This is a genomic window from Providencia sp. PROV114 (assembly GCF_032704305.1).
In the GTDB taxonomy this organism is placed as follows: domain Bacteria; phylum Pseudomonadota; class Gammaproteobacteria; order Enterobacterales; family Enterobacteriaceae; genus Providencia; species Providencia rettgeri.
Genome location: NZ_CP120528.1, coordinates 1,672,469 through 1,903,154, shown reverse-complemented (window position 1 = coordinate 1,903,154; position 230,686 = coordinate 1,672,469). Strand labels below are relative to the sequence as shown.

Below are 230,686 nucleotides of genomic sequence, written 5' to 3'. Positions count from 1 at the left end.
TTGTCTTTCTTGTTCGTGATTTCAGGAGGTAGCTTGTTTTCTTTTTTTTACTAACAAGCACCTCTCTATACTCACCAACACCATCTCTCACCAAAACTATCACCATCGTCTCATTCCTCTCGAATATAACATTGTAGCTTTTGGTTGTTTACTGTGTATTTATACAGTAAATTGTTTTATACTTTATATTCTCAAGTAAAATTTGCAAGAATTATTCCATATAAATTCTGATAGCCTTTCGTATTATTATAAAAATAAAAAAAATAATCCTTTTAATTTCAATGTAATACAATCCATCTTAAAATAAACAAAATATACTTATTGCTATATTTAATAGCCATTGCTATATTTATTCCATCAAGACAATGACTAGGTGGATATCATGCAAACCAATTCAAATGAACCAATCGTTACTTTTAGCGTTGCTATGTCGCAAGAAGATGCTGCAGCATGGATTATGGAAAAAGCCGCTGAACTTCAAAAGCTGGCGGCACTTAAAGCTAAGCAAGCCGACTTACAGCGCCAACTAGAAAAGCTCGATGAAGATATTTTCGACCAGTCTGAACGCTGCCAAGTCATTATTAATGCTTAACTAAATTCAACTGTGTGGAGTTCTAGCTATGTCGAATAAAGCAGATAAAACAACAGGAAATATTATTGAGTTGAAAATCAATGGCGCCACGGTTTGTTATTTGAGAACGGATGGCGCGGTAGCTGCGGATTATTTGTCATTTATCGCAAAAACCACTGAAGTCTTAATGCTGGATAGAAATTCGCTAGAACTAGAGGCTAATGCGTTCGGGAAAACTATCCAACATGGCTACAGTGCTTTTTCGACTATTAAAGATCCCAAAGGTCTTTAATAAAGGAATCAACATGAATAGTTGAGCTACCTTTTGATGCTTCTAGAAAGTGATTTACAACATTGTCTGGTAGTTGAGTGTTCCATTTTTCAAATGAATGCTTTGGAAAATAATCAACAAAAATACTTTGTACCGCATGCTCACCCCCTTTTACATCAGTGATCATGTTGCATTGGTAAAGGCATTTAGCAATTAGCGTAGATTTAAGCATTAAAAAATTCTCTTGGTTGTGTAGGGCTTCCAAGAATACCACAGCCGCCTGATGTGGATAAGTTAGTTCAGGCAATCTTATTAACTATGTGGAGTGCTTAGTATGGGAATACTTATTCTTACTCGAAAACCAACCGAAGTTGTGGTTATTGGTGATGATATTAAAGTTACAATTTTAGGAGTAAAGGGTAACCAAGTGCGGATTGGTATTGATGCCCCAAAAGATATTAGTGTCCATCGTGAAGAAATTTATAAACTAATTTTTGCTGATAATAATAAGTCCGAGTGATAGTTATTTATTGTATTTAAATTAAAACCAAATCAATAAATAAAAAAATACCGCCAATAAATTCAGCGGTAAATAATTAACACACAGGGATCAGCTCATTCTATAGGAATATAAGTAACTGTAGAATTACTTAAGCTTAGTCCAAAGATATAAATAAACAAGAAATTAGCAAAAAAAAACCGACATATAATATGCCGGCAAATAATAGCAAGTATCGCGTGTTACTTAATAAGTATAGTCAAAAATTAAAAGTCTGTATGCGGCAGAATGTGGAGGTAATTATGCAAATGCTAACTTTGGAGGAATGGGCGAGCGAACGTTATAGAAGCCGCCCTCCTCGCCTGGGGACATTACAACGCTATGCTAGGAATGGCTTGTTCTATCCACCAGCACAAAAAGAAGGTGGTATTTGGCGCGTGAGAGAAGATGCCGACTTAGTCGGTAATTTGGCATCACCAGTTATCAATAAGAATGATAACCCAAAATTACAAAGGATTTTAAATGATGGCTGCCCGACCACGTAAAAATAACGTCAACATTCCCAATCTCTACCCACTATTTAGCAGAAAAGCTAACAAAGTTTATTGGCGTTATCGTCATCCTATAACTGGAAAATATCATGCCCTCGGTGACAATGAGGCTGAAGCTCGTGAAATTGCGATTGAAGCTAATAACCGGTTAGCTGAACAACGTAGCCGTCAAGTTATGGCGATCAGCGATAGAGTAGCAAGAATTAAAGGAAAAGAGATCACCGTAAATACTTGGCTGGATCGCTACTGGGTAATACAAGAAGAGCGCCTTGCTGACGGTGATATAAAACAAAATACATACAAACAAAAAAGAAAACCTGTAGACCTAATGCGCCACTCTCTCGCAATGAAGCCTTTACCCGCTGTTGATGCGAGAGATATCGCATCAATACTCGATGAATATAAATCTAATGGCCAACATCGCATGGCTCAGGTTATTCGATCTGTATTAATCGATGTGTTCAAAGAGGCGCAGCATGCTGGTGAAGTCCCACCAGGATATAACCCTGCACTCGCAACTAAACAACCAAAAAGACGAATTACCCGCCAGCGCCTTAATTTAGAGGAGTGGCAAAAAATATTTGATATCGCGGATAAACAACATAAGTACTTAGGCAATGCAATGTTATTGGCAGTCATTACAGGGCAACGACTCGGCGATATTTCAGCAATGAAATTTAGTGATATTTGGGATGACCATTTGCATGTAACACAAGAAAAGACAGGAAGTAAACTGGCCATTCCACTAGCATTAAGATCTGATGCATTAAACATGTCTTTACGTGATGTTGTTACTAGATGTCGTGACCGTGTTCTCAGTCCTTATCTGATCCACTATTTTAGAACAACCTCTCAAGCAAATAGAGGCGAACAAGTTACAGCAAATACAATAACAACAAATTTCAAGAAGGCACGAAATAAAACTGATATTGATTGGGGTGAAGGAACACCAGCTTCATTTCATGAACAACGATCTTTATCAGAAAGACTCTATCGAGAACAAGGAATTAACACTAAAGATTTACTGGGTCATAAATCGCAAAAAATGACCGATAAATATAATGATGATCGGGGTAAGGATTGGGTGAGAGTTGTTATTTAATAGTCGGAATATAGATAGATTTTGATAATTCGTTTTGATAACTTTTTGATAACCGTTTCAGAAGTGATAATAAAAAACGGGAACTATTAAGCTCCCGTTACTAATCACACCACGTAATAAATTACATGTGCTTAATGATTGCGTCACCGAACTCGCTACATTTCAGTAATTTAGCGCCTTCTAATTGACGTTCGAAGTCATAGGTTACAGTCTTAGCTTCGATTGCGCCTTCCATACCTTTAACGATTAGGTCAGCAGCTTCAGTCCAGCCCATATGGCGCAGCATCATCTCAGCAGAAAGGATAATAGAGCCTGGGTTAACTTTATCTTGGCCTGCATATTTTGGTGCAGTACCGTGAGTTGCTTCGAATAATGCGCACTCAGAACCAATATTTGCACCAGGAGCGATACCAATACCACCGACCTGCGCTGCTAATGCATCAGAAATGTAGTCACCATTTAGGTTCATACAAGCGATAACATCGTATTCTGCTGGGCGTAGCAGGATTTGTTGTAAGAAAGCATCTGCGATAACATCTTTAACGATAATATCTTTACCAGTTTTAGGGTTTTTAATTTTAACCCATGGGCCGCCATCTAATAATTCGCCGCCAAATTCCTCTTGTGCTAATTGGTATCCCCAATCTTTAAATGCACCTTCAGTGAATTTCATAATGTTACCTTTATGAACTAAAGTCACTGAATCACGGCCGTTATCAATAGCATATTCAATAGCAGCACGAACTAAACGTTTTGTGCCCTCTTCTGAACAAGGCTTAATACCAATACCACAGTCTTGTGGGAAACGGATTTTAGTCACACCCATTTCATCTTTCAGGAATTTAATAACTTTATCTGCTTCTGCACTACCCGCTTTCCACTCGATACCCGCATAGATATCTTCAGAGTTTTCACGGAAAATAACCATATCAGTCAGTTCAGGTTGTTTAACTGGGCTTGGAGTGCCTTTGTAGTAGCGAACAGGACGTAAACAGATATACAGGTCAAGTTGTTGACGCAATGCAACGTTCAGAGAACGAATACCACCACCAACAGGAGTTGTTAAAGGGCCTTTAATTGAAACACGGTAATCACGGATTAAATCGAGAGTTTCTTCTGGTAACCAAACATCTTTACCATAAATTTGTGTAGATTTTTCACCGGTGTAAACTTCCATCCAAGAAATTTTGCGCTCACCGTTGTAGGCTTTTTTCACTGCCGCATCAACCACTTTCAACATTGCTGGTGTGACATCGATACCAATGCCGTCACCTTCGATAAAAGGGATAATTGGGTTGTTCGGAACGTTTAGTTTGCCTTTTGCATCAATGGTAATTTTAGCGCCTTCTGCCGGAACTACTACTTTGCTTTCCATTAACCTCTCCTTTCACTTGCGTATTTTGCTTGTTAATTTTTTGTAAGAGACGTGTCAATACTACTTCAATCTGCGTCGAACGCCAATGATTACTCATCTAAGCTTCAATGCCGATCGCATTTAACGTACTGTTTTACCTTGTAAGTTAATCGAATATCTATTTATAAATACTGTTAAATCAATAAATTAATTTAAGCATTCCATTATTAGAAATAAATCAAACCGCGATGAAAAGTTGTCAATAACCCATTTGAGGGAACGACACAACTTTTGTTAAAATACTTCCCTCACAAAAAATAATATTAGCAAGTTAACTCAAATTAAAAATACGTTTTGCTCACACTATCACCATCCAAACAAATCCATATGTACTTATTTTTAAATGGAAAATTGTTTTTATTGATTTAAATGTTTTTAAAGTTGTTAATTAAATATTACATCGCCATGAAAAATACGTTCTAGGATCAAACCGTTAAATCTCCTACACTAGATGAAATAAGTCGCCGCAAATTAAAACCAATAAATTCTCATTGAATGACCATGAACAGACCGAACAAAAAATCAGTTCCGAAGAAAAATCGTTACTCGCCACCCTCGACTGCTTTAAAGCATAACGCTAAGCGTGTTTCGGTAAGACAGCAAATATCAACTAAAATCATTTTATTTAACAAACCCTTTGATGTTCTTCCTCAATTTACTGATGAACAAGGTCGCGACACACTAAAAAAATATATTCCAATCAACGATGTATACGCCGCAGGACGTCTTGATAGGGACAGTGAAGGGCTATTAATTTTAACCAATGATGGAAAACTACAGGCACGTTTAACTCAACCACAGAAAAAAACAGGGAAAATATACTATGCTCAGGTAGAAGGTATTCCCGATGAAGATGCACTACTAAAATTTCGGCAAGGGGTAATATTAAATGATGGTCCAACACTCCCTGCGGGAATCGAGTTAGTTGGCGAACCTGAATGGCTATGGCAAAGAACTCCGCCAATACGGGAACGCAAAAATATCCCGACTAGCTGGTTAAAAATTACATTATATGAAGGACGTAATCGGCAAGTCCGTCGTATGACGGCAAATATAGGTTTTCCAACGCTTAGGCTAATTCGTTATCAAATTGGTGAATTTAATTTGGGAAATCTTTCAGTTGGCGAATGGAAGGAGGTAACTGTTGTTTAAACCTAATGTGACTGTAGCAACTGTTGTGCATGCTCAAGGCAAATTTTTAGTCGTGGAAGAGTGGATAAATGATAAACCCACTTGGAATCAACCAGCTGGGCATTTAGAAGCTAATGAAACTATTTTGCAAGCCGCCGAACGTGAATTACTAGAAGAAACTGGAATCAAAGCCACACCAACACAATTAATTAAAATTCATCAATGGATTGCCCCAGATAAAACTCAGTTTATCCGTTTTTTATTTGCCGTAGAACTTGAATCCATTTGTGAGACACAGCCACAAGACAGTGATATTAGCAAATGCCATTGGCTGACTGCCCAAGAAATTCTAAATAGCAACTGCCTGCGTTCACCACTAGTGGCGGAAAGTTTGCGCTGTTTTCTCACAGGAAAGCATTATCCTCTCGATATTTTAACCGCTTACGGCGACCATTATCTTTAAGTACTTAACTTCTGCTTGGTGAAGATTTCACCAAGCAATAATATTCCCTGCTAACTCTGGTGTAATGCGGGAACAACATGCTAAAGTATGGGGCTTGATTTTTCCGCAGTGAGATATTTCCATGTCAAATAATAGTACCATGTCAGATAACAGCCAAAAAAAAGTCATCGTCGGGATGTCCGGTGGTGTTGACTCCTCTGTATCCGCTTACTTGCTACAGCAACAAGGGTATCAGGTTGCTGGTCTGTTTATGAAGAACTGGGAAGAAGATGACGACACAGAATATTGTTCAGCTGCTACTGACCTTGCCGATGCACAAGCTGTGTGTGACAAACTGGGTATTGAACTTCATACCATTAATTTCGCTGCTGAATATTGGGACAATGTTTTCGAACATTTCTTAACTGAATACAAAGCAGGCCGCACACCGAACCCAGATATTCTCTGCAACAAAGAAATCAAGTTTAAAGCTTTCTTAGAATTTGCGGCTGAAGATTTAGGCGCAGATTACATTGCTACTGGTCACTATGTGCGCCGCCGTGATATCAATGGTAAAAGCCAATTATTACGTGGTTTAGATAACAACAAAGACCAAAGCTATTTTTTATATACTCTGAGCCACGAACAAGTAGCTAAAAGCCTTTTCCCCGTTGGTGAACTCGAAAAACCTGAAGTACGCCGTATTGCGGAAGAAATTGGCTTAGTTACTGCAAAGAAAAAAGACTCCACGGGGATCTGTTTCATTGGTGAGCGTAAGTTCCGCGACTTTTTAGGCCGCTACTTACCCGCTCAACCGGGCCCTATCGTCACTGTTGATGGCGAAACAATTGGTCAGCATGAAGGCTTGATGTACCACACCTTAGGTCAACGAAAAGGTCTCGGTATCGGTGGTACAAAAGAAGGCTCCGAAGAACCTTGGTATGTTGTCGATAAAGACGTCGAAAACAACATTCTTATCGTAGCTCAAGGCCATGAACACCCTCGTTTGATGTCTGTTGGGTTAATTGCTCAGCAATTACATTGGGTTGACCGGAAAACCATGACTGAGCCGCTACGTTGCGTAGTAAAAACACGTTATCGTCAAGCGGATATCCCTTGTACGATCACCCCATTAAGTGATGATCGCATTGAAGTGGCTTTTGACTACCCTGTCGCGGCTGTCACTCCAGGTCAATCCGCTGTATTTTATATCGATGAAGTTTGTCTCGGTGGCGGTATTATTGAAACCCGTATTCAGGAGTAAATGTGGCAAAAAACTATTATGACATTACGCTTGCTTTAGCGGGTATCTGCCAAGCAAGCGCGATGGTTCAAAAACTCGCACATGAAGGTGTTTGTCTTGAGAAAGACACTGAAACCATGGTCAATAGCCTCACCAATATGAATCCAAAATCCACTTTGGATGTATTTGGTAATGATGCCGAAAATTTAAAGACGGGCCTCAGTGCCATGTTAGGAATGCTGACTGGCGGTAACAGTGGTTTATCGGCTGAAATGACGCGATATATGTTAAGCATTATGACGCTTGAACGTCGCCTCAATAAAAACCAAGAAGCGATGAACCAGCTGGGCCAACGTATTGAGCAATTTGAACGCCAAGCGGGTTATTTTGAACCACTTTCTGAAGGCGTGTTTAACGCACTTGCGGGTATTTATGTAGATGTAGTCAGCCCAGCTGGACCGCGAATTCAGGTCACTGGTTCCCCTGACATCCTAAAAAACACACTCGTTCAAGCAAAAGTTAGAGCCACCTTGCTCGCTGGCATTCGCTGCGCAGTGCTTTGGCAACAAGTTGGTGGAAGTCGCATTCAACTCATGTTCTCTCGCAATCGTCTGGCTAATCAGGCGAAAGATATTTTGTCTCACCTTTAAATCTGGAGTTGCTACCAATGGAATTATCCTCACTGACCGCTGTATCCCCGATTGACGGCCGTTACGGTGATAAAGTCAGCACGTTACGCACTATTTTTAGTGAGTTTGGTTTACTGAAATTTCGCGTACAAGTTGAAGTTCGCTGGCTACAAAAACTGGCTGCAACCGCTCAAATCAAAGAAGTTCCTGCATTTGCCGCTGACGCAATCGCTTACTTGGATGAAGTTGTCGCGAACTTCTGTGAAAAAGACGCAATGCGTATCAAAGAAATTGAACGCACAACTAACCATGATGTGAAAGCTGTAGAATACTTTCTAAAAGAAAAGGTAGCGGACATCCCTGCTCTTCATGCAGTTTCTGAATTTATTCACTTTGCTTGTACTTCAGAAGATATCAATAACCTCTCTCACGCATTAATGCTGAAAACCGCTCGTGAAGAAGTCTTGCTGCCACAATGGCGTCAAATCATTGATAAAATCAAAACAATGGCTCATGAGTACCGCAATTTACCGTTACTTTCACGTACTCATGGTCAACCTGCAACCCCGTCCACCATTGGTAAAGAGTTTGCGAACGTTGCTTATCGTTTAGAGCGCCAATTCCGCCAGCTACAACAAGTTGAAATTCTAGGTAAAATCAATGGCGCAGTCGGTAACTATAATGCACATATGGTCGCTTATCCTGAAGTTAACTGGCACGAATTCAGCGAAACCTTTGTTACCTCTTTAGGCATTCAATGGAACCCATTCACTACGCAAATTGAACCTCATGACTATATTGCTGAGTTATTTGATTGCGTCGCTCGCTTTAACACTATCGTGTTAGACTTCGACCGTGATATTTGGGGCTACATCGCATTAAATCACTTCAAACAAAAAACAATCGCAGGTGAAATTGGTTCCTCTACCATGCCACACAAAGTCAACCCGATTGATTTCGAAAACTCTGAAGGTAATTTAGGCTTAGCCAATGCCGTCTTAGGTCATTTAGCTAGCAAACTCCCTGTTTCTCGCTGGCAGCGCGACTTAACTGATTCGACAGTATTACGTAATCTCGGTGTCGGATTAGGTTATGCATTGATTGCATATCAATCAACCATGAAAGGTTTGAATAAATTAGAAGTGAATGAACAACATTTACTGGATGAATTAGACCAAAACTGGGAAGTATTGGCTGAGCCAATTCAAACTGTAATGCGCCGTTATGGTATTGAAAAACCGTATGAAAAGCTCAAAGAATTGACCCGCGGTAAACGTGTTACCGCTGAAGGTATGAAACAATTTATTGATAGTTTAGACCTGCCAGAGCACGAAAAAGCACGTTTGAAAGAAATGACGCCTGCAAACTACATCGGTTACGCTGTCACTTTCATCGACGAGCTAAAATAGCTTCCATGGTTTCAAAAAAGGCGGCTTATAAGTCGCCTTTTTTAATTATCATTTTGAATTCCCTGCTCTATCTATCATACTAAGCTATTCAAAGCTAAATATAGATAAATTATATTTCCGCTTCGTTTGATTTATATTTACTTAATCCCTTGTCGTTGTTCAGAACTCTTTTTACCATAGCGTATCTAGTGCTACTATCTGATAAGTTGTAGCTATCTCTTTTCAATATGAGGGTTTCCGATGCGTATTCTTATTGTCGAAGACAATGCGTTACTTCGTCACCATTTAACCGTCCAGCTTAAAGAGCTTGGCCATCAGGTTGATTCAGCTGAAGACGCAAAAGAAGCTGATTACTTTTTACACGAAAGCTGTCCAGATATCGCAGTTGTCGATTTGGGCTTACCTGATGAAGACGGGCTTTCTATGATCAAACGCTGGCGTAGCGAGCACGTCAATATTCCACTATTAGTATTAACTGCTCGGGAAAGTTGGCAAGAAAAAGTACAAGCGCTAAACAGTGGTGCTGATGACTACGTGACTAAACCTTTCCAGTTAGAAGAACTGGTCGCCCGTATGCAAGCTTTGATGCGCAGAAATAGTGGTCTTGCTTCACAAGTACTCGAATTAGGCAATTTCGTGATTGACCTATCACGCAAAGAATTTACCGTTAATGGCGAAACCGTCAAATTAACCGCTTTTGAATACACTATCATTGAAACGCTACTACGCAACAATGGGAAAGTGGTTAGCAAAGACTCGTTAATGCGCCAGCTTTACCCAGATGCTGAGCTCAGAGAAAGTCATACCATTGATGTTTTAATGGGCCGTTTACGAAAAAAAATCCAACAATTTCATAGTGATGATGTAATTGTCACAGTGCGTGGTCAAGGCTACCGTTTTGATGTGAATGGCTAACATGAAGCTACGTAAATTTAAGTTCAAACCCCTTTCGCTACGAGCACGTTTTCTCTGTGCAACATCCGCGGTGATCTTGGCACTCACCTTATCCTACGGCATCGTCGCGATTTTGGGGTATTTGATTAGTTTCGATAAAACCACTTACACCCTATTACGTAGCCAAAGTAATTTAATTTATAGCCTAGCCCAATGGCAAAACCATAAAATTGACATTCGCGTCCCCCCAAATTTCACGTTAAACAACCCGACTTTGGTCATTATTTATGATGAACAAGGGCTCGTGTTATGGCGCCAACGTGATGTACCTAGCGTTGAACGGCTGATCCGTAATGACTGGCTTAAAAAAGAAGGCTTATATGAAATTGATACAGACATTCGCGAAACTCGCCAACTTCTAGATGACAACCCCGAATTCAACACAAAATTAGATGACATGGATAACGACGATGAACCGCTTACTCACTCCGTGTCCGTCAATCAATATGCAGCTAGTGAAAACCTGCCTCCGCTCACCATTGTCGTTGTTGATACACTACCACAAGACTTACAAAATACGGGTTTAGTTTGGGAGTGGTTCGGTTATGTGTTACTAGCTAACTTAATCTTAGTTATCCCACTATTATGGTTAGCGGCCTATTGGAGCCTACGGCCAATTAAATCATTAGTATCACAACTAAGTAGCTTAGAAAAAGGTGAACGAGATACACTGGATGAGAACCCTCCGTATGAGCTTCGTGGGCTAGTACGTAATCTTAATATTTTATTAACGAATGAACGTAAGCGTTACAGCAAATACCGCACGACACTTTCTGATTTAACACACAGTTTAAAGACGCCTTTAGCCGTTTTACAGTCAACACTGCGGCTTCTTCGTTCAGGTAAGCAAATGAATATTGAGCAGGCTGAACCCATCATGCTCGAACAAATTGGCCGTATATCTCAACAGGTGGGTTATTATTTGCACCGCGCATCAACGCAAGGTGATGAAAATATGATGCTGCGCGAAATTTCATCTGTTCCATCAATATTAGACAGCCTTGCGAGTGCCCTCCATAAAGTTTACCAACACAAAGGTGTTTCTATTACGGTTAATGTTTCTCCTGAAACAACTTGGCTGGGTCAACCAAATGACTTTATGGAAGTGATGGGTAATATCATGGAAAACGCGTGTAAATATTGCCTTGAATTCGTCGAAGTTAGTGCTATTGCCGGAACTGATAGCTTAACATTGGTTGTTGATGATGATGGCCCAGGCGTGCCCGAAAGCAAACGTAGTTTGATTTTCCTTCGTGGGCAACGTGCAGACACCCTTCGTCCAGGTCAAGGTTTAGGTTTGTCCATTGCAGTGGATATTATCGACCAATACGAGGGAGATATCACAATTAGTGACAGCCCGCTTGGTGGTGCTCGTTTATCCGTCACATTTAGGCAGCAATCTATGATTGAAGATAGTTAATCTGTGATATGCGTCCACTTGTCCCCTATTTTACAAACCATTTCCGGTATACTATTTATGAAGTGTTTTATAAATAGTAATTTAGGGTAATGTACTTGGTTCACTCTCAAGATAAACCTTTAATACCCGTTTCTCAGAAAGTTTATTTAACAGCATACCATTACACACATATAGGTCATTTTGCAGTATTGGAACCGGGTATATTGTAATAAACTGATTAGCAATACTTAGCAGCTCCAAGGGACAATAAGATGGATTACAAACTAAATCTCGACTGGCAGAGTTTCCTCGACAGTCACTGGCAGAAGCGCCCACTGCTTATCAAAAAAGGGTTTGCAAATTTTATTGATCCTATCTCGCCTGATGAACTTGCAGGTTTGGCGATGGAAGATGAGGTTGATAGCCGTTTGGTTAGCCATAAAGAAGGGATTTGGCAGGTTGGTCACGGACCATTTGAAAGCTATGACCACCTTGGCGAAGAGAATTGGTCTATTTTAGTTCAAGCAGTTGACCACTGGCATCATCCAAGCTCTGCATTAATGAAACCATTTCGCGTCCTTTCGGACTGGCGGATGGACGACTTAATGATTTCCTACTCAGTCCCCGGCGGTGGTGTAGGTCCTCACCTAGACCAATACGATGTGTTTATTATTCAAGGTGAAGGCCGTCGTCATTGGCGAGTGGGTGAAAAAATCCCAATGAAACAACATTGCCCGCACCCTGACTTACTACAAGTTCAACCTTTTGACGCCATCATCGACGAAGAAATGGAACCCGGCGATATTTTATATATTCCACCTGGGTTTCCACATGAAGGTTACGCCATTGAGCCTTCATTAAATTACTCAGTTGGTTTCCGTGCCCCAAATACTCGTGAGCTGCTCAGTAGTTTTGCCGATCACCTAATTTCTAATGACTTAGGCAGTTATCGTTATAGCGATCCTGATTTATCATTCCGTGATAACCCTGCTGAGATCTTGCAAGGTGAACAAATTAAACTGCGCGAAATGATGGAATCACTGATTAATGACCCTGAGCTATTTCGTAAATGGCTAGGTGAGTTTATCTCACAATCACGTCATGAATTAGACATTGCTCCACCTGAACCACCTTATGAGCAAGAAGAAATTTATGATTTACTGAAAACTCAGCAAGAAACCTTATACAAATTAAATGGTCTCAGAGCATTGCGCGTTGGCGACCAATTTTTTGTTAATGGAGAATGCTTAGAAACCGAGTGTTATGAGGCTGCTGATAGCTTATGTCGTTATGATGCCGTTAATAGCCAAATTTTAGCTGATGCCATTGATGACGTTAATTTTATCGCACTGCTTACCGCACTCGTCAATAATGGTTATTGGTATTTTGATGATTAATCAATACCTTTAATATTAAATTTGTATTTTGTGTAAGGGCTCATTAATTATGGGCCTTTTATTAAAAATAATATTCTCAGTATAATATGACAAGGCTCTCCTCCCTATTGATGAAAACCGCAAATTGCCAATTACCCCCCCTTATTAATAACTAACTTATTTATTTTTTTATATATTTTATTTCCCAATTACATACTCATATTATGATCCTTACGTGCCCGTAAGCACGCAAAGATAAAGCACATTCTTTAATTCAACCCTAAACTATTTTTACTTCACTATTATCATTCTCACGCAGCATTAATTATCCATTTTAAAGATGATAACAATATGAACTTAGAAACACTTTTAGCTTTATCATTGTTTTCCTTTGTAACATCCATAACGCCAGGTCCAAATAATATTATGTTACTTGCTTCAGGCATTAATTTTGGATTTAGCAAGACATTACCGCATTCATTTGGGGTATCAATTGGTTTTCTTATTATGCTGTTTGCTGTCGGGCTAGGAGTCGGGGCATTGATCCAATCATCCCCTATAACTTATTCAGTATTAAAATATTTTGGAATTATTTATTTGTTCTGGCTTGCATGGAAAACGACTATTAGCCATTCAGTTGCACAATCAAATAACCAGGAAATTAAGCCGCTAACTTTCTTAGAAGCAGCATTATTTCAATGGATAAACCCTAAAGCATGGATGATGGCTATTTCAGGAATGGCGATGTATACCAATATAAACGCCCCCTATTTATCAATGGTACAGGTTGCCGTTATATTTGCGGCCATCAACTGGCCATGTGTTGCTATTTGGGCGATGTTTGGCAGTAAATTAAGAGAAAAGCTAAAACAACCTAAGACATTAAAACGCTTTAATTTAGTCATGGGTGTTTTACTGGCGCTTAGTGGCGTTTCTGTATTATTTCAATAGCAAATTTACGCGTGCTTATTGTTATAAGCACGCTTGTTTATCATGAAATATCATGATTGCCTTGCGTGAATAGCCGTTAATTCCGCAATACGCATGATCACACTAACTGCCTGCTCCATACCCTCTTGTGTTATAAATTCATGTTTACTATGGAAGTTATAGCCACCTGTGAAAATATTTGGGCACGGTAAACCACGATGTGAAAGCTGCGCACCGTCAGTACCACCCCGGACGGGTTGGATAATTGGCTCAATACCACAATCAAGCATTGCTTGCTTTGCTAATTCAATAACATGTGGGTACTTCATGACCTCTTTATGCATATTATAATAGGTATCATCAAGTGTCAGTTCGATATAGCAGCTTGGATGTAACCCTTCACCAACTTTTTCAGCAATTCGAATGATATTTTTCTTCCTAGCTTCAAAGCCCGCTAAGTCAAAATCACGAATAATATAATTCAATTCTGCCTTTTCTACTGTCCCTTTTAACGATGTTAAATGATAAAAGCCTTCATAACCTTCGGTGTTTTCAGGTGTTTCATCAGGTGGTAACATCGAATGAATACGGTTCGCTAGCCCTAATGCATTCACCATTACGCCTTTAGCTGTACCGGGATGCGTGTTATTGCCAACAATTTTAATAGAAACGTTAGCTGCATTAAAATTTTCATACTCTAACTCACCAACACCACCACCATCGACGGTATAGGCCCACAATGCATCAAATTGTTTAAAATCGATATGACGAGCCCCACGCCCTATCTCTTCATCAGGGGTAAATGCAAGACAGATTTTACCATGAGGAATGTTCTTACCCTTTAAACGTACTAGAGCTGTAATTATTTCTGCGATACCCGCTTTATCATCGGCACCGAGTAAGGTTTTGCCATCGGTCATGATGAGGGTTTTGCCAATCATTTCATGCAGCACTGGAAACATCACTGGGGATAACACTTCATCACCTATACCTAACGCGATATCTCCCCCTCGATAATTTTCGAGTACTTGTGGACTCACATTTTTACCTGAAAAATCAGGTGCTGTGTCTAAATGTGAAATAAACCCAATAGTAGGAACATCCCAATCAACGTTTGACGGTAAATAAGCCATCACACAACCTTGATCGCTAAGCGTTATTTTTTCAAAACCTAATTCATTCAGCTCGTTAACTAATGCACGAGCAAACTTTAGCTGTCCTGCGCTGCTAGGCACTGTTTTGGCATTTAGTTTTGATTGTGTATCGAAAGCGGTATATTCAAAAAACCGCTCTAAGAGTTTGTCCATACCCTTCCCCCTAAAATATCAATGTCCATATTATGGGAAAGATCACAGATTCAATTATTGTTTCAAATCAGCTTTCCTGTTAATGCTCTCTATTTTTTGCAGGAAATCGTTAGTGAAATTTATTTTTTAGCGTAATTTTTGTAAGCTACCTATTACACTGGCAATCAATACCTATAATAAATAAGGGTAATAATCAAATTGTATTAATTAGTAGGTTATTATTTATTTGTTACCTAATTGCCTCTTATTTGGTTAAATATCACTCACCCACTACACGAATCATCAATCATTAAATTGAAATAGTATGCTATATATGAAGTCTTATTATTTTATTTATTAGCTAATTAATAAACAAAACGAAATTTTACTCGTTAACAGGAAAATTCATGTCAAAAACATGTTTAATTTATGGTGTTAGTAAAGGCTTAGGTAAAGCATTGGTCGAAGGATTTCCTGAAAAAGCAGACCATATTTATGGAGTGTCTCGCTCAAAGCCTCCTTTTGAACACATTAACTTTACGTGGATCCCTGCTGATTTAAATGATATTCATAGCGCGAATGCCATTAAGCAGATTATTCAGGATCAACCTATTCATACCTTAATTTATAATGTGGGTATTTGGGAGAAACTGGCTTTTAGTGAAGAATACCAATTTGAATCGACTGATGACATTGAGCTGCTCAATATGATTCAAACCAATATCAGTGCTTGTTTATTAAATTTAAAAGCACTATTACCCAATTTACGTTTAGCGAAAAATAGCAAGATTATATTGATCGGTTCCACATGGGGCCTAGATAACCATAATGGCAAAGAAGTCGCCTTTTCCGCCACGAAATATGCCCTCAGAGGCATAGCACAGTCATTAAGAGAAACACTGCGTGAAGATAAAATAGCAATATCAGTCATAAACTTAGGTTATCTAGCAACTGAATACCCATTAACGGTTCCTGCCGACGAAGTCATTGAAAAAAGTAATGGACAGCTAATCCCATTACAAGATGTTGTCAATGCCGTACGCTTTATCACCAGTACGAGCAATGCAACCTGCGTCAAAGAGATTACGATGCCGGCCATGATGGATACAAATGTCTAACCTATAAGAGAAAACAATACGTTTCCCCTTATATTATTATGTATTGAAAGCTTATTGCGCTGTATTTTTAACCTGTAACTCTGTAATAAGCTTATTGATATATTCAACAACGACTTTGCTGGCTAAACCATAGTGTTTCTCATCAAACTCACTTTCCACTTGGCTAGGCTCTAAATTAAGTTCGACCGTATGTGCCCCATGTAATTTAGCCTCATGAACAAAACCTGCCGCAGGGTATACATGACCAGATGTCCCAATTGAAATAAAAATAGTCGCAGATTCAAGGGATTGATAAATATAATCCATTCCAATTGGCATTTCACCAAACCAAACAATGTGGGGTCTGAGCGGCTGAGGAAACTGGCAACAATGACAGCGGTCATCGGCAGATAAATCCCCTTTCCATTCCAATACTTGATTTGACCAGTTGCAGCGAACTTTTAATAGTTCACCATGCATATGGATAACTCGCTGACTTCCCGCTCTTTCATGCAAGTTGTCTATATTTTGCGTAATTAACAAAAAGCGGTCACCAAAAAGCTCTTCAAGCTGAGCAAGTGCATAGTGAGCGGCGTTAGGCTTAATATTTTCTTGCTGTAACTGCCGACGCCGTTCATTATAAAAACGTTGTACTAATTCAGGGTTACGTTCGAAACCTTCAGGTGTTGCCACATCTTCAACGCGATGCTCTTCCCATAATCCATCCGCAGAACGGAATGTTTGGATCCCAGATTCAGCTGAAATACCCGCTCCTGTTAAAACGACAATATTGACCTTTTTCATGTTATCCAATCTATTATCTATATAAAAAGACCGATTGCGAAGTCGCTGGCGGCGTATACATTTATTCTTGCGAGCTTTTTTTAACCTATAACGAAATCGCAACATCAAAGCTTCCTTTCATCCATATAACCAATAAATTTATATCATATTAAATATTAACTGCTTTTTACCATGTCATTATGACATGAATTTAGAAATGCTGATTGTGTGAAATTATTAAAATAATCAAGCTCCAAGTACTTATTTTATTGGCAGACTAACTATTTCCTTACCATAACTGATGACATTATCTAAATGTTAACATACTAAAACGCATCATCTTGCTGAATGCAAATAAAAATATCGAAGGTATCGATTTTGTCACTTTTTATTCATAAAAATGACATCTTTATTTCATAAATACGCCATAAAACTTCCACAATGATAAAACAATAAAAAAACCTTTCTTCTTCACTCGCGCTACCGCTAAAATATGCCTCGCAGATTTTACTGTGTTATTAACTCACCACTACAAGGGATTTCATGGAAAAGTTTTTTGAAAGAGCAATGTATGCTTCACGTTGGATTTTAGCGCCTATCTATTTTGGGCTTTCACTGACACTATTGGCTTTAACCATTAAGTTCTTTCAAGAGCTATACCATATTTTGCCAAATATCCTTTCAATTCCTGAAGCAGACTTAATTTTGACGCTATTATCATTGATTGATATGGCATTAGTCGGTGGTTTATTGGTGATGGTAATGTTTTCAGGTTATGAGAACTTTGTCTCCCAAATGGATATCCCTGACAGCAGTGAAAAACTAGGCTGGCTAGGTAAAATGGACGCATCATCATTAAAAAATAAAGTCGCGGCCTCCATTGTGGCAATTTCCTCTATTCACCTATTAAAAATCTTCATGGACTTAAAAAGCGTCTCAAATGACAAACTGATGTGGTATGTCATCATCCATTTAACCTTTGTATTATCTGCATTTGTGATGGGCTATCTAGATAAAATGACCAAGAAATAAACGGTAAAATTTACACTCAAAGTGCCTAATTTAAACATCTAGGCACTTATCTATTCACTAATTTCATCTTTATCTCCCTCGTCGATTTCTGCTTTGTGTTACCATCAATAGTCTAAAAGACTAGTACCAAGGAACTCTACATGAGCCAACATTTTGTCGGTAAATATGAAGCTGAAATTAAATTTCAATTATCGGATCCCGACACCTTCTTACACAAAATAAGAGCCGATTTAGCTGAGCCATTTACGGAAAATAATACAGAGACAGATTATTTCTATGAAAACCTACATTCACCGCTGGCTGACAAGGACGTCAGTATGTGCGTACGTGAAATGGTGCCATCAGGCATAAAGTTGTGGATAGTCAAAGGCCCTGGAGCTTCTGAATGCAAAGCCATTAATATTGATGACTGCAACCATGTGCAAAACATGTTAACGACATTGGGATATCATTGCTACTTAACCACAACTAAAATAAGAAGCATTTATTTTCTGAATGATATCCACATCACAATTGATCTCTTGAGTGGGATCGGCTGGTTTGCTGAGTTTGCCATTATGACTGATGAGCAGGACTTACTGGATAGTTTATATCAAACGTTGATGGCGACCGCCAAACAGTATGGTTTTACAGAAGCGATGGTAGAAACTCGTAGTTATAAACAAATGTTTTTAACAGCACAGTGATTATATAAAGAGCCAATAAATTTTTGGATTTATACCCTAAAAATCATTGGCTCTCTAACCCTAATAACTATTGCCCACTGAGAATACGTGCAGGGTCTAACTTACTCGCTCGGCGAGCAGGATACCAACTGGCTAGTAAGCTTAATACAATGGTTGTAATTAAAACATAAACCACATCCATGACATGCAATTCAGAAGGTAAAAAGTCAATAAAATAGACATCACCCGATAAAATTGGATGACCAACAATAGCCTCTATAACCTTAATCATTGGTGTTAAATTTAAAGATATGACGACCCCAAGTACAGCACCAATCAGAGAACCAACCAGCCCACCCAACAAACCATACCATAAGAAAATAGCACGAATCTGCCTATCTTTTGCCCCTAAGGTGCGCAATACCGCGATATCACTACTTTTATCTTTAACCGCCATAACAAGAGTAGAAACAATATTAAAACACGCAACGCCAATCACCAATATCATAGCTAAGTACATGATACTTCTAACCATTTGGATATCATTGTACATATAACCATAATCACCTATCCAACTTTTTACAATAACATGATGCATAGTTTTCAAGCCTGCATCATAAACGACTTGATCGGCAATAAATGGGTCTGTGGCTTTGATTTCAAATCCCGTCACACCATCACCATAGTCGAGATATTCTTGTGCATCAGCGAGAGGAACGAGTGCTAGCTGGTGATCAAGCAAGCCACTAAGCTTAAAAATACCCGTCACTTGTACACGAATACGCTTAGGCTGCTGAATCTTTAAGCTGGCATCGGTATTTGGGATCATGATTGTCACCCAATCCCCAACTTTCACATTTAATGCATCAGCCACACCTTGGCCTAAAATAATCGATTGTTTGCCCGCTTCAAAATGCTGCCAAGCATCATTAAGAATGAATTGTGGTAATGCACTGACTTGTGGCTGAGTTTCTCGTGAAACCCCCATCACTTGGATTGCTTTTAAATTTGCACCACGCTCAAGTAACCCTGTAAAGTTAATGTAAGGGCTAACGCCTTCAACCCCTGGCGTTTTCCGGATAACTTGTTCAGCAAACTCCAAATCCTTATAGGGTGGTTTAACAGCATAAATTTGCCCATGGGGAACAACAGATAACACACGGTTATTTAATTCGCGTTCAAAGCCATTCATCGCGCTCAAACCAATAATTAATACCGCAACCCCAAGAACAATACCCAACGTTGAAACTATCGAAACTAACGAAACCATCCCTGTTCGGCGGCGACCACGGCTGAAACGCAGCGCTGTGAGTAGTGAAAGAGGCAACTTATACATTACCGCGCCCCCAAGGTAATATCCTGCTGCAAATGCCCATCACGCATTTCCAATTGGCGAGATAACCGGCGAGCCAGTGTCATATCATGGGTGACCACTAAAAATGCAGTCCGCTGTGTTCGGTTTAATTCCCCCAACAATTCAAAAATGGCATCTGCATTACGTAAATCAAGGTTACCTGTAGGCTCATCCGCTAAAACCAGTGCAGGCTCATTCACTAACGCCCTTGCAATAGCAACACGCTGGCGCTCCCCTCCTGATAATTCAGAAGGACGATGCCCCGCCCGATGCGCTAGTCCAACTGCTTCTAGCATTTCAGTGGCTTTCGAAAATGCAGTTTCTTTCGCAATACCACCAATTAATAAAGGCATCGCCACATTTTCAAGGGCGGTAAAATCCGGTAAAAGGTGATGAAATTGATAAATAAAACCTAAATCTTTATTACGAATAGCAGCTCGCTCATCTGAAGATAATTGATTAATATGCTGGCCACGAAAGATAACATTCCCTTCTGAAGGAGTATCTAACCCACCCAGTAAATGTAATAAGGTACTTTTACCCGAACCAGAACTTCCCACGATGGCCATCATTTCCCCCAGCCCCATGGAAAAACTGACATTTTTCAACACTTGCGTCGACAATGTCCCTTCCTGATATGTTTTACTTAAATTTTCACAGACCAGAAGTGGTTGTTTATTCATAACGTAACGCCTCAGCAGGTTGAACCGCTGCTGCACGCCAAGAAGGATAAAGCGTTGCCAGCAGAGAAATCAGCATTGCACTAAGTGCAATAATTAAAATACCAGAGTAATCAAGCACAATCGGTAAAGAGACACCTTTTGGTAATAAACCAATCAGCGGCATAATGACATTCAGTTGGCTAGAAAGTATCGTACCTAATATTGTGCCAATGAGTGAACCAATCACCCCCGCTCCAGCGCCTTGGATCATAAAAATCATTAAAATTCGCCAACGTTTGAGGCCAAGGGTTTTTAAAATAGCGACTTCACCTTGTTTTTCCATCACTAACAATGATAGTGAAGTAATAATGTTGAATGCCGCCACCGCAATAATTAAACTGAGCAATAAGCCCATCATATTTTTTTCCATGCGAACGGCTTGGAAAAACTCCCCTTTACGCTCTCGCCAATCTTTCCATACTAAGCCATTCGGCAACGCTTGCTGACTTAGAACATCAACCTTTAGGGGCTCATCCAAATATAAACGCCACCCAGTAATATGCCCTGTAGGATAACGTAACATGCGTGCGGCATCTTGTTGTGCTACGACAAGTTCACTTGTATCCGCTTCCCCATTTGTTTGGAAAATACCCGCCACAGTAAATAGGCGCTGGCTAGGAATGCGCCCCATTGGTGTTAGTTGACTCACCCCAGGTATAATTAAGCGAACTTCATCACCACGTTTTACCCCGAGCGTTTCTGCAAGTTTATTCCCCAGAAAAACATTATAACTGCCTTCTTTAAGGTCACTGCGTTGCCCAACAACCAGTTTATCCAATAACAGAGAAGGTTCTTCAGGTTCAATCCCCCCCATGACGCCAACGCCAACATTGGTTCGGCTTTGTAATACCACGTCAGATTGCACAATAGGTGCGATATGGCTGACACCGTTTAAATGTTGTAGACCAGTTATTGGATACTTTGCTGGGTCTATATTTCCAGAGGCAGATGTTAAAATTGCCTGCGGCATATAAGCAAGTATGCTATCTTGTAAAGATCGCTCGAACCCATTCATCACTGAAGTGACGGTTATCAATGCCGCAACCCCCAGTGTGATACCAATAGCAGATAAACTGGAAACGAAACGCCCAAATTTATCCGCAGCACGCCCACGTAAATAACGTAGGCCTATAAATAATGAGACAGATTGGTGCATGAAATCTATGATGCCCCTGTTGCCAAAGCGAAGTGTTCAGCGATAATAAAGGGTACGATTGATGAATGGAACCACTCGATGGTTTTTTTTCTGTTTTGAATGCCTTTTTGTCTGACTTTCAGACGAATTACGAGTTAAAACTGATTGTTTTGTTACGAATTTTGTAGTTTAACTATCCATTAATTAACTTAACTATTTTTCGTACAAAAATTGGCTATATTTGTGCTAACTCTTGTTTAACTGCTTACTAACCGCTGTGAGATACCGAAGATTTCTATGTTGTCAAAATTTCGTTATGAACTCCCTAGTCGTAGTGGCGATGTTCGCCATTTAGGTTGCCTTATCGGGGCGGCTGGTGCACTTGAATGTGGAGAAATAATACAACGTCATCAAGGGCCTGTTATCATCGTGACACGTGATATGCAAAATGCATTACGTTTAAGAGATGAAATTCAACAGTTTACAAAACACCCTATAGAGACACTTTCTGACTGGGAAACATTGCCATATGACAATTTCTCTCCCCATCAGGAAATTATTTCTCATCGTTTATCGACACTGTACCGCTTATCCAGTTTACAAAAAGGCGCGTTAATTCTTCCCGTCAATACACTGATGCAAAAAGTCTGTCCTGCTGACTTTTTAACCAGCCATGCCTTAGTGATGGCAAAAGGTGACAAACTTTCCCGAGATAACTTACGTAATGAACTCGATAACGCTGGTTATCGCCATGTAGAACAAGTTTTAGAACATGGTGAATATGCCACACGTGGCGCTTTACTCGATTTATTTCCTATGGGAAGTTCATTGCCATTTCGTATTGATTTCTTCGATGATGAAATTGATAGCTTGCGAACTTTTGACGTTGACTCGCAAAGAACACTCGAAGAAGTAGAACAAATTAATTTACTGCCAGCTCATGAATTTCCGACCGATAAAGACGCTATTGAACGTTTTCGCAGCCAATGGCGCGAGCGCTTTGAAGTTCGCCGTGATCCAGAACATATTTACCAGCAGGTCAGTAAGAATACCTTACCAACAGGTATAGAGTATTGGCAGCCTTTATTCTTCGCGCAGCCACTGCCATCGTTATTTGAGTATTTACCACCATCAAGTTTAATTGTTTCGCAGAGCTTACAAGAAGCGGCTGAACGCTTTCAGGTTGATACTCAGCAGCGGTATGAAAGCCGTGGTGTCGACCCAATGCGCCCATTGCTCCCACCTTCAGAGCTATGGCTAACTGTTGAACAACTGAATCAATCGTTAAAAAAATGGCCTCGTATTCAATTATCACCCGAGTCTCTGCCCAAAAAAGCGGCAAATACCAATTTAGATTACCTGCCATTACCGGATATCAGCACACAGGGGCAAAGTAAAACACCGCTCGAAAAATTGCGGCAGTTTACTGAACAGTTTGATGGAACTATCGTCTTTTCTGTGGAAAGTGAAGGCCGGCGTGAAACTGTTACCGAGCTCTTAGCACGTTTAAAAATTCGGCCTGATATTATTCAAAGCTATACTCACCCTACTGACAGCCGATTTGCCATCACGATTGGGGCCGCTGAGCATGGCTTTATTCAATCCGATATCCATAGGGCATTAATTTGCGAAAGTGATTTACTTGGGGAGCGAATTGTTCGCCGCCGAACAGATAATCGCCGCACCATTAATACAGATACCCTCATTCGCAATTTAGCTGAATTGCGCCCTGGGCAACCCGTTGTTCATATTGAACACGGTGTAGGTCGTTACCAAGGTTTGATTACCTTAGAAGCGGGTGGTATTAAAGCTGAATATTTAATTTTAACCTATGCAGGCAATGATAAACTGTATGTTCCAGTTTCTTCACTCCATTTAATTAGCCGTTATGCGGGTGGCGCTGATGAAAACGCCCCATTGCATAAATTAGGTAGTGATAGCTGGGGGCGAGCCCGTCAAAAAGCCGCAGAAAAAGTGCGCGATGTTGCGGCTGAACTTCTTGATATCTATGCACAACGTGCAGCTAAAGCGGGCTTTGCTTTCAAGCATGATAAACAACAATACCAAGAATTTTGCCAAGGCTTTCCTTTCGAAACGACACCTGACCAAGAAGTCGCTATCAATGCCGTTCTCAGCGATATGTGCCAACCCTTAGCTATGGACCGATTGGTTTGTGGCGATGTAGGCTTTGGTAAAACCGAAGTGGCAATGCGAGCCGCATTCTTGGCTATTAATAATAACAAGCAAGTTGCCGTTTTAGTGCCCACGACACTACTTGCCCAACAGCATTACGATAATTTTAAAGATAGGTTTGCTAACTGGCCTGTCCGCATCGAAATGTTATCACGCTTTAAAACAGCGAAAGAGCAACAACAAATTATTGCACAAACTGCTGAAGGTAAAGTTGATATTCTAATTGGTACCCATAAGTTACTGCAAAGTGACTTAGTATGGAAAGATCTAGGCTTACTCGTCGTCGATGAAGAGCACCGCTTTGGTGTCCGCCATAAAGAACGTATCAAAGCTATGCGTGCAGACGTTGATATCCTAACACTGACAGCCACACCGATCCCTCGTACTCTTAACATGGCCATGAGTGGCATGCGTGATTTATCGATTATCGCCACACCACCAGCTCGCCGTTTGGCTGTGAAAACCTTTGTTCGCCAATATGATGACTTAGTTGTCCGTGAAGCAATTTTACGAGAAACTTTACGTGGCGGCCAAGTTTATTACCTTTACAATGATGTTGAAAACATTGAAAAGGCAAAGGCACGCCTTGAAGAGTTAGTTCCTGAGGCACGCTTTGTTGTTGGCCATGGTCAAATGCGTGAACGTGAATTAGAGCGCGTTATGACGGATTTCCACCATCAACGTTTTAATGTATTGATATGCACTACAATTATTGAAACGGGTATTGATATACCAACAGCGAATACTATTATTATTGAGCGTGCTGACCATTTCGGGTTAGCTCAACTCCATCAACTGCGTGGCCGAGTAGGACGTTCTCACCACCAAGCTTATGCATACTTGCTCACACCACATCCAAAAGCGATGACCACTGATGCTCATAAACGCCTTGAAGCCCTTTCTTCACTGGAGGATTTAGGTGCGGGGTTTGCTCTAGCAACTCACGATTTAGAAATTCGCGGTGCAGGTGAATTACTTGGTGAAGATCAAAGTGGCCAAATGACCACGATTGGTTTTACCCTCTATATGGAACTGCTAGAAAGTGCTGTTGATGCGCTAAAAGAGGGGCGCGAGCCTTCATTGGAAGATTTAACTAGCCAACAAACCGAAGTTGAATTACGCATGCCTGTTCTGCTGCCAGACGACTATATTCACGATGTGAACATTCGCTTATCTTTCTATAAACGAATAGCCAGTGCTAAAAATAGTCAGGAGCTCGATGAATTGCGTACAGAGCTAATCGACCGCTTTGGCAGCTTACCTGACGCAGGTAAATTCCTGTTAGCTAACGCAGCTATTCGATTACAAGCGCAATCCCTTGGTATTAAACGTATTGAAGCCCATGAAAAAGGTGGTTTTATTGAATTTGGTGATAAAAATAAAGTCGATCCAAGTTTCTTAATCAGCTTATTACAAAACCAGCCACAAACTTATCGGTTAGATGGCCCTGTTCGACTAAAATTTTTCCACGATTTAACAGAACGAGCCTCTCGACTAGAATTTATTAAGCAGTTACTTATCGGATTTGAAGAACACCAAATTATCTAGGTTTAAAGCTATAAAATGATAAAAGGCTACTTTCGTGTAGCCTTTTATCTCTATAATTTTTATATAATTATTATTCCATAAAGCCAAATGTATTTTTGTTCGGTTGCAGTTCTAAGATTGTTGATGAGTTTCTGGTGATTGGCAATTCATTTTGTTGCAAACAATAAAATGGTAATAATTCTTTTATATCACTGCGCATGGTTTCACACACTGAATTAGATGATGTTAGCACTAAGCGCCCTTTGTCATCCAAAGGAATAAACATTGATGGTTCATAGGATGTTCTAACTTTCCCAATGCTTTTATCAATTTGGTAAACGACGTCATATCCAACAATAACTAATTCCATTTTTTGTGTGTTAACACAGGTTTGATTTTGCATATCAAACAGAGATGGAAAGCCTTTCCCTTGTAATGCTTCAATCATGAAAATCATTTTGCATTCGCTTTGTGCAGGATGAAACCGAGAAAGGGATTGTTGGTTAAACGTGCCTAAGACTCCTGTTACTGTACAATTTTGGTACTCAACAAGGCGATTAGCTTTGATCGGCTCGACAGATAACACTGTCGCCAATTTCGTTTCAGGTTCTTGGTTGAATAAAGTCACGAGCAATACAATAACGAATGCCACTACAGTTGCTAATAACAACTTAAATTTTAGCTTCATTGTATTAACCCTTATTAAAATATGCCGCATCTATTGTAACCACAATCTAAAATAATTCGATAATTACGTACTATTTGTATTGTTTTTTGGAATTATCTTAATTTATCATCAAAACAAGTATTTATTATAACTGTATTAGAAACCATAAGTTTCACCATTAGTGCAACTTCACATATCACCTCAATTGAATGCGTTATTTTATAATTAATAATCAATAAGATAGATGGAGTGATTTCCATGATAACTTTTCGTTATATAAATACATTTATACTTAAATTATTTTAAACTTAAGGTAAGCTAAATTATATTGACTCAATATATATTAATTTGTAGTTTTTAATTTCATTTAAATAGAATATATAAGTAATAGTGGCAATATAATCGATATTCAATCTCTTAAATTTGATCTAAATAGTTTTTCCAAGTAATATTTAACATAAATAAACCTTGACAGATTCAGTTAATATACTTTATTAGCATACCTATTTATCATTATAAAATACAAAAAAACATGCACCTGTTATATAAATACACAGGTGCATGGCGATCATCAAACCAAATTAAACCAGTAACTACTCGTAGATTAATGCAGTTTTAACTTTGGTCGAATAATTCTGTTAATACTGCCAACAAGCATCATTAGCCCTGTCTTAATGTAACCATGTAATGCAATTTGGTGCATACGATATAAAGAAATGTATACAAAACGCGCAATTCGCCCTTCTACCATCATATCCCCACGCATTAAATTCCCCATTAAGCTACCAACTGTACTAAATCGAGATAGTGAAACTAATGAGCCATGGTCTTTATATACATACTCTTTTAAAGGTTTGCCTTTCATTAAAGCAACAATATTGTCATAACAAAGGCTGGCCATTTGGTGGGCTGACTGTGCTCTTGGTGGAACAAAGCCCCCTTCTGGCTTAGCACAAGATGCGCAATCGCCAATAGCAAAAATCATATCATCACGAGACGTTTGCAATGTCGGCTTTACTACCAATTGGTTAATACGGTTTGTTTCTAATCCAGCGATATCTTTCATGAAATCAGGTGCTTTAATCCCTGCTGCCCAAACCATTAGGTCTGCATGAATTTTACCATCTTCTTTCGTATTCAAACCATCTGCATCAGCACTGGTTACCATAGTTTTCGTCAATACATTTACACCTAGCTTATTAAGTTCTTGGTGTGCGGCACTTGAAATTCGCGGAGGTAAAGCGGGTAGGATACGCTCGCCTGCTTCAACTAATGTGACATTCAGTGCATCTGTGTCTAACCCTTTAAAACCATAGCTGGTTAATTGCTCAACCGCATTATAGAGTTCAGCAGATAACTCAACCCCCGTAGCTCCCCCCCCAACAATGGCAATATTAACGCTCTCTTCTGCGTTATCGCGTACTGAATAACGTAAAAATAGATTTAACATTTCATCGTGAAAACGGTGCGCTTGGTGTGGGTTATCTAGGAAAATACAATGTTCTTTAACACCCGGTGTACCAAAATCATTCGAAGTACTGCCTAATGCCATGACTAAAATATCGTACTCAAGCTCACGCAAAGGAACTAATAATTCACCATGCTTATCATAAAGTTCACCGAGAACGACTGTTTTATTTTCACGGTCAATATTCGTTAGTGAACCCAGTTGGAAATTGAACGCATTATGGCGAGCATGAGCCAGATAGCTTATCGCATCGACGCCATCATCTAAAGAACCTGTCGCAACTTCATGCAATAGCGGTTTCCATAAATGACTCGGGTTGCGGTCAACCAACGTAATTTGTGCACGTTTCTTACGGCCCAACTTACGGCCTAAACGTGTTGCCAGTTCTAATCCACCAGCACCGCCGCCTACAACGATGATTTTGGGTTGAGATAAGGTCATAAATCCCTCGAAACAAAATATATTAATGTTATTTAAGGCTTCTCATCTAGAAAAGCCTTATATAACAATAATTAGCCACAGCTCCTTCCATACCAACTAGAATATCATGAGTGGTCTATTGGTAATACCAAATATTGATTCACATCAATTTAGTTGATTATTATGACTACGATCACATTCGTCAAATCATTTTTTCCACCAAATGAATCGAGTCAGCTTTTTGGTATTTATATCAATCAATTGTTTAATTCCACAGATAGAATGGTGATAATGAGAATCATTATTCTATCATTTTTTATTTGTTGCGCATAATCAATTACCCTCTTCTCATTTTCAACATACCTCTAAATAAAGCACAAAAAAAACTCCAAGGATGATAAACACCCTCAGAGTTTTTCATGAAATATTAAATTTTATTATTTAATTTTCTTGATACGCACATCAGTTGGAACTGAAACTGGCGAGTTATCTTTAAAGTATTGCATTAATGCTTCGTTGTCTGGAAGGCTATAAACACGGTCTTTACCTTGATTAAAGGCAGAGAAACGGCTACCACCAGTTGCTAAGAATTCATTTGCAGCAACACGATAGCTTTTATTCATGTCTAACGGCTTACCGTTTAATTTCATTGATTTTTGAATAACTTTGTCACCCACTGGGCGGCTGTCATCCCACTCGTAGTAAAAACCTTTAGAAACAGGCATAACTTGCGGACGAGCACGATCCCATTGTTGCTCAAGTGCTTGCTTGATTTGAGCACCTGTCAGTGACTGTGTGACAACCACATTAGAGAACGGTTGCACCGTGAAAATGTCACCATAAGTCAATTCCCCTGCTTTCATGTCAGCGCGAATACCGCCACTGTTCATAAATGCAATTTGTGCACCGCCCGCTTCTTTACTGGAGGCTGCATATAATTGACCATCTGCAATAATCTTACCTAAGGTAGAATCCCCTGCTGGCAATAATTTTTTATCCACATTAGCCGTCAAAGACCCCATCACTTGCTGTGAAATAGGTAAGGCAATTTTTTCGTATTTTTGTACGAAGGTGGTTAACTCAGGGTTTTTCTCATAACGGCTGGTTTCAACGGGGATATTTTTTGCATTGATGCTAACAATATCTTTCGTATTTCTATCAATCTCAATATTTAATTGAGACAATAAAGTCCCATTAGATTGAGCAGAAATTACTGTCATTCCATTGATTTCACAATTATATGCTTGGTGCGTATGGCCACTAACAACAAAGTCTACATTAGTATCTAACTGTTTAACGATATCAACAATTGGGCCTTTGATATTATCACAACGGTTAATATCTTTAACTTTAGTGTCAACTTGTTGTGTTGCGCCTTCATGGATCAAAACACCGATACTATTAATACCCTGTGCTTTTAATAACTTAACTTGGTTATTGATAGTTTCAACTTCATTTTTGAATTCTAACCCTGCCGTTCCACTTGGCGTTACGATAGCAGGTGTACCTTCTAACGTTAAACCAATAAATGCCATTGGAATGCCATCAAACTCTTTAATAAAGTAAGATGGGAACAGAGTTTCACCTGTTTCTTTAACAATAACGTTAGCTGCTAAGTAGTTAAAATCAGCACCCGCAAAGGAATCTTTACCCACGCAACCTGCGGTTGGGTGACAGCCACCGTTTTGTTTTCTCAGCAGCTCTTCTTTACCTTTATCAAACTCATGGTTACCAACTGCGCTGGTTTCCATACCAATCGCGCTTAGCGCTTCAATTGTGGGTTCGTCATAGAACATTGATGACAGTAATGGGCTAGCCCCTACTAAGTCACCAGCGCCAACCACGATAGTTTTATCGTTTTGTGCTCTTAATTGATTAACCAGTGTTGCAATTGACTCAATTCCGCCTAATTTACCATCACCCGGAGCTTGTAAAGCACCATGGAAATCATTAATACCTATGACTTGTACTTTTACAGTATCTGTATTTTTGGGAGCACAACCCGCCAAGAGTGCACCAGAGATAAGCAGTGTGAGTAATCCAATTTTATGTTTCATTTATCCTACCTTTTTTTAATCTTTTTCAATTATCGACTACATTTTAAAACGGTAAGTCGTTGTCATTGATCCAGATAACGAATGTGCACGACGTGAGTGCCCATCATATAATTTTGGCGTTGTGTAGTCGTTTTCTTGCTGGTGGTGCCAACCCAAACCACCACTTAATGACACGGATAGATTCTCAGTTGGTTTCCAATAGCTAAACAGACCAAATTGGCCTTGCTTTAATCTTTCACCTTCATATTTAAATTCTGAATAGTTGGTACGGGCACCAACAGACAGTTCTTTGCTGATACGATATTCAGCCGCCATTGCAATCATGGTTTCGCCATCACGTACGTAGTCGATATCTGCATAAGCTGGAGAGTTAAAACGGCCACGCGTGTTACCAATTGGGTTACGCGCAAATTGTCCGACACCGTTCGCTTTTTTCGCTTGGGTGTAAGTTAAGCCTGTGCTTAGCGTCCAAGGCGATTCAGGGATACGCCATTCTGCCGTTCCTGCATAGTGCCAAGCACGCTTGTCAAAATTACGCTTACCTTTTTGTTTATCGGTCTCAGTACGCTTACCGTCACTACCATATTCATGGTTATAGATCTGCGTACCTAAAGTGACATCTGAAGTTAGTTTATATTTCGCTTCTAAACCTTGCTGACGGAATAAATCATCGGCTTGACCATAGAAATAGTAAACTTTCAATGGTTTAGTATTGTAGTTAATTCCACCCGTGATGACATGATTAACATTGTGTCGAACGCCGTTAGCATCAGTAAAATACATGGCATCAATATTTGGGCTATCACGACGCATAACTTTTTTATCGAGATATAATAAATCCAAACTCCAATCACTGATCGCAGTATTCGTGTAGTAACCGCTATAGCTGTTCAATGATAAACGCTGTGAATTCGTGAAAATACCCGTATTTTTCAGTGTAAACCAACCTGCTTTGGCATTAAATTTCACTGGCTCAAGGTCTAGTTTTACTTTTGCATAACGTTGACCAATTTTGTTGTACCCTTTCGCATGGCCATCATCATTATATAAAATTGCACGGGAGGCGAAGTCTTTACTTGCGCCTAACTTGATACCACCATAGTAGGAAGCGTCAAAACCAATGATGTCAGCGAAATAACCTGATTTGAAATCCGCTTGAAAGTTTTGACCCCAAGCATTCGCTACTTGTTTTCTATAACGGTTTTCGTCTTTATCAAAACGGTTTTCTGTTTTTAAGTATTTCCACATGTTACGGGTTGACAGCTCTAGCTCCGAATCCGCAATGAATGAATTTTCCTTGATAGAATCTTCCCAGTTACTGGCATTTGCCATTGCTACAGCTAAATAGCAAGGAGAAAGCATTAATAACGCAATATTTTTAACTTTCATTGGAATTAACCTAGTTAATGATTATTTGAATTAATTTTATGCTGTACCATGTTTCCATGAACAACAAAACACCATTTTTATTTTTAGCTTAATAAAATAATTTCACTTAAAGACAAACAGATACATCCATTTCAAACACATAAGTCATTTTTAAAAAAATTTAATACAGTATTCGTCTGCATTTGTGTTTACTTATTTCTATGAATAGAGGTATCCCTTATAGGGATTACATAAATATATTATTTAATCGATAATGACACACTACTCACATTACGCGTTTATTTAACTTAAAATTCAAGCAATGACGCTACACTTACCCATTAAAAAATAATTACCACTCTATTCCTTATCTATTTTTTATGACAAAAGATGCCCCTGAGAAATAATCACCTCAAATCAATTTAAATATTTAACTTAAAATACAACTTCTAAATTGCTGTTTTTTTTAATTGATTACTTATCACTCTAAATTGTCATAAATCTTTCATAATACGAATGCTATCGTAATTTTATGTCAATTAAAACGATCGCTGTCACAACACGTTACATCGGTTGCATTAAACTACCCATTAATAGTGATATTGGTCACGTTTTATCTTAAGGGGTTCTTAATGTATAAATCTTTCATTTGGATAGGATTTAATAAATAATTCATTTATATCTGGTTAAAACACAGATTTAAATGGATATTTGTAATCAGCTTGATACATATAAAGACTTATGAATAAAATATAACCTAATAAAATTTCACATATAAATGCATATTGCTGATAGGTGTATAACCAATCTATGAATGTTTTATTTAATTCCTCATAGAAGAAAGCATTATTCCCTAGCGTTCAATTTCAATTAAGTAACATTTGAGTAAATGATAAGCATGACTTAGTGATTCCCTCCCCCTTTTAACTCATCTTATGTTTCATTTATTTAAAATTATCTTAACTTTTGAAGATAATCGATTTCATGATTAAAAGTATCATAATCATATTTAATAATTCCAACTAAATGAAAAAACAGACCATAATCCAAATTTCCAGTTATTTATTTTAAGTAAACTCAAAATACAATTAACAATAAATATAATTATTAATATTTTCATTTTTTTATTTCAATAAAAAATCATCTAATTATTTTTAATAGTGAAATAAGTATTGATTCATTTTATCTAAAGCAATTTCAAATAACATTGAGATTAACTGTGCAATTATTAATGAAGTTACGGGTAACTTTTACTGTGGGCAATAATTTTATTATTTTATTTATGCATAATCATGGGCTTTATGATGTGTATTGATACAAAAAAGGGCCAGTAAATAAAATACTGGCCCTTTAGATATCATTGAAATTATTAGCGATGTTCTTGCCAACGTGAATGCAAGTCAACCAGTTGACGATGACTTTCTTTCCAACGCCCAACGGCTTGTAATTCTGTTAAGCTATATTGTCGACCACTATGATATAGCTTAGAAGCTTGGCTATCATGTTGTTTTGGTAAATTATCTAAAACACTGACAGCACCTTCACGATTATTACAGACTAAAATCATGTCACACCCAGCATTCAATGAAGCCTGTGCTCTCTCGGGATAACTTCCCATAACCGCCGCACCTTCCATCGATAAATCATCAGAGAAGATAACCCCCTGAAACCCAAGTTGTTCTCTCAATACTGATTTTAACCAAAATGGCGATCCACTCGCCGGACGGTCATCAGCTTGAGTATAAATAACATGGGCAGGCATAACCGCATCGAGTAGCTCTCGTTGAATAAAATCTTTAAATATCAACATATCTTTACCACGGATCTTCTCTAAAGTGCGGTCATCGCGTGGTGTTTCTTTGTGTGAGTCAGCTTTCACAGCGCCATGACCAGGAAAGTGTTTTCCTGTTGTTTTCATTCCCGCACTGCGCATGCCTTTAATAAAACGCTCCGCCATAACCATGGCAATTTCAGGATCTTCGTGGAATGAGCGTTCGCCTATCGCAATACTTTGATGGCCAAGGTCCAGAACAGGTGCGAAACTAATATCAATATCCATGGCTATCATCTCTGATGCCATTAACCAGCCCGCCTCTTCAGCAAGCTTGGCGCCATCCATTTCACTATTGAGCGCGGCAAATGCCTGAGCAGAAGGCAATGCGGTGAAACCATCACGAAAACGCTGTACTCGACCACCTTCTTGGTCAACGGCTATCAATAACCGGTGTCTTGATGCGTCACGAATTTGGCGAACAAGCTCTCGTAATTGCGCTGCATCATGAAAGTTACGGGTAAATAATATTAAGCCGCCCACGGATGGGTGTGCTAATATTTCGCGCTCTTCATTGTCCAATTCATAACCCTGAACATCTAGCATTATAGGACCCATAACATGCCTCACTTATTAAACAAATTATCTCAATTCGATACTGTTTTCTGATAGCTTTCAGCCATCAACCTAATAAACCAAAATATTGTCTTAATGACTGTGAGTGTAACAAAAAGTCAGATGACTGGCTTTCATTCCACTGCACTTCATACCACATTAATGTCATATATTTTACCCAAGGTGCCCATGATTGACAGCTTTTCGCCAATTGCTGTTTGTCACGATAAGCACCGTGAATATCACAATATTGCGTTAAGAAAAAATCTCGCTGAATGTCAGTCAGACCATTAAATTGAAAATAGGTTTCTAAAGAAAAAGCGATATCTGTATTGGCTGCATATTCCCAATCCAATAGCATTAACTGCCCTGTTGATGTACGAACAATATTTTTTGCATGAATATCCATATGGGCAGGAGCCAGTTTCAGCGTTTTGGGAAATGCATCAGAGGTAAAATGACGATGTAATTTTTTCCAGCGAGGCGAAAACCTTTTTTTATCAATTAAATAGCCATAATGTGATATTTCATCGCGTAGTTGTAAATGATACCCCAGCAGTGGAGCGCGATGTAATTGTGTGACTATATTTGCAAGCTCGCACTGAAAACTAGGTAACAGAAAAGTATTATTATCAGGGTGTTGTCCTTCACACCACCCTAATAATAACCATTGCGCATTTCGGCCAATCACTTTAGGTGTAAATGAATAAGCGCGTAATTGCTGCAATATCCGCGCTTCTTTCTTTCGGTCAACATACAAAGCAGTTTGTACATTTCCATCAGCGCGCGCGATAAGCTTTATTTCACTACCAGATAAGGAACATTGCAACAAAAAGCTTCCACCTGATAGCCCTGTTAGCGAAGATATTTTCCAATCATGGACAGAGATTGTTGGAAAACACAACGCTAACAGCCGAAAAAGCGACTGCGGGTTACTCAATATTGTGCTTTCCAGTCCAAATAATTTCACCTGTTTGCACTTCCATCAATTGCATTTCAAGGCTTCTTTCTTTGTTGGAGCCTGACATCACGCTGTAGATCACATACTCTGCTTGAACATAGCGGCCTAACCCTATCGCTTTGCTACGGGTTACTAAGCTGTCTTCTTGTGATAAACCGAGTGTTTTACGTGCAGAACTCACCACACTGGCAGGAACAACTTTAAAGCGATTCGTATTTTCAACCGCGGTTGTCATAACTGATGTCACAGCCTGCACAGGCAGTGAGCCATTCGTATTATTTTTCACTGAGTCAACTAACAATACTTTGCCACTTTCTACCCCATCCGCACTCACCATTTGATTAACTAAAGGCGTAATGGAAGCTGACCAATCTATAGTTTGTTGTTTTGGTGGAGTTGGCACAACATCAACGGGTGGCGGAGTCACTTCCGGTTGTTTTTCAGGCTCGACGGGCACTATCGGGGGTTGTGTACCTGGTTGTTGAGGTGGATATGAAGGGCAGCCAGCCAAAATTAATGTCGCGGCAGCAACCATTAAAATGCGTTTCATTATTATTCTCCGGCCTTTGGCGATAAAAATACATGAACACGTACATTTGTTGCACGTGGAGAGGAAGTCACGGCACGAACTTTCGCAACAGAATTCGCCGCAATTTGCTGATGCATAATATTTGAAGTGTCTACTTTTAACCCTTGCTTATCATACCAATATAAACGATAAGCAATATTGACCACTTCAGATTGCGAATTACTCATATTGATCGTGGCGATAGTTTGGTGATTTTCATTACCTATCACTGGGTTTTCGACAATGACCCCTTGTGCAAGTACTGCTGGCTCCATAATGATGCGCTGTTGCTCATTAAAAACCAGTCCTTGTGTCTTTTTAAATACGCAACCACTTAGCAACACGGTTACCAAAGCAAGTAATGCAATACGGTTCATCGTCGACCCCTATACCTTATTATTTCGCCAATAGAGGGCCTAATGGGCGACCACCCACTAGATGCATGTGGATATGAAACACTTCTTGGCCTGAATGTTCATTACAGTTCATGATTAAACGGTAACCATTCTCTGCAATACCTTCTTCTTTGGCAATTTTAGCCGCTACAGTAAACAAACGGCCTAACGCTAGTTCGTCATCCGCAGTAACATCATTTACAGTCGGAATTAATTTATTAGGGATGATAAGAATATGTGATGGTGCTTGTGGTGAAATGTCACGAAATGCCGTGACAAGTTCGTCTTGGTAAACCACATCTGCCGGGATCTCGCGACGGATAATTTTACTGAAAATCGTTTCTTCTGCCATTTCAATTTCCTTAGTCATTTAATCGTTCTTGTGAACTAATTTATACGTTATTTGTACCAACATTTAAATGAAACAAACGATTGAAGTTTTGCGTCGTAATTTCAGCAAGCTGCTCAACACTAACGCCCTTCAGCACGGCCATGTACTCAATAACATCCCGAACGTACGCAGGTTGGTTTTCCCTACCACGATGAGGAACTGGTGCCAAGTATGGCGAGTCGGTTTCGACTAAAATGCGATCTAAAGGAACAACTCGGGCGGCTTCTCTAATTTGTTCCGCATTGCGAAATGTGACGATCCCTGAAAATGAGATATACATGCCCAAATCGAGTAGTTCCACTGCCGTATCTTTATCTTCAGTAAAGCAGTGTAATACCCCGCCACAATCCATCACGTTTTCTTCGCGTAAAATAGATAACGTATCTTCTCGTGCCGCACGAGTATGTACAATAACCGGTTTATTCACTTCACGACCGATACGAATGTGCTGACGAAAAGACTCTTGTTGTAGTGCAGCATTTTCTTGCTGGTAATAGTAATCCAGCCCAGTTTCTCCTAGCGCAACGACTTCGTTTCCTGCCGCTAATTGTGCTAGTCGTGCAAAATCATATCCCTCGTCTAAATTAAGGGGATGAATACCACATGAAAAAGCGATATTGTCACGCAGGCCAATCATTTTCTTCATGCTTTCAAAACCGTGCAACGTCGTTGCAACCGCTAACATGAAGCGAACATCACGAGCCGAGGCCTTTGCGATAACATCATCGACATTCGTGTGTAACTTTTCATAATCTAAACAGTCGAGATGACAGTGTGAATCAACAACAAACATATTTAACTCTTTTTAAAATGTAGGGACAGCCAATGAAGCTTCCCATTGTAATAATTGATTTGTCAGAATCAGTTCCTGATTCAATGCAGGAACTGTCAGTAATTGATGACGGCAATATAACCACTTATCATACATATTTATTAACTGAGTACGATTCATAGCACCGGCTAATTGTAGGACTTGAGACTGCTGATCTTGGTTGATGCAAAAAGCCCCCGCACCTTGTTGAATTTTAATGGCATCCGCAAATAAGCTGAGTAGCCAATTTAAGGCATCAGGCACCTCATCGATATTCAAACTAGGCAGCAAACTCAACATATCACCCGTTTGCAATGCATGGCTTAAACTATGACATAGTGCATTACGTTTTTGCCAACGTTGTTCGTCCAATAAAGCTAGCGCAGAAACCGGTGCACCTTGGCATATTTTTAATGCCGTTATCGCATTTTCAGTAGCAATACCTGGTTTTTGCTTTTGCAGCCAATAGAGTGCTATTTGTAAATCGGGTGCAGGTAAGAAATGACTTAGACAACGGCTGCGAATAGTTGCAAGCAAATCCTCTTGTTTATCACTTCCTAATAAAAAATAAGTGTCTTTTGCTGGCTCTTCCAATGTTTTCAATAACGCATTAGCTGCCGCATCCGTCAATGCCTCAACTTGTGGAATATACACCACTTTATTACCACTTTGTTGGGCATGGCGACTCAAGGTTTCAATTAATTTCCTAACCGCATCGACACTAACAGTCGACTTTCCTTTATCTACCTCAAGAATATGATAATCAGGATGATTGCCTGCAAGCATCAAACGGCAACTGTGGCATTGTCCACAGCTTTTTAGCCCGTCTCTTTCTTGGCAAATAAGCCAACGACTAATTCCATAGCATAGCGCTTGCGCACCATTTCCCGGCATTGAATGAAGCAGTAACGCGTGGTGGCCTCGACCGCTTTGGTACGCAGTAATGATTTGTCGGTAAGGTTCATTTAACCAAGGATACCAATTCATGGGATTAATACCTTATGTGGTTTATCAAGCACGCGCTAACCATTCGGTCAGCGTTTGGCGAATATCATGCTGTACTTGCTCAATGTTTTGGCTTGCATCAATAGTGAGTATCGTTTCATCAGCCGCGGCCAACTCAAGATAACGGCGGCGTGTTCTTTCGAAAAATGCTAACGACTCTTTTTCAATTCTATCTAATTCACCTCTAGACCTTGCTCGCTGCAAACCTAATTCAGGTGGTAAATCAAGGTATAACGTTAATGAAGGTTTGAAATCCCCCAACACTAAGTCACGTAATGATTGCATCAAATGACGGTCAATTTCACGTCCACCACCCTGATACGCTTGGGAAGATAAATCATGACGGTCACCGACCACCCATTTGCCCGCCGCTAATGCAGGACGAATCACTGTTTCAACCAGTTGTACACGGGCAGCATAAAGCATGAGCAACTCAGCCTTATCAGTGACCTTATCACCCGCAATGCCTTGCTTTACTAGCTCGCGTAATTTTTCTGCCAGTGGGGTGCCCCCAGGCTCACGAGTGAATACAATATCTGTGATCCCGGCTTGGTTCAACGTATCGACAACCGTGTTGATTGCTGTCGTTTTACCAGCGCCTTCAAGACCTTCAATAACAATAAATTGGTTTTTCATTTTTATCAGTTTTGCTGTTCAAATTGGCGGTAAACTTTAACGGCACGATTGTGGTCGTTTAAATTACGACTAAAAGTATGCCCACCTTTACCATCTGCGACAAAGAATATGTAATCCGTTTTAGCTGGATGTGCTGCAGCTTTTAACGATGCAAGGCTTGGCATCGCAATCGGTGTGGGTGGCAAACCATCAATCTTATAAGTATTGTACGGAGTATAATTATCTAAATCACTACGATAAATTTTACCGCGATACTTGTCGCCTAACCCATAGATGACGGTTGGGTCGGTTTGCAAACGCATATTTTTCTTTAGGCGGTTAACAAACACGGAAGCAACTTGGGCCCTTTCACTATCAACACCGGTTTCTTTTTCAATAATCGAAGCCATAATAAGCATTTCATAGGCATTTTTATAGGGTAAATCCCTATCTCGCCCTTTCCACTCTTCATCAAGGCTGTTTTGCATACGTTTATAAGCACGTTTCAGGATTTCAGCATCTGTTGTTCCCGCTGTGTATAAATAGGTATCAGGATACAACCATCCTTCTAAAGTACCTTCCTCGTTAAACCCAATAAGCGCATGCAGTTCTGTCGGGGTTAAGTTGGTGGTTTTATGCTCTAAATAAGGCGCATCTCGTAAAATATTACCCCAATCACTCAAGCGATTACCTTCAATAAAACGGATTGAAAACTGTGCTTCTTTACCACTCACAATTAATTGTAGGAGCTGTTCAACGTTCATTCCCGGTTGCAGGCGGTAAGTTCCCGCTTTTAGCTGAGCCAGTTCAGGACGTAGCTTGAGCAACCATTGGAATTCATTCCCTTTTTCAAGAATTTTATCTTCAATAAGTAACCCTTCAAATGCAACACGCCCAGTTCCTGCAGGAACTGTGAAGATTTTTTCTTGTGTGATACTGATAGGCGTTTTGGCATAGTTCAATACCTGACGGTATTGCCAATAGACAGCGACTGCAACAATAGCAGCCAAGGTAACGGCGATGAGAATGATTTTTTTGGCTAATTTCATTTATTGACCATTTCAATGCGTGTGTTGGTAATAATTAATTCATTTATAAAAACTAAATTTTGCAACGCAAAAATAAATACTCAAACAACTCACGAGACGCAAATTGCAATGGCGGACACTGTTGACTCATTTGAATGCTTTGTACTGGTAAAACTGGCATCAACGTATTACAAATAATCACTTCATCACAATGAGTTAACACGTTAGCAAAGCGTTCGACCTGCTGAAGATGGTACTGGCTATCCTCTAGTAGTGATATGATCTTTTGTCTCATTAATCCATTTACCCCACTATGAGATAAAACTGGGGTGTATACTACTTGCCCAACTCGCCAGAAAACATTCGCACTACAACATTCAACAATAATACCGTCGGTGTCTAGCACAATCGCTTCATCTGCATCAAGTTCATCAACCTCTTGTTTGATAAGAACTTGCTCCAGACGGTTGAGGTGTTTCATTCCTGCTAGTAATGGGTTACGAGCTAACGGAATTTGGCTGAGAACGAGGCGTGCCCCTTTACACTGTAGCTGAACATAATTATTTGGGAAGGGAGAAACACTGACTATCACCGTCGGCGAGGTAAAACCTTTCGCGCTATATCCTCTACCGCCTGCACCACGACTTAGGATAACTTTAATCACAAACTCATCTTGAGTTTGCTCTGCACAAATCTGCTTTAGATGGTCTACTAAGCTTTTCCAATCTGGCTGTGCAATTTTTAATCTTTGGCTATCATGCTGTAACCGGGCAATATGCTCATTTAACATTTTAGCTTGCTGATTAACGCCATGTATGGTCGTAAAACAGCCGTCCCCAAAAGAGACTGCGCGATCAGTAACACTTATTTGCTGGCAAAGTTGCCCATTAACCCAATATGACATTGATAATACTTATAATAAAAGCTGATAAATCAGACAGTAATCAAGTGGGATTATCATAAACTAAAGCGAAGAACTGTGCAAAGAACTGGACAAAATAAAGCCCCAGCCACATTAAGTGACTAGGGCTAATTAATAACGGTAATAGATTAATTATTCGCCGTGATAACGACGGAAAATTAATGAACCGTTGGTGCCACCAAAACCAAATGAATTACACAGAGCGAACTCCATGTTCTCAACTTTACGTGCTTCACCTGGAACAAAGTCCAGTTTGCACGCTTCATCTGGGTTATCCAGATTAATGGTTGGCGGTACAATTTGATCGCACAATGACAAAATAGTAAAAATTGACTCAATAGCACCCGCAGCACCCAGTAAGTGACCTGTCATTGATTTGGTTGAGCTAACTAATACCTCTGTGCCTTCACCAAATACATTAACAACCGCTTGTGCTTCTGCCAAATCACCGGCAGGAGTTGAAGTACCGTGAGCATTGATATACCCCACGTCACTGGCTTTAATGCCTGCATCTTTCAGTGCATTTTCCATCGCAAGTGCAGCGCCCGCACCATTTTCAGGTGGTGATGTCATATGATAAGCATCACTGCTCATCCCAAACCCTGCAATTTCAGCATAAATTTTTGCACCGCGCGCTTTCGCATGTTCATATTCTTCAAGAATAATAATACCTGCGCCATCTCCCAGAACAAAACCATCACGGTCTTTATCCCATGGGCGACTTGCCGCTTGCGGGTCATCGTTGCGAGTCGATAATGCACGCGCTGCACCAAAACCGGCCACACCGAGTGGTGTAGTCGCTTTTTCAGCACCGCCTGCAACCATTACATCGGCGTCACCGTAAGCAATCATACGTGCTGCATGGCCAATATTATGCACACCTGATGTACAGGCTGTTGCAATTGAAATACTTGGGCCACGGAAACCGTACATAATGCTTAAATGACCAGCCACCATATTAATGATGGTCGATGGTACGAAGAATGGGCTTACCTTGCGAGGTCCACCGTGCAGTAATGACTCACAGTTGTCCTGAATTAAGCCTAACCCACCAATACCAGAACCAATCGCTGCACCAATTCGAGTAGCATTGGCTTCTGTTACTTCCAATCCAGCATCTTTAAAGGCTTGAAAGCCCGCGGCGATACCATATTGGATAAATGGGTCCATTTTCTTAGCATCTTTGCGGGAGATGCCAAATTCTTCGTAATTGAAATCTTTTACTAAGCCAGCAAATTTAGTTGCGTGGTTAGTAGTATCAAAATGATCGATTAGGCTGATACCACTCTGTCCGTCACAAACAGCTTTCCATGATGACTCAACTGTGTTGCCGACAGGAGATAACATGCCCAGTCCGGTTACGACTACACGACGCTTAGACACGTATTTCCTCCAAGGAGGGAAAAGTTACAAAAGGAACATAGGCGATCGAGTGATCGCCTAGATAAGTTTTTCGTACAATTATTTAGATGCGTTCTCGACGTAGTCAATCGCAGCCTGTACTGTTGTGATCTTTTCAGCTTCTTCGTCAGGGATTTCGCAATCGAACTCTTCTTCCAGAGCCATAACCAGCTCAACTGTGTCAAGAGAATCAGCGCCCAAGTCATCAACAAATGAAGCTGTATTTACAACTTCTTCCTCTTTAACACCCAGTTGTTCAACGATGATTTTCTTAACGCGTTCTTCGATAGTGCTCATACTATTAAAATTCCTATCAAAACTCGCTTTCGCGATGGTTTTCGTAGTTTATGAAATACAGGAAAAGATACAACCCAATCCCGGCTGTTGGAACTATTATTTTGCATTATTTAGCGTTAGATAACACTAATAATGCAAATAGTTCCATCATTTCTTTAGATCATGTACATGCCACCATTGACATGCAATGTTTCACCTGTGATGTAAGCAGCTTCATCAGAAGCTAAAAACGCTACAGCACTGGCAATTTCTTGTGCATCACCCAGTCTATCCGCAGGAACCTGAGATAAAATGCCTGCACGCTGTTCATCTGTCAATGCTTTAGTCATATCAGTTTCGATAAAACCAGGTGCAACGACGTTGACAGTGATACCACGAGAAGCGACTTCACGAGCCAATGATTTACTAAAACCAATTAACCCTGCTTTCGCTGCTGCATAGTTAGTTTGCCCCGCATTTCCCATCACACCGACAACGGATGCAATTGAAATAATACGTCCACAACGTTTTTTCATCATGGCACGCAAAACGGATTTAGACAAACGGTAAACGGATGAAAGATTGGTGTCAATAATATCTTGCCATTCATCTTCTTTCATACGCATCAATAGGTTATCACGAGTGATACCTGCATTATTAATCAAAATATCAATTTCACCAAATTCTTCACGGATTTTGGTCAAAGTTTCTTCGATTGATGCTGCATCAGTCACGTTTAACGCTAAACCTTTACCTTTACCATCAAGATAAGCGGTAATGGCTTCTGCGCCTTTTTCGCTGGTTGCTGTTCCGATAACGGTAGCACCACGAGCAATTAATGTTAAAGCAATAGCTTTACCAATTCCACGACTCGCGCCTGTTACCAGCGCAATTTTTCCTTCAAAGCCCATGTCGTCCTCAGCTATTTTCTAAAGCAGTGCTTAATGATACAGGATCATTGACTGCGACGGCAGTTAAATTAGAGACAATTCGCTTGGTAAGACCAGTCAATACTTTTCCTGGGCCTACTTCAATAAGATGTTCAACACCTTGATCTGCCATTAATTCTACTGTTTCCGTCCAGCGTACTGGATTATACAGTTGACGGACTAAAGCATCACGAATATTTTGTGCCGATTTCTCAATTTTAACATCAACATTGTTAATAACTGGATAGTCTGGCTCACAAAAATCAATTTTTTCTAACGCTTCGGCTAATTTATCAGCAGCTGGCTTCATTAATGCACAATGAGACGGGACGCTAACAGATAATGGCAACGCACGTTTAGCCCCCGCTTCTTTACATGCGATACCCGCACGTTCAACTGCGGCTTTTTCACCCGCAATCACGACTTGGCCCGGTGAGTTAAAATTAACCGGTGAAACAACTTGGCCTTGAGAAGCTTCTTGGCAAGCTTTTTCAATTGATTCGTTATCCAAACCAATAATGGCATACATCGCACCAGTGCCTTCAGGAACGGCTTCTTGCATGAGTTTTCCGCGCAATTCAACCAGTTTAATCGCTTGTTTAAAGTCGATAACACCCGCGCAAACTAAAGCAGAATATTCACCAAGGCTGTGACCCGCCATGATCGTAGGCATCGTGCCATTTTTGTCTTTCCAAACACGGAAAATAGCCACAGAAGCTGCCAATAAAGCAGGCTGTGTTTGCCATGTTTTGTTTAATTCTTCTTCTGGCCCATTTTGTACTAACGCCCAGAGATCGTAACCCAATGCTTCCGATGCTTCAGCGAATGTTTGCTCAACAAGCTGATTTTCTTCAGCCAATGCTGCTAACATCCCTAAAGACTGAGAACCCTGTCCGGGAAATACCATAGCAAATTGTGTCATGTCTATTTTCTCAGTTAATTAAAAACGAACCAATGCAGAGCCCCAAGTGAAACCGCCACCGAAGGCTTCTAAAAGCACAAGTTGACCACGCTGAATACGACCATCACGCACCGCTTCATCCAACGCTGTAGGAACTGATGCTGCTGAAGTATTACCGTGACGGTCTAATGTGACAACGACTTTATCCATTGTCATATCTAATTTTTTCGCCGTCGCAGAGATAATTCTTAAATTTGCTTGATGTGGGACCAACCAATCAAGTTCTTCTTTGGCAATACCGCTTTGTGCCAGTGTCTCATCAACAATATGTGCTAATTCGCGCACTGCAACTTTAAAGACTTCATTACCTGTCATGGTCAAATAGGCAGGGTCTTCAGAGCAACGGCTACGATTAGGTAATGTGAGTAAATCCCCATAACGGCCATCGGCATGTAAATGCGTCGAAATAATACCCGGCTCTTCAGATTCGCCGATAACAACAGCCCCTGCCGCATCACCAAATAAAATAATCGTGCCACGATCTGCTGGGTCTAATGTTTTAGATAAAGCATCAGCACCAATAACTAATGCTTTTTTGGTCATACCTGTTTTGACGAATTGATCAGCAATACTAATCGCATAGGTAAAACCTGCACATGCTGCTGCGACATCAAATGCCGCACAATCTTGAATACCTAGCATCTGTTGAATTTGGCAAGCAGCGCTAGGAAAAGCGTGAGTTGCTGATGTGGTTGCAACGATAATCAAACCAATGTCAGTTGCATCGACTTGCGCCATGTCTAACGCATTTTTGGCAGCTTGAAAACCCATCACTGAGACACTTTCATCTTCGTTGGCAATTCTTCTTTCATGTATGCCAGTGCGTGTCACAATCCACTCATCAGAAGTATCAACCATTTTTTCCAGATCAGCATTGGTACGTACTTGTGCTGGTAAGTAGCTGCCTGTTCCTAAGATTTTACTGTACATAGCCATAGGTTATTGATCACTCCTGGGTAAAACAATATTTAGTCGCGCTGTTATTCTTTCTGGGACTTGTTTTTCAACAGCTTGTACTGCGCGGTCAATAGCCGCTTTGAAAGCGCCTTCATTCGCTGCACCATGACTCTTGATGACAATACCTTTTAATCCTAACAGAGTCGCACCGTTATACTGGTCGGGGTTCATGTCCCCAAAACGTTTCATTAAACGTTTTTTTAACCATTTTTTCGCCAGTTGCATAAACCAACTGCTTTTTTTATGTTGATCACCGGTCGATTTTATCAATGAAAGGATGACGCGTATTACGCCTTCCATCGTCTTCAATGAGACATTACCTGCGAAGCCGTCACACACTAACACATCGGTTTTACCTGTCAGTAATTCGTTACCTTCTACATAACCAATGTAATTAATTGATGATGTTTCTTTTAATACTGAGGCGGCTTCGCGGATATTATCCAGACCTTTACTCTCTTCTTCGCCAATATTCAGTAACGCGACTCTCGGTTTAGAAATGTTAACCACTTCTTCTGCCATCACGGAACCCATTACGGCAAATTGGACTAGCATATCACTACTACAGTTAACATTAGCGCCTAAATCTAGCACAACTGTTTGGCTTTTTTGCTGATTAGGTAAGATGGTCATTAGCGCTGGGCGCTCAATCCCCTCTATAGACTTTAGCATTAATTTTGCTAGCCCCATCAGCGCACCCGTATTCCCCGCACTCACGCACGCTTGTGCCTGCCCTGTCTTCACTAACTCTAAGGCCACTCGCATCGAGGTTCCTTTGCTTTGTCTTATCGCATTTGATGGTTTTGCATCGTTTGCGATAATACCGTCCGCAGGAATAATTTCGACACGCGAAATTTGCTCAGCACTTTGGTGTGCAAGCAAAGGTTGAATGGCTTCGGGTTGACCGACAAGCAGTAATTTGAGTGCTGGATTAGATGCCAGTGCCTGCAATGCAGCAGGCACCGTGACGCGGGGACCAACATCCCCGCCCATAGCATCTAACGCAATGGTTAGATTAGCCAAGGTAACAACAAATTACTTGTTGATAACCTTACGGCCACGGTAGTAACCATCTGCAGTCACATGGTGACGCAGGTGAGTTTCACCGGAAGTTTTATCTACAGAAACTAGGGTAGCAGTCAGTGCATCATGTGAACGACGCATACCGCGTTTTGAACGAGTTGGTTTATTCTGTTGTACGGCCATTGACCTTACTCCTTAAGTACTTTTCTTTAAACTGGCTAATACGGCAAATGGGTTTGGTTTTTCTGCCTCGGGAGGCAGTTCACCATACACCATGTCCGCTTCGGACACTTCACAGTGTTCAGAATCATGAACCGGAACAACTGGTAAGGATAGAATTATTTCATCTTCTATCATTCCCAGCAAATCTATTTCACCAAATTCATCAATTTGAATCGGTTCGTAGAGCTCCGGTAATGCTTCGGCCTTTTCGTCATTGACGACAGGACTAAAACAATACGATACGTAGGCATGATGCTTGAAATTTTTTCCGCAACGTTGGCATTGGAGGGTGAGATCCACATCGGATTTCCCTTCGATAACCGTGAGACGTTGTTTATCAATATTAAATGATAATTCGGTTTCTACATCACTGTCTACACTGACTACTGATTCTGCAAGACGTGCAACTTGCTCAGGTGTATAACTCCCGACATAGTCGAGGTTTTTCTGAGCTGCACGCTGCGCATCGATAGTCAGGGGTAATTTTACCTTTTGCATAAGGCGCGCATATTAACTTTGTAATGAGCTATAGTCAAAGAAAAAGGCGGGGTAAACTCGCCTTTTCACCAAAAAACCGTAGGTTTTACGTTTTATAGTTTAAAATGAGTTAACCCTTTTGGCTACGAGTTTCGAGAAAAATCATGAAATCGATTATTTTGGCGTCAACTTCAACCTACCGACAAGCCCTACTAAAAAAACTGGGATTACCTTTTTTAGCAGTGGCCCCCAATATTGATGAGTCCCCCATTTTGAATGAGTCGGCTCAGGCTTTAGTTATGCGTTTATCTCATGCAAAGGCTAACGCACTCTCAGCTCAATACTCTCAGCACTTGATTATTGGCTCTGATCAAGTTTGTGTTATTGATAATAAAATTATGGGGAAACCGCATAATTTTGATAACGCTTTTCAGCAGCTTAAATCCGCGTCAGGTAATAAGGTCACTTTTTATACTGGACTATGCCTGCTTGATACTGAAACAGATAAATTTAATGTGCAGTGTGAATTGTTTCACGTTCATTTCAGGCAACTATCTGATGCAGAAATAACGAATTACCTACTTAAAGATGAACCTTATCAATGCGCAGGGAGCTTTAAATCAGAAGGACTAGGAATTAGTTTATTTGAGCGTTTAGAAGGGCGTGACCCCAATACGTTAGTTGGGCTTCCGCTTATTTTATTACTCGAAATGTTACGTCCACACCAAGTTAGCCCATTATTTGATAATTAATCCTTTATACTGGCAGGGAAAACCTGCCAGTTAATCAAATGACTTACTTTTCTGCTTTACGGCTACGTAATATTTTTAGGCAGTGATTCAATTGGTTATCTAAAGGGGCTTGCAAACGCATCTCTTCACCCGTTTTAGGGTGCGTAAATTTCAATGCACTCGCATGCAAAAATAAGCGATTTAAACCTGTCCCTGCCAGTTGGCTATCAAATTGCTTGTCACCGTACCGGTCATCAAATGCAATAGGATGCCCTGCATAAAGTGTATGAACACGTATTTGATGTGTCCGCCCCGTGACAGGGCTCGCTTTTACCAAAGTTGCATTATCAAACCGTTCTTCCACTTTAAAACGCGTCTCTGACGGTTTTCCTTCACTGCTCACTTTAACGACTCGCTCGCCACTTTGTAGAATGTTTTTAAGTAAAGGGGCTTGAATAACTTTCATGTGCGACTGCCAGTTGCCTCTTACGAGTGCTAAATAATCCTTTTGCATTTGTTTCAAACGCAATTGTTCGTGTAACGCTCGAAGTGCTGAGCGCTTTTTAGCCACCAATAAAATACCTGAGGTGTCTCTATCAAGACGATGAACTAACTCAAGGAAACGCGCTTCTGGACGTAACGCTCTTAAACCTTCAATAACACCAAAGCTTAAACCACTCCCACCATGAACAGCAGTTCCCGATGGTTTATTCAGTACTAAGAGAACGTCATCTTCAAATAAAATGCAATTCGCTAATGCAGCGACTTTATCCAATTTCGCCGAAACCGGTGCGGTTTCACGCTCAGCAACCCTAACGGGAGGAACGCGTACTTGGTCCCCTTCGACTAATTTATATTCAGGCTTTATCCGCCCCTTGTTAACACGCACTTCCCCTTTGCGGATAATGCGATAAATCATACTCTTTGGCACACCTTTAAGTTTAGTGAGCAAAAAGTTATCGATACGTTGCCCAGCTTCGTCATCGCTGATGTCAATAAATTGAACTTGATTTTGTGTATTCATTCGGGAATGCGTTAACTCTAATTGATTAAAATATGCGCTTATTTGCTTTCCCTATCATACCGACTCCACAAAATTTTTTATGTTTTTTTTTAATTTGGTTATTTTCTGCATGATTTATCCTATTTCTAAATAAAATTTCCATATAACTTCCGTATCGACTTGCTATAATAGCTATGGCAATGGAATAATATGAAGTTGCTGAGATGTTTAAAAAACGAAAGTTAACGTTTTATAGGATTTCTTATTTGATGGCGTAACAATGCAGCAATGGCGTAAGACATTTAGCAACATCAAATAAATTAGCGAGCAACGAATTTTGGCTTATTGGGTTAGGAACTTCCGTTTTCTTTAATAACTTACGGCATCCTGATTAAGAACGCTGAATTTTTAATCTAAAAATCAGGTTCACCGAATACTGCGCGTCTCTATACGAACGACTGCCGCGAGGCAGACGGTTTTGTAAAAATCACGAGGCCATCGGTTTACAGTAGCTCTTTCTTTCGCTGCTCTTTATTTAAAAGAAAATAATGAGTAAGTAATAACATGAAAAGAATGCTAATAAACGCAACTCAACAGGAAGAGTTGCGTGTTGCCCTTGTTGACGGGCAACGTCTCTATGATTTGGATATTGAAAGTCCCGGTCATGAGCAAAAAAAGGCCAACATCTATAAAGGTAAAATCACTCGTATCGAACCTAGTCTTGAAGCTGCTTTTGTTGACTACGGCGCTGAAAGACACGGTTTCCTTCCTATCAAAGAAATCGCTCGTGAATATTTCCCAAGCAACTATCACTCTCAAGGCCGTCCTAACATCAAAGATGTGTTAAAAGAAGGCCAAGAAGTTATCGTTCAAGTGGATAAAGAAGAGCGTGGCAATAAAGGTGCGGCGCTAACCACCTTCATTAGCTTGGCAGGAAGTTACCTCGTTTTAATGCCAAATAACCCACGTGCGGGGGGCATTTCACGTCGTATCGAAGGCGAAGATCGAACTGAACTAAAAGAAGCACTGTCTTCTTTACAAATTCCAGACGGCATGGGCTTAATCGTTCGTACCGCAGGTGTGGGTAAATCTGCAGAATCGCTGCAACAAGATTTACTCTACCGTTTACGTCACTGGGAAGCGATCCAAAAAGCCGCTGAAAATCGCCCTGCACCGTTCTTGATTCACCAAGAAAGTAACGTTATTGTCCGCGCATTCCGCGATTATCTGCGCCCAGATATCGGCGAAATTTTGATTGACAACCCAAAAGTTGTCGAAATGGCACGCAACCATATCGAAGCTATCGGCCGTGGTGATTTTGCAAGCAAAATCAAACACTACAGTGGTGATGTTCCACTCTTTAGCCACTACCAAATTGAATCACAAATCGAATCTGCGTTCCAACGTGAAGTTCGCTTGCCATCAGGCGGTGCATTAGTAATTGATACCACTGAAGCATTGACCGCTATCGATATCAACTCTTCACGTTCAACACGTGGTGGCGATATCGAAGAAACTGCGTTCAACACTAACTTAGAAGCGGCTGATGAAATTGCACGCCAATTGCGTCTTCGCGACTTGGGTGGTTTGATTGTTATCGACTTTATCGATATGACACCCGTTAGGCATCAACGTGAAGTTGAAAACCGCCTACGTGAAGCGGTACGTCAAGACCGTGCACGCATTCAAATTGCACGCATCTCACGCTTTGGGTTATTGGAGATGTCTCGTCAACGTTTGAGCCCTTCTTTAGGTGAGTCAAGCCACCATGTGTGTCCTCGCTGTTCAGGAACCGGAACCATTCGTGACAACGAATCACTTTCTCTGTCCGTTCTTCGTCTTATTGAAGAAGAAGCACTGAAAGAAAATACCCATGAAGTGCATGCCATTGTCCCCGTACAAATCGCCTCTTACCTGCTGAACGAAAAACGCAAAGCGGTCAGTGATATCGAACAACGTCAAAGCCATGTCCGTGTTGTTGTTGTTCCTAATGACCAAATGCAAACGCCTCACTTCCATGTGATCCGCATTCGTAAAGGTGAAGAAGTCAATACGTTAAGCTATAACTTAGCGCAATATCACGAAACAGAGACGTTAAATCAGATTGATGAAACGACATCTGAACGTAAAACACCTGAGCAACCTGCAATTTCTGCTTTTGCACTGCAAGAGCCTGTAGACATGTCTACAGTGAAACCAAAAGAAACTGTAACAAAAGCACCTGTTAAATCAGCGGCGGCTGAACCTGCATCCCCTAGTTTGTTCAGCAAAATTGCGGCATTCTTTAAAGGCCTGTTTGGCGAAGAAGAAAAAGTGGTTGAGAAACCAGCGCCGAAAAACCGCAATAATAATGAGCGCCGTCGGAATAATGATCGTCGCAACAATAACCGTCGTAATAATAATCGTCGTGACCGCGATGATACTGATAATCGTGACAATCGTGATAACCGTGATAATCGCGACAACCGTAATGATCGCAATAATCGTAATGCATCAGCGGATGAAACGAATAATCGCAATAAAGGTCGCAACAATAAGAATACGAACACGCAAGACGAGCAAACAACTGACAATGCGAATCGTGATAATCAGCAACAACGTCGTGAACAACGCGCTGAACGTCGCCGTCGTCAAGATGAAAAACGTCAACAGCAAGTTGCTAAATCACAACAAGATGTTCAGCAAGACAATGTAGAGAATGCGGCTGAAAAGGAAGAAGAACAACGTCCTGTTACGCCACGTCGCCAACGTCGTCAATTGACACAAAAAATCCGTGTAACAGACAACGAACAAGTTGCTGAAGTGACTGAAGTCGCGGAGGCAATGCCTGTTGCTGCATTACCAGCACTCGTTGCCCCTACTACCCCAGTTGAAAGTGACGCACAAACTGACGACCTGCAAGAGTTAAACACTCAAGCAGAAGGCGAAGAAAAGCAAGACACCATCATTCCACGACGCTCACGTCGTTCACCACGTCACTTACGTGTCAGTGGGCAACGTCGCCGTCGTTATCGTGATGAACGCCATCTAACTAAATCACCAATGCCATTAATCGCTGCCGTTGCCTCACCTGAGCTGGCGTCTGGCAAAGTATTTATTCATTACCCAATTGCCCAGCCTCAACAAGAAAGCATGGCAATCATCACTAATGAAGAAATGCTTGAACAACAAAGTATTAATAATGCTCCTGTAGCAGAAACGACAAATGTTACCCCGTCACAAAGTAGCGTGGCCGTCACTCCTGTCGTGGCTGAGGAAGTTAAGCAAGAGTCGCATGACACTCCAGTGGAAACCGTTAATACTGAAGAAACATCTTTAGTTAACGAAGCAACCACTGTCGATCACATGGTTGAATCAGCACCAATTGCCATCGATGAAACTAACGGTACACAGGAAGTTGAAACCGTCGAAGTAATAAAAGAGACTGTAGAAATAGCGGCTGAGATTATTGAGCCGCAAGTTGAAACAGCTCAAACAGAAACGGTTGAAAGCGTTACTATCGTAGACGAACAAACGGCGCCTGTTATTGTCAATGAAGAGGTTAATGACGTCGTTGAAGAAACGCAGCTTCCTCAAGTTACTATCACGACTTCAACTGAAGTAGTCAGTGTCGAGGAAGTTATCGAACCTGTTGCCGTAGCTGAACCAGCAACGGTAGCAAGCAGCCCAGCGGTCAGCTTACATAAACGTCATGCTTATTCTCCAATGACAAAAGCACCAGCCCCTGCAGTTGCTGCTGCACCATTTGAGATAACAGAATTCCAGCGTGAAGCCTCTACCTTTGAAGGTAAAGGTGGCGCAGGTGGCCACGTTGCTTCAAACGTCGCAACCTCTGAAATGGCAAAACCTGCTGATTTCTAACAACTCGCTAGCTGTAAACATAAAAGCCTTGATAGGAAACTATCAGGGCTTTTTTATTACAATACATTTCATGAATAATAAATTTTTTAATTAAAAAAAACTCATCATCTCGCCAGTTTTTTACATTGAGCTCTCAACGAATTTGTGTTTGTATTGCTGTGTTTATACACAGTTATTTTATAAAGAAAAGGGAAATATATGTTAAAAGTCATTGCGGAAGATTTTATTCAAAGCGAAGCGATTGAGATTGTTATGCCGCTATACCGTGAATTGGTCGCTGCAACTAAACAAGAACCATTGTGTATCAGTTATGACCTTTACGTTGACCAAAAAGATCCTGGGCACTTTATTTTTATCGAGGAGTGGCCGAATCAAGAAGCGCTCGATATTCACTGTGCCAGCGAACATTTCAAACGCCTAGTTCCTCTAATCAACAGCTATAAGCGTTCGGACCCTATTATCAAACTGATGAATGGTGCTTTTGAATAAGCACATTAACTAAACGTGCCCCCAAGCATATAACTAGAACCCATACACAACACTACAGGCCGAATTCTGATATCGACAAAACCTACATAATCCGCTAAATAGTTCGGCCTGTCGCTAGGCGGCAAGCTAAACAAGACCCTAGGAGCATACACGAGTATGTGACTAGGGCGAGTGTGCGACGCCCGCAACACGACAGACTGAAATATGATGAATACATAATCCTCTAAATAGTTCGGCCTGTCGCTAGGCGGCGAGCTAAACAAGACCCTAGGAGCATACACGAGTATGTGACTAGGGCGAGTGTGCGACGCCAACAACGCGACAGGCCGAAATATGACGAGGATTTTTAGAACCAAGGAGCTTGGATCATAACCGCCCCATAAAACAATGCACGACCGGCCAACTCTCCGCTAAACATCGCCAACATTATCAATACAAGTAAGACGGCGGATGGTCGTTCCTTGTATACTTTTACCGCCATAATGCAAGGCAATATCATACTCATCACTACTTGCCACCATAGCAAGTAGCTCCCGCCTTGGCTTGCAGGTAATTGTAAGCGAATAATCTGTGCAATTAATACCAATGCAACGCCTATCAGCACGCCAACTTTAATGGTCGAGGGTAAGAACTTGCCTTGCCCAATAACAAATAAGGCTACTAGACTAAAACCAAGGACAATTGCACTGCCTATAAACGCGATTTGGGTTGCCGGTGTATGCCATAATGGGTGAGCAACCATTTGATAATAGACTTGTGCTGTGACAAGTATAGCGGCTAATCCACCAATCCCACTGATCCAGCCTAATATCGTATTGCGCGTGTTTACTGTGGGTTGCAACCAGCAAGATAGAGCCCACAAAGTGATAACACCATTTAATAATACAAATGTCACAGCCTCGCGACTTAGCCATGAATGACTTAGCCCCAGAACGGAACGGTATGCTTCGAGAGGCACACCTAAATGCCCCATTGACATAGATGAACCAATAACTTCAATCAGCCATATCAATAGCACTGCGCGACGTAATACAGAGCCTGATAATAAGGAGCCCTGACAGGCTTTCATTTGGTAAATGGTTAATGCGAGAACAGCACCAATCCCCCATTGGCTCATCACTGTAAAAAATACTAGTGGGAGTTCCATATGTTTAATATCCATAATTAATCCTCCATCCCAATGATCACAATATTTGGATGACTGATTGTGTGATCGGGCATGTTGTAACGCTGTTCTAGTACCGCCCAGTTCGTCGTGTGCTTTTTACGTAGTTCAGTGATATCACCAAACTCAATGGCACCCGTAGGGCAAGACTCCACACACCTTGGCAGTAGGCCTTCATCTAACCGTTCCGCACACATATTACACTTGCTGGTTTTCCCTTCTGCTGGGTCAAAGACAGGAGCATGATATGGACAAGCCATAATACACATCTGGCAACCAATACATTTCTCATGATCTTGAACGACAATACCGTCCGCCCGTTTGGTATAGGTGTCTGCTGGGCAAACTTTTAAACACTGTGGGTCATCACAATGGTTACAAGACATCGTAATAAATGCTTGAGTATTCGGTGAATCATCATTGAATTCACGAACTCGACGCCACAAGACGCCCGGCGGGGTCACATTCTCAGATTTACAAGCCATTGAACAAGTGCGGCAACCATAGCAATCTTTTGTATTTATTAAGAAACCATATTGCTTGACCATGATTAAGCCTCCCTTCTTACATCAACTAACGTACTATTACAGCAGTGTCCCGTTCCCAAATGTTCAACTTGGTCATTCGTGACATGACTGCTGCTCCCCCCCTGTTGTTCCCACCAGCCGTTATCCAGTGAAATTACGCCTTTTTTAATATGCGTTGTCACGACAGCAATGGCTCGGTGTTCTCCTCGGTCATTAAAGGTGATTGCCCATTCCCCATTCTTAATACCTCTGGATTTAGCATCTTCAGGGTGAATCAAGACATTCGGCTGGTTTCGTTGTACTTCAAGGATCCATTCATTCATTCCATGACTTGAATGCACACTACGCGCTAACTTGCGCTGAACCGCCATCAAAGGATACTTTTTGGCTAATTCAGGTGAACCTTTAACAGACTCGGTCACTTGGTAGTAAGCGACGACAGGTGAAAAATTTTTCTTTTGCCAATCTTCAACAAATAAGTGTGCTTTTTTGGTTGATGTCCTAAACACACCATCTTTGAACGGTATCCAATCCCCTTCGACTGGGCGTACTGGCCCTTTTTCTAACATTTGGCGAGTGATACCAGAGCCGACTAAACAGGCATCAATATAGTGCTCTATTGGCTTATTAAATACGTCGCCAAACCCGAAACGTTCTGCTAATCGGGCGAAAATCCAATAGTCGGGTTTTGCTTCACCTGCTGGCTCAACCGCCTTTTCCATTAATTGGACATATTGGCTACGAACGCCCGCCATCAAACTGGTATCTTCAAAAATAGTGGTCACCGGTAAAACTAAATCAGCATATAAGGCTGTTGAGCTCATGAGGTTATCGGCTACCACAACAAATGGAACTTTCTTTAGTGCTTCGCGAACCTTGTTGGTATTCGGCAATTGGGTCATAACCCCCATCGTCATAATCCACCAGAAATTAATCGGATGTGGCTTTTCATTGACGATAAAATCGCCAACTTTCGCTACAGGAATGGGAGGAATGTTTTTCACATTCGGCGCCGGTGGCACTATTGGACTAAAATTAGCCATTTGCCGAGCTCCGCCAGCATCACAAACACCCGCCCCTCGTTTACCTATATTTCCAGTCAATAAGGCGAGATAGAACTGGCTTCCTGCGACATAAGCGCCATGTTCGGTTCGTTGTGCTCCTGACATGTTTTGCACAATCATTGAAGGAGTTATTGATGAGTAATCCCGAGCAAGACGTACAATAGTTTCCGTTGGTACATCCGTTTCTTCACTGACCCGGGCAATATCCCAACCTTTTGCTTGCTGGTAAATTTGTTCAAAAACAGTGGTGTAATTCAAATCCTCTGGAAGTTCATGTTGAAAAAGTGCCGGTTTAATGCCCGATGAATCATGACGAACTAATTGTCTGCTTAATGTGTCGAAAACTAAATAGCTGTCCTTATCATCTTTGTTTTGCCTGACTTGTTTTTGATTCGCATCGACCAAATAAACCGCGCCAGTATGAGCCCTCAAGAAATTTTCATCTATCCGGTTTTCTTCAATAATAATTTTAATCATACCTAAAGCAAGCGCGGTATCTGTCCCTGGAATAATAGGTATCCACTCGTCCGCTTTTGCAGCTGTTTCACTAAAACGCGGATCAATCACCACTAATCGAGCGCCATTTCTTCTCGCTTGGTTATAATTTTTAAAATAGGCTTGCATCGTAACAGCTGGGTTATTGCCCCAACACAGGATATAACGGCTATCCGCTATCGTATCGCGGGTATCTGCATACCTCAGGCCGAGCATCGGGATCATCGCAGCTGTTACAGCAGAGCAACAAAGTGAACCCGCTTGTTTCGTTGACCCGCCTAAATAATCAAAGAAAGCCTTCCCCATATCATTTTTAATCGAGTCCATATTTCCGGCATGAGTGGAAATAAACAACCCTTCATTACCATATTTATCAATGGTCTCTCTAATATTTTTTTCAATAAGATCCAGCGCCTCATCCCAACTTATCGGTTTGAATTCAGCTTTACCTTTTTCGCCTACTCGTAGTAATGGTGTTTTGATGCGTTGGTCATGATAGACCCATTTAGTTCGGCTCATACCTCGCAAGCAACATTTGACATTAAACCCTTCCGTCGCCTGAATTTTCATCAGCTTACCTTGGTAGGTATATGCGGTTAGGTTGCAATGCAAACACTCCATTGCACAAGTTGACCGAAATGTTTTGTAGTCCGACAGTTTGAGTCGCACCTTCGGTAAGGGTTGATTGCTGTTTCCTTGTGCATAAGAACAGGGGGCGATACTCGCCAACCCTACAACGCCAAGCCCTTTGAGTAGAGTTCGGCGTTTCAAACGTAGTGAATTTATCGTTTTCATTATAGTAAACCTCGACATTGCCTTTATAAGTACACTATATATATACGCTATTCACTAAAGATGAACTTGAGTAGCATCAATAATTCTATCTATTTATAGGTAATGAGGTGCTACCGCTTTCGGATTATTCTTCTGCGTTATTGGTTCGTTAGCAGCGCAAGGCAACTCATGGTAAAATTTCAGGACTTGTTAAACTGAGGTTTATGTATGTCTACTCTGCAAGGTGTTAATTCTGTTGATATAGCCGTAAGCATTTTAAATTATATTGCTCAAAATGGGGGCATTGCTCGTGCAGCGGATATTTCAAAAGGTTGTGAGATATCAAAAAGCCGTCTACATAAATATTTGGTTTCACTGTGCCGTACACAAATGCTGTACCAAGATACTCAAACTAGCCGTTATGGTTTAGGCCGCAATTTAACCTTCTTAGCTAATTTTGTTAAACCTGAAGACTCATACATCGACGCCATTAACAATAATTTGATTCAATTTCGCGATGAACAAAACGTTTCAACAGGCATAGCCACGCGTCTAGGAAAGGCACTGTCTTTAGTGAAATATAATCGTAGCTTCAAAAATATTGAAATTGACTTTTTACCTAACACGCCATTGCCTGTCGTAAAAAGTGCAGCTGGGCTGATTTATTCTGCATTTGATAACCAATTTGGTTCGCATTCCTATTCGCAGGACGAAATTAATAAAGTTATCCAACAAGGCTATGCCATCCGTTACCAACCAACTGAAGGAATTCCCGGAGCGCAATCTATTGCTTGTCCTGTATTTAATGGCGAAGGCCAGCTTGTCGCAGCAGCAGTGACGATGGGATTTATTGCAGAAAATGAAATGGAAAGGTTAGCAACCGCATTAATCAAACAAGTTAATAGGTTAAATTTATAATCACTACGTGCGGTCAATGCTATCTATCAACTCAAGTCAAAAACAATAAAGCCGAGATGACCTCGGCTTTACGTGGTAATTATTTCACATCAATACGCGGTAATTCACCCATCTCTTTGAGCTTTTTCGATATTTCACGACGTTCTTTGGAGAGTTCAGCGTTCTTGATAATATAATCATCAACACGATCATCATAATCACTACGCATATTCGCAATAATTGCCTGAATATCTTCAATCGACATACCTGGTTTTATATATTCACTCAAGTTATCCAGCAGCAAAACACGCTTCTGGTTATCACGAATTTTTTTCTCATTGTCGGTGATTTCACGACGAATTTTATTTTTGCGACGAAACATACGCACAAATTCCAGAACATTTTGGAAAGACGGCTTGTTAGCGTTGTCCATGTTTAAAACCCTCTAGTCAATATTCAAAACGCATTATCTATTAACACAATACAATCTAATCCTATTGAGTTACAAGCCCGTTTCGCATATTTATCAAATTATTCCGCTGAAAATTGATTTCACTTTATACTTTAACGACCAAATTTTCGGAGTGATCTTGATTACATTTATTTGTTTGATCTTTTTCTCTGATTTCTTGATGACCTGCCCCATCACCTCTGAGACAAAATGCAGATAATATCGTCGTAATAATAACAAATATCCCCATGACCAGATAGGTATCAGCAAAACCAATTTTATCATACCCCCAACCCGCTAATGGCGATAAAATACTTGCAACGACAGAGCTCATGCAACTAAAGCCAACCAAATAAAGTGTCGATGACAAACGTTTATCGAAATGAAGACTGTTATATTTAAAAATCGCGACTAACAGAATCGGGAGCTCAACGGCATGCAGTAATTTCATTATCGATATCATAATCGCGCCATCAACTAGGCCTGAACCAATAATGCGTAGCGCCATGACAGAACTCGCAAACAGCAATCCATTTTTAGCACCAATTCGGTTGACGATAAATGGCGCTAAAAACATTCCTCCTGCCTCCAAGAAAACCTGCAATGAATTTAGATAACCGTACATCTCATTACCTAATTGCTCACTTTGAAACTGATGGGCAAAATACACCATAAATTGCTGGTCATACACACTGTATATACAGGTACCTAATACAAACAATATCAAAGCCCAAAAATGGGGCTGTACAAACAATTGCAAAGCATCTTTCACAGTGATGGCTGAAGGTTTACCATGTTCAGGGCTATTATAGGCATCTGCGTTTGCCGTTTTTAAATTCAATAAAATAACTAAAAATAATAAGCCTGAAACGGTTGCCATAATAAAATTGTAATCAGGGTTCAGGTTAATATTACGCCCAGCAAAAAACGTTGCAGTCGCCCAACCCAATGAGCCCCACATCCTCGCTTTTCCATATTCAAAATTACGTAATCGGCTAACTCGCTCTGTATAAGATTCAAGTACACCAATGCCCGCATGAAAAGTCATGCCAATAAACAAACCACCAATAACACTACCCAAAAACACATTCCATCTTAGCAACGTACCGAAAACCATAAAAAATGGCCCAGATGAAATCAGTAGAACTGCAATAAATAACAGTAAATTTTTTCGTAATCCTAATTTATCTTGCATAAACCCATAGAGTGGCTGTGCGCAAAGTGCCACAATCGAAATACAAGAGAAAATAAATCCTGTATCCGCCCCATCCAAGCCAACATATTTACGCAGCCAGATTGCGACGACAGAAAACGTTGATGACCACGTGAAAAAGAAAAAAAACAATAATGCACTCAAAGAGGCATAATACTTTCTTGAGCCACGATTCATATTTCATCACCTATCAAAAATTATCTTGATGAAATGTTAAGGTTAACATTAATTTCAAACCACAAAATAGCCTGTTAATTGTGATGTTAATCACTAATGTTAACGTTAACAATTGATATATGTGATATCAATCACGATATACTCTCGCAAATTAATGACGAATGTCTGCTGGGTAAAGGATTTCATCAAATCATCCAAGTTATGCGGCTCTCAATCTCACCCACTCAATATCAGATAGCCTTAGTTTAGCTTTTACGGTAGATAAGGTATCATTAATCAACAAGGTATAGTGAATAGCAATAAATTAACCACTATCAATCTACTATATAATCATCAAAATGGTGAAAACGTTGCAAGATAATAAAAAACAACCGACCTTTTTTATTCATGACTATGAAACCTTTGGTAAGCGCCCTGCTCTCGATAGGCCTGCGCAGTTTGCAGGCGTTCGCACTGACCTTGATTTTAATATCATTGAAGAACCCGAAGTTTTTTATTGTGCTCCGGCTGATGACTATTTACCGCAACCTGAAGCCGTCATGATCACTGGGATCACCCCGCAAGTCGCATTATCTCAAGGCATAAATGAAGCCGAGTTTGCTAAACGAATTCATGCGGCTTTTAGTGTCCCTAATACCTGTATTATGGGCTACAACAATATTCGTTTCGATGATGAAGTTACGCGTAATATTTTTTACCGAAATTTTTACGACCCATATGCATATAGTTGGCAACAAGGAAATTCGCGTTGGGATTTACTCGACACTTTGCGTGCCTGTTTTGCGCTTCGCCCTGAAGGTATTCAATGGCCAGAAAATGAAGATGGTTTACCGAGTATGCGTTTAGAACATTTGACCAAAGCAAATGGGGTTGCTCATGAAAATGCACATGATGCAATGTCTGACGTTTTAGCGACTATAAATATGGCAAAACTGTTGAAAGCCGCTCAACCGCGAATGTTCGATTACTTTTATCAGTTAAGAAATAAAAATAAAATAAGTCAACTTATTGATATTGTAGAAATAACACCATTAGTTCATGTCTCTGGTATGTTTGGCGCATTGCGCTCTTATGTCAGTTTAGTCGCTCCACTTGCTTGGCATCCCGATAACAAAAATGCCGTTATTATGTGCGATTTATCTGCCGATATCTCACCATTAATTGAGTTAGACGTTCAACAATTACGTACCCGATTATATACGCCTAAAGCTGAATTGGCGGGCGCTTCTCCCGTTCCTGTAAAATTAGTTCATATTAATAAATGCCCAATTTTAGCGCCAGAAAAGACACTGCGCCCAGAAGATGCACAGCGAACAGGTGTTGACCGTGACTTATGTATGCGCAATCTGGAAACCTTACGCAAGCACCCTGAAATTCGTAATAAACTAATTGAGTTATTTAGCGAGCCTCAAATATTTGCAGAGTCAGATGATGTCGATACACAAATTTATAATGGTTTTTTCAGTCCTTCTGACCGCTCAACGATGGATATTATTCGTGAAACTTCCCCACAGAACTTACCTGCATTGGAATTAAGTTTTGAAGATAAGCGCATGAAAGAACTTTTCTTTCGCTATAAAGCACGTAATTACCCTGCAACCTTATCTTATGATGAGCAGCAGCGCTGGTTACAGCACCGTAGAGACTACTTTAATGAAGAGCGTTTAACTGAATATATGCAACAAATACAGCTATTACTTGTAGAGCATCAACATGATGAAAAGCGTTGCCAGCAATTAAAAGCATTGATTAATTATGCGAGAGACCTCGCCAGCTAATTTAGTCATAAAAAAGCAGATATTGAAATGCTTACCAATACCTGCTTTTTTTCATTTATATGACACGTGCCTTAATGGTCATGAGAATGACCGCAACCACAATCCCCTTCCCAATTTTTTCGTTTAGTTGTTTTACCTAAACCGGGGTTCATTGTATTTGTTGGGTCAGATTGCTTATAGAACGATTTCAACTGTTCAGGGGCTTTATATAAATGACCTACGTTATGCTCTGCAGGATATTGAGCGCCTCGTTCATCTAACAAAGCTAACATTTTTTCTTTTAGCTCTTTCGGGTCTACGCCTTTTTTCAATACATAATCCTGATGCATAACATGGCACATAAAGTGGCCACAGTATAATTTATGCACCAATAACTTTTCAATTTCTGGTGGTAACGTTTCAAACCAATTTCTATCATTGCGGCGTAATGCGATATCAAGAGGTAAAACATCTTCCACATCTTTGTTGTGGACAGCATGATAACGAACCGCAGAACCCGCAGCAGCAAAACGATGTAAAAATGCTTTTGTTCCCTCCTCGGGTGTACATTCAAAATAGCCGCCATCTGCGCTTGAAAAATAAGATTTTAGCCAAACTTTAGCTTCATCAATGCCGTCTCCAGCCATTTTTAACATTAAGTGGTGTTCGTAACGATCACGGAACTCTTTCATACGAGGCGGCAAATGGGAGGGCCATAATTTACTGAGAACCTGCATAGTACGGTCAATCAGATTTGATGGCAGGAATGGGACTTTATTTAATACCGCATCAATTCGCCCTTTAATGGTGAAAAACATTGGCATTTTGTCAGTGCCGAATTTATCAATCATTAAAAAGGTATCTTTGCCATAAACTTCTGCAATATCGAAGCAACCGCGATGCATATATTCACCTGCTACTGGCAGGTTTTTAAATTCACTCAAAATATAACGACGGATATCTTCCAAAACATCTGGATTATTAGAACCGATATAAAATACCTGTGTTTTTTTATCTGCAGGGAAAGTATCTAAGCGAACAGCAAATACGGCTAATTTTCCAGCGCACCCTGATGCTTCAAATAGACGGCGTTCATCAGCATTAAAGCGTGATGGTGTATCGGCATCGACATCACGAACGCGTTCTGCATATTCGTGATCAGAGGCTAATTTATCGCTAACTTGTACGTCTTCACTGCTATAACCGCGATTTTGCAGATTTGTCAGAATTTCTTCTGGGGTGTCCCCTAAATCGATACCAAGATGATTTACCAATTCTACTTTGCCATCATCATTGACTCGACCATAGAGAGCCAGCTCCGTATAAGCAGGACCTCGGCGTACTAGCGACCCACCAGAACTATTACAAATCCCCCCAACTACAGAAGCACCAATACACGAAGACCCAATCAAAGAGTGCGGTTCGCGCCCTAATGGTTTTAAGATTTTTTCCAGATCGTACAAAGTGCTTCCCGGCATCGCAACCACTTGGTTAAATTCTGGTAAAACTTGAATTTGGTTTAATTTCAATGTACTAATGATGACGATATCGCGATCATAATCATAACCGCTCGGTGTTGACCCTTCGGTTAACCCTGTATTCGCTGCTTGCATCAGGACAATTTTGTCCGCTTCAACACACGCCTTGAAAACATACCATTGTTCGAGCAATGTTGTTGGAAATACAACCGCGATTGCATCCCCCATACCAGAGCGAAAGCCTTTGCGATAACGTTCTGTTTTATGCGGCTCTGTTAAAATATTTTTTTTGCCAACAATATTCCTAAGCGTCAGTAATAACCGTTGATTCTCAGGTTTCTTTGCATCATTCATTTGTGTGCCTTATTAATCGAATTCGTAATTATCATAGTTATGCATTATGTGTTGTAACAACAATATCACATAATATTATGATGTTAATAGGCTACACGCTTTATCTTAAATAATTCTTAACGGGTAAAAAAATAGCGCCTCAAGGACGCTATTTGAACAATTCTAATTCTGAGTATATTCAAAATAGTTCGTGTTGTAGCAAGGCGCCGAGCAAAACGAGCATGGGGAGCATACATAAGTATGTGACCCATGTCGTTTTGAGAACGCAACGCAGCTACAGCGCGAAATATGAAGAATATATTAGATGTCGCTCATTTGCGGCATAGGACGCTTAAACATACGCGTTAAAACAGCCATATAAACTAAACCAACCGCAGTCCAGACTAAACCATATACCATTGAATCTTCTTCAATATTTAGCCATAACACACAGACTGTTAATGTCCCTATGACAGGCAAAATCAAATAGTTAATGATATTTTTAGCCCCAGTCATACGGCGTTCACGAATAAAGAATTGGCTGATAACCGAGATATTCACGAAGGTAAACGCGATTAGTGCACCAAAGTTAATTAATGCAGTCGCAAAATCCATTTCAAACCAGATAGCGCCTAGTGCTAAGAAACCAACCATTAATACGTTATATGCAGGAGTGCGCCACGTTGGGCTAACATAACCAAATACTTTTTCTGGGAATACCCCATCACGCCCCATTACATACATCAAACGCGCACTACCCGCATGAGCCGCCATACCTGACGCTAATACCGTAACACATGAGAACACCAGAATGATTGACTGGAAGAATGTTCCAGCAACAAAACGCATAATATCTGGTTGTGTTTCATTAATATTCTTAAAGCGTGATACATCAGGGAAGTATTGCTGTAAGAAGAAAGAAACGGTAATAAAGATAACCCCACCAATTAACGCAGTTAAGAAAATAGCACGCGGGATAACTTTACCTGCATTTGGCGTTTCTTCTGACAGTGAGCTTAATCCGTCGAAACCTAAGAATGAAAAACAAAGAATTGTCGCCCCAGCTATCAGCGGAATCACTTCGGTTTTTTCATTAGCAAATGGGTTAAAGGTCCAAATTTCTCCTGTACCTTCACCGTTAGTGACACCGTGGATAACAAGCCCAGTAAACACAGCCATGACACCAACTTGGATAATCGCAATCACGGTACTTAAGTTCGCTATTACGTTGATACCGCGTAAGTTTGCTGCCGTCATTAATATGACTAGACCCACAACAAAAATCGCTGGTTCAACATTAGGGAAAATATCTTGTAAATAAATTTTAGCCAATAAGATGTTGATCATTGGCATAAAAATATAGGACAGCAAGGATGTCCAACCCACCAAAAAGCCAATATGAGGGCTCATTGATTTTTGGGCATAAGTGTACGCTGAACCGGCTGATGGGAAACGCTTCACCAATTTACCGTAGCTCAGAGCAGTAAACAGTATCGCAGCAAGTGCAATAATGTATGAAGTTGGAACATGTCCACCGGTTTTATCTGACACCATTCCGAAGGTATCAAATATCGTCATTGGCTGGATATACGCAATACCGATCATCACTACTTGCACCAATGTTAAGGTTTTTGCAAGTTGTACGCGGTTATTCGCACCCGTTTGATTGTGACCGATGTCTAATGGAATTGGAGTATTATTTTGCACGTCTAAGCCCTCCCATAACTTTCGATTGCATACTACTTCGGCTTAATCGACAGTTACTGGGAAGACTTTGCATCTGCCTATAGGCAGAGAAAAACGAAGAAAGGGAGAAAGGCGTGTGAGCGAAGCCACCGAGAGCCCCGTAGTCATCGATACGGCAGCCGCCAGCGCCTGGCCCTGCTGCGAATGCGAAAAAGTAAGCCATAAAAGCATTCCTCAAATCGGTAGCGAAAAATGTTTGCTACACGTAAATATTAAAATTATCTCTCCGGCTCTATGTCCGGCCCCGCTAGAATGAACGTTCCTAAAAACAAAAAAACCGATGCTTCATTTGATTAAGCATCAGTTATTTTTTAGTTCGCGCATTTTGCACGCCATAACTCGAAATAGCAAGTTAAATTGTTAACAAATCACCCTATTTTCCATGAGAAATTTTGATTATTTCTGACTTTTTGCCATATCTGCTTATAACCTCTTTTTCTTATGATTTTTATCAGGTTTTAATCAACAAAAAACCCTTTGGTAGAAGCCAAAGGGTTTGGATTAATCGAAATTATTTTTTCGATTAGAAGTTGTAGTTGATACCGATATTGTAGCGACGGCCTTCTAATTCAGCACCGTAAGTCGCATTATCGATTCGGCGATCTAATACGTTATATACGCCACCAACAATGTTCGCATTCTTGTTAAGCTGATAACTTGCACCTAAATCAAACAAAGCATAAGATGCTGTACCACTTGACATTTTTTGTCCGCGACCTTGGTATTCAGAGGTTTTTCCACGGAAATTCATACGTGTCCATGTTTCTAAATCTTCAGTTGTTTGCCATGTCAGTGTGGAGTTAGCCATATGTTTAGGCTGCTTATTTAATGGCTTACCTTTATTTACACCACTTTTCTGTTCAGTATCAGTATAGGTGTAGTTAGCTGCAAAACTTAAGTCATCCACAATACGCCAGTTGAAAGTTAGTTCAACACCGCGCATTCTTGCTTTATCAACGTTCGCTTTATCGCTAATGAAACGATACGGTTGGTTAGGTTTGTCACCTTCACCATCTTGAGCTACTGTACATGCTCTTACTGTGCTACTATTTTCTTCACAACGCCTAACTTCAGTAATTTTATCTTTAAAGTCAGTGTTATAGATAGTTATCCCCGCAGTAATATTATCTTGATTGTTCCAGATAACACCAATTTCTTCGGTCACACTTTTCTCTGGTTTTAAGTCAGGATTACCATAAATAACGGCATTACCTGCATTACCACCTGTTGCTTGTCCCCAGTTTGCAGACGATTCACGCAAGCTTGGTGCTTTGTAACCTGTAGTTACCCCACCTTTAATTGTCCATTGTTCATCAGCATGCCATACACCATACAAACGTGGAGTCCAGTGTGAACCGTAGTTTTCGTCTTTATCCATACGAATACCACCCGTTAACGCAAAGTCATTGGTCATTAACCATTCATCTTCTGCGAATAACGCCCAGCTATATCGTTCAAGCTGATTATACTGTTTAAATTTATTACCTTCGTCTTTCAATTTCTCTTTACGATATTGACCGCCAATACTTAAACTATGGTCACCCAGTAAAAAGACACTTTGATTACGGAAAACAAGGTCTTCTGCCGTCATTTTACGGCCTGGGTTTTTTGTCTCATCATATTGAACATAGGTATCTGTTGATGCAATATCATAAATACCCGTATGGGTTAATGCCATATGAGTCAACTCATATTTGCTAAAACCGCTACCGTCGCCTCTTTTGCTTGTATAACCTTCACGGTCATCACGGTGTTGGTTATCACGTTTAAATTCTGCGTCGAAGGTATTTTTGTCATCTGGGGTCAACGATACTGTTGCTCCACCACTCGCCATGATTTGGCGGTTAAAACCATTAATGATTTTATCTTCACCACGATGAGAATATTGCCCTTGTAGTTTTACACCCAATAACCCATCAATTAATGGCCCAGATGTATAGAAACTGCCTTGGCCTGTATTACCTGAATTTTTACGTTCTGTTAATGTTGTATCAGCACGTAAACTGGTCGTCCACTCTTGTTGTACGCGACGAGTGATAATATTAATTACCCCTCCCATCGCATCTGAACCATACAGCGATGACATTGGGCCACGTACCACTTCAATACGTTCAATAGCTGGTAATGGTGGTAACCAACCTTGTTCAATACCAGAGCCATCACTATTTGGGCGAGTTGTACGTGTGTCAACACGTTTACCATCGATTAAAATCATGGTGTATTTAGCATCCATACCACGGATGCTGATGTCTGAGCTACTGCCGCCACCGGTCACTAAAACACCCGGTACATCTTTTAATGCGTCAGTCACATCACGGTAAGCTTTAGTTTCGAGTTGTTCGCGCGTCACAACAGAAATAGACGCAGGTGCATCTTCAATTTTCTGTTGGTAGCCTGATGCCGTTGTCACATAGATTTTATCATTACTATCATCAGCAAATGCAGGCGCCGCAGCAATAGCCGCAATAATGCTAATTGCCACTTTTCTTTTATTAAAAACAACCATTCCCAACTCTCCAAGAGATATTTTGTTTTATATATGAATTGATTTGCTCACATTGATTTCATTGAATCAAAAAATATTTTTTATTATTGGGGTATTTAAATACCCATAGGAAATTCATGGTAAAAACCATTATATAATTCAATTAAATTTCCTGTGGGTAATTACTATTAATTAAGATTTGATTTTTTAATATTGCGCCCTCTATATTTTATTTAATGTGCTTGCCAAGTGCTGCAAGCACACTATTCTATTACTATATTAACTTGCTAATTTATCAACCAGCCCATCTATTAGGACTTGTGGCACACCTTGCGAACAACGTTCAATACGACCCCGCACGCCATAAACCTCAGCAAGGCTTTCGGGGGTAATAACCTCAGCGGGTTCGCCTTGAGCAATTAAATTACCTTGTTTCAACATTAATACATGCTCCGCATGTTTGAGCGCAATATTAATATCATGAACCACCACAACCGTGATTATATTTCGACGTTTCGTCTCTTTTGCGACTAAATCCATCACATGATATTGGTAATTTAAATCTAACGCACTTAAAGGCTCATCTAATAACAATAAGTTGGGTTGACGAATTAAAGATTGTGCCAAACCCACTAATTGTTTTTGACCACCTGAGAGTTGGTCTAAATAACTTAACGCCAAATGCTCAATACCCAATTGACGTAATAACCCCATCACTTCGTCTTTACTATTCTCATTCCTCAAACCGCCTGAAGCACGTTGAGCAACAATCACTGATTCTAAAACATACAGGTGCACACCAGCAGGTAACGTTTGCGGTAAATACACCACATTTTGTGCTCGCTGGGCAAAACTCTGTTGGGTTAAGTCTTGACCATCCAGTAATAACTGCCCTGTTGCCTTATTTAACCCCGCCAACGAACGCAATAATGTGGATTTGCCACTACCATTTGGCCCAAGTAATACCGTGATCTTGCCGCGAGGCAAGATATCCGTCGATAGGTTCTCAATTACGGGACGTTTAGGGTAACCTGCATTAAATTGGTTAATAATCAGGCCACTCATGATACGTTCCCTCTATGACGCAAAATAATACTTAGGAAGAACGGTACACCAACCAACGAGGTCACGATCCCAACAGGGATAATCACACCCGGAATAATATTCTTCGACGCTATTGAGGCCATGGATAAAATTAACGCCCCAATTAATGCACTTGCAGGCAGATAAAAACGGTGATCTTCACCAAAAATCAACCTTGCTATATGTGGCGCAACTAAACCAATAAAGGCAATAGGACCGACAAATGCCACTGCTAGCGCCGATAAAATACTAATGCGTAATAACGTTGTTAACCTTAAACGGCGCACATCAATACCGAAACTGATCGCCCTATCCTCACCCAATCTTAAAGCCGTTAGCTTCCATGAACTCATCATGGCAATTGGGAAAATAAGTGCGAAAACTAATGCCATCACCCCAAGTTTCACCCAAGTCGCTTTTGATAAACTGCCCATCGTCCAAAAGACTAAACCCTGCAAGGTATCTTCTGTTGCGATGAATTGCATCATGGAAACCAATGCATTAAAGGTGAACACAAGCGCAATACCAAACAGTACGACACCTGAAGTTGCTACACGCGTCCAACGAGTGACTGCGTCTAACATCAGTGCGGCTAACAGGGCAAAAATAAAGGCATTGGCTGATATCACCCATTGGTCAGGCACGCCTGGAATTGCAATACCAGAAACAATCGCTAATGCGGCACCGAATGCTGCTGCATTAGATACCCCTAATGTAAATGGGCTCGCTAACGGGTTATTGAGGATTGTCTGCATCTCAGCACCCGCAAGCCCTAATGACATGCCAATCACCACGGCCATCAATGCGTAAGGCAAGCGAATGTCCCAGACAATGACACGCGTTCCTGCATCAACCGACTCTGGGGTCATCAACGTTTGCCATAAGCGCTCAAGAGATAACCCTGAAGGCCCCAAGGTAAAATCTATAACCAGTGATAATAAAATTGCCGCGATGATAACAACTATCCATGTCAATCGACGGCGTAACATAGTTTGATAATGCTGTTTTACATTATCGTCAACCTGAATAGCCGCTTTTTCAGCCGTAATCATTGGCTCGCTCGTAATACTCATCAACTCTTACCCGTTTTCATTACTTTTCGCTGACCCAATATACACCGGTTGGTTCGATGGCGAGAAACTCTCGATGCAATTCTTCTAGTGTTTTTTGCGGTTCTAGATCGGCAAATTGTTCTGGGTAGAACCATTTGGCGAAAACTTGCGTCGCAATCACATTGTATGGAGAGTTATAGTAATTGTGCCAGATAGCATAATCTTGCTTATCTTTTACGGCTGATAACGAGCTAATCCCTTTACGTTCAGTAATTTTTTTCAGGCTTTTTTGTGCATCTGTTAATGTGCTTTGTGCGCCTAATTGAACGCCGGCATCTTTACTACCCGGTGCTTTTGCACCAGATGCAATGTAAATATTTGGGTCTGCTGCAATAATTTTCTCTAAGTTCATCGTACCAAGCGCGCCCGGCAAAACACCTTTAGCAATATTTTTACCACCAGCTAAATCAATAAAATTCCCCATATTTCCATCGCCAGCGGTACCACAGCAATCTTCAAAAGCACCAGCGCGTAATTCAATAAAAACACTTGGTTTTTTATCTTCTGGTATTTTCGAAGTAATATCAGTGACTAATTTTTGGTTTCTTTCATAAAAATCGACATATTTATTTGCCGCCTGTTCGCGGTTCAATGCTTTACCAAGTAAACGCATGCTTGGTAAAGTGTTTTCCAGTGGTTTATCACGGAAATCCACAAATACGACAGGTACACCAGCTTTTTCGAGCTGGCTAACTAATTCACTATTTTTACCCGGCCCATGGCCTGACAAACCAAAAATCGCAATATCTGGATTTAGAGTTAATACTTTTTCTGAACTGACGCTATCTGCACTGGTATTACCAATTAATGGAATGTTATCAATTTCAGGAAATTTCGCTTTATAAACAGCATAGGTTTGCGGGTCTAGTTTTCGAAGGTCACCTTGCCAACCTACAATTCGCTCAATGGGTTTATCACCTTCTAGCAGAGCTATTGCACTAAATAGGCGCCCTTCGCCTAATAAAATGCGATTAACATTATCAGGAACCTCAACGGTACGACCTGCAATGTCAGTCACTGTTACAGCCCAAGCGCTCATACTGGCACTTGCTAATAACGCTAAACTTATTCCTTTTACTACCGACCTAGCTACAGACTTCTTGGCTACCGACGACATAGTATTAAGCTCCACTCTTAACCTCATTGACTTACTTTTTTTTATGCGGTAACAATAAAGCAAATAAGAATACTTATCAATACGATTATTAGTTTAATCATGGCTTTCATCAATAGAATTCTGTGACCATCATCGTAAACCTAACATTCAGCCTATTTTACCGCCAAAATGCAGGTTTATTGCGCTATATATAAAAAAACAGCACCCTATTAAGAGTGCTGTTATTGATGATAGATATTTAAAAAAACTATTTATCTAAATTTTCGCGGTAACTTGGAAAGCTCATGTCTTTATAACGGATAAACGTCGTTTTCTTCGCTATCTTATAACCAAACCAAATTGCTAAAAATAACGGAATTCCAATATAAGTTGCGGTAACCCCTACCCAATCAATTTTATCTTCTAAAAAAGCTTGGTAGTTTTGACCCAACGTGATTGTTAAGCACAAAATAAAGGCAAAAATAGGACCGATTGGGAAAAAGCCTGAACGATAAGGTAAGTCATTAAGATCTCTCCCTTGTGCAATATAGCCCCTACGGAAACGATAATGGCTAATGGCAATACCTAACCAAGCAATAAACCCTGTCATCCCCGATGTATTTAACAACCACAAGTACACCGTTTGGTTGCCAAACATGGAACTTAGGAAACATAACCCTGCAACAACCGTCGTTGCTAACAATGCATAACGAGGTACGCCACCTTTAGATAAACGGGCGAAAATACGTGGAGCCTTACCTTCTCGGGCTAAGGTATACAACATACGCGTTGATGCGTACATACCGGAGTTACCTGCCGATAATACCGCTGTTAAAATAACCGCATTCATTACTGCTGCCGCAGATAATAAGCCTGCATTTTCAAATACTAAAGTGAATGGGCTTACACTAATATCTTTGACATCATTACGCAGTAAGTTTGGATCAGTGTAAGGAATGATCAAACTAATAATTAAGATTGCAAAGATATAGAATAACAAGATACGCCAAAATACTTTGCGCACGGCTTTTGGAATATTTTTAGCGGGGTCTTTCGATTCACCCGCAGCAATACCGATTAATTCAGTTCCTTGGAATGAGAACCCAACTATCATTGCCACACCAATCATGGCTGAAAAACCACCAGCAAAAGGCGCATCACCAATTTCCCAATTATGCCACCCGGCATTTTCCGCACCGCTCATGATGCCAAAAATCATTAATACGCCGACAACAATAAAAATGATGACCGTGGTGACTTTTATTAATGAGAACCAGTATTCAGCCTCACCAAACCCTTTAACCGAGATGAAATTCAGTAAGAAAATAATGGCAAGGAAAATGGCGCTCCAAATCCAACCGGGGGTATCTGGGAACCAGTAAGTCATCACTAATTGAGCGGCAACTAAGTCAACCGCAATGGTCACAGCCCAGTTGTACCAATAGTTCCACCCAAGCGCAAAGCCAAAGCCTTCATCGACATATTTTGCACCATAGGTTGCAAATGAACCTGAAACGGGCATATATGCGGCTAACTCACCTAGACTGGTCATCAAAAAATAGACCATTAAGCCAATGATAGCATAAGAAAGGAGTGCTCCGCCGGGGCCTGCTTGTGCAACCGTTGCCCCAGAGGCAACAAATAAACCTGTACCGATGGACCCACCGATAGCAATCATCGCAAGATGGCGTGCCTTTAGCTCACGGCGTAGTCTTTGTGGGCCGCCCTGCGAGATAGTATTGGTATGTTGTTCTGACATTTGTTCCCTGCATTTTATTATTCAGCTAATATCGCAGGGATTCTAGCAAAATAGACTGTGAGAACTAAGCAACTCTTCACTGTTATAAGATACCTTCATAATTCACACAAAATTATAAGTAAAATGCGTTATCTCAAAAAATTCAGTATACCCTCTTAATAAGAGGACGACGTCTTATTTTCTTTATCGTGTCAGTAGCGGCAAATGTGACTGTTCAAGGCACATAAAAAGTGCAGCCAACAACGCGATAGCCTATCACAAGTGCAACACATTCACTGCAATCCTCTATAGCTTTTAGCGTGTCGCTAGGCGGCAATTGAGACTATCCAAGGAGCATACATTAGTATGTGACTTGGGTCGTCGATTGCAGCCAACAACGCGACAGGTTAAAAGATGACGAGGATTTTTAATTACAGTAAGACAGAAGGTTAGTAATCGCATTCGAAAGATGCTTTTGGCGGTGATAAATCAAATATAGCGTTCTTTCTAAATGAAGTTCATCTATTTTTAGTTCAACTAGAGAGCCATTTTCTAATTGCTCTTCGATCACTCGACGAGATAAACAACTTATACCTATTCCATAACGAACTGCATGTTTGATCGCTTCTGAATTCCCTAGCTCCATTAAAATATGAAAGCCAGGAAGATGTGCAAATAATAATTGGTCGAGCACGTCCCGCGTACCTGAACCTCTTTCACGCAAAATCCAAGGCGCATCACGCAAATCTTTTAAAGAAACTTTTTTATTCGCCAATGGGTTTTGGGGTGAAACAAAAATAACGAGTTCATCTTTTAGCCATGCTTTTGAAATTAACTCAGGGCTATGACAAACGCCTTCGATTAACCCAACATCGGCTCTAAATTCCATGACTGCTTTAATAATTTCTTCTGTGTTACTGATAAAAAGCTCTAAAGGAATATCCGGATGGTCATGACGGTAACCCGCTAAGACTTCTGGTAAAATATAATTACCAATCGTTGTACTTGCTGCAAGACGCACGGCGCCCATCTCTTTTTTAAATAGTTGCTCGACTTCTAACCCTTGCTCTAATAATGCTAAAGCTTTGGGATATAGCAGCCTTCCGTGCTCATTCGTAACAAGTCGTTTACCCACACGGTCAAATAATTGAACGCCTAATTGACCTTCTAAATCCGTTAGCGACGCGCTGACAGCCGATTGTGAAAGTGCTAATAACTGAGATGCCTGCGTCGTGGAGCCACTTTTTAATACTTCCGTAAAAACCTCAAGTTGCCTAAGTGTAATTCGCATAAAGGTAAGCCCCAACGTGATTTTTAGTATTTGTAATAATAATGTTAATATTAACGATTTATTCGCAATATTCCAGAAGAAACTTATAATCTATTTTGGTGGTAGATTATATAAAGATAATCAATTTAAATTATTATTACTTTTGTTATATCCTTATTACTAAATCTTATAAGCGGTAATAAAGAGTATTATCATGAATAAAAGTGACACCAACACCCTTGAGCAGAATAGCCTAAACCCTATATTTAAACTCATACCAGGTATTATTCTAGCGGGTATTCTAACTGCTATTGCAATTTACCTCGGTGACCAACCCTGGTTTATGGATATTGGTTTAGGTGCATTAACTCTCGCAATATTATTAGGAATTATTGTCGGGAATACTTTTTACCCCGTAGCCAGTCAATCTTGTGATGCTGGCATTAAATTTGCCAAACACTATTTTTTACGTGCCGGGATTATTTTGTATGGCTTTCGCCTTACTTTTCAACAGATCACTGACGTAGGCGCTACTGGTGTAATTATTGATGCTTTAACATTAACATCGACATTTTTATTAGCGTATTGGCTAGGCAAAAAAGTGTTCGGTCTTGATGAAGAAACAACATTATTAATTGGTGCTGGCAGTAGTATCTGTGGCGCAGCCGCGGTCATGGCAACTGAGCCTGTCGTTAAAGCATCCGCAAGTAAAGTCGCTGTTGCCGTTTCAACCGTTGTTATCTTTGGTACGATTTGTATCTTTGTTTACCCTTGGATTTACCAATTAAACGCGCACTTTGGTTGGTTTCCGGCAACAGAAGAAACCTTTGGAATTTACATTGGTTCAACGGTACATGAAGTTGCGCAGGTTGTTGCAGCAGGCCATACGATTGGTACAGACGCAGAAAATGCCTCTGTCATTGCCAAAATGATCCGTGTCATGATGCTTGCGCCATTTTTAATTATTTTATCTGCGTTTTTAAGCCGTAAAACGGCCGCTAACCAAACAACAAAGACCCAAAAAAGTAAAATTACTATTCCTTGGTTTGCTGTATTTTTTATTGTTGTCGCAGGTTTTAATTCACTCAATTTGCTGCCACAAGCATTAGTACAGCAAGTTATTGCTTTGGATACTATTTTACTTGCTATGGCAATGGTTGCTTTAGGGTTGACTACCCATGTTAGCGCTATTCGCCAAGCGGGGATTAAACCATTGCTAATGGCGTTGATACTGTTTGTTTGGTTGATAGTTGGCGGGTTCTTAATTAACTTACTGATTCAAAACATTTTTTAATCTACATTCTCCTCGTTTTTAGCCACCTTAACCGGTGGCTTTTTTGTTGATTTCATTTATTCGCTTATTAATGGCATACTCCAATAAAAAGGAGTCAAAAATGAAATATATTGGAGCACATGTCAGCGCCTCTGGTGGTGTTGACCAAGCCGTTATTCGTGCACATGAAATCAACGCAACCGCTTTTGCATTGTTCACAAAAAATCAGCGTCAGTGGAAAGCTGCGCCACTGAGCGAAGAAGTGATTAAAAAATTTAAAGATAACTGCAAAAAATATGGATACGGTAAACACCAGATCCTGCCCCATGACAGCTATTTAATCAATTTAGGTCATCCTGAATTTGAAGCTCTAGAAAAATCTCGGGTCGCTTTTATCGATGAAATGCAGCGCTGTGAGCAATTAGGTATTGATTTACTTAATTTCCACCCAGGTAGTCATTTAAACAAAATTGAAATTGACGACTGTTTAGCGCGGATTGCTGAATCTATTAATATCGCGCTTGCTGAAACCGAGGGAGTGATTGCTGTCATTGAAAATACGGCAGGGCAAGGTACTAACTTAGGTTTTGACTTTACACATCTCGCAAAAATTATTGATGGGGTAAAAGATAAAAGCCGTGTAGGTGTGTGTATCGATACTTGTCATGCTTTTGCCGCAGGTTATGACCTACGCACTGCCGAAGATTGTGACAAAACATTTGGCCAATTTGCTGAGATTGTCGGGTTTGAATTTCTAAAAGGAATGCACCTTAATGATGCGAAAAGTGAATTTGCCAGCCGTGTCGACCGCCACCATAGTTTAGGTGAAGGGAATATTGGTTTTGCACCATTTACTTACATTATGCAAGATAACCGCTTCGATGGTATCCCTTTGATTTTAGAAACCGTAAACCCCGATATTTGGCCACAAGAAATTGCGTGGTTAAAAGCACAACAAAATAATTAGCGATTTAGCCTACTTTCTAATAACAAAAACCCCCGCATTTATCATATGGGGGTTTTATTTGAACTGAATGACCTATAACGATTTCATTTCAATTTTTGCCATCATATCCGCTAATTTATTTCTATTTTTTAAGCCGACATCTGGCTGGGAAACTGAGAGTGCAGAAATTGCAGTCGCCATACGTAAGGTATGCTCACTAGACTCACCATTAAGTAACCCATAAGCTAGCCCTGCCACCATCGAGTCACCAGCCCCAACCGTGCTTATCACTTCACAATGTGGTGGTTTAGCTAGCCAAGAACCTGACGCATTAACCCACAGAGCTCCTTCTTCCCCTAGCGATATGACAACATGGGAAATGCCTTTGTCTCTTAATTCATGCGCTGCAGCTACGACATCTTGTAAGTCTGGCAGTTTTCGACCAACCCAGCTTTCTAGCTCATGACGATTAGGTTTTACTAGCCATGGTGACGCTTTTAAACCTGCCTTTAAGGCTTCTCGACTGCTATCAAAAATAATACATGGGCATAATTGGCGAAGGCGAGTCATCCAACGAGTAAATTCTTCTGGATCAATACCACTTGGCAAACTTCCGCTGACCACAACCATATCAAAATGGCCAAGCCAATTGAGTGATTCTGTCGAGAAACGGTTCCAGTCTTCTTTGCTGACCTCAAAACCTGAAAAGTTGAAATCAGTCGATTCTCCATTGTTTTCAGTGAGTTTTACGTTAATTCGTGTTCGTCCTGGCACCATACTAAAGCGGTTAGCCATGCCATTTTCACTGAAAAAATGTTGGAATTCTTCTTGGTTATCCTTTCCCATAAAACCACTAACAGTGATATCAATACCTAAGTCACGGAGTACTTTTGCGACATTGACCCCTTTACCACCCGCATTGAGGCTAGCGGTTTTGACTAAATTGACTTCCCCCACTTCGATAGTAGAGCATAAGCCCACAAGGTCGTAAGCAGGATTTAATGTAATTGTAGCAACCCGGCGAGTCATAACCACTAATCTCCCTTATCATGATTATCGTGTCTTTAAATTTAAGTATAGTTATAACATTAAAGCATATTGTTTTCAGTGATATTTGTACTTTTTCCTGCTTGTTTTTCTACAAGATTATGTCAGGATCAGCGCGCTGAAAAATAAAATAATAAGGAGAATATATGTCTGAGCCTGCTTACGTCGTCGTTGGTGTCGGTGTGCTAATCACTAACAAGTATGGGCAAATTTTGATAGGTAAACGCAGTAGTAAACATGCGCCCTATTGGTCCATTTTCGGCGGACATGTCGACCCCGGTGAATCTTTTGAAACCTGTGCAATTCGCGAAATAAAAGAAGAGATAGGTATTGATATCCAAGCCCCCACTGTTTTTGGCATCAGCAATAATTTACAAACTCACCAACAAGAAGGTAAACACACCGTTTCTGTTTGCATGCATGTTGAATATGACGGTGATGTTGAGCCTCAAATTATGGAACCAGATAAATGTGAAAGCTTAATGTGGGTTTCACCAGACAAACTCCCAGAACCGCATTTTGAGGCTAGTCGCAACGCGGTTGACCTCTGGCTAACACAACGTTTCTATCGCCAAAACGCCTAATTAATCGTAAGCGTACAAACATTCTCGCGTTGTACGTTTATTATCCATCCCTTTCTAATTACTCATTTTTCCCTGTTTTATTCTATTTACTATATTTACAATACTTCATGCTTGCCGTATCATTTAGCTAGTACAGTGAAACAATATATTTAGGAGCCACCATGGCTATTGATGGAACAACACAACAAAAAAATCCTTCTATATTAGGAGGTGCTATGATCATTGCCGGTACCGCAGTGGGTGCTGGTATGTTTTCTATTCCTATGGTGACTTCTGGCGTATGGTTCACAGGCTCCGTCATACTGTTGATTTATACCTTTATTTGCATGTTACTTTCTGGGTTAATGATTTTAGAAGCCAATATGAATTACCCTGCGGGCGCTAGTTTCCATACGATGGTTAAAGATTTGTTGGGTTCGACATGGAATTCAATTAATAGTTTATCCGTCACCTTTGTGCTTTACATACTTACTTATGCCTATATTTCTGCGGGTAGCTCTATCATCGCAGCGAATTTGTCAGAAAAAATACAGATACCTCAAGCAGGTGCTGGCTTTATTTTTGCCTTCATAGTGGCTTTTTTTGTGTGGCTTTCTACGCGTGCTGTCGATAGGTTAAGCACTATTTTAATTGGTGGAATGGTAATCACCTTTATTATGTCAATCGGTGGAATGGTTTCAACTGCATCTCCAGCTATCTTATTTAACCAAACTGAACAAGGTGAAAGCCAGTATCTTCCATATGCCTTAGCCGCATTACCTTATTTATTAACTTCATTTGGTTATCACGGTAATGTGCCAGGATTAGTAAAATATTATAATAAAGATAGCCGCAGTGTTGTTAAGAGCCTCGTCTATGGCGCAACCATTACCGTGGTTATCTATATTTTGTGGCAGTATGCGATTCAAGGAAATATTCCAAGAACTTCATTTATTGAAATCAGAGAAAATGGTAATAATATTGATGCATTACTGACCCAAATGAATATTTCCACCCAAAGCAGTTTTATTTCTCAGTTTTTGAACCTGTTCTCCTATATGGCTTTAGCGAGTTCTTTCTTAGGTGTATCTTTAGGGCTATTTGATTTTATCGCTGATTTTTTCAAATTTGAAGATAACAAATTTGGCCGCCTTAAATCCATATTAGTCACCTTTTTACCACCAACAGTACTCGCTTTAATTTTTCCTAATGGGTTTATTTATGCGATTGGTTTTGCAGGGTTAGCAGCGACTATTTGGGCTGTTATTGTCCCTGCCCTGATGGCGAAAGCAAGTCGTAAACGCTACCCTAACAACAGTTATAAAGCACCAGGAGGGAGCTTTATCATTGGCTTCGTGATCCTCTTTGGATTAATTAATGCGGTCGCTCATTTATTATCGCTATCTGGTTTACTTCCTATCTATTAACCATTCGAGTATGAATATAACCTACGGGTTATATTCATACTGATATTTATCTAAAAATTTTTCACTGAAAATTGACTTCAGCATCTTGCCTAATTCCTTATCTGCGAGTAATTTTGTCGCACTCTTTTTGACAACCCTAAAGAAGGTTATTTATGGCCAAGGCCAACGAAATTAAACGTGGTTTAGCAATTAACTACAATGGTAAACTATTACTTGTAAAAGACATTGATATTCAAGCACCTAGCGCTCGTGGTGCAAGTACGCTATATAAAATGCGCTTTACTGATATCAAAACTGGCCAGAAAGTTGAAGAGCGTTTCAAAGGCGATGATATTTTAGAAACCATTTCGCTAACACGCCGTGGAGTGAGTTTTTCTTATATTGATGGTGATGAATATGTCTTCATGGACAATGAAGATTACACTCCTTACATTTTCAAAAAAGCGGATATTGAAGAAGAATTACTTTTTATTCCTGAAGAAGGGTTACCAGGAATGCAAGTATTAACAATGGATGGACAAGTTCTTGCATTAGAGCTACCACAAACGGTTGATATGGTGATTGTTGAAACAACACCTGCAATTAAAGGCGCATCAGCAAGCGCACGGACTAAACCCGCAACCATGGCTACAGGACTAACAGTCCAAGTCCCTGAATATTTAACCAGCGGAGAAAAAATTCGTATTCATATCGCCGAGCGTCGTTATATGGGCCGTTGTGACTAATTTTTGTTTTTAATTTGATAGAAACAATTTTTTATATGCCTATGAAGTTACTGTTCATAGGCATATGTCATTAAAATTAAACATTGCATACCCTTCTCATATTAGTTTGCTACATTCAATTCTTATTCAACTCAAGATTAATCGTATTTTATTGTATAAATACCTAAGGTTTTATCTTTATTAATCCAATTAAATTGTTGAGTACCTTTTTGATTCGGAAGCAACATTTCTTTATTTTTTAATTTACGAATATCTGCAGATGCAGTTTCCAATTTACCATTATCATTCCAGCATTTAGTTTCAACTTTATTAGCATTCGCTTCGACAACACAAGGTGATGCAACTATGGCACCAGTAAATCGAATAACGCCTGTACTACTGCGTTTCGTCTCACTATTTTCTGACGCAACGATTGAAAAACTTGTGCTTAATGCTGTTACTGCCAGAAAAGTCATGACCATTTTTTTTACTGAGCTATTCATAATGAAATCCCCTTTTAAAATTATGTTATCGTCACTTTCTGTAATTTATTTACAGTTAAAGTATTTAATTTGGCTGAATTGCCTGAGGACGACATACTAATTCCAAAGGGATATTAATAATTTCATTTATGGTCGTAGTTTTTTATTTTTTGTTTTAATTATTTATCAAAACAAAATAAAGGACTTACATCACACTTAATTAACCACACAAAATGCAACACTTTATAAATAATATCTATTAGCATTAGCCCTATAATTTATGAAAATCGTCGCAACGCCACTTAAGGCTCATGTGTACATCAAAAACTTTAGAATCGTTAAAGATAGTGTTAATCATCATGCATAAGAATTTAAATAAAAAAATCGCATTACCCTCTATCAATTTGATCGCATCAGGCCGACAGCGTGCTTGTTATCAGCATCCTGAATATGATGACCTATGTGTAAAAGTTCATTTAAGTGGAAGAGATGATAAAGAAACATTAAGAGAGGTTCGCTATTATAAGCGTCTATATAAAAAAAACTTCACAATAAAAACAATTTCTCATTACTATGGAACCCAGCAAACTGATCGCGGATTAGGATATGTATTCCAATTAATCAAAGATAAAACTGGAAATGTTTCACATACTTTAGATTACTACCTAAAAAACAAACAACTTTTTTTAAAACATAAAAAAAATATGAAAATTGCTTATGAGCAATTTAAAAAGAATATTTATAAAGAGGCTATCGCCACGATGGCACTTAAGACTTACAACATTGTTTACCAATTAGGTTATAAACCTCACGGCCAATTTCTGATTATTGATAACCTTGGGTCATCTAACTTCATTCCCATGGATTATTTTTCAGCTAGAATTGCTCGTGCTACCCTCAATCGCCGGTTTAATGATTTCGAGCAACGGCTTTATCGTGACTACAATATCAAGATATAGCACATACACTGATGGTTCACCTACATTATTACCGTTTGGTGGTCGACATAAATTACCTCTCACTCGCCAGTATCTATTTCATAAAGAAAATCCGAACAACAAAACCCCCTGATAAACATACAGTGAATTGACTTTCTTCATTATTCTTTGTTTGTCTTTTATTCTAACCATCCTTTTTAAAGTCTACTAAGCTATTCGTTTTACTCACAAATAAGCCGTCATTAGATATAAATTTAAACTTCTTTACATTTCAAACTTAAAAAGCACATATTTATGTAATTACACTGAGATAATAACCAAGAAAATGTGATTTAGATCATATTTCATTGACTGCAATTACCTGTGTTATAAGTAAAGATCCTTCATTGTAGACAGTTATCACATAAACCAATGGCAAATAGGCACTTTTATCTAATGTTTTGTAAATTTCACCTCTATTAACTCGCCATTTTGCTTTTGTTTATGTATGCTCTTAAAGGTTTGATTTGGGATTATTGCGATACCAAATCTTTTATGTAAAAAATGTAAAGAATGTCTTAGTAAATTTAGTCGATATTGATATATATCCTATACTCAATAAGTCATTAAATATGACTAGTACATTCGAAATTTAGTAGTGCTGCGATAAACACTTTCTGCGAAAAACACAGTTTTGGCATCTATAATGCGTTTTTCACAGGGATAAGTTTAGTTTTTTGTGTCTTTTTACACAATAAAGTACTAAAAAAATGGTAAGGGATATATATAAGAATGCTAACTCCTGAAAAACTTAAGCGCTATGCTTGGCGCATTGTTCCGGCAATTGCAATCGCCGTAACTCTCACAGCATGTACCAACCCAAAGTCTGCTAAAAACACACAATATACTGCCAAATCAGATGCACGTATGCTAAATGGTTCTGCTGGCGACTCCTTGACGATGGCATCTCAAGATGAATTCGAAGAATTAGTACAAAGTGTTGATACTAAATCTAAAATAATGGATCAATACGCAAGCTGGAAAGGCGTGGCTTATCGTCTTGGCGGTACAACAAAGAAAGGTGTTGATTGTTCAAGTTTCGTACAACGCACATTCTTTGAACAATTTGGTGTTGAACTCCCTCGTACCACTTCTGAACAAGAATCCTCAGGCAAAAGCGTAAAACGTAATAACCTAAAAGTCGGTGATATTGTTTTATTTAAAACAGGCCGAACTATGAAGCATGTTGGTATCTATATTGGCGACCAAAAATTTGTTCATGCGTCAACCAGTAGTGGTGTTATCGTTTCTGAAATGACTAACTCCTACTGGAGCAAAAGATATTATGCCGGTAGACGTATTATTAATGGCTCATAAGTTTTTTTAACATTCTATATCCCCCTTCCAATAAAAAAGCTTCCATACAATGGAAGCTTTTTTATTGGAAATCTTTATTAACTAAATTTAGTATAGCTATTTGATTCTTTTTGATAAAAATAGCTTAAATACCAAACCCACCTCACGATAACGCTCATTCAAAAACAAGTTATAAAACATAGCTGAACTAAACTTGTAACTAAAATAATAATGAATCATCGAGCCAATATAACCAAGCAAATATACTCAAAACTAAGCACTATAAAAGCCAGAAGACAGTTCTGCAATCGCGACGCCAGAAGCTTTTAAGCGACACATAGCAGCTAGCTCATCATTAGCATGAATGAATAGGCAAATTTCTTTTTGCCACTCTAAGATTGCGTTAGCGATCTGCATATCTGACAATGATTCAGACAATTGCTGCATTGCAATACAATCTGTCGCACAGTCATGGCTAAGTAGCTTCAGCCCCACAAGCTTATCGCTATCGGCATCATTCATAGGCACGACTTCAACATCCGTACCTATTTTGCCTGATAACCAGCGGTAGCTTTGCGGTAGCCTGTGCACCACCGAAAGACCTAATTTTTCCACAAAGATATCCTATTGAAACATTTTAGTATTTTGCCAAGTACTGATACTTACATTCTTACTTGACCTAACACGGGCTTAAGCCAATCATTCATCGTTCAAACCGAACTTTTAGTCATCCAAAAAGTAACATGAATGTTAAATGTCGAACTTTAAATATAACATTAAAAAAACAAAATGTCGTTAAATTTTTGTGACACAAATCATTGCACATTCATTTTAGTAGTAAATATATTAAAATTTAAACTAATTTTGATCTCTAAGCTCAACATCTCACTCAAAACACTTAACTTTTTTTTACATTTATGAAATGAAAATAGTAAAAAACAGTTTGTTTTTGAAGTTAAACCAAATTTTTATTAATGAATAATGTTGCAATAAGCATTAATTCATAAAACATAAATTTAACAAATTTAGCTCGAATGATAATTGATTTAGATCATTTTTCATTAAGGATTTTAATACCCCTACATTACTACTCGCTTTTATCGAGCAATGTTACTTTATCTCTAATAGATAAAATGAATGATCTAGGGAAGTAACTAGAAAATATTCTATTTTAAAGAAAGGGGAATTGTGTGTTCTCAGTTTCATCCATGAAACTTGAAAACATATGGTTTACTTTGCTTTTTTCGCTAATAGAACAAATAACATTGATAATGCTACACAAGCAACCATAGAACCAACCATTGGCCATGCGCTCTGAGCGGGTATGAGTGATAATAAAGTCCCAACGAGTGCGCCAATTGAAAACCTTATTGTTCCTGCCAATGAAGAGACGGTTCCGGCAATATGTGGATAATTATCCAAGATCACTGCCATTGCATTAGAAGTAATCATCGCTATGCCACTAACATAGATTGCAACACCGATAACCAATGTCCAAAAATCTAATGCAAATGCCGTTGTAACAAGCAACCACACGCCCATCACAAATTGGATAATGATGCCAAAGTAAAGCATTTTTTCTGCGCCAAAATGCCTTACATAGCGGCTATTTATTGTCGTCATAATAAACAGGAAGATAATGTTGATACCAAAATAGTAGCCAAAATTCTGTGGAGACACCCCATTCAAATCGATATAGACAAAAGCACCTGCATTTAAGAACGAAAACATCCCGGCAAAAGAGAATGAACTCGCTAATATGTAGAACAGAACCTGTCTTGCTCTAAATAAAGTCGCAAATTGCCTTAATGTTGTACCAATATGAAACTTTTGCCTTTTAGCAACGGGCAATGTTTCCCGCACAAAACAGCTCACTAAAATAACGGCAACAACCGCTGCAATGGCGATACTCCAGAAAATGGCATGCCATGAAAACCAACGCATTAGTTCTCCCCCTAAAATAGGGGCTAATAACGGTGCCACCGTCATCACTAATACAACAAAAGACATACTTCTTGAGAATTCATCACGAGTAAACATATCTCGCATAAGTGCGTTAATCACAACACTTGCAGCTGCAGCGGCAAAACCATGTAAAAAACGTAACCAAATCAGTGAATCAATCGATTCAGTGATAGCGCAAGCCGCTGAAGCGATGGCAAAAACGACAACTCCACCCAAAATAACAGGTTTACGCCCAATGCTATCAGCCATAGGACCATAAAATAATTGCCCTATAGCAAAACCAAAAATGTAGCTATTGAGCGTCATTTGAATGCGCCCTTCATCTACATTAAAATAATGCATCATCGTCGGAAAGCTTGGTAGGTACATGTCGATAGCCAATGGCATTAGCATCGATAATAAACCGAGAATTAATATCAGCCCCAAATAGGATGAACGCTGCTGTTGCACTCTTTAAACTCCTGCTGTTTTTTTACGTGGTACATTAATGCTGTTGATCTCTTCTTCCGTCAGTGGGCGGTATTCTCCTGGCTCAAGAGCATCATCGAGCCAAATTTCCCCAACACGTTCACGGTGTAACCCACAAACGTGGTTTCCTACCGCTGCAAACATACGTTTTACTTGATGATAACGCCCTTCGCTAATCGTCAGCCTGACATCTCTAGGGCTAATAATTTCCAGTTTCGCTGGTTTAGTTGGATGTTTTTCCCCATTGAGCATAACGCCCTGAGCAAACTTCTCAGCAACATCTTGAGCAATATCATCACTCAATTGAACTCGGTACGTTTTTTCACAATGATGCTTGGGTGAAGTAATGCGATGTGACCATTGGCCATCGTCCGTCAATAATACAAGGCCGGTTGTATCGATATCTAAACGCCCTGCTGAATGCAGTTTTTGTGCAAGAGGCTCATCAATAAAAAAAAGAATTGTTGGATGTGTTGGGTCATCTGTTGAGCAAATATAGCCTTGTGGTTTATGTAACATAAAATAACGCGGCCCAGTAACTTGTACGAGGACATTGCCATCATAAGCGACTTCATGGTCAATCGTAACTTGAAAAGCCCCTGATTTAACGATTTCATCATCAACCGTTACAAGCCCTGCGCGCAGTTCTCGCGCTACCAAACTTCGGCTTATCCCTAATTGCTGGGACAAAAATTTATCCAGTCGCATAGATTCTCTTAACTTGATGGAATGCCAGTGAAGCGTACAATAACGCTCAACTGTCAGAATATAGAGTGAAAGGTTGTTGTGATTGTTATCACATAATTCATTATAACAATAACCCTTGTGAAGTGATAGTTTCACCGAAACAACTCACATCTTTAGACAGAGTCATCGTTTTAAATTAAATTTAACGTCATTCACCTGATTTAATTACATAATGCTGAATAATATGCCTTTTGTTTTACGCCCATACCAACAAGAAGCTGTCGATGCGACGGTTGATTATTTCCGTAAACAGACTCACCCTGCCGTAATTGTCTTGCCAACTGGAGCAGGTAAAAGCTTAGTGATCGCTGAATTGGCGCGGCTTGCTCGTGGCCGAGTGCTGGTATTAGCACATGTAAAAGAATTAGTTGAGCAGAATCATGCTAAGTACCTCACATATGGCCTACAAGCCGATATATTTGCCGCAGGTCTAAATCGAAAAGAATCTCAAAGCAAAGTCGTGTTTGGTAGCGTGCAATCTGTTGCTCGAAACCTTAAAGCCTTTGATGCACATTTTTCGTTAGTGATTATTGATGAGTGTCACCGTATAAGTTTGAATGATAAAAGCCAATACCAACAAATCATCCAGGCTTTACAGTCCAATAACCCTTCATTACGTATTTTAGGATTAACCGCCACGCCCTACCGTCTCAACAGTGGTTGGATTTACCAATACCATTACCATGGTATGGTACGTGGCGATGAAAATTGTTTTTTCCGTGAGTGTATTTATGAACTACCTCTACATTATATGATTAAAAACAAATTCTTAGTACCACCTGAACGCTTAGATATGCCTGTTCTCCAATATGATTTTAGCCAAGTTTCACTGACATCATCAGGTATTTTTAATGAACAAGAGCTTAATCTGTCATTAAAAAAGCAGCAACGCATTACCCCTAAAATTATTGAGCAAGTTATTGAATATGCAGCACCATTACAAGGCTGTATGATTTTTGCAGCAACGGTTGAGCACGCAAAAGAAATTTTGGGCAATTTACCCCAAAACAGTGCGGCATTAGTGACAGCTGAAACCCCTGCTGCTGATAGGCAAGCAATTATTAACCAATTTAAAAACAAAGAATTACACTATCTCGTTAACGTTTCAGTATTAACAACTGGGTTTGATGCGCCTCATGTTGATGTGATTGCGATTTTACGACCCACAGAGTCAGTCAGCTTATACCAACAAATTGTTGGCCGAGGATTACGCCTATCCGAAGGAAAAACCCGCTGTTTAATCTTAGATTATGCCGGTAATCCACATGATTTGTTTCGGCCTGAAGTGGGTTCTAGTAGACCCAACTCAACCAGTGTTCCCGTGCAAGTTTTTTGTCCATTGTGCCAATTTGCGAATATTTTTTGGGGTAAATGTACCTCTGATGGGCAAATTATTGAACATTACGGCCGGCGCTGCCAAGGCTGGGAAGAGGATGAAAATAGGCAGAAAAAACAATGTGAATTTCGTTTTCGCTTCAAGCAATGTCCACATTGCGGTGCAGAAAATGATATTGCTGCTCGTCGCTGCCAAAAATGCCAAGAGGTGCTTACCGACCCTGACGATATGCTAAAAGCCGCATTAAAACTTAAAGATGCATTAATCATTCGTTGCGGTGGTATGCAATTCATTACTGGAAGTGATTCCAAAGGTGAATGGATTAAAATAAATTATTTTGATGAAGACGGAACTAGCGTTTCTGAACGTTTTCGCTTAGCGACGCCCGCACAAAAACGCGTATTCGAATATCGTTTTTTACGAGAGCATCAGCGTGCTCCGGGTGTTCCATTTAAATGGAATAGTGCAAATGATATATTATTGCAGCAATCTTTATTACGTTATCCTCAATTTATTGTTGCACGCAAAAAAGAGCGTTTTTGGGAAATTAGAGAGAAAATCTTCGATTATCAAGGGCGTTTTCGCGTTGCAGATTCTCTATCATAAAGCGAAAACGATCATAATGATTGCTGGATGATGGATTTTTCGTTAAAATGCCGCCCGCCTTCCGATATCTTGTTCGCTGAATGAAGTATCCATAGGCCAAATCTCGAACCTGCTGCTGGGTCGCCTGTAGCAGGAATTTATATTTTCTTTTTATAGAGAAATAGTAATGTTAACTATCAATGCAATTGAACGTAAAGAGCAGGGTAAGGGTGCGAGCCGCCGCCTGCGCAGAGATAACCAGCTTCCAGCTATCGTTTACGGTGGCAACCAAGAAGCTATCTCTGTAACTCTTAACCACGATGAAATCATCAACCAAGAAAGCAAAGCAGAATTTTACGAAGTTCTGAACCTGGTTATCGATGGTAAAGAAACAAAAGTAAAAGTTCAGGCTGTTCAACGTCACCCATTTAAGCCAAAAGTGACGCACATTGACTTCCTGCGCGCTTAATTAAAGCCCACAGCCGAGCTTTAGAATTTTCGGGACGCCGAGTAAATAACGCCGCAATTGCGGCGTTATTTATTTCTACCGATTCAACGCCACAGCCTATTTAGCCCCCCGGCGTTGTAACTGGTCACGCAAATTAGGTGGTGTACCGCGAATGGTCAACGTATCAGTGACAGGGTCCCAAAAGATACGCTCTCCCATAAGCATCGCATCAAAGCTAATCGTGATCCCTCCGCCACTCCCTGAGAACTTCGTTAATTGCTTCAACGTTCCTCTATCGGCAGGGAAACTTTCTTCGAGTTGATAATCATTTTGGCGAGCGAAATCATCGAAGCTTTGTTCTTCAACCATTGGCAGCTCTTTTGCCAGCGCCTGTAACTCAATTTCCTCTCCAGACTGTAATTGTTCTGTACAATAACTATGCACTTGCTGGCGATAAGCTTGACGTGTGTTTTTGTCCATTTGTGCATTATCACAAAAATCGTCAAGTGCCTGTACCAAGCCTTTATTCTGAACTTTTGCATTTAATCCCTCTGATGCAGCCAAAAAGTCCATAAAGAAATCAGATACTTTTCGCCCTACTCTACCTTTTAAGAAAGTTAAATAGCGTTTTGATTCAGGATTGGTCTCCCATTCCGTTAAATCAATACGAGCGACAATATCTGCATGAGGAATATCTAAATAATGTGTGGTGCCTAAATCCAATGATTCCGTGACAAACATGCTGTCACAACTATTGAGCACCGCAATTAATAAATATTCGACCGCGAGGTAACGGTATTGACAAAAGAGAACCACGCCCCCTTCAGCAAAAGGATATTTGGCTAATTCATCTTTCAAGCGAACGGTCATCGCACGGCTGAACCCTAAAAACTCTTCCTCGCCTTTACGCAATAACTTTAACGCATCGGCAAGTTCACTTTCTTCGTTAAATTCGCCAAATGCTTTACTTTTTGCACTATAGACGCGGTGTAACTCTGCCATCATGTCTTGTACGACACCATCTGCTGTCAATAAAGAATCCCGCAACATCACCTCTAGGGTTTGCTCATCTCTTTTAATTAACTGGTGTAAAGCTATCTGGTTAATTTCCAGACTCATTGTTGGCTCCTTCGTTATAGCGAAAATAATGTTGCGCGTATTCAAACATTGATATTATTCCTCTGCAACAGAAACCATCATTTGTTCTATTTTCAGCCTAATTACGCTGAACTAATACGCACTTTACGAATCTGAATTAGCATTATTATCACTTAAACAAAAATTTGTTGCGAAGAAAGAAGAAAAACCAGCTGTGATACGCTATGATATGTAGCTTTCATTAATTTAGGATGTCTCAATTTATGCCACAATCATCTCGCTATAGTGATGAAAAAGTTGAAGGTTTACTTTCTGACCTCGTGAGCGTGTTAGAAAAAAACCACACCCCTGTTGACCTTTCCCTCATGGTGTTAGGTAATATGGTAACGAATCTGCTGAATACGTCGGTTGCGCCTGCGCAACGTAAAATGATTGCAGAATCATTCGCAAATGCATTACTTTCTTCTGTTAAAGAAGATCAATCACACTAATTGATTAATGAAATAAACAGTATGGTCACCCACCTGCGCTACCGTGACAAAGTCTCTAACATGATTGGTTGGGGGCACTGGTTTGCACTATTCAATATACTGCTTAGCCTCGTGTTAAGTAGTAGCTATCTGTTTATTTTTGATTGGCCAGATACCCTAACTGGCCGAATTTATGCTTTCGTCAGTTGGATTGGTCACTTTAGTTTTGTGGTCTTTGCGACTTACTTACTAATTGTTTTTCCACTGACCTTTATTGTTATGTCTCAGCGGCTGCTGAGGGTACTTTGTGTTGCCCTTGCAACGGCTGGTACAACGCTATTAATTTTTGATATCCGTGTTTTTAGCCAATTTGGTTTGCATTTAACACCACAAGTTTGGGACTTGGTCATCAACCCAACTAAGGGTGAGATGGCTCGTGAATGGCAACTGATGTTTATCAGCATTCCGATTATCTTTCTTGTTGAAATGTTATTTGCGACTTGGAGTTGGCAAAAATTACGTAGTTTAAATCGCCAAACATTTGGCAAACCGCTTGCGGGTATTTTTATTGTGACCTTTATTATGTCACACCTGATGTATGCATGGGCCGATGCTAATTTTTATCGCCCTATCACCATGCAACGCTACAATTATCCATTGTCACAACCCATGACAGCCCGCAAGCTCCTTGATAGATATGGCCTGTTAGACTTAACTGAACATCAAAACCGTGTATTCCAGCAAGGTAGCCCAACAGCACTTAAATTAAACTACCCATTGAAACCTTTAAGTTATTATGACCAAGGCGCCGATTACAACTTATTATTGTTGGTCATTGATGATCTTGGAGACAAATCTCAACAAGATTCTATGGGTGCGTTAAACGAATTTAAAGAAATCAGTACACAGTTTACGAATCACTACACTGCCGGTCTACGTAACGATACCGCGCTATTTGGCTTATTCTATGGTATTTCATCAACTTATTTCGATAATATTCTCAATGGTCGCCATCCATCAGCGCTAATCGAAGCCTTACAGCATCAAGGATATCAGTTTGGTTTATTCTCAACAGATGGCTTTAATTCTCCATTATTCAGGCAAGCTATTTTAGCGGATTACTCATTACCTGCAAAAACTGCAGATAATGACAACTTAACAGTGACACAATGGAGTAACTGGCTAGATAGCCTTAAGAATGACTCTCCTTGGTTCTCTTTCCTCAATATTAAAGGAACACCTGGAAGCGCGAAAACCAATGAACAAATCAATCGCGTGATGTCTGTATTACAGCGTGATAATCGCTTGCAAAACACCATTGTTGTTGTGACCGCAAATTACAATAACCAAGGAAAAGCAGAAAACGAGTGGTTAGATGGCAAACGCTTCAATCGTAATAATATGCAAGTGCCACTATTCATTTATTGGCCAAACACACCAGCGCAGCAAATAGATAAGCTAACTAGTCATCAAGATGTCATGACAACATTGATGCAGCGTTTACTACATGTCAGTAATCCACCCGATGATTACAGCCAAGGTGAGGATTTATTTAGTGTTAAACGTACTTACCCATGGGTGATCACCGGTGATAACGACGATGTTGTCATTACCACAGATAATGCCACCCTCTACATGGATCAAAATGGTCAGTTTAATATCTATGATAAACAAGGTGCTATAGAACGAAATGAAAAACCTGACTTGGCTGAGTTGTTGAAGATCTTTACTGAGTTAAAACGCTTTAATGAAAATTAGTGTTTAAATATCAACCAGTCGCATCTTCAGTCTATTGCTTTTAGAAGTAAAATGAGTAGTATTAATCAAAGTTCGGCATGTAGCGCAGCTTGGTAGCGCACCGTCATGGGGTGTCGGGGGTCGTAGGTTCAAATCCTATCATGCCGACCAAAATTCCCTAAGAAAACCAACCTATTACGGTTGGTTTTTTTGTGTGTGTGATTTTAAAAAGGTAAAATGGTGGTAAAACTGGTGTAAAACCCCGACATGGTTATACTAACTTTAACCAACTGCTTATACAGTCCAAAATACTCTCAATTCAATTGATAGATAGGTATACATGCCTATTTAAGCGCTACTTATTCATATTAATCTTTTACCTAAACCAATCCTATGCTGTAATATTTTCAAATTAAGACATTTAGCATTGATAAACAACTGATTGATAATGAAAACTAACTTTAGAGCCGCAACACTAATTGATATAAATGCTATATTTTCCATAGATACCATTGCGACGACAGAACGCTATGAAGACATTACCCAATGGCTCGAACAAGAAATATGTTATGTACTGGAAGCCAACAACGAAATATTGGCGTATGGTGTTCTACATTATTATTTCTATTCCCATGCTTTTATAGAGTTATTAATGGTAAATAAAAACCATCGTCGGCAAGGCCTTGGACTCACCTTAATTAATAAACTAAAAATGCAGAGTAAAACCCCAAAAATTTTTACATCTACAAACCAATCGAATACAGCCACTCAACAACTCTTAATAAAAGCTGGCTTTATTCCTAGTGGATACATTGAAAATTTAGATGATAATGATCCCGAACTTATCTATTGCTATATATCTGATTAAAACCATCTAAATGGTGAACTATAATAGCGCTTTATTCATCACAACCGTTTGCAAGGTGTGATTAAATTGCTGATACACCTCTTGAGCTATCACTTCTGGATAGCTTAATACCCTAAGCTCATGCGGCTTATTTTCTGGGTAATAACTTGGATGTGCGTGAGCGTATTCAGTTTGTTGAAAACCGCAATGTTGATAAAAAGACCAACGTTTTTGGCTAACTTCATCAATAATGGGGTCTATTTCTAGAATCACTTTACCAACATCATGACAAAACAGTTTTAATACCTTTTGCCCATAACCTTGCCCTCTTAATATGGGGGAAATAGCAAGATGCTCAATGTAATAATAATCTTCGATTTTCCAACAACCAATGAAACCAATAAAAGTGTCATTCTCTTTGAAATTGAGCAAATAATAATCGCTATGATTTAATATTGCCTCTCTTCCTTGGTAGCTTCTTTGTTCATATAATGGAAAAGCTGTGTCATACAACTGGTTAATCATTGCTATCGCTTCGCTATCTTCACTTGAAACTCTTAAAGCATGTAACATTTAATCAAAACTCACCTTATAAAAAATATTTTCTAGCATACCTATTTTAAATTTTCTGACAATTATTTATCGTGCACTCATAATATTAACCTGTTGTTTTATCTTGCTATTATTTTTTCACTCCATTCGCTGATAAAAATATTTGTAGCTCTATATTGACTTTTTTACCTAATAGTTCTAAAAATACTGTATATTAATACAGTCTTTGCTAGAGGCTATCATGTTACGTATCGAAGTATTATTTGATAAGAACGCTCCACAAAAACCGAGTTCAATTGTTTTGCAAGCACTTGAAACTGAGATTTTACGCAAACTTCAAAACCAATATCCAGATATGATAACGCGGGTTGGGTTTAGCTCACAACAACGCGTTAACATCTCTGGAACTAAAATAACGGAAGATAAAATTCGTATTGAAGAGATACTGGAAGAAATATGGATGGATGATGGTTGGATCCCAGAAGAAACAACGGTGGATTAACCTAATACTTAAAGGAATGTTTACCCATTGTGTAACATTCCTTTTTCTTTTACTAAAAGTCGTAATTAAACCCAGCCTCATCAACAAAAACACTTCTACTTGCAGGAGAATAAAAGCAAGACAATACGTTGATTATTAAAGAAACTACTTATTTAATAATTTCTCATATCTAAATTTTACTCGTTGTTAATTAATAGATTTTATGCCTAAGAAAAGCTTTAATTTCTTTCACTGGATTTAATTTTTTATTTCCTTCACGAGTTATTCTAACTTGTGAAATACAGCTATCAACATTCACGCAAGTAGAAACTTCATTTAGCGTTAGAGTTGATAAGTTTACTGAGGGTGAATTATTGAAATCTTTCCCCATAAAGATTAAAGCAAATACGATTGCTACTATAAATAATGGCACCTCATAAAATACTTGTTTCATTATCAATGCTCTTATTGTTTGAGTGATGAAATGATAATAAACAATCTATTTCTTTGTACCTTAAAAATGAGTTAAACCAACCTTAAGATATGCTTAAATCTGATTCAAACTTGAACTATGCATATTGTCTGACACTCACTGCCTGCTTATACTTGTTCATAGAGGTGATAATATGAATATCCTATTAGTCGAAGATGATCTTCAGTTGGGAAAGGCACTATGTCGAGGGCTGGAATTGGCAGGCTTTAGTCCTTGTTGGGTAAGGCTACTTGCAGACGCAAAATTACAACTTGCATCCCGTAATTTTGACTTAATGCTCTTAGATTTAGGCTTGCCTGATGGCGATGGCCATGAAGAACTCATTACTTGGCGTAATATGGGGGAAACTATCCCAATAATTATTCTTACAGCAAGAAACCAAATGGATAACCTAGTCTCTAGTTTAGACTCAGGTGCAGATGATTTTTTAACGAAGCCATTCGCTATGCCTGAGCTTATTTCTCGAGTAAAAGCGGTTAGCCGCCGTATGGCTGGTTTTTCATCTGAAATATGGCAACTAGGTAACCTGCAATTAAATCCTCTTAATCACCAAGTGACCCTTAATGAACAATTGCTATTGCTCTCCGGGAAAGAATATTTATTACTCTATGAATTAATAAGAAATGCGGATAATGTTGTCAGAAAAACAGATTTAGAACAGCGTCTATTCGGGTTAGACGATGTGGAAAGTAACTCTTTAGAGGTTCATATTCATAATTTACGCCGAAAAATAGGTAAAGAGCGTATAATTACTATCCGTGGTATTGGTTATTTATTAAAAAAAGAAGCACCACTAAGTGAAAGTTAAATCATTTTTTATTTATACATTCGGACTACAAATTAGTTCAGTTATTTTTCTTTGGCTGTTATTAGTTGGTTGGCTACAATTTTTTTATTGGCCTTCAATTCATGATGAATTAAATGAACAACAGAACGTCATCACTCAAGGGTTTGCTAAAACACTTGATGTGGTTGCTGATAAGCCAGAATATTTCAATAAAATTGCTGATAATCTACAAGAACTTTATTCTACGGCGATGGAAAGTGGCGACGATATTAGTTATCGACCGTTTATGATTGTTAGAGATAAAGAAGGAAATGTCTATTATCGAAACAGTGACAAGCTACACGTTCCATCGCTGAAATCCGTTTCTGAGCTCGCTGTATTACATAAAGACTGGCACTTTACGTCTGCATGGAATGACAAAAATACCTTTGAAGTTGTGATTGCCGAATCTTATAGTGACCGTAAATCTTTATTAGGTAGCCCAGCCGAAGGCACCGCCATCCCCCTCGCTTTTATTTTGGCTATTATGCTGTTAGCGATTTTAATTACTGCTTACTTTAGCCTACGGCCTTTAAGGCAATCTGCAAAACTAATTTCTAGCCGCCAGCCGGGTAAATTAACGCCAATAGAAACGAAAGAACAATATAAAGAAATTAGACCTATCATTGCGGCAATCAATAACCTTATGTCTCGTGTTGATGCTGCAAATCAACGCGAAAAGCGTTTCATGGCAGATGCCGCACATGAATTACGAACACCGATTGCAGCTGTCATAGCTCAATTACATTTATTAATGCAAATTGATAATCCCAAAGAAAAAGAAGAAATTATTAATGATATGCAAGAGACTTTAAATCGAGCAGCTTCTCTATCACATCAATTAATTGACTTAGCACGCTTAGAAACTGAAGATTTTTTATTAAATAAAGAGCAAATTGATCTTCCTGTATTAATCAGTCACTTAATATCCTCACATATACCTTACGCCATTAACAAAGACATTGATGTCGAACTACAAAGCCCAAAATCTTTTTATATCCTCACTGATAAACTTGCACTGAGTAATATTTTTACCAATTTGATAGAAAACGCGATTAAATACTGCCCAGAAAAAGGGAAAATAAAAGTTATTTTAAAAGACCTGACTCCATTTGGTGGAACTATTTCCGTTCAAGATAATGGCCGAGGAATTCCAGAAGAAAGCCGTCAACTTATATTTTCTCGTTTTTATCGAGTACCTGGAACAATGGAAACCGGAAGCGGTTTAGGTTTATCTATCGCCCAAAATTTAGCCCATAAAATCGGTGCTGTAATTAGAGTTACTGATGGATTAGACAATCGAGGCATTGGTTTTATTATTGACTTACCCTAAATCTAATTATGTTATTGAGTTAACAGCATTCACTATTTTTTCTAGCTAGAATACACCTTTTATAAGTTATTATACGTACACTTAAAAGAGGCAATAATGTCCAAGGCATTAGTTATTATTGATCTCATTGAAGAGATAATTGGTAAAAATGGCTTATCTAATTCAAGCTATCAACAGACTTGCTCTCGCAAAATTGTTGAAAAAGCCAATCAAGCAGCACAATATGCAAGAAGTCATCATATCCCAGTTATTTGGGTTAAAGTTGGGTTTTCAGACAATTACCACGATGTTCCTGCTGGCTCCCCAATGTTTCAGCAAGCCAAAAGCCTTGGTGCCTTAAAATTAAGTGGTAATGGGTGTAATTGGGCTCATGACCTTGAAGTGGCATTTCGTGACCCTGTTATGATTAAAAAAGGGGTTTCTGCATTTGCAGGAAACCATTTCCATAAATGGCTTACCGAAAATGGCATTACAGAATTGTTTATTGGCGGAGTTAGTACCGTAAAAGCCATTGAAAGTACGGCTCGGCAGGCTCATGACTTAGGGTATTATGTCACTGTACTTGAAGATTTATGTGCCGCTCCAACGCCAGAACTCCACCAGCAAAGTATTCAGGCATTGGATGGAATGGTAACGGTTTCTTCCGTTAAAGAATTTATGCAATTAAAATAACACTTAGGTATCTCATGAGATTATTTTAATTTTTGCAAGTATATCTCCCGTAGCCGGGTAGCAAGTTTCCCCGGCTTACCTTCCCCAATTAATTGGTTATTCACCATAATAACTGACCAAACTAATGTCGTTGCAGAAGTAATAAAAACTTCTTTTACTTCTAACATTTCATCAATGCTAAATGACTTTTCAACAATGTCTATTTCTTGCTCCCGAGCAAGCTGTAAAATTGCTTGGCGAGTAATACCTGGCAATATCTTATTACTTAGCCCTCGTGTTTGTATTTGGTTCTGAGGGTTAATAATAAAACAATTACTGGAACTTCCTTCCGTAACATAGCCATTTTTAACAAAAATAGCGTCATCTGCACCTTGTTGCTTAGCGTATTCTTTCGCCATAGAAGCCGCTAATAAGGCGACTGTTTTAATATCACAACGTTGCCAACGAATATCATCGACAGTGATGACTTTTATTCCATATTTAGACTTTTCATTTTCAACAATCTTCGTCTTTTGTGTAAATAAGACCAATGTTGGCTTCGTTTTATTATCAGGATATAAAAAATTGCGTTGTTTTGCATTACCACGAGTCAATTGTAAATATACAAGCCCTTCCTCTATATTATTTTGTAGAACTAATTGAAGATGAATTTGCTTTAATTCTGCTAAATCGTAAGGTAATGATAGCTGTAATTCAGCACAAGAACGCTGCAAACGAGCCATATGATGTTCAAAGTCAACTAGCTTACCGTTAATTACTGCTGTCACTTCATATACTGCATCAGCAAATAAAAAACCACGGTCAAAAACAGATACTGATGCTTCTTCTACAGGTAAAAACTGGCCATTCACATAAGCAATCATGCGCTGTATTCCTTTATCAATCAAATCATTACCTAACCTCTAATTAACCATACACCATATTATAAAAATTACCTTTCAATTCTTCACATTTTTGTAGTCATTTATAGATTTTCATCCGTCTTATCGGAGTATCTTTCAACCAAAAAGAATTCCAGCAAAGAGATTAAAATATAGTTTAATATTTAAAATTATTTTTAATATTAACTTGACATTAACATGCTAATGGCTAAAATGCTCTCACGTGATCTGGATCACATTTTAATTTGGGGTTACCGATGAACAGCATCAAAGAATTTATCAGCAGTGTGCAAGAAGTTATTGAATTACTCTCTAAACGTTTTATGTAAGCAAGTTAATCATTTTTCAGTCAATCAAACCTTTTAGTTACCTAATCATTAGCGTTAATTGCATTTATTTTGCACAACGACCTTGCAATCAAGGTCGTTTTTTTTATTCAAAAACATTTTCAATAATTTCAGCTACAACCATTGTCCCTATCGCAACTAAAATAAGATCCTGACCACTTACTTTCCATTCATAGCCGACATAAACAGGTAATTGTGCCAAAAATGGTGAAGGTAACGTTTTTTTTGCAATACCTGGAGGAAGCGGTTTTCCCCTACTCACTTGCTTTGCAATACCTGGCGGCAAGCCTCGATATCCCGTCAAACCATATTCAATAGCCAAAGGCCTTACATGACCAAAACTCACATTAAAACTCACATTCGAACCCCGTTGTTTATCGTAATACTTGTTCGATTTGGCATGTTTTAGCTGTTGATTGCCATTCTCTTTATTTGGTTTATCTTTGTTCTGATTTCCTTTATTTCCATGAATTTTTTGATTCCCCTTACCATTTTCTTGACCTTGATTGCCATTAGAAGATGAATTTGCAAATAATGGCGTACAAGCAATAACAGGCAATAAGATATACTGCAAAAGAACTGAACAAATCGGTTTTTTAAATATGTTCATAATAAATTCCTGCAAAGTTAATATAATATTAGGAGTATTTTTAAGAACATTATGCTTAGTTATAGAGACTCACAATCAGAAAATACTTATCACACGTAATGTTATGTAAATGTTACTTAACCCATCAAATTAACGAATGTCCTCCTTTATAATAACCTTTATTATCATTAGTATTGCTTTCATATACTATGCAATACTTAGAACTAACAATAAGAATTAGGACGGAGTTTAATATTGTTCGCCATGAATTTTCATTACTAATATGATAAGGTCGTTTGACTATCTAATATTTTTATAAGTAATCGTTCCTAACCCCTAAAGAAGGAGAAACCATGCAGCAGCAACTGCTAGACTGGGTACGTCAGTTCAACCAAGATTACGCTAGCCTTGCCTCTTTACTGATAGTGCTCGGTTTAATTCTGATCGTCGCCTGCGTATTACATTTAATTCTACATAAAATATTACTTCCACAACTCGAAAAGCGCGGGCAAAAAAGTGCAGGAACTTGGGTTCATTTAATCACTCAACATAATCTTTTTAATCGCTTTGCTTTTGTTATTCAAGGTGTTGTTGTCAATATCCAAGCAACGCTATGGTTGCATTCAGGTTCGACAGCACAAGCCGTTCTAAAGGTCGGTTCACAAGCATGGTGCCTATTATTTGGCTTACTCACCCTCTATTCTGTTCTTGATATTATACTCGGTGTGCTCCAGCGTGCCGCCAAAACTGCGCATTTACCGCTTAGAGGAATATTCCAAAGCCTTAAGCTGATTGCCACAATTTTAATTGGCATCATGATAATTGCGCTATTAATTGGTAAATCCCCACTAATTATTCTCAGCGGTCTTGGCGCAATGACCGCCGTCATGATGTTAGTTTTTAAAGACCCCATTATGGGCTTAGTTGCAGGAATTCAACTTTCAGCCAATAACATGGTTAATATTGGTGATTGGTTAGAAATGCCTAAATACGGCGCTGATGGCGCTGTTGTAGATATTGGTTTGACCACAGTAAAAGTGCGTAACTGGGATAACACAGTTACAACCATTCCTACTTATGCCCTTATTTCTGATTCCTTCAAAAATTGGAAAGGAATGACTGAATCAGGTGGCCGCAGAATTAAGCGTAGTGTCCGCTTAGATGCCAGCAGTGTACATTTTTTAACACCTGAAGAAATAGAGCAATGCATTAAAGCAAATTTACTTGAACCCTATATCGAACAAAAAATATCGGAGATTCAAGTCTTTAATTCTAGTCTACCTGATGATAAAGCGGTTCCTTTAAATCAACGCCGTTTGACGAATATAGGGACTTTCCGAGCTTATATTGAAGCTTATTTAAAATCACACCCTAATATTCACAAAAATATGACGATCATGGTCAGGCAGCTAGAATCTGACACAAATGGTATCCCAATCGAAATATATGCATTTACCAATACAACTGTATGGGTGGAATATGAAAGAATACAGTCAGACATTTTTGACCATATTTTTTCTATCCTTCCGCAATTTAATCTGATGGTACATCAATCACCTACCGGAAATGATGTTAGAATGATAGGCAATTCCCCAGAAAAATAATTAATACTAAGTGATTAGTTAAATTTTCTTATTCATCTACATCTAAAGTGGTATTTAAAAGAGGGATATATCCCTCTTTTTACTTAGTTCTTGCCCCATCGCTATATAAAAATTAATATTTCGATAGTTAATAAAAATAAAACTAATTTATGTTCTGATGAATAAAAAACCCTTATAAATTAAATAAATACATTCACCTTATCAGGGATAACATTGATGTAAGTCATGTAACTCAACAGAAACTTTTTTTAACATATAAAACAAGAAAGTAATGTTGTTATTTACATATAGGCAATGTCAATGCATAAAAATAAAATAAATACTCAATTTGGAGAACTGAGCAGGAGGGAGTTTATACAAACCTCTGCAACCGTTGCGGGTGTCGCTGCTGTTGCTGGCTCAATCACTCTTCCTTTTGCTGTTCAAGCAAAAACACCAGCAATCATGCCTGACGAAGTCAGTGAAAAAATTAGCTATAGCGCATGCTTAGTAAACTGTGGTAGCCGTTGTCCGTTAAAAGTTCATGTGAAAGATGGTGTTATCAGCCGTATTTCCAATGAAACGATGTATGACGACTCAACATTAGGTGAACACCAAATCCGTCCATGCTTACGTGGTCGTTCAGTGCGTTGGAAAACCTACAACCCAGATCGTTTAAAATACCCAATGGTTCGCGTTGGTAAACGTGGTGAAGGTAAATTTAAAAAGATTTCATGGGATGAGGCGACAACCATTATCGCCGAAAAACTGAAATATACTATTGATAAATATGGAAGTGATGCCATTTATTACCAATATGGCTCGGGTTCAACAGGCGCAAACTTACACGGCCGTGCCGCTTGTAAACGTTTATTAAGCTTAACCGGTGGTTTCTTGGGTGATTATGGCACATATTCATATGCTCAATTAATGGAAATCACGCCTTACGTATATGGTAGCGTAGAAGAATCCTATTTATCTGAAATCCAAAATTCTGACTTAGTTGTCATGTTTGGCCACAACCTTGCTGAAACACGTATGTCTGGTGGCGGTCAATTTTACGAAACTCTCAATGCGTTAGATAAAAGCAAAGCAAAAGTTATTATCATTGACCCGCGCCGCACCGATAGCGTCACAACCCTTGGTGCAGAATGGATCCCAATTTATCCAGGAACTGATGCAGCATTAGTTGCGGCTCTCGGCTATGTCATGATCGAAGAACAGCTGACTGATGAAGAATTTCTGAAAAATTATTGTGTCGGCTGGGATGAATCGACCTTACCTGCTTCTGCACCGCGCAATGCATCATATAAAGATTATATTTTAGGAAATGGCCCTGATGGTATCGCTAAAACACCGGAGTGGGCAAGCAAATTAACGGGTATCTCAGTCGCACGTATTAAGCAACTTGCACGTGAAATCGGCAATGCAAATAGAGCATGGATCTCACAAGGCTGGGGCTTACAACGCACAGAAAATGGCGAGCAAGCTTGTCGCTCCATTATGATGTTACCTCTGATGTCCGGCAACATTGGTCGTGCTGGAACAAATACTGGGCTGTGGGGGAATAGCTATGCTTACCCTGTTGCAGGTTTTGCTTTACCTAACCCAGTAAAAGCCTTGATTCCGACTTATATGTGGTCAGAAGCGATTGTTCGCGGGAAAGAATTAACTGCAGAAAATGGTGGCATTAAAGGTGTTGATAAACTAAACAACGACATCAAGTTTATGTGGTGTTACTCCAGTAATGTCATTGGTAACCAACATGGCGATTTAAATAAAACGCATGAAATACTGGCGGATGAATCAAAATGTGAATTTATTTTAGTATGGGATAACCATGATACCCCATCCGCAAAATATGCAGATTTATTATTACCGGATGTCACAACGGTTGAAACCAACGATTTAATCAATAACTCCTATGCAAGTGGTGCGTATCACTATTTAGTTCGCCTACAAAATGCGATTGAGCCACTGTGGGAAAACCGCCCTAACTATGATGTTTTAGCCGAAATTGCTGAAAAAATGGGTGTAAAAGAGCAATTTACCGAAGGCCGTACCTACGCTGAATGGATTGAGTTCTGTTATAACAAAACACGTGAAAAAATGCCTCATTTACCTGAGTTCAGCGAAACCGACGGAGCGGGTATTATCGATCGTAAGTTCCTGAACAGCTCAGAAAATATTGCATTGAAGAAATTCCGTGATGACCCAATCAATAACCCATTAAAGACGCCGTCAGGTAAAGTGGAAATCTATTCAGAACAACTGGCTGAGCGTGTCAAAAATTGGGAGTTACCCGAAGGCCAGCGTATTCCTGCAATTCCTGAGTATTGCGTCAATAAAGAAGGCGTTGAAGCCCAAGCAAGCCAGCAAAAGCATCCGCTATTAATGACGGGCTTTCATGATAAAGGCCATGTGCATTCATCATATTATAATGTTGCGATGCTCCGTGAAGCCATTCCACATCAGTTTTGGCTCAACCCAATCGATGCTCAGCAACGCGGCTTGAACAATGGTGATATGGCGGAAATATTTAATGACCGTGGGCGTATTCAAATTAAAGTGAAAGTAACAGAGCGTGTATTACCTGGTGTTATCGCCGTTCCACAAGGTGCATGGCGTACTCTCAATGATGATGGGCTAGATGTCGGTGGTTGTATCAATACACTAACCTCACATGTCCCTTCGCCATTGGCTAAAGGTACCCCACAACATACTAACCTTGTTGAAGTTAAACGCGCTTAAGGAGTTGAATGATGAAACAATATGGCTTTTACTTTGACTCCACAAAATGCACTGGCTGTAAAACGTGTCAAGTCAGTTGTAAGGATGAAAAAGATTTAGATTTAGGTCCAAAATTCCGTCGCGTCTACGAATTTGGCGGCGGTAGTTGGCAAAAGCAAGATGGTATCTGGCAACAAAGCGTCTTTAATTACTATCTTTCTATTTCATGTAACCATTGCTCAAACCCGACTTGTGTCGCGGGTTGCCCAACTGGTGCAATGCATAAACGTGAAGAAGATGGGTTAGTCGTGGTTGACCAATCCATTTGTGTTGGTTGTCGTTATTGTGAGTTGCGCTGCCCGTATGGCGCACCACAATTTGATGAGAAGAAAAAACTGATGAGTAAATGCGACGGCTGTTATGAGCGTGTCGCAAAAGGGATGAAACCTGTTTGCGTTGAATCTTGCCCGCAGCGTGCTTTAGATTTTGATGATATTAATGTTCTTCGTGAATTACACGGCACGGAGTGTGGTATTGCGCCAATGCCAGACCCAAGGCTGACGAACCCGAATATTGTTATCAAACCACATAAAGATGCGAAGCCATTTGGCGATAAAAGTGGCGAATTAAAGAACCCTGCGGAGGTATAATATGCATGAATTACCACTCGTTTTTTTCACCGTCTTAGGACAGTCAGCTGCTGGGCTTTTCTTACTCGCTTATATCAGCCGTAGAATGGGTTCTATTGACGATAAACAGTTAAAAACTGCCAATATCGTGGCCTTTATTATTATGATAATAGGCTTAGGTATCGGTGGATTACACGTTGGCCAACCACTACGCTTCTTTAATATGCTGCTGGGTGTAGGCCGTTCACCAATGAGTAATGAAGCGTTCTTGAGTGGCGTATTTGTTGGATGCGCTGCTGCAACGTTGTTTTTTACTTTGTTTTTCAAACATACGTTATTACGTGAACTGGCTAATATTGCCGCGGTAGTGTCAGGACTTGCATTTGTTTGGTCAATACCTCAGGTATACAACATCGCCACTATTGCTAACTGGAATACCGGTTACACCACACTACAAATGTGGATGACGATGTTAGTCGGAGGCGGTGCACTCGCCATTGCAATCGGTGCTCGTGGCCTAGGTATTGCTTCATTCTTAATAGGTACTTTCGCTATTTTTGCTAGCCGTGCTGGTTACCAAGCTTTCTTAACCGAAACTGGTCCAGCTCTTAGCAACGAACAAACTGGCTTCTGGGGCTTCCAAGTCGTTGTCTTAGCCATTGCTTTAGCCGCATTCGTTGGTATGGCGTTAAAGCACCGCGCACCAAAAGCGACATTAGCGACTTGTGCTGCTGCAGTATTATTAGCTGAACTTGCTGGCCGCATCGCATTCTATAACTTGTGGCAAATAACCATGTAATACGTTGTTATTACTATGTTATAGTGTTTCATAAAAGAACCCCACTTGGGGTTCTTTGTTTAGAAATCCAACACCATCCTGCATCAATATAACTGCAGGAAATCAGATAATGATGTCAGCCTTTAGCACGAAATAAGACGGATAAAATAATATGATTGACACGACAATGATCCGCATCCTTGGTGCGTTTTTCTACTACCCTCCGCAATCGGACACTTTACGCAATGTCTACCCTGTCTTGGGTGAAATACCACAATTACATTCTTGGGAAAACCCGGAGCAAATTCAGGCTATTTGTACTTTGTTGTCACAAATACAACCTGATGATATTGCGTATGATTATTCAATTTTATTCGAAGGACAAGGTAGTATGCCCGCTCCGCCTTGGGGCTCAGTGTATTTAGAACATGATAATACGGTTATGGGAGAGTCAACAACGGCTTATCGCGACTTCTTGCAAACGAAAGGTCTAGTCACTGATACAGGGCTACGAGAACCAGAAGACCAATTTGGCTTAATGATGATGGCCGTTTCTGCTTTAGCGGAACAAGAGGACGACAGCGCCATTATTACTTTATTTGAGCAATATTTATTGCCTTGGGCATATCGCTATTTAAAGTTAGTGCAGCAAAGCAAAACAGAGACTGCTTTTTACCCTACCCTTGCACAACTCACTGAAATTTATCTTAAATCACTACAATTGGAATTAGCGTTATCTCCAGTCAATACTGAATTATTCCGCTAAATAAAATACTAAACCAAATGAGCTTATTAAACAAAACATGGGCTCATTTGGTTGCAACCTAAAAAGAAGAGTTTGGCTCTTGTAAAAATGCAATTTCTTCTTGTGTTGATGCACGGCCTAAAATTTCATTACGGTGCGGATAACGGCCAAATTTATCAATAATCGCTTTATGTCGCATTTCGAAATCTAATGTGCCATCGTCACCCAGCATGCGAAATAGCTCAACTGCCTGTAAATGAATAAAACTCGATTCAGAGTGCATAAATGGCATTAGAACAAACTTGCGCTGTGATAATGTCAGGAGATTATAATCATGTTGCTTAATCGCCTCTTGCGCTAATGCTAAAGCCATTGCGTCTTGAGCAAAAGACCTTGGCGTATCACGCCATAAATTACGAGAAAACTGGTCTAGAACAATAATTTCCGCTAAGCGCCCACGAATAGATGCCCGCCAATAAGCTAATTCTCCCTTAGCTGCACGTTCGCAAATATGCGCAAACCGTTGTGCTATCGTCAAATCAAATTTAGCGCTTTTTTCAAACCATTGTTTTGGTGTCGATTCCTCAAACCAAAATGAAAGCACTTCTTCCATGGCATTCATGATTTATTCCTATCTATTTTCTTATTAGTGGTTGTCATAATCCTAGTTAAAAAGAGCCTTAATTGACAGGCTTGAGCTCTAATATCGGTTAATTGCAGATAATTATTTTGTTTTTTGCGATCTAACACAAAAAAACACTCATTATCAACAAGGTAATTTTAACAATATTCCGCGTTATTTATTATTAAATCATTTATTTTCTATTTATAATAATTCGCAACTTTTTAATTTATAAAGATTTGCTTTTTAGTGTGCATGAGAGAATTCATCATGCCTAAATACATACATTTGGTTAACTCAATGTTAGAATTTAACCTATAATGCGTATGTGAATTAGATAGTTACTTACAGTCATTACTTTCAGCGGTTCATATTGGTTCTTATTAAGGAAGGCAATGTAAATGGCAGGACATATGGTACTCATTGGTTGGGCGTTATGGGTTAGCCCTTGTGGCACAGATTCATGTGATGCGTTACCGGTGACTGAAACTATTTTTACACAAGAACAATGTATTAGCCGAAAAAATTACCTAGAATCTAAGCGACCGAACCTCTATTTTCTCTGTGGTGAGGTCTATCGTGATAGCAATGAAATGACCGCTGAAGAGAAACATACCATACCCGCACCGCATCTCCCTCTCAGAACATTGCCAGAACGGCTTTCCCGTTAGTTTGAGCTAACTCCTTTAGCTCAAACTAAACAGGCACCAAATTAAATAATTTCAGCTATTGGGCTCTCTGCTTCAACAAAATCCCCTTTAATAGCCCCGTGTTTCAATGTTCCGGCTCGGTGTGCAACAATTTGCACTTCCATTTTCATTGCTTCCATTACACCGATTACATCCCCTTTTGAAACATTATTTCCCTGAGGGATCAGCCAATTAAACAATATCCCAGAGATGGGGGCATTGACCGCATCAGGATTGTGGACCTTCTGAGGCGCAGAATGCGCTGCTACGGAGTTATTACCTGAAAAACGAGAAAACAATTGAGTGGGTAAACCTAACTCGCAACGCTTTCCATCGATTTCAATGAAAGTACGTGTTATCTCAGGGTCCGATAATGGAATTTGCCGTTTTGCCGGTGGAATTTCCACATTAAATTCGGTCTCTATCCAACGCGTATGTACACTAAAATTATCACAAAAATCAGTTTGTTCCATTACTGCACGGTGGAATGGTAAAACTGATGCAACACCTTCAATAGTAAATTCAGCCAATGCACGGCGTGCACGCGAAATAGCTTGCTCTCGAGTACGACCCACTACAATTAATTTCGCCATTAACGAATCAAAGGTGCCCGGTATTGTTGTTCCAGCCATTACGCCACTGTCAACACGCACTCCAGGCCCCGATGGTGCATCAAAAACGGTAATGGTGCCAGGGGTCGGTAAAAACCCGTTTCCAGCATCTTCAGCATTAATACGAAATTCAAAAGCATGCCCTCGTGGGATCGGCATCTCCTTAATACTTAAAGGTAAGCCTTCTGCAATTCGTAACTGCTCAATCACCAAGTCAATACCTGCGGTTTCCTCTGTGACTGGGTGCTCAACTTGTAAGCGCGTATTCACTTCTAGAAATGACAGCGTTCCATCTTGGCTTAACAAAAATTCAACGGTTCCTGCTCCAACATAACCTGCTTTACGGCAAATATCGGTAGAGGCTTGAATAATTTGTTGTTGTTGACTTTCGGATAAAAAAGGTGCTGGCGACTCTTCAACCAGTTTCTGATTACGACGCTGCAGTGAACAGTCACGGGTTCCCACCACCAGCACGTTGCCATGCGTATCCGCAATAACTTGTGCTTCAATGTGCCGAGGGTTATGCAAAAACTGTTCAATAAAGCATTCACCACGACCAAATGCCGCGGTCGCTTCACGTACAGCCGAATGATAAAGCTCTTCAACTTCATGGAGTTGCCAAGCGACTTTGAGCCCTCTACCTCCACCACCAAACGCAGCCTTAATGGCAATAGGCAAACCATGTTGATGGGCAAATTCGAGGACTTCTTGTGCGCTATTCACCGGGTCTTTTGTGCCAACCACTAGCGGTGCGCCGACCTGCATTGCAATATGACGAGCCTGAACCTTATCGCCTAATATATCAATACTGTTTGCGCTAGGCCCAATCCAGATTAACCCTGCGGCTTCAACTGCACGCGCAAACTCAGCCCGTTCAGATAAAAAACCATATCCTGGATGCACCATCGTCGCACCTGATTGCTGAGCGAGACTAATCAGCTTTTCAATATTCAAATAACTCTCTGTGGGGGAATTTCCTCCAAGCCCGTAGGCTTCATCCGCCATTTTGACGTGGAGTGCATCAATATCGCTATCCGCATAAACGGCAACAGACTGAAAACCATAATCACGACATGCACGGATAATACGAACTGCGATTTCGCCTCGATTAGCAATCAATACTTTATGGTTTTTGTTATTATTCATGTTCATAAGCACAATGGCTCCCTTACAATGCTTTAAATTCACCGAGTGGATTAAAACGTATTTTGGCATTCACCGGGATTTGTCCTGCTAAATCCAAATGGTATTCACATACCGCGCCAATAACGGGATAACCGCCAGTTAAAGGGTGGTCGTTGAGAAACAAAACGGGCTGGCCATTTGCTGGCACTTGAATAGCCCCAATGCAAGTCCCTTCACTCGGTAGCTCCTGTAATTGTTCGCGTTCTAACGGTTTTTCACTCAATAAGCGCAGGCCTATACGGTTTGATGACGCAGTGACTTGCCATAATTGATTCGTTAGTTGCTCAACGGCTTGTTTTGTAAACCAATCCGTTCGAGGTCCCAATACCACATCCAAAACCACTATGTCGCTTTCAGCGGGATAATCAAAAACAGGTGTTTCATACAATGAAACGGCTAATGAAGACGAATTGGTGTTAACCGTTAATGTTTGGCCTGCTGTAATTGGGGCTGGACCAACTTGCGCTAACGTATCAAACGAACAACTCGATAAAATAGGTTCTATGTTAAAACCACCCCGCACAGCAAAATAGCTACGTACACCTTTGTTCGGCCGGCTTAGTTTAATGGTGTCGCCTTTTGCTAAATGAATTGGTTGATAAGTATTAACTTGATATTGTTCGTGTTCTGCCGTGATAACGTCAATAATACAAGGCGCTCCAGTCACTGCAACAATAAGGTCTTTGTGTACCTGAGCCTTAAACCCACCTTGTGTTATCTCTAAAGCGGGTGAGTCTGATTCATTCCCCACAATACGGTTTGCACTACGCAATGCCGATTTATCCATACTGCCTGATTCTGAAATACCTAATGCCGATTGGCCAATACGACCTAAATCTTGAAATAAAACCTGTAACCCCGTCGTTAAAACGGTTAAATCAGCAGTGGTACTCTCAGGTTTAGTTTTACTTTCTACTTTAGTTGGCAAGCTATAGCTAATCTGACTTTTCGTTGCATCAACAAAGTTGACCCGCGTTCCTGCCTGAACTAACGCAGGTTCAGGTCGATTGATATCCCACATTAATAGCTCAGTCACACCAATCAACTGCCATCCGCCAGGGCTAGCTTGTGGATAGACACTGCTAAACTCTCCCGCTAATGCAACAGAACCCGCAGGAATGCGCACCCTTGGTGATTGACGCCTTGGAACATTCAAATTAGCGCCTTTCGAAACCATGTAACCAAAACCTGGGGCAAAACCGCTAAATGCAACCTGAAATTCATTTTCTGTATGACGACGTATAACTTCAGCGGTGGATATACCTAAATGCAATGCAACATCGGATAAATCCTCCCCATTATAATGAACAGGGATAGTGACCAATTTGCTGGCCTTGCCGACGACACTTGACACATCCCTAAGCGAAATCTTTTCAACCAAATCATTTACATCAATCTTGATCGGGTTATAGCGAATTAAAATCGTCCTTGCTGCTGGCGTAATTTCGTCAATCCCATAAATTGGCATTTCTGTTAATGAATCAGTCAATGCCATTGTTTGTTCAAGACTTTCTAACTCCACCATAAAGGCACTTAAATTGACGGGTAAAAATCTCAATTGGCACCTCTATATATGATATGCGGCATCGGGTACATCCGTAATAAACATGTAACCAGGTGCATGGCTTAATGCGAAAGGAACCCCTGATTTCATCACTGCCGCTTGAGGCGTTACGCCGCAAGCCCAAAAAACGGGGATTTCCCCCTCTTCGATACGAATCGCATCACCGAAGTCAGGTTGCATAATGTCAACAATACCTAATTGTTCTGGTGCACCAATATGAACAGGCGTGCCATGCACTGCAGGAAACCTGCCAGTAATACTCACAGCATCCGCTACTCGATTTGCAGGTATTGGTCGCATTGAAACCACTAGCTCCCCTTGTAAACGCCCAGCTGGGCGACAAAGGCGATTAGTTTTATACATCGGAACATTGGATTTATCGGTGATATGCCGTACATCAATACCGGCTTCAATCATTGGTGTTTCGAAAGTAAAACTGCAACCAATTAAAAAAGTCACTAAATCAGGATATTGTTGGTAAATCGATGTCGCATCCGTAATTTCAGCGGTTAACTGACCATTTTCCCACACACGGTAACGTGGAATATCAGTGCGTAAATCAGCACCTTCAGCTAAAACAGTTTGCCAACTCCCTGCTTCGCATACGTCCAAAACAGGGCAGCTCTTTGGATTACGCTGAGCATATAATAAAAAATCAAATGCCCAATCGCGTGGCAATGCAATCATGTTGGCTTGAGTCATGCCCGGAGCAAGGCCAGCTGTTGGTTTGTCATATCCTTCGCGGATAGCAAGGCGTGCAAGACGAGCGGCTTCAATGGCCTGCTGTGATGCCTTCATTAGCGGTGTCATTCGCGGTCTCCTTTATGAGCAAAACCATAAATTTCAATACCTTGTTTCTCTAGAATAGCGCGTACCTGTTTTGCCATTTCAAGAGCGCCAGGACTATCGCCATGAACACAAATTGACCCCGCGTCAACCGGTGTAAATTTTCCATCAATTGACATCACACCGTCCTCCATGACCAATTGCAACATGCGGTCTGCGACTATCTGTGGGTCATGTAATACAGAGCCGGCTAATTTTCGAGATACTAATGTACCATCGCTGTTATAAGCTCTATCAGCAAAAGCTTCTGCGACGACATTTAAGCCACATTCTCTCGCCCACTCAATTAATGGCGATCCTGCTAATGCGACTAATATCAGCTGCTTATCAATGGCTAATATCGCATCAATCACCGCCATAGCTTGACGTTTATCATGAGCAATCGTGTTATACAATGCTCCATGGGGTTTAACATATAAAACTTGTGTTCCTGCTGCGGTTGCTAACCCTTGTAATGCACCAATTTGATAAATCACGTCCGCAGTTAATTCATTTGATGCAATATCCATATTACGTCGACCAAATCCCACTAAGTCGGGATAACCAACATGAGCACCAACAGCAACACCATTTTCCTTCGCTGCTTTAAGGGTTTTTAATATCCCTTCTGGCGAACCCGCATGAAAACCGCAGGCAATATTGGCACTACTAACAACAGGAAGAATGGCGGTATCGTTCCCCATTTCCCATTGCCCAAAACTCTCCCCAAGGTCGCTATTTAAATCAATTTGCTTTCTCATGGCTTCTCCTTGAGTTATTTCAGATAATTAAAGATTGCACCGACAGACATTGCGCCCATATACCAAGTGAGTGCACACGTCACAACACCAGACCATAATAGCCAACGTGGATAATGGTAACCTGACATTAAATCTGAGCGTTTCCAGCCGATATAAACAAATAAAGTTAAACCAATAGGTAAAATTAGCCCATTGAAACCACCGGCAAAAACCAATAATGCCGCAGGGGCTGTTCCCATAAATAAATAGACAATCAGAGAGACTGCAATAAATATGATAGTTGCGACATTACGTTGCCTTTCTGTGATAGAAGACTTAAATGCCGTTAAGAAGCTCATTGAGGTATACGCTGCACCAATCACACTGGTAAGTGCTGCAGCCCATAGAATTAAACCGAAGATACGTAAACCAAAATTACCCGCAGCTGCCTGAAATGCTTGCGATGCTGGGTTAGCCGCATGTCCAGAAATATCAATAGTCACACCACTTGCAACTACACCTAAGATAGCCAAAAATAAAATGTAACGCATCAACCCAACAACTAAGATACCTTTTGTCGCAGCGCTAGAAACAACTTTAATGTTTTCAATACCTACTGCGCCTTTATCCAATAAGCGATGAGCGCCTGCATAACAGATATACCCCCCAACAGTGCCCCCAACAATGGTGGTTATCATGGCAAAATCAACCGTGTCCGGTAGTACGCTTTGGCGTAATGCCTCACCAACAGGCGGATTTGATGCAATAGCGACAAATAACGTTAAGCCAATCATCACTACACCTAATCCAATAATTAACCTATCAATAAATGTGCTGGCCTTACGGGAGGAAAAAATATAAATGGCTAATAGTGCGCTAATCAAACCACCCCATTTCGGGTCTAAGCCAACTAAGGCATTAAGCCCTAACCCTGCACCTGCAATATTGCCAATATTAAAAATTAGCCCGCCAAAAATAACTAATATAGCAAGTAAATAACCACTCCCAGGAATTGTGGCATTCGCAATTTCGGATGAGTGCATTTTAGTCAGGGTAACAACTCGCCATATGTTCTGCTGAACAATGAAGTCAATCACAATAGACGCTAATATCCCGAAGGCAAAAGCGGCTCCTAATGTCACGGTAAAAGTAGCCGTTTGTGTGATAAACCCAGGCCCAATGGCAGACGTTGCCATTAAAAAAATTGCGCTTATCAGTGATGAACGGCGGCTTTTCACATATTCAGCCGTAGTTGGTGCACTTTCTTGAGCGGCCATGTGCATACTCCTCTAATAGTTATTGTTTTAATTATTGATGTAGTTGTTGATGTCACAATCACTAAGGCAATTATCGTGCCATTGTTCTACTTGTTACCTATATTGTTAATTCATTTTTAATGGATTGTTGAACAATTAGTATTAAATGATGAATAAACAATCAATAAAAATCGTAATTGCTCGTTTAAAAATCAAGACGAGATCACTTTTTTAACAATTTTCACTGCACATGCATATTGCTTATCGACTAGTTCGCACCAAGTTGGTGCGATAAATTTATAATTTCACTATTTTTGTGCAAATACATGAAATGGGATGATGAGTAAAAAAGAAAGGAAACTTGCTGCTATAACTTGAATATGTGAATATAACGAATTATTACCCCTGAGACTAAAATTAGCCTTTATTATGAAAAAACAATCTGTTGCACAAACTTTATCTGTCACTATTGCAGAAGTTATACGTTATAAGATAACAGTTGGGGAGATCACGCCGGGTCAGCGCTTATCTGAAGCAACATTAAGTGAAGAACTCGATATCTCTCGCAACACATTGCGAGAAGTATTTCGCGTACTTACGCAGGAAGGTTTGTTAACTTATGCTCCAAATAAGGGTGTATTTGTCTCAGTCCCTGATATGGCCGCCATTATCGATATCTACCAAGTTCGCCGGCTTATTGAGTGTGATGCGTTAACTCATGCATATGCCTTGCATCCATCAGTTCATAAAATGAAAGAGGCTGTTCAAGAAGCTCGTGAACATGAAAAGACCGAGAACTGGGTCGGTGTAGGTACTGCAAATATGAAATTTCATACTGCCATTGTCGAGTTATCCGACAGCGAACGTTTAATTAAATTATACCGTAATGTGTCAGCTGAATTACGACTGGCCTTTGGTCACCTCAATGACCCTAAAATTTTGTATGCTCCCTATATTGATAAAAACCACTCTATTCTTAACTTATTAGATTCTGGCCAAAATTTAGATGCGGCTAATATGTTACGTAATTACTTAGACCTTTCTGAACGCACATTACTCGCTGCACTTAAACGGAAACAATCTGCTCTTTGAATTATTTAAAGTTTAATTTGTCTATTATTAAATTTCTTTATTCTTCACTAATTTCATTACATAAATTTTAGTGATAAATCATTTATCGCAATAACTTTTATATTTTAATAATGCTTCATTATCTAGCCATAATTTTATTAGATTAAATTCTATTTTTTGTTAACTAATTAAATAGAATGATTTAAACATAAAATCACATTCAGAAACCTTTCCAATAAAAATAAAACTTTTAGTGGCTATTTTTCACTCTATTTAGTTTTATCGGCGAAAAACAAGCACTACAACAAACCATTTCATTAACAAACTTAAAACATTTACTCCATTTACTTTAAATATTAATTTACCTTCAAAACTCACCTAAAACTCACATTCATATACAATATTTAACATAAAACGTTATTATTATAATATAATTTAACAAAACAAACAAATTGATATAAATTACACATTGGAATTACTCAAATTTATCGAGTTAATAGTTGTAGTTTTCTCGAATATTCGATATAAAATTTATGATAATAAAAAGACATACATAAGAATTATTAATATAAAATGAGATTTCATTATGACATTAAACCAAGTGACTAAAAAAAAACCGTTTAAATTTGGCCTAGGATGGCAAATATTGGTTGCTCTTATTTTGGGCGTTATTGCTGGTGCGCTTTTACATGATAATACAGAGTACAAAGATTGGTTGATTTTAAATATTCTATCTCCGGCTGGTAAAATATTTATTCAGTTAATCAAGATGATTGTTGTTCCTATTGTAATATCAACCCTAATTGTTGGAATAGCAGGCGTTGGTAATACCAAGCAACTAGGCTCTCTCGGTTTTAAAACTATTCTTTATTTTGAAATTATTACTACAATTGCCATTATCGTCGGTATCTCTTTTGCCAATATATTCCAACCAGGTGTTGGTATTGACATGTCGCAATTAACTCAAGTCGATATTTCACAATATGAAAAAACTACCCAAGAAGTTGAAAGCCACCCTTCCGGGATCATTAATACGATCCTCACTTTAGTTCCAAGTAATATTTTTGCAGCGATGGCGAGTGGTGATATGCTCCCCGTCATCTTTTTTGCTGTATTATTTGGCTTAGGGCTTTCTTCTTTACCATTAGAGAAAAAACAACCATTACTCAATGTATTACAGACTTTCTCTGAAACAATGTTCCGCGTAACAAATATGATTATGATGTATGCTCCAATCGGGGTTTTCGCATTAATATCCGTTACCGTTGCTAACTTTGGTTTCTCATCATTAGTTCCTTTATTGAAACTGGTTATACTCGTCCACTGTGCAATTATATTTTTTGCGGTTGTTGTATTAGGATTAGTTGCCCGTTATTGTCGAATTAATATTTTCACTTTGATGAAAATATTAAAAGATGAATTGTTACTCGCTTATTCGACGGCCAGCTCTGAAACCGTACTTCCTCGTATTATGGATAAAATGGAAAAATACGGAGCGCCTAAGTCTGTAACAAGCTTTGTTATTCCAATTGGTTATTCATTTAACTTAGATGGCTCGACACTATACCAAAGTATTGCCGCTATTTTTATAGCCCAACTTTATGGTATAGAACTCTCCATTGGGCAAGAACTTATCTTAGTATTTACTCTTATGATCACTTCTAAAGGTATTGCTGGTGTCCCAGGTGTTTCATTTGTTGTTCTTCTTGCCACGCTAGGAAGTGTAGGGATTCCATTAGAAGGGTTAGCATTCATCGCAGGTGTTGACAGAATTCTAGATATGGCACGTACGGCACTTAATGTGGTAGGTAATGCCCTAGCCGCTCTGGTTATTGCCAAATGGGAACATAATTATGACGATAAAAAAGCTCGAGAATATGAAAATAGTTTTTAGTTTATTCTAAAGTAACTCTATAATAGAATTGCCTTCGATTAATATCGTTATTGAAGGTAGTTCTATTTTTACGCAATAAATGATCAGTTATTTGTTAAATATTTTTAAATTAGATATTTTTACTTATTAAGCGCAATATATTTCACATTTTTGTAATATTTTATATACAAACTGGTATTTTATAATTAGCGTTACTACACAGAATAAAACTTTTTAATTAACTACTCTTTTTGTTAGCCAAAGCAGGAAACAATGAATCAAATAAGAAGATTTCTTTTGTTTTTAAAGGTACTCCAACACCTAATGGTAATTTTTATATTTTCATTATCATACTTTATGCTACACAGCTGGTTCTAACAAAAAAATCCGTACTAAACAAGACTATAACTTATGATTAAAACGAGATAAAAGGTTTATTTATCTCGTTTTATATTATGAGTCTAAAAAAACTATAATACAAAAAGGGTTATCAGTAAAAAGCCAACTAATTCCTTTTAATCACGATTGCCTTTACTGCTATAGATAAATATAAAGCTAACTATAAAGTGACACTTCCCCTTCCGGCCTAGTTTTAAACCGTCGATGAGCCCAAAGATATTGTTCTGGCGCTTTCATAATTTCCATCTCTAAAACCGAGTTAATTGCTGTTGCATCCTGTAATGCATTACAACTTGGGTACTTAGGTATTTCTTTTCCCAGTATCAAATCATAATTAGCACCACTCTTATTTCTCAATAATGTTACTGTGAGTGTTGGTGATTTAGATAATTGAGCAAGTATTGATGTTCCCTTTGAGGTGGAACTATTTTTAACAGAAAAAAATGGCGCAAATATCGTCCCTTTTCGTCCAAAATCTTGGTCGGGTGCAAACCATATGGACTTACCATTTTTTAACTCTTGAACCATAAATTTCAAATTTTTACGGTCAATCATTCCTTTACCTGAACGGCACCGTCCCTTTGTTTGAATATATTCCATCGCTTTATTATTATGCGGCCGATACATTGCATTAACAGGGAAACAAAGGCCCATAATCCGACCACCTAACTCAAGTGACATAAAATGAACCCCAACAATTATTACACCTTTGTTTTTCGCAATCGCATCTAAATAATTAGACATTCCTTTTACTTGAAAGAGTTTTTTAACTCTTTTATCGCTCCAAAACCAGGCAATTCCAGTTTCAAATAATGCGATCCCCAAAGATTTTAGGTTATCATTTACCAGAATATCTATTTCATTTTTATTTTTGTCCGGAAAACACAACTCTAAGTTTCGTTTAATTATTGATACTCTTCTTTTAATAAAATACCGCGAATTGATACCTAAAAAAGCACCTAACGATATCTGCCATTTATAAGGTAATTGAACCAATAAAAATAAGATAAAAACCCCCATCCATGTTACTAAGTACTTCGGATGGACCAATTTCAGTGAAAATGGGTTTTTGGCGTACATTATATCTCCCAATACTTCGCCTTTGCAGAATGCACGCTATTTTAGACAATATTTAGTCTTTTAAATTCAACATGATTACTACAACAAAATGGGTTTTCACCCACAACTAGCTGAATATCCTTAAAATTCATCTTCTACTTAAGTAGATAACGGTCGGATAACCTTTTCAAAACTATTAAGCAATATTTGATTTTTAGTATGCCAATTAATCAGCAGCTCTGCCGGATTCCTTTTTCCTCTTCAGAACGATACGCCGATTAAACTAAAAACGTAATCACTTAAACAGTAGTGAACTGACAAAATTATCACATATATGGGTTAATTAATCTCATTATTAATATGCATTTTTGTCATTTTACGGATTATTTTGCTTATATTTGTCAATTTAGTCGCTATTTTTAGCAACTTGATGCCATCAACCATAGACTACTATGAGAAAAAATAAGATCAGTAAATTCACCTAAGATTGTAGCCACTTATAGAGTGGATAGCTCCTCCTATTATAGGAATACCCTAACCACCCTTCACTATTCTCATCACCAGTTCTGTCGTTAACCCGAATATCCATCTGAGATTTTAATTTCATCTCAGCCATATCTACTCTCTCATTGTTTTAAAATCATTTGAGTGGTGATGTTCTTGATGTACTTATCAGCAACTAGAAGGGGTAAAATGACATGAATTACAAACAAGAAAAAACCCGTTATCTGGTTGAGAGATAACGGGTTCTTATTTGGTGCCGGCTACCGGAGTCGAACTGGTGACCTACTGATTACAAGTCAGTTGCTCTACCAACTGAGCTAAGCCGGCGAATATGGCGGAGAGATAGAGATTCGAACTCTAGGATGGTTTCCCATCGGCGGTTTTCAAGACCGCTGCCTTCGACCGCTCGGCCATCTCTCCATGGGGCGCGATTATGGAGGAATCCCTGCAACTTGTCTACCCCTGAAAGTAAAAAAATTGATTTTTTTACTTCGTTTGGCTAATCTTCACTCAATCACTCTCTCTTTCCCAAGAAAAATGGTAGTATCTGTGCAAAATCGGTGTCTATCCTTTCTCTAGGCGTATGATTTTTAATCTAATAATATTTTAGCCGACGGGACGACTTGCTACAGTATGTACAAACAATCATTATTAAAGCCAAACACTCTTTTTCGTATTTTCGCAGCATTTATTCTGTTGCTAATAGTAATGCTTTTTTTATCGCTATTTAACTACTATCAAGCATTAGTTCAAAGCCGTCAGACTAGTTTGAACAGTATGGCGAGTCGGTTAGCCTATCAAATCGAAGATTATCGTTATCAAGCGAGCCATATCTACAAAATTGCCAATGAAAAGACATCAGTACCTCCCGCCGATAATCTCACTGTGACAGGAATGCGCCATGATATTTTTTGGTTAAGTAGCGCCAACCAATCAATCGATGCCATTGTATTTGGTAATAATAAGCAAAGTAGTAATGTTTTAGCCTCTAAGCTTGCAAATTATATGGAGATTGTCTGGGGTGCCCGTAATGAATATAACTCGATGTATTATCTCAATGGTTTAGACAATACACTAGTCTTAGTAACCACCCATTCAATTCTTAAACCTGAGCTACGATTTAAAGAAAGTTATCTCACCTTAACGGCAGAAGAAAAGCGCGCTGATATGTTGACACAATCAACATTGTTAGATCGACGGGAAATAATTTCAAATATTCAAAAATACTCCCCTGATGACCTTTATTACTATACTTATCGGCTGATGTTTAATTCTCCAGGGCAGTTAACGAGTGTCATATCTTTTGATATTTCGATCAATTCACTGATCCCCCCAAATTTAAATGGGGATTTTTTTACGATAAATACACGCCCTGCAAGCACAGGAAGCAATGAGTCTCATACAACTTGGGTTGGAACTAACCTCATCTTCTCCCACCCTATTGACGGTACCAGTTATCAACTTTATTACCATATTTCATTAAAAAGCATTATTTTTAATGTCATTAGCTATAACTTATGGCTAATGACTGGCATGCTTATCATGATCTTTTTTGCTTTGCTGATTATGCTCTTTATCCGTAAACGCCTGATTTCTCCCAATACAAATATGCTGCAAGAACTGAATTTTAATGAAGCACTGACTAGCGATATTATCAGTCATATTTCGTACGGCATTTTAGTTTACGACTTTAACACTAACAAAAAAATTCTGAGCAATGATATTGCTAATCAACTATTACCTTCCATGGATCTGGTTCACATTAAAGAAATGGCCATGGAAAATCATGATGTTATTCAAGTTTCTATCGAAAATATTGTCTATGAAGTTGTTCTTGTCGATAACATATCAAAATCCAATACAGTTCTCTTCATTATTACGGATAAAGATAAAGAAGCATTAACCCAAAAACGCCAAGAATTAGCGAATCGCGAATACAAAAAAAATATTCATATGCGTAAAGCTGTATTTGAGAATATGTGTAGTGAAATATTGCCTTCACTAATTAAAGTTGATAATCAATTAACCAAACTATCCGAAATTGCCAATATAAATAATCGTGCATTTATTTTAGAAATTGAAAATCAGCTTTTTCATATTAATCGCTGGTTTAAAAATATTAACTTATTAAATCAACTTGAGTCTCAAACTGACCCCGTAAAAACAGAGAACGTTTCTATCAGTAACCTTGTGAGTCAATTTTTAAAACAAAACTTATCGCAGTGTAATAACAAAGGGTTAGCGCTTTATTTTCATAATAATCTCAATCCAGATTCGCTTATCGTGGCTAATCTGGATTATTTAAAGCAATTAATACAGCTAATTTGGGATTATTCTATTGCAACAACCTCTTTTGGAAAAATTTCATTCACGTTATCTTATAATGCTAGTAAAAATATCATCTTACTGAATATTAGAGACAGTGGGACTGGCGTAAGTAATCAAGAACTGAGTAATTTGCAAAGTCCTTTTACTGGACAGATTTTAAATTCCTCTAACTTTACACGTTCAGGTATAACATTTTATTTATGCAAACTACTGGTAAAAAAAATGAATGGTGCTTTTTCTATTCGTTCTAGTGATGCAATCGGCACTCATTATGAAATTACGCTACCTGCAGCTAAAGAGTTACTAGTTAAAGACTACCCGGCTTTATTGGAAGATGTTTGTATACGCTTAAACATACATAATGCAGATATTTCACGGATTGTTAGGAATATATTAACTAATTATGGAGCAGAATATTTGGACTTAAGTGAGAGTTCCCCTCATACCAACTGGGATCTCTTGATAACTGATAATAATGAGGAATATTTTGAAAATATTGTTAAAGTAAATGGTACTCTTTCAGGAATAAACCAATTACAACCTCATTACATCGAAGCTAACTATAATTTTGCTGATGAATTAATTGATGCCATCTCATTACTGATCGAAAACACGGATCATGAACATGAGCATTCTAATAATCTGATTTTTCACAATGTTGATGACCAAACGGTTTCACGAACCTCGAATGAATCAATAGAAGATGCAATTGCAAGTTATCAATTAATACTAGCAAATAGTGGATATCGAGATTTGTTTATCACAACAGTACCGATAGATATTAATAAACTGTATAATAGTGAAAGTGTTGAGGATTTGACCGAATTGAAAAACACTGCACATCGTTTAAAAGGAGTTTTTGCTATGCTCGAATTTACTTTTCTTCATAAGCTTTGTGAAGATTTGGAGCGTTACATAGCAGATGAAAACGGATTGGAAATAAAAAATTGCATTAGCATGCTGGATAATTCAGTCAAAAAACTAATGCCAGAAGGTAACCAATAATATGAATAACCTAAATGTCATTGTTGCCGATGATCACCCTATCGTTCTTTTCGGCATCAGAAAATCACTTGAACAAATTGAATGGGTGAATATCGTAGGGGAATTTGAGGACTCAACCTCTTTGATTAATAACTTAGCACGCTTAAATGCAGACGTGCTAGTTACTGATTTATCAATGCCAGGTGATAAATATGGCGATGGTATTACTTTAATCAAATACATCAAACGGCATTATCCTGATCTATCAATCATTGTTCTCACAATGAACAATAACCCAGCCATTCTTAGCGCAATATTAGAGCTAGATATTGAAGGGATTGTGTTAAAACAAGGCGCACCAGCTGATTTACCTAAAGCTTTAGCCGCTTTACAGAAAGGCAAAAAATTCACGCCAGAAAGTGTGAGTAAGCTACTGGAAAAAGTCAATGCAAGTGGCTACGGCGATAAACGCTTATCACCAAAAGAAAGTGAAGTACTACGTTTATTTGCTGAAGGCTTTTTAGTCACTGAAATTGCGAAAAAACTTAACCGTAGCATAAAAACGATCAGTAGCCAGAAAAAATCAGCCATGCTGAAATTAGGCGTTGAAAATGATATTGCGCTGCTAAATTACCTTTCTTCTGTAAGTATTGATAACTCGCCTTCAGAGTGAGTTTCATTTCAATGATAAGACTACACCAATAAAAACCCAGTTATGGGTTTTTATTTTTGCATTCATCTTTAAGTATATTTAACAGTAGCGCGTCAGGGTCTCTCGTAAAATTGCAATTGTTGTTGGTTTTGACAAACAATCATTCATTCCTGCATTAATACAGCGTTGCTTTTCTTCTGCCATTGCATTAGCAGTTAATGCGATAACGGGTAAGCTAAACTCTAAGCGCCGCAGTTCTTTTGCCAGCTGATAACCATCCATATTTGGCATATTTACATCCGTTAAAACAATATCAACGTGATGATTATTTAGATATTTTAGTGCATCTAATCCATCTATTGCAGTGCCTGTAGTAAAACCGATAGACGCTAATTGTTCACTCAATAATGCTCGGTTAATTGGGTGGTCATCGACAATTAACACATGGTATTCACCAAACGAATTATCAGCAACCAATGGTTGATTTGCTATATTATTTTTCTGCGATTGCTCAATCGTTTTCATGATGACTTTATCAATTAAAACAGGCAACTTATCTAATTGATATGTATTATAAATCCATTGGTGTGATTTTATTTCGTGAAGTTCACCGGCATAAAAACTTGATAACTGGATATGATCTTCACAGGTTATACCTCCGGTATACTCATAATCGGTTATTAGCAGGTCATAATTTTGTGTTTTATCAATCGAGTGATGACCCACAACCGTAAATTGCTCATGACTTAACAAGCGTAAAAGAAAATTCATTAAAAATTCATTTCGGCACGAGATAGCAATACGATAATGTGCACGATATTCTGGAATGTTTTTCTTAATATATTCTTGACCATATAAAGGAATACGAATAGTAAATGAGCTACCAAGCCCAATTTGGGAATTGACCTCAATATCACCATCCATGAGGTTAATCAGTTTTTCACAAATCGCTAATCCTAACCCTGTTCCTTTATGACCGATATTATTTTGGTCATGAACTTGAAAAAATGGGTCAAACAACTGCATGACCACTGCATGGGTCATTCCAATTCCTGAATCACGTATTTCAATCTTTAAATAATTCTCATCTTTCCAAACATACAGCAATACAAAGCCTGATTCTGTAAATTTAATACTGTTATTAACAATATTAGAAACCACTTGTTGTAAACGCACAGAATCGTTCAAAATGAGATCAGGAATGTTAGGTTCAATATAAGAATATAATGATATTTTTTTCTTAGACACTAATGGCAAGTAGTTCGCTAATACGAACTCAAAAACTTCACGACAATTAAACAGTTTGCTTTCTATTTTCAACTGCTTAGATTCAATTTTTGAAAAGTCCAAAATATCACTAATAATCTGTAATAAAAGCGACGATGAGTTATCCATAGTGGAAACCAAACGTGTCGCTTTCTCAGATAACTCATAACGTTGTAGCAATTCTATGTTACCAATAATGCCATATAACGGTGTTCTTAATTCATGGCTTACTGTCGCTAAGAACATCGACTTAGCATGGTTCGCTTGTTCCGCTGCATCGGCTACATCTTGCAACGATTTTTCCATTTGAACACGAATACTGATGTCCACTAATACACAAATAGCGACATCTTCATTCTGATAACGAGAGTTTACAAAGCTAATTTGTAAATGTGTGCCATTGGTTGTCACCACATCAATATAATTGCTCGTTTTTTGGCGAATGATTGTTAATATTCGCTGTTTATCATCTTCATTTAATAGCCGGAAATAGTCATGAGCTAATTCATTACTAAGGATATTACCTCCATCGGTTAATCTTAAAATGATGATACCGACAGGTGCTGATGCCACTATTTTGTGATTGAATTGTTCATGCTCTTCAAGCCGTATCGCGGTGTTCTCTGCAGGTTCTAGCATTTTCCTTTCAAGTAACCAAATTAAAAAGAAAATTAGCCCACCCGTAAAAATATTAAGGACAATACCGTAAAAAATAGTATTTTCTAAACTAGTTAATATTTCAGACGTCGCAATGGAGAAAATGACCGTAATTTGAGAGGGCAGTAAGCGTTTTTTGAAGATTAATTTTGAATAATCTGAGTTAAAACCAAAGAATGAAGGCTCTGAAATATTGAGTAACGCTGAGCTCTTAGGGTTGATATCGATAGGAGAATATAAAACAGGCTGGTTATAGTCGTTAATTATTAGTATTTCGATAGCTTTATTTCGGCGTATATTGAATTGATTCAAGTTAATTGAACGTTCTAACCCAATAAACGCAGGCAGCATGTTATCGTGCTTGATTGCCTGAATTAAGTAAACTTGCCCATAATCTGGCTGTGCACCATGCATAATTGTAAATAAATTGCGCTCTTTTCCTTGTAACCTCAAGCCTTGGTAAGTCCGCACACTTTCATAGCTGACTTTTTTGAGTATTTCGATATCAGATATTGTTGAGCGGATCGGATAATCCACCATACAATAACTTCTTGAACCAACTAAAAAGACATGGTTTAAAGCTTGAGGTGCAGCAATACTCTCTTTCCAAAAGTAATTCAGTTGTTCAAAAGCCTGCAAGTAATTCTCTGCTCTATCCCTAAAATAATCACAATCCGTATTCGGCGTTAATTTATAGAAAGAGTAATTAGATGCGTTCGGTAATTCGAGAAATTTACTTGGAAGATTCTTTACTTCTGTCGATTCTTGTAGCTTTACTCGATATAGCTCAGTCATTGACTGGATAGAATTAAGTGTCGCTCCGGTTTGTTGAATATAGGCTTGCAGGTTTTCATAACCCGAATAGAACTGTTGACGAATGTCCGATTTGTATTCATTAAATTGCGAATAAAGGAAGAATAAAGTAATAAAAACGCCCATACCCCACAACATCAAGCCGAGGATACGAAATAAATCCCGAGAAAGTCTAAGTGATGTTTTAAACGAGGGTAAATATCTCAAGCGCTTTCCTGTATATTCGATACTATGACCGCTAATTATACTCGATTACATGATAAAAAAGCGACTAACATGAAAAGTATTAAAATTAAGACATTAAGGTTAGAAACTAAAACGGGCAGCTAATTACGCTACCCGTTCATTAAATTAAACGCGATGATTACTCTTGATCGTCGATATTTGCATCATCAACACCATTTTCTTCAGTGTTTTCATTTGCAATCTCATCATCATTGTTTTCATCGTCATCTGTTTCAGCAACGCGCTGCAAACCAACAACTTTTTCATCTTCAGCGGTTCTAATCAAGGTAACACCTTGAGTATTACGGCCAACGACGCTCACTTCAGACACCCGTGTACGAACTAATGTGCCGGCATCCGTGATCATCATGATTTGGTCTGTTTCATCAACCTGAATCGCGCCAACTACATTCCCGTTTCGCTCACTCACTTTAATGGAGATAACACCTTGAGTTGCACGAGATTTAGTTGGGTATTCAGCTTCTTCAGTACGTTTACCGTAACCATTTTCTGTCACAGTTAAGATATGCCCTTCTCCACGTGGAATAATCAAAGAAACGACTTTGTCGTTATCCATTAATTTAATACCACGTACACCTGTTGCGGTACGTCCCATAGGACGAACGGCATCTTCAGCGAAGCGCACAACTTTACCCTGAGCTGAAAACAGCATGACTTCGTTTGAACCATCTGTTAAATCAACACCAATCAGTTCATCACCGTCATTCAAGTTCACCGCAATAATACCGGCACTTCTTGGGCGACTAAACTCTTGTAAAGGCGTTTTCTTCACAGTACCACTCGCCGTTGCCATGAAGACGTTGTAACCCTCTTCATATTCACGTACAGGTAAGATGGCCGTAATACGCTCATCTTGTTCTAGTGGTAATAAGTTAACAATTGGGCGACCACGAGCGCCACGGCTCGCTTCTGGTAATTGGTAAACTTTCATCCAATATAACCGACCACGGCTTGAGAAACACAAGATGGTGTCATGTGTATTGGCGACCAATAATCGTTCAATGAAGTCTTCGTCTTTAGTTCTTGCCGCAGACTTACCTTTACCACCACGGCGCTGTGCTTCGTAATCAGACAGAGGCTGATATTTCACATAACCTTGATGAGATAATGTCACCACTACATCTTCTTGGTTGATCAAATCTTCAATATTGATGTCTGCGGTATTTTCTGTAATTTCTGTACGACGAGGGTCGTTGTAAGTATCACGAATAATTTCTAACTCTTCGCGAATCACTTCCATCAAACGTTCAGGGCTGCGTAAAATAAACAGTAAAGCTTCAATTTGCACTAGAAGTTCACGGTACTCTTCCAGTAATTTTTCGTGCTCAAGGCCCGTTAATTTTTGGAGGCGTAAGTCCAAAATAGCTTGGGCTTGTTGTTCAGTCAGGAAATATTGCCCTTCATGCACACCAAACTGAGGCTCTAACCACTCAGGACGAGCGGCGTCATCACCCGCGCGTTCTAGCATCGCAGCAACATTACCCAGATCCCAAGAGCGTGCAATTAGCCCTGCTTTTGCTTCGGCAGGCGTTGGTGCTTTACGGATCAGTTCAATAATTGGGTCAATATTAGCCAAGGCGATTGCTAATGCTTCAAGGATATGAGCACGGTCACGCGCTTTGCGTAATTCAAAAATCGTACGACGAGTGACAACTTCACGACGGTGACGCACAAAAGCAGCAATGATATCTTTTAAATTCAGTATTTTGGGTTGCCCTTGATGTAGAGCTACCATATTGATACCAAAAGAAACTTGCAATTGGGTCAATGAATATAAGTTGTTTAGTACAACTTCACCCACCGCATCGCGTTTAACTTCAATAACAATGCGCATACCGTCTTTATCCGACTCGTCACGCAGTGCACTGATACCTTCAACGCGTTTGTCTTTAACTAATTCTGCAATTTTTTCAATCAAGCGAGCTTTATTCACTTGATAAGGGATTTCGCTGACAATAATGGTTTCACGACCATTTTTCTCATCGACTTCCACTTCAGCGCTTGCACGGATATAGACCTTGCCACGCCCTGTACGATATGCATCAATAATCCCACGACGGCCGTTGATAATCGCCGCTGTAGGAAAGTCAGGCCCTGGAATGTGTTCCATTAAGCCTTCAATACTGATGTCTTCATCTTCTATATAGGCAAGACAACCGTTAATCACTTCCCCTAAATTGTGAGGTGGAATATTGGTTGCCATCCCAACAGCAATACCTGACGACCCATTAACCAAAAGGTTGGGGATTTTCGTCGGCATAACTTCAGGAATTTGCTCTGTTCCATCATAGTTTGGAACGAAATCAACGGTTTCTTTTTCAAGGTCAGCCAGTAGCTCATGGGCAATTTTCGCCATACGGATTTCCGTATAACGCATTGCCGCTGCGGAGTCTCCGTCAACTGAACCGAAGTTTCCCTGACCATCAACCAGCATGTAACGCATTGAGAAAGGCTGTGCTAGACGAACGATTGTCTCGTAAACAGCGCTATCACCATGTGGATGGTATTTACCGATGACGTCCCCAACAATACGGGCAGATTTTTTATAGGGTTTATTCCAATCATTTCCCAATACATTCATCGCAAACAGTACTCTGCGGTGTACTGGCTTCAGTCCATCTCGAACATCTGGAAGTGCACGGCCGACAATAACGGACATTGCATAATCCAAATACGAACTTTTAAGCTCTTCTTCGATATTAACTGGTGTGATTTCTCTGGCAATCTCGCTCATGGAACCACTGTCCCTCATAACTTCGGATTCAAAGAGTAGAACTATACCACAATTCGCCAATTTAATAAAAATAAGAGACGGGTATTTGTCTTCCAAGCTATGTATAATAGCGGAAAATTAAGTTTATGTGTCCGAAACTTGAGGGTTTATCAATTAATAACTGCAATAATTGCATTGTTGTTTATATTTTAGCCATCAATTCTTATCGGACCGCTATCTCCCCCTACTGAACATAGTTTAAATATAATTATCGTTAATAGGCTTTAGGGAATAGGTTAAAAATAGGAGCTTCTTTGTATGAATGACACCCAAACCCCAACGTACCTTAACGTCGATAAGCAAGAGATCGAGAAATTTGAGTCCATCGCTTCGCGTTGGTGGGACTTAGAAGGTGAATTTGCCCCACTACACCGCATCAACCCTTTACGTTTAGGTTATATTATGCAGCGTGTAGACGGTGTTTTCGGTAAAAAAATTCTTGATGTTGGTTGTGGCGGTGGCATTTTATCCGAAAGTATGGCGCGTGAAGGTGCAGAAGTCACCGGCCTTGATATGGGGGCTGAACCCTTAATGGTCGCACGCTTACATTCTCTTGAGTCAGGTATTCCGGTTGAATATGTCCAAGAAACCGTCGAACAGCACGCAGACAAGCACCCTCAAGCCTATGATGTTGTCACATGTATGGAGATGCTTGAACATGTTCCGGACCCTCAGTCTGTCGTTAGAGCTTGCGCTAAATTAGTGAAACCGGGTGGACACGTGATTTTTTCAACCATTAACCGTAACAAAAAAGCATGGTTAATGGCTGTTGTCGCCGCTGAATATATTATGAAAATCGTGCCTAAAGGGACTCATGATGCCAACAAATTTATTCGCCCTTCTGAGTTAATTGGCTGGATTGACGGAACACCACTGAAAGATAAACATATCATAGGGTTACACTTCAACCCATTAACGGATAAATTCTGGCTAGGGCCAAATGTTGATGTAAATTATATGCTGCATACTGTGAGCGAATAGTCATTTAGTCGTGAAAAGAATAAATCACAAGCAGTACGTTTAAGAAAGCAGCAAACGATCGCAGTTTACAAAATTTATTTTAGTCCTCATGTCGGAAGCATTTTTTTTATTAATGCCTTTTACCATGCAGCTTACCGACATGATCTGTTTTCTTATCCAACCAGTTATCCACAAGATCCCTCTAATTTGTTCACTTGATAAAATCACACATTAACATTATCTTGTTATGGTATTCTAAACAAACTACTACATATAGTGGTACAAGCAAACATAACACTACTAGCCTCATGGCATTACACCATGAGCTTTTTTATGTTTTTTTAACCCATTTGTAGTTCAACCAAGGTGTACTTGCTCATGAACCAGAGTCTGTTAGTCACAAAGCGTGATGGACATAAAGAACGCATTGATCTCGACAAAATCCACAAGGTAATAACCTGGGCCGCGGAAGGCCTAAGTAACGTATCCGTTTCTCAAGTGGAGTTACGTTCACAGATTCAGTTTTATGATGGGATCAGAACTTCTGACATTCACGAAACGATGATCAAAGCAGCAGCAGATTTAATTACGGGTGATACACCTGATTACCAATACTTAGCTGCACGTCTTGCTATTTTTAACTTACGCAAGAAAGCCTATGGCCAGTTTGAACCGCCTGCATTATATAAGCATGTTAAACACCTCGTCGAAATGGGGAAATATGACAAGCATTTGCTGGAAGACTACTCTGAAGCAGAGTTCGAGCAAATGGATAGCTTTATAGACCATTGGCGTGATATGAATTTTTCCTATGCTGCGGTAAAACAGCTTGAAGGAAAATATTTAGTTCAAAACCGTGTTACCGGTGAAATTTATGAAAGCGCACAGTTTTTATACATTTTAGTTGCTGCTTGCCTGTTTTCACATTACCCAAAAGAGACGCGTCTCGATTATATTCGCCGTTTCTATGACGCCGTTTCAACATTCAAAATTTCATTACCTACGCCAATTATGGCGGGGGTACGTACTCCTACACGTCAATTCAGCTCTTGTGTACTGATTGAGTGTGGTGACAGCTTAGATTCCATCAATGCCACTTCAAGCGCAATTGTGAAATATGTCTCACAGCGTGCAGGTATTGGGGTAAATGCAGGCCGCATTCGTGCATTAGGTAGCCCAATTCGTGGTGGTGAAGCGTTCCACACTGGTTGTATTCCGTTCTATAAACACTTCCAAACTGCGGTGAAATCTTGTTCGCAAGGTGGCGTTCGTGGTGGTGCTGCAACCTTGTTCTACCCTATTTGGCACCTTGAAGTTGAAAGTTTATTGGTACTGAAAAATAATCGTGGGGTTGAAGGTAACCGTGTTCGCCATATGGATTACGGTGTGCAACTCAACAAGTTAATGTATGAGCGTTTGATTAAAAACCAAGATATTACATTATTCAGTCCATCAGACGTTCCAGGTCTTTATGATGCATTTTTCGCTGATCAAGACGAATTTGAACGTTTATATGTGAAATACGAACAAGATGAAAATATTCGCAAATCCAGTGTTAAAGCGGTTGAGCTATTTTCATTAATGATGCAAGAACGTGCGTCTACTGGCCGAATCTATATTCAAAACGTTGACCACTGTAATACACATAGCCCATTTGACCCACAGGTTGCCCCTGTTCGTCAGTCAAACTTATGTTTAGAAATTGCACTGCCAACTAAGCCATTAAATAACATTAATGACGAGAACGGTGAAATTGCGCTGTGTACATTATCGGCATTTAACTTAGGGGCGATTGATAGCCTAGATGAATTAGAAGAGCTGGCAATATTAGCTGTTCGTGCTCTTGATGCACTGCTTGACTACCAAGATTACCCAATCATTGCGGCGAAGCAAGGCTCAATGGGGCGTCGTACACTCGGTATTGGGGTGATTAACTACGCTTATTATCTCGCGAAGCACGGTGTTCGTTATTCTGACGGTAGTGCGAACAATTTAACGCACAAAACATTCGAAGCCATTCAGTATTATCTATTAAAAGCCTCGAATGAGTTAGCAAAAGAGCAAGGTGCTTGCCCATGGTTCAATGAAACAACTTATGCACAAGGCGTTTTACCTATCGATACCTATAAAAAAGAGCTCGATAAGTTAACTAATGAACCTTTGCATTACGATTGGGAAGCTTTACGCCAAGATATTAAACAACATGGTCTGCGTAACTCGACACTGTCTGCATTGATGCCTTCAGAGACATCATCACAGATTTCTAACGCAACCAATGGTATTGAGCCACCACGTGGTTATATCAGTATTAAAGCCTCTAAAGATGGTATTTTGCGTCAAGTAGTGCCAGATTACGAAAATCTGAAAGGCGCATACGAGCTACTATGGCAAATGCCTTCAAACAGTGGCTATTTACAACTCGTTGGTATCATGCAGAAATTTATCGACCAGTCGATTTCTGCTAACACAAACTATGACCCGACTCGTTTTGAGAGCGGCAAAGTACCAATGAACCAATTGCTAAAAGATTTATTGCTCGCCTATAAGTTTGGTGTGAAAACACTTTACTACCACAACACCCGCGATGGGGCGGAAGATGTTCAGGGCGATCTGGAAGAAGTTGTTGAGTCAGCGGATTCCGATTGCGAAGGCGGCGCGTGTAAAATTTAATAGGAATTGTTATGTCACATACATATACAACATTTTCACAGAAAAAAAATGACCAAATGCTGGAGCCGATGTTTTTCGGCCAACCAGTTAACGTGGCACGCTATGATCAGCAAAAGTACCCTATTTTTGAAAAGCTGATTGAAAAACAATTGTCGTTTTTCTGGCGCCCTGAAGAAGTTGACGTATCTCGCGACCGTATTGACTATAACGCGTTGCCAGACCACGAAAAACATATTTTTATCAGTAATCTGAAATACCAAACGCTGCTGGACTCTATTCAGGGCCGCAGCCCTAATGTGGCATTATTGCCGCTGATTTCGATTCCTGAACTGGAAACTTGGGTTGAAACGTGGGCGTTTTCTGAAACTATCCACTCACGTTCATATACACACATTATTCGTAATATTGTAAATGACCCAGCCATTATTTTTGACGATATCGTTGAAAATGAAGAAATTTTAAAACGTGCTAAAGATATTTCTGGTTTTTACGATGACCTGATCGAAATGACCAATTACTATCATATGTTTGGTGAAGGCACGCATACTTGTAACGGCAAACAAGTCACTGTTTCTCTACGTCAATTGAAGAAACAGCTGTATCTGTGCCTAATGAGCGTCAATGCGCTCGAAGCCATCCGTTTCTATGTTAGCTTTGCCTGTTCATTTGCGTTTGCTGAACGCGAACTGATGGAAGGAAATGCTAAAATCATCAAGCTAATCGCACGTGATGAAGCGCTGCACTTAACGGGAACACAACACATGTTGAACCTGTTGCGCTCAGGGCAAGATGACCCAGAAATGGCCGAAATCGCGGCAGAGTGCGAACAAGAGTGTTATGACCTGTTCGTTCAAGCAGCAGAGCAAGAAAAAGAGTGGGCTGACTATTTATTCAGCGAAGGCTCTATGATTGGTTTAAATAAAGATATTTTATGCCAATATGTTGAATATATTACTAACATTCGCATGCAAGCTGTTGGCCTGAAATTGCCATTTGAAGCACGTTCAAACCCAATTCCATGGATCAACGCATGGTTGGTGTCTGATAACGTACAAGTTGCGCCTCAAGAGGTTGAAGTGAGTTCTTATTTAGTCGGCCAAATTGACTCTCAAGTCGATACCGACGATTTGAGCGACTTCGAACTGTAAGTATGGCAAGCCATAAAATCACCCTGCGGTTAACGCAGGGTGTTCAAGTCCCCTACCATACCGAAGTTCACTCCTGTTTGCTGGAAGCCTTAGAAGACAGCCGTATTCCTGTAGAATATCAATGTCGTGAAGGTTACTGCGGTTCGTGCCGAGTGACATTATTGCATGGTAAAGTGGGTTATAAACAAAAACCCATCGCATTTGTACAAGATGGCGAGATCCTTCCCTGCTGCTGCCATCCGCTATCGGATATTGAAATCGGTTAATCTAAAATAGGTGATTGCACAGCGGTTTATCCGTTACCTGTGCAATCACTTTTTATTCACTTACTTTATTGATTATAAATAACCATATAAACCTGCAAATACCCAGCCAAACACACAAGACACACCCACCCCAATTAACCCCGGTAGAATGAAACTGTGGTTGATAACAAATTTACCAATACGCGTTGTTCCAGAACGGTCAAATTGAATTGCCGCAAGATCACTTGGATAAGTCGGTAAAATGTAGTAACCATAACACGCAGGCGCAGAAGCGATAATATAGGCAGGGTCAACACCAATACCTAATGCAATTGGTACAACAGCGGCTAGTGCAGCGGCTTGAGAGTTAACAAACTTAGAAACTAATAACAAGATAACGGCATAAGCCCAAGGGAAATCTTTCACTAAAGAACCTAACGTTCCTTTAATTTCATCCATGTGTGCGCCGAACATGGTTTCCGCCATCCAAGCGATACCATACACCGCCACGATAGCAATCATCCCTGAACGGAATACTTCATTCTTTGAAATTTGCCCAGGATTGGTCTTACAGATAATGATAATTAGCGCACCCGCTAATAACATAAACATCTGGATGACTAAAACCATAGATAACGGCTTACCATTAACTAGCGGCCTTAGTTCAGAGAATGCGCCAAGTAGTGCAACAACTGCGATAGAGGCTAAAAAAATCCACATCGCGACCCAGTTAATTTTCGGTAATTTTGTATTTAGCAGTGTCACACTGTCACCATAAACATAATCATGGTTTTCAGGGACTGAGATAAACTCTTGGAATACAGGGTCTTTATCGAGATCTTTACCTCTAAACCAACTGAAAATACCAATAGCTAAAATACCAATTAACGTTGATGGGATAGTAATTGCTAATAAATCCAAAAATTCGAGTGACTTACCATTGATTGTCACACCATTTAGCATTGCTACTAGTGAAACAACCGCGACTGAAACCGGACTGGCGATAATCCCCATTTGTGCGCCAATACTACTCGCGGCCATCGGTCTTTCTGGACGGATATTATTTTTAATCGCCGCATCGTAGATGATAGGTAAAATCGTATATACCACATGCCCTGTACCACACAAAATGGTTAAGATACATGTCACAAAAGGTGCCACAATAGAAATGTACTTAGGGTTTTTCCGCAGTAGTCGTTCTGCAATTTGCAGCATGACATCTAAACCGCCTGATGCTTGTAACGTCGCTGATGCGGCAACAACAGCAATGATAACAAGCATAACATCAACAGGCGGTTTTCCAGGCGGTAAACCAAAACCAAAAACTAAGATAACTAGGCCAACACCACCTAATAGCCCGAGTGCCATTCCCCCTTTTTTTGCTCCATAGAATAAGCAAACAAGGATAATGGCGAGTTGAATCATAAAGTCCATAGTTCCATCCTTTATATATATGTTTGCATATATTATCGGGATGATTTTCAAGCATTAATTTGATTTATGATAACTTCAAAATCAATTTAGTTTTATTTTTTATGCTTTTATTTTGACCTCATCACATAATTTACATTAAGTAACTGACATACTGTACAGTTAGCTGCCATTTTAATAAAAATCAACTAATTACCACACCTTTTTTAACAAATCACCCCATTTAAATTTACCTTTAGTCACTATAAATCATCATTTTTTCTTCACTTAATTAACCCTGATTATTGTCTTTAGTTTCGCTATCTACTTGATTATCAGTGTAAACTTATGATTACACCAGCTGTAATTTACATTTGACAGCGAACTTTCGATCGCATAATCTGCATCACTTGTTAATTATTGAAATTCAATCAGAGGAACTTGTGAAGAATCGTACGCTTGGCAGTGTGTTAATCGTTGCAGGGACAACAATAGGTGCAGGGATGTTGGCAATGCCACTTGCCGCTGCAGGAGTCGGTTTCACAGGCATCGTTTGCTTGCTTGTTGGATTATGGATGTTAATGAGTTATACCTCATTGCTATTAGTCGAAGTGTATCAGCATAACCCTGCAAATATGGGTCTAGGCTCCGTCGCTAAAAAATATCTGGGTCCTGTTGGCCAAATAGTGACTGGGCTCAGTATGCTGCTATTAATGTATGCATTAACAACCGCTTACATCGGTGGTGCAGGCGTATTAATTTCAGATAGCCTGTCTTCTTGGTGGGGAATTAACATTTCAACCAACACTGCCATTATCGCATTTACTATTATTGGTGGTGCAGTCGTGTGCATTGGCACACATTCAGTCGATTTTATTAACCGTATTTTATTTACAGCAAAAACGATTTTTTTGGTCATCATGCTCGTTGTGATGATGCCACATGCTGAAGCGGTAAACTTAAGCACTATGCCGATTGAAAAAGGCCTTGTTTTGGCCGCAGTGCCCGTTATTTTTACCTCTTTTGGTTTTCATGGTAGCGTACCGAGTTTAGTTAACTATATGAATGGAGATGTACGTAAATTACGTATGATTTTCATTACCGGAAGTGCAATTCCTTTAGTAGCTTATATTCTATGGCAAATCGCTACGTTAGGTTCTATTCCATCACACACCTTTATCGGGATCCTAGCGCAGGAGTCTGGCCTTAATGGGTTACTCACCGCAATTCGCGATGTTGTTGCTACACCTCGAGTCAATATTGCCGTCAGCCTATTTATGGATTTAGCGTTAGCCACGTCTTTCTTAGGTGTTGCATTGGGCTTATTTGATTACCTCGCAGATTTGTTCAAGCGTAGCAACCATTTTATCGGTCGTGCACAAACAGGCTTGCTTACCTTTGTTCCGCCATTATTGGCCGCCCTATTCTTTAGTAGTTTCGTACAAGCATTAACTTATGCCGCTGTCGCGCTCTCAGTCTTAGCACTGATTATTCCTGCACTGTTAACCCTACGTGTACGTAAATTAGAAACTCAAGGTGGGTATCAAGTTAAAGGCGGTACACCTATTTTAGCCTTAGTGTTGGCATGTGGTGTGGCAGTAATCGCTATCCAATTTTCGATTGTTGCCGGATTTTTACCAAACGTTGGCTAAACTATTCGCTTATTAATAATATTCTAAAGATATAAAAAAACCGCCAAACGTAGTATTTGGCGGTTTTTTCGAGATTCAAACGGTTAAATCTAATAAATGATAAATTTAACAATCTTAGAATGAAAGGCCAGCCCCTACATACCAGCCATCGGCAACTTTATCGCTACTATTGCCATGAGTTCCTTTCATTTCAATCAAGCGATAACCTGCATCAATAGATAAAGGTTTAAATACGGTATAACGTGCACCCGCTTTCGCTTCGACATAAGACTTGCTACCTGAGGTCAATGACTCAGGAGCACCATAGGCTTCACCATAAATATTTAATGAAGGCATAGCCTGCCAATTTAACCCACCACCAACCGCTAATGCAGCACCACTACTATTGTGATCCGGTGATAAATATAACCCTTTACCCCCGACAAATGCAGAGAAAGGCCCAACAGGTAAACCAAATGTGGCACCAATACTACCCGTTTGCCCATCATGGTCACTACGAGCCCAAGAACCGTTAAATGCTAACCCTGCATTTTGGTTACCTAGCCCTGCAGACAGCTCAGTAAAATGTTCACCCGCTTGTGCACTGACTGAAACTGCATGGGCAGTACCTACGAACAATGGTGACATCGCTGCTGCTAATAATAATAGTTTGCGCATTATTTTATCCTCTTGATATTATTACCTATGGATACTACGCGAATTTCACCCTATTTTCAGCCATTCTTACCTAGATTTACGCTATAGCCTTTATAAAAGCCGACTTTATTCATTACAAAATTTCACAAATCAAAAATTTTAGTGCGAAAAAGTGCGATGAATGCAGTTTTTTTCACGGGTAATCACAGTAATTGGTTATATTAATTAGATAATCAATTCCATAATAACTATACTGAATTACAAGTTTATTGTAGTCCTGTTTTTTATTTTTTACAAAATATTAACTTATTAGTTAGGTTTGTGTAGTCCATTAATCCAAACAAAGGAGCATTGTGATGAAAAAGAAAGGCCTTACTACCGCCTCAGGCGCCCCGGTCGCCAATAATAATAATGTGATGACAGCAGGTAAACGTGGCCCAATGTTATTACAGGATGTTTGGTTTTTAGAGAAACTTGCCCATTTTGACCGTGAAGTGATCCCTGAAAGACGCATGCACGCAAAAGGTTCTGGCGCTTTTGGTACGTTTACTGTAACTCATGATATTAGCCGCTATACTCGCGCAAAAATTTTCTCTGAAATAGGGAAAAAAACTGAAATGTTTGCTCGCTTCTCTACCGTTGCAGGTGAGCGCGGGGCTGCCGACGCAGAACGTGATATTCGTGGTTTCGCATTAAAATTTTATACTGAAGAAGGCAACTGGGATATGGTGGGTAACAACACCCCTGTGTTCTATTTCCGCGACCCATTAAAATTCCCTGATTTAAACCACGTAGTTAAGCGCGACCCTCGCTCTAACCTGCGTACAATGGAACATAAATGGGCCTTTTTCTCTCAGTTACCAGAATCTTTACACCAGTTAACCATTGATGCTAGTGACCGTGGTATACCACAAAGTTACCGTCATATGCACGGGTTTGGTAGCCACACTTATAGTTTCATCAACAGTAATAATGAACGCTTCTGGGTTAAATTCCATTTCCGTTGCCAACAAGGTATTCAGAATCTGTCTGATGAACAAGCAGAGCAATTAGTCGGTAAAGATAGAGAAAGTTCACAACGCGATCTGTTTGAATCCATTGAGAAAGGGGATTTCCCACGCTGGAATTTGCAAGTGCAAATTATGCCAGAGAAAGAAGCCTCTCAAGTTCCTTATAACCCATTTGACTTAACCAAAGTTTGGCCGCACAAAGATTATCCATTAATTGATGTCGGTTATTTTGAACTTAATCGTAACCCAGACAACTACTTTGCTGACGTAGAACAAGCGGCGTTTAGCCCAGCTAACGTGGTTCCGGGTATCGGTTTCTCACCAGATAGAATGTTACAAGGCCGTTTATTCTCCTATGGAGATGCCCATCGTTATCGCCTTGGGGTTAACCACCACCAAATCCCAGTGAACGCCCCACGTTGCCCATTCCATAATTACCACCGTGATGGCGCAATGCGCGTTGACGGTAATAGCGGCAACCATGTGACCTATGAGCCAAATGAAGCCGGCTTATTCCAAGAGCAACCTGACTTTAGCGAACCGCCATTATCTATTGAAGGTGCCGCTGACCATTGGGATCACCGCGAAGACCAAGATTACTTCAGCCAACCACGTGCATTATATGAGTTATTAGATGATGCCGAGCACCAACGTATGTTTAAACGTATTGCGGGCGAACTGATTGACGCGACAGAAGCCACTCAAGTGCGCCAAATCGAGTTATTTAAACAAGTTCACCCAGAATACGGCGCTGGTGTTGAAAAAGCATTAAAAGCACTAAAATAGTGTAATTTATTAAGTGGTGGGGATAACCCCACCACTATTTCACCCTATTCCTGCATTCTAGCTAACAACCACTTTTTCACTTGTTGTCTCGACACTTTTATTCCCCCAGCTTTCAATTCAGGGTCTAAATAATAAAAGGCCATAGGATATTGGTATGGTGCGAGTTTATCTTTTAGCCAATCCGCCAGCTGATGTAAACCTACGGACTCATTTGCTTCAATAACCGCGACAGGGCGTTGCCCAAATTGCACATCATCAATGGGGATAATAAAACTTTGGCTGATATCAGGGTATGAATTGATGACTGACTCGATATCTTCTGGTTGAACACATTCCCCACCACTGATAAATAAATTATCTAAACGACCAAGGATCTGATACTCGCCATCAATAAATGCTCCTTTATCGTTGGTTTTAAACCAGTTATCTAGGCAATTTAAAGGGTGAATTTGCCCATCAAACCAATAACCAAGCGCTTGGCTGTCTGATTGGATTTGAATTTCACCACCCACAAGACGAATTTGCTTACCTTTTAAGGGTAAACCAACGCCTTTCTTGCCATCTGCCCGTTTAGCACAAACTGTAGAAGCCATTTCTGTCATCCCATAGCCACTCCAACACGCAATTCCATGTTGTTGTGCCAAGTCCGTGAGTGTTGAAGGGATACTGGCTCCGCCCAATAAAACAGCTTTCAACGCGATATTCGCCATTGAGTTATCATTCAATAAACGCCATAGCTGGGTCGGCACCAAAGAGGCATGAGTCACCCCATGTAATGCCTGGGCTAAAGGGATATTTTTTACCGCAAGTGCGCCGCCTTGCAAAAGCCAACGCCAAACAATACCCTGACCAGATACATGGAATAACGGCAGCGAGAGTAACCAACAATCATCTTGCTGGTAATTCATCATATTAACAACACCGGCAGCGCTATTGAGGTGAGCTGCAACACTGTGAACGGCGGCTTTAGGTAGACCTGTCGACCCCGATGTTAAAATCAGAGTAGCAGGCTGCTGAATAGCCTCTTGAAAAACAACCGGAGCAACCTTTTCATCACCAATAAAATGATAATAGAGTTGATAATCTAAATGGCGATAATTAGCTAATAAATTTGATTCATCAGTAAAATCAATGGCTGCGCTAACATTAAGATGAGGCAGTAATTCTGCTAATAACCGTTCTGGGAGGCGGGGATTTAACGGTAAGACACGAGCGCCACACGCAATAAGTGCCAGTTGACTCAATAATAATTCAACTGAATTTTTCCCACGCAAAACGATACACTGCCCTTGTGTTACACCTTGCATTAAAAAGTAAGTTTTAAGGTCAGTAACTTGTTGGCTTACGCTTTCCCAAGTCATACTTTGGGACTCAGTTACAAGGGCGATCGCATTGGGACGAAGATTGGCCCAGTGTTGCCAAGGCCAATCTTTAAAGTTATCTAGTTCTGCCATACAAGCGTTAAATCATCTAACTGCTGGAGCGGAATATCACATTGAGGCCAAGGCCGTATCAATTGAGATTGAATAAGTGATACCGTATCTAAGCCTGGAATGGTATTTGGCGTTAGCCAATGTGCTACACGAGCAAGTTGCGTTAAACCAAAGCTACTTTCAATGGATGAACTGATCACGGCTTGTAATCCTAAGCGATGCGCTTCTTCTACTAAGTAGCGGCAATAAGATAAGCTGCCTGTCAGTGTTGGTTTAATTACAATCGCAGAAACGCCTTCCTGCGCCTCAACCATAAAGCCTTCTTCTCGTACACTTTCATCCCAAGCGATACTAATGCCGGTATCCGCTGCAAATTGCAGTGACTCTTCACGGGTTTTGCACGGCTCTTCTAAGAATGCGATACGGTCACGGTAGTCTGGGTTAACATATTTAGCAAAACCGTCAGCTTTTGTTCGAGTCCAACTGCGATTCGCATCCAAGCGCAGTTTCAGTTCTGGAACGGCCTCTAGTAATAAGTTAACCACCATGCCATCACGCACAGCTTCATAGAGCCCAACTTTTACCTTTGCAACCTTTTCGCCTTCCATTGCATCAAGGCTCAAAATGAGGTCATCAGGGTCACCACTGCACAGTGGTGCTTTGCGATAATCAGCCTCTTTCGGTAGCTCCCCTGTTAACTCCGCTAGAGCACAGCTACAGCCAAAAGCAACAGAGGGTAGTAGACTATTAGAAATTTTGCCTTCTTTCACCCATTCATTCATTCGCTTAATAGTTTCGGCGGTTGCTTCTTCTAATGTTTCACGACTGAATTCAGGTAGAGGCGAAATTTCTCCCCAACCTTCATTATCCCCATCTTGTAAACACACTAAAAGCCCATCACGAGTTTTTAGTCGCTGATAACGAAGGATAACGCCTGCCTCCATTGGCAGGCTGAACGAATAAATACGGGCTTTACGCATTATGGATTACGCTTATATTTAGAGAAGTCTGGAGCACGTTTTTCATTAAAGGCATTACGACCTTCTTGCCCTTCATCTGTCATATAGAACAGCATAGTGGCATTACCGGCTAATTCTTGCAGGCCAGCCTGACCATCACAATCCGCATTTAATGCCGCTTTTAAGCAACGTAATGCCATTGGACTATTTTCTAGCATTTCACGGCACCAACGCACGGTTTCTTTTTCAAGATCTGCGTATGGGACAACTGTGTTAACCAAGCCCATATCTAATGCTTCTTGTGCATTGTATTGGCGGCATAAAAACCAGATTTCACGCGCCTTTTTCTGTCCAACGATACGCGCCATATAGGATGCGCCCCAGCCGCCATCAAATGAACCGACTTTTGGCCCAGTTTGACCAAATATTGCGTTATCCGCAGCAATAGTCAGGTCACACATCATATGTAACACATGGCCACCACCAATTGAGAAACCTGCGACCATCGCAACCACAGGTTTTGGGCAAGTCCGAATTTGGCGTTGAAAATCTAATACGTTAAGGTGATGCGTACCGCTTTCATCACGGTACCCGCCGTAGTCACCACGGATTTTTTGGTCGCCGCCTGCACAGAAAGCTTTTTCGCCCTCACCCGTTAGAATGATAGTACCAATGTGGTCATCATAACGTGCATCTGACAGTGCTTGGATCATTTCTTTCACGGTTTGTGGACGAAAAGCATTACGCACTTCTGGACGGTTAATCGTAATTTTAGCAATTCCTTCAGGAGATTTATGATAGCGAATATCTTCAAACCCTGTAGAGCAATCTTGCCATTCAATTGGTGCGTATAATTTTTCTTCGCTTGGATAAATCATTATCAGATTCCTTTAACCACAGTGTGATAAAAAATGGTGTAGTGCAGTTGCAAAGCCCATGGGGTTTTCCCGATGTGCATTATGCCCTGCATTTTCAATCAGCGTTAACGGCAAAACATATTGTTGCGAAACGCTTCGAAACTTTTGATCCTTTTCGCCACAAAAATAACGATAAGGACAGATTAATTGATGCAATTTGTCCGCCAAAAAAGGTTGCTTTGCTAATGATGTGTTTTCTAGCATAGCAGCAATGCTGTGCGGGTTATTTTGTCCACGTAACTGAATTAACTGTTGGCGCTGAGTGGCCGACAAATCAGCAAATACAGTTTGTTGATACCAGTCATCTAACACTTTTTCAATGGGTTCTGAACGAAAACGTTGCGCCCATGCCTCATCATTAGCAGCTCGAGCAACACGTTCTTGTTCATTGGCTAACCCCACATTCCCGCCTTCAATTACTAAACCTAATAGCCCGTTAGGCTGATAGTGACAGGCAAAATGCATTGCGAGCCGAGCACCGAGTGAATAGCCAACCAAGTAGTATTCATTAATTTGATGATACTGTAAAAGCTCGCTGAGTTGTTGATCAAAATGTGAAAAACTCTGGCATGGCTCTGAATGAGAACCGCCATGACCTGGCAAATCCACAGCTAATGATGGAAAAGTCCGTGTTTGATCAATCACGGGTAACCAGTCATCCGCACTGCCTAACAAACCATGCAACCAAATGATCCAAGGAGCCGATGAGGTAGAATGATGTCGATGAGCGGATAACATTACAATTCCACAACTTCATTAAGCAGCTGTTTTAAAGTACGCGCGCCTTCATCGCTTGCCACCTGTAATTCCACCAGCAATGTTCCTTGCTGACTATGCCAAAATTGTTGAACAGTATTTTTTAGTGTTCCCCAATCTGTCGGCGCACAATATTGTAAGCCAAACATTTTCGCAGCAGGCTCGAAACTGACATTCTGCGGCATACAGTAATAATTTTGCCTTGCTTCGTCTGGTGTGGGGAGCATAGAGAAAATTTGCCCGCCATTGTTATTCACGATGATTAGGACTGTCGGTGCTGAAGGTTCTCGCAACAGCGCCAAACTATTCAAATCGTATAAGGCAGAAATATCCCCAACAATAGCTAATGTTGGACGAGCTGTTGCTCGTTGCACTCCCGCCATGGTAGAAATCAGACCATCAATACCACTTGCGCCGCGGTTGCTATATACCGGATAGCCTAATGGAAGTTGTGCGAGTGCATCCACCAAACGAACAATTAAGCTATTTCCAACAAATAGTTGACCTCGTGGTGAGAGTAGTTCTGGCAATTGAAATGCAACCGCCGCTTCGGAAAACTGGTCATGTAACTGTTGGTGTACATGGTGTTGGGCTTTTTGCGCTAACGTCTGCAAAGATTCACACCACAAACTTCTCGGCTGTGCAGGATGGTTGTCCAGCCAACCTTTAATTGAACAGGTTAACTTTCTTCCCCTATGATTAGCTGGGTCTAGCCGTTGAGGTATCGAGTCGATAATCCAATACTCTTGCGGTTCACAATTGGCTTGCCATTGTAATAGCCGTTTTCCTGTTAAGCTTGAACCAAACTGGACAACTAATTCTGCATGTTTTAAAACCTGTTGAGCATCGGGATGCTGAAGCCATAAATCTGCGCAAGGGTATGGCTGCCCTGTTTGAGATAACACATCACCTATAACTGGCCATCCGAGTTCTTGAGCCCATTTAGCAACGAGCTCCCCTTCACTCGCACTCATTCTACCGGCAAGCACAACGCCTTTTTTTTGCCGCCAAAAATACCAATCTGCCACTAGAGCGACAGAATGAGTTAACGGTTCAGTGAGCCACGGGTGGCTCGAATTCCACCATTCCCCAAGGGTTTTCTGCCATTCATGTTCCCCATCCATATCACCATATAGTGGCTCAGCAAATGGGCAGTTGATATGAAATGCACCATGGCGTAACTGGTTCATGCCATTATCAATAGCGGTTACCAACCATTTAGCTGAAATATCTTGTGTCGGCCTTGGCAACATTAATGATTGAGCAGGATGAGATGCAAAAATATGCGTCTGCCGAATAGCCTGATTAGCACCGCAATCAATCAATTCAGGGGGCCTATCTGCGGTGAGAAAAATAACTTTTTCTCCAGTTAGTCCAGCTTCTATCAATGATGGATAAAGGTTTGCAACCGCAGTCCCTGACGTCACAATGACACCTACTGGCTCATTGCTGGCTTTTGCCAATCCAAGTGCCAGATGACCCAAACCACGCTCATCGAAATGGGTGTGACAATGTAATTTGGCGTTATTGATGGCAGCCAGAGTCAAAGGCGTCGAACGAGAGCCTGGCGCAATACAGATATGTTTCATTCCGTGGCGAGATAGTGCTTCAATAATCACTTCAGCCCAACGGAGATTAAAAGCAGAATTCGACATAATATGCTCAGCAAATTATTAGTTATCAACTAGTTTAGACTGGCTGAAATAAATTTCTTGATCTCAGAACAATTTTTGGTGAACTAATTGAAATAAAAGAAAATAACCATTTTAACTTTATGGTTTTTCGTTATTTCCAAACAAAGATTTAAGCCCCGCCGCTTTATTTTCAATTTCTATCCACTCTTGCTCTGGGTCTGAGCCACTGACAATGCCCGCACCTGAATATAATGAGACATGCGCACCTTCTATTTGTGCACAACGTAGAGATACCGCAAATTCACTTTTATTTAAGCTAATAAACCCGCCAGTTCCTGCATACCAGCCACGAGAAAAGGGTTCATTACTTGCTAAAAATTGCCGTGCAACTTTGCGAGGTAAACCACATACGGCAGCGGTAGGTTGAAGACGTTGTAAGCAATCGCTATCAGAAGGATTGATTAATGTCGCAACAATAGAGCGATAAAGGTGTTGGATTTTTCTCAAGCGGATCACTTTTGCTGATGATACGTCAACTCCCGTCACTGCACCTTGTAATTGTTGGCAAATATCATCCACAACGACTAAATTTTCGTGTTGGTTCTTTTTATCGTCCATCAACCACTTAGCATACTCCGCAGCGACGGCGTCATCAGGGTCATTAGCTACAGTTCCCGCTAAGGCCTCAGAATTCAGTTGTTCATTTTGCCGTAAATATAAACGTTCCGGAGTCGAAGAGATGAACCCTGACTGTGCGTTGAAGGCCATCATAAAATGGTAACAATGATGATTCACCTGCTGGCTTTGGGCTAAAAACTCAGCAACCGCAATGGGTTTAGACAGGGTGAGTTTTGTTTCCCTTGCCATCACTACTTTTTCCATCTTCCCTGACTTCATGTCATCAATAGCGCAATTTAATAAACGACACCATTCATCATGCGTAGGAATATGTTCTTGTGCAGTAATATTGGCATTCAATGTCAATCTCACATGAGAAGCCGGCTTCAATTGCTGTAAAAGATGAATAGCATTCAAGCGGTCTTCTTCCCCCTCAATATTGACGCTAACACTAATTGTCGAACGTAATCGATGAATTTCAATGCGGGGCAAAAAACAAAAAGTTGATTGGCGTTTTATCTCTTCAGGAATGCCCGTTCCAACCGCATTCCAGCCATTAAGCCCCCATAGGCGCATCTCTGGCATATCAGGATACTGGGATAAAAAAACTTGTGCCGTATCTATCGAATCAAAGGATTTCACCATACCAAGAGCACTGCATTCCTCGGCGCCAGTGCGTTGATACCAATAAAATTGAGGATAACTTTGCTGTGCCGACAGCCATGAAAGGCCAGGAAAAGAGGTTTGTGCATCTAATTGCCAAACTAAACGAGTAAACTCTTGATTTTTTAGTGTCAATGTAGACAAATGGTCCAAAATTTCAGTTATCAATTGATCAATTTTTTTATAGTTCACTTTAGATTCCCACTGCTACATCACACAAATTCACTACGGTTATTATATAGCGCAATACAATTTTTTAATACATTGATGACTAACAGTAAATGCTATACCGCCCATTCAGCACTAAAAGTAGATTACCTGCAATTAAGAGATTGCTTTTAGTACTTCGCTATAATTATTTTTTATGACTCAAATGACGATAGCCAAGAGCAGCTGTGTCAAAATAAACCTGTTATCACTCACTAATAGTGACCTTCAGGCTGTTGATAGTATAGCTTATTATGTATATTACATAGCACTCCATTCATTTAATTAATAGAAAATGTGATTTTATCCCCTTTAATCTTTGCTTCTTTCTCGAAACTGCATCATTTTTACCCAATGAAAATTTCATTTTGAAACATAGTGATATGTCAGCTTTAAACCCATGTTCCATTGCAAGCCTTTTTAATTCAAAACAAAAAAATTATTGTATATTTTAATTAATATCATATTCTTATTAGTTATTTTATTTAGCACTACTATAGATGATTTTCAAATAAAAATAATAGAGAATAATATTTAAAACACATATTAAATTATTCAAAATGCTATTTTTTAGCTCTGATTTTCATTTTTTAATATAAAACTTTCAGTCAATTTCTAGTAGGTTAACAAATATGAACTTTATATTTTTATTTGCAATAAATAGGTAATTTAACCATACAACAGTACTAAGAAAAATAAGCATTCAATCTTTAACTTAATCAATGTGGAATTTAAAATGAATACAAAAGATAATTACGACAGAATTATTGAAAAAGAACATATAGGCCATACAACCTTAGCTTTATTAACTAATCAAGACACACTTTCAGCCCGTGAAGTCGGTATTTTCACATTAGATGATTTAATTAGCATACATCGCCACGTTTACTTTTCTCTTTCTTTGCCTTGGAAAAAAAATGATATTCTAAAATGGTTTGGTATTACCTCATCAACAACCTTGCCAATCGATACAAATGAACTAATTGGTACCATTATCAATATTCGTGAACATGCCAATAGCTGGGATAACGTTGAACAACATGTTAAAGAACAATCTGTCAATCTATCTCTAGTTAGCCGAAACATTATACAAACAGGTGGGCAAATTATTGAATATATAAACCATATGCCTATTTTGAAAAAAGTGTCTGAGAGTTTGAATGATATTAGTGAACATGAACTAGATGAAATATATTATCAAAATGATGACCAGCAAATAGCTACCGAGCTAACTAATATCTTACAATTAATTAGGGATGATATTAAAGACCAATCTATTAAGACAAGCAATATTAAAAATATCATTTCTGATTTCCGCGTACATATTACAGGAGGTTATTTATCTAATTATCAACATGTTGAATCATTGCTATTCAATGTTAAAGGGTTATATAAACAACTTGATCCCACTAATAATGAAACAACCGATTCCTATTTACAAGAATCACTTAAAATGAAAAAACAAGAACTCCAGCAATTAGAACTCGAGTATTCACACTTTGTGAAACTCAGTTTTACGGGTTTAGTTGGTGGTGTCATCGGCCTCATTATCACTGGAGGGATTTTTGGCTCAAAGGCTGAAAAAATTCGGGCAAAAAAGAATGAAACATTAACAGAAATACAATCAATTAGTGACCAAATCAACAAAGAAAAATTTGTCCAAAAAGTTATTTTTGATATTCAAATCAATCTCCATAAAATTGATAGTTTATTTAAAGATGCCCGGTTAGCCGTTGACCACTTAGATTATATGTGGCTAGTCCTCCTAACCGAAATAACTCAATCAATCGAGGTTTTCAAAAAAATCAATAACGCTGAAAAACTTATTCAGTTCATTACTCATTTTAAACGTGCTATTACATCTTGGTATACCATTCAAGAATACTCGACACATTTAATAAAGTTATTTGATGAAATTCAACCAAATAACACTCCCCCTCAATAAAAGGTACTAATATGCAAGATAAGCTTGATTTACCCATACTCCCCCCTATTGATATTTATCAATTGAGGCATATGTCAAACGAAATTTCCGCATTTAATAAAAACATAATACATTATGATTTTATTATCCATGGAAAAATACAAAAAATAGCCAGTAAATCTTTTAATATCAATGAAATAATCAGAAACTCAATACCGAAACTTAAAATAAAATTAAATTATATTTTAAAAAGCGAATTAAATAATGAAAATATCAACATATCTGATGAAATCTTAGTTAAAAGCTTCATTGAAGATTTAATTGATTTCAAGTTAGAATTAGAAAGAATAATTACCAAATTCAGTTATACCACTGATTCTTTATCACTCATTCATTTAGAAGAAAGCAATCAGCACAAACTACATCAATATACTGAGCAGAAAGAACTTCTAGTCACATCCAAAAATAGCAAAACTCTAAAAATAGATGAAATCAATCAACAGCACTCCGTTATCATCGCAGCAGAAGATATTATATTAAAATCTAAAATTACCGATTTCTTAAAGAAACATTTGTTAAATGACGAATTAATTGACTCAATTGATATGCCAACAAATAAAAAACAAATATTAAAATCAGCCGTTGCCTTTATTAAAAATTTATTATCAATCATTGATGATGGTTTGGAATTTGCGCAACTTGTCGAGGTCAGATTAGATTTAGGCAATCAAATTTTAGAATTAAAAGAAGAAGTTAACCATATTGATAAAACAATATTTAAGCTTTCTCAGCTCATGCTATTAGCTGACCAAATAACCACTATAGATTCGCATAAATTGTCAATTATTACTCAGATAAGCTTAATTAAAGATTATTGGTTGCAATGGTGTCATTTTATTAATGAAAAATCGTCTGAAAAAATGTTGAATATTCAAAAAATTAACTTAGCAAGTCAGGTACTCATGTCTTTCTTAGACGATATGGAATATCAATATCAACGCCAGTTACCCGATTAAAAAAAACCGGCTACTTAGAAGTAACCGGTTTATTAGCAATAGGAAATTTTGGCCTATTAGTTAATCACAGCAAGCGCTGTTGATGTCATATCAATAAGTGGTTGTGGCCATACACCAAAGACGATAACAGCAATGGCGCAAATAACAGCAACAACAGTTCCTAACGTTGCTTTTTCAGGGCCTGTATAACGTTCTGCATGTTCTGCATCACGACTATATAGGCTAGCCATAAAGCTTAGGTAGTAATATAAACCAATAGCACTACCTACCACTACAGCCCCCGTTAGCCACCATAACTCTGCATTCACTGCGGATGCAATCACATAGAATTTACCAATAAACCCTAATGTAATTGGAATACCAGCTAATGAAAGCATCATTACCGTCATTACCGTTGCAAGAATTGGCTTATGCCAAAATAGCCCGCGGAATGCACTAAAGTCATCCTGATCATCACCACGGTAAGGGCTTGAAACGATACTCACAACACCAAATGCCCCTAAACTCGCAAACAAGTAACCCACTAAGTAGATTGCGATAGTGACTTGTGACGCAACAGGGTCGATACGTAACGCAACAAGAGCGACCAGTAAATAACCCATATGTGAGATAGATGAGTAACCCAGTAAGCGTTTTGCACTTTTTTGTGTGATAGCCAGTAAGTTACCAAACAGGATAGATGCAATAGCAATCACAGAAATCACAATCGCTAACGTATTGCTATTGGCGATTGGTGCTTCCAGAAAAATACGCACTAATACTGCGAAGATAGCGATTTTACTACCGGTTGCTAAGAAGGCTGACACTGGTGCTGGCGCACCTTGGTAAACGTCTGGTGTCCACAGTTGGAATGGAAACAGTGACAGTTTAAAGCCAAAACCTACAATCAGCATACCGAAACCAATCATCACCAATGGTGCGTGAATTTGGCTATCGGAAAGGCTTTGACCAACAGCAGCAAAGCTTAAACTACCCGATTCTGCATACAGTAACGCAATCCCGAATAACAGGAATGAAGACGCGGCTGCAGATAACAGCATGTACTTGATCCCGGCTTCTAATGTGCGACTGCGCTCAAAGGTATAGGCAACTAGACCAAACAGAGGCAATGAAATCAGCTCAATACCGATAAACATTGATGCCATATGGTTTGACATAGATAACAGCACACCGCCCGCTACTGCGATAGCAACAAGTAAATGGAACTCATCTCTATTATCACCAAAACCTTCTAACCAGTGGTAAGCAAAGATAGACGTTCCAATACCTGCAATCAGGACTAATGCGCTATAGAACAGTGCAAAGCCATCAACACGAATAAGCGAAGTCACATCCATTAGGTAGCCATCGGCTACCCAAATGAGTGAAAGCAACGCAATAATAAAGCCTGATACTGTCAGCGCGGCACTAGTCAGGTGATCGCGTCGCCACGCAATGGACAGCATCACAACCACCGCCGTCAACCCGACGATCATCAGTGGTAGTATTGCGATCAGTTCTTGAGGAGTTATTGTCATGGCGAATTACAGCCCTAATGTTGTAAGTGAAGCAGAATACAGGTTATGCAATGTTTCCATCGAACCAATTGAGGTATCTAAAATTGGTTGTGGGTAGAAACCGATAATAACCAGTAAAGCAGCCAGAGCCAGCAGCACACCAAATTCACGTGCCGTTAACCCTTTCATTTCTTTTTCAGACTTAGGTGTACCGTAGTAGGTCTGTTGCATCATCCACAGTGAATAGATAGACGCAAACACCACACCAAAGACCATAATGCAGGTCACTAACGCGAATTGGCTGAAGCTACCGAACAGGATCATGAATTCACCAATGAAGTTACCTGTACCTGGCATTCCTAGCGTTGCCGCAGCAAAGAACAGGGACATTCCTGGTAACCATTTAATGCGTTTCCATAATCCACCCATCATGCGCATATCACGAGTTTGCGTACGTTCATACAGTTGACCACTGATGATAATCAGTGCCGCACCGGACAAACCGTTGGTGATCATTTGAATCACCGCACCTTGGTAAGCTAAGGTTGAACCCGCGTAAATAGCGACTGTCACAAACCCCATGTGGGATAAGCTACTGTACGCCGCCAGACGTTTGATATCCGTTTGTTTGAACGCTAACCATGCCCCGTAGAAAATACTGATCACACCCAGTGTCATCGCTATTGGAGTGAACTGGATAGACGCTTCTGGGAACAGAGGCAAGGTAAAGCGTAACAGACCGTATGCTGCGGTTTTTAGCATGATACCGGAGATATCCACGGAACCCGCTGTTGGCGATTGTTCTTGGGTATCAGCCATCCAACCATGGAAAGGAACCAATGGCATTTTAACGGCAAAGGCGATAAAGAAGCCTAACATCAACATAAATGCGACATTGCTAGAGAGTTCTGCACCTAGCAGTTGGTTATAGTCGAATGTTAATACACCTGAAGTATTGTAGTTCGCCAACGCTAGGCCAATGATGGACACTAGCATGATCAAACCACTTGCTTGCGTGTAGATGAAGAACTTAGTCGCGGCTTTGATATGTTGTCTGTTTTCTGACCCTTTGTGTCCCCAATTGGCAATCAGGAAATACATTGGGATCAGCATCATCTCCCAGAAGAAGAAGAATAAGAACAGGTCAACCGCGGTAAAAATCCCCATCACACCTGTGATAATCCACAACAGGTTAAAGTGATACGCACCTTGGTTTTTCTGGTTTTCACTCCAAGAGCTCAGAATTGAGAAGCCCCCCATGATAGCCGTTAACACGACCATCAGCAGTGATAAACCGTCAATTGCTAAATGAAAGTCAATTCCCAGTGACGGGATCCACGGCATAAAGAAAACAGATTGCCATTGTGGAATACCTTGTGGATTGACAAGGGAGTAGCTCCCTTGTAACCACAATTGTACGGAAAGTATCAATGTTATTCCCATCGTTGCCAGTGCAATCCAACGCGGTGCGCGATGACTGAACCGGTCAGCCTGCCAGCTTAGCAGGCCTCCGATGAAGGGAATGAGTATTAGCCAGGGTAATAGCATGGCGCAATGTGTCCCTTAATTAAACCAAAAGCAGCAGAGCAAGAATCAGCACTGCACCCAGCCCCAACGAGGCAACATACCAACGAATTTGGCCGTTTTCACTCACTGCAAGCCCTTTATTTGCCCAACGTGAAAGATGTGCAGGGATATTCATCAGAGAGTTAACCGGATCGCTTTCTAGTAGCCATGCTATACCTTTAAATGGCTTAACAAAGACTACATCGTACAGCCAATCGAATCCCCACGCTTGGTACCACCATGCGCTGAAGAAACGACCCACTGCAGTTTTCGCGATAGCATCGACTATTGAACGTCTGAACAGATAGAGGAATACCGCAATTAATAGACCTGCGATAGCAAACCCGCCAGAAATCGCTTCGAGTAAGACTTTACCGTCTTCACTGCCTGCGGCTTCGGCTGGGAAAACCCCTTCGAGTGGTTGGTGGATTAATGCACCAACAAACGTTGCAAGAATAGCCAAAATGCCCAGTGGTAATGTGTGAGTGATGCCTTTAACCTTGTGCGCTTTGATTTTCGCTTCACCGTGGAACACGATGAAAATCATACGGAAGGTATAAATTGCGGTCATTAATGCACCGAAGATACCTGCCCACAACAACACAGTTTGTCCATCAAGCTGTGCACCCCACAAAATCGCATCTTTACTGTAGAAACCTGCGGTAAACAGTGGCAATGCTGCCAGTGCGCTTCCGCCGATTAACATCACAGCGTAGATGAATGGAATTTGCTTACGCAGCCCACCCATCTTGAAGATATTTTGTTCGTGGTGGCATGCCAAAATGACTGAACCAGCTGACAGGAACAACAACGCTTTAAAGAAAGCATGTGTCATCAGGTGGAAAATGGCTGCATCCCATGCTTGTACACCTAGTGCCAAGAACATATAACCGATTTGGCTCATCGTGGAGTATGCAAGCACACGTTTGATATCGGTTTGCACCAGTGCAGCAAACCCAGCCAGTACTAATGTCACAGCCCCCACAACGCCGACTAAATGTAATACTTCAGGCGCTAACAGGAACAGAACATGGGTACGAGCAATTAAGTACACACCCGCGGTTACCATGGTTGCGGCGTGGATCAGTGCAGAAACTGGCGTTGGACCCGCCATCGCATCTGCCAACCACGTTTGCAATGGTAACTGTGCTGATTTACCGACTGCACCACCTAATAACATCAAGGTTGCCCAGTTGATCGCACTTGAACCTTCCGCAAATTTTTGAGGTGCTAACACCGCCATTTCGCTGAAATTCAGTGTGCCAAGCTCATTCCACAGAATAAACATACCAATTGCGAGGAACACATCACCGATACGCGTTACAAAGAACGCTTTCATCGCCGCTTTGCCGTTTTCTGGATTGGTATAATAGAAACCAATCAACAGGTAACTGCACAGCCCTACCCCTTCCCAACCGAGATACATCAGCATCATGTTGTCAGCGAGGACTAAAACCACCATGCTTGCGATAAACAAGTTAGTGTAAGCGAAGAAACGTGAGTAACCTTCCTCGCCACGCATATACCAAGATGCATATACGTGGATAAGGAAGCCCACACCCGTTACCACACCTAACATGGTCAATGACAGGCCATCTAACATTAGAGTGAATGGGATATTAAAGGTACCGACAGACATCCAAGTCCAAAGTGGCTGGATGAATACGCTACCTGCGTCTTGAGCTAAAAATTCATTGCCAGCATAGAATGCGACGACGGCCGCTAAGCCAACCGACCCCGCACCAATAATGGCCGAAACGTTTTCTGACCAGCGTCCACGAGAGAAGGCTAACAGCACCGACCCCAGTAAAGGCAACAGAATAGTTAAATAGAGTAGGTTCATCCGCGCATCTCACTGACTTTATCAATATTCAGGTTCTGACGATGACGATGGAGTTGCAGTAACAACGCCAATCCAATACTCGCCTCCGCTGCAGCCAATGCGATTGCCAAAATATACATAATTTGGCCGTCTGGCTGCCCCCAAAAACTCCCTGCAACCACAAATGCCAGTGCAGTTGAGTTAATCATGATTTCCAGTCCGATCAGCATGAAAAGCAGATTACGGCGAATAACAAGGCAACTGAGCCCCATCACAAATAAAATCGCCGCTAAAATCAGACCGTGTTCTAGAGGTATCATTTTTGTTCCTCCGCCTTCTCGATGCTGACAAGGTCAGCGCCGTTTTCTTTACGGTCACGTCCAACGTGGAATGCTACCACTAAACCTGCGAGTAATAACAAAGATGCCAATTCGACAGCCAGAACATACGGCCCAAATAGGCTAATTCCCACTTCTTTCGCCCCAATGATGGTTCCCTCAATGCCTTCTTGATAAGACAACGAGGTAATGCCGTAAACTAAGATAGCCAATAAAACCGCGGATAACACCGCAGGGCCAATCCAGTTTTTCGGCGTCAACCAAGCGCGCTCTTGTTCTTGAACAGAACGCCCTAAGTTGAGCATCATCACGACGAACACGAACAGGACCATAATGGCACCTGCATATACGATGATTTCCAACGCCCCAGCAAAATACGCGCCGAGGGAGAAAAACACCATTGACAGAGCCAGCAGAGAAACAACCAGATACAACAGTGCATGCACCGGATTTGTATTCGTTATCACCCTTAAAGTTGCTAAAATGGCAACTAGACCGGCGATATAAAATGTAAATTCCATGAATATCGCTCCTTATGGCAACAGGTCTTTGACGTTAATCGGTTTCGCTTCGTTATCCGCTTCACCTTTGTCTTTACCTGCAATCGCCATACCCGATTTACGGTAAAAGTTATAATCAGGATATTTACCCGGACCTGAAATCAACAGGTCATTTTTCTCGTAAACCAGATCCTGACGTCTCCAATCGGCCATTTCAAAATCAGGTGTTAATTGGATTGCCGTGGTTGGGCAAGCCTCTTCACACAGACCACAGAAAATACAGCGCGAAAAGTTAACGCGGAAAAATTCAGGGTACCAGCGGCCGTCTTCATGTTCAGCTTTTTGCAGTGAGATACATCCCACAGGGCAAGCAACCGCACATAAGTTACACGCAACACAACGCTCTTCACCGTCAGGATCGCGTGTTAACACGATACGCCCACGGTAACGGGGTGGCAGATAAACCGGCTCTTCTGGATACATTTGCGTTTCGCGTTTATCGAACGCATGCAGGCCGACCATCCAAATACTACGTACTTGGGTGGCGAAACCGACCAATAACTCTTTCAATGTCATGGTTCAATCACCCCTTACTGAGCGTTGTATAAAATCACTGCTGCAGTACCCAGCAGATTAAGCAGTGTCAACGGCAGACAAATTTTCCAACCGAAAGACATCACTTGGTCATAACGTGGACGCGGTAAAGAGGCACGGATCAAGATAAACATCATCATGAAGAAGCCAGTTTTGATAGCAAACCACAAGAATGACGGCAGGAATGGACCATGCCAGCCACCAAAGAACAGCGTCACAATCAGTGCAGAAACCGTTACGATACCGATATACTCACCGACGAAGAACAAACCAAACTTCATACCTGAGTATTCAACGTGGTAACCATCCGCAATCTCTTGTTCTGCTTCCGGTTGGTCAAACGGATGACGGTGACATACCGCAACGCCCGCTATCGCAAAAGTCACAAAACCAAAGAACTGCGGAATAATATTCCACATGCCTTCTTGGGAGTTCACAATATCAATCAGGTTGAATGAACCTGCTTGTGCAACCACACCCATTAAAGAAAGGCCTAAGAACACTTCGTAACTCACGGTTTGTGCTGACGCACGCATCGCACCTAATAATGAGTATTTGTTGTTACTTGACCAACCTGCGAATAACACCGCATAGACAGCGAGACCCGCCATCATCAGGAAGAATAAAATCCCGATATTGAGGTCTGCAACATGCCAAGTCGGGCTAACAGGGACGATGGCAAATGCTAAGAACAGTGAACAAAACGCAATCACTGGTGCAAGCGTAAAGATTTTCTTGTCAGCAAACTGCGGGATCCAGTCTTCTTTAAACAGCATTTTGAACATATCCGCGATTAACTGGCCCATCCCAAACGGACCCACGCGGTTAGGGCCATAACGGTTCTGGAACAGACCGAGAATACGGCGCTCTCCCAGACTCATGTATGCCCCACAAGTCACAACAACCAATAATATGACGACAGATTTAAGGATGGAAATTAACACTTCCATCACTTCAGGAGAAATCCAATCCATCATGCTCCCCTCCGCAGATTATTGACTGACACGCCAGCCATTGAAGGTGCGATACCTGGCATTCCTAACGGTAAGCCAATTTGACCTGTAGACAGGTGATTACTTAGGCGGACAGTCAAGTTAAACACTTGACCTGCATGGCTAAACTCCGCTTTAGTTCCTGCTGACAGGCCGAGTGACGCAGCATCTTGCGTGTTCAGCATGATATAAGGCTCAGGCATACGCTCTTGAATTACTTCTGAACGCTGTGACATTTCATCACTGCCGAACAGGTGGTAATAAGGTGCGACAACCCACTGAGCTTCATTGGCTTGATAAGCCGCTGGAATTTCAGTGAAGTAAGCCAATTTGCTCTGTGTTGAATTGAACAAACGGATACCCGGGTCACCAAATAACAGGTGCCCCCCCACTTCCGCTTGGAATTTGTTCCAGGCTTGTGGTGAGTTCCAACCCGGCGCCCATGCAAATGGAATTTGCTGGCGTGGCGCGGTTGGGCTGTTGTTCCCTTCCATTGAGAAAGCAAATGGAGAGTCAATATCTTGCGGTTGACGAGGTTCATGAACAGATTGATTTGCTAGCATCGCTGTACGACCACTGTAACGATGTGGTTCACGCGCCAGTTTTTGACCACGAATACGGAAAGACGCTTTTGGTGCAGCATCTACCATACCCGAGAATTGTGGCATTGCGGCAACACAATCTGCGATAACGTGATCAAGTTGCGACCAATCCGCATCACGCTCTTGCGCTTCAGTTTGCAGTGAATGCATCCAGCGCCAGCTTTCGTTCATCACGATAGCTTTGTCGTAATAAGTTGGGTCAAAGACTTGGAAGAAACGCTGCGCACGACCTTCTTGGTTAATCAACGTACCGTCTGCTTCAGCAAAGCTTGCTGCTGGCAGAACCAATGTTGCTTTATCCATGATGTCGGTTTGCTGATGATCTGCAACAATCAAGTGGCTCAATTTCGCTAATGCGCTATTGACGGCATCCACGCTGCTGTGACGGTACAGGTCATTTTCGATAACGATAGCCACATCCGCTTCGTTCGCTTCAATGCGAGCTAAAGCGCTGTCTAATGGCTGTGCGTTCATCATTGCCAGACCGAAGCTATTGGCATGAGATGCTAAGTAAGATAACCCAACATTCGCGCCTTTGGCTTTTAACGCAAATGCCACGTTAGCGGCCGCTTGGATCATTGCCTCGCTGGCACTATGGCTACCACTAATAATTAATGGTTTTTTCGCGCCAGCTAATGCCTGAGCAATGGTTTCAACTTTGGCTTTTAAGTCTGCGGGTAAATCATTCACCGCAGGGGCTTCGCCGTTAATCATATTGGCGATAGCAAAACCGAAACGTGCTTGGTCAGCTACTGGTGCACGATAATTAAAGGCAGCCACATCGTCTAAACGCGTATCATCAACGTTGGTAATAAACAGCGGATATTTTGCATGTTGACCAATATTCATGATTGCGGCGATTTGCCAGTCAGCGACTTTTTGCGCTGCGGCCATTTCACGTGCTTTACCTTTCACCGCTTGGCGAACAGATAACGCCATACGTGCACCTGTCTGAGTTAAATCTTCACCCAGTACCAGTACCGCATCATAGCCTTCTACTTCACGCAATGTTGGCGTATAGATACCGCCGTTTTGCAGGATGTTTTGCATCAGCGCTAAGCGGCGTTGCTCTCCCGCAGAAATACCTGAATAGAAGTTATCTGCTCCGACTAATGCGCGCAATGCATAGTTGCTTTCAACGCTCGCGCGTGGAGAGCCGATACCAATCACTTTTTTCGCTTGATTGATAATTTGCGCACCACTTTGCATTGCTTCGATAGCCGAAATGACTTGTTTGACGCCATTTTTATTGAGTACCGCTTGACGAGGACGATCTTTACGGTTGACATATCCGTAACCAAAACGACCACGGTCGCACAGGAAATAGTGGTTTACCGAACCGTTATAACGGTTTTCGATACGACGGATTTCACCATAACGCTCACCCGGACTCGTGTTACAACCGATACTGCACTGTTGGCAGATACCGGGTGCAAACTGCATATCCCACTTACGGTTATAGCGCTCTGAATGTGTTTTATCAGTGAATACCCCAGTAGGACAAACTTCAACTAAGTTACCGGAGAACTCACTTTCCAGTGTACCGTCTTCAGTACGACCGAAATACACATAGTTATGTGCACCATACACACCCAAGTCTGTGCCATCTGCGTAATCTTTGTAGTAACGAACACAACGATAACACGCGATACAACGGTTCATTTCATGACTAATAAATGGACCGAGGTCTTGGTTAATGTGAGTACGTTTCGTAAAACGATATTTACGCATGTTATGACCGGTCATCACCGTCATATCTTGTAGGTGACAGTTTCCCCCTTCCTCACAGACTGGACAGTCATGAGGATGGTTGGTCATCAGCCATTCCACAACACTTTCACGGAATTGTTTGGCTTCTTCATCATCAATAGAGATGTAAGTCCCTTCCGTTGCGGGTGTCATACAAGACATTACTAGGCGACCGCGTGTGTCATCTGCGTTCTGATACTGCTTAACCGCACACTGGCGGCAAGCGCCAACGCTTCCCAGCGCCGGATGCCAGCAAAAATAAGGAATATCTAGCCCTAGAGAAAGACAGGCTTGTAACAGGTTTTCAGACCCGTTTACGTCATATTCTTTGCCGTCTACATATATTGTAGCCATAGTCAGCATGCTTCCCAAAGGCCCGCATAAAGCAGGCGTTAATCAAAAATACGTTCTTCGTGAAAAATCTATTTAGCGGTTGCTCAATCGCTAAACAATTACCAGCGCTGCTTCAGCAGGTTGGGTTGGATACCCGCAATCTGCACAATGTTACGCAGATCTTTTTGCGAGATACCCGCTTCGAATTCATCACGGAAATATTTGATGGCACTTTGTAGCGGTTCGACCGCACCCGGTGCGTGAGCGCAGAAAGTTTTACCCGGCCCTAAGAAACGGCACAGCTGCTCTAGGGTTTCAATATCCCCCGGTTGCCCTTCGCCTTTTTCCAGCGCTTGTAAAATTTTCACACTCCATGGCAGACCATCGCGGCACGGCGTACACCAACCACAGGATTCACGGGCAAAGAAGGTTTCTAAGTTACGCACTAAAGAAACCATGTTGATTTCATGATCAACCGCCATCGCTAATGCAGTACCAAGACGGCTACCTGCTTTAGCAATATTTTCGAAATCCATCGGTAAGTCGAGGTGGTCGTTGGTCAGGAAATCTGTCCCTGCCCCACCTGGCTGCCATGCTTTTAATTTCAGTCCATCACGCATACCACCTGCGTAATCTTCCAACACTTCACGTGCCGTGGTACCAAATGGTAATTCCCATAAACCCGGATTTTTCACGCGGCCAGAGAAGCCCATCAATTTCGTGCCCGCGTCTTTACTCTTACCTGCGCTTAAATCGATATACCATTGGTCGCCGTGCTCTAAAATTGCTGGCACGTTACAAATAGTTTCGACGTTATTGACACAAGTTGGTTTACCCCAAGCACCTGATGTTGCAGGGAATGGTGGCTTAGAACGTGGGTTAGCGCGACGGCCTTCTAATGAGTTAATCAGTGCAGTTTCTTCACCGCAGATATAACGCCCAGCGCCGGTGTGAACAAATAGTTCGAAATCAAAACCTGAACCGAGGATATTTTTGCCTAACAGGCCCGCCGCTTTGGCTTCTTCGATGGCACGGCGCAGATTTTGCGCAGCTTCAACATACTCACCCCGTAAGAAGATATAACCACGATAGGCTTTAAGTGCATAAGCGCCTGTGATCATCCCTTCAACTAACAAGTGAGGGAGTTGCTCCATCAATAAACGGTCTTTATAGGTGCCCGGTTCCATTTCATCCGCATTACATAAGAAGTAACGCAGTTTCATGTTTTCGTCTTTTGGCATCAGGCTCCATTTCAGACCCGTTGAGAAACCCGCACCGCCGCGCCCTTTCAGGCCAGCGTCTTTTACAAGATTCACAACTTCATCGGGAGCCATGCCTTTGAGCGCACGCTCAAGACCTTTGTATCCGTTCTTACTGCGATACTCATCTAACCAAACAGGCTGATTGTCATCACGCAAACGCCATGTTAGAGGATGAGTTTCAGCAGTACGGATCACTGGATTAACAGAATTTGTCATGGATACTGCTCCAGTAATTTTTGAATATTTTCAGGCTGCACGTAGCTGTGAGTGTCCTCATCGATCATCATCGTAGGACCTTTGTCACAGTTACCCAAGCAACAGGTTGGCAGCAACGTAAAGCGACCATCGGCTGTTGTTTGGCCCGGGCGAATATTCAGCTGTTTAATGATTTCAGCTTCTAAGCCCTGATAACCTGTAATATGGCAAACAACACTGTCGCAATAGCGAATAATGTGGCGACCCACTGGCTGGCGGAAGATTTGGCTATAGAATGTCGCCACACCTTCAACATCACTGGCTGGGATGCCTAAGACGTCAGCGATAGCATGGATCGCACCATCTTCAACCCAACCGCGGTTTTTTTGCACAATTTTCAGTGCTTCAATTGAGGCAGCACGTGCATCTTCGTAATGGTGTTTCTCACCTTCAATCTCTTCACGCTCTTTCTCTGTTAAGACAAAGCCATGATTGACTTGCGGTTCAAACACATTCACGACATTGAGCTCATTGTGCTTCTCATTTTCGTTATGTTCATTATGCATGGTTAGCGATCCACATCCGACATTACAAAATCGATACTACCCAGATAGACGATTAAGTCTGAAACTAAACTACCTCTGATCACCGCAGGAATTTGCTGTAAGTGCTCATAGCTCGGGGTACGAATACGCGTACGGTAGCTCATGGTGCTACCATCACTGGTTAAGTAGTAGCTGTTGATACCCTTCGTAGCTTCAACCATCTGGAATGACTCATTTGCTGGCATCACCGGCCCCCAAGACACTTGCAAGAAGTGGTTGATCAAGGTTTCGATGTGCTGCAACGTGCGTTCTTTTGGTGGCGGAGTTGTCAGTGGATGGTCAGCTTTGAATGGGCCTTCTGGCATATTCTTATAGCATTGCTCAAGAATACGGATACTCTGACGCATCTCTTCCACTTTGATCATCACGCGGTCATAACAGTCACCGTTATGAGCGATAGGAATATCAAACTCGAAGTTTTCATAGCCTGAATATGGACGCCATTTACGTACGTCAAAATCAACGCCTGTTGCACGTAATCCAGCTCCTGTCACACCCCATGCCAACGCCTCTTCTTTTGAGTACATTGCAGTACCGATAGAGCGACCTTTTAAGATGGAGTTTTTCAGTGCAGAAGTCACATAAGACTCTAAACGTTTTGGCAACCAGTCTAATAATTCGCGAAGCAGTTTTTCCCAACCACGCGGTAAGTCGTGCGCAACACCACCGATACGGAACCATGCGGGGTGCATACGGAAACCGGTAATTGCTTCAATGACGTTGTAGACTTTTTGACGGTCGGTAAACGCAAAGAAGACTGGGGTCATCGCACCAACGTCTTGGATATACGTACTAATGTACAGTAAGTGACTGTTGATACGGAATAATTCAGACAACATGACACGAATGGTTTTCACGCGATCCGGCACTTCAATGCCAGCCAGTTTTTCAACGGCCAACACATATGGCATTTCATTCACACAACCGCCGAGGTACTCGATACGGTCAGTGTAAGGAATGTAGCTATGCCACGACTGGCGTTCACCCATTTTTTCAGCGCCACGGTGGTGGTAGCCGATATCGGGCACACAGTCGATAATTTCTTCACCATCCAATTGCAGCACGATACGGAACGCACCGTGTGAGGATGGGTGGTTTGGCCCCAAGTTCAGGAACATGAAATCTTCGTTTTCATTTCCACGTGCCATGCCCCACTCTTCTGGTTTGAAAGTCAAAGCTTCCATTTCCAAATCTTGTTTCTGCTTAGTCAGCACAAAAGGGTCAAACTCAGTCGCACGCGCAGGATAATCCTTACGCAGCGGATGACCTTCCCAGCTTGGAGACATTAAAAGGCGGCGTAAATTTGGGTGACCTTGGAAGGTGATACCGAACATATCCCACACTTCACGTTCATGCCAATTCGCATTCGGGAACAGTGAAACGATCGAAGGCACGTTTAAGTCTTTCTCATTAAGAGCGACTTTTAACATGATATCGCGGTTACGATCGATAGAGATGAAGTGGTAGAAAACACTAAAGTCTGCTTCTGGCAGACCTTGACGGTGAATTCGTTGACGCTCATCTACCCCATGTAAGTCAAATAACATGACATACGGTTTTGGTAATTTCTTTAGGAAATCGACCACTTCCAGTAACTGTTCACGACGCACCCAAACCACTGGCATGCCAGTACGAGTTGCTTGAACAGAAAAGGCATCCGGCCCAAATTGATTGCGCAGTTCCAGAAGCACAGGGTCGTTTAAATGATCCTGTGTCTGCCATCCTGGCTGGGTACTACTCGCTTGCGCTATCTGATCTGTCATCATTCTTCACCATAACGCTTGATCAGGTTTATTATTTCGCAACAACATTGCTCTGTTACGCTGTATGGCTTTAAGCCTTAAATTTCGTCTGGTGTACGCAGGTTAGTCACTGCAATACGTTCACCGTGCTTTCTTTCTCTTTCTGATTGCATATTGGCACGGTAAACCCCTTGGTCTCCAACAACCCAAGACAGCGGTCGACGCTCTTTACCGATAGATTCTTGCAACAGAAGCAGAGCCTGCATATAGGCTTCTGGACGCGGTGGGCAACCTGGAATATACACATCCACAGGAATAAATTTATCGACGCCTTGTACAACAGAATAAATGTCATACATGCCACCAGAGTTGGCACATGAACCCATGGAGATTACCCATTTTGGTTCAAGCATTTGGTCATACAGACGTTGAATAACAGGCGCCATTTTAGTGAAACAGGTACCTGCTACTACCATGAAATCGGCTTGACGAGGTGAAGCACGCAGTACTTCTGCACCAAAGCGGGCGACGTCATGAACAGCCGTGAACGAAGTCACCATTTCTACATAGCAACATGAAAGACCAAAGTTATATGGCCAGAGAGAGTTTTTGCGCCCCCAGTTAACCACATCGTGAAGTGCATGAGAAAGTTTCCCCATGTAAACACTGTTTTCAACTTGCTGCTCCAGTGGATCAGTGACGATTTCCTGGGTTTGCAGTGGGTAACGGTCGTTCTCACCGTTCGGATCTATGCGGGTGAGCGTATAATCCATTGTATAATGCCTCGCTTTTTACTGCGGATGACGATTGCTGATTTTAATAACTTCACTAGGATGCTTAACTTTTCCGCGGGAACGGACTGGAGTCCAATCCAATGCTCCTACGCGAACGAGATAAAACAGTCCCGCCAACAATACCAAAATAAAGATCGCGGCTTCGATGAAACCTACCCAACCGGCTTCGCGGATGGCAACTGACCATGCAAATAAGAACATGGCTTCAACATCGAAGATAACGAAAAACATGGCGACTAAGTAAAACTTAGCAGACATGCGGAGACGTGCACTACCGACCGAGTCGATACCGGACTCATAAGGAACATGTTTTGTTCTGGCTTTGGCGCGGCTACCTAAAAAGTGACCTGCGACCAACATGAAAGCACAAAGACCGATAGTGCCGATAAGGAATATCGCAAACGCCCAGTTATGGGCTAACGCTAGGATTGATGTAGACATACTCGTTGCTTACTCATTACTTATGGTGTGTTAACTGCTCTTTTTTACATCACGGCAGAGTTGCACCACAATTGCCCAGTTAATCGAGAAGAAAGACCAAAATTGATCACAAACTAAAATATCCCCAAACTTAAATCAGTCTGTTGACTGCGTTTGGTTTGTCCTCTCTCATTACAATTTATTTTACTTAAATTAAGTAAAATAACCCGTATTTGTTACAAAAACTTCACACTTTGAAAACAACAGAACAACAAAAAGTAACCATAATCTGCTAAAACGTGTCAGTGTAATGATACTCAAGTAAACACGCAAACTAGTTTAACTGATTATTCGTTTTTACTACACCATTATCTCAGGAAAAACCTGTCTTAACAGATGAAAAATTGCGCTTTTTATTTGATCTAACGCACACTTTTATTGAAAAAGTACTCAATTTGTTTACATAGCATTCAATTTCACTTTAAGTCTTTGTAACTCTTTTTAACGCATAACTTCAAGTAACTAACTGACATTCAAGCGCTATTTTATCTCTTCAATAAAAAAACATTGTTAATAACATAACAAACTGTTAACTAAACAATGAAATTCAGGTTATGCCAGCTACATCACAATTATTTCATGGTCTTTCACATTTAACCATACTTATTAAGTGGTTAATTGCTTTTTTTATGAGCGGATATTGATAAAAAATCGATAAATTTGAATTTGATAACCGATTAAAAATATCACTGAGCATTATTTAAACATGTATAAAAACCAATTTCTCGATACCGATCCCCAATATTGAAAAATGAGTTCCATACTTTGAAATAATCGTTTCAGTCATCCGTATCAATTCACATTATCTGTTATCTAACCGCTCAATTTGTCTGTACGTTAGCCATTTAATTGAGATAACCACCTCAACCGCTGCTCACGTCTTATTTAGACTGCGATTAACATGTTGATTTTATTTGTACATAGCCAATAACGCATTGATCACAAACAAGTGATCCCGTAATAGATTGGCAAAAATGACATAAAAAAACGGTAATCCCAAACGTATTGGGATTACCGTCATTACAATAAATTAATTAAGTATTGGCGTTAAGATAACCAGATGAATCGATTAACTTAATTACCTTCCTCGCTGCTATCCATCAACTCACTTGCTGAGGCTGCAACATAAGGGATTTTTTTGTTTTCAATCGCACTGAATACTGTCAGAACAAAATCTTTTTGCTCGTCTGCATTCTTATACAACCAATACTGAATATCTGGTAAGCGTGGTAGCCCATCTGATTCATTCAAAATACGTAAATCTGCATTTTGCATTTCCATTGGTCTAGCGGTTACCCCAACCTCTGCATTGACTGCCGCACGAACAGCAGGTAAAGAAGCTGCTTCATACGCAACATGCCATGACAAACCTGCATCATCAAGAGCACTAGTACAAAGTTTACGATATGGATTGGTTTCATCCATAACAACTAATGGAACTGGCTCATTGGGACGCAATTGAAAATCAGGTGCACTGTGCCACAAAACAGGCACTGTTCTTAACGCTGTTTTAGGGTGGTGACTAATTCTTGCTGTTGTTAAAGCAAGGTCTATCTCATGATTATCAAGCATTGACTCAATAAATTGTGCTCGTTTAATGCGCACTTCTACGGCAATTCTTGGATAAACAGACGCGATACGATTAAGTAAGAAAGGTAATAAGATATCGACGGTGTCATCGGATGCGCCAATACGCAATTCACCATCAGCGTCATTATAAGTTAATGACGCTGTTGCATCATCATTGGCGCGAAGTATTTGCCTTGCGTAGCCAAGTAATTGTAATCCGTGCGCGGTGAGCAGTTTATTTCGCCCATGGCGAGCGAAAAGCTCACGGCCGACTAATTGCTCTAAACGTTGCATTTGCTGGCTCACAGCAGATTGTGTTCGACAAACGGCTGCAGCTGCGGCTGCAAATGTGTTAAGATCTGCGACAGCGACGAAAGTACGTAGCAAATCAAGATCTAGGTTCATGATGGGACGATTGGAATTTATCATCGTTCATTCTCTTATATAATTTTATGTTACCTGGTGTTTCTGCTCTCCTCCATGAGAATCAGCGAGTTTATAGCGACTACTAAGACTACTAAGTGAGTGCATTTCTAATCCATAGATCTGCAATGACTTCTCATTATTTTACTTTTTTGCATCCAGCTCATTAATCGCTAACGATAGAGCAGGGTACAAATAGCATACTTCCAAAAATCAAATAATTTTAATAAAAGTGGGATGATTTCCTAAAAAACACGCTAAAACGCGCTTGATAGGTTACGCTTAAATAGTAACATATTTAATGTAATCACAATTATTTTAATGTAAGCACATTATAAAATTCGTTTCACTATTTTTATATAGTCAAAAAGATCAAATGGTTATAATTTTAAGCAGCACTTTTGGTTAAAGAAAGCAGCTTGAAACAATCAATATTACTAACAAAATCGCCCTGATTATTATAAAAAAAGGCTATTACAGCAAAAAAAATCATGTCTGATTTAATGATTCAATGCTTAATATTACATTTTGATACAATTTTCTTTTTTTCCGCTATTTTTATGCTTTTTTACTTTTTATACTCCAAAACATCAAAGAATGTCGATATTATAATTCAACCAGTTCAATATTATAAGAATATACAGCCAGCCTAAAATAAATAATAAGATACCAAACATTACATTTAAGCGTAAACCAACCTTTTACACCAAAAATAACCTTGCATCTTCAAAAGCTTCTGAGGGAGGAGTACAGTAAAGGAATAACGTCGGCCCGACCAATGCAACCCTTAGGGTAATGAGAGAACTATGAATAATCTAACTAAATCCAGTAAGCTCGATAATGTTTGCTATGACATTCGTGGGCCCGTATTAAAAGAAGCGAAGCGCCTAGAAGAAGAAGGCAACAAAGTCCTCAAACTCAATATTGGTAATCCGGCCCCGTTTGGTTTTGAAGCTCCAGATGAAATCCTTGTGGATGTCTTGCGTAATCTGCCAAGTTCTCAAGGTTATTGCGACTCAAAAGGCTTGTATTCTGCCCGTAAAGCGATTGTGCAGCATTACCAAGCTCGTGGCATTCATGAAATGACAGTAGAAGATGTCTACATTGGTAATGGTGTTTCCGAATTAATCGTACAAGCCATGCAAGCACTGCTTAATAATGGTGATGAAATGTTAGTACCAGCGCCTGATTATCCATTATGGACTGCTGCAGTTTCCCTTTCGGGAGGAAAAGCAGTTCATTATATGTGTGATGAACAGCAAGGTTGGATGCCTGATATTGAAGATATTCGCAAAAAAATCACACCAAGAACACGTGGTATTGTGGTCATTAACCCCAATAACCCAACGGGTGCGGTCTACAGCAAAGACCTATTAATGGAAATTGTCGAATTGGCTCGCCAGCACAATCTTATTATTTATGCTGATGAGATTTACGATAAAATTCTTTATGATGATGCAGTGCACCACTCTATTGCCGCCCTCGCCCCTGATTTATTAACCATTACATTTAATGGATTATCTAAAACGTATCGCGTCGCTGGCTTCCGCCAAGGTTGGATGGTATTAAACGGCCCGAAAAAACATGCGAAAAGCTATATTGAAGGTTTAGAAATGCTAGCCTCTATGCGCCTATGCGCAAACGTGCCGATGCAGCATGCCATTCAAACTGCACTGGGTGGCTACCAAAGTATTAGTGAATTCATTCAACCAGGCGGCCGTTTATATGAGCAACGTAATCGTGCATGGGAATTGATCAACCAAATACCCGGCGTTTCATGTGTAAAACCACAAGGTGCCCTGTATATGTTCCCGAAAATAGATATTAAACGATTTAATATCTATGATGACCAAAAAATGATTTTAGACCTGTTACTACAAGAAAAAGTGTTGTTAGTTCAAGGTACCGCATTTAACTGGCCTGAACCTGACCATTTCCGCATCGTTACGCTACCTTATGCGGATGACCTTGAAATGGCGATTAATAAATTCGGCCGCTTCCTTGAAGGCTATCGCCAATAAAAATTTATTCAAAATAATAAAAAGCCTCCTAATTCCGGAGGCTTTTTTTATTCTAAATTTAGCCATCATTAATAGACTGTATTATTTTGATAATCAAAGAATAGAAATAAAATAAATTGCCACAAGGAAAAAGCCCAATAATATAAATGGAAAATATTTCATATTGCCTCTTTATTTCCGGATTGAACATCCATTATATTTTTTTGATTACATAATTCAACACAATTAAAATAGCAGTTAAGTTATAATCTAAAATTGATTATATTATTATGATTATCTTAATATGCAAAATAGATATTAGAATATAATTACTAGAGAGTAACTTATTAAAAAACAATAAAATTATATCGCTGCTACATTATTTCCGTTATAATTTTTTTCGTTTGCAGACACTAAAGAAGAGGACTTATGAGCTACTTTTTCGCCCATCTTGCTAGAATGAAGTTAATCCACCGCTGGCCGTTAATGCGTAATGTCCGAACAGAGAATGTCTCTGAACATAGTCTCCAAGTAGCTATGGTTGCCCATGCGCTCGCTATCATTAAAAACCGTAAGTTCGCAGGGAACGTCAACGCAGAAAAAATTGCTTTGTATGCGATGTACCATGATGCTAGTGAAGTGATTACAGGGGATTTACCAACCCCAATTAAGTATCACAACCAGCAAATTGCTCATGAATACAAAAAAATAGAAAAATTCGCTCAGCAAAAACTACTCGATATGCTCCCAGAAGAACTACAAGCGGATTTTAAAGCGCTACTAATTGAAGATATACAATCAGAAGAAGAGCATTTTATTGTTAAACAAGCTGATACGCTGTGTGCCTACTTAAAATGTTTAGAAGAGCTATCTGCGGGCAATAGTGAATTTAAATTAGCCAAAAGACGGCTAGAAAAAATGCTTGCGGAAAGAAATAGTCCAGAAATGGAGTATTTTATGAAAACGTTTGTGCCAAGTTTTACCCTATCATTAGATGAAATTAGTAATTAATTTAAAATAAGGAATGAGCGTATCGTTCCTTATTTTAACACTCGATAACTTTATATTTTGATGTAATTATTCAGTTTTTTATGCCGAACTGATACCCGTCGAACAACCTGAAGATGAAGAAAAATGTGCGTATAATTTTCTAGACTCGCCATTAATTCCTAATATAACTCCACCACCATCCCCAGATGTTATATTACAACTAACATCATGTTTACATTCATAAACCTCACGTTCGTAAGTCCAAAATTTAATATGCCAAATATCAGACCCTACACCTATATAGTATTTGAACCCAAAACAATTTTCTAAAATACCTTTATTCGGTACATGTTCAATATGTTACTGATCTTTCGTATTCATCCAAGGAACAGACGCGAGATGTGTTAGAGTCACATTTTTATATCTTTTCCCCAAAAATTCTCAAATGTTGCATAACCATAATAATACCTTTCTTGTATATTTTTGACTTGAACCATAAATTCACCTCTTAATAATTGAATTAATATTATGTGTTTTGATTCGAAATTAATGGTAAGTTAAAATACAGGAGAGTAAATTATAATTAATATCGTTTAATTGATAAATAAAAGAGGAATGGTTAATTAAAAATATCAATTAACCATTAATGTAATTTCTTAGAATGGAAATAAAATAGGCACAACTGCAATACTAATAAACATCACAATAATAGTGAATGGCACACCCACTTTCAAAAAGTCCGAAAATTTATAACCTCCAGGCCCTAAAACTAAGGTATTAACTGGTGATGAAACTGGGGTCATAAAGGCTGCGGATGCGGCAATGCCAACAATCATCGCAAAAGGCAACGGTGAGACATCCATTTGGCGAGCCGCAGCAATGGCAATCGGAGCCATTAGCACTGCAGTTGCGGTATTAGAAATAAATAACCCAATAGAGGCGCACAAAATAAACAGGCACAATAGCATCACATGTGGCCCTAACCCACCAGCAACTTTCATTAACGCATCAACGGCAAGGGCAATCCCTCCCGTTTCTTGCAGTGCTAGTGCAAAAGGCATCATCCCAACAATTAATATAATACTCGGCCAGTGAATTGACTTATAGGCACTTTCCATATCAATACAGCGAAATTTCCCCATTAACAAGCAGGCAATAAGTGCTGCAATAAAGTTAGGAATTTCATTGGTCACCATCATTGCGACCATTAATGCCAAACAAAATAAGGCATGAGGAGCCTGAGATGCAGCAGGTGCCACCGCCTCTACTTCAGCAGCCAGATTCAATACAATGAAGTTCCGTGGCTTAGTCGATAAAATGCGAATTAATTTCCAATCCCCAATGACTAATAAAATATCACCCAATCGAAGCGGTTCATCTACCAACTTGCCGTCCAACGCTTTGCCATCTCGACGAATACCAACCACATTCAAGCCATAACGAGTACGAAATTTAATGTCTCTTAAAGATTTACCCAAGAGTTCAGAATCTGGATTCATCGATACTTCAGCCATTCCCACATCACGTGATTGGTCTGAAAAATAATCTCCCCGTAAAATCATCGGTTCAAGGAGTTGTTCGCTACAAAATTGGCGTAAATCGTCATCACTCACCGAAATATCGACTAATAAGACATCTCGCTCGCGTAACTCTGTTCCCCCAGTTGCACTCACCATCACTCGACGAAATTTACGCCAACGCTCAATCCCTACCAGGTTGGCCTCATAACGGGAACGCAAGTGCAGTTCGTCAAGTGTATGGCCAATGAGTGGTGACCCCTTGCGGATAGCAAGACGGCGAGCTCTACCTGTCAATTTATAATCACGAATTAAGTCACGGAAAGTGCGTCGATAGCGCTCAGGGAGTTTGTCTGGTTCGTTACTGCCTAGCCAACGCCTTGTCAGCCACATGTAGGCAATACCTGCGAATAAAATTAAAATACCAATCGGGGTAATAGAGAAAAATTGGAAGCCTTTGATCCCTTCACGTACCAATTCACTGTTCACCACCATATTAGGTGGCGTGGCCACTAGTGTCATCATCCCACTGATGAGCCCCGCGAAGCCTAGTGGCATCATTAACCGACTAGGCGATGTTTTCATCCGTGATGCGACACTTAAAACGACGGGAATAAAAATAGCCACCACGCCAGTGGAGCTCATAAAAGCGCCTAACCCAGCGACGGTGAGCATTAGGAAAACCAGCATTTTGCTTTCGCTGCTTCCTGCAACGCGAACAAGCCAGTCTCCCATTTGGTAAGCGATGCCTGTGCGAACAAGCCCATCACCAATAACAAATAATGCTGCAATTAGCAGAACGTTAGGATCTGCAAAACCTGCGGTAGCTTGCTCTAATGTTAAGGTATCACTCAACACAAACGCGACAATGACAAGCAATGCGACCACATCCATGCGAATCTTATTTGTGGTAAACAGAACTATCGCAATTAATAGGAGGGTTAAGACCCACAGCAATTCTCCGTTCAAAATATCCCCTTTCGACGAAAAAAAACATTGCTAAGAATTTTATTCAGTTAAGCATGTTTTACGGAGAATTTCTTTGATTAAATCACCATTAAGTCAAATTAGACACGAAAAGTTCATAATCACCATTATTGTCAGGCCCCATAACAGAAATTTGAGCCAATGAACTTACAATTACTTGAATTTCATCACGACGTGGCATGCCTTCTGGTGCATGGACTGCGACCACTTGGCAACCTGCCGTTAATGCAGAATGGATACCTGCCTGCGCATCTTCAAAGGCAATACAGGATTTTGCAGGAAGCGAAAGTGCTTGGGCTCCAAGCAAGAACGGTTCTGGGTCCGGCTTTCCTTTCGTAACTTTTTCAAATGTCACCCAATGTTTAGGTTCTGGTAAACCCGCCGCTTGCTGGCGTCCATGGGCAATCGGTACGGTGCCAGAAGTGACAATTGCCCACGGTGCCCCAATTTCATTTAAACGTGACAGCAAGGCAATCGCGCCAGGCAGGGCAACCACGCCCTCCACATCTTCGCTTTCCATTTTTTCTAACCAGCGAAAATACCCCATAATTTCTTCATCACTCGCCTCGGGTAAAAAGTGACGCAAACTGGTTAACGCGGGTTTTCCATGAATAAAATTAATGACTTCGGCTGAGTCTACACCAATTCGTTCGCCAAACTTACACCAACAGCGCTCAACCACAGCCAAGGAATCTGCCAATGTGCCATCTAAATCAAATAGAAACCCTTTTGCCTTTAATTTCACGTCTACCCCTTTATTTGCTATTCACGTAATAATTGAATCGATTCTGGCCCACTAGTTAACGCTAAACAGACGCCAATGCGCAACCTCAATAACAAAAATAATCAAGATTTGCGTTAATAACTTAGATTTGAATGCACTTGAGAGTTAAAACAGGAAAGGAATGTTGATTTGAAATTGGGATTTTTTAAAACTTTATTTACTTTTTATACTCTATTTGCTCTAAATAATTCGCGTTGTCGCTAAGCGACTAGAGAGGATATCTCGGGGAGCATACAAAAGTATGTGACCCGAGTAGCCGAACGCAGCCAACAACGAGACAAGGTGAAGTATGACGAGCAAACTTGCTCTAAATTATTCGCGTTGTCGCTAGGCGACTAGAGAGGATATCTCGGGGAGCATACAAAAGTATGTGACCCGAGTAGCCGAACGCAGCCAACAACGAGACAAGGTGAAGTATGACGAGCAAACTTGCTCTAAATTATTCGCGTTGTCGCTAGGCGACTAGAGAGGATATCTCGGGGAGCATACAAAAGTATGTGACCCGAGTAGCCGAACGCAGTCAACAACGCGACAGCGCGAAGAATGACGAGCATTAGGCGTTTAAGATCTGGGAAATCTCCACCGCTGATAAATGATACTGACGCGGGCACGCATGCCAAATCGCTAACATACGATTGTATTTTTCCCACATCGGTGTTTGCGAATTAAAGCCATGCGTTCCACTGTCGAAGTGGGTATAACGCCCTTCTGTGTTAACCATAAAGCGAACGTAGCTCAAATAACGTGCTTCTGTTGCAGCATCAAAACCTAAAAATTGCACGCGTCGGCCATCAATGTCTTCCTTGTTAGCCATGTTACTGTAGGAGACTTGCAGTGCATGGTACATTTCCATGATATCAATAACAGTACGGCAGGTGTCTTCACTTAAATGACCGAAGTCTCTGTCTAACTCACGCATTTGTAAACCAAAGCCACGTTCAATAATGGTTTGTAGGCGGCGATAACGTTCTGCATTATCGGGGTCAAGCATGGTCATCATTTTATATTGATTAGATAAGATCAAGCGTTGTGCGTTAGTCATTTCCATCATGGTTCTCCCACTAAAAAGTATGGCTTATCTTCGCATTCAACACCAATCATAGACAGTGAAAACATCGCTTTTATTGATCTAAACATGCTTTTTGCATTACTTATTGTTAAATCTACCTTTTAGTGGAAATCATCCCTTAGATATCTTCCATAAAAGAGCGGTCTAACTGGTTAAATGCACGTTTTAGCAAGTCAGCTAACGCCATATAATCGGGTTGGTGCTCAACCGGCGCCATAGCGATCCCCGCCTCTGTAAACTTATCACGGATCTCATAAAACCAGCTCAATAAGCTAGATGGCAGAGGCGTCGAAGCACGCTTTCCTAACCACCATAGACCTTGCATTGGCAAACTACAGGCAAAAAGTGCCGTAGCAATGGCGGGTCCCAATTGCCCACCTAACGCGATTTGCCATGCTAATGTGAAAATTGCAATCGGTGGCATAAAACGAATACCAAAGCGGACAGCTTTGTTGATGCGAATTTCGGGGAAGATTGGCGACAGTTTTTTTTCCATAGGAAAGGTCTTCAGATAGCGGTTACCTAATCTAAAGCGTTTAAAAAAACCGGGCGGTGTACTTTGTAATGTACTCATGAAACGTTTCCTATCGACTTCTTAAAAACTGAGGCAATAATTTATAGATTGCGCCATAGTAAAATGATAGCACATTTAAGATAACGAAATTATTTCATTACATTTACCTTAAGTTAAGTCACTTTACTAAATATCAGCTATTCTAATAGCAATGTAACCCTGTGCTATAACACCACTTTATACGTCACTTATGATTTTAATCAATCAAAGTCCCTATTTTTAAAAAAAACGTATAAAATATAAAATATTTTTAGTAGAATCTGCCACATTTAGAATTGCTGTTGCATTTGTTACTTTGTAGCTTTATCCATTTTCGAAACTGAAGATAGACAACAGTTATATATATTGGGGTTTTTGGTCGTTATTTCAACACTAGGTGCGAAGGTTTACTTTTATATACCTTGGCAAAAAAGATAGCGCCTGTTTTATCAAACCCCTAGAGGTCTCACGATCTTTAACTTTTTCGCCTTTAACATGATATCAATCATGATGTTTCAGGTCATAAATACGCTAGGCTCTAGCAGTATATTTTTAATCTGAGTCTTTTCATGTTGTTTAAAAGGCTTCACAACAACAATTAACGATAGGTATTTCCATGTCAAGTAAGCTGGTACTGGTTCTAAACTGCGGTAGCTCCTCACTGAAATTCGCCATCATCGACCCAACTAATGGCGATGAATTTTTATCTGGATTAGCTGAGTGCTTTAACCTCCCGGAAGCCCGTATTAAGTGGAAAATGGATGGTGCTAAGAAAGAAGCGCCTTTAGGTGCTGGTGCAGCGCATAGCGAAGCATTGGATTTCATTGTTAACACTATTCTTGCTGAAAAACCTGAGCTATCAGAGCAAATCACCTCCATTGGTCACCGTATTGTTCATGGTGGTGAGAAGTTTACCTCCTCTGTATTAATTACAGACGAAGTGATCGAAGGCATTGAAGCGGCTATTCCATTCGCGCCATTGCATAACCCTGCTCATCTCATCGGTATTGAAGAAGCAAGAAAATCCTTCCCGCATCTGGTCAACAAAAATGTCGCTGTCTTTGATACCGCATTCCATCAGACCATGCCTCAGGAAGCTTATCTGTATGCACTGCCATACGAATTATATTCAGAGCATAGTATCCGTCGCTATGGTGCGCATGGTACAAGCCATTACTATGTTTCCCGTGAAGCTGCGAAAAAGCTTAACAAACCTGTTGATGAGCTCAATGTTATCACTTGCCACTTAGGCAACGGTGGTTCTGTTACTGCCATTGTTAACGGTAAATGTGTTGATACTTCAATGGGCTTAACGCCATTAGAAGGCCTGGTAATGGGAACACGTAGCGGTGATATCGACCCTGCAATTATTTTCCATTTACATGATTCTTTAGGTATGAGCGTTGATCAAATCAACAAAATGCTAACCAAAGAATCGGGGTTATTAGGCTTAACTGGTGTAACAAGCGACTGCCGTTATGTTGAAGATAACTACGGCGCTAAAGAAGACGCAACTCGCGCAATGGATGTTTTCTGCCATCGTTTAGCGAAATACGTTGGTGCATATAGTGCACTGATGGAAGGCCGTCTTGATGCTATCATCTTCACCGGTGGTATTGGTGAAAACTCAGCACAAGTTCGTGAAATCACCTTGAAGAAACTGGCTATCCTTGGTTTCGAATATGACCACGAACGTAACTTAGCGGCACGCTTCGGTAAAGAAGGTTTAATCACTACCGATAACAGCCGCCCAGCGCTGGTTATCGCAACCAATGAAGAGTTGGTTATCGCCCAAGATACTGCGCGCTTAACCGCATAAGTAACTTCTACCGCCAGCAACTTGCTGGCGGTATCGTTTTGTCATTAGAGTAACCGAAAGAAAGAGGTTCCCGTGTCCCGTACAATTATGTTAATACCTACTGGCACCAGCGTTGGCTTAACTAGCGTTAGCCTAGGTGTCGTTCGCTCAATGGAACAAAAAGGTGTTCAATTAAGCGTTTTCAAACCTATCGCACAGCCACGCGTCTCTGGCAATAAAGACCAAACCACTGAAGTCCTGCGTTCTCATTCAAGTATTACCACCATTGTTGAACCACTGACAATGGAATACGTTGAATCGCTACTGACCTCTTCTAAAAAAGATGTGTTAATGGAAGAAATCGTAGCTCGCTATCATGACCACACAAAAAATGCGGAAGTAATTTTAATTGAAGGTTTAGTGCCAACGCGTAAACACTCATTTGCTCAATCATTAAACTATGAAATTGCCAAAACATTAGGTGCAGAAATTGTTTTCGTCACTGCACCAGGCAACAGCTCTATCCCACAAATGCAAGAGCGTTTAGAGTTAGTACGTAACGAATTTGGTGGCCAACGTAATAAAAATATTATTGGTGTGATCATCAACAAGGTGAATGCCCCTGTTGATGAACAAGGTCGTACTCGCCCTGACCTATCTGAAATTTTTGACGATTCAACTAAAGCGACTGTGGCTAACCTCGATACTAAGCAACTTTCCGCGCTGAATCTGCCTGTACTGGCATCGATTCCATGGAACTTCGATTTAATTGCCACCCGTGCAATTGACATGGCAAAACACTTAGGTGCAGAGATTGTTAATGAAGGCGAAATCAAAACTCGTCGCGTTAAATCTGTGACTTTCTGCGCACGTAGCATCCCGCACATGCTTGAACACTTCCGTCCAGGCTCATTATTAGTGACCTCAGCGGATCGTCCTGATGTATTAGTTTCTGCATCACTGGCGGCAATGAACGGAGTTGAAATCGGTGCAGTTCTACTAACTGGTGGCTATAACATCGATGCGCCTATTCGCCAACTTTGTGAACAAGCCTTCGAAACTGGCTTGCCTGTTTTCATGGTGAAAAGCAATACATGGCAAACATCGCTGAATTTACAAAGCTTTAGCTTAGAAGTTCCAGCGGATGACCATGAGCGTATTGAAAAAATTCAAAACTATGTCGCTCGTCATATTAGTAGCGACTGGATTGAATCATTGGTTGCAGACTCTGAACGCCCTAACCGCTTATCACCTCCTGCATTCCGTTATCAGTTAACAGAGTTAGCTCGTAAAGCGGGCAAGCGTATTGTTCTTCCTGAAGGCGATGAACCACGCACAGTTAAAGCTGCATCTATCTGTGCAGAGCGCGGCATTGCAACTTGCGTACTGTTAGGTAACCCAGAAGATATTCGTCGTGTTGCTTCCGCACAAGGTATTGAACTCGGTACCGGCATTGAAATTGTTGACCCAGTTAAAGTACGCGAAGAATACGTTGCTCGCCTTGTTGAATTACGTAAGAGCAAAGGAATGACAGAGGTTGTTGCTCGTGAGCAGTTAGAAGATAACGTCGTATTAGGGACATTAATGCTGGAAAAAGGCGAAGTTGATGGCCTAGTTTCTGGTGCTGTTCATACGACAGCAAATACCATCCGTCCACCGCTGCAATTAATTAAAACAGCGCCGGGCAGCTCATTAGTTTCTTCCGTCTTCTTTATGCTATTACCTGAACAAGTATTTGTTTATGGTGACTGTGCTATCAATCCAGACCCAACTGCAGAGCAATTATCAGAAATCGCTATCCAATCTGCTGATTCTGCAAAAGCATTCGGTATTGACCCACGCGTTGCGATGATTTCTTACTCTACAGGTGATTCAGGTGCTGGTAGTGATGTTGAGAAAGTGCGTGAAGCAACACGTTTAGCGCAAGAAAAACGCCCAGACCTGATGATTGATGGCCCATTACAGTACGATGCCGCGGTAATGGCTGATGTGGCTAAATCCAAAGCGCCTAATTCGCCAGTTGCAGGTAAAGCGACCGTATTTATCTTCCCAGACTTAAATACTGGTAACACCACGTATAAAGCCGTACAACGTTCTGCTGACCTTGTCTCCATCGGTCCAATGTTGCAAGGTATGCGTAAACCAGTCAATGACTTGTCTCGTGGTGCGTTAGTTGATGACATCGTTTATACCGTTGCGTTAACCGCTATCCAAGCAGTACAAAACGAAAACGCTTAACTAAAATTTCATTTATCTTTTATAAGTAAAAAATGCCAACCAGTTCAAACTGATTGGCATTTTTTTTTATGATGATAAAGACTGAATTATCACTTAAAAATATTATCCTATTTGTCGAAGGTGCAAGTCATAGATGTACTCATTCACCTTTGCCTGCTCAAGATAAACTACCTGTATTTGCAATGGAAGTTCAATACCCGGGTCGATAGTATGTCCACTCGTATTACCTAAAATAACATTTCCACCCACTTCTTCCTTCGTCAACCAGTTTTTTTGGCTTTCATACCAGTTTTCAGAAACTTTAGCGCCAGCTGGTAATTGGAATGTGAGTTGCCATTTATTAACGCGTGTATTTTGTGATTTTAATGTCAACATGTAGCTGTAAAGATAACCACCTTCCCCAGCCCAACTAGCTTGATACTGTTGTAAAACTTCTAATTCTCTTTCTGCTGTCACCGTAATCGCAGAAATTGCATTATTATTACCTTCATTTTCATAGCCTTTCGGTAGTGTCAGGCTACAGGCTAATTGCGTATCACCTACTGTCGTTAAGCTTGCATTTAATGGAATATTAACAACCTTTGAACTATTTCGGTCTATATCAACCGTTGAGCCAAATTCACCCACTATAACAAGAGAGCTATTCCCTGAATTCGCATTTATAATCGCACTACGAACCAATGTATCACTGTTATTCGTGATCTTAAGTGGGACTGACTTTGACTCTCCGGTTAATAACGTAACTTGTGTATCTATCGTTAAATTTAATTCAACCCTAGCTTTTACCTCGACTTTTACATCATAAGTATTACTTCCCTGATTAATAACACCAATCGGAGTGTGGATCCGAACACTTAATAGTGTTTCACCCGTATTCTTCCCTTCAAGAGATACAGGGATTGTGGTGATCATATTTGAGTGAAGATCAATTAATTCAGGGTATGAAATGACATTGGCTACATCACTATTTTTTGTGGTTATCTCTAATGTGACACCATAAACAGCAACATTGCCTTTATTAACTATATCAATTTCAATATTATTAACTTTACCTAATGTACTTTGGAGAGGGCTTTCAGAAGATATTTCTAAAGTAACTAACTCAACGGGGGCAGCAACAACAGAACGTGTTAGATCATTCCAACCTAAACCAACCAGTGACGCGATTGAAGACAATGCAGGGACTCGTAATATTTCACCATCAAGATTAAGACCTGCGACAAGCGTAGCTGCTTTAGACATATTGTTAACAACACAGGAAACGCCATCATGATGCCCCACATCAAATCCATATGATTCAAGTTCCTTCTGATCAAGTTGAATATCTGGAGATATTAAAAGAATATCGCCAATTTCTGAATTGTTATAATCAATATTTGTATAGAGTGCTAATTTATTAGGTGGGCATTTATCTTTTCCTTTCTGATTTTTCAATAATTCAACTGACTCATTTTTTTTCATAATAAGAATCCTTCATATCAAATAATATTTAAGCGTGTAAAAACTTAAGAAATCCACCTTTTAAAACAGTAAGAAATTAGCCTAAAGGAAGATTCATATAAGTAGCTTAAATTACTATAAGGTTAAATTTATTGCTGACAAGATAAATAAGATAATAATATTCATCAATTGATTGTTAATTATTAAATGAATTTAAATTCAAACTAATCAAATAAAAAATACACCCTGCGATATAATCACAAGGTGCAATATTAATAAAAAATTAAAATATCACTTGTTACTTTGTTTTGCTAAATAATGAAATTATTACCGCCACAATAATATTCAGAATAAATGCAGCAATACCGATATTCATGAAACTTAAACTTTCCCCTAACCAAGGAAACAATTGCGCTAAAGAAATTTTCTCGATATAGGTTACCGCGAGAAATAAAACCCCCGCGGAAATCCCACAAATAGCGCCCGCAGGGGTCATTGGATTTTTCTGTTTAAAACTCATCAACAAAGCTGGGAAAAACTGCGCAACAATATTGACCCCGAGTAACATAATAGCCACCAAGGTATCGTTACTGTGGAAAATAAAATACAAGCTGACTAACGCAACGACAGGCACCATAAAGCGTGCATAAACACCAGACTGGCGTTTTTCTTCACTCACCCCCATCGCTTTTTGTACAACTCCCGCTAACATATTAGAGGTGGTTAGTAGCAACATTGAACCAGGGACGAGTGCCGTTAACATTCCAGCAGCACCAATAAAACCGACCACAATAGGTGAGAAGGTGCTTTTAGATATCTCAAACAACGATAAATCCACAGCTGAACCTTCAAGATGCGGAATTTGTAATATAGACGCATAACCCACAAAAAATGCAAATAACATAATTAAGCTATAGGCAGGAATTAAAATACTATTGCGTTTTAAGGATTTTTCATCTTTAGCCGTAAATACCGCAGCCATATAATGTGGCCAACAGAAATAGGCAACCACAGATAAGAATATTGTGGAAATATACCAAGGGATATTTAGACCCGTTTCGGAGAATGTTAAAAAGCTTGGCATCGCCGTATCTATCGCTTTAAACATCTCCCCAAAGCTACCGTAATAATGAAGTGGGATATAAATACCAATAAATACGACCACAATTAAAATCATTAAATCTTTCAGTGCTGATGTCCAAGCTGACCCATGAATACCGGAGATCATCACAAACAACGTCACTGCAATAATTCCAATCCATATGGCAATATCTGCAGGAATTGCGCCATAAGACGCTTGTGAAACAATAATGCCTAATCCTTTAAGCTGCAAAACAAATAAAGGCACCATCGCAGCAATAGAAATCAAGCTAATTAATAACCCTAACCCCGGGCTTTGGTATTTCTTGGTAAATAACTCAGAAATCGTTCTGACATCATTATCTTTTGCAAAGCGCCATACTCTTGGGTGTACCCAGTATAAAAAGATCCCCATAAAAGCATTGACCGCTAAGGTATATAAAATTGCAGGTCCTTTACCGTAAGCCCAGCCGCTTCCACCAAGAAAAGTAAACGTGGTATATATTTCCCCTGCACTTAGAAGGAAAACTAGCAATGCACCATAGCTGCGCCCACCGACAGACCACCCTTCGTGATCCATCGTTTTGCCCTTTTTAGCACGGATAGCAAGATAAATGCTAAATAGGAAAAAAATTGTAATAATAATTAATGCGGAACTCATGATGTTTCCTTCGTATTTTTATTATCTAATACATTGATTAATAACATAACTAAGGCTGTAACAATCACCCATGAGACAATCCAGAACATTAAAAATGGCAAACCCATAACAAAAGGCTCTACTTGATTGGCATAATAGATACCTACGGTTAATGCGAGGATTGGAAAAATAACTAAATAATGATACCACTTCATATACCACCCCTTATTCCACTGGCCCGAAAGAAATTAATTCACGAGGCAAATGACTTAACATTTCTACTCCGTCCTCAGTAATAAGCAGCATATCTTCAATCATAATGCCACCAACACCAATCCCGTAATACGGCGTTTCTAAACTCATCACCATCCCAGCTCTAAATATTTCTGTCGTCGCAGCGCTCACAAAAGGGGCTTCCTCTAACCCAACGAACACCCCATCACCATGACCTAGGTGCCCACGATTATAATGAGGCAAACCTGAAGAACGAATGAGAGCCATTGTTTCATTAAAAACATCACTTAATGCAACGCCAGGTGCAACTCGGCTTAACATATATTGATGACCTTTTAAGATAGTTTGATAAATATCAGCGACTTTTTCATTCGGTTGACCAACCACAAATGTCCTTGCAATATCTGCACCGTAACCAGCCACATCAACACCACAATCAAATTTAATTAAGTCACCTTCTTTTGCTGGTTGATCATCTGGGATCATTTTGGGTGAAAAATTACTGCCCACTGAAATTAAATTGAAGCGACTATAGTTCGTTTCAGGGAATTCCATCACTTTAGCTTTAAAAGCAGCGGTTAATTCCGCTGAAGTACAGCCAACCCTGATTAATTTACTCGCAGCAGCGATACCGGCTTCTGTAATTTGTGCTGATTTTCTGAGATGAGCAATTTCCCACGCACTTTTAATCATGCGTAATTCATTAAATAACGGCGAAGAATCAACCAAATTTAAACCAGGAATAACCTTATCCAACCATACCTTACCGGTATGTGTAATTTGGTTTAATTCAATCGCAACCGGTTTTCCATAAACCCCCGCTTCAGACAACGCTTCTTTGAGTAAATTGAAAATTGTTTCTATTGGGCTATTAATTGGCCTTGGTTTTACCACTTTGCCATTTTCCGGGTTGTAAGGGTCGTCTACATCCACCCAAATTGGAAATGTTTTAATCTTTGCATTAGGCATTTGAAGTGACAAGTTTGCTGCTTCAAATTCATTCATAATAACCAATGATTCTATGGAAGGATCGCGAAAAATAACCGCAATCGCAGAGCCTGTTTGCCTGAAAGTATACATAAAGAAGCTCGCAAAACCGGTTAGGTGATAGAAGTTATCACCCACGGTTGCGATTAATGCTTCAATTCCTTCACGCTCCATAATCTCGCGAGCTTTATTGGTTACGTTCTCAAGGTGTTGTTGTTTCAAAAAAGTATTCTGTTTATCAATTGTCATTTTTATTCTCTCGAAGCGTTATATATACATCAAGCAGTGCATCATATCGCAAACGATAAATGTTAAGTTCTGTCACATTATATCTAGTGTGGAAATGAATACATCGTTTAGCATGCAAGTTGGTTATAACTAATCGTTATATATTAGCCAGAAATTAACTTTGCTAGAGATTTGATTTTGGGAGAAAAAAATTAAAGGGCTAAATAAAACAGCCCTTTAATAATTTAAATCTGATCGGTTATGAATTTTCAGCACAAGTGATGGTTTTTTCTAACTCATTATTGCGAGTTAACCATAAGGAAAGTGCTTTGAGTGAATCTGGCGTAAATTCATCACAGCGCGCGCTGATCTCTTTAGGGGTCAACCAACTGACTTCAACAACTTCAGATTCTTGTAAAGCAAATGGACCATGACTCACACAGCTAAACAACCCACCCCATACACGACAATGCGCATCTTCAAAATAAAAATGGCCATGTTCCGCAAAAGGAACGCCTGCAATACCCAGCTCTTCTTCAGCTTCGCGCTTTGCAGAATCAAGGATGTTTTCCCCTTTTGTCACGACTCCACCTGCTGTTGCGTCGAGGAAACCGGGGTGAAAATCTTTAATATCAGTGCGTCGTTGAACCAATATTTTGCCCATTCCGTCATGAACAACAATGTAAGTTGCACGGTGGCGTAGGTTTTCTGCCCGCATTTGGCTACGTGTTGCCTGAGCAATCACCGTATTGTCTTCATCAACAATATCGACCCATTCAACGACTTCGGTTGGTTGTTCCATCCTGTAAACCTTTTATTTTTAAGCTAAAAATGCTTATATCATTAGACTGATTATTATTGTATGCCAGACAATACCAATCCGCATTGATCCGCACCTATGGAGATGATCCTAGCTGAATTTGTAATTAGTTGCCATCATAAAAAGCACTTCTTTATTGCAATGATAATGAAGCCAGGTTTCTTTATGATACTCCAAGCAAATCATACAAATTGTATTCACAAATGCTATAGTTAAATCATAATGCTGTAGTTTGTTACTGATCTCAGGGATATCCCCTAAATAGTTCAAATTGCAGCTAGGCGCTAAGAGATGGCATCTTTAGGAGCATACACAAGTATGTGACTAAGGTGATAGAACGCAAGCAACAACGCTGCGGTTTGAAATATGACGGGGATGGCGATGAAAATACTCATAACAGGCGGCACCGGGCTAATCGGAACACCACTTATCCAAAAACTGATTTCTCTTGGGCATCAGGTTACTGTGTTAAGCCGTTCTCCGCAAAAAGTTTATAGCCATTTTTGTAAGGCTGTTGAGTGCTGGACGTCTCTTAATGAGCAAACTCACCTGAATGACTTTGATGCTGTTATTAATCTTGCTGGCGAACCGATCGCTGATAAGCGCTGGACCGAAGAACAAAAAAAGTTATTGTGTGATAGTCGTTGGAAATTGACACAAAAGCTAAGCGAATTAATCCTCGCCAGTGAAACGCCACCACAGGTATTTTTATCAGGTTCTGCTGTTGGTTATTATGGTAACCAAGGCCAGTCAGTCGTAACTGAAGACGAACAACCCCACGATGAATTTACTCACCAACTCACACAGCATTGGGAAGCATTAGCCGTTAATGCACAATCGGAAAAAACTCGCGTTTGTTTACTACGCACTGGCCTAGTGCTATCGGCGAATGGCGGTTTACTGGCTAAAATTCTCCCCATTTTCAAAATGGGAGCGGGAGGTCCAATAGGTGACGGAAAACAATACATGCCATGGATACATATCAACGATATGGTTCGGGCAATTTGTTTTCTATTGGATAGCCCTACTCTTTCTGGGCCCTTTAATATGACCTCACCTTATCCAGTCCATAATGACTTATTTTCTGCCACGTTAGGTGATGTTCTCAATCGCCCTTCATTTGTGCGAACACCCGCTTTTGTGATTAAGGCCATCATGGGGGAATCTGCAGCGTTGGTATTGGGTGGTCAACAGGCAATTCCCAAAAGGTTGGAAGAAGCAGGATTCCAGTTTGAACATATAGAATTAAAAGAAGCACTTACTGACTTGCTTATTCCACATACAGATGAATAAGGGTTATTTCACCCCTTGCCAGCGGTGAAATAGGTCTTGTTCCAGTTCGATATCAAACTGATCAAGGATGCGATTCACCGTTTGGTCTACAATATCTTGGATTGTTTCAGGTTGGTGATAAAACGCTGGCATCGGAGGCATGATCACGGCTCCCATCTCTGCCGCTTGTACCATTAAACGCAAATGGCCAACATGCAAAGGCGTTTCACGCACACCCAGCACTAGCTTTTTGCCTTCTTTGAGGACCACATCGGCAGCTCTTGTGACTAATGTATCCGTGTAGCTATGAACAATGCCAGACAGTGTCTTCATGGTGCAGGGCATGATCACCATTCCAGCAGTGCGAAACGAACCTGAAGAAATAGCAGCGGCGATATCGCGACTATCATAGTTATGGTCAGCTAACTGCTGAACCTCTTTTACACTGTAGTCAGTTTCTAATGCTAATGTTTGGCGGGCAGCTGCACTCATCACCAAATGGGTTTCTACCTCTTTGACAGGCTTCAACACTTCAAGCAAACGGACGCCATAAATAGCCCCACTCGCCCCTGTTAACCCAATGATCAGTTTTTTCATTTCGCTGCCCTATTCACGATAACTCAGCGCATTATATACAATATTCACTAAAATTGCAGATACCAACAATGCTGCAATCCTATCTATAACGAAAATTTAAGCCATCAGCCACAATCCCAATTATACACGACTCGACTAAAATCTCTTTTCTTCAGGTCATCAGGGTGAATAAAGAAATTACCCACTCCCATATCTCCCCACATAATCCCTATTTCATAATCGGTATTTATTTGGAGAAGTAATTCATATTGTTGAATATCTTTTTCGTATTCTCTTGGGTCGGTTTGAGTGAAGAACGGATAACCGCCTATGCAATGTGCCCCTGATTCAAAAGTATCACTGTAAGGCTCAACCCATTCGTCGTAAAAGTCTTCACCGTCAAATTGGTCCTCATAATCATAGAGGTTATCAACCCCTAATATTTTCTGACCAAATTGGAAATCATCGATGCTGATGAACTGTTCCGCAGGCGTATATTCAATACTGTATTGGTGATCTATAGGGGTATAGTAATCATCGGAATGAGCCGCAATCACGGCAGAAAAATCTTGAGTTAATTGGCTGGCATCTTCAATAATATCTTCCCAATAAATAATGCGGAAATCTTCCTGTTTTTGCCTTTGTTCAAAGTCGGCTCCATATAAGTCATCACCACCAATAAAAAACTGTAAAATACCCTTTTCAGGGTAATTTTCTAATTTAGGCATTTGTGCAAAGTTAATTTGGGCAAGTAACTTGAGCGGCGTTCCTGCGCTATTCGTCGGATACTTTTCATTTATTGGCAAATACGGCATTCCCCCGACACGACTATCCCATAAAATATAGTCTTCAACTGGGGTTAACGTCATTTCAACAAGGGATTTTTTAGTGGATTTGATTTTATCTACAAAAGGTTTAATCACATCAGGAAGGGAGTTGAAATCAGCCATATATCGCTCCAAATAGGCAGTTAATGTCCCTCTAGCTTACTCGATTTTTACGTATTTTAAATCAGATATAACTGTAACTTAGGCCTTCATTTGACGTCATAGTTTTCTTGATATTTTAGGCTACAGATTAAAGATGGGAAAAATCAGAATCACTGTGGATTTTCTATATAGTTAGGGTTACAGCTAGGCGGCTAGCAAAGAGACCCTAGGAGCGTAGAAAACTACGTGACTAGGGCGAATTTGTGAAGCCAACAACGCTGTAGCCCAAACTATGACGAAAATTGACGAAAATTTAGCCTTCGTTATAAATCTCTAGGTCTTCAACCTCACTCTGATCCTTCAACTTTAACTCATCGTCCTTACGTAGGTTTTCCAAATAATCTAAATAACTTTGGTCGATATCTTTGGTCACATATATGCCATCAAATACGGAGCACTCAAATTCGGTGATTTCAGGGTTTTCTTCACGGACGGCAGCGACTAAATCGGTTAAATCTTGGAAAATTAGCCCATCTGCACCGATAAGTTTGCGAATTTCATCCACTTCGCGACCGTGTGCTATTAACTCATTTGCATTTGGCATATCAATGCCATATACGTTCGGAAAACGCACTTCCGGTGCCGCTGAAGCAAAGTAAACATTTTTTGCTCCCGCTTCCCGCGCGAGTTCAACGATTTGCTCAGATGTTGTGCCGCGAACAATGGAGTCATCAATGAGTAAAACGTTTTTATCACGAAACTCTGCACGGTTCGCATTGAGCTTACGACGGACTGATTTGCGACGCTCTTGTTGACCCGGCATGATAAACGTACGACCAACATAACGATTTTTCACAAAACCTTGGCGGTAAGGTTTATCCAGAATATGTGCGATTTCTAGTGCGATATCACACGATGTTTCTGGAATAGGAATTACCACATCGATGTTTAAATCTTCCCATTCTCGAGCAATTTTGGCGCCCAATTTTTGCCCCATGCGTAATCTTGCGTTATACACAGACACTTTATCAATAAAGGAGTCTTGGCGAGCAAAATATACATATTCAAAGATACATGGGGTCAATTGCGGGTTATCAGAACATTGGCGTGTAAATAATTGCCCTTTTTCTGTCACATAGACCGCTTCACCTGGAGCAACATCGCGTAAAAATTCGAACCCTAAAGTATCAAGCGCAACACTTTCTGAAGCGACCATATATTCATGCTCACCGCTTTCAGTAATGCGGCGCCCTAGTACTAATGGGCGAATACCATGAGGGTCACGGAAAGCTAACATTCCATGACCGATAATTAGTGCCACACAAGCATATGCGCCACGTAGTTTTTTGTGCATGGCTGACACCGCACTGAAAACATTGTCTGGCTCAAGAGGGAAATGCTCAAACCTATCAAGCTCATGCGCTAATACGTTCAGTAATATCTCAGAATCAGAAGTAGTATTCACATGGCGACGCGCTGTTTCAAATAAACTCCGAGTGAGCTCATGAGCGTTTGTCAGATTACCATTATGTGCAAGTGTAATACCAAAAGGTGAGTTTACGTAGAAAGGCTGCGCCTCAGAAGCGCTCGAGCTACCGGCTGTTGGATAACGGACATGCCCTAACCCCATGCAGCCTTGTAATCTCAACATATGACGTGTTTCAAACACATCTTTAACAAGACCATTTGCTTTGCGTAAACGAATGTTGTTTTTGCCATCAATCGTGGCAATACCTGCTGCATCTTGCCCACGATGCTGAAGCACCGTGAGAGCATCATAAATTGATTGGTTTACCGGTGTAACACCGGCGATACCGACAATACCGCACATTTAGTCTTTCCTCATCAGCCAGACGGAGAAATGTTCTCCGGTAGGAAACTTGACGCATTTTGCAGGTAGTCAAAAAACCACCTGATTATATGACTGAACTGCGGAATAAGTTCCGAACGCTGCCAATCCTCACTTTGAGGTAATGGTGTAAATGTGTCGAGAAAAAACAGTAATGCCGAAACTATTAACACACCACGCAGCGCACCGAAGCAGATCCCCAGAACTCGATCTGTACCTGATAACCCGGTTTTTTGTACTAACGAGCTAATCACATAGTTCACCACCGCGCCAACAATTAATGTGGCAATAAACAGTGCAGCGATAGCAATGCCATTTCTAACCAGCACATCCTCAAAACGAGTAAAGTAGCCCGCTAAGTAAGGATAAAACGTACTCGCAACAAAAAAAGCACAGCCCCATGTAACCAGAGAGAGCGCCTCTCGTACAAAACCACGGATCAAGCTAACTAGTGCCGAGAAGCCAATAATGGCGATAATTGTGTAATCTATCCAGACCATATTTCATTCCAAAATTCGCACTCACGACATCAGCGAAGTGCATTCTAACAGAAAACGAAAACGTTTGCGTAACCATTTTTCTATCAAATTTAAAAAAATAGCGGCGAAAATAAAAAATCATAATCGCCGCAGTAAGTTACTAAATCCCCTTACCTTTTAGGGATTATTTAAATTCTATTTTAAGGTTTATAGCTTTGGATTATCCCTTTCGTCCCCGTAATCTTATTCAGTTCTGGTAAAGCTGCTTCTAGCCTCTGCCTTGAAGCCTCAGGCCCAACGTAGATCCGTGTAAGTTTATTATTCACTGGTTTGGCAGGAACCGTATAAACTTGGTAACCGGACAACCTTAGTTTAGCGACAATCTCTTCAACTTTACTTGCATTGTTCAATGCAATCACTTGCACAACAAACGCTTTGCCCTGTGGTTGAGGCTTAGGTTCTGGCTTAGGCTCGGGTTTTGGTTGTGGTTTCGGCTCAACTTTAGGTTCAGGCTTAGGCTCCGGCTTGACGGGTTCAACTACGCTCGGCGCAGGAGTTGTCGTCGATGGACGGGTTTCAACCTGCTCATTCTGTTGCTGCGTAATGGCTTCTGACAACATGGCTTCAGAAGCACCTTCTGAAGAAGCGGTGGTAGTCGTACTCACAATAGGCGCTATTGCTTCAATATCTTCTTCATCACCCGGTTTAGGGATAATAGGAATGGCCGCAAATTCATTTTCATTGTATTTCTTATCGCCATCAAGCAGAGCAGGAAGCACAATAACTCCCACTGCAACAAGCACAATGGCGCCAGCAAGTCGATTCTGAAATTTACTAGCCACCGGCACTATCCTTCTTGATTTTCCAATAACATCATGACGTGAGCAACGGTATGAAATGACCCGCACACCACAATCACATCTTGCTCGTTTGCATCGATGCAAGCTTGCTGCCACGCTTTTTCTACGCTGTCAAACTGGTTAGCTGTCGGTAAATGTTGACTCAGTTGAGCCACATCAGCCCCCCTAAACTCAGTTAATGGCGCAAGGTACCAATCGGTGACTTGTTGTGATAAACACTCAAGCGTACCTTTGATGTCTTTATCACCTAGCATCCCGACAACCGCACGAATATGACGACCTTTAGTTTCAGGCAAGGCAGCCAATTTACTAACTAAGTACCCTGCTGCATGAGGGTTATGCGCCACATCCAAGATCATCAACGGTTTTTCACCGACAATTTGGAAGCGCCCCGGTAATTGAGCTGATTTCAAACCTTGATGAATAGTGGACTCAGTCACTTTTTGGGCAAAATCAGCATCAATTTCCAATAAGCAACTCACCACACCTAGCGCTGTTGCTGCGTTCGCTAAAGGCACATTCGGTAACGGTAAATTATGCCATTCACGCTGTGAACTTTGCCATGACCAACTATTTGCTTGCTCACTGTATTGCCAATCCGTCCCACGACGAAATAGCTTCGTACCTAAATGCTCAGCCACTTGACTGATTGAAGCTGGCATATCCGGCTCACCAACCACACCATAATGGCCAGCACGGAAGATACCAGCTTTTTCATAACCAATATGTTCACGGTCTGAACCAAGCCAATCAGTGTGATCAAGTGCGATACTGGTGATTGCGGCTATATCTGCATCAACGACATTTGTCGCGTCTAACCGCCCACCTAAACCGACTTCTAAAATCACAATATCGAGTTTAGCTTGTTTAAATAGCTGTAACGCCGCCAAAGTGCCATATTCAAAATAGGTGAGAGAAATATCTGCTCGCTGAGCTTCAATTATGGCAAATGCCTCGCAGAAATCAGACTCGGGAAGTTCTTGGCCTTGAATACGAACGCGTTCGGTATAACGGATAAGATGCGGTGAACTGTATACCCCAACTTTTAACCCAGACGCCATAAATATGGACTCTAGTGTATGACAAGTTGTCCCTTTCCCGTTGGTTCCCGTCACAGTGATAACTTTGGGAGCAGGCTGCGTTAGGTTCATTTTCCTAGCAACTTGACCGACTCGCTCCAACCCCATATCAATATTTTGGCTATGTAAGTCGGTGAGATAAGAAAGCCAAGCCTCCAATGGAGACTTGGCATTAGGAATGATTAGATTACTCATCATCTTTTTTATGCTTTTCAGAATCCTTTTTTGGCTCTTGGGCATCAAGTTCATCAACGGCATCGATGTCGATTTCAACCGTTTCCGCTACGATGATTGGTGTCTCATTAAAGCTTGGTTTATTGGTTAACATCGCCAATATTTCAGCTAAACGGTCACGCATCTCAGGGCGGCGAACTATCATGTCAATCGCGCCTTTCTCAAGTAAGAATTCACTGCGTTGGAAGCCTTGCGGTAATTTTTCGCGAACAGTTTGCTCGATAACACGTGGCCCTGCGAAACCAATTAACGCTTTCGGCTCTGCCACGTTAATATCACCTAACATTGCCAAACTTGCAGACACCCCACCCATGGTTGGGTCAGTTAATACTGAAATGTAAGGTAAGCCACGCTCTTGCAATTTTGCTAATGCGGCACTGGTTTTGGCCATCTGCATTAATGATAACAGTGCTTCTTGCATACGCGCACCGCCACTTGAAGAGAAACATACCAACGGGCAGTTATCTTCCAAAGCTTGTTCGACAGCACGGACAAAACGTGCACCGACAACTGAAGCCATTGAACCGCCCATAAAGGCGAATTCAAACGCTGCAGCCACTACTGGCATGCCTTTCAACGTGCCTTTCATCACGACGATCGCGTCTTTTTCACCCGTTTCTTTTTGTGCTGCAACAATACGATCTTTATATTTTTTTGAATCTTTGAACTTCAGAATGTCTTTAGGCTCAAGTTCGCTGCCTAATTCTGTTGTTGAGTTTTCATCAAGGAAGGTTTCTAAGCGCTGACGGGCGTGAATTCGCATATGGTGGTCACATTTTGGACACACGGATAAATTACGCTCTAATTCAGCACCATATAATACTTGCCCGCAGCTATCGCATTTAGTCCAAACTCCCTCTGGGATGTTGGCTTTGTGTGATTGGGTCAAGTTACCTTTCTTTAAAATTTTTTCAATCCAGCTCATTAATGGACCTTTTTGTCTGATTCACTCTGGTTATCACCAGTATGTAATTTTTTGCCATTAAACCACAATGATATCTCACTGTGGATAAAAACTTGTTAAACCATCTAGTGGTTATCGATTTTTTGCGCTGCCGCACGCTTTTCTTTCGCAGCTATTCGGCGATGACGAATAATTTCAACAACGCCCGGCAAAATTGAAACAAAGATAATCGCGACTATCAGTAATTTCAAATTCTTTTGTACGAACGGTAATTCACCAAAGAAATAACCCGCATAAGTGAATAATAATACCCAAATAAACGCGCCCGTCACATTATAAAAAGCAAAGTGACGATAAGACATTTTACCCATTCCTGCAACGAATGGTGCAAAAGTTCTGACGATCGGCACGAAGCGCGCCAGTATAATCGCTTTACCGCCATGTTTTTCATAAAAAGCATGGGTTTTATCTAAATAAACGCGACGAAAAATCTTCGAGTCCGGATTTTTGAATAATTTTTCACCAAAAATACGCCCAATGGTGTAGTTTACCGCATCACCAATAATCGCCGCCGTAATCATCAACGCGACCATTAAATGAACATTCAGGTCATTGCTGTCTAATGACGAAATCGCGCCAGCAACGAATAATAACGAATCTCCCGGTAAAAATGGTGTGACCACTAACCCTGTTTCACAAAATAGGATCAGAAACAGGATACCATAGACCCTCGTACCATAATCTCTGACCAGTTCAGCAAGGTGCACATCGATGTGTAAAATAAAGTCGATAATAAAAGTGATAAATTCCATATAATCCTCATCAATAATAGCATCCATGCTATTTGCAATAATTATGAGATAAATAAAAATTCGCTTTACATCAGTTCATCTGCCAGAAAAAGCGGCCCCATCACATTCTGAGGTAGCTCAAACTTCTCTGGGTAATCGACACTCACCAAATACAACCCTTCAGCTCTCGCAGTTGCAGCTGCCTTTGTACGGTCTTTTAATTCAAGAAGATGTGCCATCCAATCAATGCTTTGGTTGCCACAACCAATCTCCAACAGACTTCCGACAATATTTCTCACCATATGGTGAACAAATGCATTGGCTTTGATGTCTACCACCACATAATTACCGTGGCGGCTGACATTCACATGCATCACATTACGCCATGGCGACTTCGACTGACACTGGACTGCTCTGAATGAGGTAAAATCACGTTCACCCAATAGTGCCTGTGCCGCTTCATGCATTCTTTTTTCATCGAGTGGGTAATGAAAGTGCGTTACACCACTCGATAAAATCGCTGGCCGATAACGATGATTAAAAATCACGTAACGATATCGACGCGCTGTTGCACTAAAACGTGCATGAAACTCTTCAGCCACCGGTTTACACCAGCGAACAGCGATATCCGCGGGTAAATGGGTATTCGCCCCCATGGTCCAAGCCGCTTCTTTACGAATGGCAGAGGTTTCGAAATGCACCACTTGCCCCGTAGCATGGACACCAGCATCAGTACGCCCTGCACAAAACACGCTAATTGGCTCCGCGGCAATTTTTGACAAAGCGTCCTCTAAACAGCCTTGAACACTTTTAACTTCTTGCTGACGTTGCCAACCGAAATAACGACTGCCGTTGTATTCAATACCTAATGCGATTCGATACAACTGTGTAGACTCAGACATTAGTAAAACAGCTCCTGAGCCAGTTTTTCTGCTGTTTCTACCGCCATCAATGCGCCACCGAAACGCACGTTATCAGCCACTGACCAAAATTGTAAAATTTCGGGTATACCGTAGTCATTACGTACACAACCAATGCTTAATTGGTCATGACCTGACGCTTCAGTCACTTGGGTAGGATAATCACCCTCTTCTGAGACCTGAATATCTTCAAAACGTTCAAGTTCTTCGTTAGCTTCTTCTGCGCTCATTGGGCGCAACGTTTCTAAATGAACGACTTGCGCATTCCCATAAAAAACAGGGGATTGAATAAAGCTAACGGCCACGGGTAAGCCATCATCTTGCAGTACCTTACGCACTTGCTCAACCAAGCGACGTTCATGAACGACACTGCCTTCCATGTCAGCCAATAATGGCAACATATTAAAGGCTAATTGCTTACTAAAACGGCCTTCTTCCGCAGGGATACCATTTAATAAACGTGCGCTTTGCCCTGCTAGCTCATCGACAGCGGCTTTACCATAACTGGAAACCGACAACATATTGGTTAAAGTAATACGCCCTAACCCTGCCGCGTCCACCAGCGGTTTGATTGCCGTTAATAATTGGCTCACTGAGCTGTCAGCCAATGAAATAATATTACGGTTGCGATAATCAGCGAGTACTTGCGGATTCACATTTGGGACAATCAGTGGCACATCCGGTTCTTGAGCAAATACGCCGCTAGTATCAATGACAATACACCCTTCCTGCGCCGCTAATTCAGCGTATTGTAGGCTTACACCTTCATTAGCTGCAAAAAAGGCAATTTGTGCCTGTGACCAATCAAAATCAGTCACATTTTCAACTTGAATACTTTTACCATTAAAACGTACGCTCTCCCCTGCACTACGCTCACTGGCCAGTAAATACAGTTCGCCGACTGGGAATTCTCTTTCTTGTAACAGTGAAATAATAGCTTCACCTACAGCACCGGTTGCGCCTAATACTGCAATATTCCAACCTTCAGTCATGGCTATTCCTCTAAAAAATAAAAAATTAAATAGCCCCAATTGGCGCTATTTAACAGGTGATCATTTTAACTCATTTATTTTGTGCTAACTAAACTTGCCTTAAAACCAAGTGCATTGAGTTTTGATGCCGTTTGTTCATCATCACAAATCACTTCAAGGGATGACCATTCACGACGTTCTTGATAATTTTTGCGCAGTTTATCAAATTCGCCTGTTACCCCTGCAACCGCTCTTAATGCTGCATCATCTCGGCGCACATCATACACGAGATGCACTAACCTTTTGAGCTGGTTTTGCGTTAATTTACCATTGAAAGTCAATTGATTGATATCAGGCTTAGGCAGTAAGGATGAAAGGGAAATTTGTGACGATTTGCCGAGAAACTGGCAGTAAGCTTCATAAACTTGCGTCGTTCCTCGTGCTTTACCTTCTAGCGTATAACCCGCAATATGCGGAGTACCGATATCCACTAATGCTAAAAGTGCGGTGTCTAAATCTGGTTCTGGCTCCCACACATCTAAGATAACGCTCATTTTTTTCCCGCGATTAAGCACAGATAATAATGCTTTATTATCAACCACCTCACCTCGACTTGCGTTAATTAAAATGGTGCCATCTCGTAATTTTGCTAAACCCGTTTCATCCATTAAATGGAAAGTTTGATATTCCCCAGACATATTCAGCGGAGTATGGAAGGTTATCACGTCAGCTTGCTTGAGCACATCTTCAAAAGAAACAAATAGCTCGTCGTCCCCTTTGGCTGCACGCGGTGGGTCACAGAGTAATGTTTTGACTCCCCAAGCCGATAACCTAGCCGCTAAACGCCCTCCGACATTACCAACACCAATAATTCCTACTGTTTTATCACGCAAATCAAAGTTGTCGCGTTCCGCTAGCAGTAATAGTGAGGAAAAGACATATTCAACGACCGCTATCGCATTACAACCCGGTGCTGATGAAAAACCAATATTTGCGGTTGATAACCACTCGGTATCAATGTGGTCAAAACCGGCTGTCGCGGTTCCAACAAATTTAACCGGTGTATTACCGAGCAGTGATTCATTAACCTTAGTGATAGAACGTACCATTAATGCATCTGCATCAATTAATTCTTGTTCTGGTATAGGACGCCCCGGTACCGCTTTCACTTCACCAAGCTCACTAAATAAAGTTTGAGCATATGGCATATTCTCATCGACTAAAATTTTCACGCTGTTATCCCAATCAATCACTTGTTTGTTGTGTGTCGTTATATAGATAAGTGGAGCAATATTTTGCCACGGTTTAAGCCAGATGCCTATGAGAGGTTACCTTCTACTGTAAATTCTTTCGCTCGAAAGCGATCTGGTGTGACACCTGATATTTGTTGGAACATCGCAATAAAGGCGGATGCCGAGCTATATCCGACATCCAATGCAACTTCATGTACACTTTTTCCTTTTTCTAGCCCGGCAACGGCATGTAGGTAGCGTAAACGTTGACGCCATTCACTAAACGACATTCCTAACTCTTGCTGGCAACGCCTTGATAACGTGCGTTCCGATGTATAATAGCGTTTTGCCCATTGTGCTAACGTCGTGTTATCTGCTGGGTCACCTTGTAACTCTAATAAGATGGGAGCAAGAAATTTATCTTTTGAAACAGGCAAATAGGTGTCTTGGCAGGGAGACAATGGAAATTGATCAATAAGCACATGAGCCAAACGCAAGTCTTGCTCTGTTTCGGGCTGAACAATACCGCGTTGATACATGTCCGTCATAATTGATTGAAATATCGGGCTAAGCTTAATCACACACGGCCGTTGAGCCAGCACTTGGTTGTATTCATGAGCAAAATCTATAATTCGAAATTTGACACTTTCTTTATTAAAGCTAGCATGGGGAATATTCGCAGGGATCCAAATGCAAAATTCTGGCGGTGCTAAATAATGTTGACCAGCCACCTCCATTTCCATGATGCCACACACCACATACAGCATTTGACCAAAAGGATGCGAATGGGATTTATACTCAGTGAGGGCGGCAGTTTGCTCATGCCGAAAAGCAACCAATTCAGGCTCTGCGATATTACATTCGCTGATTTGCCAAATGTCTGATTTTAAATTTTCCATGGTACCTGTCTGAAAAGCGTTATCGATTGTCTGGTTATCAGTATATATAAAAAATCGGACAGATGTATACTAGCGCCCATTCAATATGGGAGAGTGTTTTAATGAAAAATCTTCTTTTTCCGCTGATTGCGGTTTTATTATGGTCAATTAATGCCATTGTAAACAAAGCGGCATCAACCGCTATTGACCCTGCGGCAATCTCTTTTTACCGTTGGGCGCTGGCCTTGCTTGTCATGACGCCTTTTGTATTACGTTCTGTGCTTCGAAATTTTAAAATGGTCAGGAAGCATTGGTGGCAACTTGCCATTTTGGGCGCTTTAGGGATGATGCTTTACCAAAGTTTAGCTTATTATGCCGCACACAGCGTGAGCGCTACTTTTATGGGAATTATGAACTCCATGATCCCATTATTAACAGTGATTATTAGTATCTTTGTACTACGCGTTATTCCTACCGTGGGGATTGTGCTAGGTTCAATTCTTTCATTATGTGGGTTAGTGTGGTTAGTGAGCCAAGGAAGCCCAAGCGCATTATTCTCACAAGGCTTAGGCCAAGGGGAAGCCATGATGTTAGTTGCGTCTGCAGCATATGCCCTGTACGGTGTGCTTACTAAGCGTTGGTCAATCCAGTTATCCAGTTGGGACTCACTCTACGTTCAAGTTTTCTTTGGCGTTATCATGCTATTCCCTAATTTCTTATTAGCTGAAGATGTCTCGCTGAACAGCCAAAATATCGGTTTAGTGGTATTTGCTGGTATTGCCGCCTCCATTATGGCTCCTGCATTATGGATCCAAGGAGTTATGCGCCTTGGGGCGAATACAACCTCCATTTTTATGAACCTAGCACCTGTTTTCACCGCCATTATCGCCATTTTCGCCTTAGGTGAAGAACTCAAAAGTTACCATTTAATTGGTGGTGGCGTGGTCTTACTCGGGGTAATGTTAGCGCAACAATTACGTACGCCACTGACAGAATTATTCCGCCGTGAAAAAAAGGTGGTTCAAGAAGATTCTTGCCAGTAGAATAGAATTACAAAAGCAATAAATGCAATGTCGTCACTCATATGCCCCACTTTGTGGGGCTATGTTTGAAATCCTCTTCATTCCTTCATTTATTTTCCTTTAATATTCCTCATTATTAATACTTTGTGACATTTTAAAATCACGCAATTCACCTTTAGTTCGCCCATCATTGGTATCATTTATCGGATTACCGTTTTTCAGATGAAGGATAATCCGATTGAATCTTCTGGAATTCCAATTAGACTTAAGCAAAATCAAATACTTCTTTAGGAGTATCAACTCGACTCAATAAACCGTGATAACGCGATAAATCTAAATGGATCGTGGCGATTTAGACGTGCTCGTTGCCATCAACCAATGAGCGATTTGCAGTTACGGACTAGTGGCTAGTTTATAATGTCAACCTGTTATATCGCTAAGCTTCCAGCTTGCCATCATGGATATTACATTCGATTTTCTCTAGATGAAATTCAATTAAATACACTATTTACCCAAATATCTAATGAAACTATTTATCTAAAATAGATATAATTTTGTTTACCCCCTAATCATTATCTAATTTAATTAACCACCTAATTATTTTAATGATACTTATTGCAATTTAATTTCAAATAAAAATTAGTTATTTTGTTTTGGTTGATTTATATTTCATTGTCTGGTACTTACGGGTATTACCCCTAATTAATATGGAGCATTTAATATGAATTTAAACTTAAAAAATAATACATCAATCATACCTATAATGGATGAAAACAAATCAAAAATTAAAAATACAAAAACAGAAAATAATGAAGTTAATAACTTTCGTCAATTAGCTACCCTGCTATTTAATGAAGAAAATATCAATATATCGGATATACAACGTGAAAGAGAATATCTAACAGCGATGAGAGATGATTTTATTTCTAACGTTCATAATTATGTTCCATTAAAGTCCGCTATATCCGACGTCAGCAAAGAATCCTACTATCAAACAATTAGAGATGCATTGTTATACATTATCGAGCAACACTCTCAATTAAATGAAATGAAGGTATTAGAGCAAATTGATACTGGCAATATAAATATACAGGAAGGGAAAATCACCAATTTAAAAAACAATCTCGTAAAATACATTCACGACCACTCAGAAAATAAAGATAATAACTTAATTTCACAAGATATATCAGCTTTACTTAACGAAATATACAACACGGATTTAAAAATAAGATCAATAGATGTATTTATAAAAAAACTAGAAAAAGAAACCGTAGAGGCTCTATATAACATCCTTAAAGACAAGAGTGATGATGTAGACACCGTATCGCTATTATCATCCACAATGGCAAACCTAGAACAAAACACAGCGAATCACAATTTTAATCCGGAGACTTCAAATAACACACTACCACAGGTGTTAGTACCAATACGAAACTAAGTGCATCAAGTTTTATTATTCTTAAACTTTGTCACTAATGGAACGCCCTAATTAGGGTGTTCTTTTCAGTGTGGCGCTTGGCTTGCTTTAAATGCAATTTTAACCAACAATCCATTAAGTAACTCACTTTTTAATAACTGTGGTTCAGAACCATGATAACTGGCAATATCTTTCACTAAAGCGAGACCTAGTCCTGCACCTTCCTTTCCTAACGCGTTATTTAATCGAGTAAAAGCTTCCATAGAACGGATAATTTTAGCGTCTGGGATCCCAGGGCCTGAATCTTCGACCTCCAAAACCCAATGAAGATGGTCATCACTGCTGACCACCCGAACGGTGACCACCCCATTTGCAGGGGTATATTTAATAGCATTATCAATTAAATTTGCACACATCTCTGCTAATAAAATAGGTTCACCTTTAATCCATGCTGTTTCCGCGCCTTCATAACCTAAGTCAATATTTTGGCTTTCTGCTTGGGGTAACCGAGTAAAACAAGCCTGGTGAACAATATCCACTAAGTTTATAGCACGATACTGTGTAATGGCTTCTTTCTCATGGGCTTTTAAACGTGATAACTGCAAAAGCCTATCCGTCAAATTGATCGTGTTATCAAGAGTTTTATCGATAGCTTGTAAACTCTGTTGCCGTTGGGTTTCATCCTGACTATTAATCGCAACAGAAACCTGTGTTTTGAGGACAGTTAGCGGCGTTTTAAGTTGGTGAGAGGCATCCGCACTAAACCGTTCTTGCCGTCGAACCATCCGCTTTAGGCGGGAAATATAGCGGTTTAATGCATCAATTAATGGTGATAAATCAGACCACGGCAGCAAATCAGGCAAAGGGGTTAAATCATTAGCGGAACGGCTTAACATTAAATGGGACAATTTTTTTAGCGGTGCCAATAACTTACTAAGTAAAATATAGGCAAGTACCAAAGTTAAAAACACCACAGTACCTTGGCTCATCAGGGCAGAAATTAATAATTGATTAGCAAGATCTTGTCGCGAATAAACTGTTTCCGCCACACGGATTTCAACCATCCCAGTGATACCGCCTTCATTAATCGGTTGATAAAATGCAGCAATACGGATAGGCAAGCCTTTGTACTGCGCATCATAAAAATAAACTAGCGCAGTATAATGCTGTGAGCGCATCCAATACGGGGGAATCGGCGGTAAGTCATCATAACCAGAAATAGTTTCACCACCGGGAGAAATAACTTGATAAAAAATTCGGTCATTATTATTTAGCTCGAAGCTATCAAGCACCACATAAGGCACACTGACTGAGAGGTGCCCATCGACAACTTGCAAGCGCTCCGCGACGGTTCGAGCTGAAGCTAATAATGTGCGGTCATAGGCTAAGTTTGCGGCATTTTTTGCACTGTAGTAGTGCGTATAAACCGAAAAACTCCCCAATAAAATGAGGGGGATACCGAAAAAGAGCAGCAACTGATGAAAGAGAGAGCGTGGATGAGAGACTAATTTCATACACTACACTGCTCTAATCGGTATCCCAATCCGCGTAAGGTATTGATATTAACATCCGAACCAGCAAGTTTTTTTCTAACACGGTGAACATATAACTCAATACTTTGTAAATTGGCTTCATCTGACAACGAAAACACCTGCTCAAATAATTGCATTTTAGAAACAGGGCGCCCTCGTCGATGAAATAAGGTGTTTAACACCGCATATTCTCTTGGCGTCAAGCCAAGTGGTTCTTGTCCTAATAAGAAATAACCGTCCTCATGGTAACTAAGCAAACCAAACTGTTGTGATTCATTCACTTGCCCTTGACTACGTCGCAATAAAGCGCGAAGACGTGCTTCTAATTCCGCAATATCAAAAGGTTTAGTCAGGTAGTCATCAGCCCCTGCATTTAGCCCTTGAACTCGGTCGGCCACGTCTGAATTCGCCGTTAATAACAAGACTGGGGTTTCTTGATGACGTTTGCGCATTTGCGCTAATACCTCAAGTCCACTCATTCTCGGAAGTGATACATCTAACACGACTAATTCATAGTGCTCAGTTTGTAATAGCTGGTCTGCTATCGCGCCATCACTAGCAACATCAACTGCAAACCCAGATGACGACAAAGCCTTCTGTAACCATAATGACAATTCGTCATGATCTTCAACCAATAAAATTCTCATTCCGCATACTCATTATAATTATTTATCAGTATACGTTGGCATTCCATTGAATGAATGGAAAGCAAATGTGCGCATATTTACTGTGTCCATCACAACTATTGTTAATAAACACTATTAACGTGATTAATTTAACATTAAATTAACATAACAAAAAAGCAAAAATACAAAACAATCTGATATATATCACATAAAAATAATAATATTTGTTAATGAAAGGTAAATGAAAGCTTCGTCGGTCAATGATGCCATACCAACAAAACAAGAAGTAAACAATATATACCTCTAATTATTGTCTTAGTAAGGAAAAAAGAATGAAAAAATTCACACTGAAGGCCTTAGCAACAGCAATATTTTTAGTTGGCATCAACCAAGCAAATGCCCTACCTGAGCGCACCGAATGTATTGCTCCCGCCAAACCCGGCGGTGGTTTTGATTTAACCTGTAAATTAGTCCAAGTTTCCCTATTAGAAAACAAAGAAATCGAAAAACCAATGCGAGTGACCTACATGCCTGGCGGTATTGGCGCGGTCGCTTATAACGCCATAGTCGCTCAACGCCCTGCTGAACCCGGCACCATTGTTGCTTTCTCCGGCGGTTCTTTACTCAATCTTGCTCAAGGTAAGTTTGGTCGCTATAACGAAAACGATGTGCGTTGGCTGGCTAGTGTAGGAAGCGATTACGGTATGATTGCCGTGCGTGCAGATTCACCTTATAAGACTCTGAAAGATTTAATGGATACCTTCAAAAAGGATCCGAACAGCATCGTCTTTGGTGCTGGAGGGTCGATTGGTAGCCAAGATTGGATGAAAACGGCCTTGTTAGCCAAAGCCATTGATATTGACCCTCGCAAAATGCGTTACGTAGCTTTTGAAGGGGGCGGTGAAACCTTAACGGCACTACTGGGCAACCATATTCAAGTCCTTTCAGGGGATATCAGCGAAATGACGCCATATATCAATGAAGGTAAAATTCGTATCCTTGCTGTCTACTCAGATAAACGCCTTGAAGATGGTTTATCTGACATCCCAACAGCCAAAGAACAAGGCTATGACATTGTCTGGCCAATCATCCGCGGCTTCTATATGGGCCCCAAAGTGTCTGATGCCGATTATAACCAATGGGTTGAAGCCTTCCAAAAACTGCAACAAACCGACGAATTCAAAAAACAACGCGAACTCCGCGGCTTATTTGAATACAACTTAACCGGGCAAGAACTCGATAGTTATGTCAAAAAAGAAATCGAGCAATACCGTGAACAAGCCCGTGCCTTCGGTTTAGCCAAATAATGGGGTGAACGATGAGCCAACGCATATTTGCCATAGTTTGGCTAATACTGTGTGCTATCGGAATTTATATTGGTTGGGGGATCCAAAGTGAGTTTAGTTATGAACCACTGGGCCCCCGCCCTTTTCCGGTTGTCATACTCTCTTTAATGGCGCTTTGTGCCCTTGCCTTATTATTTGGCAAGCAAGAAGCCGTTGAATGGCCAAAACCCTATGTATTACGTCGTTTAGTTTTATTAGTCGTTGCACTTGTTATCTATGCATGGGCTTTTGAATGGTTAGGGTTCCCGATTGCCACCAGTTTACTTACCATCAGTATTGCTCTGCTATTTGGCGCAACACCTATCGCCGCGGTTATTTCCGGCCCCGTCTTAGGTATCTTTCTATTTTATGCCTTTGATAAATGGCTAGATGTAACCTTACCTATTGGTAGCTTGCTTAATTAAGGAACGAAATCATGGAAACTTGGATGTACCTATCACAAGGTTTTGAGGTTGCTCTTGTTCCTCAAAATATCTTGATCGCCTTAATTGGTTGTTTTATCGGTACTATCGTTGGAATGCTTCCCGGCCTCGGCCCTATTAATGGTGTCGCTATTTTGCTACCACTGGCCTTTGCACTTAAATTACCTGCTGAGTCTGCATTAATCTTACTCGCCACGGTTTATTTAGGTTGTGAATATGGTGGACGCATCTCATCAATATTGCTCAATGTCCCTGGTGATGCCGCTGCAATCATGACCACGCTAGATGGTTACCCAATGGCAAAACAAGGTAAAGGTGGTGTTGCACTGTCAATTTCTGCAGTGAGTTCATTCCTTGGCTCAACGATTGCGATTGTGGGTATCATTTTATTTGCTCCTTTATTAGCGCAATGGTCTTTGGCTTTCGGGCCTGCAGAGTATTTCGCTTTGATGGTTTTTGCTATTGCCTGCTTGGGCAGTATGATGAGCCAAAACCCAATTAAATCACTATTGGCGGCATTAATTGGTTTATCTCTTGCAACTGTGGGCGTAGATGCCAACTCTGGGGAATATCGTTTTACGTTTGATAGCGTACATTTATCGGATGGCGTGCAGTTTATCGTCGTGGTTATTGGTTTGTTCTCTGTTAGCGAAATTTTATTGATGCTCGAAGGCACGGCAACAGGACAAGGGCTGATCCGCAAAACAGGCAGAATGCTGTTTAATCGCAAAGAGGTCAAAGCGTGTGCTGGCCCTGCTTTACGCTCCTCTTTTATTGGGTTCTTTGTTGGCGTCTTACCAGGTGCCGGCGCCACCATTGCCAGTGCCATAACCTATATGACTGAAAAGAAAATCAGTGGCGAAAAAGGCGATTTTGGTAATGGCGATGTTCGCGGTGTCGCTGCACCAGAAGCAGCCAATAATGCCTCTGCCTGTGGCTCATTTATCCCAATGTTAACCCTTGGCGTTCCGGGGTCGGGGACAACTGCAGTAATGATGGGGGCGCTAACGCTCTATAATATCACCCCAGGCCCAGGTATGTTTACTGAGCAACCTGATATTGTGTGGGGGTTAATTGCGGCTTTATTAATTGCTAACGTAGTTCTGCTCATCATGAATATTCCATTAATTGGCTTATTCACGCGTATGCTAACGGTTCCGCTGTGGTTTTTAGTCCCTGCTATTGCTTGCATTTCTGCTGTCGGGGTATATGCCGTTCACAGTACGACATTTGATTTGTTACTCATGATGGGGCTTGGCGTATTTGGGTTTATTCTACGAAAAATGAACTTCCCATTGTCGCCATTAATCTTAGGGTTTGTATTAGGTGAAATGCTAGAACAAAACTTACGCCGTTCATTATCCATCAGTAATGGAAATTTCGATATTCTTTGGAGTAGTACGATTTCTCAAAGTTTATTAACACTGGCGGTATTAGTGCTAATTCTTCCACCTATTGTAAAACGCATTCGTAAACGTAAACATTCCACTATTTCATAATTCACGGTTGTTCATACGATATCTGTTGTTCATACAACCTCTGTAACACTTTGCCCCAGTGTGATTTTGGGGCATTTTTTATTAATAAATAGGGAGCTTTATATAACTTAATAAAACTACTGATTTATCATGAGCTCCTGCGCCATAATAGACATGTTTTGATTGCAAACTAGTGGTTGTGTTCGTTCTCTTTTGGTCATAACTATGCAGTGGAAATATTTTTTCAGTATTATGTATTTTACTAATCATCCCACTAAATTTACTGCGGATATAACGAGATAATGCCTTGCCTAAAATTTTAAAATCCTGCATCCAAATAGCCGCATGAAACCTTGTTACACTCATATAATTTCCTCTATTCAACTAAAAATTGAGCTAATATCATGTCACTGTTTTGGATAAAAAAATTTAATAAAATGATGTATATTCACTCAGTCATTAATAAATCATTGATTAAGATAATGACGATATATTGAATAGCGTCAATCAATTATTTTAGTCATCTCATTTATTAAAACATAAAACACAATGTTCGATAGATTACTTTTCGCCCTTTTTAATATCCAGCCGAAACCGTTAGCGTATACGCGTACCATTGATGTCTATGGCGACCGTTACACCATTCATAGCCAAAAACCCGTAACTATCACGGAAAAAGACAGCGGTTATATCCAAATAAAAGCGCTGGGTAAAATGCATATTTTTTGTGGTAAAATGCTGCATATCAGCGTAAAGAAAAATACCACTTTGGTGACTATTGGTTGGTCGAAAGGCAAAAGTCAAATATTTGAAGTGCGTAAAAATGTGAAAGAAACTGCATATCGAGTGAATTCAAATAATTCGAGTTCAAGCTACAAGCCCCCTTATTATGACAGCGCATCCAGTGATGATAACCACCGCTCAAGTAGCCATTATTGTTCTAATGATAACTCAAGTTCTGATTGTTCATCATCCGATTCAGGGGGAGGTGATGGCGGAGGTAGTGATTAAACAAAAAAACGAGAACCGAAGTTCTCGTTTATTCAATTAGTTAATCTGATACAAATTATGCTTTGTATTTGCTCATCACTAATGTGGCGTTAGTTCCACCGAAACCGAAACTGTTAGACATGACTGTTTCCAGCGCTTGCTCCGTTGGTTTAGTCACGATATTCAGGCCCGCTGCTTTCTCATCTAGATTTTCGACGTTAATGCTTGGTGCAATAAAGCCGTGTTCTAACATCAGCAAGCTGTAAATTGCTTCGTGGACACCCGCAGCACCTAATGAGTGACCGCTCATCGCTTTCGTTGCAGAAATTGCAGGAGAGTTAGCACCAAACACTTCCTGGATAGCTTCTAACTCTTTGGTGTCACCCACTGGCGTTGATGTACCGTGTGTATTGATATAATCAATTTTATCGACACCTTGCATTGCCATTTGCATACAGCGCACAGCACCTTCTCCTGATGGCGCAACCATGTCTGCACCGTCAGATGTAGCACCATAGCCAACGATTTCAGCATAGATATGCGCACCACGTGCTAACGCATGCTCTAACTCTTCAACGACGACGATACCGCCACCACCTGCGATAACGAAACCATCACGGTCTTTATCGTAAGTTCTTGATGCTTTGTCTGGCGTTTCATTATACTTTGTGGACAATGCGCCCATCGCATCAAACTCACAGGTCATTTCCCAGCTCAGTTCTTCACCACCACCCGCAAAAACCACATCCTGTTTGCCTAATTGGATCAATTCAACGGCATGGCCGATGCAGTGCGCTGATGTTGAACAAGCAGAACTAATTGAGTAGTTTACGCCTTTGATTTTAAACGGTGTTGCTAAACAAGCAGAAATACCCGATGCCATTGCACGAGTCACCATATATGGGCCTACACCACGTAAACCTTTAGCACGCATACCGTCAGAACCCGCAACTTGATTACGTGGAGAACCACCACCGGAACCAACAACGATACCTGTACGTAAATTTGAAACTTGTTCTTCTGTTAAACCTGAATCCGCAACCGCTTGTTCCATTGATAAATAAGCATAGGCGGAGCAATCACTCATAAAACGGAAAATTTTACGGTCGATTAAGTCTTTCGGGTCTAAATTTTTGACATTACCCCAGACATGGCTACGTAGCCCTGCCTCTTTGAATTCTTCTGAGAAAGTGATCCCGGAACGACCTTCCTTCAAAGAAGCCAGTACTTCTTCCTGGTTATTACCAAGGCTGGAAACAATACCTAGACCAGTGATGACTGCACGCTTCATTCGTTACCTCATGACTATAATTATATGATTGCGGGATTACAGGTTGTCACTTTAGCTTACACTTGTACGCTGAACAAGTCCGATCAGGGTAAATATTTGTATTTTTTTCTTTGTGACGGGAATGAGTCTTTTTTATGACGGTAGCCTTACACCGATATCAGCGGTAAAATTTAGGAATTATATAAACAATGTAGGCTTATCGTGAAAAAGAACGCTGTACAAACCGCACGCCTAAGTTGGAATGACGAAGGCACTCCTATGTCTGAACAGTTTGCAGATATCTATTTTTCTAACCAAAATGGCTTAGAAGAAGCTCGCCATGTTTTTTTGCAAGGAAATCATTTTCCTGACCGCTTTGCGACGCACCCTCTTGCAACCTGTGTGATTGCCGAAACAGGGTTTGGTACGGGTTTGAATTTTTTAGCATTGTGGCAATCTTTTAAGCAGTTTAAAACCGAAAACCCAAACGCAACATTACAGCAATTACATTTCATCAGTTTCGAAAAATACCCTTTAACAAAAACAGATTTAATCGCTGCACATCGCTGCTGGCCTGAACTTGCTAGTTTATCGCAAATCCTTTGTGAAAGTTGGCCACAAGCCTTACCGGGTAATCAGCGGATCATTTTAGAAAATGGCCATATTATATTAGATTTGTGGTTTGGCGATGTTAATGAGCAAATATCTTTACTAAAAAGCAATTTAAACAATAAGATAGATGCTTGGTTTTTAGATGGTTTCGCACCCTCAAAAAATCCCGAAATGTGGAGTGAACAGCTGTTCACTAACATGGCAACATTAGCTCGCTTTAATGGGACTTTTGCGACATTTACCGTGGCAGGTACGGTCAAGAGAGGACTGCAACAAGCTGGTTTCACCCTTAAAAAAGTCAAAGGCTTTGGTAACAAGCGAGAAATGTTAACCGGAGTATTAGCTGAAAAAGAAATTAATATCCCAACCCCTTGGTTCGCAAGACGAAAAGCAGACAACCCAACGGATGTTGCTATCATTGGCGGTGGGCTCGCCAGTTTAACGGCAGCCTACGCACTTCATAAGCGCGGTGCTAAAGTCACCTTATACTGCCAAGATGCCCAAGTTGCACAAAATGCTTCAGGCAATCGCCAAGGGGCTATTTATCCCTTACTCACAGGCAATAACGATCCACTTGAGCGCTTTTTTGTCAGCGCTTTCCCTTTTGCTTCTCGCTTTTACCATCAATTGGCGAAACAGGGGATCGTATTTGAGGGGCAATGGTGCGGTGTCAGCCAATTAGCGTATAACGACAAAGTAGCTCGTAAAATAGCGGGAATGTTAGAAACTGAGTGGCCTGACGATTTTGCTATTGGTAAGAATCGTCTACAACTGAGTGATATTTGCGGTGTTGATGTCAACCATGATGGCATTCATTATGCGTCTGGAGGATGGCTTTGCCCTGCCCAATTTTGTGAGAGTTTGCAGCAATATTTGCAGCAGAAAGGCGTTACCTTCTGTTTTGAACATAATGTGGTGGAATTAAAACAAACTGAACAAGATTGGCAATTATTGATTGAAACAGCGCCGCAAAAAGAGCTAACACGTGTTCACTCAACTGTCATTATTGCCAATGGGCACAAACTGCGCCAATTTGCTCAAACCATCAATTTACCTATCTCACCTGTGCGTGGGCAAGTGAGCCACATTCCTACCAATCACACCCTACAACAACTGAAAAATGTTCTGTGCTTTGAAGGGTATTTAACCCCTGCCGATACCTCTGGTACACAACATTGCTTAGGCGCTAGCTACCAACGTGAGCGACTTGATTTAGATTATAGTGAGGAAGAGCAACAAGGAAACCGCCAAAAACTGATTGATAACCTACCTGATGTAACTTGGCCTAGGGATATCGACATCTCGCAACAACATTCACGCCAAGGTATTCGTTGTGTTATTCGCGACCACTTTCCCTTATTAGGCAATGTGCCTGATTTTGAACAACATCTGGCGCATTACCATGATTTACCCAGCAAAATTGCCAAAGAGCAGCCTATTGCACTAGCGCCTGTGCACCCAAATTTATTTATTTTTGGGGCATTAGGGTCAAGAGGGTTATCCACTGCCCCCCTTTGTGCGGAATTGCTGGCTGCTCAAATTTTTGGGCAAATACTCCCGCTCGACGATGAAACCCTTGCAGAATTGAACCCAAACCGTTTTTGGGTAAGGAAATTATTATTAGGTCGCCCTATTAAACTCCCTTATTAATACCTTATGTTAATGAGATAGCCATTGCACAACGGTCTTCAGCGGCAAACCCCGCCTCGACTTCAGACTGTAAAATAGCCTGTAACTCGGTGGTTAACTCATTAATTGCAAGAATTTTAAAACCTAAGCGTTGGTAATAAGGTGCATTCCAAGGCACATCACGGCAAGTGGTCAATGTCACTACCGTGATATTCCGTGCCAAAGCGGCATCAAGAACCTGCTTAATCAGCTTTTTACCCAAACCCTGCCCTTGCCATTGCTGGCAGACAGAAACCTCACAAATATGTAGGCTAGTATGATGATCTTCAGCATTGATAAAACCAATTGGTTCATCGCAATCATTCACCGCAACCCATTCTAATTGCTCGGAAATAAAATCGAGGTGGTCTTGCTCTGTTTGCCCATCACCTTCGGCAAGCCATTGATATTTTTCGATACTCGTGAATGTCTGCCCTGCAGAAATTTCCACGGCAGGAAGATGTTTGGCATCGAAGGGGGTTGCTAAACGAATATTCGCCATAATTTTTACTCACAACAAAATTTAGCTAACAAAAAAGCGGGTTTCCCCGCTTTCAATGTATAACATTACAAATTAAATTGCGTTATTTAATAAGTTTTTCCACATATCTAATACCAGTACTTGGTCTGGTGGTGTCAATTCTCCAGCTTTGATGGCATTTTGAATACTGACTTCGACACGTTGATATAATGCTTCAGAGCTGGTTTCGTTTTCTTCTTCCAGCTCAGCCACAGCAAGGGTTAAGTGACCACGCAAATAGCCGCCAGCGAAGAGTTCATCATCACTCGCGTGCTCAACCATATCATCAATCTTCGTTAGTATGCGTGTTTCTAAATCCGCAAGCATGCTTAATCCTTACTTAAATGTGTTCATTAGGCAAAAATATCTTCCGGATAAGGAAAAGCTTCTGCACAAAGAGGTGGCGTATTGTAAAACAATTGTAACGCATTAATAAAGCGTAATGGGCGTTCAGGGATACCATTTTCTAAATAAAGCATCACTTGCGCATGAACTTTGCGCATAAACGCAATGCGGTCAGGCTCAAAATCCCCTTCTAAGTTGTCACAACTGACATTAAATGGAATGCCAACAGCAACACAAAACAGCCAATCTAGCGCTTGAGGTTTAATCTCTACCACTTCAAACTCACACTGTGTTTTTTCATCTCGACCGTCTGGGCAATACCAATAGCCGTAATCGACTTGCTGGCGCCTTGCTTCCCCTGCGATACACCAATGTGAGATTTCATGCAGCGCACTGGTGAAAAAACCGTGTGCAAATACGATACGGTGATAAGGCACAGCCTCATCAGCAGGTAAATAAATGGGTTCATCATCCCCTTTTACCAACCTGGTGTTATATGTCACACCAAAACATTCATCAAAGATATTGATTAGATCCTGATAATTATGTGTACTCATGAATAATTTAAATCATCTTAAAATAATGAGAGAAACCAAGCTTTAATCACGTCACCATGGCTATCATGGAGTAACTTAATACTCATCAGTAACGAAATCACCACGATCATTGGCCTGATCAGTTTTTGTCCTTTGGTTAAGACCAAACGCGCACCTAAACGAGCGCCAACCATTTGACCGATTAGCATAACAAAACCTAAGGCCCAAAGAACATGACCCCCGATAATAAAGAATACTAAAGAGCCAAAATTAGAGGCAAAATTAAGTAACTTCGCGTGGGCGGTGGCTTTAGCAAGATTATAGCCGAGCAGCAGAACATAGCCTAACGCCAAAAATGAACCGGTTCCGGGGCCAAATGCACCATCATAAAAACCCAGTGTCATCCCAATTGCTACCCCGAAAAATGGCATGCTGATACGTTGTTGGCGGTCTTGCACACCGATTGATGGCGTTAATAAAAAGTATAAACCGACACAAATCACCAAGATAGGCAACAGTTGTTTTAAGAACGCGGTATCAATCATTTGAATGACAATCGCACCCAACATGGCACCAATCATGGTCATAATGAACGGAAACAATTGTTCTCGTAAATCTATGGCTTTGCGCCTGACAAAATAGAGTGTTGAAGAAAACGAACCGCCAACAGCTTGCAATTTATTGGTTGCTAACGCTTCAACTGGTGTGATTCCCACGGATAACAGAGCTGGGATCGTTAATAGCCCACCACCACCCGCGATGGAGTCAATAAACCCTGCAAATAGCGCAACAAAGAAGAGTAAAGCGTAAACTTCAGGAGCAACGGCTGTTAGCCAATCCATTTTACTATCCAAAGAGAAGAAATATCATGATGTTGATGTGAATATATCGCCAAACAGCTTTGGTAATATCACAACCTAGATGAGGTATTTTTAGGAGGCTTCATCCGAACCTTCATCATCAACAAAGCGACCTACTAGGCCGCTCCGTTGTCACTACATAAAACACAGTAAAACCGATTATTCAAACGGTTTCATTGCTGGCGTTACATCCGAGCACTGACCACGATGACGTAAATAGTGGTCCATTAGAACAATCGCCATCATTGCTTCTGCTATCGGCACTGCACGAATTCCCACACAAGGGTCATGACGCCCTTTGGTGATCATTTCAACTTCTTCGCCATCACGGTTGAGTGTTTTACCTGAAACGGTAATACTGGATGTCGGTTTTAACGCAATATGCGCAATAATAGGCTGGCTGCTGCTAATACCGCCTAAGATACCGCCTGCATGGTTTGATGTGAAACCATTACGGGTAATTTCATCACGGTTTTCACTGCCTTTGAGCGCAATAACACCGAAGCCATCACCAATTTCCACACCTTTCACCGCGTTAATACTCATCAACGCGTGAGCGAGATCGGCATCTAAACGGTCAAATACCGGCTCACCTAAGCCCGCAGGCACATGCTCTGCAATAACGGTAATTTTAGCGCCAATCGAATCACCTTCTTTCTTTAAACCGCGCAATAACTCATCAAGAGCCTCTAATTTGCTAGGATCTGGACAAAAGAATGGATTTTCTTCGACAATTGACCAGTCTTTAATTTCACATGCGACTGATCCCATTTGTGTTAAGCATCCATGAATTTGCACGCCAAGCTTTTCTTGTAAATACTTTTTCGCAATCGCACCTGCTGCAACACGCATTGCCGTTTCACGTGCTGATGAGCGACCACCACCACGATAATCACGCTGACCATACTTTTGTTCATATGTGTAATCTGCATGGCCGGGCCTAAACACGTCTTTGATTGCACCATAATCTTGCGAACGTTGGTCAGTGTTTTCAATGAGTAAGCCAATGCTAGTTCCGGTTGTCACACCATTAAAGACACCCGATAAAATCTTCACTTGATCAGGTTCACGGCGCGCAGTCGTATAACGTGATGTTCCCGGGCGACGACGGTCTAAATCTTTTTGTAAATCGGCTTCTGTCAATGCTAAACCTGGGGGAACCCCATCGACGATGCAACCTAATGCAATGCCATGTGACTCGCCAAATGTGGTCACACGAAACAGTTGCCCAATTGAATTTCCTGCCATCGGAGTTTCCTATTCTAAGCCATTCTTGTTTTATCAAGAATTTTGGTTGTTAATTATTATATCGTTGTGTCGTTATTATTGATTACATGATCTTAGAACATCACGCAACTGTTGATTAATCGATATAAAGCTCAAAATGTGCGTGATGCTCAACAAGTTGTTCACGAGTTAACATAAACACACCATCACCGCCGTATTCGAAGTCCAGCCAAATAAATGGAATTTCAGGATATTGTTCAATCAGATGAACCATGCTGTTACCCACTTCGCACACTAACACCCCTTCTTCCGTCAGAAAACGCGGTGCATTCGCTAAAATACGACGCACCAGTTTCAAACCATCACTTCCGGCAGCAAGTGCTAATTCAGGTTCGACACGAAACTCTTCTGGTAAATCGTCCATATCTTCCGCATCAACATACGGTGGATTTGTCACGATCAGGTCATATTTGACCTCTGGCATATCACGGAATAAGTCAGAGCGAATCGGTATCACCCGGTGATCTAAACCATGATTAGCAATATTTTGCTCAGCAACGCTTAGCACATCACTTGAAATATCAACCGCATCGACTTCTGCATCAGGGAATTCATAAGCACAAGCAATCGCAATACAACCACTTCCGGTACATAAATCAAGAATAGTTTGAGGTTCATCCGCCACTAAGCCAACAAAGTGATTATTGATTAATTCACCAATTGGCGAGCGAGGGATAAGCACTCGTTCATCAACATAAAATTCATGGCCACAGAACCATGAGCGATTAGTCAGATATGCAACCGGAATACGATCATTAATACGTCGCAAGACACGCTCAATAATGCGGTGGCGTTCTGTTGGCGTTAAGCGGGATGTTAATAGTTCATCGGGCAGGTCTAGAGGCAAGTAAAGTGTTGGTAACACCAATTGTAGCGCCTCATCCCATGGGTTATCTGTACCGTGACCATAGTACACATTGGCAGCATTAAAGCGGCTCATTGTCCAACGTAAAATATCTTGAATGGTATGAAGTTCTGCAACGGCTTCATCAACGAAAATCTTTTCCAAGAAGGGGTTCTCCAGCCTGTATTTTGAAAGGGAATATATGAATAGCTAAAGTTTGCCACGAAGTGAAAGACAAATCAGCAGATTAATGTAATAAAATTTGCTGAGGAAATCTGGTTATCGCGCTTATTGAAGCATATTTGGTCGTAAAAACGCCCTTTATTTTAGCTAAAGGGCGTGAAGAAAAATAACCAGTTCAGTAAAGAAGTCACGATACTAACTTTCGTTTTGCAGTACCACTTCCGCCTCTTTCGCTGGCTTTTTTACCCAAAGTGCATAGGCGATAGTCAGCAATACTAACCAAACAACGCCGACATATAATGCAATTCGTGTCGATTCAAAATATCCCAAAACACCAAAAACAAATACCATAAATGCGATGGCTAAAATAGGAGCAACAGGCCACATAGGTACAGGAAATTTTAATTGGCTAATTTCTTCTGGCGACATTTTTTTGCGCATTGCAAACTGCGACAGTAAGATCATCAACCATACCCAAATCGTTGCAAAAGTCGCAATTGACGCAATCACCACAAACACATCATCAGGGATGACATAGTTCAATACCACACCCACCAGCAATACCGCGACCATCACTAATACCGTCATCCAAGGCACACCATTTTTTGTCAGCTTAGTAAAGGCTTTCGGTGCTTGTCCTTCATGTGCCATGCCATACATCATACGCCCAGCACCAAAGATATCGCTGTTAATTGCCGAAATTGCCGCAGTGATCACCACAATATTTAAGATATTCGCTGCAGATTGAATACCTAAACTATCGAAAATTTGCACAAACGGGCTACCTTGCTGCCCAATTTGGTTCCATGGGTAAATGCACATCAAGACAAATAAAGTCAGGACATAAAACAGTAAGATACGAATTGGCACGGCATTAATCGCTCTTGGAATCGTGGTTTCAGGGTTTTTCGCTTCACTCGCTGTAATGCCAATAACTTCAATTCCCCCGAACGCAAACATCACCACGGCAAAGGACGCAATCACCCCACCAATACCATTTGGCATAAACCCATCGTGAATAAATAAGTTTGATACCCCAACCGCATGATCAGCCGCTTGGCCAAAACCAAACATCATAATAGCGGCACCACCAACAATCATCGCAATAATCGCGATAACTTTAATGATTGACAGCCAAAATTCCATTTCGCCGAAAGTTTTCACATGGCATAAGTTTATTGCACCAATAAAGAAAATAATGCTCAATACCCAGATCCACTGCGCAACCTCAGGAAACCACAGTTTCATATACACACCAAATGCTGTCACGTCCGCCAAGCAAACAATGAGCATTTCAAAAACATAAGTCCAACCCGCAAAAAAACCGGCTCTAGCCCCTAAATAATGGCTAGCGTACTGTGAGAACGATCCCGCAAGTGGCCGGTGGACGGCCATTTCACCCAGTGCTCTCATGACCATAAATACAGCGGCACCGCCGATAATATAAGCGAGTAATACCGCAGGCCCAGCGGTTTCTATTGCTTTAGCTGAACCATAAAATAAACCTGTACCAATCGCAGAACCTAAAGCCATAAATCGAATGTGACGCGCAGAAAGCCCTCGCGCAAGTTGTGATGTGCTTTGCATGATTTATCCTTCGTATTATTTTATTGTCGTGCAGATAAATACTTCAGGTGGCCAGTACATTGCCGACCACCTTTTATTTGCTTGATAAACTAGTTAGGGAAAACAGCGCCAGCCTTGAACAGCGCAGACAGTTTATATTGGTTAATTAAATTAATTGCCGCTTCAATATCAGGGGCAAAATAACGGTCTTTATCATAGTAAGCCACTTGGTCACGCAGTGTTTTACGTGCCTTCTCCAAGGTTTCACTCGACTTCAAACCTTCACGGAAATCCATTCCCTGACACGCTGAAAGCCATTCAATAGCTAAAATACCCGTGACATTTTTTGCCATTTCCCATAAACGACGACCCGCCGCAGGCGCCATCGATACGTGGTCTTCTTGGTTGGCTGATGTCGGCAGGCTATCAACACTCGAAGGGTGGGCTAATGCTTTGTTTTCACTCGCTAATGCAGCCGCAGTGACTTGAGCTATCATAAATCCTGAGTTAACCCCTCCGTTATTCACTAAGAAAGGTGGCAACTGTGACATATGGGTATCCATCAGTAATGCAATGCGACGTTCGGATAACGCACCGATTTCTGCTAATGCCAGCGCAATATTATCGGCTGCCATAGCAACAGGTTCTGCATGGAAGTTACCGCCTGAAATAATATCGCCATTATCGGTAAAGACTAACGGGTTATCCGACACAGCATTCGATTCAATTAATATCACTTCAGCAGCTTGGCGAATTTGGGTTAAACAAGCGCCCATCACTTGCGGCTGACAACGTAATGAATAGGGGTCTTGCACTTTCACACAGTTTTCATGGGACTTCGCCAATTCACTGGTCGGTGATAAAACATCACGGAACATCGCCGCAACATCAATTTGCCCTTTTTGTCCTCGAACCTCTTGAACTCGAGCATCGAAGGGTTTGCGAGAGCCCAGTGTGGCTTCAACACTCAGCGCACCACAAACAATGCCAGATAGCAGCAATTTTTCTGCCTCAAATAACCCTTTCAACGCGAAAGCCGTCGATGTTTGCGTGCCGTTTAATAAGGCTAAACCTTCTTTGGCTTCCAATTTTAGAGGTGCTAACCCCGCTTTTTCTAACGCTTTTTTCGCTGAAATCCATTTGCCTTCATAACGCGCCTTTCCTTCGCCTAACAGAATTAAACTCATATGAGCCAATGGTGCTAAGTCGCCAGAAGCCCCCACTGACCCCTTCGCAGGAATAAATGGATAAACTTGCGCATTCACTAATGCGATCAAGGCATTAATAACTTCAAGGCGGATCCCTGAAAAACCACGAGCTAAGCTATTAATTTTGAGTACCATGATTAAGCGCACGAGGTCATCATCTAACGGTTCACCCACACCAGCAGCGTGAGACATCACAATAGATCGTTGTAATGATTGCAAATCTTTAGTCGCAATACGCGTATTAGCAAGTAAACCAAAGCCGGTATTGATACCATAAGCGGTTCTATCTTCTTCAATAATTTTATTGACCGTCGCAACACTTTTCTCGATAGCACCGTGAGCGCGTTTATCTAATGCCACTGTTACCGATTGTTGGAAAACAATACGCAGGTCTTCGAGTGTCATTTTTCCTGGGTGAATAGTTAACTTAGTCATTAATGGCACTCCTTAACGTGTTTTAATCATCGGTAAATTAAGATTTTTTTCCTGCGCACATGCGATAGCTATGTCATAGCCTGCATCGGCATGGCGCATGACACCAGTTGCAGGGTCATTGTGCAGTACTCGGGCAATGCGCTCTGCTGCTTCATCCGTTCCATCACACACAATTACCACTCCAGAATGCTGAGAGAAGCCCATACCTACGCCACCACCGTGATGTAAAGATACCCACGTCGCCCCACTGGCTGTGTTTAATAACGCATTGAGTAATGGCCAGTCTGAAACTGCATCAGAACCATCTTTCATTGATTCCGTTTCACGATTTGGGCTGGCCACTGAACCTGAATCTAGGTGATCACGGCCGATAACAATCGGCGCTGAAACCTCACCGCTTCTTACCATCTCATTGAATGCCAAACCTAATTTAGCGCGATCCCCAAGGCCAACCCAGCAAATACGCGCTGGCAAACCTTGGAAACTAATACGTTCACGAGCCATATCCAACCAGCGATGCAAGTGCTTATCATCCGGCAGCAGCTCTTTCACTTTCGCATCTGTTTTATAGATATCTTCAGGATCTCCTGATAACGCAACCCAGCGGAATGGACCAACACCGCGACAAAATAGCGGGCGGATATAAGCAGGTACAAAACCGGGGAAATCAAACGCATTTTCTACGCCCATTTCCAGTGCCATTTGGCGGATATTGTTTCCATAATCAAAGGTGGGAATGCCTTGCTGTTTAAATGCCAGCATCGCTTTAACATGTTCAGCCATAGATTTTTTTGCAGCCAATGCAGTGGCTTGCGGGTCTTGAACACTGCGTTCACGGTACTCTTCCCAGCTCATACCAATGGGTAAGTAACCATTCAAAGGGTCATGAGCACTTGTCTGATCGGTCACCATATCCGGTTTCACCCCACGTTTGACAAGCTCAGGAAGAATTTCAGCGGCATTGGCGCATAGTGCAATAGAAATGGCTTTTCCTTCCGATGTGTATTTTTTCAGACGCGCTAACGCATCATCAAGGTCAGTCGCTTGTTCATCCACATAGTGAGTTCTTAAACGGAAATCGATACGGCTTTGTTGGCACTCAATGTTCAATGAGCAGGCACCCGCCAGTGTGGCAGCAAGAGGTTGGGCTCCCCCCATTCCACCAAGCCCTGCAGTTAAGACCCAACGCCCAGTTAAATCACCGTTAAAGTGCTGGCGAGCGGCTTCCACAAAGGTTTCATACGTTCCTTGAACAATGCCTTGGCTGCCGATATAGATCCAGCTACCTGCGGTCATTTGCCCATACATGGCAAGGCCTTTCGCATCCAATTCATTGAAATGCTCCCAGTTTGCCCAATGTGGTACCAGATTTGAATTGGCGATTAAAACACGTGGCGCATTTTCATGGGTTTTGAAAACACCGACAGGCTTACCTGACTGAACCAGTAGTGTTTCATCGCTCTCAAGCTGCTTCAGGGACTCGACAATTTGGTCATAGCATTGCCAATTACGTGCTGCACGCCCAATACCGCCATATACCACTAATTCATGAGGGTTTTCTGCAACATCCGGGTCAAGGTTATTCATTAACATGCGTAGTGGCGCTTCTGTCAGCCAACTTTTGGCATTTAATGTATTCCCTCTCGGTGCCCTAATTTCGATATTTCGATATTTATTATTCAATGCTGTCACTTGTATACCCTCTTTTATCTGTCCATTAGCTACCTTTCTTGTTCCTATAGATATAGTTGTATATACATGTACGATCAATTAATCTTTTAACATAAAGATTAAAAAAATATGATATAAAAATATTTTTAATCAAATAAAACAATGAAATAAATAAATCACCTGATATTTTGCTGTATTTTCTTTATTCTAAATCTGCATGCTAGATCACATTTGATTTACAATAAATTCACACAAAATAGGTAAAGAAGGCATGCACTCGAGATGATAAGCGGAAAATATGCTTTATATCGTTCCGCCCATACTTTGACGTGGTGAAAAAAACTTATGACGTGAAACTGCCTTTCAGCTTATATCGATGACCCGGGAACAATAATTTTGTACTTGTCACCGTAAAGGACTGAGACCAAGTACGTCTTGTAATTAACAAGCAAGATGCACCTGTATTAATTTGCAATAACCTCGCGGAACGTTCATCTGCCTCCACGGCCTCCACAATATGCTCCCCTTGTGTTAAAGGAGCAACTTGAGACAAATAATCATGTGGTGTAATCGATAAAAAATTTTGCTGTAAGTAATCCGGAGCCGCTAACGCATTGACATATCTGTCTTCAATTTGAACAGGAACATCATTCTCTAAATGGACAATAATCGAATGAAACACCATGGTATCTGGGCTGATATTTAACTCATTTGCGAGCGCAGGTGACGCTTGAATTTCTTCGAGCTTAATTATCCTACAGCTGTATTTGTGGTTTCTTGCCAGTATTTCCGCTTCAATACTGTGTATTTCAAATAGTGCAGATTGCCCTTTTGGCTCAGCCACAAAGGTTCCCACACCTTGCAAGCGAACCAATAACCCTTCAGCGGTTAATTCACGTAGTGCCCGGTTAGCCGTCATTCGACTACATTGAAACTGTGTCACGAGCTCAGACTCGGATGGAATACGGTCATTTGCTTGCCATTCTGCGGTGTGGATCTTTTCAATTATTGATTGTTTTACCTGCAAATATAGCGGGAGCGGTGCCCCTTGTTTATCCTTTTTATCGGCTGTCACAGTCATTTCCAATTTAATGATTAAAATCTTAAGTATTAATATGCTATTCGTTGAATAGCATACAACACGACCTTAGTGCTATCGGACATTTTTTATCCTGACAGTCGCGAATAAAAACATCATGCTTAATTATTAAGCATTAACATAATTAAACGATGCAATTTTAATAAAAACAAACAAAAAACAGCAAACTTTTAGGGTCAAAAGCGGCAAACAACCTCATTCACCGCTATTCATTATTGTTATAGTTAAAACTGCGACTCACCCATTTCACCCATTACGATGGGTAATTTTGCCTTCATGTACTCTGATGAACAGTGGGTTACTCCCTTGTTCATAAATCATTTCTACGGGCTCTTGCGCATTCCACACAACAAAATCTGCAATAAAGCCCGCTTTCAATTGTCCATGGCTATTTTCACGGCCTAACGCTTTAGCCGCGTTACGTGTCACCCCAGCCCATATCTCTTCAGGTGTCAGTTTAAATAATACGGCCGCCATATTCATAATAATACGCAATGAGGCAAAAGGACTGGTTCCTGGGTTAAAATCTGTTGAAACCGCCATAGGAACGTCATGTTCCCGTAACAGCTCAATTGGTGGTAGTTTGGTTTCCCGTAAAAAATAAAATGCCCCCGGTAATAAGACGGCTACGGTTCCGCTCGCTTTAAGTGCTTTAATCCCTTCTAGGTCCAAATATTCAATATGGTCAACCGACAAACCTTTGTAGCGGGCAACCAGTTCGCTCCCACCTAAGTTTGATAACTGCTCCACATGCCCTTTTACTGGGATCCCTAATTTCTGAGCCGCTGAAAATAACTTTTCACTTTGAGCGAGGGAAAACCCCACACTTTCACAGAAGACATCTACTGCCTCAAACAAGCCTTTTTCCCATAATTCAGGCATGATTTTTTGGGAAATCAAATCAATATATTCATCAGGTTTATCTTTATATTCAGCGGGGACGGTGTGAGCAGAAAGCAATGTTGAACTGACTGAAATAGGATATTGTGCAGATAACTGCTTTGCGACTAATAATTGTTTCTCTTCATTTTCATAGTCGAGCCCATAGCCTGATTTCATTTCAATACTTGTGACACCTTCTTGAATTAATGCTTCGAGCCTTGGCTTTGCCCGCTCAAATAATTCGTTCTCGCTCATTTTGCGGGTTTCACGTACAGTCGAATTAATTCCGCCACCTTGCGCACTAATAGTTTCATAAGAAACCCCATTCATTCGCTGTTCCCATTCAGAAGCTCGGTCACCGCCAAAAACTAAATGTGTATGGCAATCGATTAATCCAGGGGTTATTAATTTACCTTCAACATCAATAAGTTCGCAGTCATTCAATTCAATATTTTGAGTAGGAACAATTGCAACTATTTTATTATCACGAACAACTAAATCATGGTGATTAATCAGTCCATAAGGGGCTGATAGTACTGGGTCCATAGTGGCAATACGGCCATTACGCCAAACGACATCCCGAGAGTGTGTTTTGAATACCATCGTTTTTCCTATTGTTGTTGAATTCAGTTTTATTCATTGCATTAATAAATCGTATAGATATGTATATACAATTAGACTAGCAAGTCCCCTTTTGTCAATGCTTACCTGTAAAAAGGTTATAAATATGTTACTTCGCACGAACAATCTACGATTATGACCATTCATCAAAAATGAGTTACACTACCAACCAGAAAAATTAATCACAAAAACATATTAGTAAAATTATGAAGAAAAAATTTGGTCTAGAAGATGAAGATATTCGTCTTTTCAAAGAAGCCATTAATGGAGCAAAAAAAATCCGTCAGGACCAAGTCCTGCACGCACCTGTCCGCGCCAAAGTGACACAACCATCTAATAAAAAAGTCATACAGGAACAGGTTGACGCCTCCTTTTATTTTTCAGATGAATTTCAACCTCAACTTGAAAATGAAGGCCCAACGCGTTATTTAAGGCCCGATGCTAACCCTTATGAATTAAAAAAACTTCGCCGCGGCGATTACGCTCCGGAGTTGTTTTTAGATTTACATGGCTTAACACAAATGGAAGCAAAGCAAGAAATTGGCGCGCTCATTGCGGCCTGTAAGCGTGAAAATGTCTATTGCGCCTGCATTATGCACGGCCATGGTAAACATGTTTTAAAGCAGCAAACACCACTTTGGCTTGCCCAACATCCTGATATTATTGCTTTTCACCAAGCACCTAAAGAATGGGGCGGTAATGCAGCCTTATTGCTGCTTATAGAAACTGCTGAGAGCGCTCGCCGCTAAGCGCTCATGTTGTTCTGTATTATTTAGCAAATAGCAATTGAGATGGGCTCAACATCCATTCAAACTGACTTTTTTGATGAGCCACATCAATGTCAACACATGCCACTGTTGATGTCGTGAACATTGGTGGTTCTTTATGTGGGCACAACTCCGACACTAAATAGCCAACCAGTGGCAAATGAGATACAACCAATATCGCATTTGCGCCTAGCACAGCAATATCCCGAATATGGTCAGCCACAAATGCGGCATTCCCTCCTGGCGTTAATTGCCCTAAAACTTCTGACTTTGCTGGCAAATCAAGGTGCTGGCTCACAACTTGCCGAGTTTGTTCTGCTCTTAAATAGGGGCTCACTAACACCGAATCAATTTTAATACCTTGATTCTGTAGCCATTGAGCCATCAATACTGAGTCGTCTTTTCCCTTTTGTGTCAATGGGCGCTCAGCATCGCTAGGCGCGTGTATCGCTGCATCACCGTGACGCATAATATAAACTTGCATAATCCACCATCTGAGTAACCTACCTGATTAAGGAGGTTATTCTTTTGTTGTTAAGCTAATTGTTGTAAAAGTAACCATCAGTTGGGGTGAAATGTGATTCTGCATGAAATGATCAACAAAGAAAATGATTTGAGTAAATTTTTGTGTATGTTTTTTTAGCAGTCCATGTCGCATGTTAAATTTTAGTATTTATTATCAATTAGTTAAATTTAATATAATGATTTATTCTAATCATACGAGCTTTACGTAAAAGAGCCTGATAACCAAAAATATGTTTGGTATCAGGCATTGATTGGTTTTATTAAAAAAGCAACAAACAGCTAATAGGCTAGCTTACCGCGCCATTATTGTTCATTACTTGGTTTTATTACATCAACCCCACCTTCTACCTTGGTAGAAAAAAAGGTTCGATTATTCTCTGCCATGTCACATAGCAATTCACAAGGCTGGAATTTATCACCATATTTCACGGCGAGGTTATTCAGAGTTTCCACCGTTTTTGCAATCCCTAGGCTATCCATATACCTAAACGGACCACCAAAGAAGGGCGGGAAACCGATACCAAATACCGCTCCCACATCCCCATCACGAGCATTTCTAATGATGTTTTCATCAAGGCAGCGGGCAGCTTCGTTAAGCATCATCATGACACAGCGCTGTGCAATATCCGCTTTAGTCAGTTTATTGTTGGGAACCATTTCAATTAGTGAATAAATGGTTTTATCAACTTGACGTTTACTGGCTTTTTTCCAAAACCACAACTTATTGGTGTGATGACCATATTCATAAAAACCTTTGCCGTTTTTCTTACCTTTACGGTCATCTTTAACCACTTTGTCGAGGATATCAGGCGCCTTAAAACGCTCACCAAAACGTTCAACTAAAATCGGTAAAATTTTTGTTCCTACATCAATGCCCACTTCATCCAACAAATTAAATGGCCCAACAGGGAAGCCAAATTCAACTAAAGCACGATCAATGTGTTCTATTGATTCACCTTCAACAAGGCATTGCGCTGCTTCACATAAGAATGGCGCTAAAATGCGATTTACATAGAAACCTGCATCATCCCCCACAACAATCGCTGTTTTACCTTGGCGTTTTGCTAAAGCAACCACTGTCGCAATTGTAGTTTCATCTGTTTGTTGATGAGGGATCACTTCAACTAAAGGCATTTTATCGACGGGACTAAAATAGTGTAAGCCAATCACTTTTTCGGGATGAATCGCTTTCTGTGCAATTTGGTGAATAGGTAAAGATGATGTATTAGAAGCAAAAATAACTTGCTGTTTCGACATCTTCTCAACTTCAGCAACCATTTTTTGTTTCAGTGCTAAATCTTCAAATACCGCTTCAATCACGATGTCCGCATTTTCAAGCCCTTGATAATTTAATGTGCCTGATACCTTAGCCATAACAGCTGCACGTTCTCGGGCTAATAACCGCCGCTTGATAACTCGCTGGGTCAGTAGATCCCAGCTATAGCGCAAGGCCTGTGTGACGCCTTTGTCTGAAATATCTTTTATGCGGACGGGTAATTTACCTTGAAAAGCGGTGACATAAGCAATTCCACCGCCCATCAACCCGCCACCAAGCACACCAACTTGATTAATCTTCAATGGCGTTGCTTGTGCCCCTGTGTCATTTTTTAATGCGGTAACCGCAAAAAATAAATTACGTAATGCAGCAGACTCTGGTGTCATCACGAGCTCACCGAAAGCTTTCGCTTCTTCCGCATAGCCTGCTTGCAAACCTTTATTCATACCTGTTTTTACGACATGAATAATTTTTTCTGGGGCTGGATAATGGCCTTTAGTTTTGCTGAGTGTTTTTTGTTTGGCACTCTCAAACACTTTATTACGTAGTAATTTGCTGCTTAATAAACGCTGTTGCCAATGGATAGCTGGACGCTGAACGCCCCCTTTTTTGACCATTTTCACCGCAACGTCGAGTAAAATAGGCTCTGGAACCACATCATCAACCAACCCTATTTTCAGCGCCTGTTTAGCTTTTAGCTGGCGGCCTGTCAGCATTAAATCCAATGCATGCGGAATACCAATCAACCGAGGTAAACGCTGAGTTCCCCCGGAGCCAGGTAATAGCCCCAATTGTACTTCAGGCAAGCCTAATTTCGTTTTATCATCATTGGAGCAAACCCGCGCATGACATGCCAAAGCAAGCTCTAGCCCACCCCCTAAACACGCACCATGTATCGCAGCAATAATAGGCAATGGGTAGTTATCGATTTTATCAAACAGTACATGACCTGCTTTTGACAACTCACTGGCTTGGGACTTATTTTCACAGCCTGCTATCATGCTAATGTCAGCGCCTGCAATGAAATTGTCTTTTTTTCCTGAGGTAATAACTAGCCCTTTCAAACCTGAAGTAGACTGCGCTTGTTGTAAAATCGCCAAAAATTGTTCCGCAAACTCCGCTTTTAGTGTATTTACTTTTTCATTGGGGACATCAATGAAGATAACCCCCACATTTTCGTCATAAATTTTTAAGCTAAAGGCCTGTTGTGTTTTTTCTCTTGTAACTTCTATAGCAGAATTTTGAGCCATTATTCCACCTCTAAAATCATTGCTGCACCTAAACCACCCGCAGCACAAGCTGTTGTTAACCCAAACCCACCACCGCGTCTACGTAACTCATTTAAAGTTTGTGTCACCATTCGTGCGCCTGTAGCCGCAAATGGGTGCCCATAAGCAATAGAACCGCCTAAGACATTAAATTTGTCCATATCCACTTCGCCAATGGCGTGATCCATTCCCAGTTTCTCTTGTGCGAATTTACGGCTACCAAACATATTTAAATTAGCAAGTGTTTGCGCAGCAAAGGCCTCATGCATGTCAATCAGGGATAGATCTTGCAACGATAACCCTGCACGTTTTAAAGCGAGTGGAGTGGCATAAGAAGGCCCTAATAGCATATCTTCCCATACGTCTATTGCGGAAAACGCATAACTTCGAATATAGCCAAGCGGTGTATAACCCAGTGATTTCGCTCGAGACTCTGTCATCATCAATACCGCAGCGGCGCCATCCGTCAACGGCGTGCTGTTTGCTGCAGTAACGCTACCGTGCTTGCGGTCAAATGCGGGTTTTAATTTCGCATAAGAAGACAAAACTGAGTTTGTACGCACATTGTTATCTTGGGAAAATGCTTGCTTAAAGGGAGGCATATAGGCAGTCATAACTTCATCATTTAAAGCGCCATTTTCCCAAGCTTTTGCCGCTAACATATGCGAACGATGAGCGAGTTCATCTTGCTGGGCTCGGCTGATCTGATAACTTTTCGCCATTTGCTCCGCGGTATCCCCCATGCGTAGCCCCGTAGAGTATTCCGCAACACCCGGTGCGACAGGCGCTAAATCCTTCAAGCGTAATTTCGTTAACAGTGATAATTTTTGTCCAACAGACTTTGCTTTACTTAAAGCTAACAATGTCTCTGCCAATTTTTTTGATACGCCAATAGGAAGCACAGAAGATGAATCCGCCCCGCCAGCCATACCGATAGAAATATCACCTACCATCATGCTTTGTGCAACATTAACAATTGCTTGAAAACTAGTTGCACACGCTCGAGATACACTATAAGCATCCGTCGAAACGCTCATACCTGTTCCGAGAACAATTTCCCTCGCAATATTAGGCGCTTCTGGCATTTGTACCACTTGCCCAAATACCAGTTGCTCAATGAGGTTTTTGTCTAAATCACTACGGGCTAATAACTCAGCAACTACCGCTTTACCTAAATCGACTGCTGGAATTCCTGCATATGCCGTAGATTGCTTTGCAAAAGGCAAGCGTAGACCACTGACAATGGCGATCCTTTCATTTGTTTTATCTGTATTTTCACCATGGTGGAGATGTTGATTCATGGTCGCTCCTGCTAAAGCAAAAATGAAAATTATAGTTAACTCACTCACTAACCGGATAAAGAGGTCTGACCTGTAATGATTGTTAACATAAAATTCACAATTATCAATGGGTATTAATAAAAAATGCGAGCAGGTACGCAACTTAGAGTAAAAATGCAACAAATTGCAGTAAGGGAAAACGAGGGGGATGAAGGAAGCCTTTTATCACTGAGTGTTAATCAGACCACCGTTTTAGCGATAAAAGGCAAATCAGAGCAAATTCAAACGTTTGATTAACGAAGGCCTAACTGAAAAATTAAGCTTTCTGCTTCACAGCTAAAACTAAATTCAGCCGTCAGCTCAACACCACCCTCTACAGGCTTAATAGAATGGGTTATGACACAAGGATCAGACTCAACAGATTTTGCTTTTTCTGTGAGTGTTTTCAGCATGGTTTCAGCTTCACCTTGTGTAGCGAAAACATGCTGATACGACGCAGTACAGTCTTTATTATCCAATACTGTTCCCACATCTACACAGCAGCAGGCTGCGGTTTCATCCGCGCTACAACGGTTAATCGCATCAGTCATTTTACTCTCCAAATAAACAAACTGTTAAGTCGCTATCATAACGCTGAAAAAGTGCTAAAAACTAGTGTATATCAAAATATATCGCTAATAATTAAACATAAGTTTGATCTTACCCCGTATTCGCATACTTATTGTTCTCAATTTATCCGCTCATGTTGCCATTTTGTTAAATATGTCGCATTTTTGAAAACAATATCACAATAATAGCAAAACAAGCTTGCAACATATCAGGTGGTCAGACCTATACTCTAGTAACTGGTCTGATTTGTCATAACGGCAAGGGACCCTACAATTCTGCGCTTCTTGCGATAGAAGTCGCTTTATTCAAAATAAAACATAAGAGGGTTTTGGTCATGAGCCAGAAAAACCTGTTCTCTAGATCAGCTTTAGCAATAGCAGTGGCAATTGTATCATCCAACGCAGGCGCGGCTGGTTTTTTGCTTAATGAATATTCTACATCCGCACTGGGACGCGCGTTTTCGGGAGCTGGTGCGATGGGCGACAACGCAAGTGAGGGAAGTCGAAACCCTGCAGCCATGATGTTGTTTGATCGCCCTTCTCTTTCTATTGGTGCCGTTTATATTGACCCAAGTGTTGATATTAAAGGCAAAGGCGGTTCACTTCTCGGTAGCAATACCACCGCAAATGACATTGCGCCAAGTGCTGTTGTACCCAATGCACACTTTATATTCCCAGTTAATGACAAATGGGCAGTCGGTACGTCAATGACCACCAACTTTGGTTTAGCCACTGATTTTAATAAAAATTATGCGGCAGGCCCTATCGGCGGTAAGACAGACTTAAAAACAGTTAATCTAAACTTAAGTGGTGCATACCGTGTAAATAATAATTTCAGTTTTGGCTTGGGCGTGAATGCCGTGTATGCCGATGCTGAAATTACCCGTCATGCGGGAGATCTAGGTACTTTAGCGCCTAAATTAGGTTTACCTCAATTCCCAGCTAGCACTACCATGGCCAAATTAACAGGCGATGACTGGGGTTATGGTTGGAATGCGGGTATTTTATATGAAATCAATGATGATAACCGTTTAAGCCTAAGTTACCGTTCAAAAGTTAAAGTTAAGTTTGAAGATGGCAAATATTCCAATGACATACCAAAAGCAATAACTCAATTAAATGGTACAGGTGGTGAAAAAATCAAAGGTAAGTTAGACCTTAATTTACCTGATATCTGGGAATTCTCTGGCTACCATAAAGTTGCACCTAAGTGGGCTCTACACTACAGCGTTGCCTATACTGGCTGGAGTGAATTTAAAGAATTAACCGCCTACAGAAAAAGTGACGGTGAGCAGTTATTCCATAAACCTGAACACTTTAAAGATGCATGGCGTTTAGCACTGGGTACCACTTATTTCTATGATGAAAACTGGACATTCCGTACAGGTATTGCCTACGACCAAACACCTGTACGCTCTGATTACCGTTCAATTTCTATACCTGACCAAGATCGTTACTGGTTAAGTGCTGGTACCACTTATGCATTCAATGAAAATGCTTCTGTTGATGTCGGTATCTCCTACATGCACGGTAAGAAAGTTGATATCAAGGAACGGTTAAGTGAAGATATTCCTGAAAGTGTTCTTCCTGCATATCATTTCAAATCTGAAGGTTCCGCTTGGTTATATGGTGTGAACTTCAACTATACATTCTAATTAATTGAATTTTCAGTATCAGGGAGTTCCCTCCCTGATACTATTTTCAACTTCAACTATCTCATCCCACTAATTTTCAAAACTTAACATAAATTTTCTTGACCCTAACCCACATCATATGTAAATTAAATGTTAAGCATATAATTCACTTTACCATTTCTTTATAAAATAGATACAACCTCATTTTTGAGATAATTTGCTTTATATTTCATTAGATTATCATTCATTCTCTGAATGTTCTTATTTGCAACTACAACCCAATAGCATAATTTATACTGATGACACCCACTAATATATGGCTTTTCATCAAACTGTATTAATCACGCTATATTCTATTATTGGCTACGGCCGTGAAGGCATGTAAAAGAGGCAACAATGACGAAAACTTAGGAGGTTTTATGGGAACACTGTTTACTGTAGGTTTTATTGGTGTATTAGGGGTAATCGCCCTGATTGACACTATCTCCCAACGAGGAAAAAGAGACAATGATTAGCTTTCTATTTATCACTCTCTAGTATTGTTCTAATGCAAGAGAGTGATAAACCTTCCAAAACAATTCAATTTACTAATCTATCGAATCAAGCTGGTCTTCAATCGCTGCTGCATTTGGGTTTTCTGTTGCTTTTAACGCACCACCACTTGATAAAAAGTCATTACGTTGGAAATAGGCTTCTCGCATCATTAAGTACGGATCTGAAGAGTTTTTCAGCAATCCATCTGAATCTAACAACCTTGCACGAGTTTCAATTCCTTCCAGTGCCCACTTACCTGCTGACATCCAGAATGTGAGATAGCTTAACATTGGATATAAATCATCAACTAAATCACCACCTTGTTCCCTTGGTGTTGCACTACCATATCCCGGTAGCACCACATAGGGACCATAGCCCACATCGTAATAACCCAAGGTATTACCAAAGCGTTTGGGTTCTTCTTTAACTAGCTGAGGATTGGCCATTGATGCAACATCAATCAAGCCTCCCATACCAAAGACGGTATTAAGGAAAAAGCGGTTAAAATGTTTGAAACCTTGAGTCACTTCACCACGCAAAAAACTATTTAACATACTTGCAGGTTCTTCAAGGTTAACGAAAAAATTGGTTAATCCATTTCGGGCAGGCATCGGGACATAATCATTCCAAGCAACCGCTACAGGCCTCAAGACATAAGGGTCAAGGACGTTATAGTTGAAATTAAACATTGCTCGGTTGAACCCCTCTAAAGGGTCTGAACGCTCATGTGTTTCTGGGTCAATGCTACTAGCACAACCTGCAATCAGCACCCCTGCCAGAAAAACACCCGTCATGCGAAACTTCATAACATTTCTCCATTCCCTGCACCGTCCTACTACGGTACTTTCCACTGTAATAAATATTTTGCTTATAGTAAGGCTAAAAAAAGAATTATGTTAATCCTTTTGAGTTATTTGATTATCTTAAAGACTAATTATAAGCCATTTAATCATATTCTTATTATAAGAAAATTGAACAATTAGTACAAAACAGAAATACTCCCTCACTCAATTTTAAAAATGACAACCTCCCTACTTTCGAATAAAAAACAGTCAAAAAAAAATTTATGGCAGATAAATTCGATTATTTGCCCGTAACAACTTGATTCAATTAGGTCTGAACAGTAAAATGCCCTCGCTGTCGTAATTTTGACACCAAAAGTCCCCTTAGTTAAATGGATATAACGAGCCCCTCCTAAGGGCTAGTTGCAGGTTCGATTCCTGCAGGGGACACCATGCCGAAGTCTACCTGACTCAATAAAAATCCTTTCTAATCAATTAAATCTCTTTATATCCTTCTTTTAAAGCTTTCCGCAAGCTTGATGTATTTACCTTTTCATCCTCACACCAAAATAGCTTTTTAGATTGATGACAACCCAATTTTTGCGTTTGTATTCAAATGGCCGTGGCTGTTTTGCAATATCCCTTTTTTACTGCGGTCGTAATAATGCCCGATGTCACACATTTCTTTCAAAGACCATTAAAAACGATGATTTTTCATAGGGTTCATCAATTCCTTTTCATAAAGTAATTTCCTATTTCAAAATCAGGGTCTCTACACAATAAACGAGTAAATATTCTTATGAATCACCCTGTAACAACTTGAAATAAAGTGTTACAAAAAGGTTTTGTTGACACAGAAAAATCATAACAATAAGAAAATAAAGCCATTAGATGTTGATATGATTGGTTTTTCAAATTACAAAACTAAGATAACTCAAAAAAATACATTAATTTGCACTCACACTTATTGATAAGAAAAGTTGATTTATTCATTTAGTGAAGATATAAATAAAATAACTACATAAGTTAAATATATCAAATTCAATTGTAACCATTTAACAATAACCAAGAAATATACCTGTTAAAATTCAAGGAAATTCACTCATGTCAGATAGCTTTCAAAATGAAGTCCCTAAAGCGCGGGTTAATATTAAATTAGATCTGCACACGGGGGGGGCTCAGAAAAAAGTCGAGTTACCCCTGAAGCTGTTAGCGGTTGGTGATTATAGTCATGGGCAAGATGATCGTGCGCTATCTGAACGTGAAAAAGTAAATATCAATAAAAATAACTTTGACAGCGTCCTCAATGAATTCTCACCGTCAGTCAATCTAACGGTTAAAAACACCTTAGCAGGGGATGGAAGTGAAGAAAGTATCGCATTAACGTTTAAAAACATGGCGGACTTTGAACCCGAGCAAGTGGCTCGTCAAATCCCACAACTGCGCGCAATGTTAGCCATGCGTAATCTGTTACGCGACCTAAAATCTAATCTCCTCGATAACGCCACATTTCGCCGTGAATTGGAAAATATCCTTAAGGATCCAACACTCAGTGATGAACTGCGCGAAGAGCTAGCCCAACTTGCACCGAAGAAAGATTAATTTGGATTACTAAAGGATTATGCTGATGTCTGTAAAAACTGAATCAACCCAAGGTGCAACGACTGTACTTGATGATGCGTCTAATCATGGTGTTTATGCTTCTTTATTTGAAAAAATTAATTTAACCCCTGTTGCTACAATCAGTGATATTAATGAATTCCAAGATAATGCTGCACTAGCGGATGCAACTGCGGATGAACGGGTCACGGTTGCTGTTCAAGTCTTTTTAGACCGTTTAAAATCATCCGGTCAAAAAGTGGAACGTTTAGACCGCAACTTACTTGATCATCATATTGCTGAACTTGATAAGCAAATTAGTCAACAACTTGACGAAGTGATGCACCATCAAGACTTCCAAAAAGTTGAATCTACTTGGCGTGGTTTAAAATTCCTCGTTGATCGCACTGATTTTCGTCAAAACGTCAAAATTGAGCTACTGGATATCGCCAAAGATGACCTACGCCAAGATTTCGAAGATAGCCCGGAAATTATCCAAAGTGGCCTTTACCACCATACCTACATTGCGGAATATGACACTCCAGGTGGTGAGCCTATTGCAGCGATGATTTCTAACTATGAATTTGATCGCAGCCCTCAAGATATCGCCTTATTACGTAGTATCTCTAAAGTCTCCGCATCTGCCCATATGCCATTTATTGGCTCTGTTGGACCAAAATTCTTTGGCAAAGAAACCATGGAAGAAGTGGCTGCAATCAAAGATATTGGTAACTACTTTGACCGTGCTGAATACATCAAATGGAAAGCCTTCCGTGACTCGGATGATG

Annotated in this window: 201 protein-coding genes and 4 tRNA genes (2 of these 205 cut by a window edge); 77 read left to right on the top strand and 128 right to left on the bottom strand. The window is 40.5% G+C overall.

Going from position 1 to position 230,686, the window contains the following annotated elements; all coding sequences use genetic code 11:
* The 3 genes from P3L37_RS08235 to P3L37_RS08225 all read left to right on the top strand — a co-directional run.
* Positions 1-32, top strand: the 3' portion of a protein-coding gene (locus P3L37_RS08235) for a helix-turn-helix domain-containing protein (protein WP_228367625.1). The gene continues 631 nt to the left of window position 1, outside the view; the window shows 32 of its 663 coding nt (coding positions 632-663); the start codon falls outside the window, past its left edge; it ends in the stop codon at positions 30-32.
* A 350-nt stretch (positions 33-382) separates the two neighbouring features.
* Positions 383-592 carry a hypothetical protein gene (locus tag P3L37_RS08230; protein WP_102140687.1) on the top strand — a complete coding sequence of 70 codons (210 nt, stop codon included), beginning with the start codon at positions 383-385 and terminating at the stop codon, positions 590-592.
* 28 nt (positions 593-620) lie between these two features.
* Entirely contained in the window at positions 621-863 is a 243-nt protein-coding gene (locus P3L37_RS08225) for a hypothetical protein (RefSeq protein ID WP_109913336.1), read from the top strand.
* Here P3L37_RS08225 and P3L37_RS08220 read toward each other — a convergent pair.
* Complete coding sequence (locus P3L37_RS08220) at positions 841-1,074, bottom strand: hypothetical protein (RefSeq protein ID WP_109913344.1); 234 nt, start codon at positions 1,072-1,074, stop codon at positions 841-843. The genes P3L37_RS08225 and P3L37_RS08220 overlap by 23 nt on opposite strands.
* Positions 1,075-1,182: 108 nt before the next feature.
* On the opposite strand from P3L37_RS08220, the gene csrA reads away from it, so the two are divergent.
* From csrA to P3L37_RS08205, 3 genes are all read left to right on the top strand, one after another.
* Positions 1,183-1,362 carry a carbon storage regulator CsrA gene (gene csrA, locus P3L37_RS08215; RefSeq protein WP_004911707.1) on the top strand — a complete coding sequence of 60 codons (180 nt, stop codon included), beginning with the start codon at positions 1,183-1,185 and terminating at the stop codon, positions 1,360-1,362.
* Positions 1,363-1,643: 281 nt separating this feature from the next.
* A complete protein-coding gene (locus tag P3L37_RS08210; RefSeq protein WP_267690407.1) occupies positions 1,644-1,886 on the top strand; it encodes an excisionase in 243 nt (80 codons plus the stop codon).
* On the top strand, positions 1,867-2,994 hold the full coding sequence (locus P3L37_RS08205; RefSeq protein WP_272667385.1) for a site-specific integrase: 1,128 nt from the start codon (positions 1,867-1,869) through the stop codon (positions 2,992-2,994). The genes P3L37_RS08210 and P3L37_RS08205 overlap by 20 nt, the downstream gene beginning before the upstream one ends.
* Positions 2,995-3,115: 121 nt before the next feature.
* Here P3L37_RS08205 and icd read toward each other — a convergent pair whose 3' ends face one another.
* Positions 3,116-4,369, bottom strand: coding sequence for an NADP-dependent isocitrate dehydrogenase (gene icd, locus P3L37_RS08200; protein WP_004911741.1), 1,254 nt, complete (start codon positions 4,367-4,369; stop codon positions 3,116-3,118).
* 540 nt (positions 4,370-4,909) lie between these two features.
* Here icd and rluE point away from each other — a divergent pair.
* From rluE to P3L37_RS08155, 9 genes are all read left to right on the top strand, one after another.
* Complete coding sequence (gene rluE / locus P3L37_RS08195) at positions 4,910-5,560, top strand: 23S rRNA pseudouridine(2457) synthase RluE (RefSeq protein ID WP_109911614.1); 651 nt, start codon at positions 4,910-4,912, stop codon at positions 5,558-5,560.
* The gene (locus tag P3L37_RS08190) at positions 5,553-6,002 is read left to right on the top strand and encodes an NUDIX hydrolase (protein WP_117162357.1); all 450 of its coding nucleotides are present in this window, start codon (positions 5,553-5,555) and stop codon (positions 6,000-6,002) included. The genes rluE and P3L37_RS08190 overlap by 8 nt, the downstream gene beginning before the upstream one ends.
* A 139-nt stretch (positions 6,003-6,141) precedes the next feature.
* Entirely contained in the window at positions 6,142-7,245 is a 1,104-nt protein-coding gene (gene mnmA / locus P3L37_RS08185) for a tRNA 2-thiouridine(34) synthase MnmA (protein WP_123381734.1), read from the top strand.
* 2 nt (positions 7,246-7,247) lie between these two features.
* Positions 7,248-7,874, top strand: coding sequence for a high frequency lysogenization protein HflD (gene hflD / locus P3L37_RS08180; RefSeq protein WP_004911750.1), 627 nt, complete (start codon positions 7,248-7,250; stop codon positions 7,872-7,874).
* A gap of 17 nt (positions 7,875-7,891) precedes the next feature.
* Complete coding sequence (purB, locus tag P3L37_RS08175) at positions 7,892-9,262, top strand: adenylosuccinate lyase (RefSeq protein ID WP_222960623.1); 1,371 nt, start codon at positions 7,892-7,894, stop codon at positions 9,260-9,262.
* Between the two features lie 240 nt (positions 9,263-9,502).
* Complete coding sequence (gene phoP / locus P3L37_RS08170; RefSeq protein ID WP_004911754.1) at positions 9,503-10,177, top strand: two-component system response regulator PhoP; 675 nt, start codon at positions 9,503-9,505, stop codon at positions 10,175-10,177.
* 1 nt (position 10,178) lies between these two features.
* Entirely contained in the window at positions 10,179-11,636 is a 1,458-nt protein-coding gene (phoQ, locus tag P3L37_RS08165) for a two-component system sensor histidine kinase PhoQ (protein WP_181937042.1), read from the top strand.
* A 251-nt stretch (positions 11,637-11,887) separates the two neighbouring features.
* The gene (locus P3L37_RS08160; RefSeq protein WP_004911758.1) at positions 11,888-13,012 is read left to right on the top strand and encodes a cupin domain-containing protein; all 1,125 of its coding nucleotides are present in this window, start codon (positions 11,888-11,890) and stop codon (positions 13,010-13,012) included.
* Positions 13,013-13,342: 330 nt separating this feature from the next.
* Positions 13,343-13,942 (top strand): LysE family translocator, encoded by a 600-nt coding sequence (locus tag P3L37_RS08155; RefSeq protein WP_109911610.1) that lies wholly within the window; start codon positions 13,343-13,345, stop codon positions 13,940-13,942.
* A 50-nt stretch (positions 13,943-13,992) separates the two neighbouring features.
* Here the strand turns inward: P3L37_RS08155 and pepT are convergent, their stop codons facing one another.
* Positions 13,993-15,228, bottom strand: coding sequence for a peptidase T (pepT, locus tag P3L37_RS08150; RefSeq protein WP_004911762.1), 1,236 nt, complete (start codon positions 15,226-15,228; stop codon positions 13,993-13,995).
* Between the two features lie 386 nt (positions 15,229-15,614).
* Between pepT and P3L37_RS08145 the strand changes: the two genes are divergently transcribed.
* Positions 15,615-16,325: an SDR family oxidoreductase gene (locus P3L37_RS08145; RefSeq protein ID WP_110731988.1), complete on the top strand. Its 711-nt coding sequence runs from the start codon at positions 15,615-15,617 to the stop codon at positions 16,323-16,325.
* 51 nt (positions 16,326-16,376) lie between these two features.
* Here P3L37_RS08145 and cobB read toward each other — a convergent pair whose 3' ends face one another.
* Positions 16,377-17,210, bottom strand: a complete 834-nt coding sequence (gene cobB, locus P3L37_RS08140; RefSeq protein ID WP_042851854.1) for a Sir2 family NAD+-dependent deacetylase — start codon at positions 17,208-17,210, stop codon at positions 16,377-16,379.
* A gap of 420 nt (positions 17,211-17,630) precedes the next feature.
* On the opposite strand from cobB, the gene P3L37_RS08135 reads away from it, so the two are divergent.
* Together P3L37_RS08135 and P3L37_RS08130 are read left to right on the top strand one after the other, a co-directional pair.
* Positions 17,631-18,119, top strand: coding sequence for a TIGR00645 family protein (locus P3L37_RS08135; RefSeq protein WP_004911769.1), 489 nt, complete (start codon positions 17,631-17,633; stop codon positions 18,117-18,119).
* Positions 18,120-18,259: 140 nt separating this feature from the next.
* The gene (locus tag P3L37_RS08130) at positions 18,260-18,805 is read left to right on the top strand and encodes a class IV adenylate cyclase (RefSeq protein ID WP_272667358.1); all 546 of its coding nucleotides are present in this window, start codon (positions 18,260-18,262) and stop codon (positions 18,803-18,805) included.
* A gap of 67 nt (positions 18,806-18,872) precedes the next feature.
* Here the strand turns inward: P3L37_RS08130 and lolE are convergent, their stop codons facing one another.
* Genes lolE through lolC form a run of 3 tightly spaced genes read right to left on the bottom strand, consistent with a single transcriptional unit; the run spans position 18,873 to position 22,016 of the window.
* Positions 18,873-20,120 carry a lipoprotein-releasing ABC transporter permease subunit LolE gene (gene lolE, locus P3L37_RS08125; RefSeq protein ID WP_109911607.1) on the bottom strand — a complete coding sequence of 416 codons (1,248 nt, stop codon included), beginning with the start codon at positions 20,118-20,120 and terminating at the stop codon, positions 18,873-18,875.
* Complete coding sequence (gene lolD / locus P3L37_RS08120; RefSeq protein WP_004911778.1) at positions 20,120-20,821, bottom strand: lipoprotein-releasing ABC transporter ATP-binding protein LolD; 702 nt, start codon at positions 20,819-20,821, stop codon at positions 20,120-20,122. The genes lolE and lolD overlap by 1 nt, the downstream gene beginning before the upstream one ends.
* Entirely contained in the window at positions 20,814-22,016 is a 1,203-nt protein-coding gene (gene lolC, locus P3L37_RS08115) for a lipoprotein-releasing ABC transporter permease subunit LolC (protein ID WP_004911780.1), read from the bottom strand. Before lolC ends, lolD begins: the two co-directional genes overlap by 8 nt.
* A gap of 276 nt (positions 22,017-22,292) precedes the next feature.
* On the opposite strand from lolC, the gene mfd reads away from it, so the two are divergent.
* On the top strand, positions 22,293-25,736 hold the full coding sequence (gene mfd / locus P3L37_RS08110; protein WP_109911605.1) for a transcription-repair coupling factor: 3,444 nt from the start codon (positions 22,293-22,295) through the stop codon (positions 25,734-25,736).
* Between the two features lie 70 nt (positions 25,737-25,806).
* On the opposite strand, the gene umoD is transcribed toward mfd, so the two are convergent.
* The 22 genes from umoD to yceD form a co-directional block, all read right to left on the bottom strand.
* Entirely contained in the window at positions 25,807-26,403 is a 597-nt protein-coding gene (umoD, locus tag P3L37_RS08105) for a UmoD family flagellar biogenesis regulator (RefSeq protein WP_004911784.1), read from the bottom strand.
* A 583-nt stretch (positions 26,404-26,986) separates the two neighbouring features.
* Positions 26,987-28,291 (bottom strand): NAD(P)/FAD-dependent oxidoreductase, encoded by a 1,305-nt coding sequence (locus P3L37_RS08100; RefSeq protein ID WP_004911786.1) that lies wholly within the window; start codon positions 28,289-28,291, stop codon positions 26,987-26,989.
* Positions 28,292-28,707: 416 nt separating this feature from the next.
* Positions 28,708-30,327 carry a bifunctional metallophosphatase/5'-nucleotidase gene (locus tag P3L37_RS08095; RefSeq protein WP_110731989.1) on the bottom strand — a complete coding sequence of 540 codons (1,620 nt, stop codon included), beginning with the start codon at positions 30,325-30,327 and terminating at the stop codon, positions 28,708-28,710.
* A gap of 36 nt (positions 30,328-30,363) precedes the next feature.
* Positions 30,364-31,716, bottom strand: coding sequence for an OprD family outer membrane porin (locus tag P3L37_RS08090; RefSeq protein ID WP_004911792.1), 1,353 nt, complete (start codon positions 31,714-31,716; stop codon positions 30,364-30,366).
* A gap of 1,348 nt (positions 31,717-33,064) precedes the next feature.
* A complete protein-coding gene (gene nagZ / locus P3L37_RS08085; RefSeq protein ID WP_004911794.1) occupies positions 33,065-34,084 on the bottom strand; it encodes a beta-N-acetylhexosaminidase in 1,020 nt (339 codons plus the stop codon).
* 64 nt (positions 34,085-34,148) lie between these two features.
* Positions 34,149-35,051, bottom strand: coding sequence for a phosphotransferase (locus P3L37_RS08080; protein ID WP_238562682.1), 903 nt, complete (start codon positions 35,049-35,051; stop codon positions 34,149-34,151).
* On the bottom strand, positions 35,014-35,592 hold the full coding sequence (lpoB, locus tag P3L37_RS08075; RefSeq protein ID WP_004911798.1) for a penicillin-binding protein activator LpoB: 579 nt from the start codon (positions 35,590-35,592) through the stop codon (positions 35,014-35,016). The genes P3L37_RS08080 and lpoB overlap by 38 nt, the downstream gene beginning before the upstream one ends.
* A 2-nt stretch (positions 35,593-35,594) precedes the next feature.
* The gene (locus P3L37_RS08070; protein WP_004911800.1) at positions 35,595-35,987 is read right to left on the bottom strand and encodes a YcfL family protein; all 393 of its coding nucleotides are present in this window, start codon (positions 35,985-35,987) and stop codon (positions 35,595-35,597) included.
* 19 nt (positions 35,988-36,006) lie between these two features.
* Positions 36,007-36,357, bottom strand: coding sequence for a purine nucleoside phosphoramidase (gene hinT, locus P3L37_RS08065; RefSeq protein ID WP_004911802.1), 351 nt, complete (start codon positions 36,355-36,357; stop codon positions 36,007-36,009).
* Positions 36,358-36,397: 40 nt separating this feature from the next.
* The gene (locus P3L37_RS08060) at positions 36,398-37,189 is read right to left on the bottom strand and encodes a metal-dependent hydrolase (RefSeq protein ID WP_109911601.1); all 792 of its coding nucleotides are present in this window, start codon (positions 37,187-37,189) and stop codon (positions 36,398-36,400) included.
* A 12-nt stretch (positions 37,190-37,201) separates the two neighbouring features.
* A complete protein-coding gene (holB, locus tag P3L37_RS08055; RefSeq protein ID WP_109911600.1) occupies positions 37,202-38,194 on the bottom strand; it encodes a DNA polymerase III subunit delta' in 993 nt (330 codons plus the stop codon).
* 24 nt (positions 38,195-38,218) lie between these two features.
* Positions 38,219-38,848 (bottom strand): dTMP kinase, encoded by a 630-nt coding sequence (gene tmk / locus P3L37_RS08050; protein WP_109911599.1) that lies wholly within the window; start codon positions 38,846-38,848, stop codon positions 38,219-38,221.
* 5 nt (positions 38,849-38,853) lie between these two features.
* Positions 38,854-39,876 carry an endolytic transglycosylase MltG gene (gene mltG / locus P3L37_RS08045; RefSeq protein ID WP_004911817.1) on the bottom strand — a complete coding sequence of 341 codons (1,023 nt, stop codon included), beginning with the start codon at positions 39,874-39,876 and terminating at the stop codon, positions 38,854-38,856.
* Positions 39,877-39,928: 52 nt separating this feature from the next.
* Positions 39,929-40,759: an aminodeoxychorismate lyase gene (gene pabC / locus P3L37_RS08040; protein WP_109911598.1), complete on the bottom strand. Its 831-nt coding sequence runs from the start codon at positions 40,757-40,759 to the stop codon at positions 39,929-39,931.
* Positions 40,760-40,909: 150 nt separating this feature from the next.
* Positions 40,910-42,160, bottom strand: coding sequence for a beta-ketoacyl-ACP synthase II (gene fabF / locus P3L37_RS08035; RefSeq protein ID WP_004911823.1), 1,251 nt, complete (start codon positions 42,158-42,160; stop codon positions 40,910-40,912).
* A 78-nt stretch (positions 42,161-42,238) separates the two neighbouring features.
* Positions 42,239-42,475, bottom strand: a complete 237-nt coding sequence (gene acpP / locus P3L37_RS08030) for an acyl carrier protein (RefSeq protein ID WP_004253236.1) — start codon at positions 42,473-42,475, stop codon at positions 42,239-42,241.
* 155 nt (positions 42,476-42,630) lie between these two features.
* The gene (gene fabG / locus P3L37_RS08025) at positions 42,631-43,365 is read right to left on the bottom strand and encodes a 3-oxoacyl-ACP reductase FabG (protein WP_109911597.1); all 735 of its coding nucleotides are present in this window, start codon (positions 43,363-43,365) and stop codon (positions 42,631-42,633) included.
* Between the two features lie 7 nt (positions 43,366-43,372).
* On the bottom strand, positions 43,373-44,305 hold the full coding sequence (fabD, locus tag P3L37_RS08020) for an ACP S-malonyltransferase (RefSeq protein ID WP_004911826.1): 933 nt from the start codon (positions 44,303-44,305) through the stop codon (positions 43,373-43,375).
* Positions 44,306-44,323: 18 nt separating this feature from the next.
* A complete protein-coding gene (locus P3L37_RS08015; RefSeq protein ID WP_004911829.1) occupies positions 44,324-45,274 on the bottom strand; it encodes a beta-ketoacyl-ACP synthase III in 951 nt (316 codons plus the stop codon).
* A gap of 9 nt (positions 45,275-45,283) precedes the next feature.
* The gene (plsX, locus tag P3L37_RS08010) at positions 45,284-46,324 is read right to left on the bottom strand and encodes a phosphate acyltransferase PlsX (RefSeq protein WP_004911832.1); all 1,041 of its coding nucleotides are present in this window, start codon (positions 46,322-46,324) and stop codon (positions 45,284-45,286) included.
* A gap of 12 nt (positions 46,325-46,336) precedes the next feature.
* Positions 46,337-46,507, bottom strand: a complete 171-nt coding sequence (gene rpmF, locus P3L37_RS08005; RefSeq protein WP_004253223.1) for a 50S ribosomal protein L32 — start codon at positions 46,505-46,507, stop codon at positions 46,337-46,339.
* Between the two features lie 12 nt (positions 46,508-46,519).
* Positions 46,520-47,044, bottom strand: a complete 525-nt coding sequence (gene yceD, locus P3L37_RS08000; protein WP_004911841.1) for a 23S rRNA accumulation protein YceD — start codon at positions 47,042-47,044, stop codon at positions 46,520-46,522.
* 143 nt (positions 47,045-47,187) lie between these two features.
* On the opposite strand from yceD, the gene P3L37_RS07995 reads away from it, so the two are divergent.
* Positions 47,188-47,775 carry a Maf family protein gene (locus P3L37_RS07995; RefSeq protein WP_004911844.1) on the top strand — a complete coding sequence of 196 codons (588 nt, stop codon included), beginning with the start codon at positions 47,188-47,190 and terminating at the stop codon, positions 47,773-47,775.
* Between the two features lie 43 nt (positions 47,776-47,818).
* Here the strand turns inward: P3L37_RS07995 and rluC are convergent, their stop codons facing one another.
* Positions 47,819-48,778 (bottom strand): 23S rRNA pseudouridine(955/2504/2580) synthase RluC, encoded by a 960-nt coding sequence (gene rluC / locus P3L37_RS07990; RefSeq protein WP_109911596.1) that lies wholly within the window; start codon positions 48,776-48,778, stop codon positions 47,819-47,821.
* A gap of 543 nt (positions 48,779-49,321) precedes the next feature.
* On the opposite strand from rluC, the gene rne reads away from it, so the two are divergent.
* Complete coding sequence (gene rne / locus P3L37_RS07985; RefSeq protein ID WP_110731993.1) at positions 49,322-52,618, top strand: ribonuclease E; 3,297 nt, start codon at positions 49,322-49,324, stop codon at positions 52,616-52,618.
* 198 nt (positions 52,619-52,816) lie between these two features.
* The gene (locus P3L37_RS07980; RefSeq protein WP_004253191.1) at positions 52,817-53,107 is read left to right on the top strand and encodes a putative quinol monooxygenase; all 291 of its coding nucleotides are present in this window, start codon (positions 52,817-52,819) and stop codon (positions 53,105-53,107) included.
* Positions 53,108-53,453: 346 nt separating this feature from the next.
* Here P3L37_RS07980 and P3L37_RS07975 read toward each other — a convergent pair whose 3' ends face one another.
* The 3 genes from P3L37_RS07975 to P3L37_RS07965 are packed head-to-tail and all read right to left on the bottom strand — an operon-like array spanning position 53,454 to position 57,153.
* The gene (locus tag P3L37_RS07975) at positions 53,454-54,269 is read right to left on the bottom strand and encodes a dimethyl sulfoxide reductase anchor subunit family protein (protein ID WP_109911594.1); all 816 of its coding nucleotides are present in this window, start codon (positions 54,267-54,269) and stop codon (positions 53,454-53,456) included.
* A gap of 2 nt (positions 54,270-54,271) precedes the next feature.
* The gene (locus tag P3L37_RS07970) at positions 54,272-54,820 is read right to left on the bottom strand and encodes a 4Fe-4S dicluster domain-containing protein (RefSeq protein WP_004911860.1); all 549 of its coding nucleotides are present in this window, start codon (positions 54,818-54,820) and stop codon (positions 54,272-54,274) included.
* Positions 54,821-54,822: 2 nt separating this feature from the next.
* Positions 54,823-57,153 (bottom strand): molybdopterin-dependent oxidoreductase, encoded by a 2,331-nt coding sequence (locus tag P3L37_RS07965; RefSeq protein WP_004911861.1) that lies wholly within the window; start codon positions 57,151-57,153, stop codon positions 54,823-54,825.
* 207 nt (positions 57,154-57,360) lie between these two features.
* Between P3L37_RS07965 and P3L37_RS07960 the strand changes: the two genes are divergently transcribed.
* The gene (locus tag P3L37_RS07960; RefSeq protein ID WP_109911593.1) at positions 57,361-58,050 is read left to right on the top strand and encodes a helix-turn-helix domain-containing protein; all 690 of its coding nucleotides are present in this window, start codon (positions 57,361-57,363) and stop codon (positions 58,048-58,050) included.
* A gap of 79 nt (positions 58,051-58,129) precedes the next feature.
* Here P3L37_RS07960 and tmaR read toward each other — a convergent pair whose 3' ends face one another.
* Together tmaR and P3L37_RS07950 are read right to left on the bottom strand one after the other, a co-directional pair.
* Entirely contained in the window at positions 58,130-58,462 is a 333-nt protein-coding gene (gene tmaR, locus P3L37_RS07955; protein WP_004253179.1) for a PTS system regulator TmaR, read from the bottom strand.
* Between the two features lie 124 nt (positions 58,463-58,586).
* On the bottom strand, positions 58,587-59,870 hold the full coding sequence (locus tag P3L37_RS07950; protein WP_272667357.1) for an MFS transporter: 1,284 nt from the start codon (positions 59,868-59,870) through the stop codon (positions 58,587-58,589).
* Between the two features lie 350 nt (positions 59,871-60,220).
* Between P3L37_RS07950 and sbcB the strand changes: the two genes are divergently transcribed.
* Entirely contained in the window at positions 60,221-61,648 is a 1,428-nt protein-coding gene (gene sbcB / locus P3L37_RS07945) for an exodeoxyribonuclease I (protein ID WP_109911592.1), read from the top strand.
* Positions 61,649-61,719: 71 nt separating this feature from the next.
* Here sbcB and dld read toward each other — a convergent pair whose 3' ends face one another.
* The 9 genes from dld to yieE all read right to left on the bottom strand — a co-directional run bounded on the left by dld (position 61,720) and on the right by yieE (position 73,989).
* Positions 61,720-63,459, bottom strand: a complete 1,740-nt coding sequence (gene dld / locus P3L37_RS07940) for a D-lactate dehydrogenase (RefSeq protein WP_109911591.1) — start codon at positions 63,457-63,459, stop codon at positions 61,720-61,722.
* 300 nt (positions 63,460-63,759) lie between these two features.
* On the bottom strand, positions 63,760-65,145 hold the full coding sequence (locus P3L37_RS07935) for an APC family permease (RefSeq protein WP_109911590.1): 1,386 nt from the start codon (positions 65,143-65,145) through the stop codon (positions 63,760-63,762).
* A complete protein-coding gene (locus P3L37_RS07930; protein ID WP_004253162.1) occupies positions 65,135-65,347 on the bottom strand; it encodes a hypothetical protein in 213 nt (70 codons plus the stop codon). Before P3L37_RS07930 ends, P3L37_RS07935 begins: the two co-directional genes overlap by 11 nt.
* Before the next feature lie 360 nt (positions 65,348-65,707).
* Positions 65,708-67,690, bottom strand: coding sequence for a ligand-gated channel protein (locus P3L37_RS07925; protein WP_109911589.1), 1,983 nt, complete (start codon positions 67,688-67,690; stop codon positions 65,708-65,710).
* Between the two features lie 258 nt (positions 67,691-67,948).
* Positions 67,949-68,737, bottom strand: a complete 789-nt coding sequence (locus P3L37_RS07920) for an ABC transporter ATP-binding protein (protein WP_109911588.1) — start codon at positions 68,735-68,737, stop codon at positions 67,949-67,951.
* Positions 68,731-69,825, bottom strand: a complete 1,095-nt coding sequence (locus tag P3L37_RS07915; RefSeq protein WP_109911587.1) for a FecCD family ABC transporter permease — start codon at positions 69,823-69,825, stop codon at positions 68,731-68,733. The genes P3L37_RS07920 and P3L37_RS07915 overlap by 7 nt, the downstream gene beginning before the upstream one ends.
* A gap of 19 nt (positions 69,826-69,844) precedes the next feature.
* A complete protein-coding gene (locus tag P3L37_RS07910) occupies positions 69,845-71,008 on the bottom strand; it encodes an ABC transporter substrate-binding protein (RefSeq protein WP_109911586.1) in 1,164 nt (387 codons plus the stop codon).
* Positions 71,009-71,228: 220 nt separating this feature from the next.
* Positions 71,229-72,719 carry an amino acid permease gene (locus P3L37_RS07905; RefSeq protein WP_109911585.1) on the bottom strand — a complete coding sequence of 497 codons (1,491 nt, stop codon included), beginning with the start codon at positions 72,717-72,719 and terminating at the stop codon, positions 71,229-71,231.
* Positions 72,720-73,125: 406 nt separating this feature from the next.
* Positions 73,126-73,989 carry a DNA-binding transcriptional regulator YeiE gene (yieE, locus tag P3L37_RS07900; RefSeq protein ID WP_004911888.1) on the bottom strand — a complete coding sequence of 288 codons (864 nt, stop codon included), beginning with the start codon at positions 73,987-73,989 and terminating at the stop codon, positions 73,126-73,128.
* A 193-nt stretch (positions 73,990-74,182) separates the two neighbouring features.
* Here yieE and P3L37_RS07895 point away from each other — a divergent pair, with 193 nt between their 5' ends.
* Both P3L37_RS07895 and nfo read left to right on the top strand, forming a co-directional pair.
* Entirely contained in the window at positions 74,183-75,262 is a 1,080-nt protein-coding gene (locus tag P3L37_RS07895; protein ID WP_110731994.1) for a YeiH family protein, read from the top strand.
* 100 nt (positions 75,263-75,362) lie between these two features.
* The gene (gene nfo / locus P3L37_RS07890; protein WP_110731995.1) at positions 75,363-76,208 is read left to right on the top strand and encodes a deoxyribonuclease IV; all 846 of its coding nucleotides are present in this window, start codon (positions 75,363-75,365) and stop codon (positions 76,206-76,208) included.
* A 72-nt stretch (positions 76,209-76,280) separates the two neighbouring features.
* Here the strand turns inward: nfo and fruK are convergent, their stop codons facing one another.
* Positions 76,281-77,216: a 1-phosphofructokinase gene (fruK, locus tag P3L37_RS07885; RefSeq protein WP_004253135.1), complete on the bottom strand. Its 936-nt coding sequence runs from the start codon at positions 77,214-77,216 to the stop codon at positions 76,281-76,283.
* Positions 77,217-77,380: 164 nt separating this feature from the next.
* On the opposite strand from fruK, the gene P3L37_RS07880 reads away from it, so the two are divergent.
* The 3 genes from P3L37_RS07880 (at position 77,381) to yeiP (ending at position 79,949) form a co-directional block, all read left to right on the top strand.
* Positions 77,381-77,818, top strand: a complete 438-nt coding sequence (locus tag P3L37_RS07880; protein ID WP_004911901.1) for a nucleotide triphosphate diphosphatase NUDT15 — start codon at positions 77,381-77,383, stop codon at positions 77,816-77,818.
* 161 nt (positions 77,819-77,979) lie between these two features.
* Entirely contained in the window at positions 77,980-79,224 is a 1,245-nt protein-coding gene (gene mtr, locus P3L37_RS07875; RefSeq protein WP_109911582.1) for a tryptophan permease, read from the top strand.
* A 152-nt stretch (positions 79,225-79,376) separates the two neighbouring features.
* A complete protein-coding gene (gene yeiP / locus P3L37_RS07870) occupies positions 79,377-79,949 on the top strand; it encodes an elongation factor P-like protein YeiP (protein ID WP_004911909.1) in 573 nt (190 codons plus the stop codon).
* Between the two features lie 137 nt (positions 79,950-80,086).
* Here the strand turns inward: yeiP and P3L37_RS07865 are convergent, their stop codons facing one another.
* Positions 80,087-80,431, bottom strand: a complete 345-nt coding sequence (locus P3L37_RS07865) for a hypothetical protein (protein WP_004911913.1) — start codon at positions 80,429-80,431, stop codon at positions 80,087-80,089.
* A gap of 338 nt (positions 80,432-80,769) precedes the next feature.
* Between P3L37_RS07865 and P3L37_RS07860 the strand changes: the two genes are divergently transcribed.
* On the top strand, positions 80,770-81,369 hold the full coding sequence (locus tag P3L37_RS07860; RefSeq protein WP_109911631.1) for a YrbL family protein: 600 nt from the start codon (positions 80,770-80,772) through the stop codon (positions 81,367-81,369).
* A 750-nt stretch (positions 81,370-82,119) separates the two neighbouring features.
* Positions 82,120-82,704 carry a bifunctional murein DD-endopeptidase/murein LD-carboxypeptidase gene (gene mepS / locus P3L37_RS07855; RefSeq protein WP_004911920.1) on the top strand — a complete coding sequence of 195 codons (585 nt, stop codon included), beginning with the start codon at positions 82,120-82,122 and terminating at the stop codon, positions 82,702-82,704.
* Positions 82,705-82,956: 252 nt separating this feature from the next.
* Here mepS and P3L37_RS07850 read toward each other — a convergent pair whose 3' ends face one another.
* The 3 genes from P3L37_RS07850 to rsuA all read right to left on the bottom strand — a co-directional run bounded on the left by P3L37_RS07850 (position 82,957) and on the right by rsuA (position 85,824).
* On the bottom strand, positions 82,957-83,298 hold the full coding sequence (locus tag P3L37_RS07850) for a hypothetical protein (protein WP_004260080.1): 342 nt from the start codon (positions 83,296-83,298) through the stop codon (positions 82,957-82,959).
* Between the two features lie 615 nt (positions 83,299-83,913).
* Positions 83,914-85,098: a Bcr/CflA family multidrug efflux MFS transporter gene (locus P3L37_RS07845; protein WP_109911581.1), complete on the bottom strand. Its 1,185-nt coding sequence runs from the start codon at positions 85,096-85,098 to the stop codon at positions 83,914-83,916.
* Positions 85,099-85,101: 3 nt separating this feature from the next.
* Entirely contained in the window at positions 85,102-85,824 is a 723-nt protein-coding gene (rsuA, locus tag P3L37_RS07840) for a 16S rRNA pseudouridine(516) synthase RsuA (RefSeq protein ID WP_109911580.1), read from the bottom strand.
* Between the two features lie 223 nt (positions 85,825-86,047).
* Here rsuA and P3L37_RS07835 point away from each other — a divergent pair, with 223 nt between their 5' ends.
* Positions 86,048-87,805: a DEAD/DEAH box helicase gene (locus tag P3L37_RS07835; protein WP_272667355.1), complete on the top strand. Its 1,758-nt coding sequence runs from the start codon at positions 86,048-86,050 to the stop codon at positions 87,803-87,805.
* Between the two features lie 166 nt (positions 87,806-87,971).
* Positions 87,972-88,253: a 50S ribosomal protein L25 gene (gene rplY, locus P3L37_RS07830; RefSeq protein WP_004260060.1), complete on the top strand. Its 282-nt coding sequence runs from the start codon at positions 87,972-87,974 to the stop codon at positions 88,251-88,253.
* A 96-nt stretch (positions 88,254-88,349) separates the two neighbouring features.
* Here the strand turns inward: rplY and yejK are convergent, their stop codons facing one another.
* Complete coding sequence (gene yejK, locus P3L37_RS07825) at positions 88,350-89,351, bottom strand: nucleoid-associated protein YejK (protein ID WP_004911936.1); 1,002 nt, start codon at positions 89,349-89,351, stop codon at positions 88,350-88,352.
* A 242-nt stretch (positions 89,352-89,593) separates the two neighbouring features.
* Here yejK and P3L37_RS07820 point away from each other — a divergent pair, with 242 nt between their 5' ends.
* The 4 genes from P3L37_RS07820 to P3L37_RS07805 all read left to right on the top strand — a co-directional run bounded on the left by P3L37_RS07820 (position 89,594) and on the right by P3L37_RS07805 (position 92,405).
* Complete coding sequence (locus tag P3L37_RS07820; protein WP_004911940.1) at positions 89,594-89,821, top strand: YejL family protein; 228 nt, start codon at positions 89,594-89,596, stop codon at positions 89,819-89,821.
* A 21-nt stretch (positions 89,822-89,842) separates the two neighbouring features.
* On the top strand, positions 89,843-91,558 hold the full coding sequence (gene yejM, locus P3L37_RS07815) for an LPS biosynthesis-modulating metalloenzyme YejM (protein ID WP_109911578.1): 1,716 nt from the start codon (positions 89,843-89,845) through the stop codon (positions 91,556-91,558).
* A gap of 73 nt (positions 91,559-91,631) precedes the next feature.
* Positions 91,632-91,708: transfer RNA gene (locus tag P3L37_RS07810), tRNA-Pro, on the top strand.
* A gap of 277 nt (positions 91,709-91,985) precedes the next feature.
* Positions 91,986-92,405 (top strand): GNAT family N-acetyltransferase, encoded by a 420-nt coding sequence (locus P3L37_RS07805; RefSeq protein WP_109911577.1) that lies wholly within the window; start codon positions 91,986-91,988, stop codon positions 92,403-92,405.
* An 18-nt stretch (positions 92,406-92,423) separates the two neighbouring features.
* Here the strand turns inward: P3L37_RS07805 and P3L37_RS07800 are convergent, their stop codons facing one another.
* Positions 92,424-92,957 carry a GNAT family N-acetyltransferase gene (locus P3L37_RS07800; protein WP_109911576.1) on the bottom strand — a complete coding sequence of 178 codons (534 nt, stop codon included), beginning with the start codon at positions 92,955-92,957 and terminating at the stop codon, positions 92,424-92,426.
* A 220-nt stretch (positions 92,958-93,177) separates the two neighbouring features.
* Here P3L37_RS07800 and P3L37_RS07795 point away from each other — a divergent pair, with 220 nt between their 5' ends.
* Positions 93,178-93,438, top strand: a complete 261-nt coding sequence (locus P3L37_RS07795; protein ID WP_004912115.1) for a DinI-like family protein — start codon at positions 93,178-93,180, stop codon at positions 93,436-93,438.
* Positions 93,439-93,628: 190 nt separating this feature from the next.
* Here P3L37_RS07795 and P3L37_RS07790 read toward each other — a convergent pair whose 3' ends face one another.
* Complete coding sequence (locus P3L37_RS07790) at positions 93,629-93,871, bottom strand: hypothetical protein (RefSeq protein WP_109911575.1); 243 nt, start codon at positions 93,869-93,871, stop codon at positions 93,629-93,631.
* 172 nt (positions 93,872-94,043) lie between these two features.
* Between P3L37_RS07790 and P3L37_RS07785 the strand changes: the two genes are divergently transcribed.
* From P3L37_RS07785 to P3L37_RS07775, 3 genes are all read left to right on the top strand, one after another.
* Positions 94,044-94,718 (top strand): response regulator, encoded by a 675-nt coding sequence (locus tag P3L37_RS07785; RefSeq protein WP_004912118.1) that lies wholly within the window; start codon positions 94,044-94,046, stop codon positions 94,716-94,718.
* Complete coding sequence (locus tag P3L37_RS07780) at positions 94,708-96,069, top strand: sensor histidine kinase (protein ID WP_272667354.1); 1,362 nt, start codon at positions 94,708-94,710, stop codon at positions 96,067-96,069. Before P3L37_RS07785 ends, P3L37_RS07780 begins: the two co-directional genes overlap by 11 nt.
* Positions 96,070-96,165: 96 nt before the next feature.
* Positions 96,166-96,741, top strand: coding sequence for a cysteine hydrolase family protein (locus tag P3L37_RS07775; RefSeq protein WP_004912122.1), 576 nt, complete (start codon positions 96,166-96,168; stop codon positions 96,739-96,741).
* 20 nt (positions 96,742-96,761) lie between these two features.
* Here P3L37_RS07775 and P3L37_RS07770 read toward each other — a convergent pair whose 3' ends face one another.
* Both P3L37_RS07770 and P3L37_RS07765 read right to left on the bottom strand, forming a co-directional pair.
* Positions 96,762-97,604, bottom strand: a complete 843-nt coding sequence (locus tag P3L37_RS07770; protein ID WP_272667384.1) for a D-amino-acid transaminase — start codon at positions 97,602-97,604, stop codon at positions 96,762-96,764.
* Between the two features lie 450 nt (positions 97,605-98,054).
* The gene (locus P3L37_RS07765; RefSeq protein WP_117162375.1) at positions 98,055-98,579 is read right to left on the bottom strand and encodes an anti-virulence regulator CigR family protein; all 525 of its coding nucleotides are present in this window, start codon (positions 98,577-98,579) and stop codon (positions 98,055-98,057) included.
* Between the two features lie 332 nt (positions 98,580-98,911).
* Here P3L37_RS07765 and P3L37_RS07760 point away from each other — a divergent pair, with 332 nt between their 5' ends.
* The 5 genes from P3L37_RS07760 (at position 98,912) to P3L37_RS07740 (ending at position 105,044) form a co-directional block, all read left to right on the top strand.
* A complete protein-coding gene (locus P3L37_RS07760; RefSeq protein WP_117162376.1) occupies positions 98,912-100,162 on the top strand; it encodes a mechanosensitive ion channel family protein in 1,251 nt (416 codons plus the stop codon).
* Between the two features lie 300 nt (positions 100,163-100,462).
* Positions 100,463-102,892 (top strand): DMSO/selenate family reductase complex A subunit, encoded by a 2,430-nt coding sequence (locus P3L37_RS07755; protein WP_004912136.1) that lies wholly within the window; start codon positions 100,463-100,465, stop codon positions 102,890-102,892.
* An 11-nt stretch (positions 102,893-102,903) separates the two neighbouring features.
* On the top strand, positions 102,904-103,521 hold the full coding sequence (locus P3L37_RS07750) for a DMSO/selenate family reductase complex B subunit (RefSeq protein ID WP_238562684.1): 618 nt from the start codon (positions 102,904-102,906) through the stop codon (positions 103,519-103,521).
* 1 nt (position 103,522) lies between these two features.
* Positions 103,523-104,299, top strand: a complete 777-nt coding sequence (locus P3L37_RS07745; RefSeq protein ID WP_004912143.1) for a dimethyl sulfoxide reductase anchor subunit family protein — start codon at positions 103,523-103,525, stop codon at positions 104,297-104,299.
* 151 nt (positions 104,300-104,450) lie between these two features.
* Positions 104,451-105,044 carry a molecular chaperone gene (locus tag P3L37_RS07740; protein WP_004912146.1) on the top strand — a complete coding sequence of 198 codons (594 nt, stop codon included), beginning with the start codon at positions 104,451-104,453 and terminating at the stop codon, positions 105,042-105,044.
* A gap of 58 nt (positions 105,045-105,102) precedes the next feature.
* Here the strand turns inward: P3L37_RS07740 and P3L37_RS07735 are convergent, their stop codons facing one another.
* On the bottom strand, positions 105,103-105,645 hold the full coding sequence (locus P3L37_RS07735; RefSeq protein WP_004912147.1) for a DUF924 family protein: 543 nt from the start codon (positions 105,643-105,645) through the stop codon (positions 105,103-105,105).
* A 401-nt stretch (positions 105,646-106,046) separates the two neighbouring features.
* On the opposite strand from P3L37_RS07735, the gene P3L37_RS07730 reads away from it, so the two are divergent.
* A complete protein-coding gene (locus P3L37_RS07730; RefSeq protein WP_004912150.1) occupies positions 106,047-106,316 on the top strand; it encodes a hypothetical protein in 270 nt (89 codons plus the stop codon).
* Positions 106,317-106,357: 41 nt separating this feature from the next.
* Here P3L37_RS07730 and P3L37_RS07725 read toward each other — a convergent pair whose 3' ends face one another.
* The 5 genes from P3L37_RS07725 to P3L37_RS07705 are packed head-to-tail and all read right to left on the bottom strand — an operon-like array spanning position 106,358 to position 112,536.
* Complete coding sequence (locus P3L37_RS07725; protein WP_196718742.1) at positions 106,358-108,097, bottom strand: acetyl/propionyl/methylcrotonyl-CoA carboxylase subunit alpha; 1,740 nt, start codon at positions 108,095-108,097, stop codon at positions 106,358-106,360.
* A gap of 16 nt (positions 108,098-108,113) precedes the next feature.
* Positions 108,114-109,688, bottom strand: coding sequence for a 5-oxoprolinase/urea amidolyase family protein (locus tag P3L37_RS07720; protein ID WP_109911571.1), 1,575 nt, complete (start codon positions 109,686-109,688; stop codon positions 108,114-108,116).
* A gap of 9 nt (positions 109,689-109,697) precedes the next feature.
* A complete protein-coding gene (locus P3L37_RS07715) occupies positions 109,698-110,504 on the bottom strand; it encodes a putative hydro-lyase (RefSeq protein ID WP_109911570.1) in 807 nt (268 codons plus the stop codon).
* A complete protein-coding gene (locus tag P3L37_RS07710) occupies positions 110,501-111,280 on the bottom strand; it encodes a LamB/YcsF family protein (protein ID WP_109911569.1) in 780 nt (259 codons plus the stop codon). The genes P3L37_RS07715 and P3L37_RS07710 overlap by 4 nt, the downstream gene beginning before the upstream one ends.
* A gap of 14 nt (positions 111,281-111,294) precedes the next feature.
* Positions 111,295-112,536, bottom strand: coding sequence for an NRAMP family divalent metal transporter (locus P3L37_RS07705; RefSeq protein WP_004912166.1), 1,242 nt, complete (start codon positions 112,534-112,536; stop codon positions 111,295-111,297).
* Between the two features lie 408 nt (positions 112,537-112,944).
* On the opposite strand from P3L37_RS07705, the gene P3L37_RS07700 reads away from it, so the two are divergent.
* Both P3L37_RS07700 and gltP read left to right on the top strand, forming a co-directional pair.
* A complete protein-coding gene (locus P3L37_RS07700) occupies positions 112,945-113,607 on the top strand; it encodes a GntR family transcriptional regulator (protein WP_004912169.1) in 663 nt (220 codons plus the stop codon).
* A 565-nt stretch (positions 113,608-114,172) separates the two neighbouring features.
* Entirely contained in the window at positions 114,173-115,480 is a 1,308-nt protein-coding gene (gltP, locus tag P3L37_RS07695; RefSeq protein ID WP_109911568.1) for a glutamate/aspartate:proton symporter GltP, read from the top strand.
* Positions 115,481-116,014: 534 nt separating this feature from the next.
* On the opposite strand, the gene lpxL is transcribed toward gltP, so the two are convergent.
* From lpxL to P3L37_RS07680, 3 genes are all read right to left on the bottom strand, one after another.
* A complete protein-coding gene (gene lpxL, locus P3L37_RS07690; RefSeq protein ID WP_109911567.1) occupies positions 116,015-116,938 on the bottom strand; it encodes an LpxL/LpxP family Kdo(2)-lipid IV(A) lauroyl/palmitoleoyl acyltransferase in 924 nt (307 codons plus the stop codon).
* 734 nt (positions 116,939-117,672) lie between these two features.
* Positions 117,673-117,748 (bottom strand) — tRNA-Thr (locus P3L37_RS07685).
* A 5-nt stretch (positions 117,749-117,753) separates the two neighbouring features.
* A tRNA-Ser gene (locus tag P3L37_RS07680) sits at positions 117,754-117,841 on the bottom strand.
* A gap of 213 nt (positions 117,842-118,054) precedes the next feature.
* Here P3L37_RS07680 and rcsD point away from each other — a divergent pair.
* The gene (gene rcsD / locus P3L37_RS07675) at positions 118,055-120,754 is read left to right on the top strand and encodes a phosphotransferase RcsD (protein ID WP_117162379.1); all 2,700 of its coding nucleotides are present in this window, start codon (positions 118,055-118,057) and stop codon (positions 120,752-120,754) included.
* A 1-nt stretch (position 120,755) separates the two neighbouring features.
* Complete coding sequence (gene rcsB, locus P3L37_RS07670; RefSeq protein WP_004259923.1) at positions 120,756-121,406, top strand: response regulator transcription factor RcsB; 651 nt, start codon at positions 120,756-120,758, stop codon at positions 121,404-121,406.
* A 78-nt stretch (positions 121,407-121,484) separates the two neighbouring features.
* Here the strand turns inward: rcsB and rcsC are convergent, their stop codons facing one another.
* Both rcsC and gyrA read right to left on the bottom strand, forming a co-directional pair.
* The gene (gene rcsC, locus P3L37_RS07665) at positions 121,485-124,271 is read right to left on the bottom strand and encodes a two-component system sensor histidine kinase RcsC (protein ID WP_238562683.1); all 2,787 of its coding nucleotides are present in this window, start codon (positions 124,269-124,271) and stop codon (positions 121,485-121,487) included.
* A 214-nt stretch (positions 124,272-124,485) separates the two neighbouring features.
* The gene (gene gyrA / locus P3L37_RS07660; protein ID WP_004912190.1) at positions 124,486-127,101 is read right to left on the bottom strand and encodes a DNA topoisomerase (ATP-hydrolyzing) subunit A; all 2,616 of its coding nucleotides are present in this window, start codon (positions 127,099-127,101) and stop codon (positions 124,486-124,488) included.
* A 297-nt stretch (positions 127,102-127,398) separates the two neighbouring features.
* Here gyrA and ubiG point away from each other — a divergent pair, with 297 nt between their 5' ends.
* From ubiG to yfaE, 4 genes are all read left to right on the top strand, one after another.
* Entirely contained in the window at positions 127,399-128,121 is a 723-nt protein-coding gene (gene ubiG / locus P3L37_RS07655) for a bifunctional 2-polyprenyl-6-hydroxyphenol methylase/3-demethylubiquinol 3-O-methyltransferase UbiG (protein WP_004912192.1), read from the top strand.
* Positions 128,122-128,478: 357 nt separating this feature from the next.
* Positions 128,479-130,770, top strand: a complete 2,292-nt coding sequence (gene nrdA / locus P3L37_RS07650) for a class 1a ribonucleoside-diphosphate reductase subunit alpha (RefSeq protein ID WP_004912194.1) — start codon at positions 128,479-128,481, stop codon at positions 130,768-130,770.
* Positions 130,771-130,781: 11 nt separating this feature from the next.
* Positions 130,782-131,918: a class Ia ribonucleoside-diphosphate reductase subunit beta gene (gene nrdB / locus P3L37_RS07645; protein WP_004912195.1), complete on the top strand. Its 1,137-nt coding sequence runs from the start codon at positions 130,782-130,784 to the stop codon at positions 131,916-131,918.
* Positions 131,919-131,920: 2 nt separating this feature from the next.
* Positions 131,921-132,184 (top strand): class I ribonucleotide reductase maintenance protein YfaE, encoded by a 264-nt coding sequence (gene yfaE / locus P3L37_RS07640; protein WP_109911563.1) that lies wholly within the window; start codon positions 131,921-131,923, stop codon positions 132,182-132,184.
* A 72-nt stretch (positions 132,185-132,256) separates the two neighbouring features.
* On the opposite strand, the gene P3L37_RS07635 is transcribed toward yfaE, so the two are convergent.
* Positions 132,257-133,597 (bottom strand): anaerobic C4-dicarboxylate transporter, encoded by a 1,341-nt coding sequence (locus tag P3L37_RS07635; RefSeq protein WP_109911562.1) that lies wholly within the window; start codon positions 133,595-133,597, stop codon positions 132,257-132,259.
* 479 nt (positions 133,598-134,076) lie between these two features.
* Between P3L37_RS07635 and tyrP the strand changes: the two genes are divergently transcribed.
* Entirely contained in the window at positions 134,077-135,225 is a 1,149-nt protein-coding gene (gene tyrP / locus P3L37_RS07630) for a tyrosine transporter TyrP (protein WP_231136507.1), read from the top strand.
* A 114-nt stretch (positions 135,226-135,339) separates the two neighbouring features.
* Here tyrP and P3L37_RS07625 read toward each other — a convergent pair whose 3' ends face one another.
* The gene (locus P3L37_RS07625; RefSeq protein WP_004912202.1) at positions 135,340-135,882 is read right to left on the bottom strand and encodes a YfaZ family outer membrane protein; all 543 of its coding nucleotides are present in this window, start codon (positions 135,880-135,882) and stop codon (positions 135,340-135,342) included.
* Between the two features lie 335 nt (positions 135,883-136,217).
* On the opposite strand from P3L37_RS07625, the gene P3L37_RS07620 reads away from it, so the two are divergent.
* On the top strand, positions 136,218-137,657 hold the full coding sequence (locus P3L37_RS07620) for a catalase (protein WP_162598830.1): 1,440 nt from the start codon (positions 136,218-136,220) through the stop codon (positions 137,655-137,657).
* A 44-nt stretch (positions 137,658-137,701) separates the two neighbouring features.
* Here P3L37_RS07620 and menE read toward each other — a convergent pair whose 3' ends face one another.
* The 6 genes from menE to P3L37_RS07590 all read right to left on the bottom strand — a co-directional run bounded on the left by menE (position 137,702) and on the right by P3L37_RS07590 (position 144,829).
* Positions 137,702-139,111: an o-succinylbenzoate--CoA ligase gene (gene menE / locus P3L37_RS07615; RefSeq protein ID WP_196718733.1), complete on the bottom strand. Its 1,410-nt coding sequence runs from the start codon at positions 139,109-139,111 to the stop codon at positions 137,702-137,704.
* Positions 139,099-140,070 (bottom strand): o-succinylbenzoate synthase, encoded by a 972-nt coding sequence (gene menC, locus P3L37_RS07610; RefSeq protein ID WP_004912210.1) that lies wholly within the window; start codon positions 140,068-140,070, stop codon positions 139,099-139,101. Before menC ends, menE begins: the two co-directional genes overlap by 13 nt.
* Entirely contained in the window at positions 140,070-140,927 is an 858-nt protein-coding gene (menB, locus tag P3L37_RS07605) for a 1,4-dihydroxy-2-naphthoyl-CoA synthase (protein ID WP_004912212.1), read from the bottom strand. Before menB ends, menC begins: the two co-directional genes overlap by 1 nt.
* Before the next feature lie 12 nt (positions 140,928-140,939).
* Entirely contained in the window at positions 140,940-141,704 is a 765-nt protein-coding gene (menH, locus tag P3L37_RS07600; RefSeq protein WP_109911559.1) for a 2-succinyl-6-hydroxy-2,4-cyclohexadiene-1-carboxylate synthase, read from the bottom strand.
* Positions 141,704-143,377, bottom strand: coding sequence for a 2-succinyl-5-enolpyruvyl-6-hydroxy-3-cyclohexene-1-carboxylic-acid synthase (menD, locus tag P3L37_RS07595; protein WP_109911558.1), 1,674 nt, complete (start codon positions 143,375-143,377; stop codon positions 141,704-141,706). Before menD ends, menH begins: the two co-directional genes overlap by 1 nt.
* A gap of 117 nt (positions 143,378-143,494) precedes the next feature.
* On the bottom strand, positions 143,495-144,829 hold the full coding sequence (locus tag P3L37_RS07590; RefSeq protein ID WP_272667352.1) for an isochorismate synthase: 1,335 nt from the start codon (positions 144,827-144,829) through the stop codon (positions 143,495-143,497).
* A gap of 751 nt (positions 144,830-145,580) precedes the next feature.
* Here P3L37_RS07590 and P3L37_RS07585 point away from each other — a divergent pair.
* Both P3L37_RS07585 and P3L37_RS07580 read left to right on the top strand, forming a co-directional pair.
* Positions 145,581-146,789 (top strand): alpha-xenorhabdolysin family binary toxin subunit A, encoded by a 1,209-nt coding sequence (locus P3L37_RS07585; protein ID WP_109911556.1) that lies wholly within the window; start codon positions 145,581-145,583, stop codon positions 146,787-146,789.
* An 11-nt stretch (positions 146,790-146,800) separates the two neighbouring features.
* Entirely contained in the window at positions 146,801-147,784 is a 984-nt protein-coding gene (locus P3L37_RS07580; RefSeq protein WP_272667351.1) for an alpha-xenorhabdolysin family binary toxin subunit B, read from the top strand.
* Between the two features lie 56 nt (positions 147,785-147,840).
* Here the strand turns inward: P3L37_RS07580 and nuoN are convergent, their stop codons facing one another.
* The 14 genes from nuoN to P3L37_RS07510 form a co-directional block, all read right to left on the bottom strand.
* Positions 147,841-149,301, bottom strand: a complete 1,461-nt coding sequence (gene nuoN / locus P3L37_RS07575; RefSeq protein ID WP_004912223.1) for an NADH-quinone oxidoreductase subunit NuoN — start codon at positions 149,299-149,301, stop codon at positions 147,841-147,843.
* Between the two features lie 6 nt (positions 149,302-149,307).
* Complete coding sequence (gene nuoM / locus P3L37_RS07570; RefSeq protein WP_004912225.1) at positions 149,308-150,828, bottom strand: NADH-quinone oxidoreductase subunit M; 1,521 nt, start codon at positions 150,826-150,828, stop codon at positions 149,308-149,310.
* 19 nt (positions 150,829-150,847) lie between these two features.
* A complete protein-coding gene (gene nuoL, locus P3L37_RS07565; RefSeq protein WP_110732006.1) occupies positions 150,848-152,689 on the bottom strand; it encodes an NADH-quinone oxidoreductase subunit L in 1,842 nt (613 codons plus the stop codon).
* The gene (nuoK, locus tag P3L37_RS07560; RefSeq protein WP_004912233.1) at positions 152,686-152,988 is read right to left on the bottom strand and encodes an NADH-quinone oxidoreductase subunit NuoK; all 303 of its coding nucleotides are present in this window, start codon (positions 152,986-152,988) and stop codon (positions 152,686-152,688) included. Before nuoK ends, nuoL begins: the two co-directional genes overlap by 4 nt.
* The gene (gene nuoJ, locus P3L37_RS07555) at positions 152,985-153,527 is read right to left on the bottom strand and encodes an NADH-quinone oxidoreductase subunit J (protein ID WP_004912236.1); all 543 of its coding nucleotides are present in this window, start codon (positions 153,525-153,527) and stop codon (positions 152,985-152,987) included. Before nuoJ ends, nuoK begins: the two co-directional genes overlap by 4 nt.
* 12 nt (positions 153,528-153,539) lie before the next feature.
* Positions 153,540-154,082, bottom strand: coding sequence for an NADH-quinone oxidoreductase subunit NuoI (gene nuoI, locus P3L37_RS07550; protein ID WP_004259834.1), 543 nt, complete (start codon positions 154,080-154,082; stop codon positions 153,540-153,542).
* 14 nt (positions 154,083-154,096) lie between these two features.
* Positions 154,097-155,074, bottom strand: a complete 978-nt coding sequence (gene nuoH / locus P3L37_RS07545) for an NADH-quinone oxidoreductase subunit NuoH (RefSeq protein ID WP_004912244.1) — start codon at positions 155,072-155,074, stop codon at positions 154,097-154,099.
* Positions 155,074-157,806, bottom strand: a complete 2,733-nt coding sequence (nuoG, locus tag P3L37_RS07540) for an NADH-quinone oxidoreductase subunit NuoG (protein ID WP_164528668.1) — start codon at positions 157,804-157,806, stop codon at positions 155,074-155,076. The genes nuoH and nuoG overlap by 1 nt, the downstream gene beginning before the upstream one ends.
* A gap of 89 nt (positions 157,807-157,895) precedes the next feature.
* The gene (gene nuoF, locus P3L37_RS07535; protein ID WP_004259820.1) at positions 157,896-159,254 is read right to left on the bottom strand and encodes an NADH-quinone oxidoreductase subunit NuoF; all 1,359 of its coding nucleotides are present in this window, start codon (positions 159,252-159,254) and stop codon (positions 157,896-157,898) included.
* Positions 159,251-159,799 (bottom strand): NADH-quinone oxidoreductase subunit NuoE, encoded by a 549-nt coding sequence (gene nuoE, locus P3L37_RS07530; RefSeq protein ID WP_004912250.1) that lies wholly within the window; start codon positions 159,797-159,799, stop codon positions 159,251-159,253. Before nuoE ends, nuoF begins: the two co-directional genes overlap by 4 nt.
* A gap of 2 nt (positions 159,800-159,801) precedes the next feature.
* Positions 159,802-161,604: an NADH-quinone oxidoreductase subunit C/D gene (gene nuoC / locus P3L37_RS07525; RefSeq protein ID WP_375372756.1), complete on the bottom strand. Its 1,803-nt coding sequence runs from the start codon at positions 161,602-161,604 to the stop codon at positions 159,802-159,804.
* Positions 161,605-161,678: 74 nt separating this feature from the next.
* On the bottom strand, positions 161,679-162,353 hold the full coding sequence (locus P3L37_RS07520; RefSeq protein WP_004912254.1) for a NuoB/complex I 20 kDa subunit family protein: 675 nt from the start codon (positions 162,351-162,353) through the stop codon (positions 161,679-161,681).
* 18 nt (positions 162,354-162,371) lie between these two features.
* Entirely contained in the window at positions 162,372-162,815 is a 444-nt protein-coding gene (locus P3L37_RS07515) for an NADH-quinone oxidoreductase subunit A (protein ID WP_004259806.1), read from the bottom strand.
* Positions 162,816-163,928: 1,113 nt separating this feature from the next.
* Positions 163,929-164,852: a LysR family transcriptional regulator gene (locus P3L37_RS07510; RefSeq protein WP_004912258.1), complete on the bottom strand. Its 924-nt coding sequence runs from the start codon at positions 164,850-164,852 to the stop codon at positions 163,929-163,931.
* A gap of 800 nt (positions 164,853-165,652) precedes the next feature.
* Here P3L37_RS07510 and P3L37_RS07505 point away from each other — a divergent pair.
* Both P3L37_RS07505 and yfbR read left to right on the top strand, forming a co-directional pair.
* Entirely contained in the window at positions 165,653-166,867 is a 1,215-nt protein-coding gene (locus P3L37_RS07505; protein ID WP_004259802.1) for a pyridoxal phosphate-dependent aminotransferase, read from the top strand.
* Positions 166,868-167,275: 408 nt separating this feature from the next.
* The gene (gene yfbR, locus P3L37_RS07500) at positions 167,276-167,857 is read left to right on the top strand and encodes a 5'-deoxynucleotidase (protein WP_109911551.1); all 582 of its coding nucleotides are present in this window, start codon (positions 167,276-167,278) and stop codon (positions 167,855-167,857) included.
* 635 nt (positions 167,858-168,492) lie between these two features.
* Here the strand turns inward: yfbR and P3L37_RS07495 are convergent.
* From P3L37_RS07495 to yfbV, 4 genes are all read right to left on the bottom strand, one after another.
* Positions 168,493-170,322 (bottom strand): SLC13 family permease, encoded by a 1,830-nt coding sequence (locus tag P3L37_RS07495; RefSeq protein ID WP_272667350.1) that lies wholly within the window; start codon positions 170,320-170,322, stop codon positions 168,493-168,495.
* Positions 170,323-170,410: 88 nt separating this feature from the next.
* A complete protein-coding gene (locus tag P3L37_RS07490; protein ID WP_004912267.1) occupies positions 170,411-171,085 on the bottom strand; it encodes a sugar phosphatase in 675 nt (224 codons plus the stop codon).
* Between the two features lie 592 nt (positions 171,086-171,677).
* Positions 171,678-172,172 carry a YfbU family protein gene (locus tag P3L37_RS07485; protein ID WP_004912269.1) on the bottom strand — a complete coding sequence of 165 codons (495 nt, stop codon included), beginning with the start codon at positions 172,170-172,172 and terminating at the stop codon, positions 171,678-171,680.
* A gap of 139 nt (positions 172,173-172,311) precedes the next feature.
* Positions 172,312-172,767 (bottom strand): terminus macrodomain insulation protein YfbV, encoded by a 456-nt coding sequence (yfbV, locus tag P3L37_RS07480; RefSeq protein WP_004912272.1) that lies wholly within the window; start codon positions 172,765-172,767, stop codon positions 172,312-172,314.
* Between the two features lie 595 nt (positions 172,768-173,362).
* Between yfbV and ackA the strand changes: the two genes are divergently transcribed.
* Positions 173,363-174,565: an acetate kinase gene (ackA, locus tag P3L37_RS07475; protein WP_004912276.1), complete on the top strand. Its 1,203-nt coding sequence runs from the start codon at positions 173,363-173,365 to the stop codon at positions 174,563-174,565.
* Between the two features lie 87 nt (positions 174,566-174,652).
* On the top strand, positions 174,653-176,782 hold the full coding sequence (gene pta, locus P3L37_RS07470; RefSeq protein ID WP_181937056.1) for a phosphate acetyltransferase: 2,130 nt from the start codon (positions 174,653-174,655) through the stop codon (positions 176,780-176,782).
* 102 nt (positions 176,783-176,884) lie between these two features.
* Here the strand turns inward: pta and P3L37_RS07465 are convergent, their stop codons facing one another.
* From P3L37_RS07465 to yfcD, 5 genes are all read right to left on the bottom strand, one after another.
* A complete protein-coding gene (locus P3L37_RS07465) occupies positions 176,885-178,243 on the bottom strand; it encodes a hypothetical protein (protein ID WP_109911548.1) in 1,359 nt (452 codons plus the stop codon).
* Between the two features lie 277 nt (positions 178,244-178,520).
* Positions 178,521-179,963, bottom strand: a complete 1,443-nt coding sequence (locus P3L37_RS07460) for a sodium:solute symporter (RefSeq protein ID WP_109911547.1) — start codon at positions 179,961-179,963, stop codon at positions 178,521-178,523.
* Positions 179,960-180,157 carry a DUF3311 domain-containing protein gene (locus P3L37_RS07455; protein WP_004912288.1) on the bottom strand — a complete coding sequence of 66 codons (198 nt, stop codon included), beginning with the start codon at positions 180,155-180,157 and terminating at the stop codon, positions 179,960-179,962. The genes P3L37_RS07460 and P3L37_RS07455 overlap by 4 nt, the downstream gene beginning before the upstream one ends.
* 10 nt (positions 180,158-180,167) lie before the next feature.
* Positions 180,168-181,412, bottom strand: coding sequence for a M24 family metallopeptidase (locus P3L37_RS07450; protein WP_109911546.1), 1,245 nt, complete (start codon positions 181,410-181,412; stop codon positions 180,168-180,170).
* A 238-nt stretch (positions 181,413-181,650) separates the two neighbouring features.
* Positions 181,651-182,193, bottom strand: a complete 543-nt coding sequence (yfcD, locus tag P3L37_RS07445; protein ID WP_004912292.1) for an NUDIX hydrolase YfcD — start codon at positions 182,191-182,193, stop codon at positions 181,651-181,653.
* 399 nt (positions 182,194-182,592) lie between these two features.
* Here yfcD and P3L37_RS07440 point away from each other — a divergent pair, with 399 nt between their 5' ends.
* Positions 182,593-183,504, top strand: coding sequence for a TIGR01777 family oxidoreductase (locus P3L37_RS07440; RefSeq protein WP_109911545.1), 912 nt, complete (start codon positions 182,593-182,595; stop codon positions 183,502-183,504).
* Between the two features lie 3 nt (positions 183,505-183,507).
* Here P3L37_RS07440 and P3L37_RS07435 read toward each other — a convergent pair whose 3' ends face one another.
* The 12 genes from P3L37_RS07435 to P3L37_RS07380 form a co-directional block, all read right to left on the bottom strand.
* Positions 183,508-184,080, bottom strand: a complete 573-nt coding sequence (locus tag P3L37_RS07435; protein ID WP_004912293.1) for a UbiX family flavin prenyltransferase — start codon at positions 184,078-184,080, stop codon at positions 183,508-183,510.
* A 104-nt stretch (positions 184,081-184,184) separates the two neighbouring features.
* Entirely contained in the window at positions 184,185-185,009 is an 825-nt protein-coding gene (locus P3L37_RS07430) for a YwqG family protein (protein ID WP_004912295.1), read from the bottom strand.
* Positions 185,010-185,301: 292 nt separating this feature from the next.
* Complete coding sequence (purF, locus tag P3L37_RS07425; protein ID WP_238562700.1) at positions 185,302-186,819, bottom strand: amidophosphoribosyltransferase; 1,518 nt, start codon at positions 186,817-186,819, stop codon at positions 185,302-185,304.
* A gap of 14 nt (positions 186,820-186,833) precedes the next feature.
* Positions 186,834-187,337: a colicin V production protein gene (gene cvpA / locus P3L37_RS07420; RefSeq protein ID WP_004912301.1), complete on the bottom strand. Its 504-nt coding sequence runs from the start codon at positions 187,335-187,337 to the stop codon at positions 186,834-186,836.
* A gap of 179 nt (positions 187,338-187,516) precedes the next feature.
* A complete protein-coding gene (gene dedD, locus P3L37_RS07415; protein ID WP_004912302.1) occupies positions 187,517-188,158 on the bottom strand; it encodes a cell division protein DedD in 642 nt (213 codons plus the stop codon).
* A 5-nt stretch (positions 188,159-188,163) separates the two neighbouring features.
* Positions 188,164-189,453, bottom strand: a complete 1,290-nt coding sequence (gene folC / locus P3L37_RS07410) for a bifunctional tetrahydrofolate synthase/dihydrofolate synthase (RefSeq protein ID WP_109911544.1) — start codon at positions 189,451-189,453, stop codon at positions 188,164-188,166.
* Complete coding sequence (gene accD / locus P3L37_RS07405) at positions 189,443-190,414, bottom strand: acetyl-CoA carboxylase, carboxyltransferase subunit beta (RefSeq protein WP_004912308.1); 972 nt, start codon at positions 190,412-190,414, stop codon at positions 189,443-189,445. Before accD ends, folC begins: the two co-directional genes overlap by 11 nt.
* Positions 190,415-190,518: 104 nt before the next feature.
* Entirely contained in the window at positions 190,519-191,205 is a 687-nt protein-coding gene (locus P3L37_RS07400; protein WP_272667349.1) for a DedA family protein, read from the bottom strand.
* 65 nt (positions 191,206-191,270) lie between these two features.
* A complete protein-coding gene (gene truA, locus P3L37_RS07395) occupies positions 191,271-192,086 on the bottom strand; it encodes a tRNA pseudouridine(38-40) synthase TruA (protein ID WP_109911543.1) in 816 nt (271 codons plus the stop codon).
* On the bottom strand, positions 192,086-193,096 hold the full coding sequence (locus P3L37_RS07390; RefSeq protein WP_004912316.1) for an aspartate-semialdehyde dehydrogenase: 1,011 nt from the start codon (positions 193,094-193,096) through the stop codon (positions 192,086-192,088). The genes truA and P3L37_RS07390 overlap by 1 nt, the downstream gene beginning before the upstream one ends.
* 74 nt (positions 193,097-193,170) lie before the next feature.
* Positions 193,171-194,307 (bottom strand): 4-phosphoerythronate dehydrogenase PdxB, encoded by a 1,137-nt coding sequence (gene pdxB, locus P3L37_RS07385; protein ID WP_109911542.1) that lies wholly within the window; start codon positions 194,305-194,307, stop codon positions 193,171-193,173.
* Positions 194,308-194,393: 86 nt separating this feature from the next.
* A complete protein-coding gene (locus P3L37_RS07380; RefSeq protein ID WP_004912323.1) occupies positions 194,394-195,206 on the bottom strand; it encodes a helix-turn-helix transcriptional regulator in 813 nt (270 codons plus the stop codon).
* A gap of 101 nt (positions 195,207-195,307) precedes the next feature.
* On the opposite strand from P3L37_RS07380, the gene P3L37_RS07375 reads away from it, so the two are divergent.
* Positions 195,308-196,228: a DMT family transporter gene (locus P3L37_RS07375; RefSeq protein ID WP_109911541.1), complete on the top strand. Its 921-nt coding sequence runs from the start codon at positions 195,308-195,310 to the stop codon at positions 196,226-196,228.
* A gap of 700 nt (positions 196,229-196,928) precedes the next feature.
* Entirely contained in the window at positions 196,929-197,645 is a 717-nt protein-coding gene (locus P3L37_RS07370) for a hypothetical protein (protein WP_222960490.1), read from the top strand.
* A 65-nt stretch (positions 197,646-197,710) separates the two neighbouring features.
* On the opposite strand, the gene P3L37_RS07365 is transcribed toward P3L37_RS07370, so the two are convergent.
* Both P3L37_RS07365 and tctD read right to left on the bottom strand, forming a co-directional pair.
* A complete protein-coding gene (locus P3L37_RS07365; protein WP_222960489.1) occupies positions 197,711-199,138 on the bottom strand; it encodes a sensor histidine kinase in 1,428 nt (475 codons plus the stop codon).
* The gene (gene tctD / locus P3L37_RS07360) at positions 199,135-199,803 is read right to left on the bottom strand and encodes a transcriptional regulator TctD (RefSeq protein WP_109911538.1); all 669 of its coding nucleotides are present in this window, start codon (positions 199,801-199,803) and stop codon (positions 199,135-199,137) included. Before tctD ends, P3L37_RS07365 begins: the two co-directional genes overlap by 4 nt.
* A 311-nt stretch (positions 199,804-200,114) precedes the next feature.
* Between tctD and P3L37_RS07355 the strand changes: the two genes are divergently transcribed.
* The 3 genes from P3L37_RS07355 to P3L37_RS07345 are packed head-to-tail and all read left to right on the top strand — an operon-like array spanning position 200,115 to position 203,049.
* Positions 200,115-201,089, top strand: a complete 975-nt coding sequence (locus tag P3L37_RS07355; protein ID WP_109911537.1) for a Bug family tripartite tricarboxylate transporter substrate binding protein — start codon at positions 200,115-200,117, stop codon at positions 201,087-201,089.
* 11 nt (positions 201,090-201,100) lie between these two features.
* Positions 201,101-201,532: a tripartite tricarboxylate transporter TctB family protein gene (locus P3L37_RS07350; RefSeq protein WP_109911536.1), complete on the top strand. Its 432-nt coding sequence runs from the start codon at positions 201,101-201,103 to the stop codon at positions 201,530-201,532.
* An 11-nt stretch (positions 201,533-201,543) separates the two neighbouring features.
* Positions 201,544-203,049: a tripartite tricarboxylate transporter permease gene (locus tag P3L37_RS07345; protein WP_117162394.1), complete on the top strand. Its 1,506-nt coding sequence runs from the start codon at positions 201,544-201,546 to the stop codon at positions 203,047-203,049.
* A gap of 81 nt (positions 203,050-203,130) precedes the next feature.
* Here P3L37_RS07345 and P3L37_RS07340 read toward each other — a convergent pair whose 3' ends face one another.
* Positions 203,131-203,394, bottom strand: a complete 264-nt coding sequence (locus P3L37_RS07340) for a hypothetical protein (protein ID WP_109911535.1) — start codon at positions 203,392-203,394, stop codon at positions 203,131-203,133.
* A 183-nt stretch (positions 203,395-203,577) separates the two neighbouring features.
* Here P3L37_RS07340 and P3L37_RS07335 point away from each other — a divergent pair, with 183 nt between their 5' ends.
* The gene (locus P3L37_RS07335; RefSeq protein ID WP_109911534.1) at positions 203,578-204,039 is read left to right on the top strand and encodes a hypothetical protein; all 462 of its coding nucleotides are present in this window, start codon (positions 203,578-203,580) and stop codon (positions 204,037-204,039) included.
* 55 nt (positions 204,040-204,094) lie between these two features.
* Here P3L37_RS07335 and fabB read toward each other — a convergent pair whose 3' ends face one another.
* On the bottom strand, positions 204,095-205,309 hold the full coding sequence (gene fabB / locus P3L37_RS07330) for a beta-ketoacyl-ACP synthase I (RefSeq protein WP_109911533.1): 1,215 nt from the start codon (positions 205,307-205,309) through the stop codon (positions 204,095-204,097).
* 201 nt (positions 205,310-205,510) lie between these two features.
* On the opposite strand from fabB, the gene mnmC reads away from it, so the two are divergent.
* A complete protein-coding gene (gene mnmC / locus P3L37_RS07325; protein WP_238562701.1) occupies positions 205,511-207,550 on the top strand; it encodes a bifunctional tRNA (5-methylaminomethyl-2-thiouridine)(34)-methyltransferase MnmD/FAD-dependent 5-carboxymethylaminomethyl-2-thiouridine(34) oxidoreductase MnmC in 2,040 nt (679 codons plus the stop codon).
* A gap of 4 nt (positions 207,551-207,554) precedes the next feature.
* Here the strand turns inward: mnmC and P3L37_RS07320 are convergent, their stop codons facing one another.
* The 11 genes from P3L37_RS07320 to hutI form a co-directional block, all read right to left on the bottom strand.
* Complete coding sequence (locus P3L37_RS07320) at positions 207,555-208,070, bottom strand: GNAT family N-acetyltransferase (RefSeq protein ID WP_109911531.1); 516 nt, start codon at positions 208,068-208,070, stop codon at positions 207,555-207,557.
* A gap of 72 nt (positions 208,071-208,142) precedes the next feature.
* Positions 208,143-208,415 (bottom strand): YfcL family protein, encoded by a 273-nt coding sequence (locus P3L37_RS07315; protein WP_004257217.1) that lies wholly within the window; start codon positions 208,413-208,415, stop codon positions 208,143-208,145.
* 26 nt (positions 208,416-208,441) lie between these two features.
* On the bottom strand, positions 208,442-208,990 hold the full coding sequence (locus tag P3L37_RS07310; protein ID WP_109911530.1) for an elongation factor P hydroxylase: 549 nt from the start codon (positions 208,988-208,990) through the stop codon (positions 208,442-208,444).
* 17 nt (positions 208,991-209,007) lie between these two features.
* Positions 209,008-209,811: a TSUP family transporter gene (locus tag P3L37_RS07305; RefSeq protein WP_004912371.1), complete on the bottom strand. Its 804-nt coding sequence runs from the start codon at positions 209,809-209,811 to the stop codon at positions 209,008-209,010.
* 177 nt (positions 209,812-209,988) lie between these two features.
* Positions 209,989-211,077 (bottom strand): chorismate synthase, encoded by a 1,089-nt coding sequence (gene aroC, locus P3L37_RS07300; protein ID WP_109911529.1) that lies wholly within the window; start codon positions 211,075-211,077, stop codon positions 209,989-209,991.
* 115 nt (positions 211,078-211,192) lie between these two features.
* Entirely contained in the window at positions 211,193-212,125 is a 933-nt protein-coding gene (gene prmB / locus P3L37_RS07295) for a 50S ribosomal protein L3 N(5)-glutamine methyltransferase (protein WP_004912375.1), read from the bottom strand.
* A gap of 213 nt (positions 212,126-212,338) precedes the next feature.
* A complete protein-coding gene (locus P3L37_RS07290) occupies positions 212,339-213,730 on the bottom strand; it encodes an amino acid permease (RefSeq protein ID WP_004912378.1) in 1,392 nt (463 codons plus the stop codon).
* Positions 213,731-213,819: 89 nt separating this feature from the next.
* Entirely contained in the window at positions 213,820-215,352 is a 1,533-nt protein-coding gene (hutH, locus tag P3L37_RS07285; protein ID WP_109911528.1) for a histidine ammonia-lyase, read from the bottom strand.
* A 12-nt stretch (positions 215,353-215,364) separates the two neighbouring features.
* Complete coding sequence (gene hutU, locus P3L37_RS07280; RefSeq protein ID WP_109911527.1) at positions 215,365-217,044, bottom strand: urocanate hydratase; 1,680 nt, start codon at positions 217,042-217,044, stop codon at positions 215,365-215,367.
* 322 nt (positions 217,045-217,366) lie between these two features.
* A complete protein-coding gene (gene hutC, locus P3L37_RS07275) occupies positions 217,367-218,104 on the bottom strand; it encodes a histidine utilization repressor (protein ID WP_042851623.1) in 738 nt (245 codons plus the stop codon).
* Between the two features lie 264 nt (positions 218,105-218,368).
* Positions 218,369-219,607 (bottom strand): imidazolonepropionase, encoded by a 1,239-nt coding sequence (hutI, locus tag P3L37_RS07270; protein WP_109911526.1) that lies wholly within the window; start codon positions 219,605-219,607, stop codon positions 218,369-218,371.
* A 224-nt stretch (positions 219,608-219,831) separates the two neighbouring features.
* Here hutI and smrB point away from each other — a divergent pair, with 224 nt between their 5' ends.
* Complete coding sequence (smrB, locus tag P3L37_RS07265) at positions 219,832-220,374, top strand: endonuclease SmrB (protein ID WP_004912393.1); 543 nt, start codon at positions 219,832-219,834, stop codon at positions 220,372-220,374.
* A 19-nt stretch (positions 220,375-220,393) separates the two neighbouring features.
* Here smrB and sixA read toward each other — a convergent pair whose 3' ends face one another.
* The 3 genes from sixA to fadI all read right to left on the bottom strand — a co-directional run bounded on the left by sixA (position 220,394) and on the right by fadI (position 224,762).
* Positions 220,394-220,876 (bottom strand): phosphohistidine phosphatase SixA, encoded by a 483-nt coding sequence (sixA, locus tag P3L37_RS07260; protein ID WP_109911525.1) that lies wholly within the window; start codon positions 220,874-220,876, stop codon positions 220,394-220,396.
* A 344-nt stretch (positions 220,877-221,220) separates the two neighbouring features.
* The gene (fadJ, locus tag P3L37_RS07255; RefSeq protein WP_109911524.1) at positions 221,221-223,443 is read right to left on the bottom strand and encodes a fatty acid oxidation complex subunit alpha FadJ; all 2,223 of its coding nucleotides are present in this window, start codon (positions 223,441-223,443) and stop codon (positions 221,221-221,223) included.
* Positions 223,443-224,762: an acetyl-CoA C-acyltransferase FadI gene (gene fadI / locus P3L37_RS07250; RefSeq protein ID WP_109911523.1), complete on the bottom strand. Its 1,320-nt coding sequence runs from the start codon at positions 224,760-224,762 to the stop codon at positions 223,443-223,445. The genes fadJ and fadI overlap by 1 nt, the downstream gene beginning before the upstream one ends.
* A 123-nt stretch (positions 224,763-224,885) precedes the next feature.
* Here fadI and P3L37_RS07245 point away from each other — a divergent pair, with 123 nt between their 5' ends.
* A complete protein-coding gene (locus P3L37_RS07245) occupies positions 224,886-225,038 on the top strand; it encodes a hypothetical protein (RefSeq protein WP_162598829.1) in 153 nt (50 codons plus the stop codon).
* Here the strand turns inward: P3L37_RS07245 and P3L37_RS07240 are convergent.
* On the bottom strand, positions 225,035-225,331 hold the full coding sequence (locus P3L37_RS07240) for a YfcZ/YiiS family protein (protein ID WP_004912408.1): 297 nt from the start codon (positions 225,329-225,331) through the stop codon (positions 225,035-225,037). The two genes, P3L37_RS07245 and P3L37_RS07240, sit on opposite strands and share 4 nt — an antisense overlap.
* 353 nt (positions 225,332-225,684) lie before the next feature.
* On the opposite strand from P3L37_RS07240, the gene fadL reads away from it, so the two are divergent.
* Positions 225,685-227,004, top strand: coding sequence for a long-chain fatty acid transporter FadL (fadL, locus tag P3L37_RS07235; protein ID WP_004912411.1), 1,320 nt, complete (start codon positions 225,685-225,687; stop codon positions 227,002-227,004).
* Between the two features lie 566 nt (positions 227,005-227,570).
* Here the strand turns inward: fadL and mlaA are convergent.
* Entirely contained in the window at positions 227,571-228,323 is a 753-nt protein-coding gene (gene mlaA, locus P3L37_RS07230; RefSeq protein WP_004912414.1) for a phospholipid-binding lipoprotein MlaA, read from the bottom strand.
* Positions 228,324-228,677: 354 nt separating this feature from the next.
* Here mlaA and P3L37_RS07225 point away from each other — a divergent pair.
* From P3L37_RS07225 to tssC, 3 genes are all read left to right on the top strand, one after another.
* Positions 228,678-228,752, top strand: a tRNA-Arg gene (locus tag P3L37_RS07225).
* 651 nt (positions 228,753-229,403) lie between these two features.
* On the top strand, positions 229,404-229,901 hold the full coding sequence (gene tssB, locus P3L37_RS07220; RefSeq protein ID WP_110732011.1) for a type VI secretion system contractile sheath small subunit: 498 nt from the start codon (positions 229,404-229,406) through the stop codon (positions 229,899-229,901).
* 19 nt (positions 229,902-229,920) lie between these two features.
* Positions 229,921-230,686: the beginning of a type VI secretion system contractile sheath large subunit gene (gene tssC / locus P3L37_RS07215; protein WP_109911521.1), read on the top strand. Its footprint extends 779 nt past the window's final position; only the first 766 of its 1,545 coding nucleotides appear in the window; its start codon is at positions 229,921-229,923; its stop codon lies off the right edge, out of view.

Excerpts from the sequence above, each read along its gene's own strand:
- P3L37_RS08230 (WP_102140687.1), top strand. The coding sequence starts at position 383 with ATGCAAACCAATTCAAATGAACCAATCGTTACTTTTAGCGTTGCTATG.
- P3L37_RS08225 (WP_109913336.1), top strand. The coding sequence starts at position 621 with ATGTCGAATAAAGCAGATAAAACAACAGGAAATATTATTGAGTTGAAA.
- P3L37_RS08220 (WP_109913344.1), bottom strand. The coding sequence starts at position 1,074 with ATGCTTAAATCTACGCTAATTGCTAAATGCCTTTACCAATGCAACATG.
- P3L37_RS08210 (WP_267690407.1), top strand. The coding sequence starts at position 1,644 with ATGCAAATGCTAACTTTGGAGGAATGGGCGAGCGAACGTTATAGAAGC.
- P3L37_RS08205 (WP_272667385.1), top strand. The coding sequence starts at position 1,867 with ATGGCTGCCCGACCACGTAAAAATAACGTCAACATTCCCAATCTCTAC.
- icd (WP_004911741.1), bottom strand. The coding sequence starts at position 4,369 with ATGGAAAGCAAAGTAGTAGTTCCGGCAGAAGGCGCTAAAATTACCATT.
- rluE (WP_109911614.1), top strand. The coding sequence starts at position 4,910 with ATGAACAGACCGAACAAAAAATCAGTTCCGAAGAAAAATCGTTACTCG.
- mnmA (WP_123381734.1), top strand. The coding sequence starts at position 6,142 with ATGTCAGATAACAGCCAAAAAAAAGTCATCGTCGGGATGTCCGGTGGT.
- purB (WP_222960623.1), top strand. The coding sequence starts at position 7,892 with ATGGAATTATCCTCACTGACCGCTGTATCCCCGATTGACGGCCGTTAC.
- phoP (WP_004911754.1), top strand. The coding sequence starts at position 9,503 with ATGCGTATTCTTATTGTCGAAGACAATGCGTTACTTCGTCACCATTTA.
- phoQ (WP_181937042.1), top strand. The coding sequence starts at position 10,179 with ATGAAGCTACGTAAATTTAAGTTCAAACCCCTTTCGCTACGAGCACGT.
- P3L37_RS08160 (WP_004911758.1), top strand. The coding sequence starts at position 11,888 with ATGGATTACAAACTAAATCTCGACTGGCAGAGTTTCCTCGACAGTCAC.
- P3L37_RS08155 (WP_109911610.1), top strand. The coding sequence starts at position 13,343 with ATGAACTTAGAAACACTTTTAGCTTTATCATTGTTTTCCTTTGTAACA.
- pepT (WP_004911762.1), bottom strand. The coding sequence starts at position 15,228 with ATGGACAAACTCTTAGAGCGGTTTTTTGAATATACCGCTTTCGATACA.
- P3L37_RS08145 (WP_110731988.1), top strand. The coding sequence starts at position 15,615 with ATGTCAAAAACATGTTTAATTTATGGTGTTAGTAAAGGCTTAGGTAAA.
- P3L37_RS08135 (WP_004911769.1), top strand. The coding sequence starts at position 17,631 with ATGGAAAAGTTTTTTGAAAGAGCAATGTATGCTTCACGTTGGATTTTA.
- P3L37_RS08130 (WP_272667358.1), top strand. The coding sequence starts at position 18,260 with ATGAGCCAACATTTTGTCGGTAAATATGAAGCTGAAATTAAATTTCAA.
- lolE (WP_109911607.1), bottom strand. The coding sequence starts at position 20,120 with ATGTATAAGTTGCCTCTTTCACTACTCACAGCGCTGCGTTTCAGCCGT.
- lolD (WP_004911778.1), bottom strand. The coding sequence starts at position 20,821 with ATGAATAAACAACCACTTCTGGTCTGTGAAAATTTAAGTAAAACATAT.
- lolC (WP_004911780.1), bottom strand. The coding sequence starts at position 22,016 with ATGCACCAATCTGTCTCATTATTTATAGGCCTACGTTATTTACGTGGG.
- mfd (WP_109911605.1), top strand. The coding sequence starts at position 22,293 with ATGTTGTCAAAATTTCGTTATGAACTCCCTAGTCGTAGTGGCGATGTT.
- umoD (WP_004911784.1), bottom strand. The coding sequence starts at position 26,403 with ATGAAGCTAAAATTTAAGTTGTTATTAGCAACTGTAGTGGCATTCGTT.
- P3L37_RS08100 (WP_004911786.1), bottom strand. The coding sequence starts at position 28,291 with ATGACCTTATCTCAACCCAAAATCATCGTTGTAGGCGGCGGTGCTGGT.
- P3L37_RS08095 (WP_110731989.1), bottom strand. The coding sequence starts at position 30,327 with ATGAAACATAAAATTGGATTACTCACACTGCTTATCTCTGGTGCACTC.
- P3L37_RS08090 (WP_004911792.1), bottom strand. The coding sequence starts at position 31,716 with ATGAAAGTTAAAAATATTGCGTTATTAATGCTTTCTCCTTGCTATTTA.
- nagZ (WP_004911794.1), bottom strand. The coding sequence starts at position 34,084 with ATGGGTCCTATAATGCTAGATGTTCAGGGTTATGAATTGGACAATGAA.
- lpoB (WP_004911798.1), bottom strand. The coding sequence starts at position 35,592 with ATGAAACGCATTTTAATGGTTGCTGCCGCGACATTAATTTTGGCTGGC.
- P3L37_RS08070 (WP_004911800.1), bottom strand. The coding sequence starts at position 35,987 with ATGAACCGTATTGCATTACTTGCTTTGGTAACCGTGTTGCTAAGTGGT.
- hinT (WP_004911802.1), bottom strand. The coding sequence starts at position 36,357 with ATGGCAGAAGAAACGATTTTCAGTAAAATTATCCGTCGCGAGATCCCG.
- P3L37_RS08060 (WP_109911601.1), bottom strand. The coding sequence starts at position 37,189 with ATGTTTGTTGTTGATTCACACTGTCATCTCGACTGTTTAGATTATGAA.
- holB (WP_109911600.1), bottom strand. The coding sequence starts at position 38,194 with ATGAATTGGTATCCTTGGTTAAATGAACCTTACCGACAAATCATTACT.
- tmk (WP_109911599.1), bottom strand. The coding sequence starts at position 38,848 with ATGAAAAACCAATTTATTGTTATTGAAGGTCTTGAAGGCGCTGGTAAA.
- mltG (WP_004911817.1), bottom strand. The coding sequence starts at position 39,876 with ATGAAATTAGCCAAAAAAATCATTCTCATCGCCGTTACCTTGGCTGCT.
- pabC (WP_109911598.1), bottom strand. The coding sequence starts at position 40,759 with ATGTCATATTGGGTTAATGGGCAACTTTGCCAGCAAATAAGTGTTACT.
- acpP (WP_004253236.1), bottom strand. The coding sequence starts at position 42,475 with ATGAGCACTATCGAAGAACGCGTTAAGAAAATCATCGTTGAACAACTG.
- fabG (WP_109911597.1), bottom strand. The coding sequence starts at position 43,365 with ATGGGCTTTGAAGGAAAAATTGCGCTGGTAACAGGCGCGAGTCGTGGA.
- fabD (WP_004911826.1), bottom strand. The coding sequence starts at position 44,305 with ATGACACAATTTGCTATGGTATTTCCCGGACAGGGTTCTCAGTCTTTA.
- P3L37_RS08015 (WP_004911829.1), bottom strand. The coding sequence starts at position 45,274 with ATGTACAGTAAAATCTTAGGAACAGGCAGCTACTTACCAGCACAAGTA.
- rpmF (WP_004253223.1), bottom strand. The coding sequence starts at position 46,507 with ATGGCCGTACAACAGAATAAACCAACTCGTTCAAAACGCGGTATGCGT.
- yceD (WP_004911841.1), bottom strand. The coding sequence starts at position 47,044 with ATGCAAAAGGTAAAATTACCCCTGACTATCGATGCGCAGCGTGCAGCT.
- P3L37_RS07995 (WP_004911844.1), top strand. The coding sequence starts at position 47,188 with ATGAAATCGATTATTTTGGCGTCAACTTCAACCTACCGACAAGCCCTA.
- rluC (WP_109911596.1), bottom strand. The coding sequence starts at position 48,778 with ATGAATACACAAAATCAAGTTCAATTTATTGACATCAGCGATGACGAA.
- rne (WP_110731993.1), top strand. The coding sequence starts at position 49,322 with ATGAAAAGAATGCTAATAAACGCAACTCAACAGGAAGAGTTGCGTGTT.
- P3L37_RS07980 (WP_004253191.1), top strand. The coding sequence starts at position 52,817 with ATGTTAAAAGTCATTGCGGAAGATTTTATTCAAAGCGAAGCGATTGAG.
- P3L37_RS07975 (WP_109911594.1), bottom strand. The coding sequence starts at position 54,269 with ATGGATATTAAACATATGGAACTCCCACTAGTATTTTTTACAGTGATG.
- P3L37_RS07970 (WP_004911860.1), bottom strand. The coding sequence starts at position 54,820 with ATGGTCAAGCAATATGGTTTCTTAATAAATACAAAAGATTGCTATGGT.
- P3L37_RS07965 (WP_004911861.1), bottom strand. The coding sequence starts at position 57,153 with ATGAAAACGATAAATTCACTACGTTTGAAACGCCGAACTCTACTCAAA.
- P3L37_RS07960 (WP_109911593.1), top strand. The coding sequence starts at position 57,361 with ATGTCTACTCTGCAAGGTGTTAATTCTGTTGATATAGCCGTAAGCATT.
- tmaR (WP_004253179.1), bottom strand. The coding sequence starts at position 58,462 with ATGGACAACGCTAACAAGCCGTCTTTCCAAAATGTTCTGGAATTTGTG.
- P3L37_RS07950 (WP_272667357.1), bottom strand. The coding sequence starts at position 59,870 with ATGAATCGTGGCTCAAGAAAGTATTATGCCTCTTTGAGTGCATTATTG.
- dld (WP_109911591.1), bottom strand. The coding sequence starts at position 63,459 with ATGAATGATGCAAAGAAACCTGAGAATCAACGGTTATTACTGACGCTT.
- P3L37_RS07930 (WP_004253162.1), bottom strand. The coding sequence starts at position 65,347 with ATGGCTTACTTTTTCGCATTCGCAGCAGGGCCAGGCGCTGGCGGCTGC.
- P3L37_RS07925 (WP_109911589.1), bottom strand. The coding sequence starts at position 67,690 with ATGGTTGTTTTTAATAAAAGAAAAGTGGCAATTAGCATTATTGCGGCT.
- P3L37_RS07915 (WP_109911587.1), bottom strand. The coding sequence starts at position 69,825 with ATGAGTATTACGAGCGAGCCAATGATTACGGCTGAAAAAGCGGCTATT.
- P3L37_RS07910 (WP_109911586.1), bottom strand. The coding sequence starts at position 71,008 with ATGAGGTTAAGAGTGGAGCTTAATACTATGTCGTCGGTAGCCAAGAAG.
- P3L37_RS07905 (WP_109911585.1), bottom strand. The coding sequence starts at position 72,719 with ATGTCAGAACAACATACCAATACTATCTCGCAGGGCGGCCCACAAAGA.
- yieE (WP_004911888.1), bottom strand. The coding sequence starts at position 73,989 with ATGCGAATTACACTTAGGCAACTTGAGGTTTTTACGGAAGTATTAAAA.
- P3L37_RS07895 (WP_110731994.1), top strand. The coding sequence starts at position 74,183 with ATGAATAAAAGTGACACCAACACCCTTGAGCAGAATAGCCTAAACCCT.
- nfo (WP_110731995.1), top strand. The coding sequence starts at position 75,363 with ATGAAATATATTGGAGCACATGTCAGCGCCTCTGGTGGTGTTGACCAA.
- fruK (WP_004253135.1), bottom strand. The coding sequence starts at position 77,216 with ATGACTCGCCGGGTTGCTACAATTACATTAAATCCTGCTTACGACCTT.
- P3L37_RS07880 (WP_004911901.1), top strand. The coding sequence starts at position 77,381 with ATGTCTGAGCCTGCTTACGTCGTCGTTGGTGTCGGTGTGCTAATCACT.
- mtr (WP_109911582.1), top strand. The coding sequence starts at position 77,980 with ATGGCTATTGATGGAACAACACAACAAAAAAATCCTTCTATATTAGGA.
- yeiP (WP_004911909.1), top strand. The coding sequence starts at position 79,377 with ATGGCCAAGGCCAACGAAATTAAACGTGGTTTAGCAATTAACTACAAT.
- P3L37_RS07865 (WP_004911913.1), bottom strand. The coding sequence starts at position 80,431 with ATGAATAGCTCAGTAAAAAAAATGGTCATGACTTTTCTGGCAGTAACA.
- P3L37_RS07860 (WP_109911631.1), top strand. The coding sequence starts at position 80,770 with ATGCATAAGAATTTAAATAAAAAAATCGCATTACCCTCTATCAATTTG.
- mepS (WP_004911920.1), top strand. The coding sequence starts at position 82,120 with ATGCTAACTCCTGAAAAACTTAAGCGCTATGCTTGGCGCATTGTTCCG.
- rsuA (WP_109911580.1), bottom strand. The coding sequence starts at position 85,824 with ATGCGACTGGATAAATTTTTGTCCCAGCAATTAGGGATAAGCCGAAGT.
- P3L37_RS07835 (WP_272667355.1), top strand. The coding sequence starts at position 86,048 with ATGCCTTTTGTTTTACGCCCATACCAACAAGAAGCTGTCGATGCGACG.
- rplY (WP_004260060.1), top strand. The coding sequence starts at position 87,972 with ATGTTAACTATCAATGCAATTGAACGTAAAGAGCAGGGTAAGGGTGCG.
- yejK (WP_004911936.1), bottom strand. The coding sequence starts at position 89,351 with ATGAGTCTGGAAATTAACCAGATAGCTTTACACCAGTTAATTAAAAGA.
- P3L37_RS07820 (WP_004911940.1), top strand. The coding sequence starts at position 89,594 with ATGCCACAATCATCTCGCTATAGTGATGAAAAAGTTGAAGGTTTACTT.
- yejM (WP_109911578.1), top strand. The coding sequence starts at position 89,843 with ATGGTCACCCACCTGCGCTACCGTGACAAAGTCTCTAACATGATTGGT.
- P3L37_RS07805 (WP_109911577.1), top strand. The coding sequence starts at position 91,986 with ATGAAAACTAACTTTAGAGCCGCAACACTAATTGATATAAATGCTATA.
- P3L37_RS07800 (WP_109911576.1), bottom strand. The coding sequence starts at position 92,957 with ATGTTACATGCTTTAAGAGTTTCAAGTGAAGATAGCGAAGCGATAGCA.
- P3L37_RS07795 (WP_004912115.1), top strand. The coding sequence starts at position 93,178 with ATGTTACGTATCGAAGTATTATTTGATAAGAACGCTCCACAAAAACCG.
- P3L37_RS07790 (WP_109911575.1), bottom strand. The coding sequence starts at position 93,871 with ATGAAACAAGTATTTTATGAGGTGCCATTATTTATAGTAGCAATCGTA.
- P3L37_RS07785 (WP_004912118.1), top strand. The coding sequence starts at position 94,044 with ATGAATATCCTATTAGTCGAAGATGATCTTCAGTTGGGAAAGGCACTA.
- P3L37_RS07775 (WP_004912122.1), top strand. The coding sequence starts at position 96,166 with ATGTCCAAGGCATTAGTTATTATTGATCTCATTGAAGAGATAATTGGT.
- P3L37_RS07770 (WP_272667384.1), bottom strand. The coding sequence starts at position 97,604 with ATGATTGCTTATGTGAATGGCCAGTTTTTACCTGTAGAAGAAGCATCA.
- P3L37_RS07765 (WP_117162375.1), bottom strand. The coding sequence starts at position 98,579 with ATGAACATATTTAAAAAACCGATTTGTTCAGTTCTTTTGCAGTATATC.
- P3L37_RS07760 (WP_117162376.1), top strand. The coding sequence starts at position 98,912 with ATGCAGCAGCAACTGCTAGACTGGGTACGTCAGTTCAACCAAGATTAC.
- P3L37_RS07755 (WP_004912136.1), top strand. The coding sequence starts at position 100,463 with ATGCATAAAAATAAAATAAATACTCAATTTGGAGAACTGAGCAGGAGG.
- P3L37_RS07750 (WP_238562684.1), top strand. The coding sequence starts at position 102,904 with ATGAAACAATATGGCTTTTACTTTGACTCCACAAAATGCACTGGCTGT.
- P3L37_RS07745 (WP_004912143.1), top strand. The coding sequence starts at position 103,523 with ATGCATGAATTACCACTCGTTTTTTTCACCGTCTTAGGACAGTCAGCT.
- P3L37_RS07740 (WP_004912146.1), top strand. The coding sequence starts at position 104,451 with ATGATTGACACGACAATGATCCGCATCCTTGGTGCGTTTTTCTACTAC.
- P3L37_RS07735 (WP_004912147.1), bottom strand. The coding sequence starts at position 105,645 with ATGAATGCCATGGAAGAAGTGCTTTCATTTTGGTTTGAGGAATCGACA.
- P3L37_RS07730 (WP_004912150.1), top strand. The coding sequence starts at position 106,047 with ATGGCAGGACATATGGTACTCATTGGTTGGGCGTTATGGGTTAGCCCT.
- P3L37_RS07725 (WP_196718742.1), bottom strand. The coding sequence starts at position 108,097 with ATGAACATGAATAATAACAAAAACCATAAAGTATTGATTGCTAATCGA.
- P3L37_RS07715 (WP_109911570.1), bottom strand. The coding sequence starts at position 110,504 with ATGACACCGCTAATGAAGGCATCACAGCAGGCCATTGAAGCCGCTCGT.
- P3L37_RS07710 (WP_109911569.1), bottom strand. The coding sequence starts at position 111,280 with ATGAGAAAGCAAATTGATTTAAATAGCGACCTTGGGGAGAGTTTTGGG.
- P3L37_RS07705 (WP_004912166.1), bottom strand. The coding sequence starts at position 112,536 with ATGGCCGCTCAAGAAAGTGCACCAACTACGGCTGAATATGTGAAAAGC.
- P3L37_RS07700 (WP_004912169.1), top strand. The coding sequence starts at position 112,945 with ATGAAAAAACAATCTGTTGCACAAACTTTATCTGTCACTATTGCAGAA.
- gltP (WP_109911568.1), top strand. The coding sequence starts at position 114,173 with ATGACATTAAACCAAGTGACTAAAAAAAAACCGTTTAAATTTGGCCTA.
- lpxL (WP_109911567.1), bottom strand. The coding sequence starts at position 116,938 with ATGTACGCCAAAAACCCATTTTCACTGAAATTGGTCCATCCGAAGTAC.
- rcsD (WP_117162379.1), top strand. The coding sequence starts at position 118,055 with ATGTACAAACAATCATTATTAAAGCCAAACACTCTTTTTCGTATTTTC.
- rcsB (WP_004259923.1), top strand. The coding sequence starts at position 120,756 with ATGAATAACCTAAATGTCATTGTTGCCGATGATCACCCTATCGTTCTT.
- gyrA (WP_004912190.1), bottom strand. The coding sequence starts at position 127,101 with ATGAGCGAGATTGCCAGAGAAATCACACCAGTTAATATCGAAGAAGAG.
- ubiG (WP_004912192.1), top strand. The coding sequence starts at position 127,399 with ATGAATGACACCCAAACCCCAACGTACCTTAACGTCGATAAGCAAGAG.
- nrdA (WP_004912194.1), top strand. The coding sequence starts at position 128,479 with ATGAACCAGAGTCTGTTAGTCACAAAGCGTGATGGACATAAAGAACGC.
- nrdB (WP_004912195.1), top strand. The coding sequence starts at position 130,782 with ATGTCACATACATATACAACATTTTCACAGAAAAAAAATGACCAAATG.
- yfaE (WP_109911563.1), top strand. The coding sequence starts at position 131,921 with ATGGCAAGCCATAAAATCACCCTGCGGTTAACGCAGGGTGTTCAAGTC.
- P3L37_RS07635 (WP_109911562.1), bottom strand. The coding sequence starts at position 133,597 with ATGGACTTTATGATTCAACTCGCCATTATCCTTGTTTGCTTATTCTAT.
- tyrP (WP_231136507.1), top strand. The coding sequence starts at position 134,077 with ATGTTGGCAATGCCACTTGCCGCTGCAGGAGTCGGTTTCACAGGCATC.
- P3L37_RS07625 (WP_004912202.1), bottom strand. The coding sequence starts at position 135,882 with ATGCGCAAACTATTATTATTAGCAGCAGCGATGTCACCATTGTTCGTA.
- P3L37_RS07620 (WP_162598830.1), top strand. The coding sequence starts at position 136,218 with ATGAAAAAGAAAGGCCTTACTACCGCCTCAGGCGCCCCGGTCGCCAAT.
- menE (WP_196718733.1), bottom strand. The coding sequence starts at position 139,111 with ATGGCAGAACTAGATAACTTTAAAGATTGGCCTTGGCAACACTGGGCC.
- menC (WP_004912210.1), bottom strand. The coding sequence starts at position 140,070 with ATGCGTAAAGCCCGTATTTATTCGTTCAGCCTGCCAATGGAGGCAGGC.
- menB (WP_004912212.1), bottom strand. The coding sequence starts at position 140,927 with ATGATTTATCCAAGCGAAGAAAAATTATACGCACCAATTGAATGGCAA.
- menH (WP_109911559.1), bottom strand. The coding sequence starts at position 141,704 with ATGTTATCCGCTCATCGACATCATTCTACCTCATCGGCTCCTTGGATC.
- menD (WP_109911558.1), bottom strand. The coding sequence starts at position 143,377 with ATGTCGAATTCTGCTTTTAATCTCCGTTGGGCTGAAGTGATTATTGAA.
- P3L37_RS07585 (WP_109911556.1), top strand. The coding sequence starts at position 145,581 with ATGAATACAAAAGATAATTACGACAGAATTATTGAAAAAGAACATATA.
- P3L37_RS07580 (WP_272667351.1), top strand. The coding sequence starts at position 146,801 with ATGCAAGATAAGCTTGATTTACCCATACTCCCCCCTATTGATATTTAT.
- nuoN (WP_004912223.1), bottom strand. The coding sequence starts at position 149,301 with ATGACAATAACTCCTCAAGAACTGATCGCAATACTACCACTGATGATC.
- nuoM (WP_004912225.1), bottom strand. The coding sequence starts at position 150,828 with ATGCTATTACCCTGGCTAATACTCATTCCCTTCATCGGAGGCCTGCTA.
- nuoL (WP_110732006.1), bottom strand. The coding sequence starts at position 152,689 with ATGAACCTACTCTATTTAACTATTCTGTTGCCTTTACTGGGGTCGGTG.
- nuoK (WP_004912233.1), bottom strand. The coding sequence starts at position 152,988 with ATGATACCTCTAGAACACGGTCTGATTTTAGCGGCGATTTTATTTGTG.
- nuoJ (WP_004912236.1), bottom strand. The coding sequence starts at position 153,527 with ATGGAATTTACATTTTATATCGCCGGTCTAGTTGCCATTTTAGCAACT.
- nuoI (WP_004259834.1), bottom strand. The coding sequence starts at position 154,082 with ATGACATTGAAAGAGTTATTGGTCGGTTTCGCCACCCAAGTACGTAGT.
- nuoH (WP_004912244.1), bottom strand. The coding sequence starts at position 155,074 with ATGGATTGGATTTCTCCTGAAGTGATGGAAGTGTTAATTTCCATCCTT.
- nuoG (WP_164528668.1), bottom strand. The coding sequence starts at position 157,806 with ATGCTGACTATGGCTACAATATATGTAGACGGCAAAGAATATGACGTA.
- nuoF (WP_004259820.1), bottom strand. The coding sequence starts at position 159,254 with ATGACAAATTCTGTTAATCCAGTGATCCGTACTGCTGAAACTCATCCT.
- nuoE (WP_004912250.1), bottom strand. The coding sequence starts at position 159,799 with ATGCATAATGAACATAACGAAAATGAGAAGCACAATGAGCTCAATGTC.
- nuoC (WP_375372756.1), bottom strand. The coding sequence starts at position 161,604 with ATGATGACAGATCAGATAGCGCAAGCGAGTAGTACCCAGCCAGGATGG.
- P3L37_RS07520 (WP_004912254.1), bottom strand. The coding sequence starts at position 162,353 with ATGGATTATACGCTCACCCGCATAGATCCGAACGGTGAGAACGACCGT.
- P3L37_RS07515 (WP_004259806.1), bottom strand. The coding sequence starts at position 162,815 with ATGTCTACATCAATCCTAGCGTTAGCCCATAACTGGGCGTTTGCGATA.
- P3L37_RS07510 (WP_004912258.1), bottom strand. The coding sequence starts at position 164,852 with ATGATAAATTCCAATCGTCCCATCATGAACCTAGATCTTGATTTGCTA.
- P3L37_RS07505 (WP_004259802.1), top strand. The coding sequence starts at position 165,653 with ATGAATAATCTAACTAAATCCAGTAAGCTCGATAATGTTTGCTATGAC.
- yfbR (WP_109911551.1), top strand. The coding sequence starts at position 167,276 with ATGAGCTACTTTTTCGCCCATCTTGCTAGAATGAAGTTAATCCACCGC.
- P3L37_RS07485 (WP_004912269.1), bottom strand. The coding sequence starts at position 172,172 with ATGGAAATGACTAACGCACAACGCTTGATCTTATCTAATCAATATAAA.
- yfbV (WP_004912272.1), bottom strand. The coding sequence starts at position 172,767 with ATGAGTACATTACAAAGTACACCGCCCGGTTTTTTTAAACGCTTTAGA.
- ackA (WP_004912276.1), top strand. The coding sequence starts at position 173,363 with ATGTCAAGTAAGCTGGTACTGGTTCTAAACTGCGGTAGCTCCTCACTG.
- pta (WP_181937056.1), top strand. The coding sequence starts at position 174,653 with ATGTTAATACCTACTGGCACCAGCGTTGGCTTAACTAGCGTTAGCCTA.
- P3L37_RS07465 (WP_109911548.1), bottom strand. The coding sequence starts at position 178,243 with ATGAAAAAAAATGAGTCAGTTGAATTATTGAAAAATCAGAAAGGAAAA.
- P3L37_RS07460 (WP_109911547.1), bottom strand. The coding sequence starts at position 179,963 with ATGAGTTCCGCATTAATTATTATTACAATTTTTTTCCTATTTAGCATT.
- P3L37_RS07455 (WP_004912288.1), bottom strand. The coding sequence starts at position 180,157 with ATGAAGTGGTATCATTATTTAGTTATTTTTCCAATCCTCGCATTAACC.
- P3L37_RS07450 (WP_109911546.1), bottom strand. The coding sequence starts at position 181,412 with ATGACAATTGATAAACAGAATACTTTTTTGAAACAACAACACCTTGAG.
- yfcD (WP_004912292.1), bottom strand. The coding sequence starts at position 182,193 with ATGGAACAACCAACCGAAGTCGTTGAATGGGTCGATATTGTTGATGAA.
- P3L37_RS07440 (WP_109911545.1), top strand. The coding sequence starts at position 182,593 with ATGAAAATACTCATAACAGGCGGCACCGGGCTAATCGGAACACCACTT.
- P3L37_RS07435 (WP_004912293.1), bottom strand. The coding sequence starts at position 184,080 with ATGAAAAAACTGATCATTGGGTTAACAGGGGCGAGTGGGGCTATTTAT.
- P3L37_RS07430 (WP_004912295.1), bottom strand. The coding sequence starts at position 185,009 with ATGGCTGATTTCAACTCCCTTCCTGATGTGATTAAACCTTTTGTAGAT.
- purF (WP_238562700.1), bottom strand. The coding sequence starts at position 186,819 with ATGTGCGGTATTGTCGGTATCGCCGGTGTTACACCGGTAAACCAATCA.
- cvpA (WP_004912301.1), bottom strand. The coding sequence starts at position 187,337 with ATGGTCTGGATAGATTACACAATTATCGCCATTATTGGCTTCTCGGCA.
- folC (WP_109911544.1), bottom strand. The coding sequence starts at position 189,453 with ATGATGAGTAATCTAATCATTCCTAATGCCAAGTCTCCATTGGAGGCT.
- accD (WP_004912308.1), bottom strand. The coding sequence starts at position 190,414 with ATGAGCTGGATTGAAAAAATTTTAAAGAAAGGTAACTTGACCCAATCA.
- P3L37_RS07400 (WP_272667349.1), bottom strand. The coding sequence starts at position 191,205 with ATGGAATTTATCACTTTTATTATCGACTTTATTTTACACATCGATGTG.
- truA (WP_109911543.1), bottom strand. The coding sequence starts at position 192,086 with ATGTCTGAGTCTACACAGTTGTATCGAATCGCATTAGGTATTGAATAC.
- P3L37_RS07390 (WP_004912316.1), bottom strand. The coding sequence starts at position 193,096 with ATGACTGAAGGTTGGAATATTGCAGTATTAGGCGCAACCGGTGCTGTA.
- P3L37_RS07380 (WP_004912323.1), bottom strand. The coding sequence starts at position 195,206 with ATGGAAAATTTAAAATCAGACATTTGGCAAATCAGCGAATGTAATATC.
- P3L37_RS07375 (WP_109911541.1), top strand. The coding sequence starts at position 195,308 with ATGAAAAATCTTCTTTTTCCGCTGATTGCGGTTTTATTATGGTCAATT.
- P3L37_RS07370 (WP_222960490.1), top strand. The coding sequence starts at position 196,929 with ATGAATTTAAACTTAAAAAATAATACATCAATCATACCTATAATGGAT.
- P3L37_RS07365 (WP_222960489.1), bottom strand. The coding sequence starts at position 199,138 with ATGAAATTAGTCTCTCATCCACGCTCTCTCTTTCATCAGTTGCTGCTC.
- tctD (WP_109911538.1), bottom strand. The coding sequence starts at position 199,803 with ATGAGAATTTTATTGGTTGAAGATCATGACGAATTGTCATTATGGTTA.
- P3L37_RS07355 (WP_109911537.1), top strand. The coding sequence starts at position 200,115 with ATGAAAAAATTCACACTGAAGGCCTTAGCAACAGCAATATTTTTAGTT.
- P3L37_RS07350 (WP_109911536.1), top strand. The coding sequence starts at position 201,101 with ATGAGCCAACGCATATTTGCCATAGTTTGGCTAATACTGTGTGCTATC.
- P3L37_RS07345 (WP_117162394.1), top strand. The coding sequence starts at position 201,544 with ATGGAAACTTGGATGTACCTATCACAAGGTTTTGAGGTTGCTCTTGTT.
- P3L37_RS07340 (WP_109911535.1), bottom strand. The coding sequence starts at position 203,394 with ATGAGTGTAACAAGGTTTCATGCGGCTATTTGGATGCAGGATTTTAAA.
- P3L37_RS07335 (WP_109911534.1), top strand. The coding sequence starts at position 203,578 with ATGTTCGATAGATTACTTTTCGCCCTTTTTAATATCCAGCCGAAACCG.
- fabB (WP_109911533.1), bottom strand. The coding sequence starts at position 205,309 with ATGAAGCGTGCAGTCATCACTGGTCTAGGTATTGTTTCCAGCCTTGGT.
- P3L37_RS07320 (WP_109911531.1), bottom strand. The coding sequence starts at position 208,070 with ATGGCGAATATTCGTTTAGCAACCCCCTTCGATGCCAAACATCTTCCT.
- P3L37_RS07315 (WP_004257217.1), bottom strand. The coding sequence starts at position 208,415 with ATGCTTGCGGATTTAGAAACACGCATACTAACGAAGATTGATGATATG.
- P3L37_RS07310 (WP_109911530.1), bottom strand. The coding sequence starts at position 208,990 with ATGAGTACACATAATTATCAGGATCTAATCAATATCTTTGATGAATGT.
- P3L37_RS07305 (WP_004912371.1), bottom strand. The coding sequence starts at position 209,811 with ATGGATTGGCTAACAGCCGTTGCTCCTGAAGTTTACGCTTTACTCTTC.
- aroC (WP_109911529.1), bottom strand. The coding sequence starts at position 211,077 with ATGGCAGGAAATTCAATTGGGCAACTGTTTCGTGTGACCACATTTGGC.
- P3L37_RS07290 (WP_004912378.1), bottom strand. The coding sequence starts at position 213,730 with ATGCAAAGCACATCACAACTTGCGCGAGGGCTTTCTGCGCGTCACATT.
- hutH (WP_109911528.1), bottom strand. The coding sequence starts at position 215,352 with ATGACTAAGTTAACTATTCACCCAGGAAAAATGACACTCGAAGACCTG.
- hutC (WP_042851623.1), bottom strand. The coding sequence starts at position 218,104 with ATGACTGTGACAGCCGATAAAAAGGATAAACAAGGGGCACCGCTCCCG.
- hutI (WP_109911526.1), bottom strand. The coding sequence starts at position 219,607 with ATGGTATTCAAAACACACTCTCGGGATGTCGTTTGGCGTAATGGCCGT.
- smrB (WP_004912393.1), top strand. The coding sequence starts at position 219,832 with ATGAAGAAAAAATTTGGTCTAGAAGATGAAGATATTCGTCTTTTCAAA.
- sixA (WP_109911525.1), bottom strand. The coding sequence starts at position 220,876 with ATGCAAGTTTATATTATGCGTCACGGTGATGCAGCGATACACGCGCCT.
- fadJ (WP_109911524.1), bottom strand. The coding sequence starts at position 223,443 with ATGGCTCAAAATTCTGCTATAGAAGTTACAAGAGAAAAAACACAACAG.
- fadI (WP_109911523.1), bottom strand. The coding sequence starts at position 224,762 with ATGAATCAACATCTCCACCATGGTGAAAATACAGATAAAACAAATGAA.
- P3L37_RS07245 (WP_162598829.1), top strand. The coding sequence starts at position 224,886 with ATGCGAGCAGGTACGCAACTTAGAGTAAAAATGCAACAAATTGCAGTA.
- P3L37_RS07240 (WP_004912408.1), bottom strand. The coding sequence starts at position 225,331 with ATGACTGATGCGATTAACCGTTGTAGCGCGGATGAAACCGCAGCCTGC.
- fadL (WP_004912411.1), top strand. The coding sequence starts at position 225,685 with ATGAGCCAGAAAAACCTGTTCTCTAGATCAGCTTTAGCAATAGCAGTG.
- mlaA (WP_004912414.1), bottom strand. The coding sequence starts at position 228,323 with ATGAAGTTTCGCATGACGGGTGTTTTTCTGGCAGGGGTGCTGATTGCA.
- tssB (WP_110732011.1), top strand. The coding sequence starts at position 229,404 with ATGTCAGATAGCTTTCAAAATGAAGTCCCTAAAGCGCGGGTTAATATT.